This window comes from Mycolicibacterium baixiangningiae, assembly GCF_016313185.1.
Taxonomy (GTDB): domain Bacteria; phylum Actinomycetota; class Actinomycetes; order Mycobacteriales; family Mycobacteriaceae; genus Mycobacterium; species Mycobacterium baixiangningiae.
Map to the genome: position 1 here is coordinate 514,945 of NZ_CP066218.1, position 229,784 is coordinate 744,728.

Below are 229,784 nucleotides of genomic sequence, written 5' to 3' on the forward strand. Positions count from 1 at the left end.
GACCATCGTGGGAAGAGTTGTCGATGAGTGACGTCGAATATGTCGAACTGCACGGTGAGCGTGTCGCATACCGGGATGCCGGCAGCGGCGAGGTCATCCTGCTCATCCACGGTATGGCCGGCAGTTCGGACACCTGGAACGCGATCCTGCCCCTGCTGGCCGAGAACTACCGGGTGATCGCGCCCGATCTGCTCGGACACGGCCGGTCGGCCAAACCGCGCACCGACTACTCGCTCGGTGCCTTCGCCGCCGGTCTGCGGGATCTGCTCGACGAGTTGGGGGTCAGCCGGGCCACGATCATCGGGCAGTCCCTCGGTGGCGGGGTCGCGATGCAGTTCCTCTATCAACACCCGGAGTACTGCCGGCGGCTGATTCTCATCGGCAGCGGCGGGCTCGGTCCCGATGTGGGTTTGGTCCTGCGACTGCTGGCCGCACCGGGAGCCGAGTTCCTGCTTCCTGTCATCGCCCCCAACGTGGTGGTCGCACTCGGCAACCGGTTGCGGCCGTGGTTGAGCGCGGCGGGCCTCGGCTCACCACAGGCCGGACAGATGTGGCAGTCCTACAGTTCGCTGTCCGATCCGCCCACGCGCGCGGCGTTCATGCGCACCCTGCGGTCCGTGGTCGATTACCGCGGTCAGTCCGTCAGCGCGCTGAAGCGCCTGGGCATGCACCTCGAGGTGCCCAGCCTGGTGATCTGGGGGGATCGGGACCCGATCATCCCCGTCGCGCACGCCTACTCGGTGCAGACGGCCCGGCCGGGCAGCAAGCTCAAGGTGCTGCCGGGTCTCGGGCACTACCCGCACGTCGAGGCCCCCGCCGAGGTTGCCGCCGCGATCCACGAGTTCTTCCTCGACACCGAGCACGAGGCGGCCCCACACGGTTCGCCCGCAGCCCGTGACGGGGGCTATAAGCCCGTCAGATAACGCTGGACGGTCGGTCCCAGCCAGCGCTCGATCTCGTCGCACGACATCGTCGCGACGGGCGGCAACGCCAGCACATAGCGACACAGTGCCAGGCCCAGCATCTGGGTGGCGATCAGGCCCGCCCGCCTCTGCGGGTCGGGCCCACCCGCCGCGGTGACGGCCGGCAGTAACTGGGTGCTGAAGATGTCGGCCATCTTCTGCGCGGCGACGGCGTTGGTTCCGGCCGCACGCAGGAGGACGACGAGTGCCTCGTCGCGTTCCCACCGTTCGAGGAAGTGCGCGACCAGCCGCCGCCCGACGTCCTCGCGGGCGACCGAGTGCACGTCGGGGAGCTCCAGGTCGAAATGCGCTGCCGCAGCGAACAATTCCTCTTTGCTCCCGAAGTACCGCATGACCATCGACGGGTCGATACCCGCATCCGCGGCGATCGCGCGGATGGTCGCTCGGTCGTAGCCGGCCTTCCCGAACCGGTCGCGTGCGGCGGCGAGGATGAGCGCCTTGGTGTGTTCGGAGGACCGCCGCATGCCAACAAGGGTAGGCCAACAACTGTTGACTTCCGCGTATGCCGGGCGCACCCTGGACGTATGCCAACAAGCGTTGGCATAACCGCTCCGGAAGGGTTCGTCATGGATGACACCGACGTCCTGGTCGTGGGCGCCGGCCCCACCGGGCTGACGCTGGCGTGTGCGCTCACCCACCGCGGCGTCACGGCCACCCTGGTGGACCGCGAGCCCGCCGGGGTCAACACCTCACGTGCCGCGGTGGTGAACGCCCGCAGCCTGGAGGTGCTCGAAAGCCTCGATGTGACAGAACGATTGGTCGACGAGGGGGTGCGGGCGCCGCGGTTCACCATCCGCGACCGGGCGCGAACGCTGATCACCGTCGACTTCGGCGGGTTGCCGACGAACTACCCCTACAGCCTGATGCTTCCGCAGTCGTCGACCGAAGCGATACTGCTCACCCGGTTGGAGGAACTGGGCGCCACGGTGGTCCGGCCCAAGACCGTCACCGCGGTGACACCGGATTCCGGCGGCGTGACAACCGAATTCGACGACGGCGACACGGTGCGGTCGCGTTACGTCGTCGGTGCCGACGGCGTCCACAGCACGGTGCGCCGGCAGGCGGGCATCGGGTTCGACGGCGGCGAGTACGAGGACTCGTTCCTGCTGGCCGACGTGCGACTGACCGGAGAGGCGCCCGACGACGAGGTGATCCTGTTCTGGGCCAGGGCGGGGCTCACCGTCGTGGCGCCGCTACCGGGCGGAGTGCACCGGATCGTCGCGCCGATCGCCGACGCCCCCGAACAACCGTCGATTGCGCTCGTGCAGAACATCATCGACAACCGTGGATCGGGTCCCGGACGGATCGAGGTGACCGAGCTGATCTGGGGTTCCCGGTTCCGGATCCATCACCGCATCGCGGACACCTATCGCGCGGGACGTCTGGTGCTGGCCGGCGATGCCGCCCACGTCCACAGCCCCGCCGGTGGTCAGGGGATGAACCTCGGCATCCAGGACGCAGTCGTGCTGGCCGAGGCGTTGACGGCACCGGACGAATTGCTCGACGACTACGTCCGCGCGCGACGGCCCGTCGCGGAGGGCGTGGTGGCGATGACGGACCGTCTGACCAGGCTGGCTACCCTCCCGCGCGCGTTACGGCCGTTGCGTAACACCGCAATCGGCGCCGTCGGCCGACTCCCCGCCGTCCGCGCCGGTCTGGGGTGGCGGCTCAGCGGCCTCGCATATCGAACCTGAACCGGTCGCCGGATCTGCGACAATCGTGCGATGTCGGTGCCGGGGAAGCCTGAAGGGCTGCGGGAGCGAAAGAAACTCAAGACCCGTGCGACGATCCGGCGCGAGGCATTCCGGCTGATCCAGGCGCAGGGTTACCACAACACGACCGTCGAGCAGATCTCGGCCGCCGCCGACATCTCGCCGCGGACCTTCTCCCGGTACTTCCCCACCAAGGAAGCAGTCCTGTTGTCCGGCGACCATATTGACCCAATCGTCAGCGCGTTCATCGAAGCCCCCGACGAGCTGTCGGTCATCGACGCGTACCGCCATGCGGTGGAGACGACGTTCGGCGCGTTGACCGACGCTCAGCGGGCCGAAGCGGTCGTCGGTCAACGGCTGATGTACGCCGTACCCGAGGCCCGCGGACTGCTCTACACCGAGTACGTCCGGCTGATCGACCTGATCACCGAGGCACTGACGAAACGTCCCGGCCAGCCGGCTGACGCTCAGGAACGTCGGGTGCTGGCCGGGGCGATCGTCGGTGTCCTGATCGCGGCCTCCCACAACACCCCCATGCCGGATGACCCGATCTCCCACTACCTTCGGCTGCTCGACGAGAAGCTGAAGTAGGCGCCGTTAGGAGAGGCGTTTGGACAGTTCCCAGGAGGACCGCTCCACCCAGTTGGTCGTCAGTCTCCCGTCCTCCCGCACCGCCCACACGGCAGTTCCGGTCAGCGCGATGTCCCGCTGATCGGGCTCTGTGCCCAGCACTCCGTTGTTTCTGCCCGTGAGCAGCCACCGCGACGCCACCCGGGTGCCGTCCTCGTTCTGAAAAGACTCGCTGACCTCCAGACGCAGATCATCGACGCTGGCCAGGAACCCGCGAATCCAGTCCTTGAAGTTCTCGCGCCCGGTGATCGTCTCGCCGCCGCTGACGATGACGAAGTCGTCGACGACGAACCGGTCCACCGCGTCCGGGTCGTGGGCGTTCCACACCTCGTCCCAGAACGCGTGCACGATGCCGATCGAATCCATGTCCTTCATGTCTTGCAGAACGTCCCCGCTATTGCGGGTATGCCCAAAGAATCAACCGGCCGGGAGCTCGATTCCGACGGCCGCATTCTCTTCGGGTGTGCCCAGCCGCATCCCGTACCGCAAAGCTGTCTCGACGAAAACGCCCAACCGTTGCTGCGGTGTGTGCCATCCGACTTCGTCGATAGGGACACCGATCTCGCGGAAGAACGCACCCATCCGGGGAGTGGTGATGATCAGGTCGACGGCATCCTCGTCTGAGACGTTTCGGTGGGCGTGCAGGGCGCCGCCCGCGAGGTATACGAAGTCACCGGCGCGCGCGACCCGCCACTGCAGTCCGTCTTCCCCGGGTGCCAACACCTCCTGGGCACCGGACACGATGTAGAACGCCTCGACATCGTCATGACTGTGCAGAGGTACCGTCGCGCCGGGCGGTACCACGGCGCGCATCAGGCAGAACTGTTCGTACTGCCCGTGCGACACATTGAGGAATTCCACGGTCGGACCGAGGACGTCGAGCACTTCGCCGCCGGTGCCCTCGGTGAGGCGGGGAAAGGAGCAGTGAGCCATTGTGTTTCTCCCTCCGGCTGCTTCGAGAACAACCGCGTTGTCAGGCGGGGATGTCAAATCCTCGTGTGCCGGCAGTGTCGGCAAGCAGCAGGCGCAGCTTCGCGCGCCCGCGATGGAGCCGGGACGACACCGTCCCAATCGGTGTGCCGAGCAGACCGGCGATCTCCGCGATGGGATAACCGTGGACATCGGCAAGGTAGACAACAGCCCGGAAGTTCTGCGGCAGTCGGCGTAGCGCATCAGCGGTGTCGTCGTCGGGCAGCGCGTCGAGCACCTGGTCCTCCGCCGAACAAAGGCGCAGTATGCGCTGCGGATGGCGACCCGCGATCTGGCCGTCGGAGAACTCTCCGGTCAGCACTTCGGTCGGCCGGGACCGGCCGGCGCGGTACGTGTCGATCCACGTGGTGAACATGATCCGGAACAGCCACGCCCGCAGCTTGTTCTCTTCGCAATACCTGTCGTACCTGGTGAAGGCCTTCGCCAGGGTCTCCTGCACGAGGTCTTCCGCGTCGTGCCGATTTCCGGTCATGTGCCGTGCACGTCGGTACAAGTCGTCGTAGTAGGGAAGTGCCTCACTGCAGAATCGTCGTGCGGTGGTGCTCGTCATGGTCTCAGTTCGCCGCGCGCAGGAGTTCACTCAGCCCGGTGCGGTGGAGCATTTCGGCCTTCAGCCGATCCAGCACCGCGAACCCGACGTCCGCGCCGTCCTGGGTGGGGTCGACGTGTACGCGGAAAGGCCGCGACCCGATCGGTGCTTCCACTACGGCGACGACCGCTTCGGCGACCGCGGCAGCATCGGCGTTCGCAGGTACGATCGCGTCGAAGGCTTTCTGAACGCGCTCGGCGTATCCGGCGTATGGACCGGCCTCATACGCATCGACCACCCCTGGATCGTCCGGACGCGCGGCATGGGCGAAGTGGTTGGTGCCGTTGGTGAAAGCACCCGGTACAACGATCGACGTCTCGATGCCCCACAGTGTGAGTTCCCGGGCGTAGGAGACTGCCAGTGCGTCGAAAGCCGCCTTCGCGGCGAAGTAGGGACCGAGGTAAGGCGGCGTTCCACCGGCGACGCTGCTACTCGACATCCACAACACCAGCCCGCGTCGGTTCGCCCGCAGATGGGGCAGAATCGCCTTGTTGACACGTTGTGCACCAAGCACATTCACGTCGTAGAGCGCCGCAAGCTGCTGCGGGCTGAAGGCCTCGGCCGGTCCGTATGACATGTGGCCGGCGTTGTGCACCACGACGTCGATGTGGCCTACCTCCCCGATGACGTGTTCGACAGCCGCATCGGCCGACTGCTGAGACCCCACGTCCAGCTCGACCGTGCGCAGGTCCGCCCCGTTGACTCGGGCGAACTCCGACATGGCGGCCACCTGTGCCACGTTGTGTCCGGTGGTGCCGCGCATCGAGGCATAGACGGTGTGTCCGGCTCTGGCCAGCGCCTCGGCGGAAAGCCGTCCGAAGCCACTCGAGGCACCGGTGATCAAAACGACATATTCCATCTTCGTACTCACTTCCCGTGTGGGTCGGCAGCGTTGAGCTGCACGACGACGTCGTCGTAGTCCCCCCGCGCCTCGCCGTAGCGCAGGAACTTCACGCGATCGACGAGGATTTCGCGGGCTTCAGGTTCTGCTTCGAGGAGCGCGAGGACTTCACCGACGAAGTCGTCGAGCGGCATGGCGAACTCGCTTGTCTCCTGACCCGGCATCAGGCGGGTCCGCACCGGGGGCGGCACGAGTTCGACGACCTTGACGCTGGTGTCGGCCAGCTGCAACCGGATCGATTCGCTGAGCATGTGAATTGCCGCCTTGGAGGCGTTGTAGGCGGGGGTGACCCGCAACGGTGCGAACGCCAGTCCCGACGACACGGTGACGATGGTCGAGTCCGGCTGCTGCTGAAGATGCTCGATGAACGCCGCGATCAGCCGGATGGGTCCGAGCACGTTCGTCTCGACTACGGCCGTGGCGGTATCGAGGAAGGTGTCGGGGTGATGCCAGTCTTCGATCCGCATGATGCCGGCCATGGCGATCACCACGTTGAGATCGGGATACTCGGTGAGCGTTTGGGCCGCGGCCCGCTGGATGCTGGCGGGGTCGGTCGTGTCGATGGCGACCGCGCCCAGTTCGGGGTGCTCGGTGGTGATCTTCTCCAGTTCCTCGACGCGCCGTCCACCGACGATGACGGTGTTGCCCCTGGCTTGCAGGGCGAGGGCGAGCGCCAATCCGATACCGCTGGTGGAGCCGGGGATGAAGATGGTGTTACCGGAGATCTTCACTGCTGCGCCTTTCTTGTCCGTGTTTTCGAGGGGTTCGGTTCCGAGCAGCGTTGCTGCAAGACTCTGCTCGACGGTCGGCCGTCTGTCGTCATTGCTGACTGCCATCCGCAGGGGGGTACTGCCCGTCAGAAGTACTACCGGCTAGCAGGGGTACATCCCTTCTCTCGAGCTCTTCGATCGCCCGCGCCACGCCGGCGCCGTACGCGGGATCGGCTCGGCCGCAGAGGGAAATCCACCGCTGCTGGATCTCGTGGGGGACGCCTCGCATGGCGCGGGCGGTGTTGGCGAACAGGCGGTCCTGTTCGTCGGCGGTCATCAGGCGGAACAGGGCGCGCGGTTGCGTGAAGTAGGCATCGTCGTCGTCGCGGTGATTCCAGTGCCCTGCGGCGACGAAGCCGAGCTCTTCCGGCGGATGACCGTAGCCCGGCTGTTCCTGCCACTCGCCGTAGCTGTTGGGTTCATAGGGCAGCGTGCCGCCGTAGTTGCCGTCGACGCGCATGGCGCCGTCACGGTGGTAGGCGTGCACGGGGCAACGGGCCGCGTTGACCGGTATCTGATGATGGTTGACGCCCAACCGGTAGTTCTGGGCGTCGTTGTAGGAAAACAGTCGTCCCTGAAGCATCTTGTCCGGCGAGAATCCGATGCCGGGGACGATTCGCGCGGGTGAGAAGGCTGCCTGCTCGACCTCGGCGAAGTAGTTGTCCGGGTTGCGGTTGAGTTCCCATACACCGACTTCGATGAGGGGGTGGGCGCCGTGCGGCCAGACCTTCGTGAGGTCGAACGGGTTGTAGGGCAGCGCCGCCGCCTCGTACTCGGACATGATCTGCACGAACAACTTCCAACGCGGGAACTCGCCGTGTTCGATCGACTCGTACAGATCCCGCTGGTGACTCTCACGGTCCCTGCCTACGAGCGCCTCCGCCTCGGCGTCGGTCAGGAACTCGATACCCTGCTGGCAGACGTGGTGGAACTTCACCCAGTTCCGAACTCCCTCAGCGTTGACGAAGCTGTACGTGTGTGAACCGAATCCGTGCATGTGGCGGTAGGACTTCGGGATGCCGCGGTCGCTCATCGTGATGGTGACCTGGTGCAGGGACTCGGGCAGCAGACTCCACCAGTCCCAGTTGTTCCGCGGGCTGTGCAGATTGGTGCGGGGGTCCCGCTTGACGACATGGTTGAGGTCGGTGAACTTGAGCGGGTCGCGGTGGAAGAACACCGGGGTGTTGTTGCCGACCAGGTCCCAGTTGCCCTCCTCGGTGTAGAACTTCACCGCGAAACCACGGATGTCCCGGGTGGCCTCTGCGGCGCCACGTTCACCTGCCACCGTGGAGAACCTGACGAAGAGTTGGGTCTGCATCCCCACCTCCGAGAACAACTTGGCGCGGGTGTATTGCGTGATGTCGTTGGTGACGGTGAAGGTGCCGTATGCCCCGGAACCCTTTGCGTGCATCCGCCGTTCGGGGATCACCTCGCGGTCGAAGTGTGCGAGCTTCTCGAGGAACCAGACGTCCTGCAGCAGCATCGGTCCCCGGGGCCCGGCGGTCGCCACGTTGTTGTTGTCGACCACCGGCGCCCCGGCGACGGTGGTGAGTTTTCCGGCGCGCAGATCGGCGCTTCCGTTCGCCTGTCCGTTGGCAGTCACGGGTTCTCCTCGATCGGCCTGTTGGGGGTTGAGATGGACTCAATCACCGACAGACCGGCCCGGGCGCCCGGGTGAACCACGGGTCCGCAAACCCCGGGCCCCCGGGGTACGGGTCACTCGACGGGCAGCGCCATGCTGCGAAGCTCCTTGCGCGAAGTGACGCCGAGCTTCGTGAAGATCTTGCCCATGTGCCACTCCACGGTGCGGGGGCTGATGAACAGGTGCGCGGCGATCTCGGAATTGGTGTGGCCCCGGCGGGCCAGTTGAGTGATGTGGCTTTCCTGGGTCGTGAGCTCGACGGGAACGGTGGCGCCGCGCTTGCGCACCGTCTCCCCGGTGGCCTCCAACTCCCGGCGTGCGCGCCCGGCGAAGCCGTCGGCACCCATGGCGGTGAAAGCGTCTAGCGATGTGCGCAGTTGGGTCCGGGCATCTACCCGGCGCCCCTGTCGGCGTAGCCATTCGCCGTACACGAGTTGGGTCCGCGCCAGGTACACCGCGGCGGGACTCTCCTCGAGGTGTGCCAGCGCGGTGAGGTACTCGGCCTCCGCAGCAGGCCCGTCACTGCTCAGCGCGCGCGACCGAGCCGCCAGGCCCAGTGCGGTGCGGGTCCCGCCGGCATCCGCGCGTTCGATCAGCCGGGCCAGCGCGGAGCTGGCCGCCGCATGCTCGCCACAACGTGTCGCGGCCTCGACCATCTCCGGCAACGTCAGCCCGCCGATGACGAAATCGGCGTTCTCCATCGCTTGTTCACATGCCGAAAGCGCCTCGGTGTAGTGGCCGAGGCTGTTGTGCAGCACCGCTAGCGAGAACCATGCGGCGCCGACGAAGAACCCTTGGCCCGGCGCAATCGCTGCGTCTTCGGTGATCGCGGCGGTCAACTCATGGCTGAGTGTCTCCTGACCACGGAACGCGGCCAGCAGCGCGACGGCGGGGTGCTCGTCGTGGCCGCCGATCGCGGTGGCGATCGCCTCAGCCTCCGAAAGCGCCGCGGCCGCCTCCGGGAAGCGCCCACGGAAGATGTCGGCCACTGCGAGGAGGTCGAGGGCACGCGCGAGGGAGCCCAGCGCTCCCGCTGCGCGGAGCGCGGCGAGCTGACGTTCAGCGATCGCGTAAAGCGCCTCGAAGTCGAGCAGATCGACAGTGACCCGGGTGATCACGCCGTAGAACCACGGTTCGGCCACCTCGGTCGCATCCAGATCGAGAAATGCGTCCACTGCTCGTTTGAGCAACGGCGCGGCGACGACGTAGCCGTCGACGACCCTGGCGATCAGGGCGTCCAGCATGAGGTCCACGGCTCGCGCCGGTTTCACGACCGGCGCACTCGCCCGGGCCGCCAAGCCCACGGTCATGGCCGACGTCTCTGTTGATGCCGACCGCCCGGCCAGCACGGCCGCTGTGAGTGCCTCCAGGTAGATGTCTCGGGCGAGGACCGGGTCGAGATCGCGCACGCGCCGGGCGCTTACCGCCAGACGAGAGATCGCGTCGCCCACGTGGCCCGTCGCGAGCGCGCATCTGGCGCGCACACGATCGATCCTGGTGCTCAGCCGTTCATCGTCGGTGGGGTGCGGGGCTCGGATGAGGAGCTGGGCTGCGGATTCCGGTGCGCCGGCGTCCAGCTTCGCCCGTGCGGCCGCGAGCGCACGCTGGGCACGGCGGTGCGGGTCCGGGGTCAGATCGGCCGCGAACTCCAGGAAGGCCGCGCCTGCCGCGATACCGCTGCGGCTGCGGGCCTGCTCCGCCGAACGCTCGAGATGTTCGGCGACCTGCTCGTCGGGTCCGGTCGCGGCATGTCCGAGGTGCCACGCGCGGTGCTCATCGGACGCCGGTCCATCGATGACGTCGGCCAGCGCTCGATGAACGCGTCGTCTCTCCGATGGTGAGGCACTGCGATACACGGCCGACCGGATCAGCGGATGCCGAAAGCGCACGCGGGTGCCGATCGAGATGAGCTCGGCGGCTTCGGCCGTATCGGCTGCGCTTTCCGGGATGCCGAGGACTTCGGCGGCTCCGCGCAGCCAACGCGGGTCACCGGTGGGGTCCGACGCGGCGAGCAACAGCAGCGTCTTGGTCTGTGGCGAGAGTTCCGTAACCTGTTGGCCGAAGCCTCGCTCGAGACGGTTGGTCAGCTGGTCAGCTTCGGCCAAGCCGAAGCCACCGGCCAACTCGGCCGGGGAGAGCACGCGGTGTAATTCCAGAAGCGCCAACGGGTTACCGCGGGCCTCGGCGATGATGTTCTCGCGTACCTGTTCGTCGAGCTGGCCCGGCAGACTTCGGTCGAGCAACATGCGCGCGTCGTGGTCGTCGAGCCCGCGGATCTGGAGTTCGGGAAGATCGGACAGGAGACGATCCTCCCTCCGTTTACACGCGGCGAAGACGATCACGATGTGGTCGGCGATCACTCGCCTCGCCACGAACGCCAGCGCTTGCAGTGACGCCGCGTCGACCCACTGCGCATCGTCGACCAGGCAGAGCGTGGGCCGCTCACTGGATACCCCGGCAAGCAGGGTGAGGACCGCAAGCCCGACCATCAACCGGTCCGGCGGGTCGCCGTCGGCCAGACCGAGGGCCACCCGCAATGCCCGCTGCTGTGGCGCGGGCAGTCGGTCGAGCCGGCCGAGTAGCGGCGCACACAACTGGTGCAGTCCGGCGTAGGCCAGTTCCATCTCGGATTCGGAGCCTCCGATACGGAGTGCTCGGAAGTCCGCGGCGCGGGCCAGGAGGTACTCCAGCAGCGAAGTTTTTCCGACACCGGCATCTCCACGGAGGACGACCACCCTGCTGTGCCCACCCCGCGCGTCGGCAAGCAGTCGCACCAGCTCCTGCTGTTCGCGCTGCCGGCCCACCAAACGGCGCGGATTGACCATGCCCGAAATCGTTCCTGCGTTATGCGGTATCCGTCAGGGCGGCGCGGAGGCCGTGCCGTGACGTGATACTCAGCTTGCCGAAGATCCTGGTCATATGCCACTCAACGGTCCGTGGACTGATGAACAGTTGGGCGGCGATCTCGGTGTTGGTCTGACCGCTGCGCGCCATGCGGGCGATGGTGAGTTCCTGTCGGCTCAACTCGTCGGCCAACCCGGTGTCCGGCACCGGCATGGCCTGGCCGAGATCGGACAATCCGCGCCGCGCCCGGCCGGCGAAGCCGTCGGCACGCATTCTGCTGAAGATGCCGTGGGCGCGCCGTAACTGGGTGGCCGCGGCATCCTGCCTGCCCCGGTCGCGCAACCACTCGCCGTACAGCAGGTGGACCCGGGCGAGCAGCACGTCGACGTCGCAGCGCTTCAAGTGGGTGATCGACGCGATGAACAGCTCCTCCGCGCAGCCGTCGTTCGCGAGCAGTGCCTGCGAGCGAGCTGCCATCCCCAGCGCCATCTCGGTGCCGGTCGCGGCGGTGCGTTCGAGCAGCTGATCAAGCGCCTGGTGCGCAGCCGCCGTATCGCCGCCGAGCGCACCGGCCTCGACCCGTTCCAGTAGGCCGTAACCGCACATTCCGAGATCGTCGTAGTCGACTGCCCACTTGGTAGCCGCCAGAGCCGCGCCGTAATCGCCGAAGGTGTTGTGCAGCACGCCTGCGGCGTATCCGACCAGGGGGATGACCCGTCCTTCTCCGCGTGCGGTCGCGCTGGCGATGCCGGCATCCACCAGTTCCATGGTGCGCTCCGGTTGCCCGCGGAATGCGGCGAGCACCGGTTCGATGTACCCGGGCGACGGCACGCCTATCGCCGCGGAGATCGCCTGTGCCTCTTCGATGAAGCCATCCGCTTCGGCGAACCGACCGCTGTGCACAGACACTCCGGCGCGGTGGGCGAGTGCTACGGGAAGCAGCGTGAGGACGCCGCCGCGGCGGAGTAGGTCGATCTGCTGCTGCGCGATCGCCGCCCAGTCGGCTTGTTCCCAGAGGTCCAGTGCGACGCGTCCGGCGAGCCCGTACCACTGCGCATCGGCCGTACCCGCGGCCGCTTCGTCACGGAACACGCGCAACGCCCGCCGCAACACGGGCGCGGCCTCGCCGTAGCCGGCGGTGAACCGCTTCACCAAGCCGGTCAACAGGAGATCCGCGGCGCCCGGCGCCGCGGTGGGCGCGGGTGCGGCGGCACACGCCGTCGCGATCGCGGCCGGATCCGCAGCGTCCGCACCCGAGAGCCGGGCCGAGAAGATCGACGCCATCATCGCCTTGAGGTAGGTCTGCCGCGACAGTGCGACGTCGACCGGTGCGAGCCGTTCGGCGCAGGCGAGCAGGTGGATCGGGGCGTCGCCGCCGCGGCGCGTCGCGAAGGCGATCTCAGACCGGAGTACCTCGACGTGGATGCCGTCGAGGTCCGCCGCGGATTCGGCGTGGGCGAGCAGTTGCAGGGCGGCGTCGGGTGCCCCGGCGTCGAGCATGTCACGGGCCGCGGCGACGGCGCGTCGCCCACATTCGGCTCGGTCAGGGGACAACTCTGCCGCGGCCGACAGGAAGGCGGCCGCCGCTGCGGCGCCGCCACGTGCCCTGGCCTGGTCGGCCGACGCCTCCAGGTCATGCGCGACGGATTCGTCTGGTTCGGCTGCGGCATGGGCGCGATGCCATGCGCGGCGGGACTCCTCGCCGCGGCCGACCATCACTTCGGCCAGTGCCCGGTGCACGCTGCGCCGTTCGTCCTGCGAAGCGCTCTGGTAGATGGCGGACCGAACCAAGGGGTGGCGGAACTGGATTCGCCTGCCGATCGTCAACAAACCGGCCTCTTCGGCGGGGCCGGCGGCGTCAACGCCGACTCCCAGCAGGGCGGCGGTCGCCCACACGTCCATGGGCTGGCCCGCAGGCTCCGACGCCGCGATCAACAGCAGGGTCCGTGTCGGCTCTGGCAGCCCGGGTAGGAGTCTGGAGTACACCGACTCGACGCGTTCGGCGGGAAGGCGCGCCTTGGCCCACCCGTAACCCCCTGCGAGCTCTGCCGGCGTCAGTACGCGGTGAAGCTCCAAGAGCGCCAACGGATTCCCTGCTGCTTCGGCGAGAATGCCGGCCTGTGTCCGCTCATCGACGCGACCGGGCAGTGATCTGGCCAGCAGCGCACGGGCGGCGCGGTCGTCCAGCCGCTCCAACCACATCTCCGGAAGGCCGGCCAGTTCGCTGTCACTGTCGAACGGCCGCGCGGCGAAGATCATCACGACAGGGTCCGCGGCCAGCCGCCGCGCCACGAATCCGAACACCTGCAGGGAGGCCTTGTCCAGCCACTGCGCGTCGTCGATGGCGCACACGATGGGCGTGGTTCGGGCCGCCTCGCCGAGCAGGGTCAGCACGGCCAGCGCGACGCGGAACCGGTCGGGCGCATCCCCGTCGCTGAGCCCCAGGACGACGAGCAGCGCGTCTCGCTGCGGCGGCAGAAGGTCCCCGAACTGACCCGTCAACGGCTGGCAGACTTGTTGCACACCGGAGTACGCCAATTCCGACTCGTATTCGACACCGCTGACACAGAGGTGTCGCATATGGGTGGCGCGTGTCAGCGCGGAGGTGAGCAGAGCGGTCTTCCCGATCCCGGCCTCGCCCCGGATGACCAGCGCACCGCTTCGACTCTGCCGGGCGCCGTCGATGAGCCGGGACAACGTCTCCTGCTCACGGTGGCGGCCGAGGAGTTCGGGCTGAGCGGACACACGCAACATCCTGGCACCCCCGGCCGGGGCGCCGGGTGGTTTGCTCAAACGGTCCGCCTCGGCGAGAGTCACCGCCGCGCCCCGTCAGCCCGGTAGGACATTGCGCGTGATCAGGCTGACGAAGTCGGTACGGGCGAAGGAAGGGTCGAAGTGGGCGAGCACGTCGTCGTTCATCGTGCCGAACGTGGTGTCCGGCCGCCGCTTCATGCCGTTGTGAAACGCGCGCAGGATGCCGGCCTTGAAGTCGACGCGCGGATGGGCGGCGATGACCTCCTGGATCTCCGCCGAGGTGAGCGCGTCCAGGCCGAGACCGAGGACATCGGTCTCGACGCCTGCGGTCACCAAAGCCACATCCGGTTCCAAGCGGTCCGGAATGCCCGGGGTGGTGTGTAAGGCGATGCCGAGCCAAACCCTCATGGCCTCCTCATGGGACACACCGTGGCCGATTAGGAAGGTTCGCGCCGCGTCTGCCCCGTCCAGTTCGAATCGCTGGTCGGTGCTGCCGTACTCGTCGGTCAGTCCGAGGTCGTGAAACATCGCGCCGACGTAGAGCAGTTCCGGGTCGGGGACCAGGCCGCGGCGCGCTCCCTGCAGGCTTCCCCAGAGGAACACGCGCCGGGAATGGTGGAACACCAGATCGTCGGTGACGTCGCGAACGAACTCCGTGGCCTCGCGCACCAATACGGAATCCGGGATCAGTACACCGGCAATTGACTGGGTCATCTTTGTCTCTCCTTCGTGACGCCCTTCGGCGTTGTCGGTGCATCCAGGTTCGGTCAAGCCGCCCCCGGTCGCGCCCGTGAAACCCCCGGGGCGTGCCACTGGAGGTGACAGGGGCCTGGAAGTTAGCCGGTAGTGCCGGTGCCCGGACGCCGCTGCATCGAATTGGGGGTCAGCAGCACCGACAACGTCGTAGAGATTCGGAAGGGTGCAGTCCATGAACGCGGCACCCTTCCCCCAGACGCGACATATCCCCGGCCCCGCCGCGGCGATCGAAGTACATTTCATGGGCTTCACCTGGAGCGCGGCGTATCGCCGGAACCACCGACGCGTCAGCATTCGTCTGTCACCGCATCGCACGCATGGTTGATGTGCTCGTCCTCGTCATTCTCGCTGGACTGGCGACGTCACTCGCCGTGGCGAAGTACTTCCTCAAACGGTCGGCCGGGATCCGGTGATCGAGGCGCGCCGGGGATCGGTATGTCGTCGGGATGCGTTGAGTCTCACGACGTCACCGCCCCGGGGGCGTGCCAGGAGGAGTCGGTGTCCGGTATTCGGGTGGTCGTGGCCGAAGACGAAGTCTTGCTGCGAGAAGGTCTGTGCAGTCTGCTTGTTCGATCGGGGTTGGAGGTGGTGGGCCGAGCCGGTGACGCGGACGAAGCGCTCGCTTTTGTGCGGCAGGCGAAGCCCGATCTGGCGTTGCTCGACATCCGCATGCCGCCCCATCACCACACCGACGGTATCGACGTGGCGCGGGTCATCCAACAGGAATTGCCCGATACCGCGATCCTGGTGCTGTCAGCACATGTCGATGTCCATCACGCGAAAGAGCTTCTCCGCGAGGGCAAGCCGATCGGTTACCTGCTGAAGAGCCGTGTCACCGAAGTGGCTAGTTTCCTCCAGGCGATCGACCGGGTCGCCCACGGGGAATCGGTGCTGGACCCGGTCTTCATACGGGAGTTGGTGGACACTCCCCACCCGAGTGATCCCTTGGAGCGGTTGAGCCGCCGTGAACGCGAGGTGCTCGTGTTGATGGCCGAAGGGCTTTCGAATGCGGGTATCGCCCGGCGCCTGTACCTCGCCGAGGCCACCGTCGAGAAGCACGTCCGAAATGTGCTGGCGAAGCTAGACCTTCCGGACATCGGCGATCAACACCGACGGGTGCAAGCGGTGATCATCTACCTGGAGAGTCGCTGAGGGCGGCGCCGGGAGGTGGTGCGGTCTGAGAGGTTCACAGCGGCTTGTCGCCACGCTTCGCTGTTGGAATCTCGCAGTGGATCCGCGTTCCTGCGCCGAGTGGGCTGTCGATCAGCAACCGGCCACCGAGGGCTTCCACCCTGTCCTGCAGACCGATCAGACCAGACCCTACCCGGCCGACGGCACCCCCGACCCCGTCGTCGGCCACGCTGACACACAACACGTCGTTCGCCAGCGTGGCCGTGACCTCGGCGTGAGTCGCCCTGGCATGTTTGATCGCGTTGGTCAGCGACTCCGCGACGACGTAGTACGCGCCGACCTCGACCGGCGAGGCCAACCGCGCGGGAACGTCGACCCGAACCCGAAGAGGAAGCGCTGATCTGGATGCGAGTGACCGCAAAGCGGGTCCTAGGCCGGCGTCGGACAGCACCGCCGGGTGGATGCCGCGCGCGATCTCCCGCAGCTCTGTGAGCACCGTCCGAAGACCCGACAAAACCTTCTGCAACTCGCACCGCGCGCTCGCACTGAGGTCGGGACACTCCGCCAGTGTCGCGATCTGCAAACCCAAAGTGACGAGATGCTGTTGAGCGCCGTCGTGGAGGTTCCGCTCGATGCGCGCACGCGCCTCATCGGCTGCGGCGACGATCCTTGCGCGCGACGCGATCAGCTCAGCGCGGCTCTGTGCAGTGGCGATCGCGGTGGCGGTCAGGTCGGTGAACTCGCTGAGCCGCTCCTCGGCGTCGGTCGGAAGCGGACCGGTCCCCGAGCCGATCGCGATCAAACCCCAGAGACTTCCGCTGACGAAGATCGGCACCGCCACCGCGCTGACCAGACCCTCAGCGCGGTAGGGTTCGCCACCGGGGATTTCTCGATAGTCATCGACACGCGCCGGTCGGCCAGTACGCCACACAGTGCCGGTGAGACCGTGCTCCGGAAAGTTCGTCCACTCCTCACCGACGCGGACGTGCGGGCCCGCGGTGCCCTCGTTCGCCACGATCGTGGCAGTACCCTGGCTCTCGAAACGGATCATCCTCGCGGTCAACGACCCGAACCGGTGGCGGATCTCTTTCGTCACCGCGGCAAAGACCTCCGCGTGGGAGACGTTCTGAGCGCTCAGCAAGGCGAGACGTCGAAGGGCGGCCTGCGTCTCGGCCAGGTCGCGGAGTCGTTGCAGGCGTTCGGTTTCGACGATGAGTGTTCCTCCGTGCGCTGCGATCTTTTCGTGTGCCGGTCCGGAATGGAGTCGGCCAATATCGATGATAACTGAACAGTGATACCGGTGGAAACATGAAATCGGTTCGATCCAGCGCGGCAGGCCCAGCCACTTGTTATCGTCGGAAACATGGTTGACGGACGGAAAGGCGGACAACGGCTGAGCACTGCCGAGAACCTCCTGAAGGCGGCGGCGGAACTCCTGGAGTCAGGAGGTGTCGATGCGGTGTCCACCAGAGCCGTCGCTGCTGCCGCCGGTGTTCAACCTCCGGTCATCTACCGGCGGTTCGGGGACAAGGACGGACTGCTCGACGCGCTGACGCACTATCTGCTCCAGGAGTATGTGAAGGCCAAGCGTCAGCTCATGGACGCCAGCGACAACCCGATCGATCAGATGCGCGAAGCGTGGGATCTGCACGTGGAGTTCGGGTTGCGCCATCCCGACGCCTACGTGCTCGCCTATGCCACCCCGCGCCCGCCAGGCCAGCTGGGCGCGGCGGCGAAGCGGGAAACCGTCAGCCTGCTCCGCGGAATGGTCGCCCGGTTGGGGGATCAGGGCAAGCTCTCCATGAGTGTCGACCGCGCCACGCACTACGTCTTCGCCGCCGGACTGGGGACCACCCTGGCCCTGATGCAGGAGCCGCCCGAGGAGCGGGATTTCGAAGTGTCCGCGCTCGCCCGGGAGAACTCGCTGTCGGCGATCCTGCACCGCAAGCCGAGAACGCCGGCACGCAACACCAGGCTTCCGGCGCGTGCGGTGGCGCTCGCCGAGGCACTCCGCAGTGCCGATGATCTGCCGATGAGCTCTGCGGAGCGGGCCCTGCTCGACGAATGGCTGGGCCGCCTCGCCGACCAGAGCGGCTGAACATCGGCCTGGTCACGGCTTTCGGATCAACGCTGCTGCCCGCTCGGCGATCCCGTACACGGTCGCCATCGGATTGTTCGATGGCAGCGACGGCATGACCGACGCATCGGCGACGCGCAGCCCCGAGATATCGTGTACGCGCAGCTTCACATCGACGACTGACTCGTCGGAGTCGCCCATCGCGCACGTCCCCGCCGGATGGAAGTATGTGCCGAGAGCCTCCTTGAGGTACTGGCGCAACGAGTCTTCGTTGACGACGACCGGGCCGGGAGCCAATTCCTCGCCGAGCCACGGGCTGAACGCGGGAGCCGCACCGATCTCACGTGCGATTCGGAAGCCTTCGAGCATCGTCTTCCAGTCGCGCTCGTCGCCCAGATAGTTCGGATCGACGAGAGGCGGCTGCTCGATGTTCGCAGTGGCTAACCGGACGCTGCCGCGGCTGTGCGGTTGGATGGCCGACACGCCGATCAGGTAGGTGTCAGGCGCATCGAGTCCGACCACCGCGGCCGTGTCGGCCATGACGATCTGCAAGTCGGGCGCCCCTCCGGAGGAAGATGTGTCGATCAGACCCATCACCTCGCCGTGATTGTGGCGCGGTGTCGGGATCGGTTTCGCCGAACGGTAGATGAGGCCGCTCAGAGGGTGGTCCTGCAGATTTGAACCAACTCCCGGCAGGTCCCTGACGACATCGATCCCGAGATCACGCAGATGGGCCTGCGGGCCGATGCCCGACACCATGAGCAGTTGAGGTGACCTGATGGCGCCGGCGGCCAGCACGACCTCGTTCCCGTAGCGGACCGAGGTCACCGATGACGCATCGTGGATCTCGACGCCGACGCAGCGTCCGCTCAGTATCGCCAGTCGATGAACGACGGCGTCGGTGATGACGTCGAGGTTGGGCCGGTCGAGAGCCGGGATCAGGTAGGCATCCGCGGCGCTCTGCCGGCGTCCGTCGGCAAGCGTCAGATCCGCGGCGCCGAAACCGATTTCGCATCCGCTGCTGATGTCGCTCGCCGCGCGGTAACCGCATTGCACCGCGGCCTCCAGTCCCGCTGCGAGGACTTCGTTCACGGGATCGGCCGGGCCCACCGTGAGCGGGCCGTCGGCTCCGCGCAGCGCGGGGTTACCTTTGCGGGCCGTCTCACTTCGCTTGAAGTAGGGCAGCAGGTTGTCGAAGCGCCAACCGGCGGGCCAGCCGGCGTAGCTTTCGCGATGCCCACGCGCGAACATCATCGCGTTGATCGCCGACGATCCGCCGATACCGCGTCCGAGCGGCAGATGGACCGCCTTGCCCGTGGCGGCCTGGACGGTCGTGAGGAAACCACCGTCGGCCGGTCCACCCGTGAGTGTGTGCCACTCCGGCGGTATCGCACTCGCCGGTGGCAGCACCGCGCTGCCGGCCTCGATGAGTAGTACCCGGGCGTCAGGGTTTTCGCTCAGGCGGGCGGCAAGTACCGAACCCGCTGTGCCCGCACCGACGATGACGAAGTCGTAGACCTGAGCCTGTGACATGAAGTACTCCGTTTCCACTGGTAACATATATCAGGTACCACCGATAGTTCCGACGGAAGCGTATCGGTGGTACCACTGATAACGATTGAATCGACCGGCATAATCCATCGTTCGCCTGAGGGGGTTACTCGCATGGAAATCTCTTGTGCGTTCGCCACGGCGTCGAATACGCCGGCCCATGTACGGTTGGCCGAGTCACTCGGGTATGAGCGCGCATGGCTCTACGAGTCGCCTGCCGTCGTCACCGATGTGTGGATGGTCCTCAGCCGGTGCGCCGAGCAGACCACCCGCATCGGAATCGGCCCCGGCGTCCTGGTGCCGAGCCTGCGTCACCCGATGGTCAATGCCTCCGCAATCGCAGAACTCGTGAATCAAGCCCCCGGTCGGGTCGCGGTCGCGGTCGGCGCGGGCTTCACCGGCCGGTTGGCCTTGGGCGAGCGGCCGATGCGGTGGCAGCACGTCGCTGACTACGTTCGTTGCCTGCGGGCGTTGCTGGCCGGCGAAACCGCCGAGTGGCAGGGCGCGAGACTGCGGATGATGCAGTTGCTGGGCTTCGGCGCTCCGCGACCCATCGACGTGCCGATTCTGGTGGCCGCTGACGGGCCGAAGGGGCTGGCGGTGGCAACAGAGTTGGGAGACGGACTGTTCTCCGTCGCGCCACCCGGATCCGCTGCGGCGGCGGATTTGAGCTGGCGTGCGCAGTTGTGTTTCGGCACGGTGCTCGACGACGGGGAAGAGGTGACGTCGCCGCGGGCGGTCGGCGCCGTCGCTGCCGCGGCGGTGCTGCACTATCACGCCGTCTACGAGCGTTTGGGAGCCGTCGCCGTCGATGCCCTGCCGGGCGGGCCCTCCTGGCGCGCCGAGCTGGAGGCCCGCCCCCGCGGTGAGAGGCATCTGGCCATCCACCTCGTCGAACCCGGGCCTCAGGTGGGTCTCGATCGACTCGTAAGATGCAGCGGTGCAGTAGGTTTGACGGGGACCGCCGCTCAGGTAGCGGATGAAGTCGCCCGATATGCCGCCGCCGGGGTCACGGAACTGGTGTATCAGCCGGCCGGCCCGGACATCGAACGTGAATTGGATGCCTTTGCCCGTGCGGCAGGGCTCACGCGCCAGCTCCCGTGACCCGACGGTTCAGCGGACGTCGACGTAGACGATGCGGTCGTGGTTGTCGTACCGCACCGACACGATGCTCGACTGGTCGAGTGGCTTGACCGCACCGTGGTGGTTGACGCGAATCGCGTAGCCGCGGTCTTCGAGACGGTCGATGACATCCTGCGCGTTGCCCGAGCCCGCGGGTGCGGCCTGAGCAGGAGTTGCGACGATGCCGAGGATCGCGGCGGCCAGTCCGCTGGCAATGGTGGCGATTCCGAAAGTGTTCATGTCCTACTTCTCTCTTCCTCGTTTTTCGGGGGTGTGGTCGTCCGTCACTCGTCGGTGTCCCCGGTTCGGGTCGACCCCTTCAGGTCCGCGGTCCGCCGCCCGCCCCGATCGGCCCGCGTCCACGCAGGCGGTGAAGCAGGCGTAAGCCTTCAGTAGCGCTTCCTGGATCCGGTACCCCATGACGCCTCCGTCTGTTATCGATGTTCCGTATAACGCCGATATCGACGGAAACGGTCCCGGCGCTGGTCGCGAAACGAAGATCTTTAACGGAAGTTGCAATATCCAGGGTTTTTGCGGCTATCGTCAGGGGACCAACGGCCGGAGCGCCGGGTGGAAATTTCAGATTGGCGTCGGGGGATGCATCTTCAAGGGGAGAGCAATGGATGCTTCGGCGTACATTGGGCGCGTCGGTGGCTTGGCGGTGGCGCTGGGCGTAGGCGCCGCCGTGATGCTCGGGAGCCCCGGCACGGCCTTCGCGGAGACCACCGACACCGATCCGACATCGCAGGCGGACCCCGGTGAACCATCGGAACCCGCTGCAGAAGAGAAGGATTCGCCGGAGCTGTCGGAGGACGAGGAGGCCGTTGAGGGCCCGTCCGACGAGCCTGCCGACGACCCGGAGGAAGCGGACGAGCTCGAGGGCCTTGATGAGCCCGCCATCGATGAGCCTGTCGTCGTCGAGGAACCCAAGGTCGAGGAACCCAAGGTCGTCGAGGAACCCAAGGTCGAGGAACCCAAGGTCGAGGAACCCAAGGTCGAGGAACCCAAGGTCGAGGTAGCGAAGGTCGAGCCAGCGCTCGTGCCCGAAGCGCCGGCCACCGGCCAGCGCTCCGCGCGGCCGCGCTCGAAGGAGGGGCCAGCGGACCCGCCCACCGTGGCACTGGATAAGGCCGAAACCCTCTCCGTCACTGTCGAAGACGCCCGCTCCATAAACGCCACCGAGATCACCCGCCAGGCCGAACAGCCGACCGCGGCGGTGGAGTCCGTCGTCGAGAGTCTCACGGAGGTGGTGCAGACGGTGGTGCCTCAGACGGCGGCCGTGGTCAGCGCGATGACCGCACCCACCGCGGCCCGGTCATCGGCGCCGGTGATCAACCGTCTGCTCGCCGCGTTCGGACTGGGCTCGCTGCGCAACCTGCCGTCGCTGCCCAGCCCGGCATGGGCGCTCAGCGCTCTGATGACGCTGACCTCGCGGCGCGAGTTCGAGCGGTCACTGGCATCCCGGTCGGTCACGACGAGCCAGCCCGCCGTGGCCCTTGCCGCAGCGGCGGCTCCCTACGACCCGGCCAAGGACTATCAGGTGACCCCGGTGTCGGTGAGCGCCAACACCGTTCGCGTCACCAACGTCACCGGGCCCGGCGGCCTGAACAACACCACCACCCGCTTCGGTATCGGTGGCACGGACCTGGGAATCATGTGGGACAACGGGATTCCCGACAACCCCAATACCGCGGTCAACGAACACCAGGTGCTCGTCGCCTTCGGTGACACGTTCAGCAACCGCACCCCGGTGCGCACCGGGGTGTGGCGGATGAACACGCTGTTCCGCAGCACCGACACCGTGCTGTCCAATGGGATGTACGTCAAGGACGGGATAGTCCACGATCCCGGGATGTACAGCGGTTCACCGATGAGCGACCCCAACTTCTCCCGCGAGATCATCGGCAACTACCACTACGGCATCGGAACGGAAGTGACGATGATCCCGACGGCGGCCATCTCGGTGCCCGGCGCGGGAAAGAACGGCGCGACGCGCCAGTACATCAACTACATGGCCGTCAAGTCCTGGGATACGCCGGGCCGTTGGACGACGAACTACTCGGCCATCGCGTATTCCGATGACAACGGCCAGAACTGGACCGTGGTGCCGCCGTCGTCGGTGCGACCGGCAGCCGCCGGGCGTTCGACCCTGCCATTCGTCAACGGCGAGCAGAACTTCCAGCAGGGCGCGTACACCCGGAAGTACACGGTCGACCCCGTCACCGGTAAGCCGATGAAGGATGCGTCGGGACGCGAGATCACCGACGGCTACATCTACTCCTACGGCACCCCGGCGGGCCGGGCCGGCACCGCGTACGTATCCCGGGTGGCTGAAGCCGACATCCTCGACAAGACGAAATACCAGTACTGGAACGGAACTTCGTGGACGCCGGGCAATCCGGCCGCCGCAAAGCCGATCCTGCCGGGCACCACCACCTCGAGCTTCTTCGGACTGATCAAGACCACCACGCATCCGGCGGTCAGCGAGATGTCAGTGCAGTACAACAGCTACGAGAAGAAATACATCATGTTGTACGGCGACAAGAACAACAACATCGTCATGCGCAAGGCCGATTCGCCGGAGGGGCCGTGGTCGACACCGGTGACGCTGGTGGCGGCGTCGAAGATGCCGGGGTTGTACGCGCCGATGATCCACCCGTGGTCCTCGACGGACAATCTGACGGCTGAGGAGCAGAAGTACCTCTACTGGAACCTGTCCACCTGGGACGACTACCAGGTGAAGCTCATGCGCACCGATCTGACGAAGGTGTAGCGCCGCGGCCCCCGCGGACGACAATCGGAATATGAAGCGAAGCACGGTGGCCGCGTCGGCCGTCAGCGCTGCGGTCCTCAGCCTCTCGGCCACGGCCGTGGGACACGCCGCGCCGGTGACGACGCAACCGGGGACGCCCTGCCCACCGGCCGTGGATCGCGCCCTGTCCGACACCGCGGATGGCGCCGTCGTGCAGTGCAGCGGCGGCCGGTGGGAGGTCTACGCGGGGCCGTACCCGTCCAGCGACCGCTGGCTGTCGCACGGTGACGGCCTCGACCTGCACGGCCAGGGCATGCGCAACCCGGAGATGCTGTCCGGTCCGTGGACGGGGATCCCGCAGGATCCGGCCGACCGGTGCCGCGCCGAGCAGACCGCCGTGGTGAGCGCCGGTGAGGTGGGCCCGCCGCAGGTGGCCGAAGGCGAGCCGGGGCAACCGCTGCGGTTCGACGTGCTGCCGGTGATGTTCTCCATTCACCTCAGCGGCGACTGCCTCTGGCAGGCGAACTGATCCGCTGGTCACGGGTCGTTGCACCCGGGCGGACTTGAACCACGCCCGCACACCGGTAGGGTCAGTCCGAATTGTGCAACCAGAGCGGGATCGATCAGTGGACCTAGTACTCGGCGTGTCGGTGACATCGACGGCGCTTCGCTTCGTGCTCGTCGAAGGCGCGACCGGCGACGGCGCAACCGTCGACAGCGGAACGCTCGACATGCCGGTCTCCGGCGCCAGTGCCGACGCACTGGTCAGCGCCGTGCTCGGTGAGGGCCCGTACGCGGCCGTCCCCGGACAGCGGCCGGGCGCCATCGGTGTGACGTGGACGGACGCCGCCACGGACCAGGCCGCCGCCCTGCTGACCGCCCTGACAGGCAGCGACGTGCACACCGTCGTCGCCCTCACGCCGGCGGAAGCCGCCGCCGCGCTGGCCGCAGGCCTCGGTGACCTCGCCGCGCAGGACGACATGGCGGTCTGTCTGGCCGAACCCGACGTCGCGCTCGTCGCGGTCGTCACCGCCGACAACGTGCTCGTCGACCAGATCGCGCGCGACGAACCCGACGCGCTCGCGCGCCGCGTGCAGGAGACGGTCGATTCGACCGACGCGCACCCCGAGGCGCTGTACGTGCTGGGCTCGGCCGACGACGTCGACGCCGTGGTCGCTGCGCTCGACGGGCGCGTGGCGGTGCCGGTGCTCTCCGCCGCCGAGGCGGACCTGGCGTTGGCCCGCGGTGCGGCACTGGCGGCGGCGCAGGGCTCGGTGGGCGTCGACGCGCCCATGGTTCTGGCCCAGGTGGCCAGTGACGAGCCGCAGTCGTGGCTGACGTGGCGGATTCCGGCACTGACGTCCGTGCTGGTCGCCGCCGTGGTCACGTTCGTCGTCTCGCTGTCGGTCGCCCTCGGTCTGCAGTTGACGCCGCAGATGCGCTCGGACGATGAGGCGACCCGCCAGGTCGCCAGCGCCTCGGATCAGCCCAAGGTCGCCGTTGCACCCGTCGCCGAGGCACTCCCCGAAGCGCCGAAACCCGCCGCCCCGCCACCTCCTCCTCCGGAGGCTCCGCCGGCACCCCCGCCCGAGGTCGTCCCGGTTGTCGACGTTCCCGCGGCCCCGGCCCCCCAGCCCGAGGTGGCGCCGGTGTACGACGCACCCGAGGTCGCACCGCCACCCGCGCCCGTCTACGTGCCGCCGGCCCCGCCGGTGTACGTGCCGCCCGCGCCGGCCTATGTCGCCCCGCAGCCGGGTTACGTGCCGCCCGCCCCCGTCGCCCCGGCGTACACGGCGCCGCAAGCCCCCGGTTACGTACCGCCCGTCGCCCCGCAGCAGCCACGGTTGCGCGACCGGATCATCGAGCGCCTTCCGCTCATCAACCGCTTCCACGAACCGCAATATCAGGTTCCGTAGGAACTACGCGCCCTCACCGCGGTCGTGGCGGCTCAGCACCAGTCCGGCGCCCGCGCACACCAGGGCAACCGCCAGCGCCACTGTGGCGATGGTCAGCCCGGCGTGACCGGCGGGTGCTTCGATGCCCAGCATCTGCGCGCGTCCCCAGGTGACCCACCCGATCAGGATGGCCTTCACGATCAGGATGGCCGAGACGATGCTCAAGGCAGTGGCGGGCCGCACGAATTCGAGAGTAGGCGCGGCTCGAGAAGATCCCGGGGCCGTTCTACGGCGTCCCGCCGGGCCACTGGGGCCGATGACACTGTTGACGTGACGGCCCCTCGCTCCTGGCGAAGCGGTCCCTGCGCGGCCGGCGATAGCCCCCTGAACCCCGCTTCGTCACCATTCCGTGACCCCCCCGTGACATAACGCGAGTTATTTCGTAGAGTGCTCGCGTGGGTAGGCACTCCAAGCCCAGTGAGCAGCGGCGGATCTCGTCGTCATCGCTCGTGCTCGCACTGCTGGCCGCCCCCGCGGCCGTGGTGCTGGCAGCCGGGGCAGACGTACACCGGGACACCGAACCCGTTGCTGCGCCCGCGCCGACCCCACCGCCCGTGCCGGAGGTTCTGCCGTACAACCTCGAGGTCGTGGCCTCGGGATCGGTCGGCGGGCCGGCCGACCTGAAAGTGGCGCCGGCCCGGACGGTGTCCGTCGCGAGCTGGAAGGTGGCGGACCGCGCCTCGTACCGGGCTCTGCCGGTCGGGGTGGCCCCGGAACGGGGTCTGCAGGTCAAGACGATCCTCGCCGCCCGCGCGATCAGCGCAGTGTTCCCCGAGATCCAGCAGATCGGCGGCGTGCGTTCCGACGCGCTCCGGTGGCACCCGAACGGTCTGGCACTCGACGTGATGATTCCCAATCCCGGCAGCGCCGAGGGCATCGCGATCGGCAACCAGATCGTCGCGTACGTGATCAAGAACGCCGAGCGCTTCGGGATGCAGGACGCGATCTGGCGGGGCGTCTACTACACGCCCAACGGTCCGCGAGGCTCGGGTAACGGGCACTTCGACCACGTCCACATCACCACGACCGGCGGCGGATACCCCACCGGTTCGGAAATGTACTTCCGCTGATTCGGTGGGGTTCCGCCGCAGGAAACACCTAGCGCTAGCCGACGACGACCTTGTCCTCAGGTGGGTCGAGCACGGTGATGTCGGTGGCCACGTCCAGCGGTGAGTCCCAATCGATGTCGAGGTAGAACTCCACACCCCCGGTGATCGTGTCCCCCGGGTTGGGGCCATGCGGATGGACATTCTTCACGTAGATGGGCGCGGCGCCCCGGAACCGGAATGCGCCCTCGGCGCCGAAGAGGTTGTTCTCGGGAAAGCCGGCTTCGCACGCTGAAATGTGAACCACGGACTGCGGCGTGATGACACCGTTCCAGTTGAAGTTGAACCACCCTGACTTCTGGTCGCGCCAGAAAACTCGAATCGTCCTTGCCATGTTCCTGCTCCTTCGGTGTTGGTGGCATGACCTTGAGGTCTGCGGTCGCAATGTTGGCCGACACCATGGACCCTTGGCGTGAGTAGTCGGCTACTCGAATCGTCCGTCGCTGAACGCAATGGCTGTGGTGGGCGACCACTCCGGTCAGTCCTCACCGAGGAGTCGAGCGAAGCGCCCGTCGTCTGGAATCTCCAACAGTGGATGTGGCCCTTGACCGCCGTCGTCGAGTATCCGAGAGAGATCGGCGGGTTTGGCACCCGAAAGCATGCCCCCTCCGTTTACGGTTTGAGGGTGCCAAGCATGGATCGTCGCCGCGCAATGTTGATGTTGGGGTTCGGAGTGGCGGCTGCCGCCCTGCCACTTCCGAAGGCCGGGGCCCAGCCGGTGATCGGGGATGCGCCACCGGGACCGCCTCCCGGACCAGGTGTGCTGGGGGAGCCCGCTGCCGTCGCGCAGCCCGGAGCTGGACTGTTGTTCGCCGACGAGTTCAACGGCCCGGCAGGTTCGCCGCCGGACCCGGCGTCGTGGTTCATCGTCCCGGCCCGCGAGACCATCCGGAACCCTCACGAATGGGACAAGCCCTTCAACATGGGCCGCTATGTCACCGACCAGGAGCACGTCTTCCAGGACGGCAACGGCAATCTCGTCATCCGCGCCACCCGCGGTGAGGGCGCGAACATCCAGGAGAAGTACGCCAGCGCGAAGATCATCGGCAACTGGCGCGGTGGCGTCGGGACGACATGGGAAGCGCGCATCAAGCTGAACTGCCTGACCGACGGCGCCTGGCCGGCGTTCTGGTTGGTCAACGAGAACCCCGTGCGTGGCGGTGAAGTCGACCTCGTGGAGTGGTACGGCAACCGGGACTGGCCGTCGGGCACCACCGTGCACGCGCGGTTGGACGGCACGCAGTTCCAGACCAACAAACACCCGGTCGACGGGGATTGGCATACCTGGCGTATGACCTGGCAGCCGGCAGGCATGTACTTCTGGAAGGACTACCAGCCGGGGATGGAGCCGTTCTTCACGGTGGCGTCGAACTCCTTGCCCGACTGGCCGTTCAACGATCCGGGCTACACGATGGCCCCGGTGTTCAACATCGCCGTCGGTGGCTCCGGCGGCCGTGAGCCCGCCGGAGGTAACTACCCGGCGGAGATGCTGGTCGACTGGATCAGGGTCTTCTAGCCCGACCCCACAACAGCATCGGAGTCCCATGTCCAACTTCGGCCCGCCGGATGACCGCGGCTACTATTCCGATCCCGCAGGGGGCTATGGCGGCCAGCCTCGACCACCCGGCCCCCCTCCGGAGGAGCGCGTGCCGTGGTACCGCGCACCGGCGGCGATGTTCGCCGCGGGAGTGTTGGTCACGCTGCTGCTGGTGTTGATCGTCTGGGCCGTCTTCGGTTCGGATTCAGAAGACGCCGACGGCACCCCGACGGCCACGCTCACGCCTATCACCCCGACGGCGACGACTGCACCGGCGACAACTCAAACGCCGGCCGAGACCGAGACCGAGACGGTGACGATCACCGAGACCAGCACGCCACCGCCGACCACGGCGACCACGACGGCCGAGCCGAGCACGTCGACCAGCGTGGTCACGAGCACGACGACCAGCACCATCACGAGTACGACGACGGTGACGGTGACGGCTCCGCCACCGGCGCCGTAGTCGGGGCTCTTGCCGAGGGTTTGGTGATTCGCACCGCGGGTAAGCGGCGCCACCCGGCAAGAACGGAAGTCCTGGCCACATGTCAGCTGAACCTTCGCGATTAGTGGTGACCGGTGCGTCGGGCAATGTGGGAACAGGCGTCCTGCGCGCGCTTGCATCGAAGCTGCCGGACACCGAGGTCGTCGGAGTGTGCCGGCGCCCTCCCACCCACGGCCAGCCCTACGAGCGGGTCCGTTGGCACGCCGTCGATTTGTCCGCACCGAACGCCGACGCGGACCTGGGTGCCGCCCTGCGAGGCGCGGACGCCGTCATCCATCTGGCCTTGGCCGTCCAGCCGGTGCGCGACGAGAACTACCTGTACCGGGCGAATGTGGTTGGCACACAAGCACTGTTGACAGCCATGACGGCTGCCGGGGTGCGGCAGCTGGTCTACGCGTCCAGTCTGGGCATCTACGCGCCCGGATCAGGGGAACCGGTCACCGAGGACTGGCCCACCACCGGCCAGCCCACCTCGGTCTACAGCCGGCACAAGGTGATGGTGGAGCGGATTCTCGACGACTTCGAGCGCGACCACCCCGACGTCACCGTCTCGCGGTTCCGTCCGACCGTCGTGGTGCAGCGCGAGGCGGCGTGGCTGATCAAGTCGTTGTACCTGGGCCCCGTGGTACCGAGGTCCGCTCTGGAGCTGCTCCGTCGCCGGGAGCTGCCCGTCCTGCCGCTGCCCGCGCGGCTGAAACTGCAGTTCGTCCACGCCGACGACGTCGGCGACGCGGTGGTCCGGCTGACCACGCAGCAGGCCCGGGGATCGTTCAACATCGCGGCCGACGTGCTGGACACCGCCGCGCTCGCCGGCCTCGTCGGCGCACGTCCGGTCAATGTTCCCCCGCAGGCGGTGCGGACCGTCATCGCTGCCTTGAGCGCTGTCCGTGTGGTGGCGCTGACCCCGGGGTGGTACGACGTGGCGTTCACGAGTCCGCTGATGGATACGTCCAAGGCTCGCCGGACATTGGGCTGGGCGCCGGCGCGGTCCTCGACCGAGAGCGCGCGGGAGTTGATCGAAGGGCTGGCCGACGGCGCAGTCGGCACCAGCGCTGCCATGGGATGGCAGTTGCGGCCTCGCAAGGACGTCCGCGGCGCGATCGATCGTGCGCACGACGTCACCCTTGCACTGTGGGGTGCCCTGGCGTTGGTGCGCGCCACCGGCACGCACCACGCACGCGCGGTGGATGCAGTGGTGGTGGTGACCAACCTCGCCACCGGTACTCCGATGGCGCTGGACCGGGTGCTGGAGCGGCGCTCCGATCCGGTTGCGTTGCTCGCGCCGGTCGCCGTCATCGCCGCGCTGGGCGCCACGCTGCGCGGTGGTTGGCCGGCTGTTGCCGCCACCGGCGTCTTGCAGGTGCTGCGCATGTCTGAAAGCACCCGGCGCAAAGCGAAATTGGTTAGCAATGCGGAGTTTTCGGCAGCTGCCCGGGGGTAATGCCCCACGATGGATGATTCTGCGGCGGCGTCCCAAGTGGTCGTGGTGACAGGCGCCTCCAGCGGCATCGGCGAGGAGACGGCCATCCGCTACGCAGGCCGTGGGGCGCGACTGGTGCTGGCCGCACGCAACGATGACACGTTGCAGCGAGTCGCGGACGAGTGCCGCACGGCGGGGGCCGAGGCGGTGCTGGTCCAACCCACCGATATCGCCGACTCCGGCGAGGTGGAGGAGTTGTTCGATCTCGCCGCTCGCCGTTTCGGCCGGATCGACATCGCGGTGCAGTCGGCCGGGATCACCGCCTTCGGCCGGTTCGAGGACGTGCCCGCCGAAGTCTTCGACAGCATCATTCGGACGAACCTCATCGGGGCCGCGAATGTGGCGAGATGTGCTCTGAGCTGCTTCCACACGAGCGGCAGCGGGCACCTGGTGCTGATCGGCTCTCTGCTCGGAACCACCGCTGTCCCGTACCAATCTGCCTATGTGGCAAGTAAATTCGCGCTCAACGGGCTGGTTCGGGCGTTGCGTCAGGAGAATCGCCACCTGCCTGGCGTCAAGATCCATGGCGTCTACCCGGGACCGGTCGACACCCCGGTCTTCCGCACTGCGAGCAACTACTACGGCCGCACGCCGCAGGTCCCGCCGTTGGCGGTCAAGCCGTCGACCGTCGTGTCGGCGATCGTGCGTGCCACCGATCGTCAACGCTCCAGTGAGCGGCAGGTGGGGTTGGCCAACCGGCCCGCCATCGCGATGTACCGCCTGTTTCCGTCGCTCTACGACGCTCTGGTCGGACCGTTCCTGCGTGCCGTCGCTTTCACGTCCGAGTCGACGGAGGCGACCGAGGGCAACGCGTTCGCGCGGGATCTGCGCATGGCGGCCGATGAGAGTCGGCCCAGGTAGGCCTGTTGACTCTCGCGGTTCCCGGATCCCTCGTCGTATTCGCCACCGACGCATCGCGGGTGGCCGCGTCGGGCGGTGTCGACGGATTGCTGCCCTGATTGCTGCACGCATTTGATTGGACCCACCACGCACCGACTGTCGCGGTCGCGGGGCTCTGTGGCGTCACGTTCGTCATGGTTGCCGTCGCGATGCTCGCCAGCACCGAGGGATTCTTCGAGACCCGTGTCGCCTTCGCCCAGATGGCCGGTCTGGCATGGTTGATCGCGTACGTCGCCACCGTGCGAATGCGGCATGGATCGCTGTATCAGCTGGGCCGACGGGACGACAAATATCTTCTGGACGTGGGAGTCGCCCTGCCCGCCGGCAAGGTTGGCTCCGTTGGATCGAACGACCGGTAACATGGGCCGGGACCCACAGGAAGGCAGCCCGAGTATGCCACCAGCAAAGACCGCCGCGGTACCCGATACTTCCACCCGGTCCCGGATCACGGCAGCCGCCGTCGACCTGTGGTCGGAGCGCGGCTATCACGGCGCCAGTTTGCGAGATATCGCCCGTGTGGTCGGCGTCCAGATGTCAACGCTCTACCACTATCACCCCAGTAAGCAATCGCTACTTGTGGAACTCATGTCCGCGACAATGGATGAGCTCACCGAACAGGTCACCGCAGCGGTCTACTCCGCCAGGTCTACGAGGGAAAAACTTCTCGCCGGAGTTCGAGCGCACGTGATGTATCACGCTGAGCGGAGCAAAGAAATCTTCATCACGGACTCGGAGCTGAGATCACTCGAGCCGCTCGGGCGAGAGTTGATCGTCGGCAAACGCGACGCGTATAGCCAGATGTTCGCGGTGCTCTACAAGCAAGGGGTCGCGGACGGCGACTTCGCAATCAAGGACGTGCCCGTGGCTATGTCGGCGATGTTCGGCATGATCAACTCCGTACCGCTGTGGTACCGGCCTGAAGGCCGTCTGACATTGAGTGCCATCGCCGATTACATCGGCGAACTGGTCATCAACGGCATCGGAGCGCCTCAGGCGAAGCAGAGTCGCTGAGTACTGCGATGTTCGGGTGATACCAAGAGTGTTCCCGGGCAGCAAGACAGCAGACCACAACTTCGTCCAGTTCGGGCAAGTCGAGGCGTGGCGCGGCAATGAAACGTTCTCCCCTCCAGCGCATTCGAGTGACCCCGGGCGCGGTTGCTGTGCATCTCCGTCGCAGTGCCGATTAAATCGCGTCGGCGAATGTGGCTGGCCGGTAGGGAAGATCGCTTCACTCCCAGCCGTTGACTGAGGCGCGCGGGCCGTCGTAGGCTCAGACATGCCTATCGAACGAACGATTGGGTGTTGTCAGTTGGCCGGCACCCGGAACTCGCTGTCGATGCGCTACCGACGGGGTGGATCGGAGGGACCGAGACCGGTGCAAGGGAACCGCACTGCCTCAGCGCCCACCGTCACGCGCTCGCCGTCGAACCCCTTTTCGACACGTTCGGGACTGGTGACAGTGGAGCTCTGGCTGCCCCTGCGCACCCAACCCATCACTGTCTCGCTATGGGTTCCCCGCATACGCCGCCCGCAGACACCCAGGCGTGGCAGATCCGTGTTCGGAGTGACGCAGCCGCGTGTCCGAATCAGACCATCGGCGAACAGGTACGGCGACGGCTCGCTGGAGGGCATTGCTGCAGGCATGGGGCCCAATCTCCGCGATTGACCACCTGCCACCCGACGAGCTAGAGTCGATCGAACGATCGAATGGACACGATCAGGGGTGCGCGGCATACCCGTTCGCGTGATGCCAAGACGACCTCGAGGTCCATGCCAACGTCGAGCTCCTTAAGGCAAAGCCATCGAGACCATTCGGTTGCCCACTAACCGCCACGAATCAGCCTGTTTCCGTAACCATCACGACCATATCGCGGGCACGAGGACCGAACCTCTCGCGCCATATCCGGGCTCCCCACGCCGCCCGCACCCAGTAAGGAGAAATACGTGAGCACCACCGCCAGCTACAAGGCGTTTCAAGTTGGCAAGGACGACTCCGGCGAGTTCTATCGTGACACCCGTGAGGTCACGGCCGAACCCCTCGCAGATGGCGAGGTGCGTGTTCGCGTCGCATGGTCGAGCATCAACTACAAGGACGGCTTGGCGTCGACCGCCGAGGGCCGAGTTGCCCGAATCTCGCCCCTCATCCCCGGGATTGACCTCGCCGGCGAAGTGGTCGACCCGGGAAGTTCTGGGCTGACCGTTGGCGACCAAGTACTCGCGCACGGGTACGAACTGGGAGTCGCCCGTCACGGTGGCTTCTCGCAGTACGCCACGGTGCCCGCTGGGTGGGTTGTTCCACGTCCGGCGGCTCTCGACGCCCGACACGCCATGGTCACCGGAACCGCAGGTTTCACCGCAGCGCTGTCGGTGGCTGCATTGCGTGACGGCGGCATCAGCCCTGACCTGGGCCCTGTCCTGGTCACCGGAGCGACCGGGGGAGTTGGCAGCTTCGCGGTAACCCTGCTTTCCAATCTCGGCTACGACGTCGTGGCAAGCACCGGTCGTCGCGACCGCGAAGACTGGCTGAAGTCTCTCGGCGCGGGAACTGTCATTGACCGACTGCCGGCCGATGCCAAACCGCTCGGTAAGGAGACCTGGGCCGGGGTAGTCGACAGCGTTGGCGGGTCCACGCTGCATGCCGCGCTGGCGAGCACCTGCTACGGGGGCATCGTCGCCGCCAGCGGCAACACTGGTGGACCCAAGCTCGGCACGACGGTGTTTCCCTTCATTTTGCGCGGGGTCCGGCTCCACGGCATTGATTCGGTCGCATGTGACATCGACCGCCGCCGCACCATCTGGCACTGGATCGCTGACACCATGCACGCTCAGCAGTTCGACGCGCTGGCCGGGCGAGTCGTCGGTCTCAGCGAGCTACCTGAGGCGCTCGATGCCGTCCTGGCGGGTCGCGCGCTCGGTCGCACACTCGTTCAGCTCGAGCGGGTTTGACGATGAGAAGGTTTCCCACCGTCACGGCGCTCGCACAAGTAGTCGGGGAAGAGATTGGTGTCAGCGGCTGGCATACGATCACCCAAGCCGACATCGACAAGTTCGCCGACGCCACTGGCGACCACCAGTGGATCCACGTCGACCCTCACCGCGCGAAGGACGGCCCGTTCGGCACCACCATCGCCCACGGGTACTTGACGCTCTCCCTTATCGCCGGGCTCGAAGAGCAGATCTACGTTGTCGAAGACCTCGAGATGGGCATCAACTACGGCTCCGAGCGAGTGCGCTTCCTCGAGCCGGTGCCGTCAGGTACGCGGGTCCGCATGCGCGCGGAGCTCCTCAGCGCCGAGTCTGCACCGACGGGATTGCGCACCGTCATCAAAGCAACGGTCGAGATCGAGGGAAGCGCCAAACCGGCGTGCGTCGCAGAGGTCGTGTCGATCTTGGTTCCACGCGAAGACGGCACCGCTCGTGCACGAGCCGGCGGTGTCCACTAACGACATGACAGCTCATCTGTCTCCGGAAGCTCTGCGCCATAACGCCTTTGCCACTTCCGGCCGGAGACTGAACGCCCTGTCAGCGCGCGAGCAGGACCGCAGTCGGGGACGGCCACACATGGTGGCCGGCCGACCCACGACAGCTTGCCCTTGTCGATGACAGCAAACGAAACGACGGCACCCGGCCCGGGCGCTCGCGAAACCGCCAGGCGAGCAGGCGACACTTCCAAAGGAACCGGAGCAAGCGTGCGGTTGGCTTGTGTCGACTTACTCTTCGAGCGGGGTTTTCACGGAACGTCGTTGCGCCACATCGCCGATACTGTCGGGGTTCAGATGTCCACGCTGTACTACTACTATCCCAGCAAGCAGGCCGTCCTGGTCGATATCGCTGAATCCACGCTAACGGAACTCATCGACCTCGTCGGCGCCGCAGTAGCGCAACATGAGTCACCCGCAGATCAGTTGAGGGCAACAATCCGTGCCCACGTCATGTTCCACGGCCGGCGTCGCAAAGAGATACTCATCACCGACACCGAAATCCGCTCCTTGGAACCGGATCCACGCAGAAGGATCATCGGACTGCGCGACGCGTACACGAGGCTGTTCTGCGCCGTCCTCGATGCGGGGAAGAAATCAGGGGAGTTCTCCTTCCAGGACCGTTCCGTCACTGGAAACGCCTTGTTCGGGATGACGAACAGCGTCGCGACCTGGTACGACCCTCACGGCCGGTGCGATCTCAGTGATATCGCCGACAGCCTGTCGGCTACATTTCTTCACGGTATCGCCAACGACCGAGGACGGCACCGTAGTGGTTCGCCGCAACGTCGATCAGATGCGGCGAACCAATGATCGAGGGCACTAGTTCTCGTGTTGATTGGAGTGTGAATGACGTTGTACGAGTTGCCAGTCACTGGTGCGGTTTTCGATCATGTGGCGATCGCCGCGCCGCGGATCGCAGATCTGACACCGCTCTACATCGAAGTGCTGGGCGGCCAGATCATCTACACCGGTGAAGACGATCCCGACTACGGCTTTCGGGTAATCCACGTAGGTTTCAAGGACGGAACCAAAGTCGAATTGATGGAGCCCTCAACGCAATCGACGTTCTTCGACTCCTTCTTCCGTCGAAACCCCGAGGGCGGACTCCACCACGTGACGTTTCTGGTCGATGACGTCAACGTGGCCGCGGCGGCCTGCTCAGCGGCCGGCTACCAAGTCTTCGGAGTGCGCAGGCAATCCGGTTGGAACGAGTGCTTTCTACATCCGCGGAGCACGTGCGGCACACTCGTGCAGCTCGCCGACATGGCCACGTCGTAGATTGTCAGAGGCCGGCTACGCCTCAGCCGCTGCGCCGGTAGTGAGGTGAAGACTGCGCCGTACTCGCATGCGCAGCCGCGAATGCCCCGTACGCTGCCTGGTGCCGGCGCCGATGAGGTCGCATCGTCTCGATCGGCTGGGCGCGACGATGTTCCACTCGCCTCACGGACGCACGTATGGACCACTGGTCCAGCGCACTGAACGCCGAGTTCAACCAGTGCGCGACGGGCGACTACTCGATCCGGCCCGGCGCTGGCGTCGTTGGCAGACACGTGAGCCGGATACGAGTAGCCGCCCGTGGCGCTGGACGCACCAGCGCCACTGCGAAAGGCGGTCCAGCTATGCGGTTGTCCCGTAACGCTTGTCGCGCCACTTCAAGGCTGCGCCGAGACCATCCTGTTCGACGATGCGGAAGAACTCCGCGCCCTCTTCGGTGACGGCCTTGTTGAGGATGGCCGATAGATCAAGATTCGCCTGGACTCCCTGGCGCAGGCCCATTGACTCGTACGCTCGGAGCAGGCCCAGCTTGGTAAACTTCAGGATTGGCAGCGGCGTCGGGACGATCTTTGCTGCGAGCTCGTTGACCGCCTTCTGCAGCTCATCATCGGCCACGACACGATTCACCAATCCCATGTCCTTGGCCTGTGAGGCGGTGAACGAGTCACCGGTGAAGAAGATCTCGTTGGATAGCTTCTGGCCGACCATGTACGGCAATAGCAGAGTGACTGGCCCGGAGCCGTAACGGATCTCGGGCATGCCGAACTGGGCGCGCTCGCTGGCGACGACGATGTCACATGCGAGGACAGTGTCGAATCCGCCGGCGAGGCACCATCCGTCCACCGCAGCGATCGTCGGCTTAGCCAAGCCCCACAACTGCATCGTAAGAGCGGCCTCAGCGGACAGGTAATGATGAGCAGTGGCGGCGTCGGGTGAGGCGACGACCGAGCTGTTGGCGATGTCGTAGCCGGCCGAAAAGTTCCCGCCGGCACCGGTGATCACCACCACCCGGACATCGTCGTCCGCCTCCGCCTGCCGCAACGCGTCACCCAGAGAGGTGATCACCGCCTTGTTGATGGCGTTCAGTTTCCGTGGTCGGTTCAGCGTGATGGTCGCGATGTGGTTGCTGACGTCGACGAGGACCGCGTTCTCGTCGACGGCTAGTTGCGTGGTCATGTTTTGCCTTTTCTCGGTTGATCAGCGTCGGTAAGGCGCGTAGTCGACCGGTCGCTTCTCGTTGAAGGCACGGTTACCTTCTGTCGCTTCATCTGTCATCTGGTAGAGCTCCAGAGCAGCAAAAGCCATCGCGGAGGTGCCTGTGGCACTCGCGGTGTCGGAATTGAACGAGTGCTTCAGGAACCGAATGGCCGTCGGGCTCTTCTCCACGATTTCTGCAGCCCACGCGCGCGCTTCATCCATCAGGCTTTCGAGCGGCACGACCTTGTTCACCAGGTTCATGTCCAGTGCTTCTTGTGCGCTGTATCGACGGCACAGGTACCACATTTCGCGGGCACGCTTTTCACCGACGACACGCGCGAGATAGATGGTCCCCAAGCCCGCATCGAAACTGCCAACCTTCGGCCCGACCTGGCCGAAGATTGCGTTCTCGGACGCGATACTCAGGTCGCAGAGCACGTGCAGTACGTGGCCGCCCCCAATCGCGTATCCGTTCACCGCAGCGATGACAGGCTTGCCCGCGCCTCGGATTGCGGCATGAAGATCTTGGTCGCGTGCCAGCTCACCGGTCTCTACGTCCCGCTCCTGGCCGGTGTGTTGACGCTCTTTTTGATCGCCACCCGCGGAGAAGGCTCGATCGCCGGCGCCCGTCAAGATGATGGCACCGACACGGGGATCGCTGTCAGCAAGTCGGAATGCGCTGATCAGCTCATTGACTGTCTTGACACGGAAGGCGTTGAGTACCTCCGGCCGATTGATGGTGATCGTCGCGATTCCGTCTGAGACGTCATACAGCACGTCATCGAAGTTCGGGGCCATCACAGCCTTTCTTGGTCTGTCGCCGGCTTTCGCCTGGTCGGAGCGTACGTTCTATCATTCGATCGTTCGATCGACCCCATAGTGCACGGCGCTTGCGGCAAGTGTCAACCAAGTGATGGGGCTTCTACGTGGCCGTCTTGTTCGGATCGACCGGGAGTCGCGGAGGCGATGCAGACCCCAGGTGCTGATCCGGCAGAGCACGCCCGCGCGAAGCGCTGGCCGTTACTGCCCGCGGGGTCGGGCGATCATTGCGATGGCTCGAGCTCGGAATTGGGACGAACACGACGCGCGCGCACCGGCCTGGAAAGAGGCCCAGGGCGACGCGCGGAGGGAGGCGGGCGCCGCAACCCCTGCTTGTTGACCGGTCTTTTGCAGGCGGTTACAGTATCCATCGATCGCTCGATCGAGAGCGGAAGGGTCAGGGGCGCCCACCGACAGGGTGACCCCGCCGGATCCGGTCTGACAAATGCGCAATCGCAGTTGGAGCCGTCGGTCGACACTCAACTGAGGCGTCCATGGAACAAGTGGAAGGAATGGGCGGATGCAATTCGAACTGAGCGAGGAGCAGCTAGAGCTCCAGCGGTCCATCCGAGCCTTCGTCGAAAGGTATGCGAGTCCGCTCGACGTGCTATCCCAGATTGAGAGCGACGCCGGGTTCAGCAAGGAGCTGTGGAACGCGGCCGCCGCGAAGCTCGGGCTGCAAAGCCTGAACGTGCCCGAAGACTTCGGTGGCATGGGCGCAAGCAACCTCGAACTAATGGCAGCGATCGAAGAGCTCGGCGCGGGCGCCGTGCCCGGCCCACTGGCTCCGTGTATCGGGCTGGCGGTGCCCATCCTCGACGCGGCCAAGACCTCGCCGTTGGCCGCCCAGCTACTGGGCTCCATCGCGGACGGCACGGAAATCGTAGCGGTGGCTCCAGACATTTTCGATGGCCACCAGGGGCGACCGAGTGTCGAAGCAACTGAAGACGACCAGGGAAAGGTGCGGCTGAACGGGACCGCGCATCGGATCCTGACCCCGCAACATGCGACCACCTTGCTCGTGCTGGCCGGAATCGGCGAGAGCGTCGCCGTGGTGGCCGCCCCCGCCGATGCACTCGGTGTGCGCCTCAAAATGCACGCAATGTTGGACCCGACCCGCCGCGAGGGCGATGTCGAGTTCTCCGACGTGCGCGCGCGCGTGGTCGTCAGGGGCGATGACGCTACTGCCGTGAGCCGAACAGCGCGTCGATACGCGCTGCTGTTCGCCGCCGCAGAGGCAGTCGGCGGTGCACAGCGCGCGCTTGACCTCTCGGTGCAGTACGCCAAGGAGCGCAAGGCGTTCGGCAAGGTCATCGGCACCTTCCAAGCGCTGAAGCACCGGATGGCCGACATGTACACCGAACTGGAGATCTCCCGGTCGTTGCTGTGGTATGCGGCATGGTTGTCTACGCAGGAATCTGCCTCTGTTGATGACGTGGAATCGACATTGCTCGAAGCAAAGCTGGTCGCCACGGAAAGCTATCTTCAGTCCACGCGATCCGCGATCAGCATCTTCGGTGGGATCGGATACACCTGGGAACACCCGATCCACCTTTACTTCAAGCGTGCGACGAGCCTGCGGTACTTCGGTCAGAGCAACGATTCGATTCGCGACGAGATTGCTTCCCGCACGTTCGCCAGCAGGCGACGTAATTCGGAAGCCGCACGCCAGAACGCCCACTCGTAAAGGACCGACATGGATATCACCTTCAGCGCAGAAGCCGAGGCGTACCGCGAACAGGTGCGCGAATTCCTGAAAGACAACGTCCCGCAAGATTGGCGCGGGATCGGCGCTCTCGCCGGCGACACGCACACATCGTTCCTCAAGGACTGGACAGCGCTGCTGTCGAAGCACAAGCTGCTCGCGCCGGCATGGCCCACGGAGTACGGCGGCGCGGGTCTGAGCCCGGAGGAACGCGTCGTCCTGGCCGAAGAATTCGCCCTGGCGGGCGTTCCCACCGGGGACGCGAACGACGAATTTTCCGTGGACATGCTCGGAAACACACTGCTCGAGCACGGCACACCCGAGCAGAAGGATTACTTCCTGCCGCGAATCCTGAGCAAAGAGATCGTGTTCTGTCAGGGATTCTCGGAGCCCGACGCCGGCTCGGACCTGTCGAATGTCCGGACGAAGGCCACCTTGGAGGGCGACCACTGGGTGGTCGACGGCCAGAAGATCTGGACGTCCGACGGGTTGAAGGCGAACTGGATCTTCGCCCTGGTCCGTACTGAACCGGGCAGCGTTCGCCACCATGGCCTCACGATGATGCTGATTCCCATCGACCAGCCGGGCGTCGAGTTGCGGCCGATCAAGATGATCACAGGCGACAGCGAATTCTGCGAGACCTTCTTCACGCAGGCGGTCACCGAGCGGGGCCACGTCGTCGGCGAGGTCGGCGACGGCTGGAAAGTTGCGATGAGTCTGCTCGGACACGAGCGTGGCGAAACCGCTGTGGTGCTGCCGCTACGCTTTTCGGCCGAGCTGGATCGCCTGGTGGCGCTCATCGACGAACGGGGTCTTTCCGATGATCCGAAGGTCCGTGTGGGCGTCGCCGAGTGCCAGGCGCGCCTCAGTGCCATGCGTCTTCTGGGTCTGCGGAACGTCAGCAGCTGGGTGAAAGGCATGCAGCCCGGGCCGGAGAGTTCTATCGCCAAGCTGGTCTGGTCCGAGTACCACGTGCAGTCCTCGACGCTGGGAATGGAAGTCCTAGGCAGTGATGGTCTGGTCGCCGAAGGCAGGCCGGGCCCGGCCTACTATTCCGACGAGCCCGGCGCCGATCCCCTGCACACAGCGTCCTGGCAGACAACGTATTTCACGGCGCTCGGTAGCGTGATCTATGGGGGCACCAGCGAAATCCAGCGCAACATCGTCGCCGAGCGCGTGCTCGGACTGCCGAGGAGCTAGCGTGGTCCATTCCGCCCGTCCAGAGCTGCATCCCGACTTGAAGTGCATCTTCGATCCGGCGTCGGTCGCCGTTGTCGGCGCTTCCTCGGACACCAACAAGTGGGGTGGCCAGCTGGCGCGCGGCGCACTGGTGGGTGAGAAGCGCCGGCCCGTCTACTTCGTCAGCGCGTCTCGCGACGAGGTACACGGCCGCCCCGCGGTCCGGTCACTGAGCGAGCTGCCCGAGGTGCCCGAACTCGTCGCGCTTGCCGTGCCCCTCAACGCCTTCGAGGGTGTCGTCGGCGAGGCACTCGACCTGGGCGTTCGCGCGCTGATCGCCGTCAATGCCGGTTTCGCCGAAGCCGGCATTGACGGCCGGCGGCGTCAAGACGACGTCGTCGATCGGCTCCGTGCCGCCGGAGCGGTGATGGTGGGCCCGAACTGCCTCGGTGTACTCGACCGGCACACCGACCTTGATCTGGTGTACGACCAGGCGGGGCCGGCTGGCATTCCGGCCGGACCTGTCACCGTGATCTCTCAGAGCGGCAATGTAGGGCTCGAGCTTGTGTTCGGGTTGCGGTCGCGCGGCATAGGCACTGCACGTTTCGTCTCGGTGGGCAATCAGGCAGACCTGGACATCGGGCACTTCGTCGAGGCGGCGATCACACAGGACGAGACCGAGGTCATCGTGATCTACGCCGAAGAGTTCCGGCGTGCGCGAAGGCTGCTCAGCGCCATGCGGAAGGCCGGGGCAGCAGGCAAACCTGTCGTCCTGGTGACCCCTCGGGGTGAAGCGGCCGCCCGGGCAGCTCAGTCACATACCGGGGCCATGGCGTCCAACGCGGCGGTGATTGCAGCCGCGTGCCGCGACGCCGGCGTCATTCTCGCTGACACGTTGGTTGAGGCCTTGGACTGCGCCGACATCTTGGTCCGCCAGCCCAGAACGATCGGCCGGCGAGTGGGCGTCATCAGCGACGGCGGCGGGCACTCCGTGCTCGCGTGCGACGCCCTCGGCGAAAGTAACTTCGAGATCGTCCCCTTCAGTGCGACCTTGCAGACAAAATTGACTGAAGTACTCGACCCTTCGTCATATGTGGCCAATCCAATTGATCTTGCGGCGGCCAATATTCGAGTAAATGCCTTTGATGACGCTGCCACGGCGGTGGCGGCAAGCGGTGAAGTCGATGTTCTGGTCGTCACCGGTGGGCTGGGGGCGTTCACCGCTATCGATCCTGCGCTCGAACCGGCCGAGATCGAATCGGTCCACACGATCGGCCAGGTCGCCCAGAAGCACACGCTTCCGCTGATCGTCCACAGCATGTTCGCCGACTCCGCTGGTGTGGTGATGGAACGCGTTCGCCAGTCGGGCGCCTCGGTGTTCTCCGACTTGGCTGACGGTGTAGTAGCGCTCGACAAGGTCCTCGCTGCCCGCGCGACACCGACGCGAGAACTCGCAGTCGACGTGGCGGGTGGGTGTTCGCACGAGCCGGTGACGGGATACTTCCCGGCGCGGCGTGCGCTCGCTGCCCGCGGAGTGGACTTCGTCGAGGCCGAGCAGGTCCGAACCGCTGAGGAAGCCGTCGTTGCCGCACGTACGATCGGTTATCCCGTCGTGCTGAAAGCCGTCGACCTGCTTCATAAGTCAGATATGGGCGGGGTCCAGCTCAACATTTCCTCTGATGTCGAGCTGGCGGCGGCCTTTACTTCGATGCGCGCCGCTACCGGCTCTCAGGAGTATTCGGTGGAATCGATGATCAGTCCGGGGGACAGTGTCGAACTGATCGTCGGCGCTCGGCGCGATCCGGTGTTCGGCCCCCTCATTATGGTGGGTCTGGGCGGAATCTACGCCGAAATCCTCCGCGACACCGCGCTCACGCTGGCCCCCGCCTCGGCCGACCACGTTGCCGATCTGTTGCGCTCACTCAACGCTGCGGCGCTGCTACAAGGGGCCAGGGGCAAGGCGCCAGCTGACATCGATGCAGCCGCTCGGGCGGCCGTGGCCGCGGCTGAGTTGCTGATGTCAAGCGAAGAGATCACCGATGTGGAGATCAATCCGTTGCGGGTCACCGCTGAGGGTGCCCTAGCGCTGGACGCGCGCGTCATCACCGGTGCCTAAAAGACACACGGCGGCCACCGCCCGACGCGCCACAGCAGTCGGGCGGTTCCGTCGTTCCGGCGTCGCGTGAGCGCCCGCAGGGATGAAAACGACTGAACCGCAAGCGTTAACAGACTGGTAACCGTCGGCACGTCATTCCTCTTGTGTGACGGACACGACTCCGATAGTGTCCCGATCGAACGATCGAGCGGCTACCGCCTAAAGGGACACAGAATGGAGTTCGTCATGGAGCATTCCAACGACGATTCAGCTCACGAGCTCAAAACAGGTTTGAAGCAGCGCCACTTGACGATGCTCTCGCTCGGCGGTGTCATCGGCGCGGCCCTGCTTGTGGGGTCAAGCGGGATCATCCACGCCGCGGGTCCACTGGCATTCGTGACCTATGCCGCCACCGGACTCATTGTCTTGATGGTCATGCGGATGCTGGGTGAGATGGCCGCTGCCAAGCCGCGTTCCGGTGGTTTCGCGGACTACAACCGGATGGGCCTTGGCGCATGGGGCGGGTTCTCGACAGGTTGGCTGTATTGGATGTTTTGGGTCATCGTGGTGGGCTTCGAAGCAGTCGTCGGGGGCCAGATGGTCAACAGCTGGCTGCCGCAGATACCGGTCTGGGTGGCGGGTTTGGTATTTCTCGCCGTCTTGACCGGGGTGAATCTGCTCTCGGTGGGCAGCTTCGGCGAGGCGGAGTTCTGGTTCGCCGGGATCAAGGTTGTCGCGATCGTCGCGTTCATCACGATTGCGTCGCTGGTGGCGCTTGGTCTGTGGCCCGGTACCACGATGGACTTCTCCAACCTCACCGAACACGGCGGTGTGCTGCCTAACGGCCCGGGTGCCCTGTTGGCCGGGGTCGGCGTTGTCATCTTCGCGATGACCGGTGCCGAGGTAGCCACCATCGCTGCAGCCGAAACAACCGATCCCGCAAAGGCGATTCGCAAGGCGGTCCTGTCGATTGTGGTCCGGATCATTGCCTTCTTCGTGTTGTCGACGTTGCTGATCGTCATTGTGCTGCCGTGGACGAGTATCGTTCCCGGCGAATCTCCGTTCGTCGCGGTGTTGGACCACATCGGGGTCCCTGGAACCGCCCTCATGCTCAACTTTGTGGTACTTGTCGCTGCCCTGTCCGTTCTGAATGCCGGCATGTATACGTGCTCGAGGATGCTGTTCGTCATGGCTCGCCAAGGTGATGCTCCGAAGTGGATGAGCGAGACTGACTCTCGGGGCGTGCCGGTGAAGGGCACCCTCGCCTGTGCGGCCGGCGGATGCGTGGGCATTCTTCTGGCCGCGCTGTACCCCGACACGGTATTTATGTTCCTTCTCAACGCTTCTGGTGCGCTGGTCCTGTTCGTGTACTTACTCATCTGCATCGCCCAGTACCGCCTTCGCCGCAAATGGGAACGAGAAGAGCCGGAGATTTTGACGTTCCGGGTATGGCTGTTTCCTGCGACGACGATTCTGGTCGGGCTGGCGATCGTCGGCGTGCTCATCAGCATGGCGGTGCGACCGGAATCCCGCATCGAGATCCTCAGCAGCCTGACGATCTGGGCGGTAATCTGCGTCGCCTATCTCGTGAAGTGCCTCCGCGGCCGTCGCAACAACTCGGTTTCCGATGATTCAGAGCCTGCCGTCGGGGTGGCCCCAGATGCGCCCGTCGTCGTCGGTGATGCGCCGACTTCGGAAAAGGCTTCCGGATAGGGCGTTTGCCTCCGGGCCCGAGATCGGAGTCGTGTGACGTCCGATCTCGGGCCCAGCGCCTGAGTCTCCACCCGACCGACAAACGGGCCGCGGATCGGCACATGGCTTCACTACTTCCGCGGGCATCAATGTGCACCCGCAGGCCGCCAGAGGACCGGCTTCTCCCGACCGGGCATCAGGAATACATGATGACTCAGTAGCGGGGCTGACCGCTCCGATCTGACCCGAATGCCCATCATGCTCAACGACAAGTACCTGCGCGCGAACATCGCGCAATCGTCGAGAAACTCATCGCAGACCTGCGCTTGCCCCGGGCATCGGCCTGCTTGGAGAGTTCGGAGACGTCGAGCGCAGCGAATACGAGGCAGGCCGATGGATCGGCAGCCGAGTTCGTCAGCTCAACACGAAGTGACAGCCTCAAAGGGCTTGGGAGCAGCCATATTGCGTAGACAATGCCGTCGGCTACCTGGTTGCACGATCTGTATGGCATCAAGCAGCACTACATGCCGGACCCTGTTCGGGTCCGTCCGATCAGTACCGTCGTCGACATACGTAAGTGCGTTGTCAGTAGATTCGCTGTGTGGCCGTTCCATCGCGAACTGCCCCCACTGTGATGGCTGTCGCGGACCGACCGCACTGACGGTCGCAGCAGATCCATCAAACCGGTTGTGGCGCCGGGTTCACATGGACGTCACCAGCGAAGGACGGCTGCAACCTTCTTTCGATCCTCGACGGGGACACCCGCAATCGGCCTCGGCAGTCCCCGGTATGGCGACACCCCGACCGCAGTTGGTGCGCTGGAACGTCCGTCGCTTCGTGCCGGACCGCTCAACCTATTCCGTCAGGGGCGCATACGGGCGCGGTTGGCACACTTGAGGTCTGCGGATTCAGGCATCTGTAAGGTAGGCCCTGTTTCAGGGGGTCGCCCCAAAGCCGTTGGGTCGGCCACGTCGTCGACCCCATGCCCACCGGGTTTGCGGCCTACGAACCAGATGGCAACGACCACGATGGCGCACCCGCAGAGCTGAAGAACCGATGGGCGTTCGGCAAGGATCCCGATCGCGAGCACCAGTGAGATCACCGGTTGAAGCAGAAGTATGGCCGCACCGACATCAGCCGGGAGTCGGTACAACGCCCGGCCGATGAGAATCCAGCCGATCACACTGCTGCCCAGTGCCATTGCGGCAAGCCACGCCAAGGACTGCCATCCCGGCGCCAGGTCAATACCACCCCAGGTCAAGGAAATGGTGGACCCGACAATCCCGGAAACAACCGTTGTGACGAAGACCTGGGTTCCGGCGCGCCCGCGGGTGTCTACACGGGCGACGATGAACAGGTAGACGCTGTACGCAACACCGGCGGTGACAGCGAGAAAGGCTCCGTAAAGCAGCTGGTTCTGGTGTCCGCCCGTTTCGGCCACGCCGGCGGCCAACGCGATACCGACGAACATCAGTGGCACTACAGCGACGTACTGCCGGCGCAGTCGCTCTCGGTACAGAATCAAGCCGAGCACAGGCAACACCACGATTTGGACGTTTACCAGGATCGACGCAATCCCCGCTCCCGCCAGCTTGATCGACTGTGTGAACAGCGCGAAATCCAACCCAATCATGACCCCTGCGACGAAAAGTAGTGGCAGCACGCGCGGTTGAAACGGTCCATGTCGGCGACGATCCCGAAGGGCGATCACCGCGAGGACCGGCGTGGCGAAAACGCACTTGTAGAAGCTGGTCGTCGCAGTGGACACGTCCGCCAAGGCGATGAGGACGGGCGCGGCCGCTACGAAGCCGGCGCCTGCAGCGACCTGCGCCCGTGGCCCCACGCGGTTCAGGGAGCCCGCCAGTCCACCCTTGCGTATGGCCTTAGACACGTTTGATGAGTGTGGCGGTACCGAGGCCACCGCCGACACACATCGACACCAGCCCGAGTTCCTTGTCGCTGCGCTCGAGTTCGTGGAGCAACGTGGTGATCAAGCGGGCGCCGGTAGCGCCCATTGCATGACCGAGCGCAATAGCGCCACCGTTGACGTTGACCTTTGCCATATCGGCGTCGTACTCCTGCTGCCAAGCACCCACGACACTGGCGAATGCCTCGTTGATCTCGAACAAGTCGATATCAGGCATCGTGATGTTGTTGCGGGCCAAGATCTTCGCCGTCGCCGGGATGGGGCCTGTCAACATGATGACCGGGTCCACGCCCACTGTCACCTGGTCCACGATCACGGCCCGAACCGGAAGCCCTAGGTCAACGGCTTTCTGGCGCTCAACGAGGAGAACACCGGCGGCGCCGTCCGAAATCTGCGATGAGTTCCCGGCCGTGAGCTTGCCGGTGCCGTCCTCGAGAAACGCAGGACGTAAGGTGCCCAGCCGCTCCACCGTGGTGTCGGGTCGAATGCCCTGATCGGTGGTCAGCGTTTCATCTCCCACCGAGAAGGGGACGATTTCCCGTTCGAATCGTCCCTCGTCCGTCGCACGCGCAGCGCGGACATGCGACTGCACCGCGATCTCATCCAGCGCCGTACGGGACAAAGCCCACTTGTCGGCGATCATCTCCGCCGAAATGCCCTGATGTACAAGCGCATGACGCTGCATGAGTGCCTCGGAGAAGGGGCGACCGTAGGTGGACATGACCTCTTCGGCTTTCTCGATCGAGATCCGACCCATGTGCTCCACGCCCGCGCCGATCGCAATGTCGTGCACTCCGGAAGCAATCAGCGCGGCGGCATAGTTGATGGCCTGCTGTGAGGAGCCGCACTGACGGTCGATCGTGGCTGCGGGGACCTCTACAGGTAGGCCTGCTTCCAACCACGCGTTGCGGCCGATGTTCATGCCCTGCTCGGCCCACTGCTCGCAACAGCCGGCGGCGACGTCCTCGACGATGCCGGGATCAATCCCCGTGCGCTCCACCAGGGCCGTGTAGGTGGCGGCCAGCAATGTCGACGGATGGACGTCGCGGTAGTACCCCTTCTTGACGTGCCCGCGGCCCACTGGGAGTCGCACGGCTTCCACGATTGCAACCTCGCGTCCGGTCATCGGTCCTTGCGCCACGACATCCTCCTGCTGAACTGGGTGAAGCGCCGGTGCTGCGCCACCGTGGTTATCGATCGTTCGATCTATACCACAAATGCGGCGCGACCGAGTATTCGTCAGTTCAAAAAGGCTGGGGTCACATCTTGCCCGCTGCTGTCGAGATCCGGGGGATTCTCCCGCCAATCCAGCGGGCAGGCGCTTTCGCGGGCCAAGTTCGTAAAGTCAAGCGCCCCCTTGGCTGTCGTCCGCTTACGCGGGTTGACGGCGGGGCATCGCGGGTTGACGGCGGGGCATCGCCGCGGCTAGTCTATCGAACGATCGAGTGAGGAGCTCTGAATGACTGATGTTGCGATTGTCACCGGCGCCGCCGGCGGCATCGGCGCCGCATGTGCACTGCGCCTTGCGGCCGACGGATTCCACGTCATCGCCGCAGATCTAGACCTGAACGGTGCGCAGGCGACCGCGGACCGAGCCGCCGAATCTGGAAACCACATGCAGCCGTTCCGGCTCGACGTCACCAGTCGCGACGACTGGCAGGAATGCGTGGCGGCCGCAGCGAAAGCGGGGCGGGTCGCCGCATTGCTGAACAACGCGGGCATCCTCCGCGACAAGAGCCTGCTCAAGCTCACCGACGACGACTGGCAAGCGGTGATCGACGTCCATCTCAAAGGCGCATTCTTGGGGACGCAGGCAGTCTTTGGCCACATGAAGGAAGCCGGCGGCTCGATCGTCAGCGTGTCCTCCACATCGGAGCGAGGCTCGTACGGTCAGGCGAACTACTCCGCAGCCAAGGGGGGCATCGTCAGCCTCACGCGAACCGTCGCCCTCGAGGGTGCGCGCTTCAACATCCGCGCCAATGCGATCGCCCCGGGCGCGGTGAACACACGGATGATCCAAGGTCTCAGCCAAGAGATCCGCGAACGGTTTCTTGCGGGAATTCCAGTGGGCCGCTTCGCCGAACCCTCCGAGATGGCCGGCGTGGTGAGTTTCTTGTGCTCCTCGGATTCGAGCTACGTCACCGGCCAGTTGATCACCGCAGACGGCGGCGCCACCCTGGGCGGCTGACGCCCCCACCGACTTGATCCCCCAACAGACCCATAGGAAGGCAACGGAAATGGCACATTCTCCGACACTCGAGGGCAAGAAGCTCCTGATCACCGGCGCGGCGTCGGGCATGGGTCGGGCGCTGGCGGACATCGCCGTGGCGCAGGGCGCCGACGTGGCGCTATTCGACATCAACGCAGACGGCCTCGATAAAGCCAAGCAGGAACTCGAGGGCGCCGATAGCAAGGTCGTCACCATCCCCGCCGACCTCACGCAGTGGGCGCAGGTCGAATCGGGTGTGAACCACGCGCTCGAAGAGCTTGGCGGGATCGACGCCCTCTGCAACGTCGCGGGATGGGACGAGCCGGGGCGGTTCTGGGAGCAGTCGCTGGAGTTCTGGGAGAAGATCATCAACATCAACCTGTGGTCAAACCTGTACATGACCCGGGCGGTGGTGCCAAAACTCATCGAGCAGAACTCGGGCACCATCGTCAACGTGGCCTCGGATGCCGGTCGCGTCGGCAGTAAGGGCGAGACCGTCTATGCAGCATCCAAGGGTGGGGTGATCGCACTCACCAAGTCGCTGGCGCGCGAGCTCGCCCCGTACACCGTCACGGTCAACGCCGTGTGCCCCGGACCGACGATGACGCCGTTGCTGCAGTCGGAGATCGATCTCACGCCGAAGCTGATCGAGAAACTGGTACGCGCGATTCCGCTGCGTCGTGTCGCTGAACCCGCGGACCCTGCCGCCGTCGTGGCGTTCTTTGCAAGCGACGCGGCGAGTTACATGACCGGACAGGTGGTCAGCGTCAGCGGCGGCCTGACGATGGCCGGCTGACTCGAGAATCGTTCAGCACCAGGAGAACAGGACCCCGCATGCCCGACGCCGTCATAGTCTCCGTCGCCCGGTCGCCGATCGGACGCGCCCGCAAGGGATCGCTGCGCGGCATGCGGGGCGACGACCTCGCCGCCCAGATGGTGCAAGCGGCCCTCGGCGATGTTCCGGAACTCGACCCCGGGACGATCACCGACTTGATGCTTGGCTGCGGAATGCCCGGTGGTGAGCAAGGCTTCAACATCGCGCGTGTCGTAGCGGTGCTTGCCGGCCTCGACACAGTTGCCGGGGTGACTGTCAATCGCTACTGCGCATCCTCGCTTCAGACGACACGGATGGCTTACCACGCCATCAAGGCGGGCGAGGGTCATGCCTACATTTCCGCGGGCGTCGAGATGATCAGCCGCTTCGACAAAGGGAATTCGGACACCCTCGAGGGCACCATGAACCCGGCCTTCGACGAGGCCCAGGGCCGGACCGAGGCTGGAGCTGAGGCGAGTCTGGCCGAATGGCACGATCCGCGAACCGATGGGCGCCTACCTGACGTCTACATCCCCGATGGTCAAACCGCAGAGAATGTTGCCGCCTTGTACGGAATCTCGCGTAACCAACAGGACGAGTTCGCGTTACGGTCGCAGCGCAACGCCGAGAAGGCGATCGTCGACGGATTCTTCGCCAGAGAAATATGCCCGGTCACCACACCCGACGGGCACACCGTGGCTGCCGATGACAGTCCGCGCCCCAACACGACGCAGGAAGCTCTTGCGAAACTCTCCCCGGCGTTTCGGTCGGAGGGCACCGTGACTGCAGGTAATTGCTGCCCGCTCAACGATGGTGCCGCAGCTCTGGTCATCATGAGCGACGTACGCGCCAAGGAACTGGGCATCACGCCATTGGCGAGAATCAGATCGACCGGCGTCCATGCCTTGTCACCGGAGATCATGGGGGTTGGTCCGGTAGGTGCGACTCGTAATGCGTTGGATTCCGCCGGTATGGACGTCACCGACGTGGATCTCTTCGAGATCAACGAAGCGTTCGCCGTTCAGGTCATCGCCAGCGCGCGCGACCTGGCGATCCCCGAGGACAAACTCAACGTCCACGGCGGTGCTATTGCGTTGGGGCACCCCTTCGGGATGACCGGCGCGCGGATGACGGCAACGCTGCTGAACGGACTGCGGAGTCGCGATAAGGAGATCGGTGTGGAGACCATGTGCATCGGCGGAGGCATGGGCATGGCGATGGTCCTCCAACGACTCAATTGAATTATCGCCGAACACTTCTGAACCAAAGGGGCAACCATGTCAGAATTTGATCTCACGCCCGAAGAGCGGGCGATGCTTGCCGCGGTCGGCGCACTCGTCGATGAGCGGCTCGAACCCCGAAGCGCCGAGATCGACGCTTCGGCGGAGTTCCCGCTCGATTTTTACCGTGAGGTCGGAGCTCTCGGCTTCTTCGCGACGTTCGTGCCCGAGGAGTACGGCGGCGTCGAGGTCAGCTCACGCACCACGTTGTTGGCCGTGGAGCGGATGGCGCGCAGCTCAGCAGCGGTGGCGCTCTCCTTCGGTAATGCCGGTGACGCTGTGCGGCCGATTCTCCTCGGGGGGTCGGAGGCACTCAAGAAGCAGGTGCTGCCCTCAATCGCTGCAGGCGAGGCGATTCCATGCTTCGCGTTGACCGAAGCTGAGTCGGGCTCCGATGCCGCCGGCATGAAGACACGTGCACGCCGCGACGGCGACAGCTATGTCATTGATGGCCAGAAGATTTACATCACCAATGGCAGCTATGGCGATTACTTCACCGTCTTCGCCCGCACCAGCGACGACGCAAGATCCGGCGTGAGTGCATTCGTCGTTCCGCGCGATGCGCAGGGATTCTCGTTCGGACGAAACGAAGAGCTCCTGGGCTTGCGTGGAATGCCCGCAACAAGTCTCAACTTCGATGCGGTGCGCATACCAGCTGACTGGCGACTGGGCGGGGAGGGTGAGGGCTTCAAACTGGCGATGGCCGCCCTTGACGAGGCCCGGCTCAACATTTCGGCGGTGTCCTTGGGCCTCGCCCGCCGGGCTCTCGACGAGGCAGTGACATTCGCGAAAGGTCGCCGCAGCTTCGGGAAACCCATCATCGAGCACCAGGGGCTTGGCTTCCTATTGGCTGAGCTCGCTGCCGAGCTTGCGGCGGCGTGGACACTGTTCGACCGGGCGGTCGATGTCTTCAGCAACCGCCCTTCTCGTGCGGCCAGCGCGGTGGTGTCCATGGCGAAACTCGCGGCGACCGGTGCGGCGATGCGGATCTCTACCGAAGCAGTACAGGTGCACGGCGGCGCGGGCCTGACGCGGGATTACCCGGCAGAGCGGTTCTTTCGGGACGCTAAGGCATTTCAGATCCTGGACGGCACGACGCAGATCCAACAGCTGATCATTGCCCGACACCTCAATCGGGAAGCCTTCCCGTATGCAGAACTTAACTGGTAACGGAGAGGATCACGTGAGCAACACCTACCAGGGGGCCCATTCCATGCGCTGCCACTTCACCAACTCAGTCATGGCGTTCGGGCTGTGAACGCCCAGCTCTCCGTCAACGACGACGGACCGGTGCGAACACTCACCATCGAACGTCCGGACCGGCGAAACGCACTGGACGACGCGACGATACTCGCAATGACGAACGAGCTCGCACAGGCAGAAGCCGATCCCGCCGTGCGCGTCGTTGTCCTTACGGGAGCAGGCGGCATGGCCTTCTGTGCGGGCTCCGACCTGAAGGCCGCACAAGCCATGACCGAAGACCAGCGTGTGCAGCACGTGGCCAACGGGCAGATACTGATGGACCGCATCGAGAAGCTGCACCGTGTGGTCATCGCCGCCGTGGAGGGCTGGGCGCTGGGGGGCGGGTTCGAATTGGCCCTCGCGTGCGATCTTGTGGTAGCCGCCGAGGGCGCCCAGTTCGGCCTCCCGGAGGTGCAGAAGGGGATGCTGCCCGGATGGGGCGGCACATACAAGGTCACCCGCACGCTGGGACTCAGTTGGGCCCGCAACATGATTCTCGGCGGACAGAGAATCGACGCACACCAGGCGGCGCACGCGGGCCTGGCGATCGAGTCCGTCGCTCAGGGGGACGCTCTCAGCGCCGCAATAAAGCTGGGTAAACGGATCAGCGAGAATTCCGCCACCGCACAACTCGCACTGGCAAAGCGCATGGTTGACTCGGGCGTCGACTCCGCCTCCGCAACCGGAGACCTGCTGGAACTGCTCGGCGAACAGCTGCAGGCAAAAAACGATGATTACGGGCAAGGAAGGTAGCAGCCTCGTGGCCGACGCCGCCGATGCCGTTGAGCACGTGACCGACGAACGGGTAGCTCCGGGGATCGTGTCCATCACGTTGAACAGAGCCCGGACTCTAAATGTTCTGAGCAAGGCGATGCTGGAGAGATTGATCGATCTCATCACCACATACGGCTGCGCCGAGGACATCCGCGTGATCATTTTGACCGGGGAGGGGCGAGCGTTCAGCGCTGGCGGCGACGTCCGGGCCATCAACGCGATGACCGATGAGGAGTACGCCCCCTACTTGGAGACGTATGCGGAACTGGACCGCGCTATCCGTAACTGCTCCGTGCCGGTGATCGCGGCGCTCAACGGCCTGACATACGGGGGCGGGCTGGAGATCGCCTGCATGGCAGATATTCGTGTGGCTGATGCAGACGCCGTGCTTTGTGCCGGCGACCTCGCGATCGGCCTGCTGCCCACCGGCGGGTTGACGTGGAAGCTGCCCCGCTTCATAGGCGCCGGCAGAGCGAGGTGGATGTTGTTGACCAACGCCGAGCTGGACGCAGTGACTGCCCGCGACATCGGGCTTGTCGACGAGGTGGCGCCCTCCGGAACCGCTCTGCAGCAGGCGATCGAGCTCGCGGGAAAGCTGCAGGGATTCACCGCCGAGGGCGTCGGACTGACCAAGCGTGCGCTGAAGTTGGCCGAGACCGGCGACGAAGAGAGCAGCTACGACTTCGAGGTCCGCTCCAACGTCGACATCCTGCTCCGACAAGAGACCAAGAGTGCCCTACGGAGACGCTTCCCGCCCAGAGACGATGCCCCTCCCGGGGCAGACGCGACACAACGGAGCTTTCACACGATGGATGGACAAGAGGGAGAAGACCATGAGCGCGGCTGACAGCTTCCGGGCATTCGTGGTGGGTAAGAACGAATCTGGTGACTTCTTCCGCGAGGTCCGCGAGCTCGAGACAGATCCGCTCCTCGATAGTGAGGTACGCATCAACGTCGAGTGGTCAAGCATCAACTACAAGGACGGCTTGGCCTCGACCCCTGACGGACGTGTGGCGCGCATCTGGCCGCTCATTCCCGGAATCGACCTCGCAGGTACGGTCGCCGACCCGGGCGGGAGCCCGCTACAGGTAGGCGATGCCGTCCTCGCCCACGGCTATGAACTAGGTGTCGCGCGGCACGGGGGGTTCGCGCAGTACGCCAAGGTTCCGGCCGAGTGGATCGTCGCCCGGCCCCCTGCACTCGATTCGCGAGGGGCAATGATCAGCGGAACGGCGGGCTTCACGGCTGCATTGTCGGCTATTGCGTTGCAGGACAACGGTGTCACACCTGAGTCGGGTCCGGTGCTCGTCACCGGCGCGACCGGCGGCGTGGGAAGTTTCGCGGTCACGATGCTTGCGAATCTCGGCTTCGAAGTAGTGGCCAGCACTGGACGGCGCGATCAGGAGGACCGGCTGAAGTCCTTGGGAGCGGCTGCCGTAATCGACCGGCTACCGTCCGATGCCAAAGCGCTGGGCAAGGAAACCTGGGCCGGCGTCGTCGACAGTGTCGGTGGCGCCACGCTGCACGCAGCGCTGGCCGGCACGCGATACGGCGGAACCGTGGCGGCAAGCGGCAACACTGGTGGCCCGAAGCTCGAAACGACGGTCTTCCCGTTCATTCTGCGCGGGATCCGCCTCGTCGGTATCGACTCGGTGGCTTGTCCCATCGGGCGCCGGAGCGAGATCTGGCAGTGGATCGCGGGTACTGTGCACGCTCACCAGTACGACACGTTGGCGGGCCGAACCGTCGGTCTTGACGAGCTCCCGGATGCGCTGGACGACATCCTGGCCGGCCGGGCTCACGGCCGTTCGCTCGTCCAGCTCCCTCAAGTGTAAGGAACTGTGAACCGCATTCGGGAACGTCGGCGAACTGGCGGCAGGTGGGCGTTCACTTCGGCGTGAGTGACTTGGCGTCATCACGGAGTGTTGTTCCTAGTGGCTGAACCTGCCAGCCCTTCAGTGACACTGCTGTCGCGGGACCGACGTTCAAGTCCGGCGGACTTGCGCCAGCAAGTAAACGATCCATCAGTTCTGCGGCGAGGGCATCTACCCCCGCCTGGCGAAACAAGGAAGCCGCTCTGTTGTGAAAGTCCTTCTCACCAACGAAGATGGCGTGGGCAGCGTTGGAATGCGCGCTCTGCGCGAAGAGCTCATCAAGCTCGGCCACTTCGTGGCTACCGTCGCACCAACCACCCAGCGTAGCGGTGCCGGCGCGATGGTGACCCTCGACCAGTCAGTCGCCATTCAATTCACTGGCGGCTCTCCGAGCTCGCCGATCTACTCCCTTGACGGGTCACCAGTGGATTGCGTCCGCATGGGACTGCTCTCCGACTTGCTTGGGCGGGTCGACGTCGTCGTCTCCGGAATACGCCATGGGGTCAATCTTGGTGAAGAGATCACATCGTCCGGGACCGTCTCCGCGGCCGTCGCGGCATCACAGCTGGGTATTCCGGCGATCGCGTTCTCTCAGCAGAGCAAAGACGGTGCACTGAGTCGCGTTCAACGCTCAGAGTATTCGTTCGGACTCGCGCCCTTAGCGAGCGGCCTCGTCCATCAGCTCGGATCACTGCCACCGCCACACCGAGCGGCTTTGATCGTCAACCTTCCCCACGAGCGCAGGTGGACCGGCAGGGTCGTCAAGGCCAGTTTGGGACGCGGAGTGGCAACTCGTGGTGCCGTCACCCGAGACTTGACAACGTCCGGACGGCGATACTGGATTTGGGGACCACCCGAGGCGCGCGCCGGCGGTTTCGCGGCAGATCCTGGTTCGGATGCTTCCGCGTTGATGAAAGGACATGTCACCTTGGCCGCGGTGGCTGCTGAGGTATCCGAGGCCCAGATAGTGCGCGCCGTCAACAATTGGGCGGCCGGCTTCGTCGCCCGAGCGAACGAGAGGTCGTTTCCGGCCGGCTCCGATGACCTTCTGAATGGAGCAGCAGCTACCTAGACCCGACGGCGAGATGATCGCTCCTGGGGGCGGTGGTCGGACGCCGCTGTCATTCATCCGTACGACGATCGCGCCCCAGGGGTCGAAATTAGCGCCGTCTCTGCGTCATTGCCCATTGCAGACACATCCGCCCGAGTCGGACCACAGCTGCTGGAACCCGCCTCTGACTTCGCCGGGCGGTCGACCAGCGCCCCTCTGCACGCCTACTTCTCGCGTAAAGCGCGACTCCGTCCGACAAAGCCCAGGGCCAGGATCGTTGCCACCAAAGCGACCGGCGTGATCCAGCTCATCGCGTCTGCAGGTGGCTCCGGTGGATTGACAAGGCTATTGACGTACGTCCAGATCATGCCGCCGCCGCCCAAGAACGAGGCAACCATCAACAACCATGGCCACCTCCGCTCTCGGAAAGCCATCACGACTACCCCCAGCGTGATGAGTGCATAAGGAATCACCCACGCGTACACCAGGACTGGTGCAATAATGATGTACGACTTTTGGGTGTCTCCGGTGTAGAAGGTGACTGCAACCGCAACGACCGCCGCCAGTGCGGAAAGCGTGAACTGTGCGAAGTGCGGCGTGTGGTGAGCCTTATGCACAACGGTCGTCCAGCGGGGGAGTAAGCCGTCCTTGCCGAGTGTCAGGACAAACCGAGACCCATAGTTGACAAACGCAATTAGCGTGGCGAGCACTGCCGCCGCCAACAGCAGGTCGGCGATCTCGCCGACCCACCCGGGTAGCCCCGCATTCATGGCAACAACTGCGGGTGCGGACATACCCTGCTGCAGGTGTTCAGAAGACGCGACTAGGCCCGGCATCTGCAGTACGGTGGCTACCGTGAATGCCCCGCCGAGCACGACGGGAACTGACATCACTGCCAGAGGAACCGACTGCTTCGGATCCCGCGTTTCCTCAGCGAGCGCTGCGCAGCTCTCAAAGCCGATCAGATACGCGACTACAAGCGCTGTGGCGTTGAGCAGGTCGCCGATGCTGAAGTCCGAGAAATCGAGCTGAAGTGATAAATCAAAGCCGGTCTTGAAGGCGCTGACCACACTGATGAAAGCCACCAGAGGGACCGACACTGCCGCCAGCGTGATCGTCACTTTCACCGAGGTATCCAGCCCCCGGTACGCGATTCCCGTGGATATCGCCAGCACCACGAGACCGAGGGAGAGCTGGACCCCCACGGAGAAGGCGTCCTCGAATCCCCGCGAGAACAGGAAACTCCCGACGAACACGCCAAACAGTAAGTAAAGCGAAGCAAGCAGGGAGGCGAACCCCAGCAGCAGTGCCGCACCGGTCACATACCGAGACCACGGCCCGAACACTTCCCCGATATAGGAGTACAACGATCCTGTCGCGACGTAGCGCCGCGCGAAGTGAACGACGGCGCAGCCGATGAGGATGATCACTGTGGCCGCCAGCACTGTGGCGAGCCAGCCAGTGGGTCCCGTCACCGACAGCATCAAGAACGGGACGAGTGCGATACCTACTGCGGGGAAGAACGATGAGATGGACATGGCGACGAGCCCAGCTTTGCCGACTTGGCCTGCCTCCAAACCGATGTCGTCGGCACCACTGGGCGGTTGGTTTGCAGTGTCCGTCATGAATCCTCCTTGTTGAGGCTGCAGTGCCCGGCTGGGGTTGTCCGAAGATCTGAGGCAGCTCCAGTGCTCGGGAACGTCGTCGTCGCAGCTCCAGTGCTCGTGAATCATGACGCCGCGGATGGTTTTCGCGTAGGCGACCAACTCAACCGGACTGATACCAGGCCCAGTGCATTCTGGCCGATTGAGACGACCGCGACACTGCCGGCTTTGCGCACCGACGAAAAGGCCTCACCAATGATCTCACCGTCAGCGGCGCCAACCGTGACGATCGCAGCATCAGCGCCCTGACCATTGGTCACCGACGCAAATGAAGGGTTGCGCTTCGCGCAGTGAGGCAAACGTGTGTGGCACCGAACAACAGAGCCTGTTCACGCTTGAACCCGACAGGGTCGACGGCGACGATGTGGGTCGCTCCAGCACTGCGTGCGCCTTGGACGGCGTTGATACCTACGCCGCCGACACCGACGATGGCCACCGTGCCAGTGCTACGGAGGATGAGGCGCGGCGAGCCATCCAGGCCGAGGCCGGCGTCCGTGTCGGGCCTCGCGATCACAGAGGTACTGCATTCCCTGTCTGCACCACCGGCAACGGCCACAAGACGGCAGAAAGGCTGTGGAGACGTGATCAATCAGCGGGAACACGCCACCGAGAGCCTCAGACCTTTCACGGGTGGTGGTGTCACGCCGGGAGAAGCGGCACTTCAACCGGGCGCGCCGGGTGAACCTATGAACGGTGGCTGATCATCTAACTCCGATATCGGGCCGGACGCCCCCGATCTCCGAGGCAATCCGTCACCGTGAGGCGGTGCTGACACCGTCGAAGTGTAGGCCGGTGGCGACGGTCGCTTCTGGCTAGCTTTCAACCGTCGCCGACAGGCAAGACCGGCCAGGGATTGGGGAATAGCTTGTCTCGATCCCTCAAAGTTGCCGGCGTTGCTTGCGCTGGACCTTAGGGACGCGGCTCGTCAAAGAGAATGCGATACGGGTCATCCATGTCCAGGCGAAAGTACAAGACCGTGTTGTCACGCCCGTAGGGATAGTATGCCGCGAAACTGCAGAGTTCCCGCATCCGCGGTGGCAGCTGCTTGGCACGGTCATGGGTGATCGCCAAGGTATTCGCTTCTTCCGAGCGCAGCCAGCCGAGGCTGAATGTGATCGTTAGACCTCGTCGCGATCTGTTCGTCGTATTGTTTGGCCCACCGCCGTGGACCACCTTGCCGGTGAAGAAGAGCGCATCTCCAGCGTTCATCACCGCCGGCACCGAGTCCTTGGCCGCGTCGTATTGGCTGCAATCAGGGGAAGCATCAGTGTGTGAACCCGGAACTACGCGCGTAGCCCCGACATCCTCGGTGAAGTCAGAAAGCGCGAGCATGCAACTGACCATCAGTTCATGGTGGCCGCCGGCGACCTGAGGCCACAGCAGTTCGTCGCGGTGCAGCTCCTGCGCGGGCTCGCCGGGGCCAATCTCGATGACCTGCGCAGTGTTGAGTTGGAAATCGGCGCCCCAATCGAGGCACTCATGCACCCACAGCTGCAGCCTCTCATCGAGCACCGCTTCGACCACTGCATCGCTTTTCTGGACTAGTCCTTCCAGACGCTTGGTTCGACGTCCATAGAATTCCGGGTCGTCCCCGTACCCTTTCGAAGGGTTTTCGGCGGCCAAGTAGGGATCGACCTCTGAATTGATTTGTGCGAGAAGCTCTTCCGATAGCACGTTCTTGACGATGACACCGCCGTCCCGGTTGGTGGCTTCGGCGATGTCGGCGGCAGTGGCTGTTGCGGGTAGCGTCGTGAGTGCCGTGCGTTGGGTGGAGGTAGTCATGCTGTTGTCCTTGTGTGAATTGGTGCGGATGGCAGAAGGTTGCTCAGTCCAGGCCTAGATAAGCCGCGAGGCTCTCGTAATCAGCAGTCCATAGTTGGCCGCCGTTGTTGACGGTGTTGTAGAACGACCGGAAGCCGATGAGTTGTTGGACGCGTTCGGGTAATGCCTGTGCAGTCTCTATGTCGATCATAAATGGGTATGCCTCTTCGGGAACCAGCCATCCAGGATTGAACGGGATCAGCAGGGCACGACGCCACTCGTTTGCCGTCGTATTACCGCCACCGCCATGGGCCAGCTTCCCGCTGAAAAACAGGACGTCGCCCGGCTGCAGCACGACCGGAACGGTGTCGGCCGAAGTTCCCCGTTGCGTATAGTCGTTCCAGGTGTGGCTGCCTGGGATAATTCGAGTTGCGCCGTTTTCTTCGGTGAACTCCGTGAGTGCGTAGAGGAAGTTGCACATCACCTCGGGGCCGGACGGCCCCATCGGAAGAAATGCCGGGTAGTTCTCCATATCCCGATGCAGCGTTTGCGCCGGACTGCCGGGTCCGATATCGACCAATTGCGTTGTGTTCATCCAGAATTGATCGCAAGTGCCGTGTAATTGCATGGCTGCCAGATCGAGCAACTTGTTGTCGGCGACAATGTGCTCCCGAAATATCTGGCTGCGCACGATCATATTGGTCAAACGCTTGGTGTTGTTGCCCCAACTGACGTCGGAACCGGTGGTGTCCAGGCTGCCCGGCTCGCGGCTGGCAGCGAACGGATCGATCTCCGAGTTGAACGCCGCAACAACCCCGGGTTCGAGGAAGCCCTCGATCACGACGCCACCGTCGCGTGCAACGAGGGAAATAATCTCTTCGTTGGAAGTTGAGCGGGGCACCCGGGTCAGTGGGTCCAGCACTACCCTTGTCATCGTTCCTCCTTGGCGTTTGGGTGGTGCGTCAGGTCGTCGATTGCGGATGTCACGCGGCCGGCGAAGGCGAAGGCATATCGGTGGTGGCTAGCTCGCGACGAACACGGACGACGCCTACGACGAACAGGGCAACGATCAGACCGATCGCTACCCAGCTGAAAACGGCCGTGGTGCCGGTTCCCGTCGCAACCGAGTAGCCCAACATGGCTACGAGCGCAAATGCTGTGAACGCCGCCACGACCACGTTGAACGAAAGGCCAGTGCTACGCCACGTGGTGACTGCTCCCGCAACGGCCATCGCTGTGTAGACGACCAGCCACGAATGAGAAACAAATACGAGGAAATTGATGGTCGCCCCCAGGAGCCCATCAGAACTCAGCAGAACGAAGGCGGCGAACATGATCGCCGAGACAGCGCCGATCGCGATGGCCGCAACCGACGGCGTGTGGAACTGGGGCTGTATGCGGCCAAGACCCGCTGGCAAATACCCATCCTGAGCAGCAGTGGCGACCACCCGCGACGAATCGTTCAGATAGGCCAGCAACGATCCCACCGACGAGACCGCCATCAGGACATTGGCAATGTCCCCTAAATATCCGACGCCACCGACATTGGCCAAGACGCCAAGCGGAGACACGCCGGCAGCCAACTGATCAGCATTGTTGACCATGATCGGCACCGTCAACAGCGCCGAGGCCAACGTCGCGACCGTAACGGTCAGGACCAGCGTCAGCACCACCGTGGGCATGGTCGTACGCGGATCGCGGGTTTCCTTGGCCAGCGCGGTCAGGCCCTCGAAACCGCAGTAGGCGCCGAAGGCAATTACCACGGCTGGGACGAACGCGGCGACGTGGAATCCCTCGAGCGCGAACTGTGCGCCTAGCTGAACACCATGCTGTATGACTGCCGCCGCAACGATGATTGCCACCAGTGGTAGACACAAGAGCCCCAGAATGATCGCGATGTTAACCGACACCGAGACTCCTCTGCGCTGCAGGAAGCAGCATCCCGCGACAATCATTACTGCCAGTGAAACCATCACACCGGCAGAGGGATAGGCGATATCAAACTTCGACAGTGAGCTCAACCCGAAGTACAACGCAATCGAGAGATAAGTAGTCACCGCGCCGACATATCCCACGAAGAGCGCTGACCCGCCAAGTATCCCGGCGCGGGTGCCCATCTCCAGCCTCAAGTACGACATGAGTGAGCCCGAAACAACATGCTTGCGAGCGAATTTCACCACGATGAAGGCGAGTACGACGCCGAAAGCCGCGGCCACAGCCGTTGCCAACCACGCGCTGTTGCCTCCGATGACGAGGTAGGCCCCTTGCGAGCCGATGAGTCCCGGCAAGCTGAGGGCGGCTAGGCCGAAAAACAGTGCCTGCCACGCACTGATACGGCCGGCCGCCAGCGTCGGGCCGGGTTCGGAAGTGCCGGTGGACGGCAGCTCTCCCGCAGATACATCGCGAGCAGTTGTCATGGTCAGTCCTAGTGAATCGGCGCCCTAGTGGGCCAAGATGGCGCGTTTGGCACGTGATCAGGCAGACGTCATCGACTGCCACGACAGCAATTCTTGGGTGGGAACCCAAAGAGAACAACAGATTTGGCGGGCCCCGGCTATAGGACAGCGTCGAAAGGAGCTTCGCCTTTCCGTTTCGAGCGAGCATCGCCCCGAAGCGCTGACTCGAACGGGTGTCCGAGTCTGGATCGAACTTTGACATGTCATGGCGTCGCCTGCAAGCCGCGCGGCCGTGAATTAATGCTGGCGTTACACAGGCGCGACGGACGTAACCGGAGTGGGCTGCCACCCTGCTCCCTGTTACGTTCCCGTGAACGAGCCGCCCCCGCTTGATCAATACTGTTGTCGCGCATAGAGTTCGCACGAAGTCGGACATACGTCCTACTTTTGGAGGCGGTTGCGAGCGCTGCCCAGTGGCCTCTGCCGGACTCGACACAACGAAAGGAAGTGCATGCCATGTCACTGAGCGAGGCCGTGGCCGCGTGGGGTGCCGAAGTCGTAGCCCCGCAGGCGCTTCACCCCCTCGATCCAATCTCTCCTGAGGAATTCAAGCGTGCGCGGGCCATCCTCGAAGAGGCTGGACACTTGGCGCCCGGCATCAGCGTCGCCAGCGTGCACCTCGACGAACCCGAAAAGAAACTCCTGGAGGGGTTCACGCCTACTGACCGCTTCGAGCGCCGCCTCAGGGTCGTCCTCGTCGATGTCGCAGCCAGCCAGGTTCGAATGGCCGTCGTGTCGGTGACCTCGGGAAACATGTTGTCGTGGAGAAGCTTCGACGCTTCCCAACCGCCGTACGGGCAACCTGGAATGCTCGCCGGCGAACCGCCAGTGGTCGAGGAACTGGTCCGTGCACACCCTGACTGGCGACGGGCCATCGCGCAACGTGGAATCACCGACGCAAGCTTGTCGATCCTGACCACGATGACTCCCGGTTTCTTCGATGTCGCTTCCGAAATCGGGATTCGGGTTTACCGCGTGCTGACGTTGCATCGTGAGGCGAATGAGGACAACCCTTGGGCGCGACCAGTCGACGGACTCGTCGTCAACGTCGACATGACCAACCGCAGAGTGATCGAAGTGATCGATTACGGTGTCGCACCGATCCCCTCGGATCCCGGAATTCTCACCAATGGCGTTGAGGGCCGCTTCCGGCAGGACGTCAAGCCGTTGGAGATCACCCAGCCCGAGGGCGCCAGCTTTACCGTCGAAGGGCGATATGTCTGTTGGCAGAAGTGGTCTTTTCGCATCGGATTCGATGTTCGCGAAGGACTGGTTCTGCATCAAATCCGCTATGACGATGACGGGCGCTCTCGGCCGATCATCCATCGCGCCTCAATAGCTGAAATGGTTGTCCCGTACGGCGATCCACACCCTGCACGGCGATGGATCAACTATTTCGACGCCGGCGAGTATTACCTGGGCCGCTCGGCAAGCTCCCTGACATTGGGCTGCGACTGCCTAGGCGAGATTCACTATTTCGACGCGGTCCTGCCTGATGACCAAGGGATGCCCTACACAGCAGGCAATGTCGTCTGTATGCACGAAGAGGACTACGGCGTGCTGTGGAAGCATGACGAATTCTTCACGGGTGTATCAGTGACGCGACGGTCACGCCGCCTGGTGGTGTCGTTCTTCGCCGCCATCGGCAACTACGACTACGGATTCTTCTGGTACCTGTACCAGGACGGTACGATCCAGTTCGAAGCCAAGCTGACCGGCATCGTATTCGCCAATACGCAACTCGAGGGTGTCGTCAACCCGCACGCCGCCCAGGTGGCACCTGGCATCGTCGCGCCGTTTCATCAGCACTTGTTCTGTGCGCGACTACATATGCAGGTCGACGGGGAACGCAACCGGGTGGAAGAACTCGACGTCGTCGCAGACCAGATGGGCCCGGACAACCCGTACGGCAACGCCTTCCGCGTGCACTCCACTCTGCTTGACCGCGAATCCACCGCCGCGCGGGTGGCTGATCAGGCCGCGTCACGGGTCTGGAAGATATCGAGCACTGACACGGTCAACCGCCTCGGGCAGTCCCCGGCCTACAAGCTGGTACCGCACAGCACACCGACCCTCTTAGCCAATCCGGACTCACCGATCGCGGCCCGCGCGCACTTTGCGACGAAAAACCTGTGGGTGACCCGCTACCGTCCCGACGAACGCTATCCCGCAGGTGATTTCCCGAATCAACATCACGGTGGCGACGGCCTGCCGCGGTACCAGGTCGCCGACGAAGGCTTGGACGGCGAGGACATCGTCGTGTGGCACACCTTCGGCACGACTCACATCACCAGGCCCGAAGACTGGCCAGTCATGCCCGTCGAGTACACCGGATTCACGCTGAAGCCGGTGGGATTCTTCAACCAAAACCCTGCAATGGACGTGCCGGCGCCGACGCCGACAGCAGGGCACTGTGGCCACGTTTCCTCCCCGCCGAAGGATGCCAGTACATTTGAGCCGACTTAGACCGAGATGAAGGGTGACATAGCGGATGCCGTACGTCCGCGCCGAAGATCGGCGTGCTCAGGCGACTGAAGCTGCGGTGCGTGTCATCACCCGCGACGGTATCGGCGCGGCTTCTCTACGCCGGATCGCCAGCGAAGCAGGTATACCCTTGTCCAACCTCAGCCACGTCTTCCCGACGAAAGAGGACCTCTTCGCCGAGACCCTCAAACGCACGGCCGACGTCCTGCGTCAAGCTGTGTTCGATGTCGGCAAGAACAAGTACGGCACGATCGAGCATCTGGTGTCAGCCGTGATTGAGATGAAGATCGCCGCACTGGCTGGGGACGGCGACTGGTCGTCCGTCGAGTGGGCTGAGCGGGCTCAGTACGAGCTCTATCTGTGGGCACTGCGTACTCCGGGACGAGCCCAATTGGCCGCCGAAGACTACCTGTACATCATCGCCGCCATGGAACAGGTATTCCGGGCGCACCTGGCCCAATCCGGAGACATCTCCATCGACCCAGAGACGCTTGGCCAGTTGACCGCGGCCATCCTCGACGGGCTCATTCTGCAGGCGCTGTCGGGCAAGCTCCCCGACAGCGTCATTCGACGCGTACCGATGATTGCCGCGAGCCTGGTCGCCGCGTCTCGAATCTGACGAGCCGGGCCAGGCGCTGCCAGTGGCAGCGGTCTTCCAGAGGTTGACAGGCTTACGTCACCCACCGATATTCGACCGAATTAGCCCGGCAGCTCGTGTCAACGTAGCGGACAGCACGCGCTCGGCCGAGGTTGCGGAGATGGGGGTTGCGTTCTCGATTTCACCGCTATCTTGTGCTCTTTCTTCAACCACCGGGGATGCTCGTCGAGCAAGTCTAAGACCGCACTCGGCTTCGCCGGATTGAGGTGGTGAAGCGCGGAGAGAAGCGCCGACTTGCCGGCTCATTCTTGCCGCGATGCAGGTCACGTCGCCAACAGTCGCCGGCTCGGAATCCACGATGTTGCGAGACATCCCGACGTGGAACGACTCAAAGTGCACTGGCTCCCCCTACGGCTACGTGCGCGACATTAACCTTGTGAGGCACGCGCGCATTACGGTCTACATCTGACACGTTGCCGGATCGGCGTAGCTGACTACGGGGCCGTCACGGACCGAGCGCCCCGGATAGGCGGCTACCGGATGAGAGCACCCTGGTAGATATGGAGCCGATGACGGGAATCGAACCCGCGTATTCAGCTTGGGAAGCTGATGTTCTGCCATTGAACTACATCGGCCGTACCAGCTCGCACTGGTGATCACGGAGATTATCACTTGGAGCGATACCCTCGTCGGGTGCTGCTCTCTGATCGTGACATCCGGGCCGAGATCGCCTCCGGACGGCTGGCCCTCGATCCGTTCGACGACAGTCTCGTGCAGCCCTCCAGCATCGACGTCCGCCTCGACACCCTGTTCCGCGTCTTCAACAACACCCGGTACACCCACATCGACCCGGCCGAGCAGCAGGACGAGCTCACCACCCTCGTCGAACCGACCCCCGGCGAACCGTTCGTCCTGCACCCCGGCGAGTTCGTCCTCGGCTCGACCCTTGAAACGTGCACCCTGCCCGACGACCTCGCCGGCCGCCTGGAAGGCAAGTCCTCACTCGGTCGCCTCGGCCTGCTCACCCACTCCACCGCAGGCTTCATCGACCCAGGCTTCAGCGGCCACATCACCCTCGAGCTGTCCAACGTCGCCAACCTGCCGATCACACTGTGGCCCGGTATGAAGATCGGCCAGCTCTGCCTGCTGCGGCTGACCAGTCCCGCCGAACACCCCTACGGCAGCGCGAAGGTCGGCTCGAAGTACCAGGGCCAGCGCGGCCCGACGCCGTCGCGCTCGTACCAGAACTTCATCAAGTCGAGCTGACGTTGACTCCGCGTCCAGGGCGCGGATGTGCGAGAAGTCGACACCGTGAGCGCAGAGCCAATTGCCCGGGAATGTGAACTGACCCGGGCTGGTTGTCGTAGTCCCGAGTAGGGTTTTCTCCTACGGGGAACGCAGTGCGATCAGCTAACGCCGTGTCCTGTAACGACCACGCTGTTCGCGTCGATAAGTATCTAGTTGTCGGCTCGTTCGGTTCGGGCGCGCCGCGGCCAGATAACCGATATAGCAAACTTTTGGAGGACTTGGTGGACATCGTACTTGGTGTCTCGATGACACCGAAGACGGTCCGCATGGTGCTGGTCGAAGGCGAGAAGGCCGACGGTGCGACCGTCGACTACGACGTCTTCGACATCAGTGCTGTCGAAGGTTCAGCAACGTCAAGCGCGGCCGATCAGGTCGTCGCGGCGGTGCTGGGCACGCAGGAGAGCGCCGCCGCCGGCGGCCACCATCTGAGGTCGATCGGCGTGACGTGGAGTGACCACGCCGAGGCGGCCGCTCTGCGCGACACGCTGACAGCCCGCGGGATCGAAGACGTCATGCTCGTCTCTGAGGGCCACGCCGCCGCATCGCTGGCCCAGGCCGTCGGCCGCGCTGTCGGCTACGCCACCACGGCGCTGTTCTTCATCGACCGCGACACCGCGACCCTCTCGGTCGTCCAGACCGACGACGGCTCGGTCACCAAGGTGCTCAGCCGCAGCCTGCACAGCACCGACGCCATGGCCGTGCTGGCCGAGATGGCCGCCGCCGTCGACGCGCAGGACGCGCCGCCGCAAGGCATGTTCGTCGTCGGCTCCGGCGTCGACGTCACCGAGGTCAAGGCGCACCTCGAGCGTCTGCTGTCGCTCCCGGTCAACGCCCCGGAAGAGGCCGAACTGGCGCTCGCCCGCGGTGCCGCCCTGGCCTCCGCGCATGCCCCCGCCTTCGAGGCGTCGACCGTCGGGCTGGCCTACTCGCAGGACCCCGACGACGGGACCACCGCGGGCGGTTCCTACGCTGCGTTCGGCGCCGCCGCCACGCAGATGGCGCCCGCGAGCGTCCCCGCTGTCGCCCCGATGGCCTTCGTCGCACCCGAGGACGCCCGTGCGCCCGCCGAAGAGGAGGGCCGCAAGCCGTTCCTGCTGGTCGGCAGCGCCCTGTCATCAGTCTTCGTCGTCGGTGTGGTGGCGCTGGTCATTTCGTTGGCGGTGAGCATCCGCCCCACCGCCGATCAGCGGCCGAGCCCCGCTGAGGCGGCCATCGTGCCGAGCGTTCAGGCGCCCCGGCCGGCGCCTGCGCCGGAGGCCCAACCGGTGGTCGCGCCCCCGGCCCCGCCGCCCGAGACCATCAAGGCCCCCATCCCCGTCGTGCAGCAGGCCCCGCAGGCCCCGCCGCGCACTGTGTACGTCGAGAAGGCACCGGCGCCCGCCCCCGCGGCACCGGCCCCTGCGCCGGCACCCGCGGCGCCCGCTCCCGCACCGGTTCCCGTCGCACCGGTGCCGGCACCGGTCCCGATCGTCCCGGCGCCGGTGTTCCGGCTGCCCCCGCCGGTCATCCAGCTGCCGCGTCCGCAGCTGCCGCCGATCTTCCGTGACGACGAGCCCGACCGCCCGTCGTGGCCCAAGCCGTGGACGCCGCCGTGGGACCCCAAGCCGCAGAAGCCGCCGAAGCAGGAGGAGCCGGACACCCAGTGGCCGCTGCCGCAGCAGCCGACGCGGACGGTGGTGCCCCAGGTTCCGTCGGTACCGCAGGTGCCCTACGTGCCGCCGGTGCCCCAGGCGCCGTCGAATCCGTACTACCCGCCCTCGGGTGGATCGGGTGGGTCCGGTGGATCGGGCGCCGGTTCGGGCTCGAGTCGCGGTGACTACGGATCGGGCTCCGGCTCGTACGACGGCGGCGGATCGTCGTCGTCCGGCGGCGAAGACACGCTGTGGCCGTTCCCGTCCTTCGGTGGCGGTCACTAAGCGCTGTGCCGGTTTACGCGCTGAACCTGTTCGACGTCGCCGATCGCGACGAATATCTCGCCTACGCCCGACAGTCGCCCGCCGCGGTGGCCTCCCACGGGGGCCGCGTCGTCGCCCTCGGGCAGTTCCGCGAATCGGTCACCGGTGACATCGAACCCCGGCAGGTGCTGATCCTCGTCGAGTGGGAGTCCGAGGAGGCGTTCGACAGCTACCGCGACGACCCCGCTCTGGCCGACCTGCATCCGCACCGCGAGAACGGCTCGTCGCGCTACATCTGGCATCTGTTCGATCGCTTGGACGATCTGCGGCCGCTCCTTAAGCTCGAGTGATGGCGCACGACTCCACGGACCCTTCGATCCGGCAACGGGTTCGGTGGCTGGCGCTGCACGGGTTCGTGCGCGGAATGTCGCGGCTCGGCATGCGCCGCGGCGATCCGCAGGCACGGCTCATCGCCGATCCGGCGGTCCGCGAGAACCCCGCCGCATTCGCCGACGAGCACCGCGTGAAGGGTCCGGTGGTCCGCGGGCGCGCCGGCCTGATGACGTTCGACCACGCCGTCGCCAACGAACTGCTGCGCTCCGACGACTTCCGGGTGTCCTCGCTGGGAGGTGAGCTGCCCAAACCGCTGCGCTGGGTGATCGACCGCACCGACACCGGCCTGCTGCACCCGATTGAACCGCCCTCGCTGTTGTCCATCGAACCGCCCGACCACACCCGTTGCCGCAAGCTGGTCTCCTCGGTGTTCACCACCCGCGCCGTCACCGCACTGCGCGACGGGGTCGAGGCCACCGCCGACAAACTGCTCGACGACCTCGACCGCGACGCCACCGGAACCGGGCCCGTCGACATCGTCGCACGCTACTGCTCGCTGCTTCCGGTCTCGGTGATCAGCGACGTACTCGGCGTCCCGAACGCCGACCGCGCCCAGGTCCTGCACTACGGGGAACTCGGCGCGCCCAGCCTCGACATCGGATTGAGCTGGCCGCAATACCTGCGCGTGCACAGCGGCATCGTCGGGTTCAACGCCTGGCTGACCAGCCACCTGGCCAACCTGCGCCGCAACCCCGGCGACGACCTGCTCAGCCAGCTCATCTCGGCCACCGAGGACGGCGCCGGCCTGAGTGAGCGGGAACTGGAGGCGACGGCCGGGTTGGTGCTGGCCGCCGGCTTCGAGACCACCGTCAACCTGCTCGGCAACGGCATCAAGATGCTGCTCGACCACCCCGAGCAACTGGCGAAGCTGCGTGAGCGCCCGGAACTGTGGCCGACCGCCGTCGAGGAGATCCTGCGGCTGGACTCCCCGGTGCAGATGAGCGCGCGGGTGGCCCGCAAGGACATCGAGGTGGCCGGGATGCCGGTGCGGCGCGGCGAGCTGACCGTCATCCACCTCGCCGGCGCGAACCGCGATCCGAAGGTCTTCGACGATCCGCACCGCTTCGACGTCGAACGCGACAACGCCGGCAAGCACCTGTCGTTCTCCGGGGGCAGGCACTTCTGCCTGGGCGCCGCGCTGGCGCGGGCCGAAGGGGAGGTGGGGCTGCGGACCTTCTTCGACCGCTTCCCCGACGCCAGGCTCGCCGGTTCGGCCAGCCGCCGGGACACCAGGGTGCTGCGCGGCTGGTCGACCTTGCCGATCACGCTCGGAACGGCGCGCGCCGCGCTAGGTTCGTGACGTGGACTTCCGGGCGGCTCTGCTCGAGCAGACCAACAGCTTCGGCGACCTGATCGCAGCGGGCGATCCCGACACGCCCGTATCGACCTGCGGGGACTGGACCCTCAAACAACTCTCCCGCCACGTCGGCCGCGGAAACCGGTGGGCTGCCCAGATCGTCGCCGAGCGACGCAACCAACCACTCGACCCGCGCGAGGTGCGTGACGGCCGGCCACCCGAGGATCAGGCCGGCGCCGTCCAATGGATGCGCGACGGTGCTCAACTGCTCGTCAATGCCGTAGAGCGCGTCGGGTCGGGCACGAAGGTGTGGACGTTCCTGGGGCCGCGCGCGGCCGGATGGTGGATCCGCAGACGGGTGCACGAGGTCGCCGTGCACCGCGCGGACGCGGCGCTGGCGCTCGGCATGCCCTTTGAACTGACGCCCGACCTCGCCGCCGATGCGCTCAGCGAATGGATCGAGCTGGTGGCGGTGCAGGCGGGCCGACACGGGCTGCCCCTCGAGCGCGGCCGCACGCTGCACCTACACGCCACCGACGACAGCCTGGGCGGAGTCGGCGAGTGGATGATCACCAGCACCGAAGACGGCATCGACTGGTTCCACGAGCACGGTAAAGGCGACGTCGCGGTGCGCGGACCCGTCACCGACCTCCTTCTGGCGGTCACCCGCCGGCGCACACTGGCAGACAGCGGTCTCGAGGCGTTCGGGAAGACCGACGTCTGGGACCGGTGGCTGGAGCGCACACCGCTCTGAGTGGCGTACCTTCACGACCATGACCACTTCGGAGATGGCGACAGTGCTCGCCTGGCACGACGCGCTCAACGCCCGTGACCTCGACACCCTGCTCGAGCTGTCCAGTGACGACATCGAGATCGGCGACGCCGGCGGTGCGGCGCAAGGCCATGCGGCACTGCAGGATTGGGCCCGGGCACTCGACGTCAACGCCGAACCCGGCCGGATGTACATCCACGACGGCGTGGTGGTCGTCGAACAGCAGATCACCTCGGTGACCGGAGAGACGGGGACCGCCGCGTCCGCGTTCCGCGTGGTGCACGACAAGGTGACCTCGGTCTTCCGGCACCCGGACCTGGCCTCCGCGCTGGCCGCCACCGAACTCGGCGAAGAGGACCTGACCGGCTGATGCGGGGGATCATCCTGGCGGGCGGGTCGGGCACCCGGCTGTACCCGATCACCCTCGGGGCGAGTAAGCAGTTGCTCCCCGTATACGACAAACCGCTGATCTATTACCCGCTGTCCACGTTGATCATGGCCGGTATCCAGGACATCCAGGTGATCACCACCGCCGAGGACGCGGCCGCGTTCCACCGGTTACTCGGTGACGGAACGCATTTCGGGATCAACCTCACCTACGCGGTTCAGGGCCGGCCGGACGGTCTCGCGCAGGCCTTCGTCATCGGCGCCGACCACATCGGCACCGACTCGGTGGCACTGGTGTTGGGGGACAACATCTTCTACGGCCCCGGCCTCGGCACCGGCCTGCGCCGCTTCCACGATGTGAGCGGTGGGGCGATCTTCGCGTACTGGGTCGCCAACCCGTCGGCGTACGGGGTGGTGGAGTTCGGCGACGACGGCACCGCCCTGTCGTTGGAGGAGAAGCCCGCCACCCCGAAATCGCACTACGCGGTGCCGGGTCTGTACTTCTACGACAACGACGTCATCGAGATCGCGCGGTCACTGGAGAAGTCGGCCCGCGGCGAATACGAGATCACCGAGATCAACCAGCGCTACCTGGACCAGGGCAAGCTCAGCGTGGAGGTCCTCACGCGGGGCACCGCGTGGCTGGACACCGGCACGTTCGACTCGCTGCTGGACGCGAGCGATTACGTCCGCACCATCGAACGTCGTCAGGGACTGAAGATCTCGGTGCCCGAGGAGGTGGCCTGGCGGGTCGGGTTCATCGACGACGACCAGTTGGCGGCCCGCGGGCACACGCTGCTCAAATCCGGCTACGGCGCATACCTTTTGGAGTTGCTGGACCGCTGATCAGGGCAGACCGGTCAGCACCTTGTCGAGGGTGACCGGTAAGTCGCGGACCCGCACGCCGGTGGCGTGGTAGACGGCGTTGACCACGGCTGCCGCCGCTCCGACGATGCCGATCTCCCCGGCGCCGCGCGAGCCCATCGGGTTGGCGTGCTCGTCGACCTCGTCGAGCCAGATCGCTTCGATGTCAGCGACATCGGCGTGCGCGCTGATGTGATAGGTCGCGAAATCCTGTGTGACGACGTGCCCGAACCGCGGATCGCGAACGCTCTCCTCGTGCAACGCCATCGACAGACCCATGGTCATGCCGCCGATCAGTTGGGACCGCAGTGTGCGCGCGTTGATGGCCCGGCCGATCGAGAATACGCCCAGCATCCGCGGGACCCGGATCTCGCCGGTGTCCCTGTTGACCCTCGCCTCGACGAAATGCGCACCGAAGGACTGCATCGTGAACGTCTCGGCGTCGGGATTCTCCGGTGCGTCAGCCTGCGTGGTGGCCCCGACCGCCGGGGGATCGCCGTGGTCGCTTCGGAATTGGCGCGCGGCGGCCACGATCGCCCGGCCCCACGAGTTGATACCCGACGAGCCGCCCGCCACCGACGCGTCCGGCAGGTCGGTGTCACCGATCTGCAGTTCCACCGCCCCGACGTCGCAACCGAGCGCGTCGGCGGCGATCTGCGTCAGCGTCGTCCAGGTGCCGGTGCCGATGTCGGCCGCGCCGATCTGCACCAGGTAGCGGCCCTCGGCGGCGTAGATGATCCGTGCGGAGTTGCCCGGCATCTGCATGGCGGGGTAGGTGGCCGACGCGACTCCCAACCCCACGTACCAGCCGCCTGAAAGCCGTTGCGCCGGAGCCGGATCACGTGTCGACCAGCCGAACCGCTCCGCCCCGAGCCGCAAGCACTCGACGAGGTGACGGCCTGACCACGGGTTGCCGGTCTCGGGATCGACGTCGGGATCGTTGCGCACCCGCAGCTCGATCGGATCGACACCGCAGGCCACCGCCAGCTCGTCCATCGCGACTTCGGCGGCGTACGTGCCGGGGCATTCTCCCGGGGCGCGGAACCAGAACGGCACCGGCACGTCGAGCGCCGCCAGCTTGTGTGCGGTGCGCCGGTTCGGTGCCGCGTACATCTTGCGCGACGTCACCGCCGTCTGCTCCGCGAATTCCTTGACCGTCGAAGTCTGTTCGACGACTTCGTGTGCGAGCGCGGTCAGTGTGCCGTCCTTCGTGGCGCCGAGGCGGATGCGCTGGATCGTCGGCGTCCGATAGCCCACGAGCGAGAACATCTGCTGCCGGGTCAGCGCGAGCTTCACCGGCCGCCCGCCGCTGCGCTGCGCCGCCAGCAGCACCAGGACGTCGTGGGCGTGGGGGGAGCCCTTGGAGCCGAAACCGCCGCCGACGTGCGGGGCGACCACGCGCAATTGGTCGGGTTCGAGACCGAAGATCGGCGCCAGCGCTTTGCGCGCGGGGTGCACGCCCTGGGTGGAGTCGTACATCAGCACCGACGGCCGGCCGGCCTGTGTCGTCCACACCGCGATGGCGGCGTGCGGTTCCATCGGGTTGTTGTGCTCGATCGGTGTCGAGTAGGTCTGGTCGACGGTGACCTCCGCGGACGCCAGTGCGGCGTCGACGTCACCCTCGTCGGTGTCCGACGGGTAAGACGGGTTGACCTCTTCGGGCGTGTAGAGGCCCGGGTGGTCGACGGACAACTCCACGTCGTGCGGTTCCTCGGTGTACATCACCTGTACGAGAGACGCTGCGTGCCGGGCGATCTCAGCGGTCTCGGCGACCACCCCGCCGATGATCTGACCGCGGAAGTGCACCCGGTCGTCCTGCAGGATGGACAGCTCGCCGTCCGAGGTGTCGGCGAGCTTCGGGGCGTCGAACACCGTCAGCACGTCGAGCACTCCGTCGACCTGACGCGCCGCGCTGACGTCGACGGCCGCGATCTGCCCACGGGCGACGGTCGACTGGACCGGATGCAGATACGCCGGATCGTCGACCGGCTGCTCGAAGGCGTACGGCGCAGCGCCGGTGACCTTGGCGCGGCCGTCCAGCCGTGCGAGCGGGGCGCCGATCGCGCGCGGGTCGATGAGTGTCACCGACGTCCCCGTTCGGTCAGCGCGCGCAGTTCGGCGATCAGCGTGCGGCGGGTTAGCTCGACCTTGAACTCGTTACCCGGTTGCGGTTCGGCGCCGGACAACTCGGCGTCGGCGGCCGCCGCGAAGGTCTGCTCGGTGGCCGGTGCCCCGGTCAGCACCTCTTCGGCTCTGCGGGCCCGCCACGGTTTGTGCGCGACACCACCCAAAGCGATGCGCGCCGAATCGATTTCATCGCCCGTGACGCTGAGTTCCGCGGCCACGGACACCAGCGCGAACGCGAACGACGCCCGGTCGCGGACCTTGCGGTAGTCGGATACGGCGCCCGGCGGAGGAGCGGGCAGTTCGACCGCGGTGATCAGTTCACCGTGGCGCAGCACGGTGTCGTGCTCCGGGTCGTCGCCCGGCAACCGGTAGAACTCGTCGATGGGGATACCCCGCTCGCCGTCGGCGCCCTCGACGACCACCGCGGCGTCGAGTGCGCTCATCGCGACCGCCATGTCCGACGGATGCACCGCGATGCAGTGCGGTGACGCGCCCAGGATCGCGTGATACCGGACGTAGCCGCCGATCGCCGCGCAACCGCTGCCGGGGGTGCGCTTGTTGCACGGCGTGGTGACGTCCTGGAAGTACACACAGCGCGTGCGCTGCAACAGGTTTCCCGCGGTGGTGGCCGAGTTGCGCAACTGGCCAGAGGCCGCCGACAGCAGCGCCCGCGACAGGCCGGGATAGCGGGACCGGATCACCGGGTGCGCGGCGAGATCACTGTTGCGGACCGTGGCGCCGATGCGCACGCCGCCGTCGTCGGCGGTGGTCACCTCGTCGAGGGGAAGTCGGCTGACGTCGACGAGCAGGTCGGGGGTGGCGACCCCGAGCTTCATGTGGTCGACGAGGTTGGTGCCGCCGGCGAGGTAGGCGGCGCCGGGGTGTGCGGTCAGCGTGGCCACGGCGTCGGCCGGGCTCTCGGCGAGGTGGTAGTCGAATGTCCTCACTGGGCTGTCCTCACTGAACCGCGGCCCGTTCGATCGCGGCGACGATGTTGGGATACGCCGCGCAGCGACACAGGTTGCCGCTCATGCGCTCCCGGATCTCGTCACCGGTCAGGTCCGGCGGCGCGTCGAGGTCGTCGGTGACGAAGCTCGGTGCGCCGGCCTTGGCTTCGTCGAGCATGCCGACCGCCGAGCAGATCTGGCCGGGTGTGCAGTATCCGCACTGGAAGGCGTCCTCGTCCTGGAACGCCTGGGCGACCGGATGCAGATCGTCGCCGTCGCCGAGTCCCGCGGCCGTGGTGATGCGCGCACCGTCCGCGGCGACGGCGAAGGTCAGGCAAGTGGTGACCCGGCGACCGTCGCGGAGCACAGTGCACGAACCGCACTGACCGTGGTCACATCCCTTCTTGGGTGCGGTCACGCCGAGGTGTTCGCGCAGTGCATCAAGAAGGGTGACGCGGGTGTCGAGGCGTAGCGTCCGCTGTTCCCCGTCGACCTCGAGTGTCACTTCATGATGACCGGTGGGCTGGGTCATGGCGCGGGGGTACCCCCGGCCCTGACGGCGAAACCCGGGGCGTCGCCAGCACGGCCGCGATCCCCGTGGTCAGCGGGACCGACAATGCCAGCGCGATGCCGCCGACGGCCGACCGGGCGATCTCGATCGCCACGCTCTCGCTGGTCAGCACATCGACCAGCGAGCGGTTGGCGACGCTGAACAACAGCAGCAGCGGCAACGCGCTGCCGGCGTAGGCGAGCACCAGCGTGTACACGGTGCTCGCGATGTGGTCACGGCCCACCCGCATCGCGCCCACGAAGATCGCCCGCCGCGAACTACCTTGCATTTCGGCCAGTTCGAACACCGTCGAGGCCTGGGTCACCGTCACGTCGTTGAGGACGCCCAGTGAGCCGATGATGAACCCGGCCAGCAGCAGACCGGTGATCGACACATTCCCCAGATACGCGGCGACCTCGTTGTTCTGATCCTCCGACAAGCCGGTCAGATGGGCGAATTCGATCGCGCCCCAGGACAATACGGCGGCCAGCAGAAGGGAGGTCAGGGTGCCGAGCAGCGCCGCGCTGGTGCGCAGGCTCACGCCGTGCGCAAGGTAGATGACGGCGTAGAGGATCACCGCCGAGGCCACCAGCGCGACAGGAACCGCCGACGCGCCGTCGCGCAGGGCCGGTAGCAGGAACACCACCAGCACCGCGAACGCAACGACGATGCCCACCATGGCGCGCAGTCCGCGCCAGCGCGCCACCGCCACCACCACGGCGGCGAAGGCCGCGGCCAGCACGCCCAGCGGCCACCCGCGGGAGTAGTCGTAGAACGTGTACGTGGTGGCGCCGGTCGGGGCCACCTGGCGGCTGAGCCGGATGTCGTCCCCGGCGGCCAGTTGCGGCTGACCGGGCCCGCCGCTGAACTCCAGCAGCGTGTTGGCGCCTGTGTTGGGGCCTGAGTCGATGGCGACGAGCACCTGCACACACGGCGATCCGTCAGCCGGGGCCGGCGTCGGGTCGGAGGTGAGGACCTGCCCTGCCGCCGGGCTGCCGCACGCGGCCAGGCTGGTGGAGCGCACCTGCCCGGCCTCCGTCGTCACCGCGCCGCCCTCGGCGTTCTGGAAGGGGAGCGGGATGTCGGCCTTCTGCTGGCTCGGCCACAGCAGCACCGCACCGATCGACACCACGATGCCGATCCCGATCAGCAATCCGACGACGATCTTGGCGGCCAGCGGACCGAGCGGCGACGGGCCGCTCAGCGAGTGGGAGTGCGGGTGCGAGTGGCTCACCCGGACAGGGTAGAGGTGACGGCTGCGCGGGCAGCCCCGCCTCGGGCGTGGTGCGTGCGATGAGCGTTACGGGTGGTCGCTCTTGAAGAACATCTCGAACTGGATGCCGTCTGGGTCCCTGAAGGTCAATACCGCACCGTAATCGCGCTCGGCGATCGGGGAGTGCTGTACGCCCAGTCGCTCGAACCGATCCAGCCACACGTCGAGGTCCGCACGCGACTCAATCTTGAACCCCATGTGGTCGAAGCCGGTGCGCCGCGGATCGAACGCTTCGCCGTCGTTCCCCTCGTGCTGCTGGAATTCCAGAATGGTCCGCGACGCCGGGTGCAGGAGCAAGATGCCGCGCCATCCGTCGCCCGCGACGCGGTCGATCTCGATGAGGTTCAGCACCGCGGCCCACCATCGTGCGCTGGCCTCTGCGTCTCGGACCGAGAACGAGGTATGCGACACCCTGCTGAAGGTGGGCACATCGTCGATGGCGGGTGTGGGGGTGGTGGCCGAGCTAGACATCGCAACACCTTTCCGGATTTCTTTCGCGTCCGCTCAATACTCCTATCCGGAGTATACTGAAGTCGATGCCTCCCAGGGAATTGACACCGACCTCCCATGCGATCCTCGGGCTGCTCTCCATCCGGCCGTTCACCGCATATGAACTGGCGCAACAGATGGACCGCACGGTGAGTTGGTTCTGGCCCCGCGCTGCCAGCGTCATTTACGAGGAGCCGAAGAGGCTGGTCTCAGCGGGTCTGGCTACCGCGCAGGCCGCCTTCACCGGCAAGCGGCAGAGCACCGTCTACGAAATCACCGGTGCGGGCCGCGCGGCGCTGCGCGACTGGCTGGACGCGCCTGCCGCCGGGATGCGAATGGAGTTCGAAGCCATGCTCAAGGTGGCGTTCGCCGACGCGGGTGACGTCAGCCTGCTTCGAGCGGCCGTACGCGAGATCCGGGCGGACGCGGAGGCGCACCTCGCTGAAATCCACGATCGCTCAACTGAATACGCGACGACGGGCGGGCCTTTTCCAGGCCGGTTACCCGTCATCGCGATCACCGGCAAATTGCTCATGGCTCAATACGAGGCCGTTGTCCGGTGGGCAGTATGGGCCGAGGACGCCATCGGGGAATGGACCGGTGTCACGTCGAGCACCGGTGCCACGGTACCGGTGTACGCCTTCGCCTCCGGGTGGCCGGCCGACGATGGTCCGCTTCCTCGCTGATCAGGCGCGGCCCTACTGCCGGTAGCTGACCAGGAAGTTGCCGAGCCGTTCGATGGCGGCGGACAGGTCACGCGCCCACGGCAGCGTCACGATCCGCAGGTGATCCGGTGTGGGCCAGTTGAATCCGGTGCCCTGCACCACCAGGATCTTCTCCTGCAGCAGTAGGTCGAGCACCAGCTGCTCGTCGTCGTGGATCTCATAGACCTCGGGATCCAGTCGCGGGAAGGCGTACAGCGCCCCCTGCGGTTTCACACACGACACCCCCGGAATGTCGTTGAGCTTCTGCCACGCCACGTCGCGCTGCTCGAGCAGGCGTCCCCCGGGCAACACCAGATCGTCAATGCTCTGGTGGCCGCCGAGCGCAACCTGAATCGCGTGCTGCGCAGGCACATTCGGGCATAGCCGCATATTGGCCAGCAGGCTGATGCCCTCGATGAAACTACCGGCGTGCTCCTTGGGTCCGGTGATCACCAGCCACCCCGACCGGTAGCCGGCCACCCGGTAGGCCTTGGACAACCCGTTGAACGTCAACGTCAGCACGTCGGGTGCGATCGATGCCATCGAGATGTGCTTGGCATCGTCGTAGAGGATCTTGTCGTAGATCTCGTCGGACAGCAGCAGCAGTTGGTGTTTGCGCGCGAGATCCGCGATCCGCTCAAGTGTTTCACGGCTGTAGACCGCACCGGTCGGATTGTTCGGGTTGATCACCACGATCGCCTTGGTGCGATCGGTGATCTTGGACTCGAGATCGGCGACGTCGGGGTTCCAGCCCTGCGTCTCGTCGCACAGGTAGTGCACGGGGGTGCCACCGGCCAGCGATGTGCACGCCGTCCACAGCGGATAGTCCGGCGCCGGGATCAGCACCTGATCTCCGTTGTCGAGCAGTGCCTGCAGCGTCATCTGAATGAGCTCGGAGGCGCCGTTGCCGAGGAACACGTCGTCGATGTCGAAGCGGGGGAAGCCGTCGACGAGTTCGTAGCGGGTGAACACCGCCCGGCGGGCGCTCACGATGCCCTTGGAGTCGGAGTACCCCTGCGCGGTCGGCAGCGCCGCGATGATGTCGCGCATGATCACGTCGGGCGCCTCGAAGCCGAACGGAGCGGGGTTGCCGATGTTGAGCTTGAGAATGCGGTGACCCTCGGCCTCGAGGCGGGAGGCGTGCTCGTGTACCGGCCCGCGGATCTCGTAGAGGACGTCCTGCAGCTTCGACGACTGCGTGAACGTACGGGGCCGCTGATGGTGCGCAGCGGCGTGCCAGGTCGCGGGCGTCTGAGGCGTGGTCACGTCGTCCATGGTGGCACTGCCGTCCAGTCAATTAGAAATTCGCCCGTGACATCGAGCGTTCGGATCAGCGCTTCCCGGGCCGACGGGCACCCTTCGCGATACCGAGGCCCTTGACCGGCGCCTCGTCTCCCACGACGCGGGCGTCCCCATTGCCCGACGCGGGCTCCGGCTTCGCTTCTGCCTCCGGTGCGGGCTCGGCCGGTTCGGTAGGGGCTTCGGCTGATTTGGCCGGAGCCGCCTTCTTCTTCGCACCCGGTCGGCGCGCACCCGCGGCGATGCCCAGACCCTTGACCTCGGGTTCGGGCTTGCTCACCAGACCCAGATCGGAATCAGCGGTGTCCGGTGCCTCGGTACCCGCCTTGGCCTGGTCGGGATCCACATTGGCCGGCTGGACGACGGTCGCCGCGCCTTCGTTCGGCGCCGCCTCGGGTGCGGACGCCTTCGGTGCGGCCTTCTTCGCACCCGGTCGACGCGCACCCGCGGCGAGACCCAGGCCCTTGACCTCAGGCTCGGGCTTGGCCTCGGCGGGCGCCTCGCTGGTCTCTGCCTTGGCTTCCGCCTTGGCTTCTGCCGGTGCTGCCGCGGTCTTTTTCGCGCCGGGTCGCTTGGCGCCGGCGGCCAGACCCAGCCCCTTGGCCGGGGCTGCCGGGGGCGCCTCGGCGGTCTCTGCCTTGGCTTCCGCGGGTGCTGCCGCAGTCTTCTTCGCACCGGGTCGCTTGGCGCCACCGGCGATACCGAGGCCCTTGGCCGGTGCCGCCGCGGCGGCCGGCTTGTCGTCCGCGGCAGGAGCCGCGGTCTTCTTCGCGCCGGGTTTTCTGGCGCCGCCCGACAGGCCGAGGCCGGTCACCGGCTTGGTCGCGGTCGACGCCTTGGCGGCCGGCGCCTCCGGTGCTTCTACCGGTGCTTCTGCGGGTGCTTCCTCGGTCGCCGGCGCCGGTGCCGCTGCGGCGACCGTGGCAGCCCGCTCCTCGGCCTCCTTGGCCGCGGTGCCCTTCTCGGGCAGCGTCACCGAGGTCAGGTCCAGCGAGCCGAGCAGCAGCTGAGCGACGTCGAGAACCTCGGCCTTCGCCACATTCCGGGTGGCGGCGACGTCGTCGACACCGTCGGTGATCATCACGCGGCAGAACGGGCAGCCGGTGGCGATCTTCGAGGCACCGGTGTCGAGCGCCTCTTCCACGCGCTCCTGGTTGACGCGCTTGCCGATGTGCTCTTCCATCCACATCCGCGCGCCGCCGGCGCCGCAGCACAGACCACGGTCGGCGTGACGGGGCATCTCGGTGAGCTTCGCACCGGACGCGCCGATCAGCTCGCGCGGTGCCTCGTAGACCTTGTTGTGCCGGCCCAGGTAGCAGGGGTCGTGGTAGGTGATGTCCGCCCCACCGTCGACCGGGCTCACCGGCACCAGCTTCTTGTCGCGGATCAGCCGGTTGAGCAGCTGGGTGTGGTGCACCACGGTGTAGGTGCCGCCCACCTGCGGGTACTCGCGGCCCAGCGTGTTGAAGCAGTGCGGGCAGGTGACGATGACCTTGCGGTCGACCCGCTCCACACCCTCGAAGAGATCGTTGAGGGTCTCGACGTTCTGCGCGGCGAGCTGCTGGAACAGGAACTCGTTACCCGAGCGGCGCGCCGAGTCACCGTTACAGGTCTCACCCTCGCCCAGGACGAGGAACTTCACGCCCGCGATCGCGAGGAGTTCGGCGACCGCCTTGGTGGTCTTCTTCGCTCGGTCTTCGTAGGCGCCGGCGCAGCCGACCCAGAACAGGTACTCGTAACCCTCGAAGGATTCGACGTCCTTGCCGAAGACCGGCACATCGAACTCGACCTCGTCGATCCAGTTCGTGCGGTCCTTGGCGTTCTGGCCCCACGGGTTGCCCTTGGTCTCCAGGTTCTTGAACAGCACGCCGAGCTCACCGGGGAACTCGGATTCCATCATCACCTGGTAGCGGCGCATGTCGACGATGTGGTCGATGTGCTCGATGTCCACCGGGCACTGTTCGACGCACGCGCCGCAGGTGGTGCACGACCACAACACGTCGGGGTCGATCACGCCGCCCTGTTCTTCGGTGCCGACGAGCGGGCGGGTGGCCTGCTCCGGGCCGGACCCCATGATCCGTTCGAACCCGGACTCGGGAACGTGGTCGTGCGAATGCTTCTCGGAGTCCTTCTCGCCACGCAACGCCTCGCCGAGACCGCCCTCGGGGGTGTTCTCCAGCGGCGACTCCTTGTCACCCAGGATGTACGGCGCCTTGGCGAACAGGTGGTCGCGCAGGTTCATGATCACGAGCTTGGGCGACAGCGGCTTACCGGTGTTCCAGGCCGGGCACTGCGACTGACAACGCCCGCACTCGGTGCAGGTGGTCATGTCGAGGTAACCCTTCCAGGTGAAGTCCTCGATCTTTCCGCGGCCGAGTACCGCGTCCTCGGCGGGATCCTCGAAGTCGATCGGCTCGCCGTTGTACTCCATCGGCAGCAGCGGGCCCAGACCGTTGGGCAGGCGCTTGAAGGTGACGTTGATGGGCGCCAGACCGATGTGCAGGTGCTTGGAGTGCAGCACGATCAACAGGAAGATCAGCATGACCGCGATGTGCGCCAGCAGCGCGATGGTCTCGACCCACTCGTTGACGTCGTGGCCGAGCGGGCTGAGCACCCATCCCATGAACTGCGAGAAGAAGGCGCCGTTGCCGTAGGGCAGGTTGCCGACATCGGCGGCGGCGCCGCGAACCAGGGCGTAGGTCCAGATGACGTTGAAGATCATGAACAGGATCAGCCAGGCGCCACCGGTGTGCGAACCGTAGAACCGGGAGTCGCGTCCGTGCTGTTTCGGCTCCTGCATCACCCGGATGATCGCGAAGGTGACGATTCCGAGCAGCACCGCGACGGCGAAGAAGTCCTGCAGGAAGCCCAGGCCGTCCCACGTGCCGATGATCGGGATGTGGAAGTCGTGGTCGAACAGCAGGCCGTAGGCCTCCAGGTACACCGACGCGAGGACGAAAAAGCCCCACATGGTGAAGAAGTGCGCGATGCCGGGGATCGACCAGCGCAGCAGCCGGGTCTGTCCGAAGACTTCCTCGAACTGGGTGGTGATGCGCTTGCCGAGATTGTCCTTGCGGTTGTTGGCCTCGCTCATGGGCTGGCCCGACCGGATGAGCTTGGTGAGCCACAGGACACGTTTTGCGGCGAGCGCGATCACAATGCCGGTCATCAGCAACCCGACGATCAGTCGGATCAGAATCTGCGTGTCCACCCGCGGCCTCCCGGTATGAAGTTACCCAACAGTAACTTAGACTAAGTTACCCGTCAGTAACATAGGCTCGATCGTGCTCATAGTGACATCACCGGTGCAGGGGCCGCTACGAAGGCTGCCCTAACCCTCGGTGCAGCTACGCCGATGGGGCGAGCAGCGCACGCAACATCGACAGCATCTCGGAGCGCGACTCCGCCCCCAGGCGCCGGCGGATCCGGGCCACATGGTGTTCGACGGTCTTCGCTGAGATGAACAACTGCGCGCCGATATCGCGGTAGGGCATGCCCAACAACAACAACTCGGCCACCTCGCGCTCGCGCTCCGACAGCTGCGCCGAGGCCGGCCGCGCCCGGGAGGCCGTCGGCACGGGCTCGACGGCGATGCGCCCCGGCGGGGGCGCATCGACCGGCACCTCGGAGCCGGCCACGGTCTGCTTGAGATCCCGCGCCACCTGCAGCATCGCCTGCGACACCCGGCCGTCCGACGTCTGCAATGCGGCCTGGCCCGCCAATCGGGTGGCATCCCAGGTGTGACCGAACTGCGCGAGTGCGCGGGACGCCGCCGTCACCTCGTCGACCTCGACGTGGTTGGCCAACACCCGTAACCAGGTGCGACCGCCGTTGGCCAGTGCTTTCGCGAACGCACTCTGCGCGCGCTCATCGCGGCTGGCTGCGGTCAGCGCCTGCCCGTGCGGGGCGACCGCCTCGGGCGAGTTCGCCAGGATGCCCGCATGCACGCCGGCCCAGTGCAGCGGCACCGCCCACAACACCGGATCGCCCAGCGCGGTGAGCAGTGCGAAGGCGTCGTCGAGGGTGTGCTGTATCCGGTCCACCTGCCGCAGCCGCGCCGCAGCCACCCACAGCTCCCCGAGCGGAAGCAGCGCGAACAGGTCGACCGAATATTCGGCCAGCACCTCCATTGCGGCGTACCAGTGCATCTGCATGGCGCCACTGTCACCACTGCGGCGGGCGATCGCGGTTTGCAGCGCGGCCGCCCAGAGCGCATCCCGCCGGTGCAGTTCCGTTCCCGACCGCGGGGCCGCCGCGGCCGCGGCCTGCAACTGCCCGTCCTGCATGTGCGTCCAGCCGAACAGCAGCCGGTGCCGGTGCGTGACGAAGATCGCATCGCCGGAGGTGTCGTCGCGTCCGCTGCGGACCGCCCGACCGATCACGCTGCGGGCACGCACCGGGTCGCCGCCGTGCAAAGCTGCCAGCGTCACCAGCGCCGCGGGAGTGTCAGGGGTGGCGACGCCGCGACCGTGCTCGGCGTTGAGCGACTGCCCCAGCCGCGCGGCCGCGACGGGGTAGGGCTCGTCGAGGGAGAGCACCAGTCCCTCGGCGAGGCTGCGGGACGCGCGTGCAATCGACGTCGGGGGACCGGCGGCAGGGGTCTGCGCGAGTTCCTCGGCGGTGCTCCGGTCGCCCGCGGCGAGTGCGGCGACGGTGCCGGCCGCGCTCAGCAGCGCGTCGATGGACGGTCCCAGCCACCGAAACAGGTCGAGCGCCTGCGTCGCGCTGCCGTCGTGCATCGCGATGCTCGCCGAGATCCGCACCGCTGCGGCGCGCTCGTCGAGGTCGTGCGAGGTGAGCAGTTCGTCGGCGATCCGCCCCGCCGTGGCGCAGTCCCCGGTCAGCGCGAGCGCGTCGGCGAGGTGAGCGTTCTGGACGGTCGCTCCGGCGTCGGCCGCGGCCCGGTACAGCCGCGCCGCCCGGGCCGGCGACCTGCCGGCGTGCGCCGCCAGGTCGGCCAGCGCGCCGGCGAGCCGCTCGTCGCGCAGCCCGTGCTCTGCCATCCGCAATGCGAGATCTGCTGTCAGAGTGGATAGTTCGAGCTGCGAACACAGCAGCGACACTTCGATGTCGTGATGCCGTGCGGCACCGACGATCTGGGCGATGCCGTCGTGCACGGTGCGCAGGAAGCTGTGGTGATACGACGGCTCGAGCAGACCGCTCGCCCTGGCCCGGTCGACGGCGGCCAGGGCGGCCTCGGACGGCATGTGCAGGGCCGCGGCGACGTCGTCGGGCCCCAGTTCGGGGCTCAGCGATGCCACCAGGAGCGTGTCGAGCAGCGGTTCGTCGAGGCGGCGCAGTCGCTCGATCAGCGCGATGCGCGCGGCTTGCCGGACCGCGGCCGCCCCGTCACCGACCGCGGCCAGGGCGGGGCGCAGCAGGAACGGCAGCCCGGCCGTCACCGCCGTCAACAGCCGGACGACCTCCGGTGCGGGACTGGCGCCCAGCGTCACCGCGGCCGCCCGGCCCACCTCCACCGCGGTGACGGAACCCAATGTGACGGGGGGATTTTCGCGTTCCAGCGCCGTGACCAGTCCGCGCAGCGCGGGATGGTGGGCCAGCGGCTGCGTGGCGATCACCACCGTCGCGGCCGAATCGGCCATCAGGTCGGTGAGCCGTTCGAGGTCGGCGCGCTCGAGCAGGTGGGCATCGTCGACGACGACCGCCGCGTCGGCGGGATCGTCGGCGCGCCGCGGACGCGAGAGCACCGCGCGACCGGCGGACCGCAGCGCGGCGCGCACCGCGGCGAGCACGGTCGACTTCCCCGTGCCGATACCGCCGGTGACCAGAACCTTCGCGGGCGCCGCGGGATCCGCTTCGAGCGCCGCGACGGCGTCCCGCGCCGCCGCCGGAAGCTCCGCGTGACGATGCGGCGCCGGGCTCGTCATCGGGCGGGGTCAGACGCCGTCGTCGGGAACGGGAATGGTCGTCGGCGGATCGGGTGGATCGACCGTCGTCGGCGGCGGTTCGACCGTCGTTGTCGGCGGTGGCTGTGTCGTGGTCGGCTGCGTGGTGGTCGGCCGCGTGGTGGTCGTCGTCGGCTGGGTCGTCGTCGTCGTCGTGGCGGCGGTCGTGGTCGTCGTGGTCGTAGTGGGCTGGGTCGTCGTCGTGGTGGACGGCGGCGGAGGCGGAGGCTGGCTCACCGTGGTGGTCGCCCGGCCGTCAGGCCCGACGGTGACGGTGGTGACCGGCGGGGGCGGCGCCTGCGGCGACGGCTCCATCGAGACCGTCGTCGCCGTCTCGGTCACCGGTGTCGAATCGCCGTCCGCACTGGTCAGCGTGATCGCCAACCCTCCGACTGCCAGCAGCGCAGCCGCGGCGGCCGCTCCGAACAGCAACGGCGGGCGTTTGTACCAGGGCAGCGGCCCGGGCCCCTCGTCGTAGGCGGGGTAGGCGGCCCCGTATCCGGTGTCGTCCGGCGCGAACGCCACCGGCGGACGGGCGCCGGTCACGGAGTAGGGGTCGTAGTCTTCGCCGGTATACGGCACGGGTTCGCCCGCAGGCTCATCGTCCTGCGACCACGCCAGGGCGCGGAACGTCGCCGACGAGGCGCCGTCGGCGGCGGCGTCACCGGCTGCCAGACCGGCCGCACCGGCGACCCAGGCGGCGGGCGCCATGCCGGTCGGGGCGTCGGCGGCCACCGCCATACCGGTCGGGGCCTCGGCGTCCGCGCTCCGGTTGGCCACCAGTGCGGCACCCGCGGCGACGTTGAGCTGCGATTCCGGGGTCGTGACGACCGGCGCCCGCAGGTGCTCGGACAGCCGCTGGGTGACCAACGGAATGGCCGCGCCGCCACCGACGGTCGCCACCGCGGACACGTTCTCCAGCGGAATCTGGTTGCGCTGCAACGTGTCTTCGATCGCGTTCAGCAGTCCGCCGAGCGGCCCGGCGATCAGCTGCTCGAGTTCGGGCCGCGTCACCCGGATATCGGAGCGCACCCCCGGCAGTTCGACCGGCACCGCGGTCGCGGTCTCGGCGGAGAGACGTTCCTTGGCCTGGCGGCACTCGTCGCGCAGGCGGGCGAGCGACCCGACCGCCGCGGTGCCCGCCGGATCGGCGTTCCCGGCGTCGGCGATACCGGCCAGCACATGGTTGAGCAGCGCCTGATCGATCGCATCGCCCGAGAACTCCGCGTAGCGCACGGTCTGGCCGACGGTGTCGAGGTTGGCGCCCGCATCCGCCAGCGAGACACTGCTGCCACTACCACCGAGGTCGACCAGGACGACCACGCCCTGAGCGGGCAGTCCGGGGGCCGCCTGTAGCGCTGCGAACGCGGCAGTCGAATCGGGGATCAGTGCCGCGGGCACACCGTGCGGCGCCAGGTTCGGCCGGGACCGCAACGCGCCACGCAGCGCGCCGACGGTCCCCGGGCCCCAATGGGCGGGCACGGCGACGGCGACCGGCGAACCGCCGCCCACGGTGCGTGCCATCGCGTCGAGGGCTTCGGCAAGCACCAACTCCCCGCGGTGCGCTGACCCGTCGGCGGCGACGAGCGGGACCGGGTCGCCGACCCGGTCGACGAAGCCGCTGAGGACGAGGCCGGGTTGGTCGAGGTTCGGATTCGCGGGCCTTTCAGTGGGCAGGCCCACCTCGGGTGCGCGGTCGCCGAAGAGGGTGAGGACGGCTCGTCGGATCACCGGCGGGCGGCCAACTCGGGCCGCCACCAGGTTCGTCATCCCGATCGACAACCCCAGGGGTTCGGTCATGCTGGCCACCATAACGCCGGGGTCCCCACATCCTCGGGATATCCCCCTAGTGGCGTGGAGCCCCTAACCTCCCACCCCCTAACGCCCGGCGGCCAGGGGTGGGCTGCGCACCGATCCGGAGGACGTGCTGCGTGGATAGCATCGTGACAAGCAGTCGGGGGACTGGCTCCCGACTCCGCGTTGATGTCGTGCCGATATGGAGAAGGTGTCCCAATGGCTAACTCGCTACTCGACTTCGTGATGTCGCTGGTGCGGGACCCCAATGCCGCCGCACGCTACGCCGCCGATCCCGCGGCCGCCATCGCGGATGCGCAGCTACCAGACGTGACCAGTGTCGACGTCGACAACCTGATCCCGGTGGTGACGGAGTCGATGCCGGTGGCGGCCCCGTCGACCGGCCTGGACGCCTTCGGGGCCGAGCCGGCGAGCAACGTGTGGGCGAGTGGCGCCGCCACCGCCGCCTTCGACGCTTTCGACGACTCCTTCCCGGCGCAGGCCGTCATCGACGCCGGCTCGACCGTCATCGACACGACGGGGCCGGCCGACCCCGCCGTCGATGTGCTCACCCAACCCGACCTGCTCGACGACGCGGCATCGTCGCAGTTCACCGACCCGGTTTTCGACGATGCGGCACCGGCCGACGGCGACCTCGCCGATGTGTGGGGCGCGGCCGGCGACCACCCCCAGCCCGCGGACCACACCCCGGGATTCGACCTCTTCGACTGATCCCACTCGCTCCACGACAGCCCGCGCGGATTTCGATCCGCGCGGGTTTTTCGTTGTTGATCTGCTGTGATGCCGGATTTCCCGACACCCCCCCGATAGAGCCCCTAATCCCCTAACGGGGATAGCCGCAGACCCCCCACTCGGATGGTGGAGGCAGGGGTGCCGACCCCGTTGGCCGGGCGTCGCGAACTCCATAAGTTGGTCTTCAGATCGCCGGAGGGCCGGCGAGACAACCTCCCCGGGCAGACCGGGAAGACACGAAAGGCAGTCACATGAACATCATTGACTTCATCCTCGACCTGTTCCGCAACCCGGCCACGGCGGCCTCCTTCGTCGTCGACCCGGACGGCGCCCTGCGCGATGCGGGCCTGCCGAACGTGACCGCCGCCCAGCTGGCCTCGGTGGCCGCCACGGCCGCACCGGCCGGCTACGCCCTCGGCGGTGGCGACCCGATCGTCGGCCTGCAGCGGGCGGTGGCCGACCACCACCAGCTGGCCTCGAACTTCGCCTCGCCGTTCTCGCCGCAGACCTCCTTCGCGCCGACGACCGAGTTCGCCAGCCGCAATGACACCGACCTGCTCAGCGGGAACAACGTGCCGATCGCCAGCCCGGACCAGGCCGCGGGCGCCAACGCCCAGAACGGTGCGTTCAACCTCGGCTTCGGTGACATCACCCTGGGCGACAAGACCTCCAACACCGCGACCAACGGCGGCGTGGTGGTCGGCGGCGACAACGACGGCGACATCGTCAGCGGTGACGGCGCGGCGCTAGGTGACGGCAACACGATGAACAACGGCGACATCCTCGCCGGCTCCGGCTCCAACGTGGTCGTCGGCAAGGACAACGAGGTCGAGGACAACTCGCAGACCGCGGGTGGCGATCTCATCGCTGACAACGACGCCCCGGTGCTCAACGACGTCGACACCAGCGGTGGCAACGGCGGCGGCGCCGACGGCGGCGGCAGCCTCATCGGTATCGGCGGCGGCAACGCGGTCGGCGGATCCGGCGGCAACGGCGGCGGGATCATCATCACCGACAACGACGTCAACGCCGGTACGCAGATCGACGGCGACTACGGCAGCGACAACGTCGAGGACAACTCGGTCAACACCTCGGTGGAGACCAACACCTCGACGTCGACGGAGAGCTCGATCGAGGACAACTCGTCCAGCTACGAGTCGAACATCGGCTCGGGCAACGAGACCGCGATCGGGTCGGGCAACGAGACCAACACCGACCTGTTCTCCGGCAACGACACCGGCTTCGAGACCAACACCGGTATCGAGACCGACGTCGCGTCGAACAACAACACCAACACCGATCTGGACGCCTTCTGATCGACAACTGGATAACGCAACTGGCGGGGACCGACATGGTCCCCGCCAGTTGGCGCGCATACCGTTGAGAGGTCACCGTGAGAGAAGGGCGTCATGACCCAACCGAATGACACGCGAAAGGTCATCGGCGAACTCATCGAGCACACGACGAAGATCGCCGACGCCCAGGACCGCGGCGATCTCGTGGCACGGCTGGCCCGGGCGCGGCAACGCATCGGTGACCCCCAGATCCGGGTGGTCATCGCCGGTCAGCTCAAACAGGGCAAGAGCCTGCTGCTCAACTCGCTGCTGAACATGCCGGTGGCGCGGGTCGGCGATGACGAGTCGACGGTGCTGGCCACCGTGGTGTCCTACGGAGAGCAGGCCTCGGCGCGGCTGGTGGTCGCCCGGCCCGAAGGGGAAGAGCCCGAACTCGTCGACATCCCGACCACCGAACTCGGCAAGGACCTGCGCCGCGCGCCGCAAGCCGACGGGCGGGAAGTGCTGCGCGTCGAGGTGGCGGTGCCCAGCCCGCTGCTCAAAGGCGGCCTGGCGTTCGTCGACACCCCGGGCGTCGGCGGCCACGGCCAACCCCACCTGTCCGCGACGCTGGGCCTGCTGCCCGACGCCGACGCGATGTTGATGATCAGCGACACCAGCCAGGAGTTCACCGAGCCGGAGATGACGTTCATCCGGCAGGCACTGGAGATCTGCCCGGTCGCCGCGATCGTCGCGACCAAGACCGACCTGTACCCGCACTGGCGCCAGATCGTCGATGCCAACGCCGCCCATCTGCGTCGCGCGGACATCACCACGCCGATGATCCCCGTCTCGTCGACGCTGCGCAGCCATGCCGTCCAGCTCAACGACAAGGAACTCAACGAGGAGTCGAACTTCCCGGCGGTCGTGAAGTTCCTCTCCGAGCAGGTGCTCGCGCGCAACAACGACCGCGTGCGCGCTCAGGTGGTCAACGAGATCCGCGCCGCCGCCGAACATCTGACGATGGCGTTGCGGTCCGAACTGTCCGCGCTCAACGACCCACAGGCCCGCGGGAACCTCACCGCGGACCTCGAGCGGCGCAAACAGGAAGCACAGGACGCGCTGCAGCAGACCGCGCTATGGCAGCAGGTACTCAACGACGGCATCGCGGACCTCACCGCCGACGTCGACCACGACCTCCGGCAACGCTTCCGAAACATCGCCTTTCACACCGAGAAGGTCATCGACGACGGCGACCCGACGCTGCACTGGGCCGAGATCGGCGCCGAACTCGAAGAGGCCGTGGCCACTGCGGTCGGCGACAACTTCGTGTGGGCCTACCAACGGGCCGAGGCGCTGGCCGGCGAGGTCGCTCGGACGTTCATGGAGGCCGGGCTGGATGCGGTGCGAATGCCCGCGATCGACGCGAGGGAGATGGGTGCGGAGTTCGGCGAGTTCCGGTCGCTGGCGCATCTGGAGGCCAAACCGCTCAAGATCGGCCACAAGATCGTCACCGGGATGCGCGGCTCCTACGGCGGCGTGCTGATGTTCGGGATGCTGACGTCGTTCGCCGGTCTGGGCATGTTCAACCCGCTGTCTCTCGGCGCCGGCTTCGTCCTCGGCCGCAAGGCCTACAAGGAGGACATGGAGAACCGGATGCTGCGGGTGCGCAGCGAGGCGAAGACCAATGTGCGCCGCTTCGTCGACGACGTCGCCTTCGTGGTGGGCAAGGAGTCCCGCGACCGGCTCAAGGGAATCCAGCGCCAGCTGCGCGACCACTACCGGGAGATCGCCAACCAGACGACCCGCTCACTCAACGAGTCGCTGCAGGCCACGATCGCCGCGGCCAGACTCGAGGAGTCCGAACGCAACACCCGCGTCAAGGAACTCGAACGGCAACTCAACATCCTCCGGCAGGTCGTCGAGCACGCCGAGAAGCTGGGCACGCCGACGGCCGCACCGGTCGCCGCACGCTGACGGGCGGGCGGGGTCTGGCAAACTCGAAGGGTTGGCAGTCGGGTGAGCGGAACGGACTGGGTGGACCCTGAGCACAAGTGACCAAGTGCGCGCGATCCTGGGCGGCACCATCTCGGCCTACCGGGCGGACCCGGCGTACCGCGGGCGTCCCGACGTGCACAACGAACTCGAGCGCATCGGCGCCCGGCTCAACCAGCCGATCCGCATCGCCCTGGCCGGCACACTGAAGGCCGGTAAGTCGACGCTGGTCAACGCGCTGGTCGGCGAGGAGATCGCACCCACCGACGCCACTGAGGCCACCCGGATCGTCACCTGGTTCCGTCATGGCCCCACCCCGAAGGTGACCGCCAACCACCGTGGGGGCCGACGGTCGAACGTGCCGATCACGCGCGATCCGCACGACCGGGGCCTGACCTTCGACTTCGCCAGGCTCGACCCCGAGGAGGTGCTCGACCTCGACGTGGAATGGCCGGCTGCCGAACTGATCGACGCGACGATCATCGACACGCCCGGCACGTCGTCGCTGTCCCGGGACGTCTCCGCCCGCACGTTGCGGCTGCTGGTGCCCGACGACGGGGTGCCGCGCGTCGACGCGGTGGTGTTCCTGCTGCGCACGCTCAACGCCGCCGACATCGCGCTGCTCAAGCAGATCGGGGAACTGGTCGGCGGCTCGTCGGGCGCGCTCGGCGTGATCGGGGTGGCGTCCCGCGCGGACGAGATCGGTGCCGGCCGCATCGACGCGATGCTCTCGGCCAAGGACGTCGCCACCCGCTTCACCGAGGAGATGGACCGCACCGGCATCTGCCAGGCCGTCGTGCCGGTGTCGGGGCTGCTCGCGCTCACGGCGCGCACCCTGCGGCAGAGCGAATTCGTCGCGCTGGAGAAGCTCGCCGGCGTCGAACCCGCCGAGTTGGCGAAAGCCATGCTCTCGGTCGACCGGTTCGTGCGCGAGGACAGCACGCTGCCCGTCGATTCGGCCACCCGCGCCGCGCTGCTGGACCGGTTCGGGATGTTCGGTGTGCGCATCTCCATCGCGGTGCTGCGGGCAGGGGTGAAGGATTCGGTGGCGCTGGCCGACGAACTGCTGGAACGCAGCGGGCTGGTGGCGCTGCGCGACGTGATCGATCAGCAGTTCGCGCAGCGCTCCGACCTGCTCAAGGCGCATACGGCGCTGCTCTCGCTGCGGCAGTTCGTCCAGCTCAACCCGATCTACGCGACGCCGTACATCATCTCCGACATCGATCCTCTGCTCGCCGACACCCACGCGTTCGAAGAGCTCCGGCTGCTGAGCCAATTGCGTTCGCGGACAACCACACTGACCGACGACGAGATGGCGTCGCTGCGCCGGATCATTGGCGGTTCGGGCACCGACGCGGCCAGCCGGCTGGGGTTGCAGCCCGAGGAACCCTACGACGGGCCGCGCGCGGCGTTCGCGGCGGCGCAGCGGTGGCGCCGGCGTGCCGAACACCCGCTCAACGACCCGTTCACCGCCAGGGCCTGCCGGGCGGCGGTGCGCAGCGCCGAGGCGCTGGTCGCCTCCTACGCGGCGAAGGGTCGCAGACCGACTTAACGTTTCGGCCGCCCGCGACGACAAAGAGGTATGCGCACTTCTCTCGGCGTATCCCTGGGCTCCGCCAACCTGGTCGCCGTCGCCGACGGCCAGAACACCATCCGGCCCGCGGTGCTCACGCTCGATGGTCAGACACACACCGGCTTCGTCGACCGCGTCGGCGACCCGGTACCCCTGGTGGCCGCCGACGGCTCGGCCCACTACGGCGGTCAGCTGACCGCCACCGCGATCGAGGCGCTCACCCGGACCGCCCACCCGCAGAGGCGGCCCGATGTGGCGGCGGTCGCGGTGCCCGCGCACTGGTCGCCGACGGCGGTGGCGGCGTTGCGGGCGGTGGCGCCGCATCTGACCGTCGTCTCCGATGCGGTCGCGGCGTTGACCGCACTGCAGGCGAACCCCGGACTGCCCACCCGCGGTGTCGTCGCTCTGTGCGACTTCGGGGCGACGGGAACCAGCATCACCCTGGCCGACGCGGGCGATGCGTTCCGCGTGATCGGTTCGACGGTCCGCTACGAGGACTTCTCCGGAGACCTGATCGACCAGGCCGTATTGCGGCACGTGCTCGCCGATCTCGACGTGGACCCGAGCGGTACCTCGGCGGTGGCTTCGCTCACCGCGTTGCGTTCGGAGTGTCGCGATGCCAAGGAGCGCCTGTCGGTGCAGACCGCGACCGCGCTGGCCGGGGCGAATGCGACCGTCCGGTTGACCCGGCCCGAACTCGAAGCGCTGCTGGCCGAACCGCTCGGCGGTGTCGTCGACGCCGTCGTCGACACGCTGCACCGCCACCGCATCGTGCCCGCGCAGCTGGCCGCGGTGGCGACAGTCGGTGGCGGAGCGCGCATACCGCTTGTCACGCAACGTCTTTCGCAGGCGTTGCGGCTACCGGTGATCACCGGTCCGTACGCGCAGGTCGCGGCCGCCGCCGGCGCGGAGCTGCTCGCGTTGCGGGGTGCCGAGCCGGACGCCGTCACGGCCATGGCCGCGGTACCTGACGCGCCTGCGACCGTTGCCGCGGTGGTACCGCTGGCCTGGTCGGCGGAGACCGTCGACTTCGACGCGGCGACCGACTATGTAGGGCCGGTGCGGGATGCCGCGATGGCGCGGCCGGGTATCGCTTTCGACCACGTCCCGGTCGAGTCTGACGATTCGCGATGGTTCCGCAGGCCGGGCGCGCTGTTCGCCGCGGCCGCGTGCGTCGCGGCCCTGGCGACGACGGGGTTGATCCTGACCTCGCACACCGGCGACGCGGGTGCCGTGGAGGCCGGCTCGTCGGGGATCACCGCGCCGGTGGCGACGCAACCGATGGAGCAACCGGCGGTGCCCGTCGCGCAACCCGCCCCTGCGGCGGTCACCGAGACCGTGGTGGCCGCACCGGCGCCGAGGGCTGCTCAGCCGCCGGCACAGCAGAGTCCGAGCACCTCGGCCGAGCGGCGGGTGTCGTCGAAGCAGGTGGCACCAGCGCCGTTAGCACCCGCTCCCGCTCCGCGTCCGGCGGCCCCTGCTCCCGCTCCGCGGCCCGGGGCGCCCGCGCCTGCCCCGGCTCCGTCGTTCGGTCTGCCCCGGATTCCGTTGCCGGAGTTCACGTTCCCGCGGCCCAGTCCGCCGTCGTCGGCGCCGACCCCGTCGCCTGTGCCTGAGCCACAGCCGTCGCCTGTGCCTGAGCCACAGCCGTCACCAGAGCCGCAGCCGTCACCAGAGCCGCAGCCGTCACCCGATCCGGAGCCCGCGCCGGAACCTGAGCCTGAGCCGTCAGCCGCGCCCGCGCCCGAGCCGCAGCCCGAGCCCGCGCCCGCGCCGCAGCCCGAGCCCGAGCCGTCGGCGGAGTGCGTGCCGGACGCCGAGACCGTCTGCTAGCTCCGCCTGTCTCGCGAGGCTGAACTGGCGCAGGGGTGCTCTCGCACGTTGTCTGCGTAGCTTCAGTCTCGCGGTGCGGCACGTCTGCTAGCTACGCCGACTGTGCGATTCGATACGCCTCGCCCGGCGCGTTGCGTATGAAACCGCACAACCGAGCAGCGGCCCAGCAGTCGAGGACCGTCAGCCGCCCGGCGGGACCAGCGTCGGCACCGTGATCGTCACCGTGCTCGTACTCGTCTCCACCGTCGTGGTGGGCGGAGGCGTCGTGGTGGTGGTGGTTGTCGTCGGCGCAGTGGTGGTCGTCGTCGTGGTCGGCGCAGTGGTGGTCGTCGTCTCGGGCGGGGCCGTCGTCTCCGTCGGCTCTGCTGTCGTCTCCGTCGGCGACTCGGTCACGGTCTGCGGGGGAACGACCGCGGGGGCCTCCGACGTCGTGGTCGTCGTCGTGGTGGTCGAGTCGGACGACGAATCGTCACCCGACACCAACTGCACGATGAGCCAGATGATGATCGCCAGCAGCAACGCCGCCAAGGCGCCGAGGCCGATCAGCGCACCCGGTTTGCGGTACCACGGCTGCGGCTCCTCCGGAGGCGGCGACTGGTCGTAGGCCCCGGTGGAGTAGTCGCCATATTGGGTCGGTTCGGCGCTGTAAGCGTCCGAGTACTGGGTCGGCTCGTTGTCCGAATAATTCGGATCTTCAGGAGGTCGCGCCACGGGCTTCGATAGTAGGCGTCGTTTGCTCAGGGACGCGGGTAAAGCGTGCGTGTCTCGTTGAGTCGTGGGCGGTTGCGGGTCGACGTGGGGGGTGCCGACTCCTCGTTGTCGTCCGATTCCTCCTGGGTGGTCGACCGTCCGCGCGAGGTGCTCGTGGGCTCCGGCGGCGGGGGCACCGACGACGGGATCTCAGGAGGCAGATCCAGATCGGTGGTCTGGGGTGGGCTGATCCGGGTGGTGGTCGTCGCCGTGGCGGCCGTCGTGGAATCCGTGGTCGCCGACGTGAACGTGGGGTCGACGAAGTTCAGCGGCGCCTGCGGGGTCTCCACGGCCGTCCTCGACACGAACATCACCCCGGTGACGACCAGCGCGAGCGCGGCGAGCGCGGCGATGCTCGCGCCGAGCACCTTGGTGGTCGAGTGGTGCCACGGCGTCGGCGCATCCGCCTCTCGGCCGGAATGCTCATCCTCGTCGTGGGCGCCCGTCACGGGCACCGATCCTAGCCGCGAGCAGGTCCTACCCGCCGGGTCAGCGCAGCGTCGCCCGCTCCGGCGGATCGGTCGGTCTGCGACACTGAGATCAGACGACCAGATGAGCAGCTGAGTGGAGACCGACATGGCGGGGCAGATGGGGCAGGTGGATCGACGGCCGCTCTACCAGCAGGTCGGAGACCGTCTCCGGGAGTTCATCGACACAAGCGGCATGCAGCCCGGCGACAAGTTGTCCAATGTGCGTGATCTGGCAGCTGAGCTGCAGGTGGGTAGATCGTCGATCCGCGAGGCCATCACCGCCCTGCGCGCCCAGGGCATCGTTGAGGTCAGGCACGGGGATGGCATCTACCTGCTGCAGCGACCCGAGGACGTCATTTCGTCGTTGGCGACTGAACTCGTGGACACTCACGTCGATCACCCGTACATCTGGGAAACGAGGCAGGCGCTGGAGGCGCAATGCGCGCGCTTGGCCGCCATGCACGCCACCGCCGAAGACCTGAGCGAGATGGATGCAGCGCTCGAGCAGATGAGTGATGAGATCGATGCCGGGCTCCCCGGCCTCGGCGGCGACCGTCGATTCCACCTCAGCGTCGCGACTGCGGCGCACAACCCGCTCCTGATCAAGCTGCTGAAAGGGCTGGGCCGGGCACTTGATCGCACCTCGGAGTCCTCACTGACACGTCCGGGTCAGCCGGCGCGTTCGCTCGCAGAACATCGCGGCATCGTCGAGGCCATTCGTTCCCGCGACCCTGCGGCGGCGGCCGACGAGATGCTGGCGCACCTGGTCAACACCACGGACGAACTCATCCGCCGGTAACCGCGGGGGGATGCGCCCGCGGCAGTGATGCGGTGATCAGATCACCTGCACAATTCAGCCGATGGCCTTAAGGTGATCGAGAGATCAGACCACCTGATCACCAAAGGAGGGCGTATGGGATCGTCATTCATCGCTGGCAACGGTTTGTGGTCGCAGCGGCAGGAGGAGGCCGGCGCCAAGCTGGTATCCCGGATCCAGGAACTGGAGCTGCGACAGGTCCGCATCAGCTGGGGAGATCAACACGGAATTCTGCGAGGCAAGACGCTGGAGATCGGCGCCTTCATGTCGGCGTTGTCGGATGGCAAGGATTTTCAGACCGCCACGCTGATCTTCGACACGACGAACAATCCGGCGGTACCGCCGTTCGAGGCCCACGGGTTCGGAGACGACCGGCTCACGGGACTCCCCGACGGCGTTCTCGTGCCCGACCCGACCACGTTCCGGGTGCTGCCATGGGCCGACAAAACGGGATGGGTCCTGGCCGAGATGTACTACCGAAATGGTGAGCGGGTGCCCTTCGACACCCGCGGGGTGCTCCAGCAGCAGTTGGCAAAGCTGGACGACGAGGGCTACACCTACACCACGGGCGCCGAACTCGAGTTCTACATCACCCGGCTCGTCGATCCCAAGCTGAGCTTCGCCGACTCGGGATGGCCACCCGCGGCACCCACAGTCACCGCCCTGTCTCACGGTTACCAATACCTCACCGAGAACCGCGGAGATGAGGCCGACGCCATCCTCAGCGTGCTACGCGACAACATCGTCGCCCTCGGACTGCCGTTGGCCACCGTGGAAGACGAGTGGGGCCCCGGGCAGGTCGAGCTGTCCTTCGACCCGCTACCCGGCATCGAGACGGCCGACAACGTTCTGCTCATCCGAAGTGCCGTCAAGCAGATCTGCCGGAGACACGGGTATCACGCCACGTTCATGTCCCGCCCGGCATTTCCGAACATCGTCTCCAGCGGATGGCACCTGCACCAGTCGCTCGGTACCGCGGACAAGGCGAACATCTTCCCCGGCGAGAACGGCAACCTGCTCTCGGACACCGCTGTGCATTTCATGGGCGGGCTGCTCGAACACGCCCGCGCGAGTTCCGTGCTGACCACTCCGACGATCAACGGATACAAGCGCTACATCGCCAATTCCTTTGCGCCCGATCGGATCGCTTGGGCCGAGGAGAACCGTGGAGCGATGATCCGCATCTCCGGCGCTCGCGGTGACGGCTCCACGCACCTGGAGAACCGGATCGGTGACCCCGCGGCCAATCCCTACCTGTATCTGGCCTCGCAGCTCATCAGCGGTCGCGACGGCATCGCCCGCCAACTGGACCCGGGACCGTCGGCCGATGAGGCGTACACGGCGGACGTACCGCTGATCCCGGCGACGCTCGAGGACGCTGTCCGCCACTTCGAAGGCAGCGACCTGATGAGGCGAGAACTCGGTGACGCCGTCGTCAACTACGTGACCACGCTGAAGAAGAAGGAGATCTCGCGCTTCAACGCGACGGTCACGGACTGGGAACAGCGCGAATATTTCGAGGTCTTCTGACGCGGACCCGTCCTCAACCGATCCCGAAAGTCGAAACCATATGTCTATGAAAGTCATTGCCGAGCACCGTGAACAACCGACCGTATCCAATCTGCTCACGGTGGCGGTCGCCCAACTCGGCGGGCGCTGGCTAAACACGCAGGCGCGGCTGGCGCAGCTCGTCGAGGCTGCCCAGCTCGCCGTTGCGTCGGGCGCCACGCTGATCGCGTTCCCGGAGACGTATCTGTCCGGATATCCGTTCTGGCCCTCACGCACCGACGGCGCGCTGTTCGACCACTCCGACCAGAAGTCCTGCTACGCCTACTATCTCGACGCCGCCATCGAGGTCGACGGACCCGAGCAACGGGAGATGGAGAGCGTCTCCGCCGACCTGAATATCACCATGATCGTCGGAGTCACCGAACGCGGGCGCGGGCTGGGGCGAGGGACGGTGTGGTGCACGCTGCTCACCATCGACCCCCAACGTGGGCTGGTGGGACATCATCGAAAACTGGTGCCCACCTACGACGAACGTCTTGTGTGGGGTCAAGGCGACGGTGCGGGTCTGGTGACCCATCACATCGGTTCTGCGACGGTTGGAAGCTTGAACTGCTGGGAAAACTGGATGCCGCAAGCGCGCACGGCGTTATATGCCCAGGGCGAGACCGTCCATATCGGTGTCTGGCCGGGATCGAGCACGTTGACCGGTGACATCACCCGCTTCGTGGCCGCAGAGGGCCGGGTGTACGGAGTCGCCGCTTCGGGGTTGATCACCGCCGATTCCATTCCCGGCGACTTTCCGCTGGCGGACCGGCTTCGTGCGGCGTCTGACGCTGTCGTCTTCGACGGTGGCAGCGCGGTTGCGGGGCCGGACGGACGCTGGCTGATCCCACCCGTCATCGGCGAGGAAGGTGTGATCGTCGCCGACCTCGATCTCGATTGCGTCTCCCGGGAGCGCCTCAACTTCGACCCGACCGGCCACTACACGCGCCCGGATGTGTTTCGAACGGTCGTCGATCGAACCCGCCACGAGGCAGTGCAATTCACCGACCAGCCGTTCGGCCAAGAGTTCCGGGTAGGCCCATGATCTGCCCCGCCGAGTCACCGTCAGCCCACCAACGAAGAGGAGCAACGACATGTCCGCACGTATCGCCAGCACGGTGAGCATCGGCCTGCTGGCCGGCCTGTCGTGCCTGCTCACCGGCTTCGCCGTTGAAGTGCCCATCTGGGCGTTGTTCATCGCGTGGGCGGCATTCTTCGCCGCAGGCGGTGGACTCGCCGGCGCAAAACGTAGCCTGCTGATGAACGTCATCGGGGTGGCGAGTGCGTCGGCGACTGTGCTGGCGATCGGCGCGCTCGGCGGCAGCACGTGGGCCGTCGCGGGATGTGTGGTCGTCGGGGCCGGCGTGCTGGTGCTCGTCACCAATGGCGGGCTGTTGAGCTTCACTCCCGCGGGCTTCTTCGGCTTCGCTTCGCTGGTCGGCACTATCGATGCCACGGGCTCGGCGATCGCCGATCCGGTCACCATGTCGCACCCCGTCGTCCTCGTTGTGGGAGCGATCCTGCTGGGCACGGCATTCGGCATCGTCTCCGAGTGGCTGGGGACCTCACTGACCAGCAAGGAGGTCGCGCCAGCCGCGTAACGCCGCACCCGCTGGGTCAGCGCAGCTGCGGCAGCACCTGTGCGGCCACCAACGCCAGATGGTCGAGGTCGGACATGTCGAGCATCTGCAGGTACACCCGTTCCACACCGGCCTCGACGAACGGTCCCAGCTTGTCGACGATCTCCGCAGGCGTCCCGACCATCGGTGAATTGCTGCGCAGTTCGTCGACCTCGCGGCCGATCGCGTTCGCGCGGCGGGCGATCTCGGCGTCGTCGGCACCGGCGCACAGCACGAATGCCGCGGAGTACACCATCGAATCCGGCTCGCGCCCGGCGTCGGTGACCGCCGCCCTGACCCGCTCGAATTGAGTGGTCAGGGTGTCCAGCGGGACGAACGGCACGTTGAACTCGCCCGCGTACTTCGCCGCCAGCGCCGGGGTGCGCTTGGCGCCCTGCCCGCCGATGATGATCGGCGGCACGGCCTGCACGGGTTTGGGCAGACCGGGGGAGTCGACGACGGTGTAGTGGGAGCCGCTGTAGTCGAACGTCTCGCCGACGGGGGTGGCCCACATCCCGGTGAGGATGTCGAGTTGCTCGGTCAACCGGTCGAACCGTTCGCCCAGCGGCGGGAACGGGATCGCGTACGCCTTGTGTTCGGCTTCGAACCAGCCTGCGCCCAAACCCAATTCGACGCGTCCGCCGCTCATCTCGTCGACCTGGGCGACCGCGATCGCCAACGGGCCGGGATAGCGGAACGTGGCTGAGGTGACCATGGTGCCCAGCCGGATGACCGAGGTCTCCCGGGCGATGCCGGCGAGCGTCACCCACGAATCGGTCGGCCCCGGCAGCCCGTCTCCGCTCATCGCCAGGTAGTGGTCGGAGCGGAAGAACGCGGAGTAGCCCAATTGTTCGGCGGCGCGGGCCACGGCGAGCTGATCGGCGTAGCTGGCACCCTGCTGCGGTTCGACGAAGACACGGAAATCCACGGCGGCCAACCTACAGGCCCTTGGGTGCGTCGCGCAGCGCCTGGACGGCGGCGGGATCACCCTCGAAGTCGACGCGTGCCTCGCGGCCGACCGCGAACAGCAGCAGTTCCTCCGGTCGTCCGGTGACGGTGACCGGGTCACCCTTGCCCGCGGTCACCAGGGTCTTGCCCTCCGGCGTGCGCAACGCCGTCCGCGCCGGAGCCTTGGCCAGCGTGAGCCGCGACATCAGCGACAGCGTCCGGGTCAGACCCTTGACCGTCGCGTCGTCGAGGGTGCGGGGCTCCCAGCCCGGCTGCGCCCGGCGCACGTCTTCGCAGTGGATGAACATCTCGGCGAGGTTGGCCACCGGGTCGAGGAGTTTGAACGGTGAAAACCGTGGTGGACCGGAGGCGATCTTGTCGAGCATCGCGTTCCAGTCGGTCGCCTCGGCCGCCCGGTCCTGCACCTTGGCGGTGTACTTGGCGAGCGCGGGAACCATGATGCCCGCCGTCGCGTCCGGTCGGTACTCACGGATGTAGAGGTGGGCGGCGAGATCTCGCGTCTTCCACCCTTCGCACAGGGTGGGCGCGTCGGGTCCTTGGGCCCGCATGGCGTCGACGACTGCGGCGCGTTCCCGCTGAGCGGCGGTCATGGTGTTCCTCCGTCTGTTCCGGCCAGAGCACGGTCGAGGTTTGTCGCGGCGCTGATCAGCGCCAGGTGGGTGAAGGCCTGCGGGAAATTGCCGACCTGTTCACCTGTCGCGCTGACCTGTTCGGCGTAGAGACCGACGTGGTTGGCGTAGGTGAACATCTTCTCCAGCGCCAACCGGGCGTCTTCGAGGCGGCCGGCGCGGGTGAGCGCCTCGACGTACCAGAACGAGCAGATCGAGAAGGTGCCCTCGTCGCCGTCGAGATTATCGGTGCCCGGTTCGTACCGGAACACCAGACTGTCGGTCACCAGATGCCGCTCGACGGCGTCCAGGGTGGACAGGAACCGCGGGTCGGCCGGTGACAGGAATTTCAGCATCGGCATCAGCAGTACCCCGGCGTCGAGATCGCTACCCCCTTCGACGCGGGTGAACGCGTTGATGTCGGCGTTCCAGGACTTCGTCATGATGCGGTCGTAGATGTCGTCGCGCGCCTTGGACCACGAAACGATGTCGCCGGGCAGGCCGCGCGCCCGTGCGATGCGGATGGTGCGTTCGATCGCCACCCAGCACATCAGCCGGGACGTGGTGTACGGGCGATCGTCGTCGCGCACCTCCCACATGCCGGCGTCGGGGCTGTCCCAGTTCTCGGCGACCCAGTTCACCACGGCGGTGATGTCCTGCCACGCATCGTGGCTGATGCCGGGACCGTGCTTATTGAACAGGTAGACCGAATCGATGATCTCGCCGTAGATGTCGAGTTGCAGTTGGCCGGCGGCCGCGTTGCCGACCCGCACGGGTGCGGAGTCGCGGTAGCCACGCAGATGCGGCAGCTCGACCTCGTCGGGCAGGTTGCCGTCGATGTCGTAGAGCACGCGCAGCGGCCCGAGCCGCCCGTCGCTCGCGCAGTCCCGCTGCCCCAGCCGCTCCGAGAGCCAACGGATGAACTCCCTTGCCTCCGAGATGAATCCGAGCCGTAGCAGGGCGTAGGTGCTGAAGCCGGCGTCGCGGATCCACACGTAGCGGTAATCCCAGTTGCGGCTGCCGCCGATCGGGGCGGGCAGGCTGGTGGTCGGCGCGGCGACGATCGCGCCGCTGGGCTCGTGGGTGAGCAGTTTGAGGGTGATCGCCGAACGGTGCACCGCCTCCCGCCAGCGTCCGGCGTAGGTGGACTGCGCCAGCCAGCGGCGCCAGAACGCCGTGGTCGCCTTCAGGAGATCGTCGGTCGTGCCGACGGCGGCGGAGGTGACGTCGTCGTCGGGTCCGAGCATCTCGAGGATGAACACCGCAGTGTCCCCCGTGCTCAATTCGACGTCGGCGCCGACGGTTCCGTCGGTGACGTCGAGGTCGGCCGATGCGGCCAGACCCATTCGCGCGCCGTCGCCGGTGAGGAGGACGCCTTCTGAGCGCCGTTCAGCGCGGCAGGTCTGGCGCGCGTAGTCCGGGCGGGCGTCGAGACGCATGCGCATCCGCACGGTGCCGCGCACGCCGCGGACCTGGCGCACCAACCGCTGCCGGTGGCCGGTGTCGGCGGCGTCGGGCACCGGCATGAAGTCGTGCACCTCGGCGACCCCGTCGGCGGTCAGGAAGCGGGTGATCAGCACGGCGGTGTCAGGGTAGTAGAACTGGTGGGTGCGGGTGACGCCGCCGGCCGGCGCGAGTTTCCAACTGCCGCCGCGTTCTTCGTCGAGGATGGCGCCGAACACGCTGGGCGCGTCGAACCGCGACGGGCAGAACCAGTCGATGGTGCCGTCGACGCCGACCAGCGCGCAGGTCCGAAGATCCCCGATCAGTCCGTGGTCGGCGATTTCGAGCGGCTCACTCATCCGGGAGCCGCCAGCCGGGCGCAGCCGGGAGCGCCAGCGCTTCGTCCGGACCCCACGAGCCGCGGGCGTACGGGCGCGCCAGCGGCGGCGAGTCGAGCACCGGTTGGCACACCTGCCAGAGCCGGTCCACCTCGTCGGCCCGGGTGAACAGCGTCTGGTCGCCGCGCATCACGTCGAGCAGCAGCCGCTCATAGGCCTCCAACGGCGTGTCGTCGGAGTCCTCGTCCGCCAGACTCAGATACAGATCGAGCGGCATCAGCGAGATATCGGGTCCGGGCCGTTTGACCAGCATCTTGACCTGGAACTCGGGGGAGTCGGTGAGTTCCAGGACGAGCTGGTTGGGGCCGAAGTCCTCGGCGCCGAACCGCGCCATCGGCGGGCTGCGGAACGTCAGCGTGACGGTGCGGCGGGTAGCGCCCAGTGCCTTGCCGGTGCGCAGGTAGAACGGCACACCCTGCCACCGCTCGGTGTCGACGAACGCCTCAAGCGCGACGTAGGTCTCGACGGCCGAATCGTCGTCGACCCCGTCCTCGTCGCGGTAGCCGTCGTACTGACCGAACACCACCCGGTCGGGGTCCAGCGGACGCATCGCCTCGAAGACCTTGGCCTTCTCGTTGCGCAGGGATACCGCGTCGAGGTGGACGGGCGGTTCCATCGCGACGAAACCCAGCACCTGGCACAGATGGGTCGAGATCATGTCGCGGAAACAGCCCGTCGACTCATAGAAGCCGCCGCGGCCTTCGATCGTGAGTTCCTCCGGCACGTCGATCTGCACCGACTCCACGTGGTCGCGGTGCCACGCCGGTTCGATCAGGCCGTTGGCGAAGCGCAGGGCCAGGATGTTCTGCACCGCTTCCTTCCCGATGAAGTGGTCGATGCGATACACCTGGTCTTCGCTGACGACGTCCTTGAGCGCCGCGTCCAGTTCGCGCGCCGAGTCCAGGTCGGTGCCGAACGGCTTCTCCACCACCAGACGGGCGCCCTCGGTGAGCCGCTCACGGCCGAGCATCGAGATCATCGGCTGCATCGCCTTCGGCGGGACAGACAGGTAGATCAGGGTCTGGGCGTCGTCGCCGAGTTGTTTCTGCGCGGCGCGGACGGCCTCGGCGAGCTCACTGCCGTCGTCACCGTCGGAGACGTGGAAGGACAAGCGGCCCAACAGGTCTGATAGCACATCGTCGTCGATGTCGTCCACCGAGTCGCGCAGGTCGGCGCCGACGGAGTCGCGGAATTCGTCCTCGCTTCCCGGTGAATGCCGCCCCGACCCGATGATCGCGTAATCGGTGGGCAGACGGTCCGCGGCGGCCAGTCGGTAGAGCCCGGGGAAGAGCTTGCGCTTCGCCAGATCGCCGGTCGCGCCGAAGAGCACGAAAATGTGTGGCGCAGGGCGCTGTTCGCTCATGGGGCCAACATTCCCAGGGAGCGCCGGGGTTGAAACCCGGTATGACGCAGAAGTCAGAAAGTCTGTACCCGCTCGACGGCGACGAACATCCCCCGGTGGGTGCGGTCGTTGCTGAACCGGGTGCCGTCGCTGCTGGCGTCGATGGTCCAGCCCACCGCCGAATAGCGGCGGTAGTCCAGGGTGACGGCCGGGATGTCGCCGAGGTTGCCGAGCACCCACTCGACCTGCCCGTCCGCGGACAGGCGCACACCGCTGGCGGGTAGGCCGTCGACCTCGGGGGCGTCGGTGAACTGCGATTCGCAGCCGACCTCCTCGGCTGAGACCTGGCAGCGCGTCTTGCCCGACTTGGTCTGGATGAACACGTAACCGTTCTGCGGCGCGAGGACCTCCGCGGCCTGTGGGGGCGCACTGGGCGGGGCCGGGGTGAGGGTGCGTGGCGGCGGTGTGGCGGTCGGCGTGCGGGACGGCCGAGCAGTCGGCACGGAGGGTTCGGTCGGCGAGTCGGGGCTCCGCACGGCGGTCCCTGAGGTGTCGTCCTGGCACCCGGCCAGCAGTGCGGCCACGGCAAGCGCACATCCCCCGGCCAGGCGCAGCGTCACACGTCAACCCTACGACGGGTGTGGCGGAAGTGGCCGCTGTGACGCGCGCCAAGTAATGGCGCTGCGGCCGGTTGCAATCGGGGCAACGGGCTACCCCGATGTGGCAGGGCGGGACAGATCAGTCGGGAACAAAGTCGGGGGGCGACCCGTTGAGCCTTTCGGAGAAGTTGAGTGGAGAGCACTCAAGTCTGAGTTGACAGCCGGGCGTCCGGCAGAGCAGTCTTGAGTCAGGTCCGCTCAGACCCCAAGAACGTAGTAGTGGCAACAAGGAGGACATGAACATGGCTCGTGCGGTCGGAATCGACCTCGGGACCACCAACTCGGTCGTCGCGGTGCTGGAGGGTGGCGACCCCGTAGTCGTCGCCAACTCCGAGGGCTCGCGCACCACGCCGTCAGTCGTCGCATTCGCGCGCAACGGCGAAGTGTTGGTCGGACAACCCGCCAAGAACCAGGCAGTGACCAACGTCGACCGGACGATCCGGTCGGTCAAGCGGCACATGGGCACCGACTGGTCCGTGGAGATCGACGGGAAGAAATACACCGCGCAGGAGATCAGCGCGCGGACATTGATGAAGCTGAAGCGCGACGCGGAGAGCTACCTCGGTGAAGACATCACCGACGCGGTCATCACCGTCCCCGCGTACTTCAACGACGCCCAGCGGCAGGCGACCAAGGAAGCCGGCCAGATCGCCGGCCTCAACGTGCTGCGCATCGTCAACGAACCGACCGCTGCGGCGCTGGCCTACGGCCTCGACAAGGGCGAGAAGGAACAGACCATCCTGGTCTTCGACCTCGGTGGCGGCACCTTCGACGTCTCGCTGCTCGAGATCGGCGAAGGGGTGGTCGAGGTGCGTGCCACCTCCGGTGACAACCACCTCGGTGGCGACGACTGGGACGAGCGCGTCGTGACGTGGCTCGTCGACAAGTTCAAGGCCACCAGCGGCATCGACCTGACCAAGGACAAGATGGCCATGCAGCGGCTTCGTGAGGCCGCCGAGAAGGCCAAGATCGAGCTCTCGAGCTCGCAGAGCACCTCGATCAACCTGCCCTACATCACCGTCGACGCCGACAAGAACCCGCTGTTCCTCGACGAGCAGCTCACCCGTGCCGAGTTCCAGCGCATCACCCAGGATCTGCTGGACCGCACCCGCAAGCCGTTCCAGTCGGTGATCAAGGACGCAGGCATCTCGGTCGGCGACATCGACCACGTCGTGCTGGTCGGCGGTTCCACCCGTATGCCCGCGGTCTCCGACCTGGTCAAGGAGATGACCGGCGGCCAGGAGCCCAACAAGGGCGTCAACCCGGACGAGGTCGTCGCCGTCGGCGCCGCCCTGCAGGCCGGTGTGCTCAAGGGTGAGGTGAAAGACGTTCTGCTGCTTGACGTCACCCCGCTGTCGCTCGGTATCGAGACCAAGGGCGGCGTGATGACCAAGCTGATCGAACGCAACACCACGATCCCGACCAAGCGGTCGGAGACCTTCACCACCGCCGACGACAACCAGCCGTCGGTGCAGATCCAGGTCTTCCAGGGCGAGCGGGAGATCGCCGCGCACAACAAGCTGCTCGGCAGCTTCGAGCTGACGGGTATCCCGCCGGCCCCGCGCGGTGTGCCCCAGATCGAGGTGACCTTCGACATCGACGCCAACGGCATCGTGCACGTCACCGCGAAGGACAAGGGCACCGGCAAGGAGAACACGATCCGCATCCAGGAGGGCTCCGGCCTGTCCAAGGAAGAGATCGACCGGATGGTCAAGGACGCCGAGGCGCACGCCGAGGAGGACCGCAAGCGGCGCGAAGAAGCCGACGTCCGCAACCAGGCCGAGACGCTGGTCTACCAGACGGAGAAGTTCGTCAAGGAGCAGCGCGAAGCCGAGGGTGGTTCGAAGGTCCCCGAGGACACCCTCAACAAGGTGGACGGCGCGATCTCCGAGGCGAAGACGGCACTGGCCGGCACCGACATCGGCGCGATCAAGGCGGCGATGGAGAAGCTGGGCACCGAGAGCCAGGCCCTGGGCCAGGCCATTTACGAGGCCACCCAGGCCGAGCAGGCCTCCGGTGGTGCGGCTCAAGGATCGTCGACCAGCAGCGATGACGACGTCGTGGATGCCGAGGTCGTCGACGATGACCGGGAGAACAAGTGACCGGACCCTTCAACGGCGACAATGAGCCGCAAGAGCCGGTGACCGTCACCGACAAACGGCGCATCGACCCGGTGACCGGCGAGGTACGTGACCCGGGTACGGCGTCGGCCCCTGGAGCCGCTCAGGCGGGGACATCCAGCCCCAGCGGGCCGGCGCCGGACCCGGCGCCGGCCGAGCCTGAGCCGGCGGCCGACACCGACGAGGTCGCCGAGCTCAAGGGCACCCTGCAGCGGGTGAAGGCGGAGTACGACAACTACCGCAAGCGCACGCTGCGCGACCAGCAGATGATCGCCGACCGCGCCAAGGTGGCGGTGGTGAGCCAGTTGCTGGGAGTGCTCGACGATCTCGACCGCGCCCGCAGCCACGGTGACCTGGAGTCCGGGCCGCTGAGGTCGGTGGCCGACAAGTTGGCCGGGTCGCTCGAGCAACTCGGGTTGACGGCTTTCGGCGCGGAGGGTGACCCCTTCGATCCCGCCCTGCACGAGGCTGTCCAGCACGAGGGCGACGGCAGCAATCCCGTCGTCGGCACCGTGATGCGACGCGGCTACCGCGTCGGCGAGCAGGTGGTACGCCATGCACTCGTCGGCGTCGTCGACGCCGTTCCTTCCGGAGCGGGTGAGGACGACACGGCCGAGAACGGCAGCGCGGAGCAGCAACAGGCCGCAGAATCAGATAGCTGACAACAACTACAACGAAGGTGAGGAGGTGACGCGACATGGCCCAACGCGAGTGGGTCGAGAAGGACTTCTACTCCGAACTCGGCGTCTCCTCTGACGCCAGCGCGGACGAGATCAAGAAGGCCTACCGGAAATTGGCCCGAGATCTCCACCCCGACACCAACTCGGATCCCACGGCCGCCGAGCGGTTCAAGGCCGTATCCGAGGCGCACAGCGTGCTCTCGGACCCGGCCAAGCGCAAGGAGTACGACGAGACCCGCCGGCTGTTCGCCGGCGGGGGCTTCGGGCGCGGCCGCTTCAACGGCGGCAGTGGAGGATTCGGCGGTGGCGGCGGATTCGGTGCCGGCGGTGATGGCGTCGAGTTCAACCTCAACGATCTGTTCGACGCCGCGGGGCAGACCGGAGGCGCCAACATCGGCGACCTCTTCGGTGGCCTGTTCGGGCGGGGTGCCGCACCGCGGCCCAGCCGGCCGCGGCGCGGCAACGACCTCGAGACCGAAACAGAGCTGTCGTTCCTGGAGGCCACCAAGGGTGTGGCGATGCCGTTGCGGCTGACCAGCCCGGCCCCGTGTACGAACTGCCACGGCAGCGGCGCGCGTCCGGGCACCAGCCCGAAGGTGTGCCCGAACTGCAACGGCGCCGGCGTCGTCAACCGCAACCAGGGGGCATTCGGATTCTCCGAACCCTGCACCGAATGCAAGGGCAGCGGCTCGATCATCGAGCACCCCTGCGGTGAGTGCAGAGGCACCGGCGTCACCACCAGGACCCGCACCATCAACGTGCGGATCCCCCCTGGTGTGGAGGACGGTCAGCGAATCCGGCTGGCAGGCCAGGGTGAGGCGGGTCTGCGCGGCGCGCCGTCGGGCGACCTGTATGTCACCGTGCATGTCCGCCCCGACAGGGTGTTCGGCCGCGACGGTGACGACCTCACCGTCTCGGTGCCGGTCAGCTTCCACGAACTGGCGCTCGGCACAACGCTTTCCGTCCCGACCCTGGAAGGCAAGGTCGGTGTGCGGGTGCCGAAGGGCACCTCGGACGGTCGCATCCTGAGGGTGCGTGGCCGCGGCGTGCCCAAGCGCGGTGGCGGACACGGCGACCTGCTGGTGACCGTCAAGGTCGCGGTTCCGCCGAACCTCGAGGGCGAGGCCGCCGAAGCGCTGGAGGCCTACGCGAAGGCCGAGCGGGCCAGCGGATTCGATCCGCGGGCCGGATGGGCGGGCGCGTGACATGGCCCCCAAGCGCAATGACGACGCCCGCACCTTCCTGATCTCTGTGGCCGCCGAGCTGGCCGGTATGCATGCCCAGACGCTGCGCACCTACGACCGGCTCGGCCTGGTCAGCCCGCAGCGCAGTTCCGGTGGCGGGCGGCGCTATTCAGAGCGCGACGTCGACCTGCTCCGCGAGGTGCAGCGGCTGTCACAGGACGAAGGCGTCAACCTGGCGGGGATCAAGCGCATCATCGAGCTGACCAACCAGGTCGAGGCCCTGCAGTCCCGCGTCACGGAACTGGTTCGTGAGCTCGAGGACCTGCGGACCAACCAGCGCCGCGACATCGCCGTACCGGCGAAGAGCACGGCGCTGGTGGTGTGGCAGCCGCGGCGGGGCCGCAGCCGCTAAACCCTGATCGAAAACCGGCTCGTCTCCGGCTGACCCGGCGCCGCCACCGGATAGGTGCCGCGGCGCAGTGCGTCGGTGGGTGCGGCCATCGGTTCGATACCGATGACGTCGTCGTTGGACGGCGCGAAGAGTTGCGCAGCGGGATACCCCTGGCCGAACGTCACTTCCACGCGCCGGTCACCGCCTGCGAGCACGAACACCGCGCCGTCGTCGACCTGGTCGAACCCGTGGTCCAGTTCGGTGTCCCCGAGCGCTTCGCTGCCGCCGGCCCACTCTTCGGTGGCCCCGGTCGGCAGACCCCAGGAGTCCACCCGGAGGTGACGCATCGCCGGGGTCTGCAACTCCCACTGCGCCCGCGGGACGTCGGGAATCTGCAGATACGGGTGATAGCCGTAGCAGAGCGGCACCGACGCCGCCGACGACGGCCGCACCGTGGTCTCCACGGTCAGCGTGCGGTCTGCCAGCGTCACCGACATGGTGAGGACGTGCGGAAACGGGAACGTCGCCAACAGACTCGGCTTCCCGCCCCAATCCAGGATCGCCACCAACGTGTTGTCGGTCTGCTCGGTCACCACCCACCCCGGGTACGCGGACAGCACCCCGTGGATCGGCACGCCGTGTTCGTCGGTGCGCACTCCGGCGACCCCCGGCGTGAGCGTCACCACCGCACCGTCGATGGTGTACTTCGCGGCGCTCAACCGATTCGCCCAGGGGTACAGGATCGGAATGCCCATCGTCTTACCGCTGGTGATGTAGGCCTGCACGCCGCGGCGCTGCCCGAGGTACTCGACCCCGTCGTCGGCCAGCGACGTGCAGATCATCCCCGCCGTGGGCACATACGTCGCGGTCAACGACGATGACGGATCGCGCAGGGTGACGGGCTGGAATTCGGCCATTGCGCCAGTGTGGCACGGCAGGGGCCACCGGTCAGGTGGTGAGCGGGTCGTGCTGGATGCGTTCGGGCGGCGCGCCTTTGGCGATGAGCGCGTCCTTGGTGGCCTCGGTCATCGCCGCGCTGCCGCAGATCAGGATCTGCCGGTCACCCCAGCTGCCGTACCGGGTGACCACTTCGGGCAGCCGCCCGGTCTGGCGGACGTGCAGACCACGCGGGGGTGAGGGGTCGGGATACTCGGTCGCCCACGGCGGATCGCTGCGGTACTCCGACACCGGCGTCACCGACAGCCAGGGGTTGGTCGAGGCGATCTGCCACAGGGTGTTGAGGTCGTAGAGATCGCACGGGAACCGTCCGCCGAAGAACAGGTGCACACGCGGGTTGACCCCGAACCGGGTCATGTCCATGATCAGTGTCCGCAACGGCGCCAGGCCGGAGCTGCCCGCCACCATCAGCACGTCGCCGCCGTCGCGGTCCACGGCCAGCGCGCCGTGCGGATTCGACATCCGCCACCGGTCACCGACGCGGGTCTCGTTGACGATCGCGGTGCTCACCATGCCGCCGGGCACCGACCGGATATGGAACTCGATGCCGCCGCCGGGTTCGGCGGGGATGGCCGGGCTGAGGTAGCGCCACCGCCGCGGCCACTGCGGCACCTGCACGGTCACGTACTGGCCTGGGTGGTAGGTCAGCGGCCGGTCCAGCTGCAGCCGTACCACCGAGACGTCGCGGGTGGCGCGGATGTGCTCGATGACGGTGCCGTCGCAGAACGGCGGCCCCTCCTCGGCGTCGGCGGCGCCGCGCATCACTCCGGTGGCCAACGCGACGGCGTCGCGCGCCGCCTCGGCGACCGGGTCTGACCAGTGCTCCGCCAGACGGCTGCGCAGCGCGCCGTACAGCGCCTTACCCATGGTGTCGTAATGGTGTTGCACCACACCGTACTTGCGGTGGTCGCGGCCGAGCTGGGCGAGGAACGCGACGGGCTCCTCGGCGCGCTGGGCGATGAGTTCGCCTAACAACCAGGTCAGCGCTTCGGCGAACACCGTGCGCTGCCGCGCCATATCCGGGGGGAACAGGTCACGCACGGAGAGGTCGACGGCGAACCAGCGGGTGTAGAAGTCGGCGATCAGGGCGTCCGAGCCGCGCCGCGGGTCGACGGCGTCGCGCAGTACTGCCAGCGCGTCACGGTCGTCGAGTCCCACGCCGCCCGAGTGTAAGTCAGTCGGCTGTGCGGCCTCGCTGCCGCAGCGCGGCGACGGCCACCAGCGCGGCGCCGGCCAGCGCCCAACAGATCGCCACGACGACCGCCGACATGGCTCCCGCGCCGCCGAAGTACGCGGTCGAGCGCAGCAGCGTGGCGGTCGCCCCCTGGGGCAACCACTGGCCGACCTCACCCCACCCGCGCGGCAGCATCTCGGGTGCACTGCTCAGCCCCGACAGCGGATTGCCGACCAGCAGGGCGAGTACCGCACCGCATGCGAGGCCGACCCGGCCGAACAGTGAGCCCAGCCCGAGGACGGGCAGTCCGCACGCGAGCAGCCCGAGGGTCAGGCCGGCGGTGACGCCCCAGAAGTTCTGGTCGAACGAGCCGAGGACGTAGTAAAGCAGGGCGGCGATGGTCCAGGCCGCGACGGCGCTGAAGACGACCGCGGTCGCCAGCCGGGTCCAGATCTCGCGTCGCAGGGCGAACACCAGCGCGATGGCCGGCAGGATTCCGGCCAGAGTGATCGGCAGGGCGGAGGCGGCCAGGCCGGTGCCCCGGGGATCGGCGGCGGGTAGCGGGGCGACGTCCTCGATGACCGGGGCGGTGCCGGTCTGCGCTGCCATACCCGTGCCGAGCTGGGTCAGCACCTGCGCGACGGCGGGTCCGCCACCGGTGGCGATGAGCAGCTTGCGGCCGTCCGGACCGACGGTCAGGCCGCCGTAGACCTCGCGGTTGCGGATGGCGTCGCGCAGTTGGTCTTCGCCCGGGAAGTAGGTGACGGCGAACGCCCCGGGGGCACGCTCGTCCAGCATCGCGGCGATCTGACCGTTGGCCGCCTGCGGTCCGGCGACGCCGATCGGCACATCGTGGGGGCCGGATTTCGCGGCGGGCAGCGCGAAAGCCAGCGCGACGATCGCGATCACCACGCAGAGTCCGACGACGATGCCGGCGGCGCGGATGGCCGGGGGCGGTTCGTGACGCGTGGAGGTGTGAGGGGATGACGTCGTTGTCATGGCCCGCTCCTTTTCACTTGACGTTGAAATTCGTGCACCGAGCGTAACCCCGGACGGACAGTTATTCAACATCTATTGAAATGATACTGTCGTCGCATGGCCTCACCTGCGAAGACGACCCGCCGCCGCGGACGCCGACAAGGGGAACCGGTGTCGCGCGAGGTGGTGCTCGCCGCCGCCAAGAAGCGGTTTGCCCGTGACGGCTACGAGCGCACCACGCTGCGGGCCGTCGCCGAGGACGCGCATGTCGACCCGTCGATGGTGCTGTACCTGTTCGGGTCGAAGCTCGATCTCTTCCGGGAATCGCTGCGCCTGATCGTCGATCCGGAACTTCTGGTCGCGGCGCTGTCAGAGGCCGGCGGGGACGTGGGCGCCCGCATGGTCCGGGTGTACCTGCAGATCTGGGAGTCGCCGGAGACCGGGCCGAGCATGGTGGTGATGCTGCAGTCGGCGACCTCCAACAGCGAGGCCCACGAGGCGTTCCGCAGCTTCATGCAGACCTACGTGCTCACCGCGGTGTCGGGCGTGCTCGGCGGCGACGAACACGCGCGCCTGCGGGCCATGCTGGCCGCCACCTCGTTGGTGGGCACCGCGATGCTGCGCTACGTCATGAAAATCCCACCGCTGGCGACACTTTCAGGCGACGAACTCGTCGCTCTGCTTGCCCCGACGGTCACGCGCTACCTCACCGCCGACGCCGACGAGCTGGGGCTGCCCGCGCTATAAGGGCAGTTGTTCTCACTCCCGGTGGGCGTGCCGAGCGGCGAGGTCGGCTTCCGCCTGGCGGGCCTGCTGCGGTGTGGCGAACGGAAGATTGTGGGTCACGACATCCTCAGCCATCACACGATCGAAGCCCTGCGCGGTCAAAAAGCTGAGCACGAAGAGGTGCATCGCCGATGTCGCCTTCATGGCGGCCACTTCTGCGACCACCCGGATCTCCTCCGCCAGCTCCGATTCCGTCATCGCCCGGACCGCGAGTGCCAGGTCGACACGCTGGACCGCACCGCTCAGATACGCCGTCACGGTGACGGTCCCCGGTGGATTCGTCACCGGAACGAGTGGAATGCCGGTCTCTTCGGTCTGAGGTTCCTCCGGCAGTAGTGCCCCTGCGAGCTGATGATTGTCGTCGTCTTCGATCCCGGCTGGGGTGTGCACGTAGAGCTGGTCCAGCGCCGACGCTTCGTCGTAATCATCGTCGACGGCACCGATGTACGGCTGGAATCCCGTCGTTTGGCCGACGGAATCGTCCCAGTCGCTGTCAGGTTCGCGTGATGTGGGCGCCATGTGTCAGCGTGGCGGCATCTGCTCGTCAAGCCGCGCGCGACCGGCGCGGTCTGTCCCCTCGTAACGTTCGGCTGCGGTGCCCAGCTTCGTGGAGAGATCGTTCGAAACCGATTTCATTGCGGCGCAGGCTGCGTCGCGCGCGCTCTCTGTAGCCCCCATCGCGGCATTCGACGGCGCACAGATGATTCCGTGAGTCATCCACATCGCCACGCCGAGACCGTCCGTCACTGTCGACGCTGTCTCGATACCCGCCGCCGCTTCGGCCTGACGGGCGGCTAGCTGGCGTACATGGGACGCGGTGACGCGCAGATTGTCCGTCAATTCTCTTCCTGTGTAATCGGTTTCGGTTGCGCGTTAGGAACCACGTCAGTGGTCCGTGTAATGGATTCGAGGGGCGCACGCTCGTTCTGGCCGGCAGCTGACGCATGGTCAGGGGTGGACTCAGGCAAGATCGCAGGGTCGTCCTCGGGTGTCGAGTCGCCATCCAGGCCTTTGTCGCGAGCCGAATCTCGGTCGTTCTTCGAATCCTGCGCGCTCGCGATCTGGCCTGCCAGTTGCGCGGCGTGTCCTATCAGCGATCCCAGGAGACCGCCGATGGCCGAACCGCCCGGGTTGCCCTGATTGGACGGTCCGGCGCTGGACATCCCGCCCGATGATCCCAGCGGGACGGAACCTGACAGTCCGCCGAAGGCTGGAGATCCACTCGGGCCAGCGTCTTCCCAGTGGGACTCTGGCGGGTTCACGAACGTCGGTTGCTGAGGTATCTGTCGACCGGGGGCTCCTTCGCTGCCTCCACCGGACGGTGAGCCTGATGTCGAGGGTGCGCTCCCTCGTACCGGTGGTGAGCCGTTGCCCGCCGGTGACGTGTGTTCTCCGCGCGGGGTGGGGTATGCCGGCGGTGCCGGATGACCCGGAACGGGAGGTTCCCCGCCGGGGGAGCCGGCTGGCGTGCAAGTGCCCTGCGGGTTGAGGCCCGTCGGAGACTCCGCCGCTGTTGCACCCGTGGCGATCGCGTCATAGGTGCGTGCTACTTCTTCCAAGCTCCGAGCGTGGTTCACGGCGTCACGGGCCATCATGAGCATCTCGATCTCGCAGGGCGGCACTGTCCCGAGGACTCCGCCTGTCTGAATCGAGACGAAAAGAATCGGACCGAACGGCGGTGGCAGCCGAAGCGCGACGAGCGCGGGAATGATGAACCCACTGAGAACCGTCGCCTCGAGATCGAGGAAGTTCTTGAGCGAGATGACTCGCACACTCTGCTTGGCGACGATGTTGCGCACCGCCCAGTCGGCTTCCTTCATCTGCCGTGCGCGGTCACGCTGACTGCTGTTGGCAGTCTCGTACGCGTCCGACCCCAAACCCTCCCACTCGTCGGTGGGAGAGGCTTGGTCCAGCGTCTTCATCACCGCGTGCGACTTCCGACTGCCCTCCCAGTACCGGTCGCCATTGTCCGGCGTTCCGATCCCGCATGCCATTTGCATGACGTTGATGGTCATCAGACCGGCACTGATGATCGGTGTCTGGGGAGCCTTGGGGAACATCTGAACGATTCCCAGAGCGTCTGCGCCGAGGCCGGCGATCGCCTGTTCGTCACCCTCCGCGGCACCGACGAGGTGCTCGATGAGACCTTTGCCCGCAAAGAAAATCTCGACCGGGTTGATCCCCATGACTCCTCCTCGGGTTGCGAGCCTAACAGCGCGTCGTACCTCGGTGACGCACCAATTTCGTTCCCCCGCGGCGGGCGGCTCGTCCACTGGAGGCTGTCGTCGAAGTACTTCAGTTACGTGATCGCCGCACCCGCGACCGCCTTCGGCGTATTAAAGTTCCTGGCGTGGTGAATGCGTCGCCGCCGTCCGGGAGTGAGTTTCTCGCGTTGTCGCGGCAATGGCCCGATTCATGGGCTGAACTCCTCGATGCCTGGCCTGCGATGGTGATCTTCGTCTGCCTCCTCGCCGCCGCGTCTGTTTTGGCGTACGTGTTTCGTCGTTCTTCCTTCAATCGGTGGGATGCAGAGGAAACCCGTCTCCGGCAGGACACTGCCTCGTTCATTGCAAGATGGCCCGCGGAGCGACTTTGGTACGCGCCGCACGCAGAACTGGCTGCTGAGTGGCGCCGATGCGACCACATGATCAACATCGTGCGGCGGCGCAGCGTATTCGCGAGACGCGGCGGGGTTCTCATGGTGAAAACCGGGACCCCGGGGCTTGACCAGCAGCTGGCCGAGATCCAGCGATGGCAGGCGACAGTCCATCACGCCATGACGATCGCCGCCCAGCGCGATGGATTGCGTTAGGGTCAAGGACCTGCCTTCTGGGGCTGCCGCGTCAGAGCGCGTGAAGACCCTTGTAGAGCACCAGAAGTCCGATGACGACAAGGATCACCGCCATCAGCGTCGCGTGATTGCGTTCCATCCAGTCCTTCAGCCGCGCGAGCGCGTCGTCCAACCGGCCGCCCGACACCGCGTACGCCAGGATCGGCACGGCGACGCTCGCACCTGCGATCGCGGCGAAGTACACCACCGCCGCCCACACCGAGCTACCCAGGCCGGCCGATCCGATCGCCAAACCCGCTGCGACGCATAGGAACAAGACCTTCGGATTCGCGACGGTGAGCGCGGCCGCGGTGGCAGCCGCCTTCGCGGGACTCAGTGTGGTCATGTTGCGCAACCACTTCGGTTGGTGCGCCGAGGAATGCCGGCGCGCGAACCGGACGAGGCCGAAGACGATGAGCGCCGCACCGACCACGATACGCAGCCAGGACGCCCAGCTCGGCGGCTTGTCGAAACCTCCGAGTGCCCCGGACACCGCCACGAAGATCGCCGTCAGCACGCCCAGCCCGATGAGCCAGCCCGCCACGAAGGCCAACCCGGTCGGGAGCGGGCGCGGCGTCTGGAGCATGAGCACCGCGGGAATGATGGACAGCGGTGACAACGCGATCACCAGTGCCAGTGGGACCAGCTCGGTCAGCACCGAACCCCAACTGCCCGACATGTGCGCTCCTCTGATCCGGTTGTCGCACTAAGGTAGCGGTGCGGCGCCCCGATCCGATGCCCCCGCGCGCCGGCGGTTACCGTGAGCCGTCGTCGACGAGGGGACTCATCCATGGCCACCGCCGTCACCGTCTTCCATCCGGCCGCCACCCGCGCCCGGTTCGCCGAATACGTCGACGCATTCGCCGATTCAGCGCGGGGGCATGCGGGTTTTCTGGCCGCCTCCGCCTCGCTCGCCGATTTCGACCTTGCCGTGGCGGTGACATTCACCGACGGCGAATCGCTGGAGCGCTGGCTCGACAGTCCCCGGCATGCGGAGGTGCTGCGACGCGGGGAGGCACTCGGGTTCTGGCGGGCCACAACACCCGTCGTGCTCAGTGACGAGGCGCCGCCTCCGCGCGGCGTCGCCGCGTTCCGGCACGACGTCGCCGAGGGCAGGGAAGCGGAGTTCGTCTCGGCGCAGCGACGTCTCGGCACCGCCGTCGCCCAGGCTCCGGGCTACGAGGGCACCGCGCTGTTTCCGGCCGACGACGCGGGCGACTGGCTGTCGGTGGTGCGGTTCCGGACCGACCGCCGATTGGCCGACTGGCTTTCGTCGGTGCGCCGCACCGAGGCGCTGCCTGAGCTGAGAAGCAGTCTCGCCGATGACTTTTCGTCGCTCGCGCAGACAACGCCGTTCGGCACCACGGTGCGGGTGGACGACGGCCGGCTGCGCATGACGCCGAACTGGAAGTCGGCGATGATGGTCATGCTCGTGCTCTACCCGACGGTGATGCTGCTGTCGCGCTTCTTCGGACCGGTGCTCGACGGGTGGGGCGCCGCGCCATGGCTGGCACTGTGGATCAGCCAGGTGGTCAGCGTCGTGCTGATGCAATGGTGGCTGATGCCGGGCGCGACGAGGCTGTTCCGCCGGTGGCTCGATCCGGTCGACGGGGCAGAGCGGGCGACGTCGCTGCGCGGTGCGGCGGTGGTGGTCACGGTGTACGTCGTGACGCTGGCCATCTTCGCGTCGATCACCTGGCTGCAGTACTGGGATTATCGCTGAGATCCGGGGTAACCACCCGGTGTTGGAACTTCGTCGGAAAAAGTTAAAGTTGAGCGGAACAGACTCAACCTTGATCGCGTTGCAGAAGACGAGAAGCATTCCAACCAGAGGATCGGAGGTGTCGTGGACTCTTTCAACCCGACGACCAAGACTCAAGCGGCGCTGACCTCGGCGTTGCAGGCGGCCAGCGCTGCCGGCAACCCGCAGATCGTGCCCGCCCACCTGTTGATGGCACTGCTCACGCAGAACGAAGGCATTGCCGCACCACTTCTGGAGGCTGTCGGCGTCGAACCCGCGACCATTCGCACTGAGACGCAGCGCCTCCTCGACAGGCTGCCCCGTGCCAGCGGCGCCAACGCGCAGCCACAGCTGAGCCGCGAATCGCTGGCCGCGATCACCGCAGCCCAGCATCTCGCGACCGAGATGGACGACGAATACGTCTCCACCGAACACCTGATGGTCGGCCTGGCCACCGGGGATTCCGACGTCGCCAAAATCCTGACCGGCCACGGCGCCTCGCCGCAGGCCCTGCGTGAGGCGTTCGTCAAGGTCCGCGGCAGCGCCCGCGTCACCAGCGCCGACCCCGAGGGCACCTACCAGGCGCTGGAGAAGTACTCCACCGACCTGACCGCCCGCGCCCGCGAAGGCGAACTCGACCCGGTGATCGGCCGGGACACCGAGATCCGTCGCGTCGTCCAGGTTTTGAGCCGTCGCACCAAGAACAACCCGGTGCTGATCGGTGAGCCCGGCGTCGGTAAGACCGCGATCGTCGAGGGCCTGGCCCAGCGCATCGTGGCAGGCGACGTCCCCGAGAGCCTGCGCGACAAGACCGTCGTCTCGCTCGACCTGGGCTCGATGGTGGCCGGCTCGAAGTACCGCGGTGAATTCGAGGAACGCCTCAAGGCCGTCCTCGACGACATCAAGAACTCGGCCGGGCAGATCATCACGTTCATCGACGAGCTGCACACCATCGTCGGCGCCGGTGCGACCGGTGATTCGTCGATGGACGCCGGCAACATGATCAAGCCGATGTTGGCCCGCGGTGAGCTGCGACTGGTCGGCGCCACCACGCTCGACGAGTACCGCAAGTACATCGAGAAGGACGCCGCGCTGGAGCGCCGCTTCCAGCAGGTCTACGTCGGCGAACCGTCGGTGGAGGACACCGTCGGCATCCTGCGCGGGCTCAAGGAGCGCTACGAGGTGCACCACGGCGTGCGCATCACCGACTCCGCATTGGTGTCCGCGGCCACGTTGAGCGACCGCTACATCACCGCCCGTTTCCTGCCGGACAAGGCCATCGACCTAGTCGACGAGGCCGCGTCAAGGCTGCGGATGGAGATCGACTCCCGCCCCGTCGAGGTCGACGAGGTCGAGCGCCTGGTGCGCCGCCTCGAGATCGAGGAGATGGCGCTGGCCAAAGAAGAGGACGACGCCTCCAAGGAGCGCCTCGTCAAGTTGCGCGGTGAGCTCGCCGACTACAAGGAGAAGCTCGCCGAGCTGACGACGCGGTGGCAGAACGAGAAGAACGCCATCGACGTCGTGCGCGAACTCAAGGAACAGCTCGACACGCTGCGCCAGGAATCCGAACGCGCCGAACGCGACGGCGACCTGGCCAAGGCCGCCGAGCTGCGCTACGGCCGCATCCCCGAGGTCGAGAAGAAACTCGACGCGGCGGTGCCGCAGGCCGAGGCGCGTGAGGGCGTCATGCTCAAGGAGGAGGTCGGGCCCGACGACATCGCCGAGGTGGTGTCAGCGTGGACCGGTATCCCCGCGGGCCGCATGCTCGAAGGCGAGACCGCCAAGCTGCTGCGCATGGAGGACGAGCTGGGTAGGCGCGTCGTCGGACAGCGCAAGGCCGTCGTCGCCGTCTCCGATGCGGTGCGCCGCAGCCGGGCCGGGGTCGCCGACCCCAACCGCCCGACCGGGTCGTTCATGTTCCTCGGCCCCACCGGTGTCGGTAAGACCGAGCTGGCCAAGGCGCTGGCGGAGTTCCTGTTCGACGACGAACGCGCGATGGTCCGCATCGACATGAGCGAGTACGGCGAGAAGCACTCGGTGGCCCGCCTGGTCGGTGCGCCCCCGGGCTACATCGGCTACGACCAGGGCGGTCAGCTCACCGAGGCAGTTCGCCGACGGCCGTACACGGTGGTGCTGTTCGACGAGATCGAGAAGGCCCACCCGGACGTGTTCGACGTGCTGCTGCAGGTGCTCGACGAGGGCCGGCTGACCGACGGTCAGGGCCGCACGGTCGACTTCCGCAACACCATCCTGATCCTGACGTCCAACCTGGGCGCCGGCGGAACAGAGGAGATGGTGATGGCGGCGGTCCGGTCGGCCTTCAAGCCGGAGTTCATCAACCGGCTCGACGACGTGATCGTCTTCGACGGGCTCAACCCCGAAGAGCTGGTGACCATCGTCGACATCCAGTTGCAGCAGCTGGCCAAGCGGCTGGCGCAGCGCCGCCTGCACCTCGAGGTGTCGCTGCCGGCGAAGAAGTGGCTGGCCCAGCGCGGGTTCGACCCGCTCTACGGCGCCCGGCCGCTTCGCCGCCTGGTGCAGCAGGCCATCGGCGACCAGCTGGCGAAGATGCTGCTGGCCGGCGACGTGCACGACGGTGACATCGTGCCGGTCAACCTCAGTCCGGACGGCGAATCGCTGGTCCTGGGATGAGCGCTTGCGCGAAGACCCTCGGCCTGGGCTGAGACCGCTCACGAGGGAACCCCGTCACGCTTCGGCATGGCGGGGTTTCTTGCGTTTGGCTGCCCCCGGCGCGACACCTTGCGCTGAGGGTCGTGATTCTGCTCGCGACCACGACCGTGAGCGCAATTTCCAGCTGCGGGGACAAGTGCGCGGGTAACCATGTGACCTATGAGGCGGATGCGTCCGAGACGGGGTTGTGACCAACTTGAGTTCGGGCGAAACCGGTACCAGCAAGTAGGCTAGGTGCGATGGTCCCGCTCTGGTTCACGCTGTCTGCGCTCTGCTTCGTGGGTGCAGCCGTGCTTCTCTACGTCGACATCGACCGTCGACGCGGGCTCGGCCGACGCCGTAAGTCGTGGGCCAAGTCGCACGGCTTCGACTACGAACACGAATCCGCCGACATCCTCAAACGCTGGAAACGCGGCGTGATGTCCACCGTCGGTGACGTCAACGCCAAGAACGTCGTGCTCGGTCAGATCCGCGGCGAGGCCGTGTTCATCTTCGACCTCGAAGACGTCGCCACCGTGATCGCGCTGCACCGCAAGGTCGGCACGAACGTCGTCGTCGACATGCGGCTCAAGGGCATCAAGGAGCCCCGCGAGAACGACATCTGGTTGCTCGGCGCCATCGGCCCCAGGATGGTGTACTCCACGAACCTCGACGCCGCCCGCCGTGCCTGCGACCGGCGGATGGTCACGTTCGCCCACACCGCGCCCGACTGCGCCGAGGTCATGTGGAACGAGCAGCACTGGACGCTGATCAGCATGCCGGTGACCAGCACGCGCGCCCAGTGGGACGAAGGTCTTCGCACCGTGCGGCAGTTCAACGACCTGCTGCGCGTGCTCCCGCCGATCCCACAGACCGATTCCGTGCAGGCCGTCGCCAGGCGCAGCGGGTCGCCGAGCCGGCCGATCAACCCGGCGCCGCTGCGGCAACCGGACCCGCCGCAGGGTCGCGGCGACGCCGGCCGCCCCGGCCCCGCCGGTCCAGCCCGCCCGTACGCCCAGCGTCCCGAGGCCGGCCGCCCCGACGGTCCGCCCGCCGCGCGCCCGGACTCCGCACGCCGGACGCCGCCGGCGCGCAACGGGCACCAGTCGCCCAACCTCCAGCGCTGAGTACTCTCACACGCAATGCCACGCCCCGTCGCTCTGATCACCGGACCGACCTCCGGCCTCGGTGAGGGATTCGCGCGGCGATACGCCGCCGACGGCCACGACCTGGTGCTCGTCGCCCGCGACGTGACCCGCCTCGAATCCCTCGCCCATGAGCTGCACGCCCAGACCGGTGCCGCCGTCGAGGTGTTACCCGCCGACCTCGCCGACGCAGACGGCCGCGCGAAGGTCGCCGAACGGTTGTCCGCAGGCGTGCAGGTGCTCGTCAACAACGCCGGCTTCGGCACGTCCGGCGAATTCTGGACCGCCGACTTCCCGGTGCTGCAGTCCCAGCTCGACGTCAACGTCACCGCCGTCATGCAACTCACCCATGCCGCGCTGCCACCCATGCTGGACGCGCGCAAGGGCACCGTGATCAACGTCGCCAGCGTGTCCGGATTGCTGCCCGGCCGGGGGTCGACGTACTCGGCGTCGAAGGCGTGGGTGATCGCCTTCTCCGAGGGGCTGGCCAACGGTCTCGGCGGCACCGGCGTCGGGGTGCACGCGCTGTGCCCCGGGTTCGTGCACACCGAATTCCACGAGCGGGCGGGGATCGAGATGTCCGGTCTGCCGTCGGTGATGTGGCTGGAAGTCGACGACGTGGTCGGCGACTGCCTCGCCGACGTCGCGAAAGGCAAAGTCGTCATCGTGCCCAGCCTGCAGTACAAGGCCATGACCACCGCCAGCCGGTTGATGCCGCGCAACGTGGTCCGCGCCATGACCAGGACCGTGGGCCGCGGCCGCGGGCGAACCTGATCGCCGGTGCGCGCACTTCTCGCCGTCGTCCTGACGGTTCTGCTCGTCGCGGTGTCAGGCTGCTCTGATACCGAAAGCCCGTCGGACACCTATGCCGCACCGACGGCGAAAGTCGGGGAATCGCTGCAGGTTTCGGGGTGGAACATCTCGGTGTCCAACCTGCGGTTCGAGGCCGAACACGTCCTCGTCGACGTCGACGCCGCCCATTCGGGCAGCGGTGAGCCGGTCAAACCGGAGTCGCTGCGGTTCGGCCTGTACGGGGCGCTGGCACATCCGATCGAGGCCAACGGCCTTGGCGGCTGCCAGGACGTGGACACCCTGACCGTCACACCGCTGTCGGCGCCCAGCCCCGACCGGCTCAGCGGCACAGTGTGTCTGGGCCCGCAACGCGATCAGAACCAGGTGCGTGGCGTCTACGTGTACTCCCCTCAGGACCGGATGCCCGGGAGCACCGTCGCCTATGCCGCGGCGTTCCCGATCGGTCTGCTGCCCACCAGCGACAGCGAGACCGGTCTCACGCTCAAGACGTCCAGCCTCGAGGCGTTCCGCGCCGACGGCGCCCAACTCACCCAGAGCGCGCTGGGCGATCCGGAGGCGTTCACCGGTGACGGCTACATGCTGCTCGGCCTCGAGATCGACGGGCTGGCAAGCCGGTACCGCGAGGACTCCGCGCGGCGGGGCGGTCCGCTGATGGTCGTCGTCGCACCGAGCGTGCCGGGTAAGGGCTTGAGCTACGCGTGTTCTGCGTACGGGGCGTCGGTGCTGGTGCTCCCAGATTCGTCGCGCGACGCGGTGGCCATGCGCGCCTCGCTGTGCACGCAGGGGGAGATCAACAATGCGCTGCTGTTCGCATCGGTGTCGGTGATCGGGACCCACGCCGCCCTGTGGACCACCGATGACTGAAGCACCGGGCCCGACCGAGTGGGGTGAGGGCCCCGGCGTCGGTCCCTGGCCGGGGCCTGCGCCCGACGATCCGCGCTACGATCCGGAACTGTTGCGCGCCGGGGACACCCGCAATGTCGTCGACGCCTACCGCTACTGGACCCGCGAGGCGATCATCGCCGACATCGACCGGCGCAGGCACCCGCTGCACATCGCGATCGAGAACTTCGGCAACGACGCCAACATCGGGGCCGTGGTGCGCACCGCCAACGCGTTCGCGGTGGACACCGTGCACATCGTGGGGCGCCGTCGCTGGAATCGCAGGGGCGCCATGGTCACCGACCGCTACCAGCGGCTGCGCCACCACGACAGCACCGCCGACCTGCTGGACTTCGCCGCCGGTGCCGGCCTGACCGCCGTGGCCGTCGACAACATCCCCGGTGCGGTGCCGCTCGAACACACCGAGCTGCCGCGAGACTGCCTGCTGATCTTCGGGCAGGAAGGTCCGGGGATCACCGACGATGCGAAAACCGGTGCGTCACTGACGGTGTCAATTGCCGCGTTCGGCTCCACACGCAGTATCAATGCGGCCGTCGCCGCGGGCATCGTCATGCACACCTGGATCGTGCAGCACGCCGACCTCGACACCTCGTGGTAGCCGGTCGCGCAGCAGCAGCCACACCGTCGCCGCCGAGGTGAGCATCAATGCCGCCCCGACACCGGAGGCGATCGCCAGCCCGCTGCTGAAGGACTCCCGCGCCGCGTCCAGCAGCGCGGCGGCCTCGGCCGGCGGCAAATCGGTCGCCAGGTCGTTCGCCGCGGCCAGCGAATCCCGGGCCTGTGTCACCACAGCGTCCGGAAGACCCGGCGGCACAGTCATGGTGCGGTACACGCCGGTGACGATCGACCCGATCACCGCGATGCCCAACGCCATCCCCAGTTCGTAGGCGGTCTCGGAGACCGCGGCCGCCGCACCGGCGCGTTCGCGGGGGACACTCGCCAGGATGACGTCGCTGGCCACGGCGAACGCCAGCCCGAGACCGATTCCGACGACGAAGAGTGCGAAACCCAGCTGTGGATAGGGCGTCTCGGTGTGGATCGTCGTGAGCGTGGCCATCGCGATCCCAACCAGCGCCAGCCCCGTCGTCAACACCGCTCGTTTCGTCCAGCGGCGCACCGCGAACCCGGCTAGCACACCGAACACCGTCGCGGTGAGCGCCGCGGGCAGTTCGGCCAGACCGGCACCCAACGGGCTGTAGCCCCGCACCAGCTGGAAGTACTGGGACAGGAAGAACACCAGACCCGAAAGGCCGAGCACGGACAGCAGATTGGCGCTGACCACGCCAGAGAAAGCCCGGTTGGCGAACAGCCGGACATCGATCAGCGGGCTGGGTAGCCGCAGCTGCCTGCGCACGAACGCCGTCAACGCGAAGGCGCCGGCGGCCGCGGCCATCACTGCGCTGAGCTTCAGACCGTGTGCCGCGGTGTCCTTGATCGCGTAGACCACGCCCAGGATGCCGGCCATCGACAACCCTACGCTGGGCAGATCCCATGGTCCCGGTTCGGGATTGCGGTGCTCGGGCAACAGCGTGAGCCCGCCGACCAGCAGCACCACCATGACCGGGGCGTTGATCAGGAACACCGAACCCCACCAGAAGTGTTCGAGCAGAACACCACCGACCACCGGGCCGAGCGCGGCACCCGCCGAGAACGCCGCGGCCCACACGCCGACGGCCAGGCTGCGCTGCCGGGAGTCGGTGAAGATGCCGCGGATCAGCGCGAGGGTGGCCGGTGCGAGGGTGGCACCCGCGACGCCCAGCAGCGCCCGGGCACCGATCAGTGCCTCCGCCGAGGGTGCGTATGCAGTCGCGATGGATACCGCCGCGAAAAAGGTTGCGCCGCAGAGCAGGAGCTTGCGGTGGCCGATACGGTCGCCGAGGCTGCCCATCGTGATGAGCAGGCTGGCGAGCACGAATGAGTAGATGTCGCCGATCCACAGCAGTTCGATGCCGGAGGTGTGCAGGTCGCTGCTGATGAACGGCGTCGCCAGTGCCAGCACCGTGCCGTCGATGCCGATGAGCAGGACAGCCAGGGTGAGGACGCTGAGCGCGAGCCAGCGGCGGGTCATGAGTTTCGTACTCCGCTCAGAAGTAGTTCGGTGATCATGTGCTCGAAGTCGCGACTCGCCGCGCGGCCGACCTGAATGCACCAACCGGCGCCGCCGACGAGGCTGTACAGCGCCTCGGTCAGCCACGCCGCGGTCAGGTCGGGGCGGAACTCACCGGTGCGCTGGCCGCGTTCGAACAGCGCGGTGATCGAGGCATCGGTTTCGGCCCACCCGTCGATGGACTGGGCCTCGTCGAGGTCCTGGCTCTGGCTGTAGAGCAGCGCCAGATACGGCGACACCGGCCGGCACGCGGTGACGAGCCGGCGCAGCGCGTCGGCCGCCGAACCCTCGCCGAGTCGCGCGGATTCGACCGCCGCGCGCATCTCCGAGATGGCCAGCTCGTCGAGGGCTGCCATCAGCGCGGGCTTGCCCGCGAAATGCCGGTGCAGTGTCGCCCGGCTGACTCCGACGGCGGCCGCAATCTCGTCCTGCGTCGCGTTCGGACGGCGGCCGAGGAAGTCCGCGGCCGCGCGCAGCAGCCCCTCACGATCAGTCACCATGAGCCAAGAGTATCTCATCTGAGACATAAGCGTCTCATTCCCCTGGTCCGGACTGGTTTCCGCCGCGTGCCCGGTGAGGCAGGATCAACCCATGGATCAGCTGTGGGCCAACCGGGCGGCCAGCGCCGAAGCGGCGATCACCCAGCGGCACCTCAGGCGGCTCTGGGGGCTGCCCGGCACTCAACTCGGCGTCGTGGCCTGGCCGGCAGGCGCACCGCACAAGCGGTTCGGGACGTGGCACTACTGGTGGCAGGCCCATCTGCTGGACTGCCTCGTCGACGCCCAACTGCGCGACCCCGACCCGGAACGCCAACGGCGCATCACCCGGCAGATCCGCGGGCACCACCTGCGCAACCTCGGCCGGTGGGTCAACGACTACTACGACGACATGGCGTGGCTGGCGCTCGCCCTCGAGCGCGCGGACCGGATCGCCGGTGTGGCGAAGCCGCGGGCACTGGCCACGCTGAGTGACCAGTTCGTCAACGCGTGGGTGCCGGAGGACGGCGGCGGGATCCCGTGGCGTAAGCAGGACCAGTTCTTCAACGCCCCCGCCAACGGCCCGGCCGGGATCTTCCTGGCCCGATACGACGACCGGTTGCGTCGGGCCCAGCAGATGGCCGACTGGATCGACGACGTCCTCATCGACCCGGACACCCACCTGGTGTTCGACGGCATCAAGGCCGGCTCGCTGGTCCGGGCGCAGTACACCTACTGCCAGGGCGTGGTGCTCGGGCTGGAGACCGAGCTGGCGGTGCGCACCAGCGACGACGAACACGCCATGCGCGTGCACCGGATGGTCGGCGCCGTCGCCGCGCACATGGCACCCGACGGTGTCCTCAAAGGCGCGGGCGGCGGGGACGGCGGCCTGTTCAACGGGATCCTCGCGCGCTACCTCGCCCTGGTCGCGACCACGCTGCCCGAACACACCGCCGACGACACGACGGCACGCGACACCGCACGCCGCCTCGTGCTCGACTCGGCCGAGGCCGCATGGGCCAACCGGCAGACCGTCGAGGTCGATGGGGCCGGACTTCCGCTCTTCGGGGCGTTCTGGGAGCGCACCGCCGAACTGCCCACCGCCGCCGGCCGCCAAGCCGAGTCCGTCGAGGGTGCCGTCAACGCCTCCGAGATCCCGGAGCGCGACCTGTCGGTGCAGCTGTCCGGGTGGATGCTCATGGAGGCCGCACACGCCGTGAGCGATCAGACCACCGACGCGGGTTCCTCCGATACGGAGCCCACCGAAACGTGACCGAGGCGACCGCGCGCATCACCGGCTCGCTGCCCAGTCGCTACAGCCGCGACCCCAAAACCCCGCCCTCGACCGGCAGTCGAGCCGCCGCACTGCTGCTGGCCTCCACCGTGCTGGCAATGCTGTGGGCGAATTCGCCGTGGGCGCAGAGCTATTCGGCTTTCTGGGATACCCACGTCGCGCTGAGCTTCGGCGACTACCGCGCCGAGATGTCGGTCAAACACCTCGTCAACGACGGCCTGATGGCGTTCTTCTTCTTCATCGTCGGGCTGGAAGTCAAGGGCGAGTTCGTGATCGGTGAACTGACCGACCGGTCGCGGGCAGCGGTGCCCGTCGTCGCGGCCATCGCCGGCCTCATCCTTCCCGCCGTCATCTTCCTCGCGTTCAACCCCTCCGGGGACGACGCGCACGCCTGGGGTGTGGTGATCTCCACCGACACCGCGTTCCTGGTCGGCGCGCTGGCGGTGATCAAACCGAAATTCCCGGCGCGACTGCGGATCTTCCTGTTGACGCTGGCGGTTGTCGACGACGTCGGCGCGCTCGGGGCGATCGCGCTGTTCTACACCGACGACCTCGCGCTCACCCCGCTGGCCGTCGCGGTACTGCTCATCGTCGCGCTGGCCCTGGTGCGCCGCCTGCCCACCCTGCGCGGACCCGCCTACGCCGTCCTCGGTTTCGCGCTGTGGATCGCGCTGTACATGGCACATGTGCACCCGACGCTGGCGGGTGTGGCTGTCGCCGTGCTCATCCCGGTCTTCACTCCGGAGCGCAGGCGGGTCGAGCAGACCGTCGACCTCGTCCGGGCCTTCCGGCAGTCACCCAACCCGCACTATGCCCGGGCGGTGACCCGCGGTCTGCGCGAATCGATCTCGATCAACGAGCGGTTGCAGACCACTGTCGGGCCCTACGTGTCGTTCGGGGTCCTGCCGGTCTTCGCCCTGGCCAACGCCGGTGTGCACCTCGACGAGGACACCGTCACCGCGGCGCTGACGTCCACGCTGACGTGGGGCATCGTCGCCGGCCTGGTGGTGGGCAAGTTCGTCGGCATCACCGCGGCCACCGCGCTGATGCGTGCCACCGGATGGGGGCAGCTCGCACCCGGCCTCTCGCTGAGCCGGGTGGCCGGGGGAGCGGTGCTGTCCGGAATCGGTTTCACCATCTCGCTGTTCATCGTCGATCTGGCCATCGAGGACCCGGCCCGCCAGGACGAAGCCCGTGTCGGCGTGCTGATCGCCTCGGTGCTCGCGTTCGCGTTGGGCTGGGCGTTCTTCCGCGTCACCGACTGGGTCAGTCCGCCGCAACCTGTCGGGCTCGAGCTGGTGCGGCCGGTCGACCCGCGCCGCGACCACGTGAGGGGAAACCCGGACGCGCCCCTGGTCCTCGTCGAATACGGCGACTACGAATGCCCCTTCTGCGGCCGCGCGACGGGCGCCATCGACGAGGTGCGCGCCCACTTCGGCGACGACCTGCTCTACGTGTGGCGCCACTTCCCGCTCGAACGCGCGCATCCGCGGGCCTTCGACGCGGCCCGGGCCGTCGAGGGCGCCGCGCTGCAGGGCAAGTTCTTCGAGATGGGCGTCGAACTGTTCGGCCACCAGGACGATCTGGAGTGGTCGGACATGTACCGGTACGCGGTCGCGATCGGACTCGATATCGAGAGGTTCGACCAGGACGTGCGGGTGCACGCCTCGAAAGTGCTGCACCGGGTGCGGGACGATGCGCAGGACGCGGAGGCGATGGACCTCAACTCCACACCCACCTTCTTCGTCAACGGGAAACGGCACAGGGGACCGTGGGACGCCGCCAGCCTGATCCGCGCACTGGAAGCCGGCAGACCCCCGCGCTGAGCGTTCGCTCAGAACACGCCTAGGTTGGTACACGTGAGGGATGTGCTGGCCGATCTCATGGCGATCTGGCGGTCCGGCGGCACCGCGGCCGTGGCGACGGTGGTGCGCACCTTCCGGTCCGCACCGCGCCCGCCCGGCGCCGCGATGGTGGTGAGCCCGGACGGCGCGGCCAGCGGTTCGGTCTCCGGCGGCTGCGTCGAAGGCGCGGTCTACGAGCTGGGCAACGAGGTGATCGCCGACGGGGTGGCCAGGCTGGCGCGCTACGGCGTAAGTGACGACGACGCCTTCGCCGTCGGCCTCACCTGCGGAGGCATTCTCGACGTGTTCGTCGAACCGGTGTCGCAGAACGTCTTTCCCGAGCTGGCCGCCGTCGCCGAGGACATCGACGAGCACCGGCCGGTCGCCGTCGCGACCGTCATCGCGCACCCCGATCCGGCATGGATGGGCCGGCGGCTGGTGGTCCGCGGCGATGAGGTCGTGGGCAGCCTCGGGTCCGCTCGCGCCGACGCGGCCGTCACCGATGATGCGCGCGGTCTGCTGGCGACCGGCCGCAGCGAGGTGCTGACCTACGGGCCCGACGGCGAGCGCCGCGGCGAGGGTATGGAGGTGTTCGTCGCCGCGCACGCGCCCCGCCCGCGCATGCTGGTCTTCGGCGCCATCGACTTCGCCGCCGCCGTCGCCCGGCAGGGTTCGCTGCTCGGCTACCGGGTCACCGTGTGCGACGCGCGGCCGGTGTTCGCGACGCGTGCGCGGTTCCCCACGGCCGACGAGGTCGTCGTCCAATGGCCGAACCGCTACCTGGCCGCGCAGGCCGAAGCGGGCACCCTCGACGGCCGCACCGTCATCTGCGTGCTGACCCACGATCCGAAGTTCGACGTTCCGCTGCTCGAGGTCGCGCTACGGCTGCCCGCCGTCGGCTACATCGGCGCGATGGGCTCCCGCCGCACCCATGAGGACCGCGTGCAGCGGCTCCGCGAAGCCGGGCTGACCGACGACGAACTCGCCGGCCTGGCCAGCCCGATCGGCCTGGACCTCGGCGCGCGCACACCGGAGGAGACCGCCGTGTCGATCGCCGCGGAGATCATCGCCCGCCGGTGGGGCGGCACGGGACGTCCGCTCGGCGGCATCGGCGGACGCATCCACCACGAACACGACGAGCACACCCGTTCCGCGAACTGACCCGAAGTGCCATGCTGAGCGGTATGGATCAGTACCGGCGCGACGACCTGGTGTTCGACGTCCGCGACGCCGGCCCGCCCGACGGCCCGGTCGTCGTGCTGCTGCACGGGTTCCCGCAGCGCAACACCAGCTGGGACGCCATCATCGAGCGTCTCACCGCGCAGGGATACCGCTGCCTCGCCCCCAATCAGCGGGGGTACTCACCGGGGGCGCGGCCGTCTCGACGGCGTGATTACCGCATCCCGGAACTGGTCGCGGACGTCGGCGCGCTGATCGACGCCAGTGGCGCCGACCGCGTGCACGTCGTCGGCCACGACTGGGGTGCCGCCGTCGCCTGGGGAGTCGCCGCCGAGATGCCCGAGCGGCTCGCCACAGTGACCCCGGTGTCGGTGCCCCATCCGGCGGCGTTCCTCAAGGCCATCGGGACCAGCAGGCAGGGTTTGGCGTCCTGGTACATGTACTTCTTCCAGCTGCCCTGGCTGCCCGAGCGGGTGCTGCTGAGCCGCGGCGGCGGGGTCGCCAAGGCCTCGCTGACAAGGATGAGCCAGACCCCGGCGCTCGCCGAACGTGACATCGCCGCGATGCGCGAACCGGGTGCGCTGACCGCCGGCCTGAACTGGTACCGGGCGATGCCGTTGATGGATCCGCGCGCCACCGGCGGCAAGATCACCGTGCCGACGATGTTCGTGTGGAGTGACGCGGATCCGGCGCTGCTGGCCAAGGGTGCCTACGACACGGAGCGCTATGTCGCCGGGGAGTACCGGTTCGAGATCATGTCGGGTGCGTCGCACTGGATCCCCGAGGAGCGGCCCGACGAGCTCGCGGGACTAATGCTCGACTGGTTCGCAGCCCACCCGACGGCCTGAGGTCCACGAGTTCCGGTTAGGTTGAGATGGTGAGCGAATCCAGCAGGCCCAACATCGAATTCCCTGCCCGGATCGGTGTCTGGTGGGCCAGTGAGACCTGGTCGATCACCGACGCGCAGGACGTCGCGCGGGAGATCGAGGCGCTCGGCTTCGGTTCGCTGTTCCTCCCCGAGGTGACGGGCAAGGAGTGCCTGACGCAGTCGGCGGCGTTCCTCGCCGCGACCGATCGACTGGTGGTCGGCACCGGCATCGCCAACATCCACATCCGGCTGCCCTCGGCCGCCGAGACCGGTGGGCGCACGCTCAATGCGCTGCACCCGAACCGCTTCGTGCTCGGTCTCGGCGTCAGCCACGCCCCGCTGGTCGAACATGCGATGGGCGGCACGTACTCCAAGCCGTTGGCGACGATGCGCAACTACCTCGAGAAGATGGCGGCGGTGTCGGAGGCGATCGAACCCGGCGCGCCGCGGCCGGTCCGGCTCCTCGCCGCGTTGGGGCCGAAGATGATCGAGCTCTCCGGCACGCATGCCGACGGCGCCCACCCCTACCTCGTCACGCCCGAGCAGACTCACACCACGCGTGACATCCTCGGGCCGGACAAGTGGATCGTCTCTGAGCAGGCGGTCGCGATCGGGGGCGACGACGCCGACCAGTTGCGCCGCGCGCACCAACACCTCGACGTCTACAGCGGACTGCCGAACTACCGGAACTCGTGGCTGCGTCAGGGATTCGACGAATCCGATCTGGTGCGTGGCGGTTCGGACCGGCTGGCTCGCGGTGTCGTCGGCATGGGTTCGGTGGAGCAGGCCGCCGCGTCGGTGACCGCGCATCTGGACGCCGGCGCCGACCACGTGGTGCTGCAGGTGCTGGGCGACGATCCGATGGCCGATCCGCGGCCGGCGCTGCGGGAGCTGGCCGGCGCGCTGGGGCTCAAGGGGTAGAACCGGCCGGCTGGTTCATTCGCGGATCTGCAGTGTCGGCCGGGACTACGATCACCCCATTGGGGAGGTCCTCACATGGCTCATCCATCGATCGATCCGACGTTCTACCGCACCGCCGCAGAGGCGGCAGCCGCTCCCGGCGAGCAGCTCGCGTACGTGGTGGCCTTCGACCGCACCGCACAACAGCACGATGCGATGACCGTCGTCGATGTGAACCCGGACTCGGACAGCTACGGGCGGGTGGTCGGCTGGACCGAGGTCCCCGGCCACGGCGACGAGCTCCATCACTTCGGGTGGAATGCCTGCAGCAGCGCCCTCAAGCACGAGGGTCATGACATGCACGGTCTGGAGCGCCGTTACCTGTTGGTGCCGGGCCTGCGGTCATCCGATCTCCACGTATTCGACACCCGGCCCGACCCGCGCAACCCGACGCTGGTCAAGACGATCGACGCCAGGACCCTGTCCGAGACGGCCGGCTACTCGCGTCCGCACACCCTGCACTGCGGACCCGACGGCGTTTTCCTGACCTGTTTGGGCGGCCCCGAGGGTGACGACGACGGACCGGGCGGGATCGCCCTGCTCGACCACGCGACATTCGACGTGCTGCGGGCGTGGGAGACCGATCGCGGACCGCAGCACTTCCACTACGACGCCTGGTGGCATCTCAATCAGAACGTGCTGATCTCGAGCGAGTGGGGCAGCCCGTCGATGATCGAGAACGGCATCGTGCCGGACTTGTTACTCGGCCAGAAGTACGGGCATGCCATTCACTTCTGGAACCTCGCCAAAGGTGAACACGTGCAGCGCGTCGACCTGGGCGCCCAGCATCAGATGGCGTTGGAGGTGCGCCCTTCTCACGACCCCGAGGCGACCTGGGGCTTCGTCGGGGTGGTCATATCGACCGACGATCTGTCCGGCTCGGTCTGGCGCTGGTTCCGCGACGGGAACGAGTGGAAAGCGGAGAAAGTCATCACCATCCCCGCCGAACCCGCCGACCCGGACCTGCTGCCTCCCGCACTCAAGCCGTTCTCCGCAGTGCCACCGCTCATCAGCGACATCGACCTGTCGGTCGACGACCGGTTCCTGTACGTATCGTGCTGGGGCACCGGGGAGTTGAAACAATTCGACGTGTCGGACCCCGCGGCACCCAAGCAGGTCGGAGCTGTGCGGCTCGGCGGCATCGTCGACCGCGCACCGCATCCGGCGATGCCCGATATGCCACTGGCAGGCGGACCGCAGATGGTGGAAGTCAGCCGCGACGGAAAGCGGGTGTACTTCACCAATTCGCTGTACGGAGCGTGGGACGACCAGTTCTACCCCGACGGCGTGGGCGCGTGGATGGCCAAGCTCGACGCGGATCCCGACGGCGGGCTCAGTATCGACGGGAACTTCTTCCCCCACGGCGCGGAGTTCCGTGGGCTGCGGGTGCACCAGATCCGGCTGCAGGGTGGCGACGCTTCGTCGGATTCATACTGCTACAGCTGATTTCGTCCGTTCCGACGCAAAGGCCTCAGCGCGGCGCTCCCGACAGTCCCGCCTTCACCGCGCGCGTGTTGGCGTCGCCGAGGATCTCGTCCTCGCCGGCGAACAGGCCGTCGAGCGCGAGCTTGGCGACCACACCCGGGTCTGTCTTCTGGTCGGCAGGGATGTAGGGAACCATATCGGTGTCCATGTAGCCGACGTGCAGTGCGGCGACGTGAATTCCTCTCGGCGCCAACTCGGTTCGCACCGCATCGGTCATCGCCCAGCCGGCCGCCTTCGCTGCTGCGTAGGCGCCGCTGGTCGGTGGATGTGCCCAGGACAGTATCGACAGCACATTGAGGATCGCTCCGCCGCCGTTGCCTTCGACGATCGGCGCGAACGCCCGGATCACCTGCAGGGTGCCGAAGTAGTGAGTCTCCATCTCCAAGCGGATGTCGTCGAGCGATCCGTCGAGCAGCGTGGATTGTGTGGAGACCCCGGCGTTGTTGATGACGACATTGACATCAGCGGCGAATTCGGCTGCGCGGCGGATCGATCCGGCGTCGGTGATGTCGAGTTGCACCGGTATCACCCCTGGCAGGTCGACGGTTTCGGGTCGGCGGGCGCCGGCGTAGACCTTGGCGCCTTGGGCGACGAGTTGTTCGGCGAACCGGCGGCCCAGTCCGCGGTTCGCTCCGCTCACCAGCGCGACGATGTTCTGTGTTTTCATGATTCTCTCCCTTTGTGTTGCAATGGTTTCGACGATCAGCGCCCGGGCAGGCGATCGGTGATCTCCTGCAGGAACCAGGTGTTACCGTCTGGGTCCTGGAAGCTTGCGAACGACGAGTAACTGCGGCGATCCGGATCCGGCCCCGGAACGGGCAGAACGACGACTTCGAGTTTCATGCCCATGACGGCTCCTCTGGCCGGGTTCGAGCCGTGGCGCGTCGCGGTTCGGACGGTGTCCACCGGATTCTTCACCGGCGTGTCCGGGGGAACGCCGATATCGACGGACTTCATTCCCCCGACCTGGGAGGTTGCGCCTCTCAGTAGGGAGGAAACCGGTCCTGTCGATGTGGCATGTCCGCTTGCGCAGCACCCGTTCCACAGAGCAACATCCGCACAGAAGGCGAGGAGCAGGCGATGACAACACCACTGGACGATCTGGGCGTACGGCTACCCGTGCTCGCCGCACCCATGGCGGGCGGGGCCACGACCACTGACATGGTGAGAGCCGCCGCCAGCGCGGGCAGCATGGGACTTCTCGCGGCGGGCTACAAGACGCCGGAAGCCCTGCAGGCCGAGATCACGGCCGTTCGGGCCGCATCAGTTCCGTTCGGCGTCAACGTCTTCGCGCCGAACCCGGTACCCATCGATACCGAGGCGTACCGCCGCTACGCAGCCGCCGTCCAGGTCGAGGCAAACCGGTACGGCGTCACCCTGCCCACCGGCCCGGTCGACGACGACGACGCATTCGACGCCAAAGTCGACCTGCTGCGCTCCGAGCCGGTGCCTGTCGTGAGCTTCACCTTCGGGTTGCCCGCGATCGACGTCATCCGCGCGCTGCAGAAGGCCGGCACCACCGTCGTGCAGACGGTCACGTCACCGCAGGAGGCCGAGGCGGCCGCCGCGGCGGGTGTCGACATGCTCGCCGTCCAGGCGTCTGTCGCTGGTGGACACTCTGGAACCTTCACCCCGGACCGAATGCCCGCATCGGTGCCGCTGACCGAACTGGTCGCCCGGGTCACCGAGGCCGTCCGCCTGCCCGTCATCGCGGCCGGGGGACTGGCCACCGCCGCCGACGTCGCCGCGGTGCTGCGCGCCGGTGCCTCGGCCGTGGCGGTCGGGACGGTGCTGCTTCGCGCCGACGAGAGCGGCGCCTCAGCCACCCACCGGGCTGCGCTGGCTGACCCGTCGCGCACCGAGACCGTCATCACCCGCGCGTTCACCGGACGCCCGGCACGGGGACTGCGCAACCGGTTCATCGACCAATTCGAGGCGTCGGCCCCGCTCGGCTATCCCGCGATCCACCATCTGACGAGTCCGCTGCGCAAGGCCGCGGCCGCCGCCGGGGAGGCCAACCTGGTCCATCTGTGGGCGGGCACCGGCTTCCGCCACGCCGCCGAGAAGCCGACGGCGACGATCCTGACCGAACTCGCGGGTTAGGGCTCGATCGGCGGCGCGACGATCCCCGCCCGCTTCGCCGCCCGGCGCCGCTTGTAGTACTCGATGAACATCGGCGCGACCGAGGCGATCACGATGGCGATGAAGATCGGTTCGAGCAGCTTTTGGATGATCTCGAACTGGCCGAGGGTGTAGCCGAGCAGCACCAGCCCGACGCCCCACACGACGGCGCCGAGGATGTTGAACAGCGCGAACACCGGGTAGCTCATCCGGGCGGCGCCCGCGGTCAGCGGGGCGAGCGTTCGCACGATGGGGACGAACCGGGCGATCACGATGGCGAACGGGCCGCGCGCCTCGAAGAACAGGTGCGCCTCGTCGAGATACTTCTGCTTGAGGAACCGGGCGTCCGGTTTGAACATCGCGGTCCCGACGTTCCGCCCGATCCAGTAGCCGACCTGGCCGCCCAGGATCGCCGCGATGGGGATGAACACCAGCAGCTGCCACAGCTGGAAGTTGACGGCCTCACCGCCCTCTTCGGCCACCGCGGCGGTGCCGGCGGCCAGCATGCCCGCCACGAACAGCAGCGAGTCGCCGGGCAGGATCGGGAACAGCACCCCCGATTCGACGAAGATCACGACCAGCAGCCCGACCAGCGCCCACGTCCCGAAGTAGCCGATCAGGGTCATCGGATCCAGGAAGTCGGGCATGAGGGCCAGATGGGTGGTCGTCATGGGTACCCAAGATACCGCCCGAAAATTGCCGTCAGGCGCTACGCATTCGGGCGGCGCCCACGCGTCCGCGTCACTAGGGTTTCGATCATGCCCACGCACAGAGCCATCCACGTCGCCGGAGCGGGTGAGCCGTTGACCCTCGTGGACGTCGAAACCCCCGCCCCGCCGCCCGGCCACCTGCGCATCGACGTCGCCGCATGCGGCGTCTGCGGTACCGACCACGGATTCGCCACCGGCAACTTCCCCGGCATGACGTGGCCGCTCACTCTGGGTCACGAGATTGCGGGCACCGTCGCCGAGGTCGGCGACGGGGTCGACAGATTCGCGGTCGGTGACCGGGTGGCGGTCGGCTGGTTCGGCGGCAACTGCAACACATGCATCCCGTGCCGCAGGGGCCAGTTCATGCAGTGCGTGAACCTGCAAGTGCCCAGTTGGCACTATCCCGGCGGGTACGCCGAATCGGTGATCGTTCCTGCCACCGCGCCGGCCCGCATCCCCGACGGGCTGTCGTTCGTGGAGGCGGCGCCGATGGGCTGCGCCGGGGTGACCACGTTCAACGGCCTGCGGCAGACCAGGGCGCGCGCCGGTGACCTAGTTGCCGTCGTCGGCATCGGCGGCCTCGGCCACCTCGGCCTGCAGTTCTCGCGGGCGATGGGGTTCGAAACGGTCGCAATAGCCCGTGGTCCTTCCAAGGAGGGCGACGCCAAAGCTCTCGGTGCGCACCACTACATCGACTCCACCGCCGAGGACGTGGCCGCGACGTTGCAGAAGCTTGGCGGCGCCGCGGTGATCCTCGCGACCGTGGCGAGCTCGACCGCGATGGGGCAGGCCGTCGGCGGGCTGGGCCCGCAGGGGGAACTGATCACCATCGGCGTCACCCCGGAGCCGTTGCCGATAAGCCCGCTCGACCTGATCAACGCGGGGCTGTCGGTGACGGGGCATCCCTCGGGCACCTCACGCGACGTCGCGGAGACCATGCACTTCGCCGTGCTGTCGGGAGTCCGGGCGCAGGTCGAGGAGCGGCCGCTGGCCGACGCCGCAGAGGCCTACGCCGCGATGGACGAGGGCCGGGCGCGGTATCGGATGGTCCTTACGATGTGATCGCGCGGCGATGGGTGGATACTTCTCGTATGCCGATCGCTACGCCCGAGGTCTTCGCCGAGATGCTGGACCGTGCCAAGCAGCACTCGTTCGCCTTCCCCGCCATCAACTGCACATCGTCGGAGAGCATCAACGCCGCCATCAAGGGGTTCGCTGACGCCGGCTCTGACGGCATCATCCAATTCTCCACCGGTGGAGCGGAATTCGCGTCCGGGCTCGGTGTGAAGGACATGGTGACCGGTGCTGTGGCGTTGGCCGAGTTCGCCCATGTGATCGCCGCGAAGTACCCGGTCACCGTCGCCCTGCACACCGACCATTGCCCGAAGGACAAGCTGGACACCTACGTACGGCCGCTGCTGGCGATCTCCGCCGAGCGGGTCGCCGCAGGTGGCAAACCGCTGTTCCAGTCGCACATGTGGGACGGGTCGGCCGTCCCGATCGACGAAAACCTCACGATCGCACAGGAACTACTCAAGCAAGCCGCTGCGGCAAAGATCATCCTCGAAGTGGAGATCGGCGTGGTCGGCGGTGAAGAGGACGGCGTCGAGGCCGAGATCAACGACAAGCTGTACACCACCGCCGAGGATTTCGAGAAGACCGTCGACGCCCTCGGAACAGGTGACCACGGTCGGTACCTGCTGGCCGCCACGTTCGGCAACGTGCACGGTGTGTACAAGCCGGGCAACGTCAAACTCAAGCCCGAGGTGCTGGCCGAGGGCCAGAAGGTGGCCGCAGCGAAGCTCGGATTGGATTCGGACGCACAGCCTTTCGACTTCGTGTTCCACGGCGGCTCGGGGTCGCTGAAGTCGGAGATCGAGGATTCGCTGCGCTACGGCGTGGTGAAGATGAACGTCGACACCGACACCCAGTACGCGTTCACCCGCCCGATCGCCGCGCACATGTTCGCGAACTACGACGGTGTGCTCAAGATCGACGGCGAGGTGGGCAACAAGAAGTTCTACGATCCGCGCAGCTACCTGAAGAAGGCCGAGGCGGGGATGACCGAGCGTGTCATCGAGGCGTGCCGGGATCTGCACAGCGCCGGGCGGTCGGTGTCAGCCGGCTAGGGCGTGGGGGCCTGGCAGATCTTCCACTGCTCGTCACGAAACATCAGGTCGAAGCTGCGCGTCGAGCGGGTCTGTGGCGCGAATGCCATGAAGGTGGTGACGTTGGCTTCGGCGTGGTCGCCGTTGACCACCACCTGGTCGACGCTGGCCACCACGGGGTACTGCTTCGCCGCGGCGACACGCTCGTGCGTGTCTGCCCACGACTTGTCGTCGTACTTGACGTAGTTGTCGCGCGTCACACCGCATGTGATGCCGCGCAGCGTGGCCAGGTCCCCGTTCTGAATGGCGGCGTCGAACTGCTCGATCGTCGCCCGGACCTGGTCTTCCTGCGACGCTGTGGACCCCGACCCGCGGGTCAGCAGAAGGGTGCCCAGGATCGCGATCGCCACGAGCGCCGCGATCACCAGCACGACAGCCACCACCCAGCCCCAGCTGCGCCGGCCCTGCTGCGGCGGGCGTGGCGTGTCACCCCGCGGCGGAATGACCTGCGGGCTCGCGGCCTTCTGCGCGGCGAACGGGTCGGTGTCGGCACCCGTGCCTGCGGTCTCCGACCTCGGGAACACCTCGGTGGCCGGCTCCGGTGGGGGGTCGATCTTCTGGGTGGACCCCGCGTCGAAGCCCGATGGCGCGGTGAAACGTCGTTCGGCTTCCTCTGGTTCGGCCGGCTGCCGTTCGTCCGGCCGCGCCGACGAGATGATCTCGGTGGCGGGTTCGTGATCGGCTGACGGCGACGGCCGCGTGGCGTCATCCGGACCGCTCTGCTCACCGGGACCACCCGCTGCCGACTGCACGGTCGGCTCGTCGCCCTGCTCGGGCCCTCGTGGGTTCGACATCCCTGCTGCGTTCCTCCTCCAACGACGCTACCGGGTGGAGCTTATCGACCGATCCGAGCCGATGACCGATCGCCGCGGCGGGCACGGCACAATGTTCGTCATGACGCGGATGGGTGATCTTCTCGGACCAGAGCCGGTACTGCTGCCGGGTGACCCCGACGCGGAAGCGGAACTCGACGCCAGTGAGAACCCGGCGATCGTCGCGGCCGCTCACCCGGCGGCGTCGGTGGCGTGGGCCGCGCTCGCCGAGGACGCACTCGCCGACGACAAGGCCATCACCGCCTACGCGTACGCGCGCACCGGCTACCACCGTGGCCTGGACGCGCTGCGCCGCAACGGGTGGAAGGGCTTCGGCCCGGTGCCCTATCGGCACGAACCCAACCGCGGTTTCCTGCGGTGTGTGGCGGCGCTGGCCCGCGCAGCCGACACGATCGGCGAGACCGACGAATACCAGCGGTGCCTGGATCTGCTCGACGACTGCGATCCGGCCGCGCGCGGAGCACTCGGCCTGAGCTGAGGCCTTCGCTTCGGGCCGGCCTTCGCCGAGATCTACGTGGGGGCTGTCAAGCCGTCGGCTTAACAGCCGTGGTGTCGATCTCGGCGCCCAGCGACAAATGGCCCATCTACCAGTCGTTCTTCTCGCAGTTGCTGCAGTCGGCGGCGTCTTCGGGCGGTTCCACCTGCACCGTCGCATGGTCAAGACCGCGGGCGGCCAGCACCGCGCGGGCGTCGTCGAGCACGCGGGCGGAATCGCGGGCCGAGGTCAGGTGCGCGGTGACGACGTCCTTGCCCGGCACCAGCGTCCACACGTGCAGATCGTGCACCTCGGTCACCCCGTCGACCGCGCACAGCGCGGTGCGCAGTTCGTCGACGTCGATGTGGGCGGGTGACGACTCGGACAGGATCCGCAGAGCCGCGCGGGCCAGCGAAATCGCCCGCGGCAGCACCCACAGCGCGACGAACACCGCGACCACCACGTCGGCGTACGGCCAGCGCGTCGTGACCGTCACGATGCCGGCGATGAGTACGCCGATGCTGCCGACCGTATCGGCGACCACCTCCATGTAAGCGCCTTTGACGGCGAGGCTGTCCTTGGAGTGTGCGCGCAGCAGCAGCACGACGACGGCGTTGGCGGCCAGACCGGCCAGTGCGACCACGATCATCGGTACGCCGGGGACCTCGGGTGCATCCCCGAGGCGTTCGATCGCCTCGTAGAAGATGAACACCGCCATCGCGAGCAGCAGGGCCGCATTGGCCACCGCGGTAAAGACCTCGGCGCGGTGCCAACCGTAGGTGCGTGCGGGTGACGCGCTGCCGTGCCGGGCGAGCAGCACGGCCGTCAGCCCCATGAACATCGCGACGAGGTCGGTGAGCATGTGCCCGGCGTCGGCCAGCAGGGCGATCGAGTTGATCCACAGCGCGGTGGTCAGTTCAAGGGCGAAGAACGCGGTGAGGATCGCCGCGGCGATCAGCATCCTGCTGACGCGGGCGTCGGTCCCGTGCTGGTGATCGTGACCCGCGCCCATGCCTGCAATCTATGCGTGAAGTCGCATATATCGCAAGGGTCCGTCTGCTCGCGGGGAGGTGCGGGGACGAGCCGGGAGGAGTGCTACCCCCACGCCGACCAGAAGCGGGTCAGCTGGCCGCCGATCGAGACCAGCGTGCTCGGCACCCCGGACAGCTCCGTGAGCCAGTACACGCCGCCGAAGAACCACTGGTTGAGCACGGGGGCGAGCAGCAGGATCAGCAGGATGAAGAACCCCCACTGCTTGACGGGGTCGAGCGCCCGCTGCGTGTCGCGGCCCAGATGCGGTTCGAGTGCGCCGTAGCCGTCGAGCCCCGGGATGGGCAGGATGTTCAGGACGAACGCGGTGACCTGCAAGAAGCCCAGGAACGCCAGCGCCGCCCAGAACACCCCGTGGGCCGGGTCGTAGAGCAACCGCGTCAGCCCCAGCAGCACGATCGCCAGCAGCAGGTTCGCGGACGGTCCGGCGAGGCTGACCAGTGTCTTCTGGCGGGGGGTCATCCACCCCGTGCGCAGATACACCGCCCCGCCGGGCAGGCCGATCCCGCCGAGCGCGATGAACAGCACCGGCAACCCGAGCGAGAGCAGGGGATGGGAGTACTTCAGCGGGTTGAGCGTCAGATAGCCGCGCATCTCGACATCGCGGTCCCCGAAGCGCCACGCGGTGAAGGCGTGGCCGAACTCGTGGAGGGACAGCGATACCAGCCACCCCGCGATGACGAAGACGAACACACCGGCGTAGGCCAGCGGCCGCACCGTATCCGCTGCGATCCACGCCAGGGCGCCCCCTGCGGCGGTGATCGCCAGCACGGCGAGGAAGACGGGGCTCGGCCGCACCGACTGGCGCAGCGGGCGGATGCTCACGATTCGACGGTACCCACGTCTCCGTCAGCCGACCCGTAGCCAGCCTTCGGTGTGCCGGTAGAACGTCGACCGTTTGACCTCGCGCGGGCCCTCCACACCGTCGCGGATCACCCGCGCGCCCGTCGTCCCCAGCTGTGCAGCCCGTCCCGCCACCCAGCGCTGCGGGCGGCCGCGCCCGGACTGCACTGCCGCGCGCAACCCCGGCATCTCCGCCGTCGGCTCGATCCGTACGCCCGCGACGTCGCCGGTGAACAGGGTCGTGTCGTCGACCACCGCCTCGCCGAAAAGCCCCTGCTCAAAGCCCCGCCACTGCGCGGACCCCACGATCGCGATCCCGGCGTCGTCACGGATCAGCGGCACCCGTCGCGCCTCGCCCGTCACGGCGGAACGCGGGAAGAACCCGCGCGCGGCGGCGAGCTCCACGCCGAGGCGTTCGGTGCGCATCAGCCGGGTCAGCACCGTCGCCAGATCGGCGTCGGCGCCCACCACGACGAGCCGGCGCGCACCGGCCGCGGCCGCGTCGACGTCTGCCGAACCCGCGACGTCGACGGTGTCCAGGCCGGTGAGACCGCGCGGTACGCGGTGCTCGCCGAACCGGAGCACGACTACGCCCGCGGCTCTGTCACTGGCACTCAAGAGAGATCCTTCCGACCTGCTGAGATAGGGTGTGTCACCGGCTGCACCACATCAAGCGGGAGATTAAGCCATGCCGGCAATCGTGCTCATCGGCGCCCAATGGGGCGACGAGGGCAAAGGAAAGGCCACCGATCTACTCGGTGGACGTGTGCAGTGGGTCGTGCGGTACCAGGGCGGCAACAATGCCGGTCACACCGTCGTGCTTCCCACTGGCGAGAACTTCGCCCTGCACCTCATCCCGTCGGGGATTCTCACCCCCGGCGTCACCAATGTCATCGGCAACGGCGTCGTCGTCGACCCGGGGGTGCTGCTCACCGAGCTGAAGGGCCTCGAGGACCGCAGCGTCGACACCTCGCGCCTGCTCATCTCGGCTGACGCGCACCTGCTGATGCCCTATCACGTCGCCATCGACAAGGTGACCGAGCGCTACCTCGGCAACAAGAAGATCGGCACCACCGGCCGTGGCATCGGACCGTGCTACCAGGACAAGATCGCGCGCATCGGCATCCGCGTCGCGGACGTGCTGGACCCCGACTCGCTGACCCAGAAGATCGAAGCCGCACTGGAATTCAAGAACCAGGTGCTGGTCAAGATCTACAACCGCAAGGCGCTGGATCCCGCCGAGGTGGTCGACAACCTGCTCGAACAGGCCGAGGGGTTCACCCACCGCATCGCCGACGCCCGGCTGCTGCTCAACGCCGCCCTCGAGCGGGGCGAGACGGTGCTGCTCGAGGGGTCGCAGGGCACGCTGCTCGACGTCGACCACGGCACCTATCCGTTCGTCACGTCGTCCAACCCGACCGCGGGCGGCGCGGCCGTCGGCAGCGGCATCGGGCCGACCCGGATCACGACCGTGCTCGGCATCCTCAAGGCGTACACCACGCGGGTGGGGTCGGGTCCGTTCCCGACCGAACTGTTCGACGAGCACGGCGCCTACCTCGCCAAGACCGGCGGGGAGGTCGGGGTGACCACGGGACGCGCCCGTCGCTGCGGCTGGTTCGACGCGGTGATCGCGCGGTACGCGACCCGGGTCAACGGCATCACCGACTACTTCCTGACCAAACTCGACGTGCTCTCCAGCCTGGAGACGGTGCCGGTGTGCGTCGGCTACAAGGTCGACGGTAAGCGCACCGACGACATGCCGATGACGCAGAGCGACATCGCGCGGGCCGAACCCATCTACGAGGAACTGCCCGGCTGGTGGGAGGACATCTCCGGCGCCCGCGAGTTCGACGACCTGCCCGCCAAGGCGCGCGACTATGTGCTGCGCTTGGAAGAGCTTGCAGGAGCCCATGTTTCGTGCATCGGCGTGGGACCGGGGCGCGATCAGACGATCGTGCGCCGCGACGTCCTGGCGGCTGATCGGTGACCGACCCGCATCTCGAAGACCCCGAATACGACCGGCACGGCGGCTTCCCGAACTTTCAGCCCGCCACGCCCGGACCGGGTTTCGGGCGGTTCCTCACCGCGATGCGCCGCGCCCAGGATCTGGCGGTGTCGGCTGATCCGGACCGCGAAACCTGGGACCGCGCGGCCGATCTCGTCGAAGAGCTCGTCGCGCTGCTCGGGCCGACCGAAGCCCCGGAGGGCGTCGGGCCGGCCAACCGGGTGCCGGCTCTGCCTGGTGCGGGCAGCCTGCTCATGCCGCCCTACCACGTGACCAGATTCGACTCCGACGGCGTCGAGTTGTCCGTCCAGTTCAGCCGCTACCACGTCGGCGGTAACAGGGCGGTGCACGGCGGGGTGCTGCCGCTGATGTTCGACTCGACGTTCGGCATGGTCATCCACGCCACCGGGCGGCCGATCAGCCGCACCGGCTTCCTGCACGTCGACTACCGCAAGATCACTCCCATCGACACCCCGCTCACGGTCCGGGGCTGGGTGCGCGAAGCCGAGGGGCGCAAGGCGTTCGTCAACGCCGAACTGCGCGACCCCGACGACAACCTGCTGGCCGAGGCGCACGGGCTGATGATCCGGCTGCTGCCCGGCCAGCCGTGACGCCCCACGCGCTGACGACACCTCGGGCGGCCGCGTTGGCCGGCGTGCTGTTCGCGCTGTTCTTCGGCGCGGCACTGATCCTCATCCGCACCGCCCTGCCCGAGGGCGCCGAGCCGGGTTCGCAGTGGGTGGACGGCGCCGATCACCGGTTGCGCGTGGCGGCGCTGCTCATGCCGTTCGCGGGGATCGCGTTCCTGTGGTTCATGGGCGTGATCCGCGACGGGTTCGGCCGCTACGAGGACCGGTTCTTCGCCACCGTGTTCCTGGGCAGCGGTCTGCTGTTCCTGGCCATGATGTTCCTCGCCGCCGGCGTGGGCGCGGCGCTGGAGGCCATCGGACCGCATCTCGACTCCTCGGACCGCTCCGCGGCGGCGGCCTTCGGGCAGGCGCTGGCCGTGGTGATCTCCAAGACCTACGCGCTGCGGATGGCGGCGGTGTTCATGATCTCGCTGGCGACGATCTGGCTGCGGACCGGGCTGATGCCCCGGCCGCTGGTGTGGGGCACCTACCTCGTCGCGCTGACGTTGATGGCGGCCGCGGAGGTCAGCATGTGGCTCACGCTGGCGTTCCCGGCGTGGGTGCTGGTGATGAGCGTGCTGCTGTTCAGCGGCCGGCTCACTCCGGCGCCAACCGCAGCGCCGTCGCCGGACACAGTTTGACCGCTTCGCGGGCGTGCTCCTGCTCGCCCTCGGGCACCGGATCGGCGAGCAGGACGACGATGCCGTCGTCGTCCTGGTCGAACACCTCCGGCGCGCTCATCACGCAATTGCCCGCGCTGATGCAGGTGTCGCGGTCCGCCTCGATTCTCATCCAGTCACCATCCCACCAGCAGTGACCGCAGCCCGTAGATGAAGTGGAACGACCGGAACTGCACATCCTCGAACGGTTCGGCCAGCGCCAGATTCGGGAAGCGGCGCAGCAGCGCAGGCAGGGCGATCCGCATCTCCATCCGGGCCAGCGGCGCACCGAGGCAGTGGTGCACACCGTGGCCGAAGGCGAGGTGTCCGGGGGCGCCGCGGACGATGTCGAGCGATTCCGGCGCGTCGACGAAGCCGGGATCACGGTTGGCCGACGGCAGCGACACGAACACCAACTGCCCCTTGGGAATCGGCACGCCCGCCACCTCGACGTCGGTGGTGGTGATCCGCGGGATGCCACTGTGCACGATCGACAGCCACCGCAGCAGCTCCTCGATCGCGGGGGCGGTGGCCGCCGGGTCGTCACGCACCGCGGCGAGCTGTGTGGGATGGCGCAGCAGCGCGAGCACGCCGAGTCCGAGCATGTTGGATGTGGTCTCGTGGCCGGCGAGCAGCAGCAGCCCGGCGATGCCGACCAGTTCGTCGTCGGTCAGCTCGTCGCCGTGTTCGCGCACCAGCATCCCGAGGATGTCGTCGTTCGGGGTGTGCCGGGCCGCGCTCACCAGGGAGTACATGTAGTCCCGGCCCTGCCGGGCCAGCTCGAGCCGCTCCGGGATGGGCAGCGACAGGTCGAGCTGCCGGGCGCTGCGGCGCTGGAAGTCCCCCCGGTCGGCGTACGGGACCCCGAGCAGTTCGCAGATCACCAGCGACGGTATCGGCAGCGCGAAGGCGGCCACCAGATCGGTTGGCGGCCCGGCCTTTTCCATCGCATCGAGGTGCTCCTCGACGATCGCGACGATACGCGGCTGCAGCCGGTTGATGCGGCGCAGCGTGAACTCCGGGGTGAGCATCCGGCGCAGTCGCTGGTGTTCGGGCGGATCGTTGGCGAGCAGGTTGCCCGCCTGCGCCCTGGCCTGTTCGGCGTCGGACACGGGCGCCCCGGCGCCGACGAAGCCGGGCGGACGCGTGTTGGAGAACCGCTCGTGGTCGGCGAGCACCGCCTTGACGTCGTCGTGGCGGGTCACCAGGTAGATGTCCATCCCAAAGGCGTTCTTGGTGACGCGCACGCCGGTCGACTCCCGGATCTCGCGCAGTTCCGCGGTCGGGTCGAAGCCGTTGCGCTGCATGTGCAACGGCGGAAGTGGGGGAGCCGCAGTCATACCGTCCGAACGTACGCCAGCCCAGCCGAACGTGACCGCCGAAACTGCGGTGAGATCACGATTTCCCGTCGCGAGGCGATCTGGCAGCAGTCTCGGCGGTAGGCGCGTGCTATGGCTTGGCGTGCAGCGCCGGCCACCAGATCTTCGGTCCGATCAATGTGAACAGGGCGGGGATGATGACCGTGCGCACCAGGAATGTGTCGAGCAGGATGCCGAGGCCGACGATGATGCCGAGCTGGGTGAGCACGATCAGCGGCAGCACGCCGAGCACACAGAACACCGCGGCCAGCACGATGCCCGCGCTGGTGATGACGGCGCCGGTCGCCGACACCGCGCGCACGATGCCCTGGCGGGTGCCGTACTCCGGCGTCTCCTCCCGTGCCCGGGTGACCAGGAAGATCGTGTAGTCCACACCGAGGGCCACCAGGAAGAGGAACGCGAACAGCGGCGTCGAATTGTCGAGCGCCGGAAAGCCGAACAGGTGCACGCTGGCCCAGCCGCCGAGACCCAGCGCGGCCAGTGCGCTGAGCACCGTCACCCCGACGAGGATCAGCGGGGCCAGCGCCGACCGCAGCAGCACGTAGAGGACCACCAGCACGACGGCGAGGATGCTCGGGATCACGACCATGCGGTCGTGCGTCGCGGCGGTGCTGATGTCGCGGGCCTGGGCGTCGGAGCCGCCGACCAGTGCCGACGGATCCACCGCGCGGACGTGTTCGCGGAGTGCGTCGACGGTCGAGAACGCCTCGTCGGAGGCGGGTTCGGCGGACAGCACCACCGACCACTGCGTCAGACCCGTCGCCGAGGTGCCCGCGGGAGCCGCGGAGACGACGCCGTCGGTGTCGGAGATGGCGCGCTGGATTTCCGCTGCCTTGTCCGAGGGTCCGATGACGCGCGTCGGATCGGTCAGGCCGCTCGGGAAGTGGGCCGCGAGGGTGTCGTAGCCGGTCACCGATTCGGCCTGGACGCGGAACTGCTCGGTCTGCGTCAGGCCGATCGGGGTGAACAGCAGGCCCGTGCACAGCACGGCCAGCGCGCCGATCGACAGCACCGCGACGCGGGCAGGGCGGTGCGCCACCGACGAGGCGATGCGGTGCCACAGGCCGCTGTCGGTCAGCGGTGCGGCACCTTCCTTCGGGATCAGCGGCCAGAACAGTTTCTTGCCGAACAGTCGCAGCAGCGCGGGCAGCACCAGCAGCACGAAGACGGCGGCGACCACGAGCCCGGAGGCGGCCTGCACGCCGAGGCTGCGGGTGCTCGGCGCGGAGGCGAAGACGAGTGTCAGCAGCGCCAGCACGACGGTGGCGTTGCTGGCCAGGATCGCCGGGCCCGCGGCCCGTACGGCGACGCCCAGCGCCTCCCGGTGGTCGCCGTTGCGGCCGAGTTCCTCCCGGTAACGGGAGATCAGCAACAGCGCGTAGTTCGTACCGGCGCCGAACACCAGCACGCTGGTGATGCCGGAGGTGGATCCGTCGGGAGTCATGCCGACGGCTTCGGCGATGGCGGTGCCGACCACGGCGGCCACTCGGTCGGCGAAGCCGATCACCGCCAACGGCACGAGGAACAGCACCGGCGAGCGGTAGGTCACGATCAGCAGCAGTGCCACGACCGCGGCCGTCACCGCCAGCAGCGTGATGTTGGCGCCCGAGAACGAGTCCGCGATGTCCGCGCCGAACGCAGGGCCCCCGGTCACCTCCGCTTGCAGATCGTCCGGCAATCCGTCGGTGGCCGCCGCACGTAGCGCCTTGACCGCGTCGTTGAGGGCGAACCCGGACAGGTCGGCGGCCAGCGGCACGGTGGCGACGGCGGCCTTGTCGTCCTCGGACACCAGCACCGGAGGGCCGGACGGGGCACTTCCGGCGGCGTTCAGCATGCGCTGGCGGGCGGCCTCGGTGGCGGCGACGTCGGCGGGGGACAGTGGTGCGTCGTCGGCGCGGGTGACGACGAGGATCGCCGGCGCCTGATCGCCGCCGGGGAATTCGGTGCGCAGGGCGTTGACCTTCGCCGATTCCGAATCGCTCGGCACCGACACCGGCGACTGCGAGCTCGATTCGCCACCGCCGAGCAAGCCCATCAGACCGCCGGAGACGAGAACCACCAGCAACGCCACGACCCAGGAGAAACGACCCGCCATGCCACCCGATATTCCCGATATTTCAGAAACTGAACATCTTCGCCGAACTATCCTCGTCGGGTGGCTGATGCCGACCGCGCCGCGCTCGAAGCGCTGATCGCCGCGGACGTGCGCGCGCTGTCGGCCGAGTCCGAACAGATCGGCCGGGTGTTCGCGGCACGCCATTCCTTGGCGTCCAACGACTTTCGTGCGCTGCTGCACATCATGGTGGCCGAGACCGCCGGCACCCCGCTGACGGCGGGCGAGCTGCGAAAGCAGATGGGCATGTCGGGTGCGGCGATCACCTATCTCGTCGAGCGGATGATCGCCTCGGGGCATCTGCGGCGCGACTCCGACCCGGCCGACCGGCGCAAGGTGATCCTTCGGGTCGCCGAACACGGCAGGGGTGTGGCCGGCCAGTTCTTCGCACCGCTGGCCGAGCACACCACCCGGGCGATGGCCGGGATGCCCGACGGCGACGTCGCCGCCGCGCACCGCACGTTCGAGGCGCTGATCGACGCGATGGCCGCCTTCCGTCGCGACCTCGGCGATTAGCGCCGGTTGAGCGTCGCCTCTTCGAGGTCCAGGCCGTAGAGCACCGACCGCAACACCTCGTCGTCGATGTGCCCGGCGTCGCGTTCGGCGATCAGCGTCGCGCGTTCGGCGGCCAGCATCTCCAGGCGCAGCCGACGGAACGTCGCCGCAGGGCTCTCGCCGATGTCGGCCTCGTCGCGTCCGAGCTGCTCCCAGGCGGAGTTGCGCCGCCGGGTGTTCCAGCTGCGCAGCACGTCGGCCGCGCGTTCCTGCACGTCGTCGTGGGTGGCGTCGGACCGTTCGGCGAGGACCTCGTCGAGGCGCTCGGCGGCCGCCCGCGACGCCTTGTCCTGCGCGGCGGCGGCAGCGACCGCATCGGTGTGGGCTTCGTCGCCCCGCACCCCGAGCCGCCGCACCAGCCACGGCAGCGTGAGCCCGTGCAACAGCAGGGTGCCGACCACGACCACGAACGTGAGGAACACCAGCTGCGGCCTGCCCGGGAACTCTTCGCCGGTCAGCGTGGTCGCCGGGACCGCGAACGCCGCCGCCAGCGACACGACGCCGCGCATACCGGCCCACGCCACCACGAACACCTGCGCCGGCCGCGGGCGGGGCTCACGGTCACGTACGCCGCGTGAGAGCAGCCGCGGCAGGTAGGCGAACAGGTACACCCACACGATCCGCACCACGATCACCGTCGTGAGGACCGCCAGCGAGGAGACGGTGAGAACGACCGCCGAGATCCCGGCGAGTTCCTCGATGACCTTCGGCAGCTGCAACCCGATCAGCAGGAACGCGAACGATTCCAGCAGCAGCTGGACGGCTCTCCACACCGCGGAGTCCTGCAGGCGCGTCGCGTAACTCGCCCTGGTGGAGTGCTGCCCGAGGATCAGTGCGGCGACCACCACCGCGAGCACCCCGGATCCGTGCACCTCCTCGGCGAGCAGGTAGATGCCGAACGGCGCGACGAGGCCCAGCGCGCTCTCGACCACCGGATCGCGCAACCGCGACCGGACGTAGACGATCAACGCGCCGAGCACCCCGCCGACGACCACACCGCCGACCGCGGCCAACGCGAACGTCCCCAGACCGCCGGTCCAGCTCGCCGTGCCGCCGATCGCCAGGCCGAGCGCCACCTTGTAGGCGGTCAGCGCGGTCGCGTCGTTGAGCAGGCTCTCACCGCCCAGCAGCGTCATCAGCCGCCGGGGCAACCCGAGCCTGCGGCCGACCGCGGTCGCGGACACGGCATCGGGAGGGGCGACGATCGCGCCCAGCGTCAGCGCCGCCGCCACGGTCAGCTCGGGCACCGCCCAATAGGCCACCACCCCGACCGCGAACGTCGTCGCCAGCGGCAGCCCCACCGCGAGCATCCCGATCGACCGCACGTTGCGCCGCAACGCCACGTAACTGCTCTCCAGCCCGGCCGACCACAGCAGCGGTGGAAGCACCACGTACAGCACCAGGTCCGGGTCCAGCTGGATGTCGGGCACCCCGGGGATCAGGCCCGCGGCCAACCCGGCGACCACCAACGCCAGCGGGGCCGACACATCCGCGCGGCGGGCCACCGCGGCCAGCAACAGCGCGGCGACCAGTACGGCCAGCAGCGGGGCACCCACGTCGGGAGTCCTCCTTGTCTCATCGCGTCCGTATCCTCGACCACCATGCGCAGCAGAGCACGTCGAGCCACCCGGCGCGCGCAGGATACGGCCACGCCACCCGGGTGTGAGCACCTGGCCGCGGACAACACCGATCGGCAGCCGAATACTCCCGCCCGCTGTGAAGGATGCGCCGAACTCGGTGAGCTCACCTGGGCGCACCTGCGGCTGTGCATCACCTGTGGGTATGTCGGGTGCTGCGATTCCAGCCCGCACCAGCACGCCACCGAGCACTTCCGCACCACCGGCCACCCCGTCATGCGTTCGGCGGAGCCGGGGGAGTCCTGGCGGTGGTGCTACATCGACCTCCGGGTGGGTTGAGCATCTGGCAGGCTGGCGAGCGATGACTGAACCAACCGACGCCGACTCACCCGTCACCGACCCCGACATGGGGGTCGTGGCGGCGACCACCGCACCGGAACCGGTGGCGACGCAGGCCGCACCGGCCGACCCGAGGAGCACGGTGCTGCTCCTCGGCGCGGGCGAGCTCAGTCGCGAACTCGCGCTGGCCTTCCAGCGGCTGGGCGCGGTAGTGGTCGCCGTCGACCGATACGCCGACGCGCCCGCGCACGGCGTGGCCGACCGCTCCGCCGTCGTGCGGCTGACCGACGCCGAAGCCCTCGCCGCGCTGATCGACCGGGAGAAACCGCGCTACGTCGTCGCGCAGTCGGGTGCCATCGCCACCGACGCGCTGATCGCCGTTGCCGAACGCGGTGGGGTCGACGTGTTCCCGACACCGCGCGCCACCCGCCTGGGACAGGACCGCGAAGGGCTCCGCCGGCTGGCCTCCGACGAGCTCGGCCTGCCGACTGCGCCGTTCTGGTTCGCCGGCTCGGCCGAGGAGTTGGCCGCCGTCGCTGCGCACGCCGGGTTCCCGCTCGTCGTCAAACCGATCTCCGCGGCGCCCGGGGAGGGTCAATCGGTCCTGCTGCGCGCCGACGACGTCGAACCGGCCTGGCAGCGTGCGATCGCGGCGGGCCGCATCACGCACAACCGGGTGGTGGCGGAGACCGTCGTCGAGGTGGACTACGAGGTGACGCTGCTGACAGTGCGCAGCACCAGCGCGACCGGCCCCACGCTGACGTTCTGCGAACCGATCGGCCACCGTCCAGGTGACGGGGAGGCGCTCGAATCCTGGCAGCCGCAGCAGATGACGCCCGCTGCGCTCGACGCCGCGAAGTCGATCGCCGCCCGCATCGTCAACTCGCTCGGCGGACGCGGGCTGTTCGCGGTGGAACTGCTGGTGCGCGGCGACGAGGTCTACTTCTCTGATGTGCGGGCCCGGCCCGTGGACATCGGGCTGGTGACACTGCGTTCGCAGCGCCTCTCGCAGTTCGAACTGCACGCGCGGGCCATCCTCGGCCTGACGGTCGACACGATCATGATCTCCCCCGGTGCGGCGGAGGTCCGTTACGCGGGCACCGAGGCGCCGGTCGCCGAACCGTCGGGTGCAGACGTCGCCGCGGTGGTGGCCGAGGCGCTGGCCACCCAGGAGAGCGACGTGCGGTTGTTCGGCAGACCCGACGAGACCGACGGCAGGCGGCGCCTGGGAGTCGCGCTGGCCACCGCGCCGGACGTGATCATCGCCCGGGACCGGGCCCGTCGGGTGGGCGCCGCCCTGCGCAAGCTGTGGTGAGCCATGCCCGCTGAATCCGACCCTTACACCGGCCGTCCGAGCGACCGGCCCACCGCCGCCCCGTTCATGGCCGCCCTGGTCCTGGTTGTCCTCATCGTGATCGGTATCTGGCTGGCCAACCTGTTCGACGGTGACGAGCCGACCCCCGAACAGCAGATCGGCCGCGCCGCCGCGGCGCAGAACGACGCCCTGCAACGCGAGAGCTACGAGGACTTCCGCGCCAACACGTGCCGCGCGGACCAGGGGACCGAACGCGACGTGCTTGACCGGCAACGGATTTCGTCAGCCGAGCAGGGTGCCAGGTTCATCGACGGGGTGAGCGGCGTCGTGGTCCAGGGCGACCGGGCCACCGCCACCGTCACCTACCACTTCGACAAGGCCGAGGACGACAAGATCGCGGTGCCGACGACGTTCGTCCGGGAGGATGGGGCGTGGAAGGTGTGTTCCACCGGTTCTGAGTAGGTGTGATACATGTGCGAGACTCACGGCCGTGAGCTATGCGGGAGACATCACGCCGGAGGAGGCCTGGCAGCTACTCGACGACAACCCCGATGCGGTGCTGGTGGACTGTCGTACCGATGCCGAGTGGCGGTTCGTCGGGGTGCCCGACCTGTCACCGCTGTCCCGTGACGCGGTGTTCATCGAGTGGAACCGGACCGACGGCAGCCGCAACCATGGGTTCGTCGACGATCTGAAGGCCGCGGGCATCGCGCCGGGTGAGCGCCCGGTGGTGTTCCTGTGCCGCTCCGGCAACCGGTCGATCGGCGCCGCCGAAGCCGCGACCGCGGCCGGGATCGGGCCGTCGTACAACATCCTCGACGGCTTCGAAGGTGACCTCGACGAGCAACGGCACCGCGGCCGCACCGGCTGGAAGGCCGTCGGACTGCCCTGGCGGCAGTCATGAGCGATCAGGTCCCATCGGTGCGGCGGCCGGCGGCACTGCCCGACGGCGTCGGCCAGGCCACCATCGGTGTGCGCGGCGGACTGCTGCGGTCGGGTTTCGAGGAGACCGCCGAAGCCATGTACCTGACGTCGGGGTACGTCTACCCGTCGGCCGCGGAGGCGGAGAAGGCGTTCACCGGGGAGATCGACCGGTATGTGTACTCGCGATACGGCAACCCGACGATCTCGATGTTCGAGGAGCGGCTGCGGCTGATCGAGGGCGCGCCGGCCTGCTTCGCGACCGCGACCGGGATGGCCGCGGTGTTCACCTCGCTGGGAGCGCTGCTGGGTGCGGGTGACCGGTTGGTCGCGGCGCGCAGCCTGTTCGGATCGTGCTTCGTGGTCTGTAACGAGATCCTGCCGCGGTGGGGTGTGGAGACGGTGTTCGTCGACGGCGACGACCTCGCGCAGTGGGAGGAAGCGCTGTCGGTGCCCACGCAGGCGGTGTTCTTCGAGACCCCGTCGAACCCGATGCAGTCACTGGTCGACATCGCCGCGGTCTGCGATATGGCCCACGCCGCGGGCGCAAAAGTTGTGTTGGACAACGTCTTCGCGACGCCGCTGCTGCAGCAGGGGATGCCGTTGGGCGCCGACGTGGTGGTGTACTCCGGCACCAAACACATCGACGGGCAGGGCCGGGTGCTCGGTGGGGCGATCCTCGGGTCGCAGGAGTACATCGACGGGCCGGTGCAGAAGCTGATGCGCCACACGGGTCCTGCGCTCAGTCCGTTCAACGCCTGGACGTTGCTCAAGGGGCTCGAGACGCTGGCGGTGCGGGTCGACTACGCGAATCGCTCAGCGCAGCGGATCGCGGAGTTCCTGGAGAGCCATCCGTCGGTGGGTTGGGTGAAATACCCGTTCCTGAGCAGCCACCCGCAGTACGACCTGGCGAAGCGGCAGATGCGCGGCGGCGGCACCGTCGTGACGTTCGAACTGGCCGGCGGCAAGGACCGGGCCTTCGAGGTGCTCGACAAGCTGCAGTTGATCGACATCTCGAACAATCTCGGTGACGCGAAATCGTTGATCACCCACCCTGCCACCACGACTCACCGGGCGATGGGTCCCGAGGGCCGCGCCGCGATCGGTCTGGGCGACGGTGTGGTGCGGGTGTCGGTCGGGCTCGAGGGCACCGAGGACCTGATCGCCGATCTCGACCGGGCGCTGAGCTGAGTGTCGAAGAGTTCGCAGGCGAAGAAGGCGCGCAGGCTTAAACGGCAGGCGGGCCAGGAGCGACGGCGCATGTTCGGCGAGATCATGCGTGAGATTACGAGTTTCGAGAGCATCGACGAGCTGCTGACCGACGGTGGCTGGGAGTTCGACGTCGACAACTCCACCGACGATCTCGCGACGTGGTTCTACCCGCCGTCGGGCATCGACACCGAGGACGAGACCGTCGAGACGGTGACGCGGATCTGGGTGGGCGCGGACTCCGAGGACGTTGACGACAGTGATCTCGAGTGGCACGTCATCTTCGTTGGCGCAGGCGACGGTGCGATCGACTACATATTCTCAGCGGAGTCGCTGGTGGAGAATCTGCTGACCATCGAGGCGTATCGCCTCGGCGACGCAGAACCGGATTTCCAGGGCTGAGTCCTGAGGAGCTCGGGGCCGCGCGGCGCGCGAGACGGAGGTGGCGCAGGTCGGCTCTCGGGCGGATTCATACGGTCAATGCAACATCCGTCTATGTGTGGGGGTTGCAATGCCGACTGGGTATCCGGCGCCGTGGTGGTTGAAGCGCGAGTTCTTTGATCTGGTGTGTGCGGGTACGCCTGTGCTGCAGGCCGAACGTCAACTTGGCGTGTCGCGCAATGTCGGTTCAGAGTGGTGGCGCAAAGCTGGCGCGATGAAACTGCGCAACGGCAAAGGCGATCTTGGGCTGGCTGAACCCGGTGACCGCACTAGGGCAGGCGGGCGTGGTCATCGCCTGAGCTACGACGAACGGGTCCTGATCATGCGGGGTCTCGATCAAGGACTCAGCCAGGCGCAGATTGCGCGCCAACTCGACCGCGATCCCAGCGTCATCTCCCGTGAGATCCGGCGTAACAGCACCCCATCCGGGGATTATCACGCAGGATTGGCACATGCCCGGGCTTGGCAAAATGCTAAGCGGCCCAAGGATTTCAAGCTCAACGACACTCGGTTGTGTGCTGCCATCGAGGCCTGGATGGACCAGGGGTGGAGCCCGAAGTTGATCGCCGAGATGTTGGCACGTGATCACGGCGATGACAGGCTGGCACGGGTGAGCCACGAGACCATCTACCAGTGCCTCTATGTCCAGGGTCGTGGCCATCTGCGCTCCGATCTGAGCAGGTGCCTGTCGACCCGCCGCGGCGCCCGCAAGTCTCGTGGCCGTACCGAACGCCGCGGCACATTCAGCGATGTGATCACCATCAGTAAACGCCCGGCCGAGGTCGCCGACCGTGCCGTGCCCGGTCATTGGGAAGGCGACCTCATCGTGGGGCTCGGGCATCGCAGCGCCATCGGCACGCTGGTGGAGCGCAGCACCCGTTTCACCATCCTGCTGCACCTGCCGCACGACCACACCGCCGAGTCGGTGGCCACCGCGATGATCGACGCGATGAACCAGCTGCCGGCCCATCTGCGCCGCACCATCACCTGGGACCGCGGCAGCGAAATGGCCCGCTGGCAGGACATCAGCTTGCAACTGCATGCCCCGGTCTACTTTTGCGATCCCCACTCACCCTGGCAGCGCGGCAGCAACGAGAACACTGTGAGTATCAAACAGGCTCGGTTGGGCTGAGTCAGGCTGGTGTCGGCAACTCGAGGCGACTCTCGAGAATACTGACCACTCTGCGGGGTGTGTCTTTCGTTTGACCTGTCACTGGGGTTGCCGGCACCGACCTGTGCCCACTCGTCTTGGCTTGATTAGGAGCCTGTCCGCCGTTGCCCGGCGTGACTCCTCACAGTGCTGCCGCGACCAGTGACCGTTACCCAGGCCGATGCCTTCCACGTTCGCCCTCGAATGCAAGGACAACCGCAATGGCAATGCTGGCAGAGAATTATGAATACGTCATCGGAGGAGACCCCGACCGCGACACCATTGACCTGGCCGTGCTCGACACCGCTACCGGCCGAGTTCGTGCTCATCTGGCCGATGCCGCCGACGGTGCCGGGTATCAACGAATGCTTGCGTGGGCGAGTGATAACGCCCCGGGCCGGCGGGTCTGGGCATTGGAAGGGACTGGCAGCTTCGCCGCCGGGTTGTTCGTGTGCCTGGTCGATGCGGGCGAAACAGTCGTCGAAGTCGGCGCGCTAAAGCGCGCCCGCGGAGCGAAGAGCGATCGCATCGACGCCATCCGCGCGGCTCGCCAGGCACTATCCCGCGACGAGCAGGGGGCACCCCGATCTCGCGGGCTGCGGGAGGCTCTGAGGATGGTATTCGCTTGCCGGGAAGGCGTTCTGGTGAGTCGCACCAAGGCCATCAACGAACTCAAGAGCTTGATCGTGGTCGCCCCCGAGCATCTCCGCGCGCCACTGCGTGGCCGTTCTCTGATCACTCAGCTCGAGGCCATCGAGCACCTGCAGACGACGACGGCGGCGCCGGTCGAACACCGTCTTTCGGTGCTCAGTCTGCAGTCGATCGCGGCACGGATTCGGTTCCTGTCCGCGCAGCTCGCTGAACTCGATCCCCAGCTGCTCGACCTCATTAAGCAACACCCCGCAGGGCCAGCCCTGCTCGCCGAGCCTGGGGTCGGCCCCGTCGTGGCAGCGCAACTGCTGATCAGCTGGTCCCACCACGGACGAGTCCGCAACGAGGCAGCGTTCGCATCACTGGCCGGAGTCGCTCCGCTGGAGACCAGCAGTGGACAACGTTCCCGACACCGCCTCAACCGCGGCGGTGACCGTGCCCTGAACCGGGCCCTGCACACCGTCGCGATCACCCGGATGAGATGCCATCCTGAAACCCAGGCTTACGAGGCCCGACGCAGCGCCGAAGGCAAGACTCACCGCGACGTCCGGCGCTCAGTCAAACGCGCACTCGCCCGGCGCCTCTACCGAACGATCGAGGCCGCAATCCGCATCCACGACCCCTCCCTCGCCGCTTGACAAACATAGGAGCGTCCAACCGGCTGCTGCGGTTCTGGTTCGAAAAAGGCACCGATCTGTCCGGCTACACCAAGGACGACCTCAAAGCGATCCAGGACAAACTCAACACCCGGCCCCGGCCCACACTCGACTTCGACACACCCGCCCAACGCCTGGCAGCCCTGCTCGACCAAGCGGCATAACCAGAAATTGCGATAACCGCTTGACTTCAAGTCGCACTTTCGCTGCGTAGTTTCAGTCTCGCGGCTGCCGGCGGGCGGGAGATGGGACCTCAGCCCTTGTCGCCCTCGACCACACCCAGCGCCGTCTGCGCCCGATCCTCGTAGCTCTTGCGCTTGGCGGCGTCGAACTCGAGGAACACGTTCTCCAACCCGAGTTTCCTGTTCATCCACCGACGCCCGCGCGGGCCGAGCAACTGCGCGGCCTGCGCGGTGAACCGCAGGAACGGCGGCACCGACACGTGGGTCTTCGGCTTGTCCAGTGTCTTGATGATCGCCGCCGCGATGTCCTCGGGCTCGACGGGCTTGGTGCCGGGGGTCTCCGCCGTCCCGGAGATGAGCTCGGTCCGGGTGAACGGCGGCATCACCACCGACACGTGCACGCCGTGCGGAGCCATCTCGTCGGCCAACGCCGCCGACAGCCCCACCACACCGAACTTCGCGCCCACGTACACCACCTGACCCGGCACCGGGATCACCCCGGACAGCGACGCGATGTTGATGACGTGGCCGCGTCCGCGGGCGACCATATCCGGCAGCGCCAGCTGGCAGCCCGCGATCACTCCGTAGAGGTTGACCTCGATCGACGACCGGATCGACTGCTCCGACTGGTCGAGGAACGGCCCGATCGGCATCACGCCGGCGTTGTTGATCAGCACGTCGATGTGCCCGCCGCCGTCGGTGCGGGCCTTGTCCAGGAACGTCGCGAACGATTCACGGTCGGTCACGTCGAGCGGGTAACCCGACACCTGTCCCAGCTTCGTCAGCTGGGCGACCGCAGACTCCTGCAGCGCCACCTCGCGGTCGCCGATGACGACGCGGGCGCCGCGGGCGAGCAGGGCCTTGGCGGTGGCGTAACCAATACCGCGAGCGGCGCCCGTGATCGCGATGGTCTTGCCCCGTATGTTGTCCATGTCGCCGGACTTTACAGGTGTCAAGTTTTGATCGGAAGAGGGTCTGAAAGGGTGTGCCGATGACCGAGGGCCTGCGGTTCGTGGCAGTGGATCAGCAGGACCCACTGGCCGAGCCCCTGCTCGGCGAACTCGCGGTCGAATACGCCGACCGCTACGACGGACGGGCCGAGGCGGTCCTGGCGTGGCTGCGCCGCTATCCAGCCGAGGAGTTCGCACCGCCCGACGGCGCCATGCTCATCGGCCTGCTGGGCGACACACCCGTCACCGGTGGCGCGTTTCGACGATTCGACGCCGCGACCGCCGAACTCAAACGCATCTGGACCGACAGCGCATACCGTCGGCGTGGTTTCGCCCGTGCGCTCCTGGCCGCCCTGGAGACCGAGATCGCCGCGCGCGGCTACCGGAGGATCTACTTGACGACCGGCGACCGCCAGCCCGAGGCCGAGGCCCTCTACCTCGCGACCGGGTACGAGCGGCTGCCCGAACCGCTGCCCGCTGAGGACGAGGTGTATCCAGTGGCGTTCCTCAAGACCCTGCCGTGAGGACGGCCTCGGTGGTGTGCGGGCTGTGCCTGACGGTGGTGTTCCTGCTGGGCTACCGGATCCTCACCTGAGCGCGAGCCGCGCCGCGCGTGCGGCCTCGCAGACCGAACCCCGCCACAGCGGGCCGTGCCCGGGCAGCAGGACCTCGGCGTCGAGCGTCTCCAGCGCCGCGAGGCTGCGCACGCACCCCGCCTGGTCGTGGTTGAACACTGCGGGCAGCAACTGCGGGCGGGTGTCGGTGAGCAGCGGGTGGCCGGTCACCAGGGCGTCGCCGCTGATGAGCACGCCGTCGACCAGGTAGGAGCAGTGGCCGCCGGTGTGCCCGGGGGTGGGGATCGCCTTCGGCGTCCCCGGCAGCGCCGCCGCCGCCTGCTCGGTCAGCGCCTGCGCGGTCGGGATGCCGCCGCGCTGCAGGCCGCCCTTGCGGCTGATCGTCAGCGTCCACTTCAGCCAGCGTGGCTGCCAGACATTCCTGGCCACGTCGACCGGCGAGACCTGCTCGAGGTAGTCGCGCCTGGCGTGACCCACCTCGTCGAGGTGGGCGTACACCGGCACGCCGTGGGTCTCGGCGAACCAGATCGCCGAACCGAAGTGGTCGACGTGGGCGTGGGTCAACAGGATCGCCCGGATGTCGGCGATCCCGAAACCCAACCGCCGCACCGAATCCACGACATCGTCGCGGTGGCCGGGAAAGCCGGTGTCGATCAGCAGCACACCGCCACCGTCGGTCACCAGCGTCCAGTTCACCAGGTCGGTCTGCGCCAGATGGACACGGTCGGTAACGGCCGTGACGACTGCTGCCATGCCGCGAGTCTAGGGAAGGGGAGTAGAAATTAGATGTGGCTGAACTCAAACTCGGATACAAGGCGTCGGCGGAGCAGTTCGCGCCGCGTGAACTCGTCGAACTCGCGGTGGCGGCCGAAGAGCACGGGATGGACAGCGCGACGGTCAGCGACCATTTCCAGCCGTGGCGCCACGAGGGCGGCCACGCCCCCTTCTCGCTGGCGTGGATGACGGCCGTCGGTGAGCGCACGGAGCGTCTGCAGCTCGGCACGTCGGTGCTGACCCCGACCTTCCGCTACAACCCCGCCGTCATCGCGCAGGCATTCGCGACGATGGGCTGCCTGTACCCCGACCGCATCTTCCTCGGCGTGGGCACCGGAGAGTCGCTCAACGAGATCGCGACCGGCTACGAAGGCGAGTGGCCGGAGTTCAAGGAGCGTTACGCGCGGCTGCGCGAATCGGTGCGGCTGATGCGCGAACTCTGGCTCGGCGACCGGGTCGACTTCGACGGCGAGTTCTACAAGACGAAGGGCGCCTCGATCTACGACGTGCCCGAGGGCGGCATCCCGATCTACATCGCCGCGGGCGGGCCTCAGGTGGCCAAGTACGCCGGCCGCGCGGGCGACGGCTTCATCTGCACCTCGGGTAAGGGCGAGGAGCTCTACCGGGAGAAGCTCATCCCGGCCATGCGTGAGGGCGCGGAGGCGGCGGGTAAGAACCCCGACGACGTCGACCGGATGATCGAGATCAAGATCTCCTACGACACCGATCCTGAACTGGCGCTGGAGAACACCCGGTTCTGGGCGCCGCTGTCGTTGACCGCCGAGCAGAAGACCAACATCCACGATCCGCTGGAGATGGAGAAGGCCGCCGACGAGCTGCCCATCGAACAGGTCGCCAAGCGCTGGATCGTCGCCTCTGATCCCGACGAGGCCGTCGCCAAGGTCAAGGACTACGTCGACTGGGGTCTCAACCACCTCGTCTTCCACGCCCCGGGCCACGACCAGCGCCGGTTCCTCGAACTGTTCCAGCGGGATCTGGAACCGCGGCTGCGCAAGCTGGCCTGACCTCAGGCCGGCGGCGCAGGCCGCCCGGTCACCCGATACACCCGGAACATCTCGTCGGGCGTCGAACCGTCGGTGGACAGCACCAGGTCGGCGATGCCGGCGCCGTCGTCCCACATCGAGTCGTACCGGCGGTTGACGGCGTCCGCGACGTTGAGCCGCGGGTTGGTCGCGACGATGTAGCGCACGCCGAAGTCCCATGGGCGGTTGAGCGCTGCGGTGAAGTCGTAGTCGCTGGTGATCACGAACTGCTTCGGGTCCGTCGACGACAACCAGATGCCCCAGGTGAGGAAGCTGTCCATCAGCACCGAACCGGGCGGCAGGTCTTTCGCGTCGAACCACTGCGCGAGGTTGCGCTCGCTGATCAGCCGGCGGCGGGCCGGTTGTTCGGCGTGCGGGTGCCCGACGGGGTCGACCAGTGAGACGAACCCCGACTCGAGCTGCCCGTAGGCGACGTCCTCGTCGGTGACGAGTTGCCCGGTGAACGGGATGGCCACCACCAGCGAGGCGGTGAGCAGCAGCGCCGACGGCCATCGGGCCTTGTGCCAGCATGCCAGCGCCACGCAGATCACCAGCGGGATGGCCAGCAGGTAGAACCGGAACCACCCGAAAGTCGACGAATTCGCCTGCGCGACAACGGCGAACGCCAGCGTGCTGCCGAACACCGCGACCGGTACGACGGTCCCGACGTTGCGGCGCACCGCCGCGACCACCACTGCGACCGCGACCGCCACCCCGATCAGCGGCTGCATGCCGAACAAGCGGGAGGCGATCACCGGCCACGTGGAACCGGCGTCGTGTCCACCGGCGTGGGCCAGCCGTCCCGCCACCTGGCTGGAGTTGCCGTACTGCGAGGACAGTGTGGCGAACAGCTCGTCGTTGATGATCCACCCGGTGACCGCCCACGCGACGAACGCGGTGGCGAACGGGAACATGGCGATCAGCACGTTGAGTACCGTCGAGGATCTCCGGAGCCCGCGGGGAGAACGCACCCAGGTGACGGCGGCGACCATGGCGAAAACCCCGACAGCTGCCGGAAGTGCCTCGTAGCGTGCGAGATAGCCGACGCCGAGCGCGATTCCGGTCAGCGCCAGGTCGCCGACGCGCCCGTTCTCACACCACAGCATGAGGTGCCGCACGCACCACAGCAGGCTGAACACCTGAGCGGCCTCGCTCAGCCCCGACGCCCCGTAGAGCCCGATCATCGGGTGGAGGGCGAAGGCCGCGACGGCGACCCACTGCCATCCCCGGCCGACACCGCGGTCGATCGCGATGCGCCGGAGCACCACGGCCGCACCCGCCATGAACAGTGCGCTCTGCACCACCCCTGCGAGCCCGGCGTGCTTGAGGGCCGGCCACCACTGGCTCAACCACACCAGGGGAATCTCGACGATGCTGGGCAGCGGGTTCCACACGAACCCGATCGCCGACAGGTGCGGGTTCCTGGACTGCAGCGCGAATCCGGCGTTGGCCACCCGGTTGGGCGCGTCGGGTTCGAAGATGTTGTACCGCAACACCAGAACCGCGCCCACGGCGAAGTAGCCGACCGCCAGCGTCCAGAACAGGACGACGCCGGGCCAGCGGGCGGGGCCGGTGGCCACCGCCCGCCGAGCCGGTGCGACGTCGGGCAGCGTCAGCGTCACGGGTCAGGCTCTGCCGCGCGACCGGCGGTACCGCACGGCGAGAACCCCGCCCGCGGCGAGCGCTGCCAGTCCGACCACTGCGGCGCTGAGCCACGCCCACACCTGCCAGACCTGACCCGGCGCCGGCTGGTGCGCCATCGGACCACCCTGTGCGACAGTCAGATTGACCGTCTCACCCGCGGCACCGGTGGCCACCACGTCACCGGACAGCGACGCCCAGCGGTCCGGAAGCCCGCGGATGTACCGGAACGACTCGTCGAGCAGTGACCAGTCACCGCCGCCGGACACCGCGAGCACGATCCGTCCGCGGTCACTGAACGCCTGCAGTGAGCCGACCGGTCCGCGGAAGTCCACCTCCGTGGAGGTGCTGCCGTCGACGGTGAGGCGATCCGGTGACTCCGCGGCCAGCGGCGGAGCCATCCCCGCCCGGATCAGCTCCGGCCCGTCGACCACGGCGAGAAGAGCGGTGCGCGAGCCGAGCGCCTCGTCGAGGGAGGTGAGGTGCGGCCGCAGGAGCATCGCCGTCTGCTGGCCCATCAGGTTGATCGCCTGTGCGGCGTAGCCGATGCGATCGGGGCTGTTCAGCGTGACGTCGAAGTCCGGCGTGAAGGCCATCGGGAGCACCGGGAACCCGCCGCGGTTGTTGGTTCCCGGCGTCACGCTCACCGTGGACTGCGGGTCGAGCGCGAAGGTGAGGCGGTCGGTGAGCGGTGCGCATTCCTGGCGGGGGATGTATCGCAGTTCCAGGGCGAGGCCCACATTGGAGGTGATGGCCTCGGCGGGAATGGTGGCGCTGACGTCGAGGCTGCCCGATTCGTCGAGGGTGTGGGTGGCCACCACCGTGCCCGCCGACCGGATGAGCACCGACGCCTCTCCGCCCACGACGGGGGTGTACTTGGCCTTGATGTGGACGTCGGCCCGGGTGACCGGTCCGACACCGAAGGCGCTGACGTCGAATCCGGCGTAGAGGACGGTGTTGCCCAGCACCGACGTCTGACCGGTGATGCCGAGTTGGTCGAAGGTCTTGACGGTCGAGGTCACCTCGGGCCGCCGGTCGGAGGAAAGCACTGCGGCCGTCGATGATTGCGCGAGCTTCACCCGCTGGTCGGTGAACAGCTCCACCTGGTCGAGCAGCTTCTCGCCGGTACCGGCGATCAGGAGTGCGGCGGCGGGGGTGCCGGCGTCGGTGATGGTGATCCCGGGCGTCGCGCCGTCACGGATGTCGATGACGCGCCGGGCGCCCGCGGCCGGCGGGAGCGCGGCGGCCGTGGTGACGCCGATGCGCACCGGCATCGGGCGGTAGAGATGGGTGAGTTCGGCGACGAGGTCGAGTGCGGCCTGCTGCTCGTAGGCGGTCGGGGCGGATCCGACGCGGATCGCGATCTCGTCGAGATACCCGGGCAGGAAGCCGGCTACCGAGACCGGATCGGGGGTGGGTCCGGAGAAGGTGTTCGCGAGCTGGGTGAGGGTCAGCGCCGGCGGCTGTGTGCAGCTGTTGGCGTCCCGGCCCGGCTCGCGCAGAACGAAACTCACCCTGGCGCGGTCGTCGACGACCTGGGCCGGTGAGATGTTGACGCTGAACGGGGTGGTGTCGCCGTCGGCGGGAGCGGGGAACGATCCGAGCACGATGCCGCGGCCGTCGATCACCTCGACCCGGCCGTTGGCGACGTTGACCACCGACCCGATCCGGCCGCTCAGCGTTCCGGGACCCACACCGTCGGGAACCGGGATCGCGGACTCCGCCGGCTGATTGGCGCCGATCAACTCCATGCGGTCCGACATCCCCAGCTGCGCCCACCCGATCGGCGGCGTCGCCCGGGTGTCGAGCACAGCCTTGTTCACCGGTTCGGCGTGCGCGGCGGGCGGCGGGGATCCGGCCAGGCTGCCCGCCACCGCGACACCGGCGGTGGCGAGGACGGCGAGCGCGCGCGTGGATCTGGTCATTGGAGTCCTTCGGTCAGCGGTGTGTTGTCACGAGACGGGGAGAGCCCGTGAATGGTCTTCTCCCAGAACGACGGTCGGAACACGAGTTGGTAGATGGCCTTGATCGCGGCCACCGACTGCAGCACCCAGTACAGCGGCGAGAGCAGGGCTGCCACCCACAGGTGCGGTTTGCCCAGTGCCTGGGTGACGATCAGCCCGGTGAACACCGACAGCGGTGCGCAGATCACCAGGAGGGACAGGCAGATGTAGTAGGTGAGCGGAGGGAAAAGCATCCCGATCACGTCGGGCCTGCCGACGATCCACAGCAGCATGGTGAACCAGAACACGACGTTGAGCGCGCTGGTCAACGGCACACCGCCGGTCATGTTGAGCATCCGCAGGAACGCCTTCGTGCCGATCGCGCGCTGCAGACCCCGCGGATCGCGCAGGTGCACGAGCATGGTCTGCAGGTAGCCCTTGTACCAGCGGGACCGCTGGCGGATCCAGTTCACGACGTCGGAGTTGGCTTCCTCCAACGTGATCGAGTCCAGGATCATCGTGCGATAGCCAGTGCGTGCCAGGCGCACGCCGAGGTCGGCGTCCTCGGTGACGTTGAACTCGTCCCAGCCGCCGACGGCACGCCACACCGCGGTCGGCATGTGGTTGGAGGTGCCGCCGAGCGGAACCACGCACCGCGCCTGCTCCACGGCAGGCAGCACCACGCCGAACCACTGGTCGTACTCGAGCGAGAAGAACCGGGTGAGCAGGTTCTGCTTCTCGTTGAAGTAGCCGAGCCGCCCCTGCAGACAACCGATGTCGGACGGAACCCGGCGGAACGCGGCGACCGCGCGCCGAAGCTGCAGCGGATCCGGGATGTCCTCGGCGTCGTAGATGGTGAGGTATTCACCGCGCAGGTCGGGCAGCGACATCCCGTAGTTGCACGCCTTCGGCTTCGTCTTGGGCTGGCTGTGCGGGACGATGACGATGCGGACCGACTGCATGTCGGCGCCGAGGAGAGCCTCCTGGGTCGCCAGGTCGTCCTCCTCGACGAGCAGCAGGATCTCCAGTTTGTCCGCCGGATAGTCGAGGCGGCCGACGCCGTTGATCAGGTTGGCCACGATGGTCGGTTCGTCGTAGACCGGTAGCAGCACGGTGTAGACCGGCAGCTCCTCGTCGGGGATGGCCAGCGCCTCACCGGCGCTGATGGAGACCAGGGCATTGGACCGAAGTCCCTTGAGCAGCAGGTAGTTCCGGTCCAGCGTCGACACCAGGTAGAGGACCGCGAACACGCCGGTCAGCACCGGCGCCACGATGTGCGGCCAGTTGGCGATGCCGGCTGCGTGCAGGACGACCACCGCCGCCAGCAGCAGCAGGGACCGGCGGCCGAGCAGTCCGCGCGCCGACAGGTGGGCCGGCAGCACGACCGGAGTCGGTTCAGGCATCGGCCGCCGCACCGTCCGCCGGTCCGGCAGCGGCGTCGTCGAGCGATGCCGACAGGGTGGCCGCGCGCTGGAGCACGACCTCGTCGACGTCACCGGCGTCCTTCGGTTGCTGGCGGGCCAGCCACAGCGCGGGTCGCAGCGATACGTCCAGCGTGCGGACGGGTTGCGGCTCCGGAGGTAGGCGGTCGCCGGTCAGTGATTGGCTGGCGACGACGTGCACCCGCTGAAAGACGTTGTCCGTCTTCCATTCCCAGGTGATCACCAGCCAGTCGGAGTGCGCACCGTCGGTGGCCGCGTCGGCGTTGCTGTACGCGATGCGGCTGCCCGCGGGCAGGTCGGGCCGATCGGTCACCGCGCGGTAGTCCACCGGCCGCGTCGACGGGTACCAGATGATGTCGGCGGTCTCGGCCAGCGCGGTGCGGTCGGACGTGGTGAGGACGTCGACGGCCAGTGCAGGGAGGCCGCGCTGTGCGGGGGTGCGGTACCGCACGAAGGTGGCGCCGGGCCCGGCGTAGCGGGTGATGAAGTCGTAGGCGACGGGTCCGTGCAGCGTGGCCTTCTCGGTCCAGTCGGCGGAGACGGCGGGCAGCGCGGCCGCGCGGGCGACGGGTGGGTTGAGGGACGCCAGCGCGACGGCGGTCACGGCGAGTGCGCCCAGCGCCCGCGCCGTGTGCTGGTGCGGTTCAGCCCAGCCCTGTGCGACGAGGTTCGTCCGCGCCGGCCGCGTCGTCAGCAGGGCGGCTGTCACCAGGGTGGGGAACACGGCTCCGACGAACACGGTGACGGTGAGGAGCGGCAGCTGCGCACCCACGGTGAGCACCGTGAGACCGGAGACCGCGAAACAGACCAGGGCGGCGAGGGCGCGATAGGCGGGCGGCGTCATCCGGCCGGCGAGGAGAACCGCGACCGCTCCGGCGAGCGCAGTGAGCAGGCCCGCGGCGGTGTCGGACCCGCCGAGCGCCGCGGTCGCCAATGTCAACGGCAGGGGGCTGACGCAGCACACCGCGAAAAGCCACAGCGGCCACATCCGAACGGTGTGGCGCACGCCGAACAGCACCGTCACGACGCACGCGAACCAGATCGGGGCGCCGACGTCCTGCAGGTGCCAGAGGCCGGCCAGCGTCGGCATGCGGTGGCTGAGCAGTTCGACGCCGGCGAGCGCACCGGCCCCGACCAGCGCGGCGATGATCCAGTTCGACTCGGTGTCGGCAACGCCACGCGGCGGCGTGCGGTAGCCGAGCGCGATGAGGATGACGAGAACGGGCAGAACCGCCGGAAGCGGCGCCCGGGAGCCGTGGACCGCGAGCGCGACGGTGTCGGCGTAGGGGATGGCGTAGGCGATCGCCGTCAGACCCACCGCGATCGCCAACCGCAGATGGAACCAGCGTGTGATTGCCGTTAGGGACCCTAATGGCTTCGCGAATGTGTACTCAGTAACGCCAGCAGAGGATGGCTGCGTCGTCGGAGCCGCGGCCAGATCAATGGTGAACCCAGTCGAAGACGCAGTTCCCACGGCATTCCTGACTCTGAGGTAAGTTATTGACGCGAGCGACTGTGTCGCGTCTGTGCGAAGTTAGCAAATAATTGCGGAATAACCAACACAGCGCAAGCCGGGCGAGTTCTGTTCCGGTCGGCGGTCTGCTGGCCGCGATGCCGCCGATGCGGCAGGCTGTGAGGGTGCCCGCTGATAGTCGTACCCACGTGACCGACTCTCGCGTTTCCGCCATTTACGTCGCATCGCCGGAAGGTGACACAGGAAAGTCGACGATCGCGCTCGGACTGCTCGACCGGCTGACCGCCACGGCCGCCAGAGTCGGGGTGTTCCGGCCCATCACCCGCCAGGGGCCGGCGCGCGACTACATCCTCGAATTGCTGCTCGCCCACACCACGGCAGAACTGCCGTATGAGGACTGCGTCGGCGTCACCTATCACGAGCTGCACGAGGATTCCGACAGCGCGCTCGCCGACATCGTCGACCGCTTCCACCGCGTCGCCGACCGATGCGATGCGGTGTTGATCGTCGGCAGTGACTACACCGACGTGACGAGCCCCAGCGAGCTGTCGATGAACGCGCGCATCGCCGCCAACCTCGGCGCGCCCGTCGTCCTCGCCGTCAAAGCCCGTGGCCGGACGCCCGACGAAGTGGCGCAGGTGACCGACGTATGCCTCGACGAGATTGCCGCCCAGCATGCGTTCACCGCCGCGGTCGTGGCCAACCGGTGCGACCCCGCGCAGCTCGCCGAGGTGCGCGAGGCGTTGCAGCGCAACGGCGGACCACAGGCCTATGTGCTACCCGAGGAGCCGCTGCTGGTCGCACCGTCGGTCGCCGAACTGCGTGACGCCGTCGACGGCACGGTGATCAGCGGTGACGAGACGCTCCTGAACCGGGAGGCCATGGATGTGCTGGTTGCGGGTATGACCGCGGAGCACGTGTTGGAGCGGTTGACCGAGGGCGTCACGGTGGTCACGCCCGGAGATCGGTCCGACGTGGTGCTCGCCGTCGTGAGTGCCCATGCCGCGGAAGGCTTTCCGTCGCTGTCGAGCATCATCCTCAACGGTGGGCTCGAACTGCATCCGTCGATCGCCGCGCTGGTCGCCGGGCTGGGGTTGCGGCTGCCTGTGGTCGCCACCGGGTACGGCACGTTCGAGACCGCCAGCCGGGTGGCGGGCACCAGGGGGCGGGTGACCGCCTCCTCGGCGCGAAAGATCGACACCGCGCTGGCGTTGATGGAGACCCACGTCGACACCGCGGACCTGTTGAGCCGGTTGGCGATTCCCATCCCGACGGTCACCACGCCACAGATGTTCACCTATCAGCTGCTCGATCAGGCCCGCGCCGAACGCAAGCGCATCGTGCTGCCCGAGGGTGACGACGACCGCATCCTCAAGGCTGCGGGACGGCTGCTGCAGCGTGGCGTCGCCGAGCTGACGATCCTCGGGGAGGAGGCGCGGGTCCGGGCCCGCGCTGCCGAACTGGGCGTCGACCTCACCGCGGCCGCGGTGCTCGACCCGCGCACCAGCGAGCTGTGTGACCGGTTCGCCGAGGAGTACGCAGAGATCCGCAAGCACAAGGGTGTCACCGTCGAGCAGGCCCGTGAGATCATCCACGACGTCTCGTACTTCGGCACCATGTTGGTGCACAACGACATGGTCGACGGCATGGTGTCGGGGGCGGCGCACACCACCGCCCACACCGTGCGCCCCGCCTTCGAGATCATCAAGACCCTGCCCGACGTGTCGACCGTGTCGAGCATCTTCCTGATGTGCCTGGCCGACCGCGTACTCGCCTATGGTGACTGCGCGATCGTCCCCGATCCGACGGCAGAACAACTGGCCGACATCGCGATCTCGTCCTCACGCACCGCGGCCCGCTTCGGTATCGAACCGCGGGTGGCCATGCTGTCGTATTCGACGGGTACTTCGGGAACCGGCGCCGAGGTCGAGAAGGTCCGGGAGGCAACCGAACTGGTGCGCAAGCGTGAACCCGACCTGCTCGTCGAGGGGCCCATCCAGTACGACGCGGCCGTGGAGCCGTCGGTCGCCGCGACCAAGATGCCGGACTCGCCCGTCGCCGGCCGGGCCACGGTCCTGATCTTCCCCGACCTCAACACCGGCAACAACACCTACAAGGCGGTGCAGCGCAGTGCTGGAGCGATCGCCATCGGCCCGGTGCTGCAGGGGCTGAACAAACCGGTCAACGACCTGTCGCGAGGGGCGCTGGTCGAAGACATCGTCAACACGGTCGCGATCACCGCGATCCAGGCCCAGGGGATCTGATGAGCCGCACCGTCCTGGTTCTCAACTCCGGATCGTCGTCGGTCAAATTCCAGCTGGTCGAACCGGATTCGGGCCGTGCCCTGGCCGACGGCATCGTCGAGCGCATCGGCGAGGAGTCGTCGGCGGCGACGCTGACCTACGGCGAGCGGGAGGTGAGCCGCGACGACCCGGTCGCCGATCACGAGGCCGCTCTGCGGGCGGTGTTCGACCTGTTCGACGAGGCGGGCGCGGACCTGGGCACCGGCCTGGTCGCCGTCGGTCACCGCGTGGTCCATGGGGGTCCGGACCTCTACCAGCCGACACTGGTCGACGATGCCCTGATCGCGTCACTCGAGGAGTTGGCTCCGCTGGCGCCGCTGCACAATCCGCCCGCGGTGCTCGGAATCCGGGTGGCGCGCAAGGTGCTGCCCGACCTGCCGCATGTGGCGGTGTTCGACACGGCCTATTTCCACGATCTGCCCGCCGCCGCCGCCACGTACGCGATCGACCGGGATGTCGCCGAGCAGTGGCACATTCGGCGGTACGGGTTCCACGGCACCTCGCATCAGTACGTCAGCGAGCAGGCCGCACTGTTCCTCGACGTTCCGCTGTCCTCGCTGAGCCAGATCGTGTTGCACCTCGGCAACGGAGCGTCGGCGTCGGCGATCCTCGGTGGCCGCCCGGTCGACACGTCGATGGGGCTGACGCCGATGGAGGGTCTGGTGATGGGCACCCGGTCCGGTGACATCGACCCGGGCCTGTTCGTCTACCTGTGGCGAGCAGCCGGAATGGGCGTCGAGGAGATCGAGACGATGCTCAACAAGCGCGCCGGGGTGCGCGGTCTCGGCGGCGAGATCGACTTCCGGGTGCTACGCGAGCGGATCGATAGCGGTGACGAGGCAGCGCACCTCGCCTACGACGTCTACATCCACCGGTTGCGCAAGTACATCGGCGCCTACCTCGCCGTGCTGGGCAGCGCCGACGTGATCACCTTCACCGCCGGCGTGGGTGAGAACGACGCCGTGGTGCGACGGGATGCGTTGTCGGGGATGGGACGCCTGGGCATCGAGTTGGACGAACACCTCAACGACAGCCCCTCGCACACGGCGCGGCGCATCTCCGCGGACACGTCGCCCACCACGGTGCTCGTCATCCCCACCAACGAGGAGTTGGCGATCGCGCGCGCGTGTACCGGAGTCGTCTGAGCTCGAACGCATTCATGCGCAATGTCACAGACGTATCGGGCTGTGAGCAATAGCAGGCCGCCTTCACGAAGATTTCACACCCGCGGACGACGAAACCCGCACATCCGCCGGTAAACGTGGAAAGAGCGCCCGCACACCGATACTTCGAGGAGCACCCCACTTGCCGGACACCACGACGCTTCGTGAACGTACGAAATCCGTCATCCGCTACGACATACCGGCATCCTTCGTGGTCTTCCTCGTGGCGTTGCCCCTGTCACTGGGCATCGCCATCGCCTCCGACGCACCGATCATGGCGGGGCTCATCGCCGCCGCGGTCGGCGGCATCGTCGCGGGTGCCCTGGGCGGATCACCGCTCGTAGCGACCGGCCCGGCCGCCGGGCTGACGGTGGTGGTCGCCGAGATGGTCAACACGTTCGGCTGGAAGGTGACCACCGCGATCACCGTGGCTGCCGGATTGCTGCAGATCCTGTTCGGGCTGAGCCGCTTCGCGCGCGCCGCGCTGGCCATCTCCCCGATCGTGGTGCACGCGATGCTGGCGGGCATCGGTCTGACGATCGCCCTGCAACAGGTCCATGTGCTGCTCGGCGGGACGTCGGAGAGCTCGGTGTGGGCCAACATCGCCAGACTGCCCGACCAGATCGCCGCCATCCAGTTCGGCGACGTCCTCGTCGGGCTCACCGTCGTCGCGATCATGCTGGCCTGGCGGTGGGCGCCGGGCGCCCTGCGCAAGGTCCCCGGCCCGCTGGCGGCGATCGTCGTGGCCACCCTGTTGTCGCTGGCGCTGCCGCTCGGCGCCGACCGCATCCAGCTGGACGGATCGCTGCTCGACGCGATCGGTCTGCCCGAGCTGCCCGACGGTGGTTGGGGCGCATTCGGCTTCGCGGCGCTGACGATCGCGCTGATCGCCAGCGTCGAGAGCCTGCTGTCCGCGGTGGCGGTCGACAAGATGCACGACGGCGCGAAAACCGACCTGGACCGCGAACTCATCGGACAGGGCGCGGCCAACGTGGCGTCGGGCATGCTCGGCGGGCTGCCCGTGACCGGGGTGATCGTGCGCAGCACGGCCAACGTCACCGCCGGTGCCCGCAGCCGCGCGTCGGCCATCCTGCACGGCGTCTGGATCCTCGTCTTCTCGATGCTGCTTGTCGGAGTGGTGGAGCAGATCCCGAAGGCCGCGCTGGCCGGTCTGCTCATCGTCATCGGCATCCAGCTGGTGAAGCTGGCGCACATCCGGCTGGCCCGTCGCACCGGTGACATCTGGGTGTACGGGGTGACCGTCGCCGGTGTCATGTTCCTCAACCTGCTCGAGGGTGTCGCGATCGGGCTCGCGCTCGCGATCGCGCTTCTGCTGTGGCGGGTGGTCCGTGCCTCCGTGCACGCCGAACCGGCTGACGACGCCGGTGCGTGGCGGGTGATCCTCGAGGGGACGTGCAGCTTCCTGTCCCTGCCGCGACTGTCGCGGGTGCTCGCCTCGGTCCCGCAGGGCAGCGACGTCACCGTGGAGATGACCGTCGACTTCATCGACCACGCAGCCACCGACGTCATCGAGGAATGGGCCCGGCGCCACCGGGCCGGCGGCGGCACCGTGACCATCGACGAGCTCGGCCGAGCCGCGCTGCAGGACGCCACCGACGGCCCGCCGGCGCGCCGTCCCTACACGGCGATCGCGCGCGGACTGCTGCCGTGGCGGGCGCGCGGAAAGTCCGACGGCGACGGCTCGACGCTGACGCCCGTGGTCGACGGCATCGAGCGCTACCACCGACGGCAGGCCTCGGTGATGCGGGACCAGCTGACGGAGCTGCAGGACGGACAGCGGCCCCACGCGCTGTTCCTCACCTGCGCCGACTCGCGCGTGATCCCGAACATCATCACCGCGAGCGGACCGGGTGACCTGTTCACCGTGCGCAACGTCGGCAACCTGGTACCGGCCGGGGGTGCGGACATGTCCGTCGAAGCCGCACTCGCCTTCGGCATCGACGAGCTCGACGTCAACTCCGTGATCGTGTGCGGGCACTCCGGGTGCGGCGCAATGACGGCGTTGCTCGCCGAGGCGGGTGGCCGCGACGAGATGGCTGAACAGCTGGAGGCGTGGATCGATCACGCCACGCCGAGCCTCGACGCCTACCTCGCCGGGCATCCGGTGGCCCGTGCCGCGGCCGACGCGGGATTCGACGCCGTCGACCAGTTGGCCATGGTCAACGTCGCGACGCAGCTGACGACACTCGACGCCCACCCGGCCGTCGCGCCAGCGCATGAGGCGGGCCGGCTCGAGGTGGTCGGGCTGTTCTTCGACATCGCGTCGGGCCGGGTCCTGCGGATCACCCCGACGGGGATCGAGACGTTCGAGTCGTCCGCCGCACGGACCTGACGGCGGTCCGCGCCTAGAACGTGCTCATCGGGCGAACGCTGTTGGCCAGGTCGATCAGCGCGTAACGGTGCGCCTGGGTGGGCGCGACGCGGGCCAGCGCGCGCAGCGAAGCCTCGACGCCGAGCTGTAATCCGTACTCGGTGAACGGGAACCCGAGGATGTGGTTGGTGCTGGCCGAGTTGTCGACCAGCCAGTCCATCGCGGTGCCCAGCACCAGCGCCCGGATCTGCAGCACCCGTGGTTCGGTGTCGGGCAGGGCCTCCACCCGGCGGGCGGCGTCGCGGATCTGCTGTTCGGTGATCTCGCTCGACGACCGGCCGGACAGTAGCGTCACCGCACTGGTCAGCCGTGCGGTGGTGAAATGCCGTGAGGTGGCGGGTACTTCGTCGAGCGTCCGCACAGCACCGTCGCGGTCCCCCTCGGCGGACTGCGCCCGCGCCAGCCCGAACCCGGCCGAGATGATGCCGTGGTCGGTGCCCCACACCGTCTCGTAGAACTTGCGCGACGGCGCGTGTTCGAGGCCGGAGCCGGCGAGTTCGGCGGTCGCGGCCAGCGCCAGCTTGGGCGCCAACTCGCCGGGCAGCGTGTCGAGCACCTCGGCGAAATGTTTTGTCGCCGCGTCATAGTCGGCCGACAGCAGTGCGGCAGCGGCGCGGAACCACATCAGGCGCCACCGCCAGCCCAGCCGGGTGGTCAGGTCGTCGAGCTTGCGCGTGGCCTTCTCGACGTCCCCCAGGTCGAGCAGCGCGCGCACCTCCATCAACGGCAACTCCACCGACTCCGACAGGTCGATGCCCTCGGAGTCCAGTGCACCGTGGCGTGCCGCACGCAACTGGTCCAGAGTCTGCACCGGTTCGCTCAGCACGCTGGCCGACAGCACCGCCGCACCGACGTCGGTCGGATCCACCAACGGAACGGGCAGCGCCCTCACGATCTCCCGCGCGGTGAGTTTCTCCGAGTGCACCTGGCCGTCGACGTAGACGTCGGTATGCGCGACCAGCAGATCGATCCCGAACGTCGAGCGGGTCGGTGAGAACACCGTCGACAGACCGGGTCTGGGCAGGCCGGTGTCGCGGGCCACCACCTCGCGCAGCACGCCGAGCAGCTGTGAGGCCATCTCCTCGGAACTGGAGAACCGGCGCCGCGGGTCCGGATCGATCGCGCGGCGCAACAACCGGCCGAACGAGTCGTACTGCGTGAGCACCGGGTCGTCCTCGGGCAGTCCGTCGACGTAACGCCCCTTGCGCGTACGCAATTCGAGCGTCAACGCCGCCAACGTCCGGCCCACGGTGTAGATGTCGCTCTGCACGGTCGGCCCGGTCCGCACGATCTCCGGCGCCTGATAGCCCGGCGTGCCGTACAGGTACCCGAACGAGTTGATCGTCGACACCGCACCCAGGTCGATCAGCTTGACCTGATCCTCGGTCAGCATGATGTTCTCGGGTTTGAGGTCGTTGTAGGTCAGCCCGAGTGAGTGCAGATAGCTCAGCGCCGGCAGGATCTCCAACATGTATCCGATGGCCTGGGCCACCGGAAGCCGTTTGCCCTTGGCCTGTTTGAGCGATGTTCCGCCGACATACTCCATCACGATGTAGCCGACGGGGCTGCCGTGCTTGTCCTCGTGCTCGACGAAGTTGTAGATCTTGACGATCCCCGGGTGCGTCACCTCCGCCAGGAACTGCCGCTCCGCCATCGCGATGGCCTGCGCCTCGGCGTCGCCGGAATGCACCAGACCCTTGAGCACGACGGGGCGTTCGCTGACGTTGTGGTCGAAGGCCAGATACACCCAGCCCAGTCCGCCGTGGGCGATGCAACCCTTGATCTCGTACTGGTCGGCGACCATGTCACCCGGATTGAGCTGTGGCAGAAACGAATACTGACTGCCGCAGTGCGGGCACCACCCCTCCGACAGCGCCTTGCCATCCGACGACGACCGCCCGACCGGCCGCCCGCAGTTCCAGCAGAACCGCTTCCCCTCGGCGACCACCGGATTCGTCATCAGCGCTTCGAGCGGATCCTTGGTGGGCACCCGCGGAATCTCCACCAGCCCGCCGCCGAGCCTGCGCACCGGCGACGGCCTGCGCACCACCGTCGTCGCATGGTCCTGGGGTTCGGTGTCCCCGGTGTGCACGGTGATGCCGTCGGAGTCGTCGAAGTTCGGCCGGTACACCGCCTGGGTCGCCATCGGCCGGACGGTCGACGCCGAATCGAGATCCAGGTCGTCGAGGCTCGCCGGCTGGGTGCCGGGCTCTTCGTCGAGGTCGTGCTCTGACGTGGCCATCAGTCCACATACCTCGCGGCCGGGGGTGCGGGCGCCGGGCCCAGCACCGTCAACCACTTGCGGTACAGCGCATACCAGGTGCCGTCGTTGCGGATGCGCTGCAGCGTCCCGTTGACGAACCGCACAAGCCCCGTGTTCTCCAGGTTCACGCCGATCCCGTAGGGCTCCTGGTTCATGCTCGGCCCCACGATGTGCAGGTACGGGTCCTGAGCCACCAGCCCGGCCAGGATCGCGTCGTCGGTACTGACCGCGTCGACCTGCCGCTGCTGCAGCGCCACCAGACAGTCCGCCCAGGTGACAGTGGACACGATCATCGGCGGCGGGCTGATCTGCTGGACCCGCCGCAGCGACGTCGTCCCCTTCACCACACAGACCCGCCTGCCCGACAGGTCGGCGGCCCGGGTGATCGCCGAATCGCGAGGAGCGAGGATGCGCTGGTTGGCGTTGAGGTACACCGTCGAGAAGGCGACCTTCTTCTTGCGTTCACAGGTGATCGTCATGGTCTTGACGACGACGTCGACCTGGTTGTTCTCCAGCGCGGTGATCCGGTCCGCCGACGACAGGATCCGGTAGTCGACCTGTGCGGGGCTGCCGAAGATGTCGCGCGCGATCTCGCCGGCGATGTCGACGTCGAATCCGGTGATGTCACCGGTGATCGGATCGCGGAAGGAGAACAGGTTGCTGCCGATGTCCAGGCCGACGATCAGCCTGCCGCGCTCGCGGATGTAGGCGACCGCGTCGTCGGCCTCGACCTGGGTGGGGAAGGGACGCAGGCTCGCCCTGCGGTCGCAGTCGTCGTTGTCCGGCATCGGCAGCCGAGCCTGCTCGGGCGGAAGCTCCTGCATCCCCGCCGGGGTGGGCGGCGCGAGCGTCACACCGGGGGTCGGCACCACCGAGGCCGCCTGCCCACACCCCGCCAGCACCACCGCAGTGGTGAGCAGGGCCAGCAGCCTCGCGCGAGCGCTTATCACCTGTTGTCTGTTCTTCGCGCGAGCGCTCATCACCGGTACTCACTTAGTCGCGGCCACAACCCCAGCGCCACCGCCACCGCCGCGATCACGCTCAGCGCGGCTGCACCTGCCGTCGCACCCGACAGCACCCGTCGGGCGTTGAGGATGTCGTTGCGCAGTTGGCTGCGGCTCTGCTCGATCGCCTTGCTCAGCGCCTCGTTGAGCTTGTCGAACGCCGGGGTGGAGTCGTCCTCACCGGTGCCCAGCGCGACCTGGGTTGCGGCCTGATAGTTGCCGACCGCGATGTATGCGTTGATGCGGTCGTCGGCGGCGCGCCAGCGCGACAGCAGCTCCTCCGCGGCTGCGAGATCGCTGCTGTTGATCGCGTCGTCGCGGGCGAGGTACTCGGCCAGCTTCGTCTGCATACCGTCGATCCGCTGGTAGTACGACTGTTTGCGGACCTCTTCGTCACCGCGGCGGATCAGCGCCAGTGTCTCGTCGGCGCGCGCCTGCTGCGCGGTGATGGCCAGCGTGGTGATCGTCTTCAGCGATTCCGCCCCGGCATCCTTCGCGCTGCGGCTGTCGGTGGTCGAGATGGCCAGCGCGGTCCCGACCCACAACACCATGATCAACACCGCCAGCCCGCCGGCGACGAACCCGATGTTCACCCGCCTGCGGGTCCGGCGTGCCAGCCAGCGGTTGGCGAACAGACCGAACAGCAGCGTCGCCAGCACCACGAGGATGACCGGCGCCGGGATGCGGGTCGATGCGGTGGTCTCCTCGTCGACCTGCGCGGACGTCCGCTCGTAGAGGGTTTCGGCGTCGGGCAGGATCTTCGTCTGCATCAGCGACGACGCCTCGGACAGATACGACGAACCGACCGGGTTGCCCGCCCGGTTGTTGGTGCGCGCCGTCTCCACGAGTCCGGTGTACACCGTGAGTTCGGCGTTGATCCGGCCGAGCAACTGCACCAGGTCTTCGTCGGTGAGCCCGCTCGAGGCACGGGTCAGCGCGACCGCGGCGTCGGTGATCGCCTGTTCGTAACGCTGCCGTACATCGCGCGGTTCGGTGCCGGCGATGAACGCCGTCGCGGCGGCGGCGTCGGCCACCGACAACCGGCTGTAGAGCTCGCCGGCGGCGAACGACAGCGGTTCGGTGTGGTTGAGCACCGTGGTGAGCGCCTGCTGGCGGTCGTTGATCGTCGTCGACGTCGCGAAGGCGCTGGCGATCGCGAGCGCGGCGAGCACGACGCCGATGGTCAGGATGCGGCCGGGCGTGGTCCACAGGAACCACCAGCGGGGGTGGGCGGGCGTGGTCGGTGACCGGGACGCCAGCGGCTCGGTCGATGGGTGCGCCAACTCCACAGTCACGTGCGCGCCGTCCTCATCTTTCCGGCTACTTTCCGACCGTCCGACTCTATAAAAGAATCCTAAGAGGTTCTGTCACGGCGCGCGCCCGATCGGGCGCAGCCGCACAGGATGTTGCGGCTCTATCCTGTACGAATGCGTGGCGACGGTGACGGCTGGGTGTTCTCCGACGGAGGCGGCCGCTTCTGGGGCCGGCATGGCGCGGCCGGTCTGCTGCTGCGTGCCCCGCAGTCCGACGGGTCGGCGGCCGTCCTGTTGCAGCACCGGGCGCCGTGGAGTCATCAGGGCGGAACCTGGGGCCTGCCCGGCGGTGCGCGCGACAGCCACGAGACACCGGAGCAGGCCGCGGTGCGGGAGGCGCACGAAGAGGCCGGGCTCTCAGCCGATCAGGTGACCGTGCGGACCACCGTGGTGACCGCCGAAGTCGCGGGCTCCGGCGGCCCGTCGTGGACCTACACCACCGTGATCGCCGATGCGCCGGCCCTGCTGCACACCGTGCCCAACCGGGAGAGCGCCGAACTGCGCTGGGTCCCCGAGGACGACGTCGTCTCCCTGCCGCTGCATCCCGGATTCGCCGCCAGCTGGGAGCGCCTTCGGACGGTCACCGCGACGATCCCGCTGCTGGTCAACGGCCAGCAGTGAGTGCCGCCCGCAGGCGCGCAGCGGCGGCCTGCGGATCGCCGGCGGCGGTGATCGCGCGCACCACGACGATCCGGCGGGCACCCGCCGCGAGCACTTCCGGCAACCGTGCCTCGTCGATACCGCCGATCGCGAACCACGGCTTGTCGGTGTTCAGCGCGGCCGCCTCCCGGACCAGATCCAGACCCGGCGCCGCCCGCCCCGGCTTCGTCGGCGTGGGCCAGCACGGTCCGACACAGAAGTAGTCGACCTCCTCGGCCACCGCGGCGCGGACCTGATCGCGGTCGTGGGTGGACCGCCCGATCAACGGGCGCGGGCCGATGATGCCGCGGGCCACCGGCAGCGGCAGATCGTCCTGGCCCAGGTGCAGGACGTCGGCGCCCGCGGCCAGCGCGATATCCGCGCGGTCGTTGACGGCCAGCAGCGCGCCGTGGCGGCGCGCGGCATCGCCCAGCACCTCGAGGGCGGCGAGCTCGTCGCGGGCCTCCAGTGGACCGAACCGCTGTTCACCAGGCGAACCCTTGTCGCGCAACTGGATCAGGTCGACGCCGCCGGCAAGCGCGGCATCGGCGAATTCGGCCAGGTCACCGCGCTCGCGTCGGGCGTCGGTGCACAGGTACAGCGCCGCCGAGGCGAGCCGGTCGAGGGGTTCAGGCACAGGGCGACGGTAGCGCCTCGGCGCGGGTAGGGTGGATGGCCGACACGGGAGTCCCAGGGAAGCGGGACTGAGAGTGGGCCCAATGCTCCGGCCCTTACCGTCGGACCTGATCCGGGTCATGCCGGCGAAGGGAGGTGCTCGTGCCAGCGGATAGGACTCTTGCCGTCATCGGCGGCGGCGTCATCGGCCTGTCGGTCGCGCGCCGCGCCGCGCTCGACGGCTGGTCGGTGCGGGTACACCGCAGCCCCGAAAAGGGAGCGTCGTGGGTGGCCGGCGGGATGCTCGCCCCGCACAGCGAGGGCTGGCCGGGAGAACACGAACTGCTGCGCATCGGACTCGACTCGCTGCGGCTGTGGCACGAGGGCTTCCTCGAGGGCCTGCCCGCCGACGTGGTCACCGCACGGGAGTCGCTGGTGGTGGCCGTGGACCGTGCCGACGCCGCCGACCTCAGGACCGTCGGCGAATGGCTCGCCGCGCAGGGCCATCCGGTCACGCTGACGGCATCGGCCCGCGACATCGAACCACTGTTGGCGCAGGGCATCCGGCACGGCTTCGTGGCCGACACCGAATTGGCCGTCGACAACCGTGCCGTCGTCGACGCCCTGGAGGCGCACTGCGCCCGACTCGGGGTGGCGTGGGCCCCGCCGGTCACCGACCTCGCCCTCGTGGACGACGTCGATCTGCGGGTGCTGGCCAACGGCGTCGACGCGCCGGCGTTGTGGCCGGGGCTGCCCATCCGCCCGGTGAAGGGTGAGGTGCTGCGGCTGCGGTGGCGCCGCGGCTGTACGCCCGCCCCGCGCCGGGTGATCCGGGCCAGGGTGCACGGCAGGCAGGTATACCTGGTGCCGCGCGCCGACGGGGTGGTGGTCGGTGCGACGCAGTACGAACACGGCCGCGACACCGCGCCCGCGGTATCCGGTGTGCGCGACCTGCTCGACGACGCGTGCACGGTCATGCCGGCACTGGGCGAGTACGAGTTCGCCGAATGTGCGGCGGGGCTGCGGCCCATGACGCCCGACGGGCTGCCGCTGGTCGAGCGACTCGACGAGCGCACACTGGTGGCCGCGGGGCATGGGCGCAACGGTTTCCTGCTCGCGCCGTGGACTGCCGAACGGATCGCCGCCGAACTGCAGACGACAGTGGGAGCCAGGACATGAATGTGACGGTCAACAACGAGGACGTCCAGCTCGACGAGCAGACCACCGTTGCGCAGCTGGTGGCCCGAATGGGGTTCCCGGACAGGGGGATTGCGGTGGCGGTGGACTGGTCGGTGCTGCCGAGGGGCGAGTGGGAGACACCGCTGCGCGACGGCGCCCGCGTCGAAGTCGTGACGGCGGTGCAGGGTGGCTAGCCTCGGGGGCAGGAGCGAAGCGACCGGGGGGATGGGCACTAGCCAGAAACTCACGATCGCCGGCCGCGAATTCGGATCCCGCCTCATCCTCGGCACCGGCGGGGCGGCCAATCTCGCGGTGCTCGAACAGGCGCTGATGGCGTCGGGCACCGAACTGACCACGGTCGCGATGCGCCGGGTCGACGCCGAAACCGGCACCGGCGTGCTGGAGTTGCTCAGCCGGCTCGGGATCAGCCCGCTGCCCAACACCGCCGGCTGTCGCGGTGCTGCCGAGGCAGTGCTCACCGCACAACTCGGCCGCGAGGCGCTCGGCACCGACTGGGTGAAGCTCGAGGTCATCGCCGACGAACGCACACTGCTGCCCGATGCGATCGAACTCGTCCGTGCCGCTGAACAACTCGTCGACGACGGGTTCACCGTGCTGCCCTACACCAACGACGATCCGGTGCTGGCGCGGCGGCTGGAGGACATCGGGTGCGCCGCGGTGATGCCGCTGGGTTCACCGATCGGCACCGGCCTGGGTATCGCCAACCCGCACCACATCGAGATGATCGTCGACGCCGCAGGCGTTCCCGTGATCCTCGACGCCGGGATCGGCACTGCCAGCGACGCCGCGCTGGCGATGGAACTCGGGTGTGACGCGGTGTTGTTGGCCAGCGCGGTGACCCGGGCCGCCGACCCGCCGGCGATGGCCGCGGCGATGGCCGCCGCCGTGACGGCGGGACACCTCGCCCGCCACGCCGGCCGTATCCCCAAGCGATTCTGGGCGCAGGCGTCGAGTCCGGCCCTGTGAGTCCAGACCTGTGACGCGGTACGTGGCGCTCGGCTCGTCCATGGCGGCGGGTCCGGGCATTCGTCCGTCGGCCCCCGGTGCGCCGTCGCGTGCCGGGCGGTCGGCCCGCAATTATCCGCATCTGGTGGCCGACCGGCTGGGCCTCGAGCTGACCGACGTCACCTACTCGGGGGCGACCACCTCCCACCTGCTCGACGAACCCCAGCACGGCACTCCGCCGCAGATCGAGGCGCTCGACGGCACCGAGACACTGGTGACCGTGACGATCGGCGGTAACGACGTCGGCTACGTGCCGATGCTGATGGCCGCCGGGTTGCCGCGGTTCGTGCGCTGGCTGCCACCGGTTCGCGCACTGTTCGACCCCACCGCCCGCGATCGCGCGCTGGTCGAGGTCGGCGAATCGCTGCGCCGCGTCGGCCGCACGGTGCGGGAGCGGGCGCCGCGTGCCCGGGTGTTGTTCGTCGACTACCTCACCCTGTTGCCGCCGCCGGCTGAGCCGGTGGCGCCGCTGTCGGGATCCGATGCGGCGCTGGGGCGCCGGATCGCCGACACGCTCGAGCGGCTGACCGGTCAGGCCGCCGCGGAAACGGGCTGCGGCTGGGTGCGCGCCGCACAGGCCAGCCGCGCGCACCACGCGTGGTCGGCCGACCCGTGGACCACGCGGCCCGGTCTGCCGTGGCCGGGCCGTCCCGCACCGCTGCACCCCAACGCCGCGGGGATGCGCGCGGTGGCCGATTTGGTGGTCGAACATCAAGAGGCCATGGGTGATTGAACTGGACGGTCTGTCGAAGCGGTTCGGTCGGATCCACGCCGTGGAAGACCTGACCTGCTCGATCGAGGCCGGCGTCGTCACCGGGTTCCTCGGACCGAACGGCGCGGGTAAGTCGACCACCATGCGGATGATCCTCGGGCTGGATCGCCCGAGTGCCGGGAGCGCCACGGTGATGGGCCGGCGGTACCGCGAGCACAGGTACCCGCTGCGGACGGTGGGCGCGTTGCTGGATGCCCGGCAGGTCCATCCCCACCGCACCGCCCGTGCGCACCTGCACTGGATCGCCGCGAGCAACGGATTGCCGCGCAAGCGAATCGACGAGGTCCTCGACATGGTCGGACTCACCGAAGTAGCGGGCAATCGCGCCGGGACCTTCTCGCTCGGCATGTCACAGCGGCTGGGAATCGCCGCGGCGCTGCTCGGCGACCCGCCGGTGCTGCTGTTCGACGAACCGGTGAACGGACTGGACCCCGACGGCATCCGGTGGATCCGCACCCTGATGCGTGACCTCGCCGAGGAGGGGCGCACGGTGTTCGTGTCCAGTCATCTGCTCGCCGAGATGGCGCAGACCGCCGACCGGCTACTGGTGATCGGGCGGGGCAGGCTGATCGCGGCGACCACCGTCGCGGAATTCGTCAACCGGGCCGGCCTGGACGCCGTCCGGGTGCGGACACCCCAACGAGACCGGCTGTGCGAGGAGCTGACTCGGGCCGGGCTGGCGTCGACGGTCGAGGATTCGGCCGTTCTGGTGCGCGGCGCGTCGACCGAGCAGGTGGGTGAGCTCGCCGCCCGGCACGGCCTCACCCTGCACGAGTTGAGCGTTGCGCGGGCGTCGCTCGAGGAGGCGTACATGGCACTGACCGACGAGGCCGTCGATTTCCGGGCGAAGCGCTGATGCTGCGGGCCGAGCAGATCAAACTGGGCACCACCCGTTCGCCGCTGTGGACGGTGGTGGCCGTCGTCGTGCTGAGCCTGGGCTTCGCCGTGATCCAGGCGTGGGCCGGCAGCACCGCTGTGCCGTTGGCGCCGGAACGCGCAGCGGTGGGGGTGGCCACGTTCGCGGTTCCGGTGTTGATGATCCTCGCGGCGTTGACCGTCACTGGTGAGTACCGCACCGGCATGATCCGCACCACCTTCCTCGCGATGCCGCGCAGGACACGGGTACTCGCGGCGAAAGCAGGTGTGACAGCGATGTTCTCGGCGCTGTGCGCGGTCGCGATGGTACTCGCGTCGGTGTTGGCGGTCCGGGTGGTGGGCACACCGCAACAGGGCACGGAACTGTCGTTCACCGACGTCGCGGTCTGGCGGACCGTGGGTGCGATCGGTCTCTACGCGGCGCTGGGCGCCGTGCTGGCAGTCGGGCTCGGGACGCTGGTCCGGCACAGCGCCGGGGTCATCGCGATCCTGCTGCTGATGCCCTTCGTCGTGGAGCCGCTGCTCGGGTCGATACCGCGAGTCGGCGCCCGGGTCGGCCCGCTGTTGCCGTTCGCCAACGTCAACACCTTCACCGAGGTGCCGTGGGTGCAGACCTTCCCGATGTGGTGGGGTCCGCTGGGGGCGCTGCTCTACTTCACCGCAGTGGTGGCCGTGGTGTTCGGCGCCGCGGTGGTCGACATCAACCGCCGCGATCCATAACGACGCGTATCGAGCGCGCATGAAGTCCGCCGGGCTCACAGCCGCAGCCGCTAACGTGGATGCAATGGTGCGCAGGATGCTGGTGGTGTTGTCCGTTGCGGCCCTCGTGGCAGGTTCGGCCGGTTGCGGCGACGACAAGGAATCCGCACCGGCCCCCGCCCCGTCGACGCAGGAGACCGCGCCCGAGGCCGAGGAGTTCGGCGCCGCGCTGCGGGGCAAAGTGACCGTCGACGCGATGATGGGGCACCTCACCGAGCTGCAGGAGATTGCCGACGCGCACGGCGGCAATCGCGCGCTGGGCACACCGGGTTACGACGCGAGCGTCGACTACGTGGTCAAGGCGCTGCGGGACAAGGGGTTCGACGTGCAGACCCCGGAATTCGAGGTGCGCCTGCCGTTCGCCGAGAAGCCACAGCTGACCGTCGACGGGCGGACCGTCGAGGCCAAGCCGCTGGAGTACACCATCGGTACCCCGGGAGTGGCCGGTCCACTGGTGCCCGCGCGTGTCGAAGACTCGCCCGGTTGCACCGAGACCGACTACGACGGCCTGCCGGTGCAGGGTTCGGTGGTCCTGGTCGACCGCGGCGAATGTCCGTTCTCCGTCAAACAGGCCATCGCCGCCGAACGCGGTGCGGTGGCGATGGTGGTGGTCAACAACGTCGACGGTGACGTGGTCAGCGGCACCCTGGGCGACATCACCGACGTGAAGATCCCCGCCGTGAGCGTCACCAAGGCGGTCGGCGCCGAGCTACGCGACAACCCGGGGCAGACCAGCTTGCGGCTCGACGCCGGTGTGCGCACCGAGCGCACCCGCAACGTGATCGCCCAGACCACGACCGGCTCCACCGCCGATGTGGTCATGGCGGGCGCGCACCTCGACAGCGTGCCGGAGGGCCCGGGCATCAACGACAACGGGTCGGGCGTCGCGGCGGTCCTCGAGACCGCACTGCAACTGGGACCCGAACCCGACGTGCGCAATGCGGTGCGGTTCGGATTCTGGGGCGCCGAGGAGGACGGCCTGCTCGGCTCGCTGGACTACACCGAGTCGCTGGACGAAGAACAGCTCAAGGACATCTCGCTCTACCTCAACTTCGACATGCTCGGCTCACCGAACCCCGGCTACTTCACCTATGACGGTGACCAGTCGGCACCCCCGAACCCCGAGGCGGGGTCGCCGCGCGTGCCGGAAGGTTCCGCGGGCATCGAGCGCACCCTGGCCGCGTACCTGGACGATGCGGGTAAACCGGCCGAGGACACCAGCTTCGACGGCCGCTCGGACTACGACGGGTTCACGCTCGCCGGCGTTCCGGCGGGTGGCCTGTTCTCCGGGGGCGAAGAGAAGAAGACGCCGGAGCAGGCGCAGCGTTGGGGTGGCGAAGCCGACCAGCCGTTCGATCCGAATTATCACAAGAAGGAGGACGATCTGGCGCACATCGACCGCACCGCGATGGAGATCAACGGCGGAGGCGTGGCGTACTCGGTCGGGTTGTATGCCCAGGATCAGCGCGGTCGCAACGGTATCCCCATCCGTGATGACCGCACCCGTCACCCCGCCGGCGCCTGATGAGAGTTCGCTGGGCTCTCACTGCCGTGGCGGCGGCGCTGGTCGCCGCGTGCTCGTCACCGCCGCCGCCTCCGGCTGATCCGGCGGCGGAACTGGCCGCCAAGGTCACCGTCGATGCGCTGTACGCCCACCTCGAGGCGCTACAGGACATCGCCGCGCGCAACGGGGGCAACCGGGCCCAGGGCAGTCCGGGATTCGACGCGAGCGTCGACTATGTCGCCGACCTGCTGCGCGACAAGGGTTTCGACGTCCAGACCCCGGAGTTCGACCGTTACGGCGGTACCCGCGGCGGTGAACCGAGGTTGACCGTCAACGGCCGCGGCCATCCGGTGGACAAGGCGTCGTTGCTGATCGACACCGGTCCCGGCGGGATCAACGCCGTCACCCTGCGCCCCGCGCGACCGGCCGGATGCAGCGCGGGCGACTACGGGAGGACCGACGTCCGCCGCGCGATCGTGGTGGTCGACGACACCGGGTGCTCGGTGGTCGTGAAGCAGAACGTCGCCGTCGGCAAGGGCGCCGCCGGAGTGCTCGTCGTCACCGCGGGCGGCGGCGCGGGCAGCCCGGCGGGCCTGTTCACGCCCGGGTACTACCGCGAGCTCACCGTCCCGGTCGGGATCATCGGCCAGGAGGTGAACGGGGCGCTACGGCGCACGTCGGCGCCGGTGCGGTTACGTCTGGACGGCCGGCCGGTGATGGCCAGGTCGCGGAATGTGCTGGCGCAGACGAAGACCGGGGACGCACGCAATGTGGTGATGGCCGGTGCGCATCTCGACAGCGTGGCCGGCGGGCCGGGTATCAACGACAACGGCACCGGCGTCGCCGCAGTGCTGGAGACAGCGCTGCAACTCGGCGCCTCGCCGCAGACCGGCAACGCCGTGCGGTTCGCGTTCTGGGGCTCCGAGGAGATCGGTCTGGAGGGATCGCGGGCCTACCTCGGCGGACTCGACGCCGAGCGCCTCGACGACATCGCGGTGTACCTCAACTACGACATGCTGGGCTCACCCAACGCCGGATACTTCACCTACGACGGTGACCAGTCCGCCGCCACCGCACCGGTGCCGGTGCCCGAGGGCTCGGCGGGCGTCGAGCGCATCATCGCGGCGTACCTCAACCAGGCCGGCGTCCGGCCCGCCGATATGCCGTTGAGCAATACGACCGACTACCACCCGTTCATGGCCGCCGGCGTGCCGTTCGGTGGCGCGACCACCGGTGGGGCACAACTGAAATCCGCGGTGCAGGCGAGGCTGTGGGGCGGGCGGGCCGCTGCCGCGTTCGATCCGAACTATCACACCAGGCGCGACACCGTCGACAACGTCGACCGCCGGGCGCTGGGCATCATGGGTCCAGGGGTGGCCTTCGCGGTGGGCACGTACGCACAGTCGACCGACGGTGTGAACGGCGTTCCGCCGCGGGACAAGCGGAATCGCAAGGCGCCGTAGTCAATTCATCGTCGTCACCGGCTACCTCTGGCATCGCGTTAGTGAAGGAACCAGTCGAGGGCCCGCCTCGCCCGGTCCGCAGGCACCACGTGGCCACCCGGGAACTCCTCGTACAACACCTCGTAACCGGCGTCGCGCAGGCGCGGCAGCAGTCGCCGGCTGGTTCGGTCGATGGGCAGCACGCTGTCGGCCACACCGTGCGAGATGTAGATCCGGGGCCGCCCGACGGCCTCGCCCGGCGCCGAGAAGCCGGGGGAGAAGCCCAGCACGTCGGTGAAGAGGTCGCCGTTGGTCAACCCGACCGAAAGCGCGTAGGAGGCGCCGTCGGAGAACCCACCGATGCCCACGCGCTCGGCGTCGACGGCGTGGCGGGCGAAGACATGCGACAGCCCCTCGTCGAGTGCGGTGATGTCCTGGCCGAAAGAGCGCACGATCACGTCCCAGGTTCGACGCCGACTGGCTGGTGCGAGCAGGATGAGCCCCGCCTCGTCGGCGTAGGACAGCAGCGGGGTGATCCCGCCGCGGGCGTCGCCGCCTGCGCCGTGCAGGAGGACGACGAGGGGCGCCGGCTGATCGGGTCGGTAGTCGGCGGGAACGTAGAGCAGCGCGGTGCGGTCGCTCCCGGTGTCGACTTCGTGCAGTCCCGGCGGATACGGCGGCAGCGTAGGCGGCGCCGGGCGTGACCGGAGCCGTCCGCCCGACGGATCCGCAGGCGTGGTCGCGGGTGCCGCTTCCTCGAGATGCGGGCGCGCTCCGGGCCCGGGCGACTCCATGCCGCAGGCGACCGCAAGCAGCAGAAGGAGGAGGGCCGGGCCGGTGCGCAACACCCGGCGGTATTACCCGGCTTCGGCGGTGATACTCGCGTCAAGCCCGACCGTTTGCGCCTGTCCGGTCAGTGGCCGGGCGGCCGTATGACGACATTCGCCGCCTCCAGGTCGGCGGATCTGCTGGTGCGCAGCCCGAGCAGGCGCATCCCGTGGTACACCAACAGCGCGGCGATCGAACCGAGCGCGATGCCGGTGAACGTGAGTTCGCCTGCCTGCCAAGTGAAGTCGGCGATCCCGATGATGAGCGGGATCGCCGCGGTCATCTGGTTGACGGGCAGGGAGAAGTCGACGTGGTTGGTCAGCCAGATCCGCACACCCAGCACGCCGACCAATCCGTAGAGCACCACCGTCGCACCGCCGAGCACACCGGCCGGGGTCGCCGAGATGGCCGCACCGATCTTCGGGCACAGCGACAGCGCGATGGCCACCACGGCGGCCACCCAGTACGCGGCGGTCGAGTACACCCGGGTGGCGGCCATGACGCCGATGTTCTCCGCATACGTGGTGGTCGCGGATCCGCCGCCGAACCCGGCCAGCGTGGTCGCGACACCGTCGGCGGCCAGCGCCCGCCCGATCAGCGGGTCCATGTCGGTCTTCGTCATCTGACCGACCGATTTCACGTGTCCGATGTTCTCGGCGACGAGCGCGATCACCGCGGGCAGGAACATCGGCAGCACCGCGAGCGAGAACGACGGCATCTGGAAGTCGGGCAGCCCCAGCCAGGGCGCCGCCGCGATCGCCGAGGTGTCGACATCGCCGAGCGCCAGCGCCAGCAGGTATCCGAGGAGTACCGCGAGGAAGATCGCCAACCGGCCGATCATGCCCCGGAAGAACGCCAGCGTCGCGACCAGCAGCACCAGGGTGACCATGGCGACCACCGGGCCGTCCTCGAAATTCGCCTTCGCGGCGGGTGCCAGGTTGAAGCCGATCAGCGCCACGATCGCACCGGTGACCACCGGCGGCAGGGTGGCGTCGAGCCAGCGGGTGCCGACCAGGTGGACGACGCCGCCGATCACGATCAGCATCAGGCCGAGCGCGACGATACCGCCGAGCGCGCTGCCGGTGCTCTGGGCGGCGACAGCCCCGGTGACGGGGGCGATCACCGAGAAGCTGGAGCCGAGATAGCTGGGCAGCCGGTTGCCCGTGATGATCAGGAACAGGATGGTGCCGACGCCGGAGAACAGCAGCGTGGTGGCGGGCGGGAAGCCGGTCAGCACCGGTACGAGGAACGTCGCACCGAACATCGCCACCACGTGCTGGGCGCCGAGGCCGACGGTGCGTGCCCAGCTCAGGCGTTCATCGGGAGCGACGACGAAGTCGGCGTCCGACCGGGATTCGACGGGTTTCCAGGTCCAGTTGGCTGTCCACCTGCTCTTCGCTGGCATCACGGTTGCCTATCTTGCACCGCCGCCGGTCCTCCGCGCGCGGCGTACGGCATACGCGAGAGCTCCCGCCGCGAGCACGGTGGCGCCGGCGAGCACCGACGTCCACGGCAACGCGAACGCCAGCACCAGGCAGCCGGCCAGCCCGACGGCGGGCACCACCCGGTGGCCGAGTGTCCACGCCGAGGCGTTGGTGACGGCGTAGTAGAGCAGCACGGCGAACGACGAGAACCCGATGGCCTCGCGCAGGTCGACGGTGGCGGCGAGCACGGCGACGACCATCCCCACCGCGACCTCCGCCCGGTGCGGGCTGCCGAACCGGACGTGCACCACGGCCAGACCCGCGGGCAGGTGCCGGTCGCGGGCCATCGCCAGCGTCGTCCGGGAGACGCCGAGGATCAGCGCGAGCAGCGAGCCCAGCGCGGCGACCGCGGCGCCGGCCGCCACGACCGGCACCAATCCGGGAAATCCGGCCACCCGGACCGCCTCGGTGAGCGGGGCCGCCGCCCCGGCCAGCCTGTCGCTCCCCAGTTCGGCCAGCACCGCGACCGCCACGACCGCGTACACGACCAATGCGATACCGAGTGCGAGCGGGATGGCCCGGGGGATGGTCCGCGCCGGATCGCGCACCTCCTCACCGAGGGTGGCGATGCGGGCATAACCGGCGAACGCGAAGAACAGCACTCCGGCCGACTGCAGCACGCCACCGACGGTGACGTCGGGCGGAACGGTCAGCCGGCCGACTGCGGGATCGCCGAACCCGAGGGCGATCACCACCACGACGGCGAGCACGGCCAGGACGACCGCCACGATGAGACGGGTGAGCAGTGCGGATTTCCGGATGCCTGCGTAGTTGACCGCCGTGAGCGCCACCACGGCGGCGACCGCGATCAGCCGTGCGCCGTCGGGCCATACATAGACCCCGACGGTGAGCGCCATCGCTGCGCAGGACGCGGTCTTGCCGGCGATGAAACCCCAGCCCGCCAGGTACCCCCAGAACTCGCCGAGCCGTTCCCTTCCGTACACGTAGGTGCCGCCGGACTGCGGGTGGAGTGCGGCGAGGCGAGCGGACGAGGTGGCGTTGCAGTACGCGACCACCGCCGCCACCGCCAGCCCGATGAGCAGTCCGCCGCCGGCCGCGGCCGCAGCGGGCGCGAGCGCGGTGAAGATGCCCGCACCGATCATGGCGCCGAGTCCGATGACGATCGCGTCGGTCAGGCCGAGCCGTCGCGGCAGCGCGGCACCGGGCGCGTTCACTGACGTGATGCTAGGGAGTGTCGCGCTCGCTGACGAGCGCTTCGGAGTCTTTGTGGTCTTTGTGACTGACCGTCGCGCCCAGCAACACTGACACCAGGGCGAGGACACCGACCGCGACCAGCGGGATGGTCCACAGTCGGCGGGCCAGCAGGGCGTCCTGGCACGAGGCGACGAAGTCGGTGCCCTCGACCTGAGCGTTCTCGGCCTGCGTCAGGTTGGCGACGAATCCGCTACCGCATTCGATCTGCCAGCCCCACTGGTCATACCCGTCGATGAAGACCGGGAAGCGCAGCGCGAACAAACCGATGGCCAGCAGGACGGCGCCGCCGATGCCGATGTGCCAAACGCGTGGTCGCATGTTGCCCCCTCGGGAAACCCGCCAACTATGTTAACGAGCATTCCCGTCGGTGGGGACATCGGCGAGAATTCCTCTCTCACCCCGGCTTGCACGCCGACGTGCAGGGATAGTGTGTTCGGCATGGCGCCCACCCCGCCCGGTCGCGGCGACGGCATACGACGCCGTCCCAAAGACCGCAAAGCCCAGATCGCCCGGGCGTCCGCTGAGGCGTTCAGCCTGCTGGGGTATCACGGCGTCAGCATGGACGCCATCGCTGCGCGGGTCGGGATCTCGGCGGCCGCCCTGTACCGCCACTACACCGGCAAGTACGAGTTGTTCCGTGACGCGGTGCTGGCGCTGGGTCAGCAGTTGGTCGACGCCACCGCATTCGCCGACGACGGTGACGCCGCCGGTGACCCTCGGGACACACTCGTCCACCTGGCCGGCGCACTGTGCGACACGGCGCTGGCCAACCGGGAGTCCGGGGGGCTCTACCGCTGGGAGGCGCGCTTCCTGCGTGGCGACGATCAGGCGACGCTGGATTCGCAGATCCGCACGGTGCACCGCCGCTTTCAGAAACCGCTGCGCGCGCTGCGCCCGGAACTCGACTCCCGGCAGCGGTGGACGCTGTCGACGGCGATGATCAGCGTGCTGGGCAGCGTCGTGGACCACCGGGCCAAGCTGCCCGCGGGCCAGGTCCGCCCGCTGCTCGCCGAACTCGTCGTGACATTCGTCCCCGCCGAATTCCCCACGCTGTCCGACGTGCCGGAGCCTCGGGGCTCGACCGCTCCCGCGCACCGGTCGAAATACGAAGCGCTGCTGGTGGAATCGATGCGGCTGTTCAACCAGAAGGGTTATCGCGACACCTCGATGGAGGACATCGCCGCCGCGGTCGGGATGCCGGCCTCGGGCATCTACCGGTACTTCTCCGGAAAGAGCGACATCCTGGCCGGGGCGTTCCGCCGGTCGGCCGATCGGTGGTCGGCGGAGATGTCGACGATCCTCGACGGCACGGCCGACCGTGAAGAGGCGCTGACCCGGTTGATCGACGGGCATGTGGCCAGATCGTTCAGCGAGCCCGAACTGGACTACGTGTACTACACCGAGCGCCTCAACATGTCACCGGCCGATCAGCAGATCCTGCGCAACCTCCAGCGCTCGACGGTCGAGACGTGGGCGGACCTGGTGGCGACGCTGCGCCCGGAATGGACTGCGGGACAAGCCCGTTTTGCGGTCTACGCCGCGATGGCCGTGACGATCGATCTGGGCAGGCTGGTCCACTACCGCAACTCGCCCTACTCGCGGGCCCTCGTCGCGGGGTTGATGGACCTGACGCTGCTCGGCCGCTACCGGTTGCGAACGGTGTTGCCGGCCAAGTAGGCCGCGTATCCGAGCAGACCGGCCACCCCGAGCTTGCGCGTCGTGCGTCCGGCCAACGCCAGACCGATCGCCGTCTCGATGCTGCCGTTCGTGTAGACGTGGCGACGGGTGTTCTGCGGGAACGACGCCACGGTGATCGGTTCGAACAGCTGCGGTCGGACGAAATGCACCAGTCCGGTCGCGGCGAGAGCGAGACCGGTCAGTGTGACGGCGCGCTTGTCCTGCTGGGGCACGAGGGGTCCTCTCTCAGGCGAACTGGTAATCGGTGAACGGGAATTCGGACGCCTCTTTGATGGCTTCCCGCGTCGACATCGGGCGGAGCAGCGACGGTTCGCCGCTGGGGTTGAAATAGTAGGACCGCGACGACGCGCAGTTGCCGATCGTCCACAGGGAACTGCCGAGCGCTTCGGTCATCCGCTCGAGGTAGCGGGAGTTGGCTTCCTCGGTCACTTCGAAGGTCGTCGCGCCCCGGCGGTGCATCGCGGTGAAAAGCCGGTCCATCAACCGCATCTGGTATTCCATGTTGTTGAAGAAGTTCAGGCCCAGGAACGCGTACGGGCTGGCCAGGCTGAGGTAGTTCGGGAAGTACGGCATCGACACACCCTGGTAGGCCTGGAAACGCGTCTCGCGCCACCACTTTCCGAGATTGCGGCCGTCGCGCCCGATGACCTCGATGGCCGGGAAGTTGGCCTCCCACAGGTCGAATCCGGTGGCCAGCACGAGGGTGTCGACGACGGTCTTGGTGCCGTCGGCGTTGACGATGCCGTCGGCCTCGACCCGTTCGATACCGTCGGCCTGCAGATGGACGTGTGGTTTGGTGAACGTCCGGAAATAGCTGTTGGAGAACGTCGGTCGCTTACAGCCGATGTCGTAGTCGGGGGTGAGCTTGCGCCGCAGTTCCTTGTCGCGGATCGCGATGAACTGGTTGAACTTGCACAGATCCCTGGCCGCCATGTTGAGCCGCCGGAACAGCGGCACCTTGTAGTGCACCACTCCGATGGTGATCATGAGCTCGTAGATCGTGTCGGTGACCAGGCGAAGCAGCCGCTGCGCCAACGGAATCCGCGCGAACAGCCGTTTGGTGCGCTCGGAGATCCGCAGGTCGAGCTTGGGGGAGACCCAGATCGGGGTGCGCTGGTAGACGGTGAGGTCGCCGGCCGTCTTCGCCAGTTCGGGGATCAACTGCACCGCGGTCGCGCCCGTCCCGATGACCGCGATCCGCTTGCCGGCCGGGTCGAACGTGTCGTCCCAGTCGGTGGTGTGGATGACCCTGCCCTCGAACGCGGTGATGCCCGCGATGTCGGGCACGCGCGGCTGGGACAGGAAGCCCGTCGCCGTGATCAGGTAGCGGGTGCTCAGCGTCTCTCCGCCGGCCAGGGCGACGCGCCAGAGCTTGGCCTCTTCGTCCCAGCGCGCACCCTCGACGGTGGTGTTGAAGCGGATGTGCCGGCGGACGTCGTACTTGTCGGCCACGTCGTCGGCGTACTGCTTGATCTCCGCACCGGTGGAGTACAACCGCGACCAATTGGGGTTCGGCTCGAAAAAGTAGCTGTAGGTGGTGGTGGGGACGTCGACGGCCAGGCCCGGGTAGTGGTTGACGTACCAGGTACCGCCGAGATCGTCTTCGCGGTCGAGGATGACGAAGTTCGCGATGCCCAGGCGTTTGAGCTGTATCGCGGCGCCGATCCCGGCGAATCCCGCACCCACGATGACCGCGTCATACTGCTCCGAAGTCATGAGTAGACGGTACCCCAGGTATCGGTTGAACCTGCGTCCCCTCAGCCCTTGAGTGACCCGGTCCGCGGCGGGTCCAGCGTCGCGATGCAGGTCACCGCGCGGTCGCCGTCGGTCCACGTCTCGTCGGTGGGGTAGAGCACGTACAGCTGCACGGAATCGTCGGTGACCGCGGCCGGGGAGTAGGTCGCCAGTTCCGGCCCGCAGCGGTTGGCGTACTCGGTGACGGCGTCCTCACCGGGGAAGTCACCGTCGGGCATCATCAGGACCGCGAACACCTCGCCGGCGTGGGGTTCGCCGCAGCTGACGGTCTTCACGGTCATGACCCGGGTGCCGTCGGGGATCTCCGACAGGCAGTCACCCAGCTTCACCTCCGTCGCCGTCACCGTCCCCTGACGCACCACCAGGAAGATCACCAACACCACCGCGATGACGGCCACCACGGCGACGAGCGCCACGATGCCCAGGATCAGCCACAGTTTGTTGTTCTTCTTGGGAGGCGGCCCCGCCGGCGGCATTTCGGTGTACGGCTGCGGCGGTGGCGGCGGGTAGTACGGCTGACCGTAGGCGGGCTGGCCGTACTGCGGCTGGCCGTACGGCGGTTCGCCATACGGGGGCCGGCCGGGTGGCGGGGGTGGCGGACCCGGCGGCATCGTCATGCGAAAGACGATAGCCCGGTCAGGCCAGCAGCCGCAGCGCTGCGTCCACCGCCAGCTTGGGGACGTCGAGTGTCTTGGAGCCCAAGTCGTGTCGCGCGCCGGTGATCTCGACGAGTTCTGTCGGGCCGCCGACGAGCGCGGCGGCGGCGGTGAGTTCGTCGATGCTGCCGAACGGATCCGCGGTGCCGTGGGTGAACACCGTGGGCACCCCGATGCGGGGCAGGTGTTCGGTGCGGGCGCGTTCCGGCTTGCCAGGGGGGTGCAGGGGATAGGAGAACAGGGTCAGCACGTCGACGGCCACGCCGTCACCCGCGACAGTCATCGACGTCATCCGGCCGCCGTAGGAATGACCACCGGCGATCACCGGGCCGTCGGTCAGGCCGCGGGCGACAGACACCGCCTCGGCCACACCCTCCCGATCGGTGGCCGCCGCGCCCTGCCGCGGTGGCCCCTTGGGCCGCGCGCGCCGGAAGGGCAGGTTGTAGCGGATCGCCAGCCAGCCCCGGCCCGCCCACTCGTCGCAGATCCTCACCAGCATCGGTGCGTCGCTGCTGCCACCCGCGCCGTGCGTCAGCAGCACCACGCCCGCGGGGTCCCCGGCCGGTTCATGGGCGATACCCGCGATGTCATCGAGGTGCATCGGCACGCAGCCTGAACATGGCGGACACCGGACCGTGGCCGCCGCCCAGCGGGTAGGCCGCGCGCAGGCTCTCGGTCACCCACCGTTTCGCGAACGCCACCGCATCGGGGACCTCGTAACCGTTCGCCAGGGCGCTGGCCACCGCGGCCGCCAGCGTGTCACCCGCACCGTGATCGTGCACCGTGTCGATGCGTGGCCCGTCGAATTCGACGAAGTCGGTGCCGTTGAACAGCAGATCCGGACTGTGCGGGGACGACCGCAAATGCCCGCCCTTCACCAGCGCCCACTGCGGTCCGAGGGCGTGCAGTGCCTGCACCGCCGCCCGCTGGGACGTCTCGTCCACGACGTCGATACCGACCAGCAGGCGCACCTCGTCGAGGTTGGGCGTCACCAATGTCGCCAGGGGCAACAACTCCGTGCGAAGGGCGTTCAGCGCGCTGGGGTGCAGTAGCGGATCGCCGTGCATGGAGGCGCACACCGGGTCGACCACCAGCGGCACCGAACCAAAAAGCCCCTGCGCCCGCCAGGTGTCGGCGATGGCCTCGATGATCTCCGAGGACGCCAGCATGCCGGTCTTCGCGGCCTGCACTCCGATGTCGGAGGCCACCGCCTCGATCTGTCCGGCGATGACGTCGACCGGGATCTCGTGAAAACCTCTGACACCCAACGAGTTCTGAACCGTCACCGCAGTGACCGCCACCAGGCCGTGCACGCCGAGCAGGGCGAACGTGCGCATGTCGGCCTGGATGCCGGCCCCGCCGCCGGAATCCGATCCGGCGATCGTCATCACCCGCAGCGGCGTCCGGCCCGGTTCGGGCAGGGGAAGGAACCTCGTGTCGGTCATCGTTACTCCCTACGCCGGCATTACCCGGTCAGGTTCCTACGGTCGACAACCCCAGTTGTCCTCTCAGCACGCTCGGTGCGCGCTCCCGCGTGGTCGGTGGTGCGTTGCTCAACCTAGCGCAAGAGGCCGAGGCGAGGAGATAGGAATTGCCGAGCGATTATTTGTATAGCTAATATATGTGTTCTGTGGCGCCCGGGTCGCGCCGCTTCCGCGTCGGATACGAAACGAACGAAGACTGCACATGACAACAGGACTCGGCCGCCGCCGGATGGCCACCGACCTCGACCACCCGCTCTACAAGTGGGTGGTGCTGTCCAACACCACGCTCGGGATGCTGCTGGCGACGGTCAACTCCTCGATCGTGCTGATCTCGCTGCCCGCGATCTTCCGGGGCATCGGGCTCAACCCACTGCAGCCGGCCAACGTGAGCTATCTGCTGTGGCTGCTGATGGGGTACATGGTGGCCACCGCGGTGCTCGTGGTGTTGTTCGGACGACTGGGCGACATGTTCGGCCGCGTCCGCATCTACAACCTCGGCTTCGTCGTCTTCACGCTGTGCGCGATCGCGCTGTCGTTCCAGCCTTTCGACCTCGACGCGGGGGCGTGGTGGCTGATCGGGTGGCGGGTGGTCCAGGGTGTCGGCGGGGCCATGCTGATCGCCTCCTCGGCGGCCATCCTCACCGATGCGTTCCCCGCTCATCAGCGCGGGATGGCGTTGGGCGTCAACATGGTTGCCGCCGTTGCAGGGTCGTTCCTCGGACTCGTGGTCGGCGGCGCGCTGTCCGAATGGCACTGGCAGGCGATCTTCTGGGTGGGCGTCCCGATCGGCATCCTCGGCACGGTCTGGGCGATGAAATCACTGCGCGAACTCGGTGAGCGCAGCCCGGGCCGGCTGGACTGGGCGGGCACGCTGACGCTCGGCCTCGGCCTGACCGTGCTGCTGACCGGGATCACCTACAGCATCCAGCCCTACGACGGTTCGCCCACCGGATGGGGCAACCCGTGGGTGCTCGGCGCGATCGCCTTCGACGTGCTGGCACTGGTGGCGTTCTGCGTCATCGAACTGCGGGTCGACCAGCCGCTGGTCGACATCCGGCTGTTCCGCATCACCGCCTTCGGCATGGGCAACCTCGCCGGGCTGATGTCCTCGGTCGGCCGCGGTGGGCTGCAGTTCATGCTGATCATCTGGCTGCAGGGCATCTGGCTGCCGCTGCGAGGTTACGACTTCGAGGCCACCCCGCTGTGGGCCGCGATCTACATGCTGCCGTTGACCTTCGGCTTCCTGGTGGCCGGACCGCTCTCGGGGTGGTTGTCGGACCGCTACGGCGCCCGGCCGTTCACCGTCGGCGGCATGCTGCTGATGTGCGCCACGTTCGTCGCGCTGGTCATGATTCCCGTCGACTTCGACTACTGGCTGTTCGCGCTGCTGATCTTCCTCAACGGGGTCGGGGGCGGCGTGTTCACCTCGCCGAACTCCGCCGCGATCATGTCGAGCGTGCCGCCGAACGCGCGCGGCGCCGCTTCCGGGGTGCGGGCCACCTTCTTCAACGCCGGCGGATCGCTGTCGATCGGCATCTTCTTCTCCCTGATGATCGTCGGGCTGGCCAACACGCTGCCGGCCGCGATGAGCGCGGGTCTACAGGCCGAAGGCGTGTCGGCGGCAGTCGCCGAGGAGGTCGCGGGGACCCCGCCCGTCGGCAGCCTGTTCGCGGCGTTCCTCGGCTACAACCCGATCGGGGAGCTGCTGGAACCCTCGCACGCACTGCAGCAACCCGGCGTCAACGCGGACGTGCTGACCGGTCAGACGTTCTTCCCGCACCTCATCACCGGACCGTTCCACACGGGGCTGGTGGTGGTGTTCATCGCCGCCGCAGCGATGATGCTGCTCGGTGCGGCGGCGTCGCTTTTCAACGCGGGACGCTACGCCGAGCAACGATGACGATCTGGCACGCAACACCGCCCATCTGCTGCGAAGATACCTAGGTGCCCCTGCAGCTCATCAGCCGCGATGCGGAGTTGAGCGCCGTCGACACATTTCTCGCCGCGGTGCCGTCGGGCACGTCCGTGCTGATACTCGAAGGTGACGCCGGAATCGGCAAGAGCACCGTCTGGCGCGCCGGCATCGCCCGCGCCCGCGCGCGCGGCTTCCGGGTGCTTTCGGCGCGCCCGGTGTCGAGCGAGTCGGCGTCCGCGTACTCGTCGCTGGCCGAGCTGTTCGCCGACGTGGGCACCGCCGTGCTGGACCACCTGCCCGCACCGCAGCGGCTCGCGATCGATCGGGTGCTGTCGCGAGCCGACGACACCGGCCCCGGCACCGATCAGCGTGCGGTGGCCGCCGCGGTGCGGTCGGTGATCGAGCGGCTGGCGCAGTCTGCTCCGGTGCTCGTCGCGATCGACGATCTTCAATGGCTCGACCCGCCGACGGCCCTTGTCGTGGCGGCAGTGGCCCGGCGGTCGTCCGGGCCCGTCGGCTTCCTCGTCACGGTGCGCGCCGGTGAAGGCGCCCGCACGGATGTGCTGGTGGAACCGTCGCGTCCGGAACGGTTGCAGAGGGCGCAGGTGCATCCCATGCCGGTCGGTGCGTTGCACGCTGTGATCGCCAGCCAGCTGGGAAAGTCGCTGCCCCGGCCCAAAATGGCGTGGCTCCACGAGGTTTCGGCGGGCAACCCGTTCCACGCGCTGGAACTGGCGCGGGCGCTGGCCCGGGATTCCGGGGCCACCGGGCCGCTGCCCGGCACGCTCGCCGAGCTGGTCAGGACGCGGATCGCCGGGCTGCCCGGCCAGACCCGCAATGCGCTGCTCGCCGCGGCCTGTATGGCGGCGCCCACCGTGGATCACGTGGCGCAAGCCATCGGCGACGACGTCGAGCGGACGGTCGCCGCCCTCGAGGAGGCCGAACGGCACGGCATCGTCGAGATCAACGGCTACCGGCTGACGTTCGGCCATCCGCTGTTCGCCCGCGGCGTGTACACCGATGCACCGGCCGGCGAGCGCGCCGCGATGCACCGGCGCCTCGCCGACATCGTCGAGAACCCCGAGTCCAAGGCGCGCCACCGCGCTTTGGGTGGTGACGACGATGACGACGAATACACGATCCTGGCCCTCGACGAGGCCGCGGAATCGGCGTGCATCCGTGGCGCCCCCGCGGCGGCCGCTGAACTGCTCGACATGGCTCGTGCCCGGGGTGGTGGTGACACACCCGAGCGGAGCCTGCGCGCCGCGGGGTGTCACTTCGAGGCGGGCGACACCGCTCGGGCACGAGAGTTGTTGGAAGAGAACATCGGCCGAATGACACCCGGTGAGATGCGGGCCAGAGCGCTACATCTGCTCGGCCTGGTCCGGCTGTGGGACAACAGCTCCGCCGACGCGGTGCCGCTGCTGGAACAGGCCGTCGACGAAGTGGGTGTCAGCCCGGACCGCCGCGTGCAGATGCTCGTCATGCTCGCGTTCATCGAGTTCAACGCGGGACGGGCGGACCGGGCGGTGCAGCGCGCGGAAGAGGCGGTGGCACAGGCGAACACGCTGGAGCGAGCCGATCTGCTGAGCCAGGCCCGGCCGATGCGGGCGATGCTGCGGTTCCTGCTCGGCGACGGGCTCGACGAAACCGAACTCGACGGCGTGTTCGACTTCGACGAACCCGACGACATGCCGCTGGCCGCACGGCCGAGGACACTGCACGCCCTGCTGATGTTGTGGACCGGCCACCTCGACGAGGCGGCGGACCGGTTCGCGGCGATTGCCGAACGCTGTATCGAGCGCGGCGACGAGAGCGAGCGGTTCTTCGTCGATTTCCACCTCGGCCAGGTCCACCTGTGGCGGGCGGACTTTGCCGCGGCGGAGCGGGTCGCCGAGGACAGCGTCGAACGGGCGTTGCAGTCCCACAGTGACCTGCCGCTGTTCATCGCGCTGATCGTGCGGGCCATGGTGAGCGCGCACCTCGGCCGGGTGGATCAGACCCGACGCTTCGCCGCACAGGCTTTCACCGTGGGGGAGCGCTGCAGCTCGAGCCGTCTCGGGGTGTGGGCGGTGGCCGGCCTCGGTTTCCTCGAAGTGTCCCTGCGCGACTATCAGGCTGCGGTCGATGTGCTGGCCCCGGCGGTCGAGGGCTGGTCGGCGATGCCGTCCTCGACAGAACTGGTCACGGCGCCATTCCTGCCAGACGCGGCGGAGGCGCTCATCGGGGTCGGGCGGCTCGACGACGCCGAACGGCTCGTCGAGACGGTGGAGAGCAACGGGCAGCGACTCCATCGGCCCTGGATGCTCGCCGTGGGCGCCCGCTGCCGCGCGCTGCTACTCGCCGCACGCGGGGACCTCGCGGGCGCCGTCGCCGCCGGCGAGCGCGCACTGGCCGAGCACAAGCGGTTGCCGATGCCGTTCGAACTGGCCCGGACTCAGTTGACGGTGGGCCGGTTGCAGCACCGGCGACGCCAGTACGACGCCGCCACCGACACCGTCACGGCCGCGCTCACCGCATTCGAGCGGATCGGCGCCGCACTGTGGGCCCAGCAGGCACGCGCCGAACTGGCCGGGCTGGCCGGCCGCCAGACCGCTGCCGGGCTCGCCGAATCCGAGCGCCGCTTCGCCGACTTGGCCGCCGAGGGCCTGACCAACCGGGAGATCGCGGCGGCGCTCTTCGTGAGCGAGAAGACGGTGGAGGCCAACCTGTCCCGCATCTACCGCCGACTGGGCATCCGCTCCCGCGCTGAACTCGCGCGGGCCCTCAACTCCTGAGGTCCACCAGCACCGGAGCGTGATCGCTGGCGCCCTTGCCTTTTCGTTCCTCACGGTCGATCTCGGCGTGGGTGACCCGGTCGGCGAAGGCCGGCGATCCGAGGATGAAGTCGATGCGCATCCCGCGCCGCTTCTGGAACGCCAGCCGGGTGTAGTCCCAGTATGTGTAGACACCGGGGCCCGGCGTGAACGGCCGCACCACGTCGGCATATCCGGCGTCGACGATGGCGTTGAACGCGGCACGCTCGGGTGGTGTGACGTGGGTGCTGTCCCGGTAGGCCTCGACGCTCCACACGTCGTCGTCGGTCGGGGCGATGTTCCAGTCGCCGACCATCGCGATGGGCAGGGACGGGTCGTCGGTCACCCAGCGGTGGGCGGTGTCCCGCAGTGCGGCAAGCCATTCCAGCTTGTAGGCGTAGTGGGGTGAGCCGACGAACCGGCCGTTGGGCACATAGAGGCTCCACACCCGCACGCCGCCGCACGTCGCACCGAGCGCACGGGCCTCGGCGACCGCCTCGATGTCGGGTTTGTCACCCCAGGTGGGTTGGCCGTCGAATCCGACCTGCACGTCGTCGATGCCCACCCGCGAGGCGATCGCGACGCCGTTCCATTGGTTGAACCCGCAGTGCACGACGTCGTAGCCGAGCGCGGCGAACGGCATGCTGGGGAACTGCTGCTCGGAGCATTTGGTCTCCTGCATGGCCAGCACGTCGACGTCGGCCTTCTGCAGCCATTCGGTCACCCGGTCCACCCGGGCGCGAATGGAGTTGACGTTCCAGGTGGCCAGCCGCATGCGCTACAGCTTAGAAGCGTCGAGGTAGCGCTCCCGGTGCTGTGCGGTGAAACCCATCGACTCGTAGAGTGCGATCGCGCCGTCGTTGTCGGCCAGGACCTGCACGTAGGCGTGCGTGGCGCCGCTCCGCGCACCCCATGTCAGCAGCCCCGCGCACAGGGTGCGGGCGTGGCCGCGGCGGCGCCGGTCCTCGGCGACCCGCACGGCCGACAGGCCCACCCACCGGGTGCCGTCGTGTGCGGGTGTGACGGCGGCGCGGCCCACCGCGGCGTCGTCGATGCGGCCGAACCCGACCTGCCCGTCGACGACCGCGGTCAGCACGTCGACGGGTACCTCACGCTGGTACACCGCCAGCCACGTGGCGTCGGGCCGCGAGCTGACCGCGACGTCGACGGCGCCCGCGTCGGTGAGGGCGCGCACCATCACGATGCTCTCGAGATGGATCTCGGAGTCGGGCAGCCGCACCAGCCGGTCGGGTAGGGCCAGCCACGGGGTGAGGCCGCGCCGGGCATACCAGTCCCTGATCGCGGGCACCGCGGCGGTGTTCGAGGTGATATCAAGCGGCACAGCGGAATTGCCGCGATGGGTATGGCCGTCGGAGGCGCGCAGCAGCCAGCCGTCGAGCCATTCGCGGTGCAGGCCCGGCCACGCCAGCGCGGCCGCGTGCTCGACCGCCCGGATCTGGGACGCCTTCACCGGAACGTCGGTCAGCACCCGCACCGTGACCACATCGGCCGGTGAGATCTCCACGATGTCACCGGATTTCGTCCGCACCCGCACCACCGGGTCACGGTCCAGCAGGTGGCCTACCACGTCGTTGAGCGGCGGCACCGAACCGGCGGGCAACCGGTAGCGCAGGCTCACCCGCGTGCCGGGCCGGGGCAGACCGGGCACGAAGCTCAGTGACCGAACGGATCGGGATCGGTGCCGGGCGTCCAGCTCAGTCCCGGCGTACCCCAGCCGTTCTGCTTGACGGCGCGTTTGGCCGCCCGCGCGTGCCGGCCGATCAACCGGTCGAGATAGAGGAACCCGTCGAGATGTCCCGTCTCGTGCTGCAGCATCCTCGCGAACAGCCCGGTGCCCTCGACGGTGATGGGGGTGCCGTCGGCGTCGAGTCCTGTCACCCTTGCCCAGTCGGCGCGGCCGGTCGGGAACTGCTCGCCGGGAACCGACAGGCAGCCCTCTTCGTCGTCGTCGGGGTCGGGCATCGTCTCGGGGACGTCGGAGGTCTCGAGCACCGGATTGACCACGACGCCGCGGCGCCGGCCCGCGCGGCCGCGCGAATCCGGGCAGTCGTAGACGAACACCCGCTTGGAGACTCCGATCTGGTTGGCGGCCAAGCCGACACCGTTGGCGGCGTCCATCGTCTCGTAGAGATCGCGGATGAGATCGGCGAGATCCTCGGGGAGGGAACCGTCCTCGCCGACGGGGATCGGGGTGGTTGCGGTGCGCAGGACGGGATCTCCCACGATGCGAATCGGAACGACGGCCACGGTGGTGCAGCTTAGGACGAGCAGCTTACGTGAGCCGACTCGCCCGCCTCAGTGACGCCTCATCTCTCGCCGCCGTGATTGAATGAGCGCCGAACCACATGGGTGTCATTTTCGAGTGTCGGAGGGTCCGAGGAGCAATATGGACGGCGCCAGGGCGCAGACTGAGCAATCCGGCGACGACTCTGATCTGCCCGCAGGACTGACCAGGCGCGAATTCGACATATTGGCCTTCGAGCGCCAGTGGTGGAAGTACGCCGGCAGCAAAGAGGACGCCATCAAAGAGCTGTTCTCGATGTCGGCGACCCGCTATTACCAGGTACTCAACGCCCTCGTCGACCGTCCGGAGGCGCTTGCCGCGGATCCGATGCTGGTCAAACGCCTGCGCCGGCTGCGCGCCAGCAGGCAGAAGGCGCGGGCGGCACGACGGTTGGGCTTCGAGGTCACCTGATCCCGCGCGTCGTGCGGGGTGGCTCCGCCCGCTAGATACAGTGGGGCGTGATGAACCAGCGAGAATCCTCCGGACTGCCTCTGCGCGCCATCGTGATGGTGCTGCTCTTCCTCGGCATCGTCTTCCTCCTGGTGGGGTTCCAGGCGCTGGGGTCCGACGACGATTCGGCGTCCGACGAGACCACGGTGGCCACCACGACGGTCACCCCGTCACCGGAGCCCTCACCGGAAGCCGCGGTCCGGCCCGAAGTCCGCGTCTTCAACATCTCCGAGGTCCAGGGCGCCGCCGAGGGGGTGGCGACGCGGTTGCGTGACGACGGCTGGAACGTCGCCGAAACCGGCAACCTCACCATGGAGGGTGTCCCCGCGACGACGGTGTACTTCGGCGAGGAACCGGGGGAGCGGGAGGCCGCCGACGAGGTGGGCCGACTGCTCGAGGCGCCCGTCGAACCTCGCGTGCCCCCGCTGACCGAACAACCACCAGGCGTCATCGTGGCGGTCACCGGTTAGGCTCGTGACCATGCTCAAGCCCGGTCTCACATCCGCCGCCGTCGCCGCCATGTTCGCCGTTCCCGCGCTCGCGCTGAGCGCCTGCACCCCCAACGAGCCGGTGTCGAGCGAACCAGGCACCACGCCTTCGGTGTGGACCGGTTCACCGTCGCCGTCGGCAGCGCCGGGTGAAGGCGAAGAGGGCGGGAGCGGCTCCGAAGGCCACTCCGAGGGTGGCGAGAAACTGGTCGCCGAGCTCAAGAGTCCCGACGGCACCACCGTGGCGAATGCGGAGTTCGACTTCAGCGGCGGCTACGCCACCGTCACCGTCCAGACGGTCGCGTCGGGACAGCTGGAGCCGGGCTTCCACGGCATGCACGTCCACCAGGTCGGTAAGTGTGAGCCCAATTCGGTGGCGCCCGCCGGCGGTGCGCCGGGCAACTTCCTCTCCGCGGGTGGGCATTTCCAGGCCGAGGGCCACACCGGGCATCCCGCCAGCGGCGACCTCACCTCGCTGCAGGTCCGTGAGGACGGTTCGGCGATGGTGGTGACCACCACCGACGCGTTCACCGCCGAGGAGCTGACCTCCGGGCAGGGCACCGCGATCATGATCCACGAGAAGTCGGACAACTTCGCGAACATTCCGCCGGAGCGCTACAACCAGGTCAACGGCACCCCGGGGCCGGATCAGGCGACCATGGCCACCGGTGACGCCGGTGGGCGGGTGGCGTGCGGTGTTATCCGTCCCGCCGAGTAGTCGCATCGACTTCGCCGGGTCACCCCGGCCTACCGTCGGCGTGGAATGGGAGTTCGCCCTCGTCGACGCCCACACCCGCGACCTGAGCAACGAGGCGGCCACGGTCATCGCCGAGATCGGCGAAAGCCCGCACGTGCACAAGGAATTGCTGCGTAACACCGTCGAGGTCGTCACCGGTATCTGCGAGAACTCCAGTGAGGCGATGGCGGATCTGAGCCATACCCTGCAGACCGTCCGGCGGATCGTGCGCGGTCGCGGCATGGAACTGTTCTGTGCCGGCACCCACCCGTTCGCCAAGTGGTCCGCGCAGCAACTCACCGACGCACCGCGCTACGCCGAGCTGATCAAGCGGACGCAGTGGTGGGGCAGGCAGATGCTGATTTGGGGCGTGCACGTCCACGTCGGGGTCTCCTCGGCGCACAAGGTCATGCCGATCATCTCGTCGCTGCTCAACCAGTATCCGCACCTGCTGGCGCTGTCGGCCTCGTCACCGTTCTGGGACGGTGCGGACACCGGTTACGCCAGCAACCGGGCGATGATGTTCCAGCAGCTGCCGACGGCGGGTCTGCCGTTCCAGTTCCAGTCGTGGCCGGAGTTCGAACGGTTCGTCCACGATCAGCGGAAGACCGGGATCATCGACCACATGAACGAGATCCGATGGGACATCCGGCCGTCGCCGCATCTGGGGACCATCGAGATCCGGGTCTTCGACGGGGTGTCCAACATCGCCGAACTCGGCTCGCTGGTCGCGCTCACCCACTGCCTTGTCGTCGATCTCGACCGCCGGCTCGAGGCGGGTGAGCAGCTGCCCGTGATGCCGCCGTGGCATGTGCAGGAGAACAAGTGGCGGGCCGCGCGTTACGGGCTCGACGCCGAGATCATCCTCGACGCCGACAGCAACGAGCGGTCGGTCACCGACGATCTCGACGATCTGCTGACCCGGCTGCAGCCGGTGGCGCAGTCCCTGGACTGTGCCGACGAGCTCGCCGGGGTCGCCGACATCTATCGCAACGGCGCGGGCTATCAGCGGCAGCGCCGCGTCGCCGAGGAGAACGACGGTGACCTGCTTGCGGTCGTCGACGCCCTGGTCGCCGAACTGGAGCTATAAGGTGGCCTGATGACGGTGCGGCAGTGGGTGCTGACGGCGTGTGTGGTTGCCACGCTCACCCTCGCCGGCTCTGTGGCCGGCTGCAGCAACGTCACCACGGGCACCCCGATGGCCGACCCGGATCAGACCGGACAGACCACGCCCCCGTCCACGTCTTCAGCGAGCCCTTCGCCGACGACCCGGGCGCGCGTGCCCGACCCGACGACGCCAGGACCGCGGCCGCCGGGTGCGCCGCCGGCCGGCCTGGCCGCCACCGCGTGCGGTGAGTACATCGCCATGGACGAGGCGACGCAGCGTGAGGTGATCGTGGCGATCGGCGAACAGAACGAACTCGTCGCGCTCAACCCGGAACTGTGGATCACGATGGCCAGCGCGATGTGCACGTTCGCCGACCCCGCGACGCTCGTCGAGGATGCCGTCGTCGGGGGCGGCTTCAACTGATCGTCATCGGCTTCGAGCCGACCACGTCACAATCCGCGCGGACGTCGAATCCGGCGTGCTCTGTGAACCTCGTGTAACCAACGCAACAATTGCGATTGCGGTCATTCAAGCAGCCGATAGTTCGAAATGCGGTCTTGACGGGACCCTTAGGCGCGCATAGCGTAAGCGCGCCCCACAAGGGTGTTGCCCAGCCCACTCAGGAGTTCGCAGTATGACCGCCACCGCAGGCGCGCTCGACACCGTGGCCGACACCGGTGGTGACATCGCGTTCGGTGGCTCCCGGGTCCTCGGCAGCGGGTTCTTCCTCGAACCGACCGCCGTCGTCGGACCCGCCGACACCGATCCGGCGCTGACCGATGAGATCTTCGGACCGGTCCTGGTGGTGCAGCCGTTCGACTCCGTCTACGAACTGTTGCCGCGTGCCAACGGTGGCCGCTACGGGCTGACCGCCGGCGTGTGGACGACCGATGTCCGCAAGGCGCACGCGGTGTCGCACCAACTGCAGGCCGGCACCGTGTGGGTGAACACCTTCGCCGACTACAACGCTGCCGCGCCGTTCGGTGGATTCAAGGGCTCCGGTGTCGGAAAGGACTGCGGCCCTGAGGGTCTCGACAAGTGCCTGCAGACTCAGACGGTCTGGATGTCATTGTCGTGAGCCGTCAGCCCGTCACTGTGGCGGGGGCGGACGGCCTTGTAATGCAACGCGATGTAGGACCACGACTCGAGGGTGGCGACGCCCTCGATGCCGCGGATGTCGTCGTCGAGCACCGACAGCAGGGCCTCCCCGCTGCCGGTCACCACTTCGGCCAGCACATCCCAACGGCCCGACGTCAACGCCACATAGGACACCGGCTGCAGCCGGGTCAGCGCCTCGGCGACGTCCTTGGCGCTGCCGCGCCCGTCCACCCGGATGGTCACCCAGCTCGACGAGCGGTAACCCAGCCGCAGCGGGTTGACGATGCACATCACCCGCACCGCACCGGATTCCACCAGCCGGGCGTAGCGGAACCGGATCGTGGTCTCCGAAACCCCCAGTGCGGAGGCGAAATCGCGGAACGCGGCGCGGCCGTCGACGGCGAGCCGGGAGATGATGGCGCGGTCGGTCTCGTCGAGGTGACGTGGCCGCACGCCGTCGCGCCCGCCGCGCACCGCCGAGAACCGGGCCTGCTGATAGTGCAGCCGAAGGTAGGGCAGCAGCTCCACCGAGGCGACGCCGGCGGTGGCTCCGATCTTGCCGAACGCGACGTCGTGCAGTTCTCGGGCGTCGGTGCAGACCAACTCGACCTGCACGGCGAACGGACCGGTCGTGACCGTCACGTAGTCCGTCTCCGGCAGGAGCGCCAGCTCGTCGGCCAGTTCGACAGGCGACCGCGAACCGTCGACGTTGACCAGGGCCAGCGCCATCGAACCGAAACCGAGCAGGCTCGGATCGGTGACGGCCGCGATGGTGATGTAGCCCTCGTCGATCAGCCGCGAAACACGGCGCCGCACAGTCTTTTCCGTCACCTCGACTCGCCGCGCCAACTCCGCGTACGGGATGCGGCCGTCAACCTGAAGATGGTCGATCAGCTGCAGGTCCAGAGTGTCGAGATCCCCAGCACCGGGTTCGGACTGCATGCCCTGAGGCTACCGCCACGACCCATGAACAAGGAGTACACACCATGCGGGTAGAACTTCTACAAGAAGGCGACCTGACCGGGACGACCGCCTACGAGCGTTACCACCAGTTGATCGGTGAGGTCGAACTCGCCGACCGGCTCGGCTTCTCCACTTGGGGCACATCCGAACAGCACTTCAGCCCGCCCAGCTTCTCGATCGCCGCACGCGAGGTGCTCTACTCGGCGATCGCCATGCGCACCAGCAGGATAACGCTGCGCACCATGGCGTCGGTCATGCTCAGGTGGAACCATCCGATCCTGGTGGTCGAACGGCTCGCGACCCTCGACATCGTCTCCCACGGACGGGCCGAGGTCTGCACCGCGCGGTCCAACAACCTCACCACGCTCGACGCCTTCGGCGTCGACCCGGCCGAAACCCGCGACCAGTGGGAGGACGGCATGGACGTCACCGTCCCGCCGAGAAGGAGCGAACGCGTGTCAGAAGAAATACCGGCCGAACTGCGGAATCGCTGTGCCGCCGTGCAGGACTGCGATGCACAGGGCATACCGCTGACGGCATCGGACTACGTCTGGCTCGCCGTGGCCACCGTCGTCGTACCGGTCCTGCTGGTGATCATCGGGTTGATGCTGTGAACGCCCCGGTGACGCTCGGCGATTGGAAGATCGCCGAGGAGAACGGCTGGCCGCTGCTGCGCGGTGAACGCGGCTTCGGCAAGCTGGCGATCTTCCTCGCCGCGTTCTCCGCGACGATGGCGACCTGGTGCTTCTCCATCGGCGGTTTCGTGTCGTACTACCTCGGCGCCACCCCCGGGGACGTTCGCGGTGCTCGCCGGATCGCTCATCGGCATCCTGATGGTGACGCTGCCGATGTGCGCGAAGTACGGCATCGACTCGGTGTGGCCAGCCGCCTCTACCTGCCCGACCGGTCGTCGAAGTACTACTACCTGGCCGGTTTCAATCCCGTCGGATTCGTCGCCTTCGCGGCGGGCATCGCCGTCTACATCTACCTGCTCGACCCGATCTCGTATGTGCACCGGGCCCCGTTCCAGTACCTGTCGGCATCGTTCCCGTCGGCGATTATCGCCGGGGCGGTCTACATCGTCGGCACGCTGCTGTTCCTGCGGCCGAGAGGAATCGGCGGATACGGGGCGTCTGCACCGGCCGAGCGCGTCCGGTCAGACACCACCCCCGTGGCCTGACCCCTATCAATCTGATCTGACACACCGAAAGGCTCGACATGCACGACGTATTCGTGATGTACAACCACCCCGCCGACACCGACGCGTTCGACGCGCACTACCGCGGCACCCACGTCCCACTGGTCGAGCAGATGCCGTTGCTCGAGGAGTTCACGTGGGGGCACGTGCACCGCGACGAGCACGACTCCGGTTACTACCTGGTGGCCCGGTTGACTTTCGAAAGTGCCGAGGCCGCAGCCGAATCGATGGCGTCGGCGCCGGGAAAGAAGTCGGTGGAGGACCTGGCGAACTTCGCATCGCGCGGCGTCACCGTCCTCAACGTCACGCGTCTCAATGCCTGACGCTGATGTGACGTTCTACCGCGCCGACACCGTACTCACGCTGACCGGCAACGAGTTCGACGGTCCGGGTGGCGTGGTGGTGCAGGACGGAATCATCCGTGCGGTGTTCGTCGACCCGCACGCCCACGCCGAATTGGCTGCCAAGGCCACCTTCGGCATGGCCGACGTACGGGCTCCGGGCTGTCGGAGCGTCGTGGACGTGCTGGACACCCTGCGCGCCATCCTCGGCCGCGCCAAGGACGGCTGGGTGGTGGCCCAGGCCAACCTGTTCTTCGACCAGAAGCTGGCCGATCGCGAGTGTGGTGGCGCGACGGACGTTCCACGGTCACGAGCTGGATCCGGGCCAGTGGGTGAGCGTGTACGACGCGCTGCGGATGCACACCGTCGGCGGCGCGTATGCGCTCGGCGAGGGAGACCAGCCGCGGCACGCTGTTGGCCGGCAAGCTCGCTGATCTGATCGTCCTGGACCGAAACCCGCTGACCATCGATATCGACGCGCTGACCGAGATCGCCGTCGACGAGGTGGTGCTGGGCGGCGAGCAGGTGCGGATTGACCATCCCTCGGGAGCAGGTCCATATTGGGGGTGTGACTGTGACGCCGATGTTCCCGCTCGAGGTGGCGATGCTGCCCGGTGAGGAGCTACCGCTGCGCATCTTCGAGCCGCGCTACGTCGCGCTGGTGCAGGACTGCCTTGCGATGACGGATCCGGCGTTCGGCGTGGTGCTGATCGAGGCGGGGCGCGAGGTCGGCGGTGGTGACCGGCGCAACAGCGTGGGCGCGCTGGCGCGCATCGTCGATTACGCGGATCTGGGTGTCGACCGCTTCCGGCTCAGATGTGTGATGGGCGAACGGATCCGGGTGATCGAGTGGCTCGACGACGCACCGTACCCCCGCGCGGACATCGAGGTGTGGGAGGACGAAGCAGGCGGCCCGATCGAGTCGGCGGCCGTCTTCGACGTCGAGGACCGCATCGTCGCGCTGTACGAACGGATCGCCGCCGCGCGCGGTGCGGAGTTCGCCGGCCGCTCGGCGGTACTCGGGCCGGAGGAATCCGACGTCGTGAAGCGGTTGTACGGCTTGGCTTCCCGCGTGCCGATGGGGCAGGCCGACAAGTACGCCGTGCTGTCGGCGCCCTCGGCGGCGGCGCGGTTGTCCGCGCTGAGTGAGGCCGTCGACACCGTCACGGCAATGGTGGAGTTCCAGCTGTCGGAGTGACCGCCGCGCATCAGAACGGTGGGGGTTTGGTGCGTTCGGCGACGAAGGCGTCGTTGAGGCGGCGTTCGAGTTCGATGCGGTAGGCGCGGTCTTTGGCGCGGGTGCGGCGGCGTTTGGGCATCTTGAGGCCGCTGTTCGGGGTGTGCACTTTCGCGCTGGTGATTGTGGGGATTGGCGCGGTGGGTGTGCACAGGGTGGGGAAGAGCAGTGCGCTGCCGGGTTGGGTGATGTGGGTCTGGCCGCTCGGTGCGGTCCAGATGACGGTGCCGTCGGGGAGTTGTTCATCGCGCCAACCGGTTTTGCCGGTCCAGAAAGTCTTCAGTAAGTGGTGTTTTCGGCATAAACATTTGAGGTTCGACGCGCATGTCGGGCCGGCGGGATAGGGCACGGTGTGGTCGATGTCGGTGAGGTAGGCGGGTTTGTCGCAGCCGGGGAAGCGGCAGGTCAGATCGCGGCAGCGCACGAAGTCTTGGAGCGCTGTGGAGGGTACGTGGCGGGGTTCGGGGGGAGCGTCGCCGGGATGGGTGAGTTGGCGGATCTTAGCGCGGTCGAGGAAGGCGGGCAGGATCACCGGGCTCAGTACACCGCCGCCGATGACGAACGCCAGTGCGGGAGTGGGCGACGGCGTTGGTGTGGGCGCAGGCTCGAGGTCGACCGGCCTGCACTCGGCCGAGAAGTCCTGTTGCGGCGCAGCGTCGGACTCCTCGGGATCGGGCCCGGCGTCGGCCGGCTCATCTTCGCGCGCAGCGTTATCCGGCTCGGAGGCTGCCGGCTTGCACTCAGCCGAGAAGTCTTGTTGCGGCCCGGCGTCGACCGGTTCATCTTCGCGCACAGCGCTATCCGGCTCGACAGGTGCGGGTTCTGTCTCCGTGCCGCCCGACCCGGCGGCGGGCTGGTCGCCAATGTCTTCTTGTGCAGTGCTGTGGTGCTTGGCGGCGGCGAGGGCTTCTTCGGTGGTGATGAGGTGGATGACGACGGTGGGGGCGGGGCGGTCGGGGGTGGTGGCGGGGCAGTCGGGGTTGTCGCATTCACACCGCAGCGGCTGTCCGGTGGACAGGGCGGCGAAGGCGTCGTTGCGGCGTTCTTTGAGGGTGCGGGGGTCATCGGGGCATACGGTGCGGGCCAGGTCTTCGACGTGTTGTTCAAGGGCGACACCGTCGGGGCTGTACATGCGGGCGTAGACGGTCATCATCCCGGCGGCATCGGTGATGGTGCCGAATTGCAGGTCGCGGGTGTGGGTGGCGGGTTCGCGGCGGCGCAGGGCGGCGGGGTCGTGGATTTCGACCAGGGCGTCGATGGCTTCTTCGGTCTTGGCCTGGGATTTGGGTCCCCAGCAGAGGACTTGCTCGGCCAGGGCGGCGTCCACGGCGGCCATGGCGTCGGGGTTGGTGATCAGGTAGGTGCGGTAGACGATGGCGCGGATCAACAGGTCGCTGATCAGGCCGGCTTCAAAGAGTGCGGCGACTTTGGGGAATCGGTTGGCGAGCAGGACTCCGCGTTGGGTTTGGGTTGAGGCGAGTCGGTCGGTGATGTGGTGGGCGGCGGCCAGTTCACTCAAGACGGAGGTTTCGGGGTCGATGAACCAGTCTTCGCGGTCGGCGGCGTCGTCGATGCCGGTGCGGCGGCGGAACACTTCGGCCATCGCGGCGAGCTTGCGGGCGGCGGCGGCGGATTCGACGCGTCCCCACCCGGCAGAGGCGGCGACGATTTCCGCGTCACTCAACGCGGAGAAGGCCCCGATCTCGGGTAACGAACCATCGAACATACTGGCGATTCTAGCGACGGGGTCTGACACGCCTCGAAGCGAAAACTCAGAGCCTGTGGACGAATTCGCCGCTGGGGAGAATCGAGCCTCAGCGGAGCCGTTTGGCGTCGACGAATACGGTGTCGGTGCCCGTATCCACCACACCGTGATCGCCGCACCGCCCGTAGCGAGTCATCAGCTCCTGCGCGCTGAGCGTGGTGACCTGCCAGCCCTGCGCCGTCAGCCAGTCGGCCACTCCCGTACCGACTGCTTCGACTGCCAGCCGGCTTCCCGGCGTACTCAGCTCGTGGATCCGGTTGAACAGCAGGTGCGGGCCGTCCGCGATGTAGGGAAGCAACCCCTCCACGGCCCAGGCGGTCGGCTCGGTGACGTCGAATCCTGCGTCCCGCAACACTTCCGGCCAATCATCGATCAGATTCGCAGGCACCGGCACATAGCGGGACACCGACGGGCTGTCACCGTGCTCGCGCAATGCGTCGTTCTTGAAATCCAGCACTCCGGGGTGGTCGATCTCGAAGACGGTGGTGCCGCGGACCCAGGGCAGCCGCCATGCCCGCGCATCGAGTCCGGCGGCGACGATCACCATCTGCTCGATCCCGTGTGCGCCTGCGGCGATGAAGAATTCGTCGAACCACTTGGTGCGCGACGACGCGTAGTTGGCGATGCCGTCGATCCGCTCAAGCGACTCGTCCGTGGGGAGCTGGCAGCCCCGGCTCCGCGCGGCGTCGATGAACACCTGCGCGTAAGGATCGTTGAACAAGGGACATTCGGTGTGCGACTCCTTCTGCCTTGCCAGCGCGACGGTCAGCGCGCTCACGAGGGCATCAGGGGTTGTCATTGCCGCGGTGTTCCCTTTCCGCGGTCATCTCAAGCATCTCGTCCCTGGTCAGCAGGTCGTCACGGATGTTCTGCTCGCGGTAGGCGAGTTGGCCCACGCGATTGGCGATCACCGGCGCGGTGATGACGGTGAAGAGTCCGGCAAGGATGAGCATGCCGACGTCGACGTTGCCCCGCAGACGGATCGCCGCGCCGGCGAGCACCAGCAGCAGACCGAGCACCTGCGGCTTGGTCGCGGCGTGCATCCGCGACAGGGTGTCCGGGAACCGGACGACACCGATCGCAGCGGTCAGCGCCAGCGTCGACCCACCCAGCACCAGGACGCTGGCAACGATGTCGAATGCGCTCACAGGAGCCTCCGCGAACCGCGCGGCTTGCGGACGTCGGGGACGCGGAAGCGTGCCACGCTCACCGAGCCCACGAAACTGATCAGGGCCAGTGCGGTCAGGCTGTAGGTCACCGTGGTGTCGAGGCTGAACGCCGCCCAGGTGCCGATCGCACACATGGTGACGGCGACCAGGGTGTCCAGCGCGACGAGGCGGTCGAGCGTGCTCGGGCCGGCCAGTAGGCGGAACATGGTCGCGGCCGCGGCGCCAGTGAGCATCACTCCCGCGGTGATCCAGACCCAATTCATGACGGATCCGCCTCCTTGTCCGTCGATGGTCGCCAGTCGGCCTCCCGCTCGAACGCCGCGATCAACAATCGTTCGAACTGCCCGACCTGGCGGTAGAAGCGGCTCAAGGCGCGGTCGGAGCCCACGTCGATGACGTGGACGTAGACCATGCGCCTGGTCTGATCGATCTCGAGCACGATGGTGCCGGGCGTCAGGTTCATGATGTTCACCGCGAGGGCGAGCACCAGGTCCGATTTGACCGCGAAGTGAGCCCGCAGCACCGCTGTCAACGGTGGCGGCCCCGGTTTGATCGCCAGCCACGCCACCTGCACCGAGGACGCCAGCAGGTAGTACGCCACGGTGGCGATCAGGCGTACCAGTGACAACAGGTGCACGCGGCCTTCCACGGGCACCGGCGGCAGTGGCAGGAGCAGCGTGATGAGCAGCGCGACGGCCAGCCCGCTGACGATGTTGGCCGCAGAAAGCGTGCCCCACAACAGGATCCACACCAGGGTCAGCCAGCACAGTGTCCACGCGCGCAACGCCAGCCGCCGTGGGGACCACGTCATCCCGTCGAGAACCTTCATGGCCCCTCACCCAGAACCGCGGCGATGTAGTGGTCGCGTTCGATGATCTCGTCGGCCGCGCGAACGCTGTAGGCGAAGATCGGCCCTGCCGCCACGGTCAGCGCGAGGCCCACGGCGATCAGCGCGGCGGTCGGCACCAGCATGCCGACGGGCATGCGGCCGACGTGGTCGCGGTCCACGAACTGGATGTCCTCGGACTCCGCGGTGTCGTCGAGCAGTGCCGCGGGCGCGGTGGTCGACAGGTGGCCCTCCGGCGCGTCGACCCGCGACCGCCAGAACGCCTTCGTCCAGACCCGGGCGACCACGTAGAGCGTCAGCAGGCTTGTGACCACCCCGCCACCCACCAGCGCCCAGGCCAGCGGTGTGTCGTTCGCGGCACCGGCTTCGAGCAGCGCGACCTTGCCGATGAACCCGGAGAACGGCGGTATGCCACCGAGGTTCAGCGCCGGCACGACGAAGACGAATGCCAGCACCGGGCTCGCGGCGGCCAGCCCGCCGAGGCGGTGCATCGTCGAAGCGCCGGCTTGCCGCTCGATCAGGCCGACCACGAGGAACAGCGTGGTCTGCACGACGATGTGGTGTGCCACGTAGTAGATGGCGCCGGCCATGCCGAGTTGGTTGGACAGCGCGATGCCGAACACCATGTATCCGATGTGGCTGACGAGCGTGAAGGACAGCAGCCGCTTGATGTCGCTCTGTGCGATGGCGCCGAGGATGCCGACCAGCATCGTCAGCAACGCCGCCCAGAGCAACATCTGGTCCATGCCGCCGCCCGGGAACAGCAGCGAATGCGCCCGGATGATCGCGTACACGCCGACTTTCGTCAGCAGGCCGGCGAACACCGCCGTCACCGGTGCCGGTGCGGTCGGGTAGGAGTCGGGCAGCCACGTCGACAGCGGGAACACCGCGGCCTTGATGCCGAACGCCACCAGCAGCACGGCGAACAGCGCCATCCGCGTCCCGTCCGAGACATCGTCGAGGCGGACGGCCAGTTCGGCCATGTTCAGGGTGCCGGTGGCGGCGTACACCAAGCCGATGCCGAGCAGGAAGATCAGCGACGACACCATCGACACCATCACGTACGAGATGCCGGCCCGCACGCGCTCGGCGCTCGCCCCGATCGTCAGCAGCACGAAGCTGGCGGACAGCAGGACCTCGAACCCGACGTACAAGTTGAACAGGTCGCCCGCCAGGAACGCGGTGCACACACCCGCCGACAGCACCAGATAGGTGGGCAGGAAGATCGACACCGGTTGACGGCCGTCGCCGTCGCGGATGCCCTGTCCGATCGCGTAGGCGGCCACCGCCAGCAGCACGATGGACGACACCATCAACATCAGCGCCGACAGCCGGTCCACGACAAGGGTGATGCCGAGCGGCCCCATCCCGGGGACGCTCTGACCCCAGCCGCCGACATGCAGCGCCAGCGTGCCGTCGCGGTCGGTGAGGTAGACGAGCACCGCGCACACCACGACGACGGCCACCAGCGCCAGCTGGGCGATCACCCGCTGCAACACCGGGCGGCGGCCCGCGAACAGCGTCAGCGCGGCGGCGATCGTCGGGATCAGCACGGGCAGCGGCGTGAGCACCGAGGCCAGTGTCATGCGCGATCCGCCTTCGCTTCTCGCTGGGCGGTCACCGGGAGCCCTCCCTGCCCGGCAGCGCGTCCAGTTCGTCGGGCAGGTCGGTGTCTCTAGCCAGATCGGGTTCGGGTGGCCGGTCTTCGTCGAGAGATGCGGCGTCTCGGCCCGCCATCTCCGACACCCGGGTGTCCTCGGGGTCGTTGCCGACGTCCTCGGCGGTGTTCAGCCGGTAGGACCGGTAGGTGAGTGCGAGGACGAACGCGGCGATCCCCATGCTGATGACGATCGCGGTGAGGATCATGCCCTGCGCCAACGGATCCGCGGTGGTGGTCTCCCCGTCGCTGATCCGTCCCCGCACCGGCGGATTGCCCGACGGACCGGCGACCGTGAGGATGAGGAGGTTGATGGCGTTGCCGATCAACAACAGCCCCAACAGCATTCGGGTGAGGTTGCGTTCGAGGAGCAGGTAGACGCCGATGCTGGTGAGCCCGCCGATCATGATCAGCGGTACGAGGTAGGTGGTCACCGCGCACCCACCTTCGCCGCGCTCTTGCCCGGGCCGGACGGCTGGGACATCTCCACGTCCACCTGGGCGCCCAGGCTGCGCAGTACATCGAGGACCAGTCCGACGACGATCAGATACACCCCTAGATCGAAGAACAATGCGGTCACCAGTTTGACGGTGCCGAGTACCGGCAGGTCGAATTCGATGACCGCGGAGGACAATACGGGCGCCCCGAAGAACAGCGAGGTCACCGCGGTGCCTGCGGAGAGCGCGAGGCCGACACCGAGGATCTTGCCCGCGTCCAGCGGCAGCGTCTCGCCGAGTTCGTAGCGGCCGCCGGCGAGGTAGCGCAACACCAGGGCGAGGCCTGCGGTCAGACCGCCGGCGAACCCGCCACCGGGAGTGTTGTGGCCGGCGAAGAAGAAGTACGCCGAGAGCACCATGATGAGCGGGAAGATGACGCGCGTCGCCACCTCCAGCACGAGCGACCGGTGTCGCGGATCGCGCAGTTCGCTGCCGCGCAGCCACGTGATGTCGCCGACGGCCGGACTGGTGGCGTGGCTGCCGATGCGCCCGATGTCGGGCTGGCCGGCGTCCGCGACGCGCGGCGCGGTACCGAAGCGGCGATTGCGGAACACCAGTGAGGCGACACCGGTGGCGGCGACGAGCAGCACCGAGATCTCGCCCATGGTGTCCCAGGCGCGGATGTCGACCAGCAGGACGTTCACCGCGTTGGCGCCGTGACCGCGGTAGTAGGCTGCATCGGGAATCAGTTCGGCGATGCCGGCGCCGGTGCGGGCGGCCATCGCGTACACGGCGAGCGCCGTCACCGTCACGCCGACCGCCAGCGACAGCAGGGCGCGCGGCAGGCGTTTGTGGTTGATGTGGGCCCTCTCGGCCTCCGCGGGCAGTGTGCGAAGTACCAGCACGAAGATGACCAGCACCAGCGTCTCGACCAGGAATTGGGTCAGCGCCAGATCGGGCGCGCCGTGCATCGCGAAGATCGCACCGCACCCGTAACCGCTCACGCCGATCAGCAGGACGGCGGCCAGGCGGTTGCGCATCACCGCGGCGCCCAGCGCCGCGGCGAGCATCAGCAGCCCGACCACGACCTGCCAGGGCGAATCCCACAGCGCGAATTGGGGACGGTCACGCGCGCCGAGGGCGAGAGCGGCCGTCGGTAGGACGACGAGGGTGCAGAGGATGACCGACTGGGTGGCCGGGATGGAACCGCGCTGGGTGATCGCGGTGAGCCGGACCGACACCATGTCGAGGCCACGGATGAAGGCGTCGTAGACGTGGTCGGCGTTGCCGAGCGGAAGGTAGGCGACCCGGGCCCGGCGCAGCCTGGACCGCTCGAAGAACGCGGCGACACCGGTCGCGATGACCAGCGCCGACAGCAGCAGGGGCAGGTTCACCCCGTGCCACAGGGCGAGTTCGTAGTCAGAGCCACCCGGGACGGTGTCGGCGTAGTCGTCGAGGACGGCGTCCAGCGGTGCGGGCCACAGACCCGCCAGCAGACCGGCGGTGGCGAGGACGGCCGGTGCGGCGAGGAACGCCACCGAAGGACGGTGCATCTCGCGAACACGCACGCTCGGTTCGTGTAAACCTTTGCGGCTGAACGCACCCCACAGAAAACGCAGGCTGTAGATGGTGGTGAACACCGAACCCAGTGCGATACCGGCCAGCACCCAGGGTGCGGCGGCACCGAGTGCGGCGCTGTGCAGCACCGTCTCGAAGTCGGCCTCTTTGGCGACGAAGCCGAGGAACGGCGGGAGTGCCGCCATACTCGCCACGGCGCCGACGGCGATGATCAGCAACGGTTTGTTTCGGTCCCCGAGCCAGGCCAGCCGGCGGATGTCACGGGTGCCGGTCGTGTGGTCGATGACGCCCACCACCATGAACAGCGACGCCTTGAACATCGCGTGGGCGACCAGCATGGCCAGCCCGGCGAGCATCATGTCGCGCCCGCCGGTGCCCACCATGATGGTGATCAACCCGAGCTGGCTCACGGTGCCGAAGGCCAGGATGAGTTTGAGGTCGTACTCGCGCACCGCGCGCCAACCGGCGAGCAGCATCGTCGCCAGACCGAGCGTGATGATCATCGGCCGCCACACCGGAGAGTCGGCGAACCCGGGCGTCATCCGCGCGATCAGGAACACACCGGCCTTCACCATGGCCGCGGCGTGCAGGTAAGCGCTGACGGGGGTGGGGGCGGCCATGGCGCCGGGCAGCCAGAAGTGCATCGGGACGATCGCCGATTTGGACAGCGCGCCGACGAGGATGAGTGCCACCCCGACGGCGGCGGCCACCCCGGACGGCGGTGCGGCGACCAGCTCCGAGAGCAGATAGGTGCCGGAGAGGTTGCCGAGGATGATGATGCCGACCAGCATCGCCAGACCGCCGAAGGTGGTGACGAGCAGGGCCTGGGTGGCGGCCCGGCGGCTCGTCGCGCGTTCCGCGTAGTGGCCGACCAGCAGGAACGACAGCACGGTCGTGGTTTCCCAGAACACGTACAGGATCAGCATGTTGTCGCTGATGACGAGGCCGAACATCGAACCGGCAAAGGCCACCATCTCGGCGGCGAAGCTGGGCAGCCGCTTCTCGGTGTGGCCGTCGCGGTGGTGGAAGTAGGTCGCGCAGTAGAACAGCACGAGGGCGCCGATACCGAGGACGAGCACGCTCATGATGGCTGCCAGGGTGTCGAACCGCAGCGAGATGTCCATCGACAGTTCGGGCAGCCAGACCAGGTCGACGGTCTGTGCGCCACCGGGCGGCGGCCAGTTCAGCACGACCCAGACCAGTGAGATCAGCGGGACGAGCGCCAGCGGGTAGAACGCGACCCGCCCCCATCTAGCCACCAGAAGCGGCGCCAATGCGGTCGCGACCGCATGGGCACAGAGGATGGCCAGCATGGCACTCCGATCTTGATTGGGGTCGGGGTGTCAGCCTCAGCTGCTGCTTTGGATTGCGTCAATTCTACGTGGGCTGCCGACGTGATCGGCAGCCCACCGCGGATTGACTCAGTGGCTACGACATGCGGGGCCATCCGGGTGGTGTCGCTTCCGCCGTGAGCCGGCCGCACACCGACCCGCCCACCAAGCGCATCGGCAGCGCGTGGGCCACGACGCCGATCCCGGCGCCGAGGATCGGCCAGATCGGCCAGAAGTACCACGCGCCCGCGGTCAGGCCGACAGCCAGCCACACGGTGAGGACGATGACGACCATCGTCAGGTAGCCGGCCAGATGCCAGTGCACACTGCGCTGGGCGACACGCCGGCGGGCGGCCCGCCGCGCCGGATCGTTGCGTCGCAGGGTGGAGACCGGCAAATCGGCGGTGAGGGCGTAGAGCTCGGCGGCGGTCTGTGCGGTGAAGGCCGACTGGAGACGTTGCTCGTAGTCGGCCATGTCGAGGTAGCCATGGGTCAAGGCCAGGCCGAGCAGGCTGGCGGCGCGTTCACGATCGCCGTCGCCGACGCGGATGTGGGTTGCGGTGGGAACGGTCATGATGCCTCCCGCGCATCTAGACAGTGACTAGTTCGATGGTTCAACTGTCCCACTTCAACTTGTCAGTGTCAAGATCTATTCCGGCGTCGCCGAAACTGCTCAGAGATCGCGTTTGCGGCCTGGGGAGTGATCTCCCAGCAGTCTCGACGCAAGGCGGCGAAGCTAGCGGCCTTCGGAGAAGGCGCGCAACGTGTCGACCTGCGCCGGATCCAGCGACGGGCGCACGGCCTGGCGTGCGGCCTCGACGTCGGCGGCGGTGACGTCGGCGGCGTCGATGGACCGCCGCATCGCCGTCATCGCCGCCTCACGCAGCAACGCGACGCAGTCCGCGGCGCTGTAGCCGTCGAGTCCGGCGGCCAGGGCATCGAGGTCGACGGCCTCATCGCCCTCGTCGACCAACGGAATCGATTTGCCCGCGGTCCGCAGGATCTCGCGGCGCGCTTCGGCGTCGGGCGGTTCGACGAACACCAGCCGCTCCAGTCGGCCGGGGCGCAACAGTGCGGGGTCGATCAGGTCGGGTCGGTTGGTGGCGCCCAGCACCACCACACTGCGCATCGGTTCGATGCCGTCGAGTTCGGTCAGCAGCGCCGCGACCACGCGGTCGGTCACCCCGGAGTCGAAGCTCTGTCCGCGCCGCGGCGCCAGCGCATCGATCTCGTCGAGGAACACCAGTGACGGCGCGGAGTCACGCGCGCGGCGGAACAGTTCACGCACGGCCTTCTCGGAGGCGCCGACCCATTTGTCCATCAGCTCGGCGCCCTTGACCGCGTGCACCGAGAGGCGCCCCGAACTGGCCAGGGCGCGCACCACGAACGTCTTGCCGCAGCCGGGCGGTCCGTAGAGCAGCACACCGCGCGGCGGTTCGATGCCGAGGCGTTCGAAGGTGTCGGGATGCTGCAGCGGCCACAGCACCGCCTCGGTCAGTGCCTGTTTCGTCTCGACCATGTCACCGACGTCGGCCAGGGTCACCGACCCGACCGAGACCTCTTCGGTGGCCGACCTCGACAGCGGGCGGATCACCGTGAGCGCACCCGTCAGATCCGCCTGGACGAGTTGCGGTGGTGCTCCGTCGGCGCTGGCGCGAGCCGCCGCCCGCAGGGCCGCCTCGCGGACCAGTGCGCACAGGTCCGCGACCACGAATCCCGGTGTGCGCCCGGCGATCTCATCAAGTTCCAACTCCTGGGCGGGTACGCCCCGCAGCAACACCTCCAGCAACGCCCTGCGGGTGGCGGCGTCGGGCAGGCTCAACCCGAGTTCGCGGTCGCAGAGGTCGGGATCGCGCAGGCGCGCATCGGCGTTGTCCGGCCTCGCCGACGTCGCGACGAACGCCACCCCGGGAGTGGCCACGGCGGTGCGCAATTCGGTGAGGATCAGCGTGCCCACCGGTTCGGGGGTCGCGGGCAGCAGGGCGTCGATGTCTGTGATGAGCAGGACACCTCCGCCGTCGCGCACCGTCGACACCGCCGACGAGACGCTGTGCAGCCGATCCTCGGCATGCAGGGCACCGACCTGCGGCCCGTCCAATTCGACGACCCGCCGTCGGGCGCACACGGCCCGCACCAGCGTGGCCTTCCCGACTCCCGCGGGGCCGGACACCAGGACGCCGAGATTTGCTGTGGCGCCCAGGGTTTCGAGCAACGACGGTTCGTCGAGGGAGAGTTTGAGCCATTCGGCGAGCCGGCCGGCCTGGGTGTGGCTGCCTTTGAGGTCGTCGACCGTCACGGCCGGTTCGTCGCGCGACCCCAAGGTGACGGTGGCCTGACCGATCGTGTCACCGTCTGTGGGGGCCGACGTCCCGGCGTCGGACACCGCCCCGTCCCCCCACGTGACCGACGAATTCGGCTGGATGCTCACGGTGCCCGCGGGGTCCACGCCGGTCACCGTCAGCAGCTCCGAGGTCCATGTGATTCCCACCGACGACGCGAGCGCGGCGGTCGCCGCCGATGTCGACGTGCCGGGCCCGAGATCGCGGGGGAGCAGGGAGACGGTGTCGCCCACCGTCATCACCTTGCCCAGCAGGGCCTGGCGCAACGTCGCCGGTGAGATCGAGTGGGTGGCGAGTCGCGACCCCGACACCGTCACCGACCTCGCCCCGTGGACGGTCACCGGCGCCACGATGACACTGCTGTTCTCGCGCAATCCCGCATTGGACAGCGTCACGTCGTCGAGCAGCGCCGTCCCCGTCGGAGTGCCTGCCGGGGCGATACCGACCACCGCGGCGGTGGTGCGTGCGCCGGTGAGCGACACCGCATCCCACTCGCGCATGCCGAGTGCGGCGATCACCTCGGGGTGCAGCCGCACCACCCCACGCCGGGAATCGAGTGCCGAGGTGTTCAGCCGCGCGGTCAGACGCAGATGGCTCAGGCCCGGCTCGTCGCCGAACAGTTCGGTCTCGGTCACGTCAGCCGCCGGGCTTGCGCAGTCCCAGGCGCGCCATGGACCGCCGTTGCGGCTGGGCGCGGCGGCTGGCGCGACGTGCCGCGCGTCGTTGTCGCGGTTCGACATCCCATGCCTCGGGTCGGGCGGCCACCCATCGCTGACTGCGGACGGTGAAAGGGATGATGCACAGGTAGCCGACGATGATCAGCAGCACGAGGATGTAGGGGAACAGCAGCAGGGCGGCGGCGGCCAGCGCCACCATGATGAGCAGGATCGGCGCGGCATTGGGGGGCACCGAGATGGCCTTGAGCGCGATCGTCGGCACTCGGCTGACGAGCAGCGCCGAGTTGAGGGCCAGCCAGGCGCAGACGAACCACTGCGAGGTCCACCATCCGTCGCCGAACTGGAGCATGGCCGCCAGCGGGCCGATGGAGCCGACCGCACCGCACGGCGCAGGGATGCCGACGAAGAACTCGCGGGTGTACGCGGGTTGAGTGTTGTCGTCGAGCAGCGCGTTGAACCGGGCCAGCCTCAGGACGATGCACACCGCGTACAGCAGGACGAAGATCCAGCCCACCGGTGAATCCGGGAGCAACGTCACGTACACCACCAGCGCGGGCGCCACCCCGAAATTCACCGCGTCGGCCAGCGAGTCGATCTCGGCGCCCATCCGGGACTGGGCGTCCAGCGCGCGGGCGATGCCGCCGTCGATCCCGTCGAGGACCGCCGCCGCGCCGATCAGCGCCAGCGCGATGTGCGGCCGGTCGTCGAGCGCGAACTTGATCGAGGTGAGGCCGGCGCAGATGGCGAGCACCGTGGTCGCGCTGGGCAGGATCCGCAGGCCACGGGGGCGACGGCTCACACCTTTGCTCACGGCAGCTCCGCAAGGATCGTCTCGCCGCCGATGGCGCGCTGGCCCGGCAGCACCTGGATCTCGGTGCCCTCGGGCAGGTAGGTGTCCAGCCGCGAGCCGTAGCGGATCAGGCCGTAGGTGTCTCCGATGGACACCTTGTCGCCGGGGGTGAGGTCGCAGACGATGCGCCGGGCGACCAACCCGGCGATCTGCACGGCGATCACCTCGACGCCCGTGGCCGTGCGGATCACCATGCTGTTGCGTTCGTTGTCCTCGCTGGCCGCCGCCAGCTCGGCCGAACCGAACAGGCCCGGCCGGTGTTCGACGGCCACCACCTCACCGCTGATCGGGATGCGCTGCACATGGGCGTCGAAGATCGACAGGAAGATGCTGACGCGCGGCAGCGGCCGGGGGGGCAGGTTGAGCTCCGCGGGCGGTTCGGCCTCCTCCACCAGGCAGATCAGGCCGTCGGCGGGGGCGACCACCACGCCGGGTCGGGTCGGTGGCACGCGGGGCGGATGCCGGAAGAAGGCGGCGTTGGCGCCGGCGGCCACCAGCCCCGCGCCGCGCACCCACCGGTTGCGGCGGCCGGCGGCGGCAACCGCGAGGCCGGCGCCGATGAACGGCAGGCCGGCCGGATGCACCGGCGGGACGGTGGTCTTCACCAGCGCCATGAACCGCTCTGGGCCGGATCTCAGGTCGTCGGTGCGGGGGCGTCTGGCCATCGGCTGGATTCTACGTGCGTGCTGGGTCGGACTTGCTAGCTCAGGTCCCATAGGTCCACCCGTGAGCCGGCGGGCAGCTCATGGGTGTCTTCGGGAATCTCGAGCAGGCAGTTGGCTGAGGCGAGCCAGCGCAGGTGGTGTGATGCCGGCGGGCCGTAACTCGTGACCTCGCCGGTGGCCGGGTCGAACACTCCGCGGCGGAACTGGCGCTTACCGCGTGGCGACGTCAGATCCTCGGTGAGCACGGCACTTCGGCGCGGACGTTCCGGTGACACCGCACCCATCGCGGCCCGCAGCGGCACCCGTAGGAAGACCTCGAACGAGACCAGCGCGCTGACTGGGTTTCCGGGCAACGTGATGACGCGTGTGCCGCCGACGCGGCCGGCGCCCTGCGGCATGCCGGGTTGCATGGCCACCTTGGCGAATTCGACCTCGCCGCCGCCTCCGAGGGCATCCTTGACGACCTCGTACGCGCCGGCGCTGACTCCACCGGTGGTGACGATCAGATCGGCCTGCCCGGCGAAGCGGTTCAGCGTGTCCCGGAAGACGTCGACGTCGTCGCCGCACATCGGCGAGGCGACGACCTCTCCGCCGGCTTCCCGGACCGCCGCGGCCAGCATGACCGCGTTGGACTCGTAGATCTGCCCGGGTTGCAGCGGCGTGCCGGGAGCGACCAGTTCGGTGCCCGTCGACATGACCAGCACCCGCTGCCGGGGGATGACCGACAACTCGCCGAGGCCGAGCGCCGCGGCCAGACCGAGGGCCGCCGGAGTGAGCTGGACCCCGGCCCGCAGGACCGTGGTGCCCGCGGTGACGTCCTCGCCGGCGGTGCGGACATGCTGTCCGGGGCGCGCGGCGGCGCGGATCTCCACGATGTCGGTGGCGCCGTTCGTCGCCTCCACCGGAACGACGGCCGTCGCTCCGCGCGGCAGCGGCGCGCCCGTCATGATGCGGTGGGCGGTACCCGGTTGCAGCACCAGCGGATCGGTGCGCCCGGCCGGGATGTCCTCGGCGACCGGCAAGGACACCGGCCGGTCCTCGCTCGCGGACGCCACGTCCTCGGCGACGACGGCGTAACCGTCCATCGCGGAGTTGTCGAACCCCGGCAGGGACAGTAGCGCGACGCTGTCTTCGGCCAGGGTCAGGCCGAGCGTGTCCGCAATCGGCAGCCGCACCGGCGGACGCCTCTCGATCAGCCCGGCGACGACGCGCTGGTGCTCTTCGACTGTGCGCATCACTACACCGGGAACGTGACGCCGGTCAGCTCTTCGGACACCGTCCACAGGCGCCGCGCGACCGCCTCGTCGTGTGCGCGGGCGATGGACTCGACCAGTTTCGGATGGCCGCGTTGTTCGCCGAAGCCGTCGGGTCCGAAGTACTGCCCGCCTTGCACCTCGGGGTCGGTGGCGGCGCGTAGCGTCGGCAGGGCCCCCATCTCGGCGCTCTGCGCCAGCAGCCCCCAGGCCAGTTGGATGGGCAGGCGCAGCGCCGGCCACAAGTTGCGCGTCAGCTCAGTGTCGGAGCCACCGGGATGGGCGGCGACGGCGATGGTCGGCGCACCCTTGGCCGAGAGCCGGCGGTTGAGCTCGTAGGTGAACAGCAGGTTGGCCAACTTGGACTGCCCGTAGGCGGTGACGCGGTTGTAGCTGCGTTCGGACTGCAGGTCGTCGAAGTTGATGCGTCCCATGCGGTGTGCGCCGCTGCTGATCGTCACCACGCGCGAACCCTCGACCGGAAGGAGGTTGTCGAGCAACTGTCCGGTGAGTGCGAAATGGCCGAGGTGATTGGTGCCGAACTGCAGCTCGAAGCCGTCCTTCGTGACGCCCTTGGGCGTCATCATCACCCCGGCGTTGTTGATCAGCAGGTCGATGCGAGGGTAGTCGGCGCGCAGTTCGTCCGACGTCGCGCGGATGCTGTCGAGCGACGTCAGATCGAGTTCGCGCACTGTGACGTCGGCGTGCGGTGTGTCGGCGGTGATGCGGTCGGCCGCGGCCCGGCCCTTGTCGGTATTGCGCACCGCGAGCACCACGTGGGCGCCCCTGCCGGCCAGCACCGCGGCAGCCTGGTAGCCGATACCGGTGTTCGCTCCGGTGATGACGGCGATGCGGCCGTCCTGGTCGGGCACGTCCGCCGCAGTCCATTTGGTGTTCGCGCTCATGGGAGAACCCTACTCAGATCCCCAACTCGGTCACTCGATGAGCCATGCTCGAACCATGGACAGCGCCCATTCCGAAGCCCCGCTCGTACTGGCGGATCCGGCGAACCGGCCGAGCACCAAGGCGCCCCTGTTGTGGGCGACGTCCGCGGCGCTGCCGTGGGTGGTTCTCGTGGGGGCGCAGGCCGCCTGGTGGATGGCGGATCCGAAGCTCGAATGGCTGCACACCCTGGCGGCGGCGGGCACGGTGCTGGGCATCGTGCTGTTCGTCGGTGTCGTCCCGGTATGGCGTTATCGCGTGCACCGCTGGGACATCGACGCACGCGCCGTCTACACCCGCACCGGTTGGCTGGTGCAGGAGCGCCGGATCGCCCCGATCTCCCGGGTGCAGACGGTCGACACCCAGCGCGGACCGCTGGACCGGCTGTTCGGACTGGCCAGCGTGACGGTGACGACGGCGTCGTCGGCCGGGGCCGTGCGCATCGTCGCCCTCGACGCCCCGGTCGCCGAACGGATCGTGGCGCAGCTGACCGACATCGCCGCCCTCGGCGAACAGGACGCCACGTGACGGCCCCGGACTCGCCGTGGCTGCGCTTGAGTCCGCGAATGCTGCTGGTGCATCCGGTGCACGAGGTGCTGCGGCAGATCCCGGTGCTGCTCGGATCGGTGGTGCTCGGTTCGGCGACCGGGAACCCGTTGTGGGCGGTGGCCGCGCTGGTGGCGACGGTGGGCGTCGGGATCGCGCGGTGGTTCACCACGACCTACCGCATCGACGCCGAGGAGGTGCAGCTGCGCGCGGGCGTCCTGCAGCGACGCGTGCTTTCAGTGCCGCGCAACAGGATTCGCTCGGTATCCACCGACGCCAGGCTGCTGCACCGGTTACTGGGTCTGACCGTGCTGCGGGTCAGCACCGGTCAGGAGGCACGGGGTGACGACGCCTTCGCGCTCGACGCCGTGGAGGCCGGGCAGGTGCCGCATCTGCGGGCGGACCTGCTTGCCGACTCGCTCGCCGTCGCGGTCGACACCGGATCCCCCGGCAGGGTGCTGGCGCGGTGGGAGCCCGCGTGGCTGCGTTACAGCCCGCTCAGCTTCACCGGTCTGGCGATGATCGCCGCCGCGGCGGGTCTCCTCTACCAGGCGGGAGCCGGTGCGCTGCTGCGCAATTCCGGTCTCGCCGAGGACGGACGCGATGCGGCGCAACGCTTCGGGGTCGCCGCCACGGTCGCCGCCGTCGTGATCGTCGTTCTGGTCGGTTCGGTGGTGCTGTCGGTGCTGCGGTCGCTGGTGAGCTACGGCAATCTGCTCTTGCGCCGCGATGCGGATGTGCTGCATCTCGAGCACGGGCTGCTGCGCAGGCAGGAGCACACCTACGACATGCGCCGGTTGCGGGGCGGCACAATGCGGGAACCGCTGCTGGTGCGGGCGTTCGGCGGTGCGCGGTTGGACGCCGTGATGACGGGGGTCGGCGGTGCCGGGGAGGCGTCGCTGCTGTTGCCGCCGTGTCCGGCCGCGACGGCGCGGGACGTGCTGAGCGATCTCATCGACAGTGAGGATGAGGTCACCGGACCGCTGCGGGGTCACGGTGTGGCCGCGACACGGCGGCGGTGGACGCGGGCGCTCGTGCTGCCCGCGCTGATCGGCGTCGCACTGGTGGTGGCGGGTGTCGCCGGAACTCTGTCGATCTGGGCGTGGGTCGCGTGGGTGGTGCTGACGGTGTGCTGTGCGCTGCTCGGCGCCGACCGGGTGCGCTCGCTCGGGCATCGTGTCGGGAACGGCTGGCTGGTGGCGCGCGCCGGCAGCATTGAGCGGCGTCGCGACTGCATTGCGGGCGCCGGGATCATCGGGTGGACGGTGCGTCAGACGTTCTTCCAGCGGCGGTCCGGCGTGGCGACGCTGATCGCCGCCACCGCGGCGGGGGAGAAGGCCTACCGCGTCCTCGACGTTCCCGCCGAGGTCGCGTGGTCGATCGCCGCAGCGGCGTCCCCGTGGGTGAGGGATGTGCCCTGGGCGGGTGAATAGCCGGGTCCGAGTTGCGTGGCGTCGGCGGCCGTTTACTGTCGGCGCATGGCGATCGGTGGAGTGCTCTTCGACATCGATGGCGTGCTGGTGACGTCGTGGCGGCCGATCGACGGTGCGGCGGAGACGTTGCGGGTACTCGACGACCACCAGATCGCCCGGTCTTATCTGACCAACACCACGACCAAGACGCGCAGGCAGATCGCCGACCTGCTCGTCCACGCCGGTATGCAGGTCAGCTCCGACGAGGTGATCACCGCGGCGGCGCTGACCGCCGAATACGTCCGCGACCGCTATCCGGGCGCTCGGTGCTTCCTGGTCAACAGCGGCCGGATCGGTGAGGACATGCCCGGTGTCGACCTGGTGTACGCCGGTGAGTACGGCCCCGACAACGTTCCCGAGACGCCGGATGTCGTGCTGCTCGGCGGCGCCGGTCCCGAATACGACCACCTGACGTTGAGCTGGGTGTACGACTGGATGGCCCACGGCGTGCCGGTCGTCGCCATGCACCGCAGCACGTCGTGGAACACCGCCGACGGTCTGCGCATCGACACCGGGATGTACCTGCTGGGTATGGAGGAGACGTCCGGGCGCAAGGCCACCGCGGTCGGGAAACCCGCGCCCGAGGGGTTTCTGGCCGCGGCGAGCCGGCTCGGCGTCGACCCGGACGAGATGTACATCGTCGGTGACGATTTGAACAACGACGTGCTGGCGGGACAGGTGGTCGGCATGACGGGTGTCCTGGTGCGGACCGGAAAGTTCCGGCAGGACACGTTGGACCGTTGGGCGGCCGACGAATTCGCGATGCAGCCCGGCCACGTCATCGACTCGGTGGCTGACCTGCCCGGGTTACTCGAGCTGTGAGGCGACGGGCTGTCGCTACAGCCGCCGGACTTCGAGCCGGCTCTCACCCTCGGCGTCGACGTAATAAGCCGCAGCACGGTTGTTTTCGGTAACCGCCTCGACGTAGTCGGTTCCCCGGTAGAGAATGCCGGCACCGTCGTCGGTGGCGTAACCGGGTGGCAACGTCCGGTCGGCGATCAACCGCTGGAAGAGGGGCCGGCGCTGCGCCTCGGAGTCGTAGTGCACGCCGTTGGAGTACGGCACCATTGCGAGCCCGTCGGTGACCGGCCGCAGGTCGGGGCCGAACGAATCCGTCGTACCGCCTGCGTGCCAGCAGATCGATCCGGCCGAGACGCCGGTCATGACGACACCGGCCGTCCAAGCGGTCCGGATGGCCACATCGACGCCGTGCAGCCGCCACATCGCGAGCAGCCCGGCGACGCTGCCCCCGAGCACCCACACCACATCCTGGTCGAGCAGCAAGGCCTCGATGTCGTCGACGTTGGGCATGGGGAACAGGGCCAACTCCGAGGGCCGCCACCCCCGCAGGTGCGCGGCTTCCCACAGGTGGTGCCGCACAGCGGGATCGTCGCCGATCGCGGTGGCGACGAAGCATACCCGCGGAGCCCGGCCGGTCACTCCGGACAGTTCGACGGCGTACTCGCTGAGCGCACTGAACTCGAACCGCGTGCGGTGCCCGGCCCGCAGGCCACCACTGGTGGCCAGGATGGTCGGAACGTCGGCTGTCATGTCGTGAACCTAGGTGACCACCGGCGTTGCGGCAATCGATTTCAACCGTTCGGCTGAGGCGACACAGCCCATGCGGTGATTGGGTTCACCACATGCCCACGGGGGAGGAGTGATCGATGCCGAGAATCGGTCAGCACGCGGTGGTGTGCGGGGCGAGTATGGCGGGTCTGTTGGCGGCCCGGGTCCTCACGGAACACTACGACCGGGTCACCGTGGTCGAACGCGACGTCCTGACGGACGACCCCACACCCCGTCGCGGCGTCCCGCAAGGCTGCCAACCCCACGCCCTGCTCGCCCGGTGCGCGCAGATCGTGGAGGAGTTGTTCCCTGGTTATCTCGACGAACTGGTCGAGGCGGGCGCCCATCGGTGGGACGACGGTGACATGTCGAGGTTCGACGTCAGCTTCGGCGGCCATGTGCTCAAGCGCGACGGCCGACTCCCGAAACCCGGAATCCTGATCCAGCACTACAGCAGCCGGCCACTGGTCGAACAACTCGTGCGCCGCCGCGTGTTCGCACTGCCGCAGGTGACCGTGCGCGACGGACACCATGTCAGGAGCCTGACCACGGCCGGATCGCGCGTCACGGGAGTGCGCATCTCCGACAACTCCTCTGTCACAGTGAGTCTCGATGCCGATCTGGTCGTCGACGCCTCCGGTCGCGGGTCGCGCGCACCGGTGTTCCTCGCCGAACTCGGTTATGGGCGACCGGAGGTCGAGGAACTGCTCATCCGCGTCGCATACGCAAGCATGCCGGTGCGGATGCCGCCCGGAACGCTGCGGCAGCACATGGTCATCCGGACGTTCGAGCCGGGACGCCCGCGCACCTTCGCCCTCTTCCGCTGCGAGGGCGACACCTACTTGGTGTCCGCCGCCACGCTGGGCCCGATTCGCCCGCCGACCACACCGGCCGAACTCCTCGATTTCGGTGAAGGCATCGCTCCCGCGTACGCTCTCGCCGCCGTACGGG

At 67.8% G+C, this 229,784-nt stretch carries 218 protein-coding genes, 1 tRNA gene, 3 pseudogenes and 2 riboswitches (2 of these 224 only partly in view); of the genes and pseudogenes, 121 read left to right on the top strand and 101 right to left on the bottom strand.

The annotated features are described in order from the left end of the window. Positions 1–2: a 2-nt sliver of a fatty acid desaturase family protein gene (locus I7X18_RS02400; protein WP_193044731.1), read on the top strand. The gene continues 1,126 nt to the left of window position 1, outside the view; just 2 of its 1,128 coding nucleotides fall inside the window; its start codon lies off the left edge, out of view; its stop codon straddles the left edge of the window (only 2 of its three bases are visible, at positions 1–2). A 21-nt stretch (positions 3–23) separates the two neighbouring features. Beyond that, positions 24–923: an alpha/beta fold hydrolase gene (locus I7X18_RS02405; protein WP_193044730.1), complete on the top strand. Its 900-nt coding sequence runs from the start codon at positions 24–26 to the stop codon at positions 921–923. Here the strand turns inward: I7X18_RS02405 and I7X18_RS02410 are convergent. Next, positions 905–1,447 carry a TetR/AcrR family transcriptional regulator gene (locus I7X18_RS02410; protein WP_193044729.1) on the bottom strand — a complete coding sequence of 181 codons (543 nt, stop codon included), beginning with the start codon at positions 1,445–1,447 and terminating at the stop codon, positions 905–907. The two genes, I7X18_RS02405 and I7X18_RS02410, sit on opposite strands and share 19 nt — an antisense overlap. 102 nt (positions 1,448–1,549) lie before the next feature. On the opposite strand from I7X18_RS02410, the gene I7X18_RS02415 reads away from it, so the two are divergent. After that, complete coding sequence (locus tag I7X18_RS02415) at positions 1,550–2,677, top strand: FAD-dependent oxidoreductase (protein ID WP_193044728.1); 1,128 nt, start codon at positions 1,550–1,552, stop codon at positions 2,675–2,677. 30 nt (positions 2,678–2,707) lie between these two features. Continuing rightward, positions 2,708–3,286: a TetR family transcriptional regulator gene (locus I7X18_RS02420; protein ID WP_193044727.1), complete on the top strand. Its 579-nt coding sequence runs from the start codon at positions 2,708–2,710 to the stop codon at positions 3,284–3,286. 6 nt (positions 3,287–3,292) lie between these two features. Here I7X18_RS02420 and I7X18_RS02425 read toward each other — a convergent pair whose 3' ends face one another. The 9 genes from I7X18_RS02425 to I7X18_RS02465 form a co-directional block, all read right to left on the bottom strand. Beyond that, on the bottom strand, positions 3,293–3,700 hold the full coding sequence (locus I7X18_RS02425; protein ID WP_319017970.1) for an ester cyclase: 408 nt from the start codon (positions 3,698–3,700) through the stop codon (positions 3,293–3,295). Between the two features lie 42 nt (positions 3,701–3,742). After that, complete coding sequence (locus I7X18_RS02430; protein ID WP_193044726.1) at positions 3,743–4,258, bottom strand: cupin domain-containing protein; 516 nt, start codon at positions 4,256–4,258, stop codon at positions 3,743–3,745. A gap of 40 nt (positions 4,259–4,298) precedes the next feature. Next, a complete protein-coding gene (locus tag I7X18_RS02435; protein WP_193044725.1) occupies positions 4,299–4,787 on the bottom strand; it encodes a sigma-70 family RNA polymerase sigma factor in 489 nt (162 codons plus the stop codon). 82 nt (positions 4,788–4,869) lie between these two features. Continuing rightward, a complete protein-coding gene (locus I7X18_RS02440) occupies positions 4,870–5,763 on the bottom strand; it encodes an SDR family NAD(P)-dependent oxidoreductase (protein WP_193044724.1) in 894 nt (297 codons plus the stop codon). 8 nt (positions 5,764–5,771) lie between these two features. Further along, positions 5,772–6,536, bottom strand: coding sequence for an SDR family oxidoreductase (locus tag I7X18_RS02445; RefSeq protein WP_193045014.1), 765 nt, complete (start codon positions 6,534–6,536; stop codon positions 5,772–5,774). Between the two features lie 88 nt (positions 6,537–6,624). Continuing rightward, positions 6,625–8,142 carry a catalase gene (locus I7X18_RS02450; RefSeq protein WP_193045013.1) on the bottom strand — a complete coding sequence of 506 codons (1,518 nt, stop codon included), beginning with the start codon at positions 8,140–8,142 and terminating at the stop codon, positions 6,625–6,627. A gap of 149 nt (positions 8,143–8,291) precedes the next feature. After that, entirely contained in the window at positions 8,292–11,042 is a 2,751-nt protein-coding gene (locus I7X18_RS02455; RefSeq protein WP_193044723.1) for an ATP-binding protein, read from the bottom strand. 19 nt (positions 11,043–11,061) lie between these two features. Beyond that, positions 11,062–13,806: an ATP-binding protein gene (locus I7X18_RS02460; protein ID WP_193044722.1), complete on the bottom strand. Its 2,745-nt coding sequence runs from the start codon at positions 13,804–13,806 to the stop codon at positions 11,062–11,064. 84 nt (positions 13,807–13,890) lie between these two features. Beyond that, on the bottom strand, positions 13,891–14,529 hold the full coding sequence (locus I7X18_RS02465; protein ID WP_193044721.1) for an HD domain-containing protein: 639 nt from the start codon (positions 14,527–14,529) through the stop codon (positions 13,891–13,893). Positions 14,530–15,069: 540 nt separating this feature from the next. Between I7X18_RS02465 and I7X18_RS02470 the strand changes: the two genes are divergently transcribed. Continuing rightward, positions 15,070–15,723: a response regulator gene (locus tag I7X18_RS02470; protein ID WP_193044720.1), complete on the top strand. Its 654-nt coding sequence runs from the start codon at positions 15,070–15,072 to the stop codon at positions 15,721–15,723. 34 nt (positions 15,724–15,757) lie between these two features. Here I7X18_RS02470 and I7X18_RS02475 read toward each other — a convergent pair whose 3' ends face one another. Next, the gene (locus I7X18_RS02475; protein WP_232375394.1) at positions 15,758–16,798 is read right to left on the bottom strand and encodes a GAF domain-containing sensor histidine kinase; all 1,041 of its coding nucleotides are present in this window, start codon (positions 16,796–16,798) and stop codon (positions 15,758–15,760) included. 18 nt (positions 16,799–16,816) lie between these two features. Between I7X18_RS02475 and I7X18_RS29450 the strand changes: the two genes are divergently transcribed. Both I7X18_RS29450 and I7X18_RS02480 read left to right on the top strand, forming a co-directional pair. Continuing rightward, positions 16,817–16,990, top strand: a complete 174-nt coding sequence (locus tag I7X18_RS29450) for a hypothetical protein (RefSeq protein WP_226863264.1) — start codon at positions 16,817–16,819, stop codon at positions 16,988–16,990. A 75-nt stretch (positions 16,991–17,065) separates the two neighbouring features. Continuing rightward, on the top strand, positions 17,066–17,800 hold the full coding sequence (locus I7X18_RS02480) for a TetR/AcrR family transcriptional regulator (RefSeq protein ID WP_193044719.1): 735 nt from the start codon (positions 17,066–17,068) through the stop codon (positions 17,798–17,800). Between the two features lie 12 nt (positions 17,801–17,812). On the opposite strand, the gene I7X18_RS02485 is transcribed toward I7X18_RS02480, so the two are convergent. Continuing rightward, positions 17,813–19,312, bottom strand: a complete 1,500-nt coding sequence (locus I7X18_RS02485) for a GMC family oxidoreductase (protein WP_193044718.1) — start codon at positions 19,310–19,312, stop codon at positions 17,813–17,815. Positions 19,313–19,444: 132 nt separating this feature from the next. Here I7X18_RS02485 and I7X18_RS02490 point away from each other — a divergent pair, with 132 nt between their 5' ends. Next, entirely contained in the window at positions 19,445–20,434 is a 990-nt protein-coding gene (locus tag I7X18_RS02490; RefSeq protein WP_193044717.1) for an LLM class flavin-dependent oxidoreductase, read from the top strand. A gap of 9 nt (positions 20,435–20,443) precedes the next feature. Here the strand turns inward: I7X18_RS02490 and I7X18_RS02495 are convergent, their stop codons facing one another. Beyond that, positions 20,444–20,692: a hypothetical protein gene (locus tag I7X18_RS02495; protein WP_193044716.1), complete on the bottom strand. Its 249-nt coding sequence runs from the start codon at positions 20,690–20,692 to the stop codon at positions 20,444–20,446. A 379-nt stretch (positions 20,693–21,071) separates the two neighbouring features. Here I7X18_RS02495 and I7X18_RS02500 point away from each other — a divergent pair, with 379 nt between their 5' ends. From I7X18_RS02500 to I7X18_RS02510, 3 genes are all read left to right on the top strand, one after another. Continuing rightward, entirely contained in the window at positions 21,072–23,225 is a 2,154-nt protein-coding gene (locus tag I7X18_RS02500; RefSeq protein ID WP_193044715.1) for a DUF4185 domain-containing protein, read from the top strand. A gap of 31 nt (positions 23,226–23,256) precedes the next feature. Next, positions 23,257–23,733 (top strand): hypothetical protein, encoded by a 477-nt coding sequence (locus I7X18_RS02505; RefSeq protein WP_193044714.1) that lies wholly within the window; start codon positions 23,257–23,259, stop codon positions 23,731–23,733. A gap of 97 nt (positions 23,734–23,830) precedes the next feature. Then, the gene (locus I7X18_RS02510; protein ID WP_193044713.1) at positions 23,831–25,120 is read left to right on the top strand and encodes a DUF7159 family protein; all 1,290 of its coding nucleotides are present in this window, start codon (positions 23,831–23,833) and stop codon (positions 25,118–25,120) included. Positions 25,121–25,123: 3 nt separating this feature from the next. Here the strand turns inward: I7X18_RS02510 and I7X18_RS02515 are convergent, their stop codons facing one another. Further along, positions 25,124–25,342, bottom strand: coding sequence for a hypothetical protein (locus I7X18_RS02515; RefSeq protein ID WP_193044712.1), 219 nt, complete (start codon positions 25,340–25,342; stop codon positions 25,124–25,126). Positions 25,343–25,554: 212 nt separating this feature from the next. Here I7X18_RS02515 and I7X18_RS02520 point away from each other — a divergent pair, with 212 nt between their 5' ends. Further along, on the top strand, positions 25,555–26,229 hold the full coding sequence (locus I7X18_RS02520) for a VldE C-terminal domain-containing protein (protein WP_193044711.1): 675 nt from the start codon (positions 25,555–25,557) through the stop codon (positions 26,227–26,229). 34 nt (positions 26,230–26,263) lie between these two features. On the opposite strand, the gene I7X18_RS02525 is transcribed toward I7X18_RS02520, so the two are convergent. Beyond that, positions 26,264–26,599: a hypothetical protein gene (locus I7X18_RS02525; protein WP_193044710.1), complete on the bottom strand. Its 336-nt coding sequence runs from the start codon at positions 26,597–26,599 to the stop codon at positions 26,264–26,266. 300 nt (positions 26,600–26,899) lie between these two features. Here I7X18_RS02525 and I7X18_RS02530 point away from each other — a divergent pair, with 300 nt between their 5' ends. After that, positions 26,900–27,781 carry a glycoside hydrolase family 16 protein gene (locus I7X18_RS02530; RefSeq protein ID WP_193044709.1) on the top strand — a complete coding sequence of 294 codons (882 nt, stop codon included), beginning with the start codon at positions 26,900–26,902 and terminating at the stop codon, positions 27,779–27,781. An 84-nt stretch (positions 27,782–27,865) separates the two neighbouring features. Here the strand turns inward: I7X18_RS02530 and I7X18_RS02535 are convergent, their stop codons facing one another. Both I7X18_RS02535 and I7X18_RS02540 read right to left on the bottom strand, forming a co-directional pair. Then, positions 27,866–28,045: a hypothetical protein gene (locus tag I7X18_RS02535; RefSeq protein ID WP_193044708.1), complete on the bottom strand. Its 180-nt coding sequence runs from the start codon at positions 28,043–28,045 to the stop codon at positions 27,866–27,868. Positions 28,046–28,084: 39 nt separating this feature from the next. After that, positions 28,085–28,321, bottom strand: a complete 237-nt coding sequence (locus tag I7X18_RS02540) for a hypothetical protein (RefSeq protein ID WP_193044707.1) — start codon at positions 28,319–28,321, stop codon at positions 28,085–28,087. A gap of 53 nt (positions 28,322–28,374) precedes the next feature. Between I7X18_RS02540 and I7X18_RS02545 the strand changes: the two genes are divergently transcribed. The 9 genes and pseudogenes from I7X18_RS02545 to I7X18_RS02580 all read left to right on the top strand — a co-directional run bounded on the left by I7X18_RS02545 (position 28,375) and on the right by I7X18_RS02580 (position 35,447). After that, entirely contained in the window at positions 28,375–29,748 is a 1,374-nt protein-coding gene (locus tag I7X18_RS02545) for an NAD-dependent epimerase/dehydratase family protein (RefSeq protein ID WP_232375395.1), read from the top strand. Between the two features lie 9 nt (positions 29,749–29,757). Further along, complete coding sequence (locus I7X18_RS02550) at positions 29,758–30,648, top strand: SDR family NAD(P)-dependent oxidoreductase (protein ID WP_193044705.1); 891 nt, start codon at positions 29,758–29,760, stop codon at positions 30,646–30,648. A gap of 173 nt (positions 30,649–30,821) precedes the next feature. Beyond that, a complete protein-coding gene (locus tag I7X18_RS02555) occupies positions 30,822–31,046 on the top strand; it encodes a hypothetical protein (protein WP_193044704.1) in 225 nt (74 codons plus the stop codon). Between the two features lie 34 nt (positions 31,047–31,080). Then, entirely contained in the window at positions 31,081–31,698 is a 618-nt protein-coding gene (locus I7X18_RS02560; protein WP_193044703.1) for a TetR/AcrR family transcriptional regulator, read from the top strand. Between the two features lie 933 nt (positions 31,699–32,631). Continuing rightward, positions 32,632–33,633: an acrylyl-CoA reductase family protein gene (locus I7X18_RS02565; RefSeq protein WP_193044702.1), complete on the top strand. Its 1,002-nt coding sequence runs from the start codon at positions 32,632–32,634 to the stop codon at positions 33,631–33,633. Positions 33,634–33,635: 2 nt separating this feature from the next. Then, positions 33,636–34,130: a MaoC family dehydratase gene (locus I7X18_RS02570; protein WP_193044701.1), complete on the top strand. Its 495-nt coding sequence runs from the start codon at positions 33,636–33,638 to the stop codon at positions 34,128–34,130. A 156-nt stretch (positions 34,131–34,286) separates the two neighbouring features. Beyond that, positions 34,287–34,454 (top strand): annotated as a pseudogene (locus tag I7X18_RS30035) (hypothetical protein); the annotation flags it as partial. Between the two features lie 9 nt (positions 34,455–34,463). Next, positions 34,464–34,979: a TetR-type transcription factor C-terminal domain-containing protein gene (locus tag I7X18_RS02575; protein ID WP_232375396.1), complete on the top strand. Its 516-nt coding sequence runs from the start codon at positions 34,464–34,466 to the stop codon at positions 34,977–34,979. Positions 34,980–35,015: 36 nt separating this feature from the next. Then, positions 35,016–35,447, top strand: a complete 432-nt coding sequence (locus I7X18_RS02580; protein ID WP_193044699.1) for a VOC family protein — start codon at positions 35,016–35,018, stop codon at positions 35,445–35,447. Positions 35,448–35,786: 339 nt separating this feature from the next. Here the strand turns inward: I7X18_RS02580 and I7X18_RS02585 are convergent, their stop codons facing one another. After that, positions 35,787–36,620: an enoyl-CoA hydratase/isomerase family protein gene (locus I7X18_RS02585; protein ID WP_193044698.1), complete on the bottom strand. Its 834-nt coding sequence runs from the start codon at positions 36,618–36,620 to the stop codon at positions 35,787–35,789. A 21-nt stretch (positions 36,621–36,641) separates the two neighbouring features. Then, positions 36,642–37,439 carry an enoyl-CoA hydratase-related protein gene (locus I7X18_RS02590; protein WP_193044697.1) on the bottom strand — a complete coding sequence of 266 codons (798 nt, stop codon included), beginning with the start codon at positions 37,437–37,439 and terminating at the stop codon, positions 36,642–36,644. A 541-nt stretch (positions 37,440–37,980) separates the two neighbouring features. On the opposite strand from I7X18_RS02590, the gene I7X18_RS02595 reads away from it, so the two are divergent. The 4 genes from I7X18_RS02595 to I7X18_RS02610 all read left to right on the top strand — a co-directional run bounded on the left by I7X18_RS02595 (position 37,981) and on the right by I7X18_RS02610 (position 44,152). Beyond that, positions 37,981–39,147 carry an acyl-CoA dehydrogenase family protein gene (locus tag I7X18_RS02595; protein ID WP_193044696.1) on the top strand — a complete coding sequence of 389 codons (1,167 nt, stop codon included), beginning with the start codon at positions 37,981–37,983 and terminating at the stop codon, positions 39,145–39,147. Positions 39,148–39,156: 9 nt separating this feature from the next. Further along, entirely contained in the window at positions 39,157–40,365 is a 1,209-nt protein-coding gene (locus I7X18_RS02600; protein WP_193044695.1) for an acyl-CoA dehydrogenase family protein, read from the top strand. A gap of 1 nt (position 40,366) precedes the next feature. Continuing rightward, a complete protein-coding gene (locus I7X18_RS02605) occupies positions 40,367–42,460 on the top strand; it encodes an acetate--CoA ligase family protein (RefSeq protein WP_193044694.1) in 2,094 nt (697 codons plus the stop codon). 213 nt (positions 42,461–42,673) lie between these two features. Then, complete coding sequence (locus I7X18_RS02610) at positions 42,674–44,152, top strand: amino acid permease (RefSeq protein WP_226862957.1); 1,479 nt, start codon at positions 42,674–42,676, stop codon at positions 44,150–44,152. An 841-nt stretch (positions 44,153–44,993) separates the two neighbouring features. Here the strand turns inward: I7X18_RS02610 and I7X18_RS02615 are convergent. Then, a complete protein-coding gene (locus tag I7X18_RS02615) occupies positions 44,994–46,022 on the bottom strand; it encodes a DMT family transporter (RefSeq protein ID WP_193044693.1) in 1,029 nt (342 codons plus the stop codon). Beyond that, a complete protein-coding gene (locus tag I7X18_RS02620; protein ID WP_193044692.1) occupies positions 46,015–47,184 on the bottom strand; it encodes a thiolase family protein in 1,170 nt (389 codons plus the stop codon). The genes I7X18_RS02615 and I7X18_RS02620 overlap by 8 nt, the downstream gene beginning before the upstream one ends. Positions 47,185–47,517: 333 nt before the next feature. On the opposite strand from I7X18_RS02620, the gene I7X18_RS02625 reads away from it, so the two are divergent. From I7X18_RS02625 to surE, 8 genes are all read left to right on the top strand, one after another. Further along, a complete protein-coding gene (locus I7X18_RS02625; protein ID WP_193044691.1) occupies positions 47,518–48,246 on the top strand; it encodes an SDR family oxidoreductase in 729 nt (242 codons plus the stop codon). 49 nt (positions 48,247–48,295) lie between these two features. Further along, on the top strand, positions 48,296–49,063 hold the full coding sequence (locus tag I7X18_RS02630) for an SDR family NAD(P)-dependent oxidoreductase (protein WP_193044690.1): 768 nt from the start codon (positions 48,296–48,298) through the stop codon (positions 49,061–49,063). Between the two features lie 38 nt (positions 49,064–49,101). After that, positions 49,102–50,322 carry an acetyl-CoA C-acetyltransferase gene (locus I7X18_RS02635; RefSeq protein ID WP_193044689.1) on the top strand — a complete coding sequence of 407 codons (1,221 nt, stop codon included), beginning with the start codon at positions 49,102–49,104 and terminating at the stop codon, positions 50,320–50,322. 36 nt (positions 50,323–50,358) lie between these two features. Then, entirely contained in the window at positions 50,359–51,531 is a 1,173-nt protein-coding gene (locus tag I7X18_RS02640; protein ID WP_193044688.1) for an acyl-CoA dehydrogenase family protein, read from the top strand. An 84-nt stretch (positions 51,532–51,615) separates the two neighbouring features. Beyond that, positions 51,616–52,356: an enoyl-CoA hydratase/isomerase family protein gene (locus tag I7X18_RS02645; RefSeq protein ID WP_193044687.1), complete on the top strand. Its 741-nt coding sequence runs from the start codon at positions 51,616–51,618 to the stop codon at positions 52,354–52,356. Between the two features lie 7 nt (positions 52,357–52,363). After that, positions 52,364–53,224, top strand: a complete 861-nt coding sequence (locus I7X18_RS02650; RefSeq protein ID WP_193044686.1) for an enoyl-CoA hydratase/isomerase family protein — start codon at positions 52,364–52,366, stop codon at positions 53,222–53,224. Beyond that, complete coding sequence (locus I7X18_RS02655; protein WP_198730517.1) at positions 53,190–54,212, top strand: acrylyl-CoA reductase family protein; 1,023 nt, start codon at positions 53,190–53,192, stop codon at positions 54,210–54,212. The genes I7X18_RS02650 and I7X18_RS02655 overlap by 35 nt, the downstream gene beginning before the upstream one ends. Positions 54,213–54,459: 247 nt before the next feature. Beyond that, complete coding sequence (gene surE / locus I7X18_RS02660; protein WP_193044684.1) at positions 54,460–55,323, top strand: 5'/3'-nucleotidase SurE; 864 nt, start codon at positions 54,460–54,462, stop codon at positions 55,321–55,323. Positions 55,324–55,526: 203 nt separating this feature from the next. Here surE and I7X18_RS02665 read toward each other — a convergent pair whose 3' ends face one another. From I7X18_RS02665 to I7X18_RS02680, 5 genes are all read right to left on the bottom strand, one after another. Further along, complete coding sequence (locus I7X18_RS02665; protein ID WP_193044683.1) at positions 55,527–56,927, bottom strand: APC family permease; 1,401 nt, start codon at positions 56,925–56,927, stop codon at positions 55,527–55,529. Between the two features lie 295 nt (positions 56,928–57,222). Continuing rightward, complete coding sequence (locus I7X18_RS29920) at positions 57,223–57,522, bottom strand: zinc-binding dehydrogenase (RefSeq protein WP_332522611.1); 300 nt, start codon at positions 57,520–57,522, stop codon at positions 57,223–57,225. A 353-nt stretch (positions 57,523–57,875) separates the two neighbouring features. Next, entirely contained in the window at positions 57,876–58,748 is an 873-nt protein-coding gene (locus I7X18_RS02670; protein WP_193044682.1) for a phytanoyl-CoA dioxygenase family protein, read from the bottom strand. Between the two features lie 43 nt (positions 58,749–58,791). Continuing rightward, positions 58,792–59,661, bottom strand: a complete 870-nt coding sequence (locus tag I7X18_RS02675; protein WP_193044681.1) for a phytanoyl-CoA dioxygenase family protein — start codon at positions 59,659–59,661, stop codon at positions 58,792–58,794. 49 nt (positions 59,662–59,710) lie between these two features. Further along, positions 59,711–61,144: an APC family permease gene (locus tag I7X18_RS02680; RefSeq protein WP_193044680.1), complete on the bottom strand. Its 1,434-nt coding sequence runs from the start codon at positions 61,142–61,144 to the stop codon at positions 59,711–59,713. A 501-nt stretch (positions 61,145–61,645) separates the two neighbouring features. Between I7X18_RS02680 and I7X18_RS02685 the strand changes: the two genes are divergently transcribed. Together I7X18_RS02685 and I7X18_RS02690 are read left to right on the top strand one after the other, a co-directional pair. Continuing rightward, positions 61,646–63,649: a primary-amine oxidase gene (locus I7X18_RS02685; RefSeq protein ID WP_404822756.1), complete on the top strand. Its 2,004-nt coding sequence runs from the start codon at positions 61,646–61,648 to the stop codon at positions 63,647–63,649. 25 nt (positions 63,650–63,674) lie between these two features. Next, positions 63,675–64,286 (top strand): TetR/AcrR family transcriptional regulator, encoded by a 612-nt coding sequence (locus I7X18_RS02690; protein WP_193044678.1) that lies wholly within the window; start codon positions 63,675–63,677, stop codon positions 64,284–64,286. Between the two features lie 540 nt (positions 64,287–64,826). Here I7X18_RS02690 and I7X18_RS02695 read toward each other — a convergent pair. Next, positions 64,827–64,900 (bottom strand) — tRNA-Gly (locus tag I7X18_RS02695). 58 nt (positions 64,901–64,958) lie between these two features. Here I7X18_RS02695 and dcd point away from each other — a divergent pair. The 7 genes from dcd to rfbA all read left to right on the top strand — a co-directional run bounded on the left by dcd (position 64,959) and on the right by rfbA (position 71,163). Beyond that, entirely contained in the window at positions 64,959–65,531 is a 573-nt protein-coding gene (gene dcd / locus I7X18_RS02700; protein WP_193044677.1) for a dCTP deaminase, read from the top strand. A gap of 263 nt (positions 65,532–65,794) precedes the next feature. After that, complete coding sequence (locus tag I7X18_RS02705) at positions 65,795–67,489, top strand: DUF7159 family protein (RefSeq protein ID WP_193044676.1); 1,695 nt, start codon at positions 65,795–65,797, stop codon at positions 67,487–67,489. Positions 67,490–67,494: 5 nt separating this feature from the next. Beyond that, positions 67,495–67,818: a DUF1330 domain-containing protein gene (locus I7X18_RS02710; protein ID WP_193044675.1), complete on the top strand. Its 324-nt coding sequence runs from the start codon at positions 67,495–67,497 to the stop codon at positions 67,816–67,818. Continuing rightward, a complete protein-coding gene (locus I7X18_RS02715; RefSeq protein ID WP_193044674.1) occupies positions 67,818–69,161 on the top strand; it encodes a cytochrome P450 in 1,344 nt (447 codons plus the stop codon). The genes I7X18_RS02710 and I7X18_RS02715 overlap by 1 nt, the downstream gene beginning before the upstream one ends. A gap of 1 nt (position 69,162) precedes the next feature. Next, a complete protein-coding gene (locus I7X18_RS02720) occupies positions 69,163–69,912 on the top strand; it encodes a maleylpyruvate isomerase family mycothiol-dependent enzyme (RefSeq protein ID WP_193044673.1) in 750 nt (249 codons plus the stop codon). Positions 69,913–69,931: 19 nt separating this feature from the next. Then, positions 69,932–70,300, top strand: coding sequence for a nuclear transport factor 2 family protein (locus I7X18_RS02725; RefSeq protein WP_193044672.1), 369 nt, complete (start codon positions 69,932–69,934; stop codon positions 70,298–70,300). Continuing rightward, positions 70,300–71,163 carry a glucose-1-phosphate thymidylyltransferase RfbA gene (rfbA, locus tag I7X18_RS02730; protein WP_193044671.1) on the top strand — a complete coding sequence of 288 codons (864 nt, stop codon included), beginning with the start codon at positions 70,300–70,302 and terminating at the stop codon, positions 71,161–71,163. Before I7X18_RS02725 ends, rfbA begins: the two co-directional genes overlap by 1 nt. Here the strand turns inward: rfbA and I7X18_RS02735 are convergent, their stop codons facing one another. From I7X18_RS02735 to I7X18_RS02755, 5 genes are all read right to left on the bottom strand, one after another. Further along, the gene (locus tag I7X18_RS02735) at positions 71,164–73,266 is read right to left on the bottom strand and encodes a xanthine dehydrogenase family protein molybdopterin-binding subunit (protein ID WP_193044670.1); all 2,103 of its coding nucleotides are present in this window, start codon (positions 73,264–73,266) and stop codon (positions 71,164–71,166) included. Continuing rightward, positions 73,263–74,255: an FAD binding domain-containing protein gene (locus I7X18_RS02740; RefSeq protein WP_193044669.1), complete on the bottom strand. Its 993-nt coding sequence runs from the start codon at positions 74,253–74,255 to the stop codon at positions 73,263–73,265. Before I7X18_RS02740 ends, I7X18_RS02735 begins: the two co-directional genes overlap by 4 nt. Before the next feature lie 10 nt (positions 74,256–74,265). Next, complete coding sequence (locus I7X18_RS02745; protein WP_193044668.1) at positions 74,266–74,787, bottom strand: 2Fe-2S iron-sulfur cluster-binding protein; 522 nt, start codon at positions 74,785–74,787, stop codon at positions 74,266–74,268. Further along, the gene (locus I7X18_RS02750) at positions 74,762–76,039 is read right to left on the bottom strand and encodes a YibE/F family protein (protein ID WP_193044667.1); all 1,278 of its coding nucleotides are present in this window, start codon (positions 76,037–76,039) and stop codon (positions 74,762–74,764) included. Before I7X18_RS02750 ends, I7X18_RS02745 begins: the two co-directional genes overlap by 26 nt. A gap of 66 nt (positions 76,040–76,105) precedes the next feature. Continuing rightward, positions 76,106–76,549, bottom strand: a complete 444-nt coding sequence (locus I7X18_RS02755) for a VOC family protein (RefSeq protein ID WP_193044666.1) — start codon at positions 76,547–76,549, stop codon at positions 76,106–76,108. Positions 76,550–76,614: 65 nt separating this feature from the next. Between I7X18_RS02755 and I7X18_RS02760 the strand changes: the two genes are divergently transcribed. Then, on the top strand, positions 76,615–77,253 hold the full coding sequence (locus I7X18_RS02760) for a PadR family transcriptional regulator (RefSeq protein WP_193044665.1): 639 nt from the start codon (positions 76,615–76,617) through the stop codon (positions 77,251–77,253). 12 nt (positions 77,254–77,265) lie between these two features. On the opposite strand, the gene I7X18_RS02765 is transcribed toward I7X18_RS02760, so the two are convergent. The 4 genes from I7X18_RS02765 to I7X18_RS02780 all read right to left on the bottom strand — a co-directional run bounded on the left by I7X18_RS02765 (position 77,266) and on the right by I7X18_RS02780 (position 86,276). Continuing rightward, complete coding sequence (locus I7X18_RS02765; protein ID WP_193044664.1) at positions 77,266–78,546, bottom strand: pyridoxal phosphate-dependent aminotransferase; 1,281 nt, start codon at positions 78,544–78,546, stop codon at positions 77,266–77,268. Between the two features lie 55 nt (positions 78,547–78,601). After that, entirely contained in the window at positions 78,602–81,781 is a 3,180-nt protein-coding gene (locus I7X18_RS02770) for a (Fe-S)-binding protein (protein ID WP_193044663.1), read from the bottom strand. 136 nt (positions 81,782–81,917) lie between these two features. Continuing rightward, positions 81,918–84,458 carry an isoniazid response ATPase/transcriptional regulator IniR gene (gene iniR / locus I7X18_RS02775; protein WP_193044662.1) on the bottom strand — a complete coding sequence of 847 codons (2,541 nt, stop codon included), beginning with the start codon at positions 84,456–84,458 and terminating at the stop codon, positions 81,918–81,920. A 9-nt stretch (positions 84,459–84,467) separates the two neighbouring features. Further along, a complete protein-coding gene (locus tag I7X18_RS02780) occupies positions 84,468–86,276 on the bottom strand; it encodes an Hsp70 family protein (RefSeq protein WP_193044661.1) in 1,809 nt (602 codons plus the stop codon). A gap of 213 nt (positions 86,277–86,489) precedes the next feature. Between I7X18_RS02780 and I7X18_RS02785 the strand changes: the two genes are divergently transcribed. The 5 genes from I7X18_RS02785 to I7X18_RS02805 all read left to right on the top strand — a co-directional run bounded on the left by I7X18_RS02785 (position 86,490) and on the right by I7X18_RS02805 (position 93,698). Next, positions 86,490–87,002, top strand: coding sequence for an Rv0340 family IniB-related protein (locus tag I7X18_RS02785; RefSeq protein WP_193044660.1), 513 nt, complete (start codon positions 86,490–86,492; stop codon positions 87,000–87,002). Positions 87,003–87,274: 272 nt separating this feature from the next. Next, positions 87,275–88,339: an IniB N-terminal domain-containing protein gene (locus tag I7X18_RS02790; protein WP_193044659.1), complete on the top strand. Its 1,065-nt coding sequence runs from the start codon at positions 87,275–87,277 to the stop codon at positions 88,337–88,339. 93 nt (positions 88,340–88,432) lie between these two features. Then, the gene (iniA, locus tag I7X18_RS02795; protein ID WP_193044658.1) at positions 88,433–90,274 is read left to right on the top strand and encodes an isoniazid-induced dynamin-like GTPase IniA; all 1,842 of its coding nucleotides are present in this window, start codon (positions 88,433–88,435) and stop codon (positions 90,272–90,274) included. 67 nt (positions 90,275–90,341) lie between these two features. Then, complete coding sequence (locus I7X18_RS02800; protein ID WP_193045010.1) at positions 90,342–91,844, top strand: dynamin family protein; 1,503 nt, start codon at positions 90,342–90,344, stop codon at positions 91,842–91,844. 30 nt (positions 91,845–91,874) lie between these two features. Next, positions 91,875–93,698 carry an Hsp70 family protein gene (locus I7X18_RS02805; RefSeq protein WP_193044657.1) on the top strand — a complete coding sequence of 608 codons (1,824 nt, stop codon included), beginning with the start codon at positions 91,875–91,877 and terminating at the stop codon, positions 93,696–93,698. Positions 93,699–93,878: 180 nt separating this feature from the next. Here the strand turns inward: I7X18_RS02805 and I7X18_RS02810 are convergent, their stop codons facing one another. Next, positions 93,879–94,409 (bottom strand): hypothetical protein, encoded by a 531-nt coding sequence (locus I7X18_RS02810; RefSeq protein ID WP_193044656.1) that lies wholly within the window; start codon positions 94,407–94,409, stop codon positions 93,879–93,881. A gap of 26 nt (positions 94,410–94,435) precedes the next feature. Further along, positions 94,436–94,897 carry a hypothetical protein gene (locus I7X18_RS02815; RefSeq protein ID WP_193044655.1) on the bottom strand — a complete coding sequence of 154 codons (462 nt, stop codon included), beginning with the start codon at positions 94,895–94,897 and terminating at the stop codon, positions 94,436–94,438. 115 nt (positions 94,898–95,012) lie between these two features. On the opposite strand from I7X18_RS02815, the gene I7X18_RS02820 reads away from it, so the two are divergent. From I7X18_RS02820 to I7X18_RS02835, 4 genes are all read left to right on the top strand, one after another. After that, positions 95,013–95,717, top strand: coding sequence for a FadR/GntR family transcriptional regulator (locus I7X18_RS02820; RefSeq protein WP_232375397.1), 705 nt, complete (start codon positions 95,013–95,015; stop codon positions 95,715–95,717). A 114-nt stretch (positions 95,718–95,831) separates the two neighbouring features. Next, on the top strand, positions 95,832–97,265 hold the full coding sequence (locus I7X18_RS02825) for a glutamine synthetase family protein (protein ID WP_193044654.1): 1,434 nt from the start codon (positions 95,832–95,834) through the stop codon (positions 97,263–97,265). 46 nt (positions 97,266–97,311) lie between these two features. Next, positions 97,312–98,331 (top strand): carbon-nitrogen hydrolase family protein, encoded by a 1,020-nt coding sequence (locus I7X18_RS02830; protein WP_226862953.1) that lies wholly within the window; start codon positions 97,312–97,314, stop codon positions 98,329–98,331. 49 nt (positions 98,332–98,380) lie between these two features. After that, complete coding sequence (locus I7X18_RS02835; protein ID WP_193044652.1) at positions 98,381–98,887, top strand: DUF1097 domain-containing protein; 507 nt, start codon at positions 98,381–98,383, stop codon at positions 98,885–98,887. Between the two features lie 16 nt (positions 98,888–98,903). Here I7X18_RS02835 and I7X18_RS02840 read toward each other — a convergent pair whose 3' ends face one another. From I7X18_RS02840 to I7X18_RS02860, 5 genes are read right to left on the bottom strand one after another with little or no spacing between them, the layout of a single operon-like run. Then, complete coding sequence (locus tag I7X18_RS02840) at positions 98,904–99,833, bottom strand: LLM class F420-dependent oxidoreductase (protein ID WP_193044651.1); 930 nt, start codon at positions 99,831–99,833, stop codon at positions 98,904–98,906. Positions 99,834–99,843: 10 nt separating this feature from the next. Then, positions 99,844–100,464, bottom strand: a complete 621-nt coding sequence (locus I7X18_RS02845; protein ID WP_193044650.1) for a TIGR03085 family metal-binding protein — start codon at positions 100,462–100,464, stop codon at positions 99,844–99,846. Next, positions 100,461–102,284 (bottom strand): glycoside hydrolase family 15 protein, encoded by a 1,824-nt coding sequence (locus I7X18_RS02850; protein ID WP_193044649.1) that lies wholly within the window; start codon positions 102,282–102,284, stop codon positions 100,461–100,463. The genes I7X18_RS02845 and I7X18_RS02850 overlap by 4 nt, the downstream gene beginning before the upstream one ends. Next, entirely contained in the window at positions 102,277–103,686 is a 1,410-nt protein-coding gene (zwf, locus tag I7X18_RS02855; RefSeq protein ID WP_193044648.1) for a glucose-6-phosphate dehydrogenase, read from the bottom strand. The genes I7X18_RS02850 and zwf overlap by 8 nt, the downstream gene beginning before the upstream one ends. Before the next feature lie 53 nt (positions 103,687–103,739). Then, positions 103,740–104,285, bottom strand: coding sequence for a hypothetical protein (locus I7X18_RS02860; protein ID WP_193044647.1), 546 nt, complete (start codon positions 104,283–104,285; stop codon positions 103,740–103,742). Positions 104,286–104,566: 281 nt separating this feature from the next. Between I7X18_RS02860 and dnaK the strand changes: the two genes are divergently transcribed. The 4 genes from dnaK to I7X18_RS02880 are packed head-to-tail and all read left to right on the top strand — an operon-like array spanning position 104,567 to position 108,720. Then, positions 104,567–106,426, top strand: coding sequence for a molecular chaperone DnaK (gene dnaK / locus I7X18_RS02865; protein ID WP_193044646.1), 1,860 nt, complete (start codon positions 104,567–104,569; stop codon positions 106,424–106,426). Beyond that, positions 106,423–107,106 (top strand): nucleotide exchange factor GrpE, encoded by a 684-nt coding sequence (grpE, locus tag I7X18_RS02870; protein ID WP_193044645.1) that lies wholly within the window; start codon positions 106,423–106,425, stop codon positions 107,104–107,106. The genes dnaK and grpE overlap by 4 nt, the downstream gene beginning before the upstream one ends. A gap of 35 nt (positions 107,107–107,141) precedes the next feature. Continuing rightward, positions 107,142–108,329: a molecular chaperone DnaJ gene (gene dnaJ / locus I7X18_RS02875; RefSeq protein WP_193044644.1), complete on the top strand. Its 1,188-nt coding sequence runs from the start codon at positions 107,142–107,144 to the stop codon at positions 108,327–108,329. A 1-nt stretch (position 108,330) separates the two neighbouring features. After that, positions 108,331–108,720 carry a heat shock protein transcriptional repressor HspR gene (locus I7X18_RS02880; protein WP_193044643.1) on the top strand — a complete coding sequence of 130 codons (390 nt, stop codon included), beginning with the start codon at positions 108,331–108,333 and terminating at the stop codon, positions 108,718–108,720. On the opposite strand, the gene I7X18_RS02885 is transcribed toward I7X18_RS02880, so the two are convergent. From I7X18_RS02885 to I7X18_RS02895, 3 genes are read right to left on the bottom strand one after another with little or no spacing between them, the layout of a single operon-like run. Then, a complete protein-coding gene (locus I7X18_RS02885; RefSeq protein ID WP_193044642.1) occupies positions 108,717–109,616 on the bottom strand; it encodes an aldose 1-epimerase in 900 nt (299 codons plus the stop codon). The genes I7X18_RS02880 and I7X18_RS02885 overlap by 4 nt on opposite strands. 31 nt (positions 109,617–109,647) lie before the next feature. After that, positions 109,648–110,814 carry an FAD-binding oxidoreductase gene (locus I7X18_RS02890; protein ID WP_193044641.1) on the bottom strand — a complete coding sequence of 389 codons (1,167 nt, stop codon included), beginning with the start codon at positions 110,812–110,814 and terminating at the stop codon, positions 109,648–109,650. Between the two features lie 16 nt (positions 110,815–110,830). Continuing rightward, positions 110,831–111,829: an ABC transporter permease gene (locus tag I7X18_RS02895; protein ID WP_193044640.1), complete on the bottom strand. Its 999-nt coding sequence runs from the start codon at positions 111,827–111,829 to the stop codon at positions 110,831–110,833. Positions 111,830–111,925: 96 nt separating this feature from the next. On the opposite strand from I7X18_RS02895, the gene I7X18_RS02900 reads away from it, so the two are divergent. Beyond that, entirely contained in the window at positions 111,926–112,555 is a 630-nt protein-coding gene (locus I7X18_RS02900; protein WP_193044639.1) for a TetR/AcrR family transcriptional regulator, read from the top strand. A 12-nt stretch (positions 112,556–112,567) separates the two neighbouring features. Here the strand turns inward: I7X18_RS02900 and I7X18_RS02905 are convergent, their stop codons facing one another. The 3 genes from I7X18_RS02905 to I7X18_RS02915 are packed head-to-tail and all read right to left on the bottom strand — an operon-like array spanning position 112,568 to position 114,780. Then, positions 112,568–113,113 carry a YbaB/EbfC family DNA-binding protein gene (locus I7X18_RS02905; protein WP_193044638.1) on the bottom strand — a complete coding sequence of 182 codons (546 nt, stop codon included), beginning with the start codon at positions 113,111–113,113 and terminating at the stop codon, positions 112,568–112,570. Between the two features lie 3 nt (positions 113,114–113,116). Beyond that, entirely contained in the window at positions 113,117–113,434 is a 318-nt protein-coding gene (locus tag I7X18_RS02910; RefSeq protein ID WP_193044637.1) for an ESX-1 secretion-associated protein, read from the bottom strand. Further along, positions 113,431–114,780, bottom strand: coding sequence for an EspA/EspE family type VII secretion system effector (locus tag I7X18_RS02915; protein ID WP_193044636.1), 1,350 nt, complete (start codon positions 114,778–114,780; stop codon positions 113,431–113,433). Before I7X18_RS02915 ends, I7X18_RS02910 begins: the two co-directional genes overlap by 4 nt. A gap of 164 nt (positions 114,781–114,944) precedes the next feature. Here I7X18_RS02915 and I7X18_RS02920 point away from each other — a divergent pair, with 164 nt between their 5' ends. Continuing rightward, positions 114,945–115,406, top strand: a complete 462-nt coding sequence (locus I7X18_RS02920; RefSeq protein WP_193044635.1) for a hypothetical protein — start codon at positions 114,945–114,947, stop codon at positions 115,404–115,406. Positions 115,407–115,437: 31 nt separating this feature from the next. On the opposite strand, the gene I7X18_RS02925 is transcribed toward I7X18_RS02920, so the two are convergent. Then, on the bottom strand, positions 115,438–116,103 hold the full coding sequence (locus I7X18_RS02925; RefSeq protein WP_193044634.1) for a GAP family protein: 666 nt from the start codon (positions 116,101–116,103) through the stop codon (positions 115,438–115,440). A gap of 111 nt (positions 116,104–116,214) precedes the next feature. On the opposite strand from I7X18_RS02925, the gene I7X18_RS02930 reads away from it, so the two are divergent. From I7X18_RS02930 to I7X18_RS02955, 6 genes are all read left to right on the top strand, one after another. Continuing rightward, positions 116,215–117,147 carry an antibiotic biosynthesis monooxygenase gene (locus I7X18_RS02930; protein ID WP_193044633.1) on the top strand — a complete coding sequence of 311 codons (933 nt, stop codon included), beginning with the start codon at positions 116,215–116,217 and terminating at the stop codon, positions 117,145–117,147. A 123-nt stretch (positions 117,148–117,270) separates the two neighbouring features. Continuing rightward, the gene (clpB, locus tag I7X18_RS02935; RefSeq protein WP_193044632.1) at positions 117,271–119,817 is read left to right on the top strand and encodes an ATP-dependent chaperone ClpB; all 2,547 of its coding nucleotides are present in this window, start codon (positions 117,271–117,273) and stop codon (positions 119,815–119,817) included. Positions 119,818–120,095: 278 nt separating this feature from the next. Then, on the top strand, positions 120,096–120,962 hold the full coding sequence (gene ttfA / locus I7X18_RS02940) for a trehalose monomycolate transport factor TtfA (protein WP_193044631.1): 867 nt from the start codon (positions 120,096–120,098) through the stop codon (positions 120,960–120,962). Between the two features lie 15 nt (positions 120,963–120,977). Then, entirely contained in the window at positions 120,978–121,754 is a 777-nt protein-coding gene (locus tag I7X18_RS02945; protein ID WP_193044630.1) for an SDR family NAD(P)-dependent oxidoreductase, read from the top strand. A 6-nt stretch (positions 121,755–121,760) separates the two neighbouring features. Then, positions 121,761–122,657, top strand: a complete 897-nt coding sequence (locus tag I7X18_RS02950; protein ID WP_193044629.1) for a hypothetical protein — start codon at positions 121,761–121,763, stop codon at positions 122,655–122,657. After that, the gene (locus tag I7X18_RS02955) at positions 122,650–123,294 is read left to right on the top strand and encodes a TrmH family RNA methyltransferase (protein WP_193044628.1); all 645 of its coding nucleotides are present in this window, start codon (positions 122,650–122,652) and stop codon (positions 123,292–123,294) included. The genes I7X18_RS02950 and I7X18_RS02955 overlap by 8 nt, the downstream gene beginning before the upstream one ends. Here I7X18_RS02955 and I7X18_RS02960 read toward each other — a convergent pair. Further along, positions 123,187–124,764, bottom strand: coding sequence for an MFS transporter (locus I7X18_RS02960; RefSeq protein ID WP_193044627.1), 1,578 nt, complete (start codon positions 124,762–124,764; stop codon positions 123,187–123,189). The genes I7X18_RS02955 and I7X18_RS02960 overlap by 108 nt on opposite strands. Then, positions 124,761–125,303 carry a TetR/AcrR family transcriptional regulator gene (locus I7X18_RS02965; protein WP_193044626.1) on the bottom strand — a complete coding sequence of 181 codons (543 nt, stop codon included), beginning with the start codon at positions 125,301–125,303 and terminating at the stop codon, positions 124,761–124,763. The genes I7X18_RS02960 and I7X18_RS02965 overlap by 4 nt, the downstream gene beginning before the upstream one ends. Before the next feature lie 91 nt (positions 125,304–125,394). Here I7X18_RS02965 and I7X18_RS02970 point away from each other — a divergent pair, with 91 nt between their 5' ends. From I7X18_RS02970 to I7X18_RS02995, 6 genes are all read left to right on the top strand, one after another. Continuing rightward, the gene (locus tag I7X18_RS02970; protein WP_193044625.1) at positions 125,395–126,552 is read left to right on the top strand and encodes a glycoside hydrolase family 76 protein; all 1,158 of its coding nucleotides are present in this window, start codon (positions 125,395–125,397) and stop codon (positions 126,550–126,552) included. Beyond that, positions 126,549–128,399: a Na+/H+ antiporter NhaA gene (gene nhaA, locus I7X18_RS02975; RefSeq protein WP_193044624.1), complete on the top strand. Its 1,851-nt coding sequence runs from the start codon at positions 126,549–126,551 to the stop codon at positions 128,397–128,399. The genes I7X18_RS02970 and nhaA overlap by 4 nt, the downstream gene beginning before the upstream one ends. Positions 128,400–128,432: 33 nt before the next feature. Continuing rightward, a complete protein-coding gene (locus I7X18_RS02980; RefSeq protein WP_193044623.1) occupies positions 128,433–129,578 on the top strand; it encodes an XdhC family protein in 1,146 nt (381 codons plus the stop codon). A 23-nt stretch (positions 129,579–129,601) separates the two neighbouring features. After that, positions 129,602–130,444: an alpha/beta fold hydrolase gene (locus tag I7X18_RS02985; protein WP_193044622.1), complete on the top strand. Its 843-nt coding sequence runs from the start codon at positions 129,602–129,604 to the stop codon at positions 130,442–130,444. 26 nt (positions 130,445–130,470) lie between these two features. Beyond that, positions 130,471–131,385: an LLM class F420-dependent oxidoreductase gene (locus I7X18_RS02990; RefSeq protein WP_193044621.1), complete on the top strand. Its 915-nt coding sequence runs from the start codon at positions 130,471–130,473 to the stop codon at positions 131,383–131,385. A 75-nt stretch (positions 131,386–131,460) separates the two neighbouring features. Then, a complete protein-coding gene (locus tag I7X18_RS02995) occupies positions 131,461–132,870 on the top strand; it encodes a selenium-binding protein SBP56-related protein (protein WP_193044620.1) in 1,410 nt (469 codons plus the stop codon). A gap of 25 nt (positions 132,871–132,895) precedes the next feature. Here I7X18_RS02995 and I7X18_RS03000 read toward each other — a convergent pair whose 3' ends face one another. Next, positions 132,896–133,576 (bottom strand): SDR family oxidoreductase, encoded by a 681-nt coding sequence (locus I7X18_RS03000; protein WP_193044619.1) that lies wholly within the window; start codon positions 133,574–133,576, stop codon positions 132,896–132,898. A 35-nt stretch (positions 133,577–133,611) separates the two neighbouring features. Further along, positions 133,612–133,866 (bottom strand): hypothetical protein, encoded by a 255-nt coding sequence (locus I7X18_RS30040; protein WP_226862951.1) that lies wholly within the window; start codon positions 133,864–133,866, stop codon positions 133,612–133,614. A gap of 123 nt (positions 133,867–133,989) precedes the next feature. On the opposite strand from I7X18_RS30040, the gene I7X18_RS03010 reads away from it, so the two are divergent. Next, positions 133,990–135,012 (top strand): NAD(P)H-dependent flavin oxidoreductase, encoded by a 1,023-nt coding sequence (locus I7X18_RS03010; protein WP_193044618.1) that lies wholly within the window; start codon positions 133,990–133,992, stop codon positions 135,010–135,012. Here the strand turns inward: I7X18_RS03010 and I7X18_RS03015 are convergent. Next, positions 135,009–135,701, bottom strand: a complete 693-nt coding sequence (locus I7X18_RS03015) for a DedA family protein (RefSeq protein ID WP_193044617.1) — start codon at positions 135,699–135,701, stop codon at positions 135,009–135,011. The two genes, I7X18_RS03010 and I7X18_RS03015, sit on opposite strands and share 4 nt — an antisense overlap. A gap of 87 nt (positions 135,702–135,788) precedes the next feature. On the opposite strand from I7X18_RS03015, the gene I7X18_RS03020 reads away from it, so the two are divergent. Next, entirely contained in the window at positions 135,789–136,802 is a 1,014-nt protein-coding gene (locus I7X18_RS03020) for an alcohol dehydrogenase catalytic domain-containing protein (RefSeq protein WP_193044616.1), read from the top strand. Positions 136,803–136,831: 29 nt separating this feature from the next. Continuing rightward, complete coding sequence (fbaA, locus tag I7X18_RS03025) at positions 136,832–137,869, top strand: class II fructose-bisphosphate aldolase (protein WP_193044615.1); 1,038 nt, start codon at positions 136,832–136,834, stop codon at positions 137,867–137,869. On the opposite strand, the gene I7X18_RS03030 is transcribed toward fbaA, so the two are convergent. Next, the gene (locus I7X18_RS03030; RefSeq protein ID WP_193044614.1) at positions 137,866–138,702 is read right to left on the bottom strand and encodes an Rv0361 family membrane protein; all 837 of its coding nucleotides are present in this window, start codon (positions 138,700–138,702) and stop codon (positions 137,866–137,868) included. The two genes, fbaA and I7X18_RS03030, sit on opposite strands and share 4 nt — an antisense overlap. A gap of 100 nt (positions 138,703–138,802) precedes the next feature. Between I7X18_RS03030 and I7X18_RS03035 the strand changes: the two genes are divergently transcribed. Then, entirely contained in the window at positions 138,803–139,219 is a 417-nt protein-coding gene (locus I7X18_RS03035) for a DUF3151 domain-containing protein (protein ID WP_193044613.1), read from the top strand. A 106-nt stretch (positions 139,220–139,325) separates the two neighbouring features. On the opposite strand, the gene I7X18_RS03040 is transcribed toward I7X18_RS03035, so the two are convergent. The 3 genes from I7X18_RS03040 to I7X18_RS03050 all read right to left on the bottom strand — a co-directional run bounded on the left by I7X18_RS03040 (position 139,326) and on the right by I7X18_RS03050 (position 141,727). After that, positions 139,326–140,228 (bottom strand): cation diffusion facilitator family transporter, encoded by a 903-nt coding sequence (locus tag I7X18_RS03040; protein ID WP_193044612.1) that lies wholly within the window; start codon positions 140,226–140,228, stop codon positions 139,326–139,328. An 83-nt stretch (positions 140,229–140,311) separates the two neighbouring features. Continuing rightward, entirely contained in the window at positions 140,312–141,091 is a 780-nt protein-coding gene (locus I7X18_RS03045) for a site-2 protease family protein (RefSeq protein WP_193044611.1), read from the bottom strand. Between the two features lie 24 nt (positions 141,092–141,115). After that, positions 141,116–141,727 carry a peptidase M50 gene (locus tag I7X18_RS03050; protein ID WP_193044610.1) on the bottom strand — a complete coding sequence of 204 codons (612 nt, stop codon included), beginning with the start codon at positions 141,725–141,727 and terminating at the stop codon, positions 141,116–141,118. Between the two features lie 70 nt (positions 141,728–141,797). Between I7X18_RS03050 and I7X18_RS03055 the strand changes: the two genes are divergently transcribed. Genes I7X18_RS03055 through I7X18_RS03065 form a run of 3 tightly spaced genes read left to right on the top strand, consistent with a single transcriptional unit; the run spans position 141,798 to position 144,384 of the window. Next, on the top strand, positions 141,798–143,096 hold the full coding sequence (locus tag I7X18_RS03055; protein WP_193044609.1) for an adenylosuccinate synthase: 1,299 nt from the start codon (positions 141,798–141,800) through the stop codon (positions 143,094–143,096). Continuing rightward, entirely contained in the window at positions 143,093–143,725 is a 633-nt protein-coding gene (locus tag I7X18_RS03060) for a PaaI family thioesterase (RefSeq protein WP_193044608.1), read from the top strand. The genes I7X18_RS03055 and I7X18_RS03060 overlap by 4 nt, the downstream gene beginning before the upstream one ends. 11 nt (positions 143,726–143,736) lie before the next feature. Then, a complete protein-coding gene (locus tag I7X18_RS03065) occupies positions 143,737–144,384 on the top strand; it encodes a hypothetical protein (protein WP_193045008.1) in 648 nt (215 codons plus the stop codon). Here I7X18_RS03065 and I7X18_RS03070 read toward each other — a convergent pair. From I7X18_RS03070 to I7X18_RS03080, 3 genes are all read right to left on the bottom strand, one after another. Next, positions 144,341–144,535 carry a ferredoxin gene (locus I7X18_RS03070; protein ID WP_193044607.1) on the bottom strand — a complete coding sequence of 65 codons (195 nt, stop codon included), beginning with the start codon at positions 144,533–144,535 and terminating at the stop codon, positions 144,341–144,343. The genes I7X18_RS03065 and I7X18_RS03070 overlap by 44 nt on opposite strands. 4 nt (positions 144,536–144,539) lie before the next feature. Further along, positions 144,540–145,742 (bottom strand): cytochrome P450, encoded by a 1,203-nt coding sequence (locus tag I7X18_RS03075; protein ID WP_193044606.1) that lies wholly within the window; start codon positions 145,740–145,742, stop codon positions 144,540–144,542. Between the two features lie 109 nt (positions 145,743–145,851). Then, entirely contained in the window at positions 145,852–147,876 is a 2,025-nt protein-coding gene (locus tag I7X18_RS03080; RefSeq protein WP_193044605.1) for an MMPL family transporter, read from the bottom strand. Between the two features lie 60 nt (positions 147,877–147,936). Between I7X18_RS03080 and I7X18_RS03085 the strand changes: the two genes are divergently transcribed. Then, positions 147,937–148,410, top strand: coding sequence for a MarR family winged helix-turn-helix transcriptional regulator (locus I7X18_RS03085; RefSeq protein WP_193044604.1), 474 nt, complete (start codon positions 147,937–147,939; stop codon positions 148,408–148,410). Here I7X18_RS03085 and I7X18_RS03090 read toward each other — a convergent pair. Beyond that, positions 148,407–150,005 (bottom strand): Na+/H+ antiporter, encoded by a 1,599-nt coding sequence (locus I7X18_RS03090; protein WP_193044603.1) that lies wholly within the window; start codon positions 150,003–150,005, stop codon positions 148,407–148,409. The two genes, I7X18_RS03085 and I7X18_RS03090, sit on opposite strands and share 4 nt — an antisense overlap. A gap of 45 nt (positions 150,006–150,050) precedes the next feature. Between I7X18_RS03090 and I7X18_RS03095 the strand changes: the two genes are divergently transcribed. The 9 genes and pseudogenes from I7X18_RS03095 to I7X18_RS03135 all read left to right on the top strand — a co-directional run. Next, the gene (locus I7X18_RS03095) at positions 150,051–150,365 is read left to right on the top strand and encodes a UBP-type zinc finger domain-containing protein (protein ID WP_193044602.1); all 315 of its coding nucleotides are present in this window, start codon (positions 150,051–150,053) and stop codon (positions 150,363–150,365) included. Positions 150,366–150,387: 22 nt separating this feature from the next. Continuing rightward, the gene (gene purT / locus I7X18_RS03100) at positions 150,388–151,680 is read left to right on the top strand and encodes a formate-dependent phosphoribosylglycinamide formyltransferase (RefSeq protein WP_193044601.1); all 1,293 of its coding nucleotides are present in this window, start codon (positions 150,388–150,390) and stop codon (positions 151,678–151,680) included. 3 nt (positions 151,681–151,683) lie between these two features. After that, the gene (locus I7X18_RS03105) at positions 151,684–152,142 is read left to right on the top strand and encodes an Rv0361 family membrane protein (protein ID WP_193044600.1); all 459 of its coding nucleotides are present in this window, start codon (positions 151,684–151,686) and stop codon (positions 152,140–152,142) included. 28 nt (positions 152,143–152,170) lie between these two features. Then, complete coding sequence (locus I7X18_RS03110; protein ID WP_193044599.1) at positions 152,171–152,584, top strand: rhodanese-like domain-containing protein; 414 nt, start codon at positions 152,171–152,173, stop codon at positions 152,582–152,584. Then, entirely contained in the window at positions 152,581–153,792 is a 1,212-nt protein-coding gene (locus I7X18_RS03115) for an O-succinylhomoserine sulfhydrylase (RefSeq protein WP_193044598.1), read from the top strand. Before I7X18_RS03110 ends, I7X18_RS03115 begins: the two co-directional genes overlap by 4 nt. Continuing rightward, positions 153,793–154,212 (top strand): hypothetical protein, encoded by a 420-nt coding sequence (locus tag I7X18_RS03120; protein WP_198730518.1) that lies wholly within the window; start codon positions 153,793–153,795, stop codon positions 154,210–154,212. A gap of 109 nt (positions 154,213–154,321) precedes the next feature. Further along, positions 154,322–155,353, top strand: a pseudogene (locus tag I7X18_RS03125) (IS30 family transposase); the annotation flags it as partial. A 182-nt stretch (positions 155,354–155,535) separates the two neighbouring features. Beyond that, positions 155,536–156,690, top strand: a complete 1,155-nt coding sequence (locus tag I7X18_RS03130; protein ID WP_404822754.1) for an IS110 family RNA-guided transposase — start codon at positions 155,536–155,538, stop codon at positions 156,688–156,690. 14 nt (positions 156,691–156,704) lie between these two features. Beyond that, positions 156,705–156,872 (top strand): annotated as a pseudogene (locus I7X18_RS03135) (IS30 family transposase); the annotation flags it as partial. Positions 156,873–156,961: 89 nt separating this feature from the next. Here the strand turns inward: I7X18_RS03135 and I7X18_RS03140 are convergent. Beyond that, the gene (locus I7X18_RS03140) at positions 156,962–157,822 is read right to left on the bottom strand and encodes an SDR family oxidoreductase (RefSeq protein WP_193044596.1); all 861 of its coding nucleotides are present in this window, start codon (positions 157,820–157,822) and stop codon (positions 156,962–156,964) included. A gap of 59 nt (positions 157,823–157,881) precedes the next feature. Here I7X18_RS03140 and I7X18_RS03145 point away from each other — a divergent pair, with 59 nt between their 5' ends. Then, positions 157,882–158,364, top strand: coding sequence for a GNAT family N-acetyltransferase (locus I7X18_RS03145; protein WP_193044595.1), 483 nt, complete (start codon positions 157,882–157,884; stop codon positions 158,362–158,364). 63 nt (positions 158,365–158,427) lie between these two features. On the opposite strand, the gene I7X18_RS03150 is transcribed toward I7X18_RS03145, so the two are convergent. Further along, complete coding sequence (locus I7X18_RS03150; RefSeq protein WP_193044594.1) at positions 158,428–159,168, bottom strand: MBL fold metallo-hydrolase; 741 nt, start codon at positions 159,166–159,168, stop codon at positions 158,428–158,430. Positions 159,169–159,203: 35 nt separating this feature from the next. Here I7X18_RS03150 and fgd point away from each other — a divergent pair, with 35 nt between their 5' ends. Beyond that, entirely contained in the window at positions 159,204–160,214 is a 1,011-nt protein-coding gene (fgd, locus tag I7X18_RS03155; protein WP_193044593.1) for a glucose-6-phosphate dehydrogenase (coenzyme-F420), read from the top strand. Positions 160,215–160,216: 2 nt separating this feature from the next. Here the strand turns inward: fgd and I7X18_RS03160 are convergent, their stop codons facing one another. From I7X18_RS03160 to I7X18_RS03175, 4 genes are read right to left on the bottom strand one after another with little or no spacing between them, the layout of a single operon-like run. Next, positions 160,217–161,854 (bottom strand): glycosyltransferase family protein, encoded by a 1,638-nt coding sequence (locus tag I7X18_RS03160; protein WP_232375398.1) that lies wholly within the window; start codon positions 161,852–161,854, stop codon positions 160,217–160,219. A 3-nt stretch (positions 161,855–161,857) separates the two neighbouring features. Then, on the bottom strand, positions 161,858–163,798 hold the full coding sequence (locus I7X18_RS03165; protein ID WP_193044592.1) for a hypothetical protein: 1,941 nt from the start codon (positions 163,796–163,798) through the stop codon (positions 161,858–161,860). Beyond that, a complete protein-coding gene (locus I7X18_RS03170; protein WP_193044591.1) occupies positions 163,795–165,219 on the bottom strand; it encodes a glycosyltransferase family 2 protein in 1,425 nt (474 codons plus the stop codon). Before I7X18_RS03170 ends, I7X18_RS03165 begins: the two co-directional genes overlap by 4 nt. Then, entirely contained in the window at positions 165,212–166,588 is a 1,377-nt protein-coding gene (locus I7X18_RS03175) for a hypothetical protein (RefSeq protein WP_226862948.1), read from the bottom strand. Before I7X18_RS03175 ends, I7X18_RS03170 begins: the two co-directional genes overlap by 8 nt. 332 nt (positions 166,589–166,920) lie before the next feature. Between I7X18_RS03175 and pta the strand changes: the two genes are divergently transcribed. From pta to I7X18_RS03190, 3 genes are all read left to right on the top strand, one after another. Continuing rightward, a complete protein-coding gene (gene pta / locus I7X18_RS03180; RefSeq protein ID WP_232375399.1) occupies positions 166,921–168,996 on the top strand; it encodes a phosphate acetyltransferase in 2,076 nt (691 codons plus the stop codon). Beyond that, on the top strand, positions 168,996–170,180 hold the full coding sequence (locus I7X18_RS03185) for an acetate kinase (protein ID WP_193044589.1): 1,185 nt from the start codon (positions 168,996–168,998) through the stop codon (positions 170,178–170,180). Before pta ends, I7X18_RS03185 begins: the two co-directional genes overlap by 1 nt. Positions 170,181–170,340: 160 nt before the next feature. Continuing rightward, on the top strand, positions 170,341–172,551 hold the full coding sequence (locus I7X18_RS03190; RefSeq protein ID WP_226862947.1) for a SulP family inorganic anion transporter: 2,211 nt from the start codon (positions 170,341–170,343) through the stop codon (positions 172,549–172,551). A gap of 13 nt (positions 172,552–172,564) precedes the next feature. On the opposite strand, the gene I7X18_RS03195 is transcribed toward I7X18_RS03190, so the two are convergent. The 3 genes from I7X18_RS03195 to glnX are packed head-to-tail and all read right to left on the bottom strand — an operon-like array spanning position 172,565 to position 177,152. After that, entirely contained in the window at positions 172,565–174,832 is a 2,268-nt protein-coding gene (locus tag I7X18_RS03195; RefSeq protein WP_193044588.1) for a serine/threonine-protein kinase PknG, read from the bottom strand. Next, a complete protein-coding gene (locus I7X18_RS03200; RefSeq protein WP_193044587.1) occupies positions 174,832–175,833 on the bottom strand; it encodes a glutamate ABC transporter substrate-binding protein in 1,002 nt (333 codons plus the stop codon). The genes I7X18_RS03195 and I7X18_RS03200 overlap by 1 nt, the downstream gene beginning before the upstream one ends. Further along, positions 175,833–177,152 carry a protein kinase G-activating protein GlnX gene (glnX, locus tag I7X18_RS03205; RefSeq protein ID WP_193044586.1) on the bottom strand — a complete coding sequence of 440 codons (1,320 nt, stop codon included), beginning with the start codon at positions 177,150–177,152 and terminating at the stop codon, positions 175,833–175,835. The genes I7X18_RS03200 and glnX overlap by 1 nt, the downstream gene beginning before the upstream one ends. Before the next feature lie 132 nt (positions 177,153–177,284). Here glnX and I7X18_RS03210 point away from each other — a divergent pair, with 132 nt between their 5' ends. Next, positions 177,285–177,791, top strand: coding sequence for an NUDIX hydrolase (locus I7X18_RS03210; RefSeq protein WP_193044585.1), 507 nt, complete (start codon positions 177,285–177,287; stop codon positions 177,789–177,791). On the opposite strand, the gene thiE is transcribed toward I7X18_RS03210, so the two are convergent. After that, positions 177,775–178,446 (bottom strand): thiamine phosphate synthase, encoded by a 672-nt coding sequence (thiE, locus tag I7X18_RS03215; protein ID WP_193044584.1) that lies wholly within the window; start codon positions 178,444–178,446, stop codon positions 177,775–177,777. The genes I7X18_RS03210 and thiE overlap by 17 nt on opposite strands. A 34-nt stretch (positions 178,447–178,480) precedes the next feature. Next, positions 178,481–178,596: riboswitch (TPP riboswitch) on the top strand. Between thiE and thiO the strand changes: the two genes are divergently transcribed. The 8 genes from thiO to I7X18_RS03255 all read left to right on the top strand — a co-directional run bounded on the left by thiO (position 178,587) and on the right by I7X18_RS03255 (position 186,003). Beyond that, positions 178,587–179,603, top strand: coding sequence for a glycine oxidase ThiO (thiO, locus tag I7X18_RS03220; RefSeq protein WP_193044583.1), 1,017 nt, complete (start codon positions 178,587–178,589; stop codon positions 179,601–179,603). Its footprint overlaps the riboswitch before it by 10 nt. Then, positions 179,600–179,797, top strand: a complete 198-nt coding sequence (thiS, locus tag I7X18_RS03225) for a sulfur carrier protein ThiS (protein ID WP_193044582.1) — start codon at positions 179,600–179,602, stop codon at positions 179,795–179,797. The genes thiO and thiS overlap by 4 nt, the downstream gene beginning before the upstream one ends. Positions 179,798–179,828: 31 nt before the next feature. Beyond that, entirely contained in the window at positions 179,829–180,590 is a 762-nt protein-coding gene (gene thiG, locus I7X18_RS03230) for a thiazole synthase (protein WP_193044581.1), read from the top strand. Between the two features lie 10 nt (positions 180,591–180,600). After that, the gene (locus I7X18_RS03235) at positions 180,601–181,362 is read left to right on the top strand and encodes an SGNH/GDSL hydrolase family protein (RefSeq protein WP_232375400.1); all 762 of its coding nucleotides are present in this window, start codon (positions 180,601–180,603) and stop codon (positions 181,360–181,362) included. Next, complete coding sequence (locus I7X18_RS03240; RefSeq protein WP_193044580.1) at positions 181,355–182,257, top strand: ABC transporter ATP-binding protein; 903 nt, start codon at positions 181,355–181,357, stop codon at positions 182,255–182,257. The genes I7X18_RS03235 and I7X18_RS03240 overlap by 8 nt, the downstream gene beginning before the upstream one ends. Continuing rightward, a complete protein-coding gene (locus tag I7X18_RS03245; RefSeq protein WP_193044579.1) occupies positions 182,257–182,997 on the top strand; it encodes an ABC transporter permease in 741 nt (246 codons plus the stop codon). Before I7X18_RS03240 ends, I7X18_RS03245 begins: the two co-directional genes overlap by 1 nt. A 64-nt stretch (positions 182,998–183,061) precedes the next feature. Next, positions 183,062–184,561: a M28 family metallopeptidase gene (locus I7X18_RS03250; RefSeq protein ID WP_193044578.1), complete on the top strand. Its 1,500-nt coding sequence runs from the start codon at positions 183,062–183,064 to the stop codon at positions 184,559–184,561. After that, positions 184,561–186,003, top strand: a complete 1,443-nt coding sequence (locus I7X18_RS03255) for a M20/M25/M40 family metallo-hydrolase (protein ID WP_193044577.1) — start codon at positions 184,561–184,563, stop codon at positions 186,001–186,003. Before I7X18_RS03250 ends, I7X18_RS03255 begins: the two co-directional genes overlap by 1 nt. Positions 186,004–186,041: 38 nt before the next feature. Here the strand turns inward: I7X18_RS03255 and I7X18_RS03260 are convergent, their stop codons facing one another. The 4 genes from I7X18_RS03260 to I7X18_RS03275 all read right to left on the bottom strand — a co-directional run bounded on the left by I7X18_RS03260 (position 186,042) and on the right by I7X18_RS03275 (position 189,827). Continuing rightward, on the bottom strand, positions 186,042–186,830 hold the full coding sequence (locus I7X18_RS03260) for an alpha/beta hydrolase (RefSeq protein ID WP_198730520.1): 789 nt from the start codon (positions 186,828–186,830) through the stop codon (positions 186,042–186,044). A gap of 65 nt (positions 186,831–186,895) precedes the next feature. Then, positions 186,896–188,215 (bottom strand): uracil-xanthine permease family protein, encoded by a 1,320-nt coding sequence (locus tag I7X18_RS03265; RefSeq protein WP_193044576.1) that lies wholly within the window; start codon positions 188,213–188,215, stop codon positions 186,896–186,898. A 9-nt stretch (positions 188,216–188,224) separates the two neighbouring features. Next, positions 188,225–189,469 carry an APC family permease gene (locus tag I7X18_RS03270; RefSeq protein WP_193044575.1) on the bottom strand — a complete coding sequence of 415 codons (1,245 nt, stop codon included), beginning with the start codon at positions 189,467–189,469 and terminating at the stop codon, positions 188,225–188,227. 10 nt (positions 189,470–189,479) lie between these two features. Next, the gene (locus tag I7X18_RS03275) at positions 189,480–189,827 is read right to left on the bottom strand and encodes a hypothetical protein (RefSeq protein WP_193044574.1); all 348 of its coding nucleotides are present in this window, start codon (positions 189,825–189,827) and stop codon (positions 189,480–189,482) included. A gap of 120 nt (positions 189,828–189,947) precedes the next feature. Here I7X18_RS03275 and I7X18_RS03280 point away from each other — a divergent pair, with 120 nt between their 5' ends. Further along, complete coding sequence (locus I7X18_RS03280; RefSeq protein ID WP_193044573.1) at positions 189,948–191,186, top strand: TetR/AcrR family transcriptional regulator; 1,239 nt, start codon at positions 189,948–189,950, stop codon at positions 191,184–191,186. Here I7X18_RS03280 and I7X18_RS03285 read toward each other — a convergent pair. The 5 genes from I7X18_RS03285 to thiD form a co-directional block, all read right to left on the bottom strand. Continuing rightward, on the bottom strand, positions 191,153–191,419 hold the full coding sequence (locus I7X18_RS03285) for a DoxX-related protein (RefSeq protein ID WP_193044572.1): 267 nt from the start codon (positions 191,417–191,419) through the stop codon (positions 191,153–191,155). The genes I7X18_RS03280 and I7X18_RS03285 overlap by 34 nt on opposite strands. Before the next feature lie 13 nt (positions 191,420–191,432). Next, entirely contained in the window at positions 191,433–192,923 is a 1,491-nt protein-coding gene (locus tag I7X18_RS03290) for a flavin-containing monooxygenase (RefSeq protein WP_193044571.1), read from the bottom strand. A 41-nt stretch (positions 192,924–192,964) separates the two neighbouring features. After that, complete coding sequence (locus I7X18_RS03295; RefSeq protein ID WP_193044570.1) at positions 192,965–193,579, bottom strand: septum formation family protein; 615 nt, start codon at positions 193,577–193,579, stop codon at positions 192,965–192,967. Positions 193,580–193,598: 19 nt separating this feature from the next. Next, positions 193,599–194,219 (bottom strand): alpha/beta hydrolase family protein, encoded by a 621-nt coding sequence (locus tag I7X18_RS03300; RefSeq protein ID WP_193044569.1) that lies wholly within the window; start codon positions 194,217–194,219, stop codon positions 193,599–193,601. After that, complete coding sequence (gene thiD, locus I7X18_RS03305) at positions 194,206–195,063, bottom strand: bifunctional hydroxymethylpyrimidine kinase/phosphomethylpyrimidine kinase (RefSeq protein ID WP_193044568.1); 858 nt, start codon at positions 195,061–195,063, stop codon at positions 194,206–194,208. The genes I7X18_RS03300 and thiD overlap by 14 nt, the downstream gene beginning before the upstream one ends. Next, a riboswitch (TPP riboswitch) is annotated at positions 195,053–195,162 on the bottom strand. Its footprint overlaps the gene before it by 11 nt. Before the next feature lie 142 nt (positions 195,163–195,304). On the opposite strand from thiD, the gene I7X18_RS03310 reads away from it, so the two are divergent. Beyond that, positions 195,305–197,002 (top strand): MFS transporter, encoded by a 1,698-nt coding sequence (locus I7X18_RS03310; RefSeq protein ID WP_226862946.1) that lies wholly within the window; start codon positions 195,305–195,307, stop codon positions 197,000–197,002. Positions 197,003–197,046: 44 nt separating this feature from the next. Then, positions 197,047–199,794: a helix-turn-helix transcriptional regulator gene (locus tag I7X18_RS03315; RefSeq protein ID WP_193044566.1), complete on the top strand. Its 2,748-nt coding sequence runs from the start codon at positions 197,047–197,049 to the stop codon at positions 199,792–199,794. Here the strand turns inward: I7X18_RS03315 and I7X18_RS03320 are convergent. From I7X18_RS03320 to I7X18_RS03330, 3 genes are read right to left on the bottom strand one after another with little or no spacing between them, the layout of a single operon-like run. Continuing rightward, positions 199,784–200,587, bottom strand: coding sequence for an exodeoxyribonuclease III (locus I7X18_RS03320; protein ID WP_193044565.1), 804 nt, complete (start codon positions 200,585–200,587; stop codon positions 199,784–199,786). The genes I7X18_RS03315 and I7X18_RS03320 overlap by 11 nt on opposite strands. A gap of 3 nt (positions 200,588–200,590) precedes the next feature. Continuing rightward, the gene (locus tag I7X18_RS03325; RefSeq protein ID WP_193044564.1) at positions 200,591–201,481 is read right to left on the bottom strand and encodes an N-acetylglutamate synthase, CG3035 family; all 891 of its coding nucleotides are present in this window, start codon (positions 201,479–201,481) and stop codon (positions 200,591–200,593) included. Positions 201,482–201,486: 5 nt separating this feature from the next. After that, positions 201,487–202,080 (bottom strand): peptide deformylase, encoded by a 594-nt coding sequence (locus I7X18_RS03330; RefSeq protein WP_193044563.1) that lies wholly within the window; start codon positions 202,078–202,080, stop codon positions 201,487–201,489. A gap of 139 nt (positions 202,081–202,219) precedes the next feature. Here I7X18_RS03330 and I7X18_RS03335 point away from each other — a divergent pair, with 139 nt between their 5' ends. From I7X18_RS03335 to I7X18_RS03360, 6 genes are all read left to right on the top strand, one after another. Then, entirely contained in the window at positions 202,220–202,528 is a 309-nt protein-coding gene (locus I7X18_RS03335) for a nucleoid-associated protein NapA (protein WP_193044562.1), read from the top strand. Between the two features lie 50 nt (positions 202,529–202,578). After that, on the top strand, positions 202,579–203,037 hold the full coding sequence (locus I7X18_RS03340; RefSeq protein ID WP_193044561.1) for a LytR C-terminal domain-containing protein: 459 nt from the start codon (positions 202,579–202,581) through the stop codon (positions 203,035–203,037). Positions 203,038–203,047: 10 nt separating this feature from the next. Then, positions 203,048–203,773 carry a superoxide dismutase[Cu-Zn] gene (sodC, locus tag I7X18_RS03345; protein ID WP_193044560.1) on the top strand — a complete coding sequence of 242 codons (726 nt, stop codon included), beginning with the start codon at positions 203,048–203,050 and terminating at the stop codon, positions 203,771–203,773. Then, positions 203,751–204,881: a glutamate--cysteine ligase gene (locus I7X18_RS03350; protein ID WP_193045001.1), complete on the top strand. Its 1,131-nt coding sequence runs from the start codon at positions 203,751–203,753 to the stop codon at positions 204,879–204,881. Before sodC ends, I7X18_RS03350 begins: the two co-directional genes overlap by 23 nt. A gap of 9 nt (positions 204,882–204,890) precedes the next feature. After that, a complete protein-coding gene (locus tag I7X18_RS03355) occupies positions 204,891–205,322 on the top strand; it encodes a hypothetical protein (RefSeq protein WP_226862945.1) in 432 nt (143 codons plus the stop codon). A 211-nt stretch (positions 205,323–205,533) separates the two neighbouring features. Further along, on the top strand, positions 205,534–205,977 hold the full coding sequence (locus I7X18_RS03360; RefSeq protein ID WP_193044559.1) for an aldehyde dehydrogenase family protein: 444 nt from the start codon (positions 205,534–205,536) through the stop codon (positions 205,975–205,977). Here I7X18_RS03360 and I7X18_RS03365 read toward each other — a convergent pair. Continuing rightward, a complete protein-coding gene (locus tag I7X18_RS03365) occupies positions 205,950–206,939 on the bottom strand; it encodes an Lrp/AsnC family transcriptional regulator (protein ID WP_193044558.1) in 990 nt (329 codons plus the stop codon). The two genes, I7X18_RS03360 and I7X18_RS03365, sit on opposite strands and share 28 nt — an antisense overlap. 44 nt (positions 206,940–206,983) lie before the next feature. On the opposite strand from I7X18_RS03365, the gene I7X18_RS03370 reads away from it, so the two are divergent. The 6 genes from I7X18_RS03370 to I7X18_RS03395 are packed head-to-tail and all read left to right on the top strand — an operon-like array spanning position 206,984 to position 209,697. Then, positions 206,984–207,574 carry an LLM class flavin-dependent oxidoreductase gene (locus tag I7X18_RS03370; protein WP_226862943.1) on the top strand — a complete coding sequence of 197 codons (591 nt, stop codon included), beginning with the start codon at positions 206,984–206,986 and terminating at the stop codon, positions 207,572–207,574. After that, complete coding sequence (locus I7X18_RS03375; protein WP_193044557.1) at positions 207,571–208,140, top strand: hypothetical protein; 570 nt, start codon at positions 207,571–207,573, stop codon at positions 208,138–208,140. Before I7X18_RS03370 ends, I7X18_RS03375 begins: the two co-directional genes overlap by 4 nt. Positions 208,141–208,178: 38 nt before the next feature. Continuing rightward, complete coding sequence (locus I7X18_RS03380) at positions 208,179–208,481, top strand: EthD family reductase (RefSeq protein ID WP_193044556.1); 303 nt, start codon at positions 208,179–208,181, stop codon at positions 208,479–208,481. Further along, entirely contained in the window at positions 208,474–208,938 is a 465-nt protein-coding gene (locus I7X18_RS03385; RefSeq protein WP_193044555.1) for a hypothetical protein, read from the top strand. The genes I7X18_RS03380 and I7X18_RS03385 overlap by 8 nt, the downstream gene beginning before the upstream one ends. Next, positions 208,878–209,117 carry an amidohydrolase family protein gene (locus tag I7X18_RS30045; protein WP_193044554.1) on the top strand — a complete coding sequence of 80 codons (240 nt, stop codon included), beginning with the start codon at positions 208,878–208,880 and terminating at the stop codon, positions 209,115–209,117. Before I7X18_RS03385 ends, I7X18_RS30045 begins: the two co-directional genes overlap by 61 nt. Beyond that, a complete protein-coding gene (locus I7X18_RS03395; protein WP_193044999.1) occupies positions 209,083–209,697 on the top strand; it encodes an LON peptidase substrate-binding domain-containing protein in 615 nt (204 codons plus the stop codon). Before I7X18_RS30045 ends, I7X18_RS03395 begins: the two co-directional genes overlap by 35 nt. A 10-nt stretch (positions 209,698–209,707) precedes the next feature. On the opposite strand, the gene I7X18_RS03400 is transcribed toward I7X18_RS03395, so the two are convergent. The 14 genes from I7X18_RS03400 to I7X18_RS03465 form a co-directional block, all read right to left on the bottom strand. Continuing rightward, complete coding sequence (locus tag I7X18_RS03400; RefSeq protein ID WP_193044553.1) at positions 209,708–211,462, bottom strand: HNH endonuclease signature motif containing protein; 1,755 nt, start codon at positions 211,460–211,462, stop codon at positions 209,708–209,710. 88 nt (positions 211,463–211,550) lie between these two features. Continuing rightward, complete coding sequence (locus I7X18_RS03405) at positions 211,551–212,300, bottom strand: SAM-dependent methyltransferase (RefSeq protein WP_193044552.1); 750 nt, start codon at positions 212,298–212,300, stop codon at positions 211,551–211,553. After that, positions 212,287–212,649, bottom strand: a complete 363-nt coding sequence (gene mnhG / locus I7X18_RS03410) for a monovalent cation/H(+) antiporter subunit G (RefSeq protein WP_193044551.1) — start codon at positions 212,647–212,649, stop codon at positions 212,287–212,289. The genes I7X18_RS03405 and mnhG overlap by 14 nt, the downstream gene beginning before the upstream one ends. Beyond that, the gene (locus I7X18_RS03415; protein ID WP_193044550.1) at positions 212,646–212,933 is read right to left on the bottom strand and encodes a monovalent cation/H+ antiporter complex subunit F; all 288 of its coding nucleotides are present in this window, start codon (positions 212,931–212,933) and stop codon (positions 212,646–212,648) included. The genes mnhG and I7X18_RS03415 overlap by 4 nt, the downstream gene beginning before the upstream one ends. Then, positions 212,930–213,499: a Na+/H+ antiporter subunit E gene (locus tag I7X18_RS03420; RefSeq protein WP_193044549.1), complete on the bottom strand. Its 570-nt coding sequence runs from the start codon at positions 213,497–213,499 to the stop codon at positions 212,930–212,932. The genes I7X18_RS03415 and I7X18_RS03420 overlap by 4 nt, the downstream gene beginning before the upstream one ends. Beyond that, on the bottom strand, positions 213,496–215,103 hold the full coding sequence (locus I7X18_RS03425; RefSeq protein ID WP_193044548.1) for a Na+/H+ antiporter subunit D: 1,608 nt from the start codon (positions 215,101–215,103) through the stop codon (positions 213,496–213,498). The genes I7X18_RS03420 and I7X18_RS03425 overlap by 4 nt, the downstream gene beginning before the upstream one ends. Positions 215,104–215,134: 31 nt before the next feature. Further along, positions 215,135–215,608 carry a Na(+)/H(+) antiporter subunit C gene (locus I7X18_RS03430; RefSeq protein ID WP_193044547.1) on the bottom strand — a complete coding sequence of 158 codons (474 nt, stop codon included), beginning with the start codon at positions 215,606–215,608 and terminating at the stop codon, positions 215,135–215,137. Continuing rightward, entirely contained in the window at positions 215,605–218,502 is a 2,898-nt protein-coding gene (locus I7X18_RS03435) for a Na+/H+ antiporter subunit A (protein WP_193044546.1), read from the bottom strand. Before I7X18_RS03435 ends, I7X18_RS03430 begins: the two co-directional genes overlap by 4 nt. A gap of 115 nt (positions 218,503–218,617) precedes the next feature. After that, positions 218,618–219,094, bottom strand: a complete 477-nt coding sequence (locus tag I7X18_RS03440; RefSeq protein WP_193044545.1) for a DUF1707 domain-containing protein — start codon at positions 219,092–219,094, stop codon at positions 218,618–218,620. 162 nt (positions 219,095–219,256) lie between these two features. After that, the gene (locus tag I7X18_RS03445) at positions 219,257–221,494 is read right to left on the bottom strand and encodes an AAA family ATPase (protein WP_193044544.1); all 2,238 of its coding nucleotides are present in this window, start codon (positions 221,492–221,494) and stop codon (positions 219,257–219,259) included. A gap of 1 nt (position 221,495) precedes the next feature. Beyond that, positions 221,496–222,347, bottom strand: coding sequence for a CDP-alcohol phosphatidyltransferase family protein (locus tag I7X18_RS03450; RefSeq protein ID WP_404822735.1), 852 nt, complete (start codon positions 222,345–222,347; stop codon positions 221,496–221,498). Then, positions 222,344–223,051: a phosphatidylserine decarboxylase gene (locus I7X18_RS03455; RefSeq protein ID WP_193044543.1), complete on the bottom strand. Its 708-nt coding sequence runs from the start codon at positions 223,049–223,051 to the stop codon at positions 222,344–222,346. The genes I7X18_RS03450 and I7X18_RS03455 overlap by 4 nt, the downstream gene beginning before the upstream one ends. 35 nt (positions 223,052–223,086) lie before the next feature. Continuing rightward, on the bottom strand, positions 223,087–224,286 hold the full coding sequence (gene moeA / locus I7X18_RS03460; RefSeq protein ID WP_193044542.1) for a molybdopterin molybdotransferase MoeA: 1,200 nt from the start codon (positions 224,284–224,286) through the stop codon (positions 223,087–223,089). A 2-nt stretch (positions 224,287–224,288) separates the two neighbouring features. Then, positions 224,289–225,209, bottom strand: coding sequence for an SDR family NAD(P)-dependent oxidoreductase (locus I7X18_RS03465; protein WP_193044541.1), 921 nt, complete (start codon positions 225,207–225,209; stop codon positions 224,289–224,291). Between the two features lie 55 nt (positions 225,210–225,264). Between I7X18_RS03465 and I7X18_RS03470 the strand changes: the two genes are divergently transcribed. The 3 genes from I7X18_RS03470 to I7X18_RS03480 are packed head-to-tail and all read left to right on the top strand — an operon-like array spanning position 225,265 to position 228,086. Beyond that, positions 225,265–225,774: a PH domain-containing protein gene (locus I7X18_RS03470; protein ID WP_193044540.1), complete on the top strand. Its 510-nt coding sequence runs from the start codon at positions 225,265–225,267 to the stop codon at positions 225,772–225,774. Positions 225,775–225,812: 38 nt separating this feature from the next. After that, positions 225,813–227,225 carry a PH domain-containing protein gene (locus I7X18_RS03475; RefSeq protein ID WP_193044997.1) on the top strand — a complete coding sequence of 471 codons (1,413 nt, stop codon included), beginning with the start codon at positions 225,813–225,815 and terminating at the stop codon, positions 227,223–227,225. A gap of 45 nt (positions 227,226–227,270) precedes the next feature. Continuing rightward, the gene (locus I7X18_RS03480; protein WP_193044539.1) at positions 227,271–228,086 is read left to right on the top strand and encodes an HAD-IIA family hydrolase; all 816 of its coding nucleotides are present in this window, start codon (positions 227,271–227,273) and stop codon (positions 228,084–228,086) included. Positions 228,087–228,101: 15 nt separating this feature from the next. Here the strand turns inward: I7X18_RS03480 and I7X18_RS03485 are convergent, their stop codons facing one another. Continuing rightward, positions 228,102–228,815 carry a Type 1 glutamine amidotransferase-like domain-containing protein gene (locus tag I7X18_RS03485; protein ID WP_193044538.1) on the bottom strand — a complete coding sequence of 238 codons (714 nt, stop codon included), beginning with the start codon at positions 228,813–228,815 and terminating at the stop codon, positions 228,102–228,104. A gap of 116 nt (positions 228,816–228,931) precedes the next feature. Here I7X18_RS03485 and I7X18_RS03490 point away from each other — a divergent pair, with 116 nt between their 5' ends. Further along, positions 228,932–229,784, top strand: the 5' portion of a protein-coding gene (locus I7X18_RS03490) for an FAD-dependent oxidoreductase (RefSeq protein ID WP_193044537.1). Its footprint extends 530 nt past the window's final position; the window shows 853 of its 1,383 coding nt (coding positions 1–853); its start codon is at positions 228,932–228,934; its stop codon lies off the right edge, out of view.

Coding starts and splice junctions, on each gene's coding strand:
- sodC (WP_193044560.1), top strand. CDS start 203,048: ATGCTCAAGCCCGGTCTCACATCCGCCGCCGTCGCCGCCATGTTCGCC.
- I7X18_RS02725 (WP_193044672.1), top strand. CDS start 69,932: ATGACCACTTCGGAGATGGCGACAGTGCTCGCCTGGCACGACGCGCTC.
- I7X18_RS03140 (WP_193044596.1), bottom strand. CDS start 157,822: ATGGACAACATACGGGGCAAGACCATCGCGATCACGGGCGCCGCTCGC.
- I7X18_RS03295 (WP_193044570.1), bottom strand. CDS start 193,579: ATGACGATGCCGCCGGGTCCGCCACCCCCGCCACCCGGCCGGCCCCCG.
- I7X18_RS03040 (WP_193044612.1), bottom strand. CDS start 140,228: ATGGGCGCGGGTCACGATCACCAGCACGGGACCGACGCCCGCGTCAGC.
- I7X18_RS03250 (WP_193044578.1), top strand. CDS start 183,062: ATGGTGCGCAGGATGCTGGTGGTGTTGTCCGTTGCGGCCCTCGTGGCA.
- thiS (WP_193044582.1), top strand. CDS start 179,600: ATGAATGTGACGGTCAACAACGAGGACGTCCAGCTCGACGAGCAGACC.
- I7X18_RS03185 (WP_193044589.1), top strand. CDS start 168,996: ATGAGCCGCACCGTCCTGGTTCTCAACTCCGGATCGTCGTCGGTCAAA.
- I7X18_RS02560 (WP_193044703.1), top strand. CDS start 31,081: ATGCCACCAGCAAAGACCGCCGCGGTACCCGATACTTCCACCCGGTCC.
- I7X18_RS02550 (WP_193044705.1), top strand. CDS start 29,758: ATGGATGATTCTGCGGCGGCGTCCCAAGTGGTCGTGGTGACAGGCGCC.
- I7X18_RS02680 (WP_193044680.1), bottom strand. CDS start 61,144: ATGACAACTGCTCGCGATGTATCTGCGGGAGAGCTGCCGTCCACCGGC.
- I7X18_RS03080 (WP_193044605.1), bottom strand. CDS start 147,876: ATGGCGGGTCGTTTCTCCTGGGTCGTGGCGTTGCTGGTGGTTCTCGTC.
- I7X18_RS02845 (WP_193044650.1), bottom strand. CDS start 100,464: ATGACCGCCGCTCAGCGGGAACGCGCCGCAGTCGTCGACGCCATGCGG.
- ttfA (WP_193044631.1), top strand. CDS start 120,096: ATGGTCCCGCTCTGGTTCACGCTGTCTGCGCTCTGCTTCGTGGGTGCA.
- I7X18_RS03095 (WP_193044602.1), top strand. CDS start 150,051: ATGCGCAGCAGAGCACGTCGAGCCACCCGGCGCGCGCAGGATACGGCC.
- I7X18_RS02970 (WP_193044625.1), top strand. CDS start 125,395: ATGGATCAGCTGTGGGCCAACCGGGCGGCCAGCGCCGAAGCGGCGATC.
- I7X18_RS02480 (WP_193044719.1), top strand. CDS start 17,066: ATGGTTGACGGACGGAAAGGCGGACAACGGCTGAGCACTGCCGAGAAC.
- I7X18_RS02595 (WP_193044696.1), top strand. CDS start 37,981: ATGCAATTCGAACTGAGCGAGGAGCAGCTAGAGCTCCAGCGGTCCATC.
- I7X18_RS03290 (WP_193044571.1), bottom strand. CDS start 192,923: ATGACTTCGGAGCAGTATGACGCGGTCATCGTGGGTGCGGGATTCGCC.
- I7X18_RS03355 (WP_226862945.1), top strand. CDS start 204,891: ATGACGGTGCGGCAGTGGGTGCTGACGGCGTGTGTGGTTGCCACGCTC.
- I7X18_RS03400 (WP_193044553.1), bottom strand. CDS start 211,462: ATGTTCGATGGTTCGTTACCCGAGATCGGGGCCTTCTCCGCGTTGAGT.
- I7X18_RS03210 (WP_193044585.1), top strand. CDS start 177,285: ATGCGTGGCGACGGTGACGGCTGGGTGTTCTCCGACGGAGGCGGCCGC.
- I7X18_RS03465 (WP_193044541.1), bottom strand. CDS start 225,209: ATGAGCGCGAACACCAAATGGACTGCGGCGGACGTGCCCGACCAGGAC.
- I7X18_RS03380 (WP_193044556.1), top strand. CDS start 208,179: ATGCACGACGTATTCGTGATGTACAACCACCCCGCCGACACCGACGCG.
- I7X18_RS02990 (WP_193044621.1), top strand. CDS start 130,471: ATGGTGAGCGAATCCAGCAGGCCCAACATCGAATTCCCTGCCCGGATC.
- I7X18_RS03035 (WP_193044613.1), top strand. CDS start 138,803: ATGACGCGGATGGGTGATCTTCTCGGACCAGAGCCGGTACTGCTGCCG.
- I7X18_RS03395 (WP_193044999.1), top strand. CDS start 209,083: ATGTTCCCGCTCGAGGTGGCGATGCTGCCCGGTGAGGAGCTACCGCTG.
- I7X18_RS02525 (WP_193044710.1), bottom strand. CDS start 26,599: ATGGCAAGGACGATTCGAGTTTTCTGGCGCGACCAGAAGTCAGGGTGG.
- dnaJ (WP_193044644.1), top strand. CDS start 107,142: ATGGCCCAACGCGAGTGGGTCGAGAAGGACTTCTACTCCGAACTCGGC.
- I7X18_RS02500 (WP_193044715.1), top strand. CDS start 21,072: ATGGATGCTTCGGCGTACATTGGGCGCGTCGGTGGCTTGGCGGTGGCG.
- I7X18_RS03150 (WP_193044594.1), bottom strand. CDS start 159,168: ATGGCAGCAGTCGTCACGGCCGTTACCGACCGTGTCCATCTGGCGCAG.
- I7X18_RS03145 (WP_193044595.1), top strand. CDS start 157,882: ATGACCGAGGGCCTGCGGTTCGTGGCAGTGGATCAGCAGGACCCACTG.
- I7X18_RS03310 (WP_226862946.1), top strand. CDS start 195,305: ATGACAACAGGACTCGGCCGCCGCCGGATGGCCACCGACCTCGACCAC.
- I7X18_RS02690 (WP_193044678.1), top strand. CDS start 63,675: ATGCCGTACGTCCGCGCCGAAGATCGGCGTGCTCAGGCGACTGAAGCT.
- I7X18_RS02630 (WP_193044690.1), top strand. CDS start 48,296: ATGGCACATTCTCCGACACTCGAGGGCAAGAAGCTCCTGATCACCGGC.
- I7X18_RS02665 (WP_193044683.1), bottom strand. CDS start 56,927: ATGACGGACACTGCAAACCAACCGCCCAGTGGTGCCGACGACATCGGT.
- I7X18_RS03420 (WP_193044549.1), bottom strand. CDS start 213,499: ATGAAGGTTCTCGACGGGATGACGTGGTCCCCACGGCGGCTGGCGTTG.
- I7X18_RS02440 (WP_193044724.1), bottom strand. CDS start 5,763: ATGGAATATGTCGTTTTGATCACCGGTGCCTCGAGTGGCTTCGGACGG.
- I7X18_RS03020 (WP_193044616.1), top strand. CDS start 135,789: ATGCCCACGCACAGAGCCATCCACGTCGCCGGAGCGGGTGAGCCGTTG.
- I7X18_RS03165 (WP_193044592.1), bottom strand. CDS start 163,798: ATGACCAGATCCACGCGCGCGCTCGCCGTCCTCGCCACCGCCGGTGTC.
- I7X18_RS30045 (WP_193044554.1), top strand. CDS start 208,878: ATGCGCTCGGCGAGGGAGACCAGCCGCGGCACGCTGTTGGCCGGCAAG.
- I7X18_RS03455 (WP_193044543.1), bottom strand. CDS start 223,051: ATGGCCAGACGCCCCCGCACCGACGACCTGAGATCCGGCCCAGAGCGG.
- I7X18_RS02925 (WP_193044634.1), bottom strand. CDS start 116,103: ATGTCGGGCAGTTGGGGTTCGGTGCTGACCGAGCTGGTCCCACTGGCA.
- I7X18_RS03365 (WP_193044558.1), bottom strand. CDS start 206,939: ATGCAGTCCGAACCCGGTGCTGGGGATCTCGACACTCTGGACCTGCAG.
- I7X18_RS02945 (WP_193044630.1), top strand. CDS start 120,978: ATGCCACGCCCCGTCGCTCTGATCACCGGACCGACCTCCGGCCTCGGT.
- I7X18_RS03470 (WP_193044540.1), top strand. CDS start 225,265: ATGGACAGCGCCCATTCCGAAGCCCCGCTCGTACTGGCGGATCCGGCG.
- I7X18_RS02585 (WP_193044698.1), bottom strand. CDS start 36,620: ATGACCACGCAACTAGCCGTCGACGAGAACGCGGTCCTCGTCGACGTC.
- I7X18_RS02905 (WP_193044638.1), bottom strand. CDS start 113,113: ATGGCGCCCACATCACGCGAACCTGACAGCGACTGGGACGATTCCGTC.
- I7X18_RS03200 (WP_193044587.1), bottom strand. CDS start 175,833: ATGAGCGCTCGCGCGAAGAACAGACAACAGGTGATAAGCGCTCGCGCG.
- I7X18_RS02715 (WP_193044674.1), top strand. CDS start 67,818: ATGGCGCACGACTCCACGGACCCTTCGATCCGGCAACGGGTTCGGTGG.
- I7X18_RS02805 (WP_193044657.1), top strand. CDS start 91,875: ATGCGCACTTCTCTCGGCGTATCCCTGGGCTCCGCCAACCTGGTCGCC.
- I7X18_RS02850 (WP_193044649.1), bottom strand. CDS start 102,284: ATGAGTGAGCCGCTCGAAATCGCCGACCACGGACTGATCGGGGATCTT.
- I7X18_RS03105 (WP_193044600.1), top strand. CDS start 151,684: ATGCCCGCTGAATCCGACCCTTACACCGGCCGTCCGAGCGACCGGCCC.
- I7X18_RS02435 (WP_193044725.1), bottom strand. CDS start 4,787: ATGACCGGAAATCGGCACGACGCGGAAGACCTCGTGCAGGAGACCCTG.
- I7X18_RS03170 (WP_193044591.1), bottom strand. CDS start 165,219: ATGCCTGAACCGACTCCGGTCGTGCTGCCGGCCCACCTGTCGGCGCGC.
- I7X18_RS02880 (WP_193044643.1), top strand. CDS start 108,331: ATGGCCCCCAAGCGCAATGACGACGCCCGCACCTTCCTGATCTCTGTG.
- I7X18_RS02965 (WP_193044626.1), bottom strand. CDS start 125,303: ATGGTGACTGATCGTGAGGGGCTGCTGCGCGCGGCCGCGGACTTCCTC.
- I7X18_RS02640 (WP_193044688.1), top strand. CDS start 50,359: ATGTCAGAATTTGATCTCACGCCCGAAGAGCGGGCGATGCTTGCCGCG.
- I7X18_RS03475 (WP_193044997.1), top strand. CDS start 225,813: ATGCTGCTGGTGCATCCGGTGCACGAGGTGCTGCGGCAGATCCCGGTG.
- thiD (WP_193044568.1), bottom strand. CDS start 195,063: ATGACCGACACGAGGTTCCTTCCCCTGCCCGAACCGGGCCGGACGCCG.
- fbaA (WP_193044615.1), top strand. CDS start 136,832: ATGCCGATCGCTACGCCCGAGGTCTTCGCCGAGATGCTGGACCGTGCC.
- I7X18_RS03360 (WP_193044559.1), top strand. CDS start 205,534: ATGACCGCCACCGCAGGCGCGCTCGACACCGTGGCCGACACCGGTGGT.
- I7X18_RS02760 (WP_193044665.1), top strand. CDS start 76,615: ATGCCTCCCAGGGAATTGACACCGACCTCCCATGCGATCCTCGGGCTG.
- I7X18_RS02600 (WP_193044695.1), top strand. CDS start 39,157: ATGGATATCACCTTCAGCGCAGAAGCCGAGGCGTACCGCGAACAGGTG.
- I7X18_RS02745 (WP_193044668.1), bottom strand. CDS start 74,787: ATGACCCAGCCCACCGGTCATCATGAAGTGACACTCGAGGTCGACGGG.
- I7X18_RS02455 (WP_193044723.1), bottom strand. CDS start 11,042: ATGGTCAATCCGCGCCGTTTGGTGGGCCGGCAGCGCGAACAGCAGGAG.
- I7X18_RS02465 (WP_193044721.1), bottom strand. CDS start 14,529: ATGACCCAGTCAATTGCCGGTGTACTGATCCCGGATTCCGTATTGGTG.
- moeA (WP_193044542.1), bottom strand. CDS start 224,286: ATGCGCACAGTCGAAGAGCACCAGCGCGTCGTCGCCGGGCTGATCGAG.
- I7X18_RS02505 (WP_193044714.1), top strand. CDS start 23,257: ATGAAGCGAAGCACGGTGGCCGCGTCGGCCGTCAGCGCTGCGGTCCTC.
- I7X18_RS03435 (WP_193044546.1), bottom strand. CDS start 218,502: ATGCTGGCCATCCTCTGTGCCCATGCGGTCGCGACCGCATTGGCGCCG.
- I7X18_RS03415 (WP_193044550.1), bottom strand. CDS start 212,933: ATGAATTGGGTCTGGATCACCGCGGGAGTGATGCTCACTGGCGCCGCG.
- I7X18_RS02610 (WP_226862957.1), top strand. CDS start 42,674: ATGGAGTTCGTCATGGAGCATTCCAACGACGATTCAGCTCACGAGCTC.
- I7X18_RS02785 (WP_193044660.1), top strand. CDS start 86,490: ATGGCTAACTCGCTACTCGACTTCGTGATGTCGCTGGTGCGGGACCCC.
- I7X18_RS03340 (WP_193044561.1), top strand. CDS start 202,579: ATGAACCAGCGAGAATCCTCCGGACTGCCTCTGCGCGCCATCGTGATG.
- I7X18_RS03195 (WP_193044588.1), bottom strand. CDS start 174,832: ATGGCCACGTCAGAGCACGACCTCGACGAAGAGCCCGGCACCCAGCCG.
- I7X18_RS02885 (WP_193044642.1), bottom strand. CDS start 109,616: ATGGCCGAATTCCAGCCCGTCACCCTGCGCGATCCGTCATCGTCGTTG.
- I7X18_RS02955 (WP_193044628.1), top strand. CDS start 122,650: ATGACTGAAGCACCGGGCCCGACCGAGTGGGGTGAGGGCCCCGGCGTC.
- I7X18_RS02490 (WP_193044717.1), top strand. CDS start 19,445: ATGGAAATCTCTTGTGCGTTCGCCACGGCGTCGAATACGCCGGCCCAT.
- I7X18_RS03485 (WP_193044538.1), bottom strand. CDS start 228,815: ATGACAGCCGACGTTCCGACCATCCTGGCCACCAGTGGTGGCCTGCGG.
- I7X18_RS02485 (WP_193044718.1), bottom strand. CDS start 19,312: ATGTCACAGGCTCAGGTCTACGACTTCGTCATCGTCGGTGCGGGCACA.
- iniA (WP_193044658.1), top strand. CDS start 88,433: ATGACCCAACCGAATGACACGCGAAAGGTCATCGGCGAACTCATCGAG.
- I7X18_RS02625 (WP_193044691.1), top strand. CDS start 47,518: ATGACTGATGTTGCGATTGTCACCGGCGCCGCCGGCGGCATCGGCGCC.
- I7X18_RS02575 (WP_232375396.1), top strand. CDS start 34,464: ATGTCCACGCTGTACTACTACTATCCCAGCAAGCAGGCCGTCCTGGTC.
- I7X18_RS03015 (WP_193044617.1), bottom strand. CDS start 135,701: ATGACGACCACCCATCTGGCCCTCATGCCCGACTTCCTGGATCCGATG.
- I7X18_RS02895 (WP_193044640.1), bottom strand. CDS start 111,829: ATGACAACGACGTCATCCCCTCACACCTCCACGCGTCACGAACCGCCC.
- I7X18_RS03425 (WP_193044548.1), bottom strand. CDS start 215,103: ATGACACTGGCCTCGGTGCTCACGCCGCTGCCCGTGCTGATCCCGACG.
- I7X18_RS03405 (WP_193044552.1), bottom strand. CDS start 212,300: ATGACAACCCCTGATGCCCTCGTGAGCGCGCTGACCGTCGCGCTGGCA.
- I7X18_RS03030 (WP_193044614.1), bottom strand. CDS start 138,702: ATGTCGAACCCACGAGGGCCCGAGCAGGGCGACGAGCCGACCGTGCAG.
- I7X18_RS02580 (WP_193044699.1), top strand. CDS start 35,016: ATGACGTTGTACGAGTTGCCAGTCACTGGTGCGGTTTTCGATCATGTG.
- I7X18_RS03070 (WP_193044607.1), bottom strand. CDS start 144,535: ATGAGAATCGAGGCGGACCGCGACACCTGCATCAGCGCGGGCAATTGC.
- I7X18_RS02495 (WP_193044716.1), bottom strand. CDS start 20,692: ATGAACACTTTCGGAATCGCCACCATTGCCAGCGGACTGGCCGCCGCG.
- I7X18_RS03055 (WP_193044609.1), top strand. CDS start 141,798: ATGCCGGCAATCGTGCTCATCGGCGCCCAATGGGGCGACGAGGGCAAA.
- I7X18_RS02765 (WP_193044664.1), bottom strand. CDS start 78,546: ATGGACGACGTGACCACGCCTCAGACGCCCGCGACCTGGCACGCCGCT.
- I7X18_RS02825 (WP_193044654.1), top strand. CDS start 95,832: ATGGGATCGTCATTCATCGCTGGCAACGGTTTGTGGTCGCAGCGGCAG.
- I7X18_RS02995 (WP_193044620.1), top strand. CDS start 131,461: ATGGCTCATCCATCGATCGATCCGACGTTCTACCGCACCGCCGCAGAG.
- zwf (WP_193044648.1), bottom strand. CDS start 103,686: ATGAGCGAACAGCGCCCTGCGCCACACATTTTCGTGCTCTTCGGCGCG.
- I7X18_RS02900 (WP_193044639.1), top strand. CDS start 111,926: ATGGCCTCACCTGCGAAGACGACCCGCCGCCGCGGACGCCGACAAGGG.
- I7X18_RS02835 (WP_193044652.1), top strand. CDS start 98,381: ATGTCCGCACGTATCGCCAGCACGGTGAGCATCGGCCTGCTGGCCGGC.
- I7X18_RS03010 (WP_193044618.1), top strand. CDS start 133,990: ATGACAACACCACTGGACGATCTGGGCGTACGGCTACCCGTGCTCGCC.
- I7X18_RS02830 (WP_226862953.1), top strand. CDS start 97,312: ATGAAAGTCATTGCCGAGCACCGTGAACAACCGACCGTATCCAATCTG.
- I7X18_RS03370 (WP_226862943.1), top strand. CDS start 206,984: ATGCGGGTAGAACTTCTACAAGAAGGCGACCTGACCGGGACGACCGCC.
- I7X18_RS03385 (WP_193044555.1), top strand. CDS start 208,474: ATGCCTGACGCTGATGTGACGTTCTACCGCGCCGACACCGTACTCACG.
- I7X18_RS03275 (WP_193044574.1), bottom strand. CDS start 189,827: ATGCGACCACGCGTTTGGCACATCGGCATCGGCGGCGCCGTCCTGCTG.
- I7X18_RS02635 (WP_193044689.1), top strand. CDS start 49,102: ATGCCCGACGCCGTCATAGTCTCCGTCGCCCGGTCGCCGATCGGACGC.
- I7X18_RS02790 (WP_193044659.1), top strand. CDS start 87,275: ATGAACATCATTGACTTCATCCTCGACCTGTTCCGCAACCCGGCCACG.
- I7X18_RS02960 (WP_193044627.1), bottom strand. CDS start 124,764: ATGACCCGCCGCTGGCTCGCGCTCAGCGTCCTCACCCTGGCTGTCCTG.
- I7X18_RS02670 (WP_193044682.1), bottom strand. CDS start 58,748: ATGACTACCTCCACCCAACGCACGGCACTCACGACGCTACCCGCAACA.
- I7X18_RS02555 (WP_193044704.1), top strand. CDS start 30,822: ATGGTTGCCGTCGCGATGCTCGCCAGCACCGAGGGATTCTTCGAGACC.
- I7X18_RS02780 (WP_193044661.1), bottom strand. CDS start 86,276: ATGACCGAACCCCTGGGGTTGTCGATCGGGATGACGAACCTGGTGGCG.
- I7X18_RS03335 (WP_193044562.1), top strand. CDS start 202,220: ATGGACGGCGCCAGGGCGCAGACTGAGCAATCCGGCGACGACTCTGAT.
- rfbA (WP_193044671.1), top strand. CDS start 70,300: ATGCGGGGGATCATCCTGGCGGGCGGGTCGGGCACCCGGCTGTACCCG.
- iniR (WP_193044662.1), bottom strand. CDS start 84,458: ATGACGAGCCCGGCGCCGCATCGTCACGCGGAGCTTCCGGCGGCGGCG.
- I7X18_RS03280 (WP_193044573.1), top strand. CDS start 189,948: ATGGCGCCCACCCCGCCCGGTCGCGGCGACGGCATACGACGCCGTCCC.
- I7X18_RS03300 (WP_193044569.1), bottom strand. CDS start 194,219: ATGCACCTCGATGACATCGCGGGTATCGCCCATGAACCGGCCGGGGAC.
- I7X18_RS02430 (WP_193044726.1), bottom strand. CDS start 4,258: ATGGCTCACTGCTCCTTTCCCCGCCTCACCGAGGGCACCGGCGGCGAA.
- I7X18_RS03480 (WP_193044539.1), top strand. CDS start 227,271: ATGGCGATCGGTGGAGTGCTCTTCGACATCGATGGCGTGCTGGTGACG.
- I7X18_RS02530 (WP_193044709.1), top strand. CDS start 26,900: ATGGATCGTCGCCGCGCAATGTTGATGTTGGGGTTCGGAGTGGCGGCT.
- I7X18_RS02425 (WP_319017970.1), bottom strand. CDS start 3,700: ATGAAGGACATGGATTCGATCGGCATCGTGCACGCGTTCTGGGACGAG.
- I7X18_RS03245 (WP_193044579.1), top strand. CDS start 182,257: ATGCTGCGGGCCGAGCAGATCAAACTGGGCACCACCCGTTCGCCGCTG.
- I7X18_RS03115 (WP_193044598.1), top strand. CDS start 152,581: ATGAGCGATCAGGTCCCATCGGTGCGGCGGCCGGCGGCACTGCCCGAC.
- I7X18_RS02405 (WP_193044730.1), top strand. CDS start 24: ATGAGTGACGTCGAATATGTCGAACTGCACGGTGAGCGTGTCGCATAC.
- I7X18_RS02620 (WP_193044692.1), bottom strand. CDS start 47,184: ATGACCGGACGCGAGGTTGCAATCGTGGAAGCCGTGCGACTCCCAGTG.
- I7X18_RS03440 (WP_193044545.1), bottom strand. CDS start 219,094: ATGACCGTTCCCACCGCAACCCACATCCGCGTCGGCGACGGCGATCGT.
- I7X18_RS02415 (WP_193044728.1), top strand. CDS start 1,550: ATGGATGACACCGACGTCCTGGTCGTGGGCGCCGGCCCCACCGGGCTG.
- I7X18_RS02755 (WP_193044666.1), bottom strand. CDS start 76,549: ATGTCTAGCTCGGCCACCACCCCCACACCCGCCATCGACGATGTGCCC.
- dnaK (WP_193044646.1), top strand. CDS start 104,567: ATGGCTCGTGCGGTCGGAATCGACCTCGGGACCACCAACTCGGTCGTC.
- I7X18_RS03255 (WP_193044577.1), top strand. CDS start 184,561: ATGAGAGTTCGCTGGGCTCTCACTGCCGTGGCGGCGGCGCTGGTCGCC.
- I7X18_RS02590 (WP_193044697.1), bottom strand. CDS start 37,439: ATGGCCCCGAACTTCGATGACGTGCTGTATGACGTCTCAGACGGAATC.
- I7X18_RS30040 (WP_226862951.1), bottom strand. CDS start 133,866: ATGAAGTCCGTCGATATCGGCGTTCCCCCGGACACGCCGGTGAAGAAT.
- I7X18_RS03075 (WP_193044606.1), bottom strand. CDS start 145,742: ATGACTGCGGCTCCCCCACTTCCGCCGTTGCACATGCAGCGCAACGGC.
- I7X18_RS03265 (WP_193044576.1), bottom strand. CDS start 188,215: ATGCCAGCGAAGAGCAGGTGGACAGCCAACTGGACCTGGAAACCCGTC.
- I7X18_RS02675 (WP_193044681.1), bottom strand. CDS start 59,661: ATGACAAGGGTAGTGCTGGACCCACTGACCCGGGTGCCCCGCTCAACT.
- I7X18_RS02930 (WP_193044633.1), top strand. CDS start 116,215: ATGGCCACCGCCGTCACCGTCTTCCATCCGGCCGCCACCCGCGCCCGG.
- purT (WP_193044601.1), top strand. CDS start 150,388: ATGACTGAACCAACCGACGCCGACTCACCCGTCACCGACCCCGACATG.
- I7X18_RS03320 (WP_193044565.1), bottom strand. CDS start 200,587: ATGCGGCTGGCCACCTGGAACGTCAACTCCATTCGCGCCCGGGTGGAC.
- thiG (WP_193044581.1), top strand. CDS start 179,829: ATGGGCACTAGCCAGAAACTCACGATCGCCGGCCGCGAATTCGGATCC.
- I7X18_RS02655 (WP_198730517.1), top strand. CDS start 53,190: ATGGACAAGAGGGAGAAGACCATGAGCGCGGCTGACAGCTTCCGGGCA.
- I7X18_RS03000 (WP_193044619.1), bottom strand. CDS start 133,576: ATGAAAACACAGAACATCGTCGCGCTGGTGAGCGGAGCGAACCGCGGA.
- I7X18_RS02570 (WP_193044701.1), top strand. CDS start 33,636: ATGAGAAGGTTTCCCACCGTCACGGCGCTCGCACAAGTAGTCGGGGAA.
- I7X18_RS02985 (WP_193044622.1), top strand. CDS start 129,602: ATGGATCAGTACCGGCGCGACGACCTGGTGTTCGACGTCCGCGACGCC.
- I7X18_RS02420 (WP_193044727.1), top strand. CDS start 2,708: ATGTCGGTGCCGGGGAAGCCTGAAGGGCTGCGGGAGCGAAAGAAACTC.
- I7X18_RS02410 (WP_193044729.1), bottom strand. CDS start 1,447: ATGCGGCGGTCCTCCGAACACACCAAGGCGCTCATCCTCGCCGCCGCA.
- I7X18_RS02915 (WP_193044636.1), bottom strand. CDS start 114,780: ATGGGGATCAACCCGGTCGAGATTTTCTTTGCGGGCAAAGGTCTCATC.